Source organism: Kitasatospora sp. NPDC089509, assembly GCF_044749365.1.
GTDB lineage: Bacteria > Actinomycetota > Actinomycetes > Streptomycetales > Streptomycetaceae > Kitasatospora.
Genome location: NZ_JBIVHS010000013.1, coordinates 1 through 222,426, shown reverse-complemented (window position 1 = coordinate 222,426; position 222,426 = coordinate 1). Strand labels below are relative to the sequence as shown.

Sequence of the window (222,426 nt, the reverse complement as noted above, 5' to 3'; positions counted from 1 at the left end):
GCACGGCGCCCGGGTGGAGTGCGGCGGCAACCGCCCGATGGGCTGGGACACCGGCTACTTCTACGAGCCGACCGTGCTGACCGGGATCACCCCGGCGATGCGGATCCACCAGGAGGAGACCTTCGGCCCGGTCGCCACCGTCTACCGGGTCGCCGACCTGGACGAGGCGGTGGCACTGGCCAACGACACCCCGTTCGGGCTCAGTTCCAACGTCTGGACGACCGTCCCGGACGAGCAGGAGCGCTTCGTCCGGGACGTCCAGGCCGGCGGGGTGTTCTTCAACGGCATGACCGCCTCCCACCCGGCGCTGCCCTTCGGCGGCGTCAAGCGCTCGGGCTTCGGACGGGAGCTGTCCGGGCACGGCATCCGGGAGTTCTGCAACGTGACCACGGTGTGGATCGGCTGAGCCCGCCGAGGGCCCGACCCGCCGTCAGGAGGCCGTCATCCGGTGCCTGCCCCCGCCGGGCGTCGCCCAGCGGGCGACCATGCCGGCCAGCGCGATGAAGGTCAGCAGCCAGAAGAAGGCCATCAGCCCGATCATCGGGGCCCACTCCGTCTGGACCTCGACCATGAGCAGGCCGATCGAGAGCGCGACCATGAAGGTCACCACGGTGGGGCTGAGGCTGAGCAGCCAGTGCCAGGCCCGGTAGCCCAGGCCCGGGTTCTTCGGGGCGTCGGGGCCGCTGTCGAGCTCCTTGTAGGTGAGCAGGTCCATCGGGATCTCCTGCGTTCGTCGGGGGAGGGACTCCCCGGCCCGCGCGGTCAGGAGGCCTTGCGCGGGGTCGGGGACTTGCGGGTGGTGGTCTTCTTCGCCGGGGCGGCCTTTCCGGCCGCCCCGGCGGCGGCGGTCCGCTTCGTCGCGGCGGCGGCGGTCCGCTTCGTCGCGGCGGCGGTGGTCCGCTTCGTCGCGGCGCGCTTGCGGGGCGCGGGCTGCTCCTCCGGCTCCGGGGCCGCCGCGGCCGTCGCCCGCCCGCCCTTGGCCCGTTTGAGGCTGCTGCGCAGCGCCTCCATCAGGTCGATCACGTTGTCCGGCGCCCCGCCGGGCTCCTCCTCGTGCGGGAGCTCGACCCCCTCCAGCCGGGCGGTGATCACCTGCTGCAACGCCTGCTGGTAGTCGTCGTGCAGCTGGGAGAGGTCGAAGTCCTCGGAGAGGGTGTCCATCAGCGAGCGCGCCATCTTGAGCTCCTGCGGCCGCACCGCGACGTCCTCCTCGGGCGCGATCCCGGCCGCCGGGCGGACCTCGTCGGGCCAGATGCAGGTCTGCAGCACCAGCGTCCCATCGTGCACCCGCAGCACGGCGGGCGACTCCCGGGTGCGCAGCGCGATCTTGGTGACCGCGATCTGCCCGGACTCCACCAGCGCGTCGCGCAGCAGGGCGTACGGCTTGGCGGCCGCCTTGTCGGCGACGCCCACGTAGTAGGCCTTGGAGAACATCAGCGGGTCGATCTCGCCGGCGTCCACGAAGGCCAGCACGTCGATGACCTTCTTGCTGGGCAGCGGCAGGTCGGCCAGGTCCTCGTCGCTGAGGGTGACCGTCCGGCCGTCGGGGGACTCGTAGCCCTTGGCGATCTCGGCGTACGGGACCTCCTTCTCCTCCTGCTCGCAGTACCGCTTCATCCGCACCCGGCCGCCGTCCTTGGCGTGCACCTGGTGCAGCGGGACGTCGTGCTCCTGGGTCGCGGAGTAGAGGTGGACGGGGATGCTGACCAGACCGAAGCTGATCGTCCCCTTCCAGGTGGTCTGCATGGTTCCCACTGTGCGCGCGTTCGCCCGGATCGGCCACAGCGCTCGGAGCCGGGTGCGGGCCGGCCCTCGGATCCGGGTGCGGGATCCGGCCCCCGTGGCGCCTGGCGGGTTCCCGCCATGGTGACGATGGGTCAGATTTGAGCCTTTTTCGCCACCATTTCACCCACTCTGACCTGGCCTTTCGTGTCCGGTGAGCGAACAGTTACCGAGGGGCTGTTCCGCTACCCGGGCGGAGAAGTTAGGTTGCACCGCAATGCGCGGGTCTGTCCCCCACCCTCCGGCGCGACGAGCCGGGGGTCATGCCGCGCTGGAAAGCAGAGGACACCCTCCATGAGTGCGGACACCACCAAGCAGGCGGCGGACACCACCCGAATCCCCCACCAGCTCGGCCCGGTCGGTCACGGTGGCGACGGCCACCTGAAGGCCGGGCTCAAGAACCGCCACCTGTCGATGATCGCCATCGGCGGGGTGATCGGGGCCGGCCTGTTCGTCGGCTCCGGCGCGGGCATCGCGACCACCGGCCCCGGCATCCTGCTCTCCTACGCCCTGGCCGGCGTGCTGGTGGTGCTGGTGATGCGGATGCTCGGCGAGATGGCCGCGGCCGACCCGCAGAGCGGCTCCTTCTCGGCGTACGCGGACCGCGCGCTGGGCCGCTGGGCCGGGTTCACCATCGGCTGGCTCTACTGGTTCTTCTGGGTCGTGGTGCTCGCGGTCGAGGCGACCGCCGGGGCCAAGATCCTCAACAACTGGGTGCCGGGCGTGCCCCAGTGGGGCTGGGCACTGATCGTGATGGGGGTGCTGACCGCCACCAACCTGTTCTCGGTCGCCTCCTACGGCGAGTTCGAGTTCTGGTTCGCCGGGATCAAGGTGGTGGCCATCGCCGCCTTCCTGGTGATCGGCGTCCTCGCCGCCTTCGGCCTGCTGCCCGGCACCCACGCGGTCGGCGCCACCAACCTGACCGGCCACGGCGGCTTCCTGCCGAACGGCGTGGGCGCGGTGTTCACCGGCATGCTCACGGTGGTCTTCGCCTTCATGGGCAGCGAGATCGTCACCCTGGCGGCCGGCGAGTCGGAGGACCCGGAGAAGGCGGTCAGCAAGGCCACCAACAGCGTGATCTGGCGGATCGGGATCTTCTACCTGGGCTCGATCCTGCTGGTGGTGACCCTGCTGCCGTGGGACTCCGCCGACGTCAAGGCCAACCCGTACGTGGCGGTGCTGAACCACGTGGGCATCCCGCACGCCGGCCAGGTGATGGACGTGATCGTGCTGACGGCGGTGCTCTCCTGCCTCAACTCCGGGATGTACACCGCCTCCCGGATGGCCTTCTCGCTGGGCCAGCGCGGGGACGCGCCGAAGGCCTTCGCGACCGTGACCAGCCGCGGCGTGCCCCGGGTGGCGATCCTGTCCTCGGTGGTGTTCGGCTTCGTCGCCGTCTTCTTCAACTACACCTCGCCGAACACCGTGTTCTCCTTCCTGCTGAACTCCTCCGGCGCGGTGGCGCTCTTCGTCTGGCTGGTCATCTGCGCCACCCAGCTGCGGATGCGCAAGATCATCGAGCGCGAGATGCCCGAGCGGCACACCGTCCGGATGTGGCTGTACCCCTATCTCACCTGGGTGGCCATCGGCATGATCGGCTTCGTCGTGGTGTACATGTTCACCGACGCCGACGGACGCAAGCAGATGTACCTGTCGCTGGTCGCCGCGGCGATCGTGCTCGGCGCCGCGGCCGTGGTGGGCCGACGTCGGCGGCGGGCGGCGGCGGTGGCGGGCTCCTGACCCGTCCACGTCGCACCGGTACGCCGGGCCCGGGAGCCGTTGCGGAGGCTCCCGGGCCCGGTGCCGTTCACGGCCGCCGCCGGGCCGAGCGCCGGGGGCGCACCGCCCGGACCGCCCGGCCGCCGTCGGGTGGTCGTCGGGTCGCCACTGATCCGTCACACTGCGTCGACATCGGCGCCGCACGCGTGTGAGCCCGCCCACAGCGGGTTCACCGTCTACTGCCCTGGATAGTTGTCAGGGTCGGCACACCCGCCCCGCGGCGCCGTCCACCGCCGCCCGGCCGCCCGGTCCGGCCTCGGTCCCGGCCTGAAGATCGCAGGCCACCGAGCCTCCCGGCCTCACCTTCCGCCGGTGCCGCCCGTCCGTGACCCGTGGATGACAAAACGGACAAATACTCTCAAAGCATCCGTTCGGCCGGGCTCCGGCCTCCGCGCAGCCACTACCCGCCGTAGTAGCTGGCGCCTTTGCCAGCCGTCTCCGGCCCTGCCAAGAATGGCCCGTCGCCAGGCAGCGCCGGCCGGCCCCGTCCGCCGTGCGCAGCCCGCCCGCCCCAGCCCTTTCCGGCCGGGGCGCCACTGCCGTCCCGGACGGCCGCGCGGGCCCCGCTCACCCGGAGCCCGTGCGATGCGCCGCGCCCGGCACCCCCGGCACGGCCCCCGACGGAAGAGGATCGACCGCTCCATGCAGCTCAGCCATGCCCGCCGCAACTCCCTGATCACCGGCGTCGCCACCCTCGTGGTCGCGTCCGCCGCCACCGCCGCGCTCGCCATCCCGCAGGCCGGGAGCACCGCCGAGGTCGCCGCCCCGGTGGCCGCCGTCACGGTGGACGGCAAGCCGGTGGCCGACCAGGCCCAGGCCGACACCGCTGCCGCTGCCTCCGCCGCCGACGAGCAGGCCGCCCGGGACGCGCAGGACGCCCAGGCGAAGGCCGAGGCGGACGCCGCCGCCCAGGCGCAGGCCCAGGCCGCCGCCCAGGCCGAGGCCAAGGCCCAGGCCGACGCCGCCGCCTCCCGCTCCCAGCAGCGCCAGGCCCTCCCCGCCGCCCCCACCGGCACCCCGCAGCAGATCGCCGCGCAGATCGTCCCGGCCGGCCAACTGCAGTGCTTCAGCAACATCGTGGCCCGCGAGAGCAGCTGGAACCCGCTCGCCGTCAACGCGTCCTCCGGCGCCTACGGCCTGGTCCAGGCGCTGCCCGGCTCCAAGATGGCCTCGGCCGGCTCGGACTGGAAGACCAACCCGGCCACCCAGATCAAGTGGGGCCTGGACTACATGAACTCCCGCTACGGCAGCCCCTGCGGCGCCTGGGCGTTCTGGCAGTCCCACCACTGGTACTGAGTCGACCCGAGCCGAGCCGACCTCCCCGGCTCGCTCCGTGCACGCCCCGCACGCACCCCGTACGCCGCCGGGCCCGTGACGCACTGCGCGTCGCGGGCCCGGCGGCGTCGTCGGTCGTCGTGTGCACGCCCAGCAGGCGGAGTGAAGATATGGCGCACGCTCGTACTATTTGCTGCCAATTGCTCGGAATTACGTACCGTCAGCGCTTTGCCACGGTTCGCGCGCCCTTTTACGCTCCGGCGTCATGCCCTCACCCCTGATCAGCGTCGTGCTCACCGCCTACGACCAGCACGGACAGCTCGCCACCTGCCTGGACTCGCTGCTCGCCCAGTCCCTGGCGGACGTCGAGGTGATCGTGGTCGCCGACCGCTCCCCCGAGAGCGCCGGCGAGCTCGCCGACGCGTACGCCGCACGGCACCCGCGGGTGTCGGTGCTGCACCTCAACGCGGCCGTCGGGGTCGGGGTGAGCCGGAACGCGGGTGCGGCGCGGGCCTCCGGCGAGCACCTGCTGTTCCTCGACGCCGACCACCTGCTCCCCCGCGACGCCCTCCAGGCGCTCGCCGACCGGCTGCGGCAGACCGGCCCGGTGGACGTCCTGCTGTTCGGCCACTCCCGCCGCCACAACGACCGGGACTGGCCGGGCGGCGCCGAGGGCCTGCTCGCCGAAGCCGGGCCCGAACCGTTCGCCCCCTTCGACCGGCCCGAGCTGTTCGGCGCCCCGCCCCTGGTCTGGGACCGGCTGATCCGCCGCGGCCACTGGGAGGAGCTCGGCCTGGCCTTCCCCGACGGCCGCTACGAGGAGGTCCCGGTCGTGCACGCGGCCCTGCTCGGCGCCCGCAAGGCCGCCGTGCTGCCGCGCGAGTGCGTCCAGCTGCGGCGCCGGGAGACCGTCCACCCCTCCGGCGGCCCGGGCAGCAGCGTCTTCGACCTCTTCGACCAGTACGAGCGCAGCTTCGCCCTGCTGGAGGACCAGCCCCACCTGTACGCGGTCCGCGACGCCCTGTTCGTCCGGATGATCCGGCACTACCTGTTCGTCTTCGACCTGGCCGGCTGCGTCACCCGCGCCGAACGCCCCCAGTTCTTCCACCGCGCCGCCGAGCACCACCGCCGCTTCCTGCCGCCCGGCCACCGCAAGCCCGGCGGCCGCGAGGGCATCAAGTTCGCCCTGCTGGCCGGCGGCGCCTACCCCGCCTTCGAGGTCGCCAAGCTCTCCCACATCGCCCGCGGCACCCTCACCGGCCGGAAGTAGCCCCCAGCCGGGTGAGCCCGGCGTCGCGCCCGGTTCCCGGACCGGGGCCCGGCTGCGATCATCGGCGGAGTCCACTGCCTGGGAGGCCCTGGTGAGTCGTCCGTCCGCCGCGCCCGGGGCCGAACTGGCCCGTGAACTGGCCGCCGTACTGCGCGGGGAGGTCCGCTTCGGCGCCGCCGAGCGCACGGTCTACGCCCACGACGCCTCCAACTACCGGCAGTTGCCGCTCGGGGTGGTCAAGCCCGCCGACCCGGACGACGTGCGCACCGCGCTGGCGCTGTGCCGCGAGTACCGGGTGCCGGTGGTGGCGCGCGGAGCCGGGACGAGCATCGGCGGGCAGGCGATCGGCCCGGGCGCGGTGGTGCTGGACTTCCGCCGCCACCTCGGCGCGGTGCTCGCGGTCGACCCGGAGGCCCGCACCGCGCGGGTCCAGCCCGGCACCGTACTGGACGACCTCCAGCGCGCCGCCGAACCGTACGGGCTGCGCTTCGGCCCCGACCCGTCCACCCACAGCCGCTGCACCCTGGGCGGCATGATCGGCAACGACTCCTGCGGCTCCCACTCGCTCGCCTGGGGCCGCACCGCCGACAACGTCGAGCAGTTGGAGCTGCTGCTCGCCGACGGCACCGAACTGACCGTCGGCGGACGGCTCGACCCGGACGGCCGCGCGGCGCTCCGCGCGCTGCCCGGCCGGGTCGGCCAACTGCACCGGGAACTCCAGGAGTTCACCGACCGCAACCTGGCCGTCATCCGGCAGGGCCTGCCCCGGCTGCCCCGCCGCACCTCCGGCTACCCGCTGGACGCGCTGCTGCCCGAGCACGGCCACGACCTGGCCCGGGCGCTGACCGGCACCGAGGGCAGCTGCGCGCTGCTGCTCGGCGCCACCGTCCGGCTGGTCGAGGACCCGCCGGCCCGCGCCCTGGTGGTGGCCGGCTACCCCGACGAGGGCGCCGCCGCCGACGCCGTCCCGGCGCTGCTGCCGTACCGCCCGCTGACCGCCGAGGGCATGGCCGCCGACCTGATCGCCGCCCTGCTCGCCGCCGGCCCTCGCCCGCCCGCGCTGGACCGGCTGCCCGCGGGCGAGTGCTGGCTGTTCCTGGAGACCGGCGGCGCCACCGCGCTGGAGGCCTACCAGGCCGCCCGCGAACTCGCCGACGCGGTGCGCCGCGAGCCCTCCGCCACCGTCGCCCTGGTCACCGACCCGGTGGAGCAGCGCCAGCTGTGGGCCGTCCGGGAGGCCGGCGCCGGGATCGTCACCCGGCTGCCGGGAGGCGGCGAGGCCTGGCCCGGCTGGGAGGACTCCGCCGTCCCGCCCGAACGGCTCGGCGACTACCTGCGGGACCTGCGCGCCCTGCTGCGCCGGCAGGGCCTGCGCGGCGTCCCGTACGGACACTTCGGCGACGGCTGCGTGCACCTGCGGATCGACTTCCCGCTGGCCGAACCCCAAGGAGTGCTGGTCTTCCGGGAGTTCATGGAACAGGCGGCCGATCTGGTGGTCTCGTACGGCGGTTCGCTCTCCGGCGAGCACGGCGACGGACAGGCCCGCGGCGAGCTGCTGCCCCGCATGTACCCGCCCGAAGTGATCGCCCTGTTCGGCGAGTTCAAGCGGATCTGGGACCCGGGGAACCTGCTCAACCCGGGCGCGCTGGTGGACCCGCGCCCGCTCGACGCCGACCTGCGCTTCGTCACCTCCCCGCGCCGCGAGCTGCCGCTGGCCCTGCCGTACGAGCAGGACGGCGGCAGCCTGACCCGGGCGGTGCACCGCTGCGTGGGCGTCGCCAAGTGCGTCGACCCGACCACCGGGGTGATGTGCCCCAGCTACATGGCCACCGGCGAGGAACGGCACTCCACCCGGGGCCGGGCCCGGCTGCTCGCCGAGATGCTGCGCGGCGAGGCGCTCCCGGACGGCTGGCGCTCGGCGGAGGTGCGGGAGGCGCTGGACCTCTGCCTGAGCTGCAAGGGCTGCGCGAGCGACTGCCCGGTGCACGTCGACATGGCGACCTACAAGACCGAGTTCCTGCACCAGCACTACCGGCACCGGCCGCGCCCGCTCGCCCACTACTCGATGGGCTGGCTGCCGCTGTGGCTGCGGGCGGTGGAACGCGCGCCGGGCGCGGCCAACACGCTGCTCCGCTCCCCGGCCGGCCCGCTGCTCAAACGGCTCGGCGGGATCGACCGGCGGCGGGTGCTGCCGGTCTTCCCGCCGGAGACCTTCACCCGCTGGTACCGGCGGCACCGCCCGGACGGCGGCGCCCCGAACCGCCCCACCCCGGCGGGCGCCCGGCCGGTGCTGCTGTGGCCGGACACCTTCTCCAACCACCTCCAGCCGGACGTGCTGCGCTCGGCCGTCGAGGTGCTGGAGCACCTGGGCTTCGACGTCCGACTGCCGCAGGGGCCGGTCTGCTGCGGCCTCACCTGGTACTCCACCGGCCAACTCGGCACCGCCCGCCGGGTGTTGCGGCGCAGCCTGGCCGCGCTGACGGCCGCCGGGCTCCCGGCCGACACCCCCGTGATCGGCCTGGACCCCAGCTGCACCGCCACCCTGCGCGAGGACCTGCCCCGGCTGCTCGGCCCGGACGGCCGCCCGCTCGCCGACCGGACCCGCACCTTCGCCGAGTTCATCGACGAGTACGCCCCGGACGCCCCGCTCCCCCGGATCCGGCTGGACGCCGTCACCCAGACCCACTGCCACCAGCACGCGGTGCTCGGCAGCGCCGCGGACCGCCGGGTCGAGGCCCGACTGGGCCTGGAGAACCGGGTGCTGGACTCCGGCTGCTGCGGTCTGGCCGGCAACTTCGGCTTCGAGCAGGGCCACTTCGAGGTGTCCGAGGCGATCGCCGAACGGGTGCTGCTGCCCGAGGTCCGGGCCGCCGGCCCGGACACCGTGGTGCTGGCGGACGGCTTCAGCTGCCGCACCCAGATCGCCCAACTCGCCGACGGCCGACGGGCTTTGCACCTGGCGGAGCTGATCGCCCGGGAGCTGCGGGACAGGGCTTAGGCGTGCCCCGCGAGGAAGGCCCCGGCGTGCGCCGCGGCCTCCTCCCGGGTCGGGTGACCGCCGGCCGCCTCCCCGGTGCTGCCGTCGGCGCCGACGGCCGTCCAGCGCCAGCCGTCGGCCGCCTCGTCCCGGACCAACTCGGCGCTGCCGCCGAACAGTTCGAGCGAACCGGGCCGGGCCGCCGGGCGACCGACGGCCTCCGGCCACTTCTTCCGGGCGCCCTGTCGGGTGATGCCCCAGGCGGCGCCCAGCTGTTCGTAGCTGGCGCCGTAGGAGCCGGCGGTGGCGGCCGCGACGGCGGTGAGCCGCCGGACCTCGGCGTCCAGCAGCTTCCAGGCGGACAGTACGGAGAGCGCGACCTCGGCCGGCTCACCGTGCCACATCCGCTCCTCGGGCAGCCCGGTCGCCCGGGACCGAACGGCGACGGCGAGCGGGTCGAGTGCGCCGAGGAGGGCCTCGGCCAGTCGGGCCCGTTCCTCGGGGGTGATCTCCACAACGGTCATGCCGACAACCATAGTTACCGAGATTGGCTTCGACAACCAAAGTTACCGCCCGAATCGATCCGGGCCCGAAGCCGGGGTCGAATCCCGCCGCTCCGGCGCGAACGGGGTGCCGGAGGCCAGCGCGCGGTAGCCCACCACCAGCGCCTCCCCCAGGAAGCCCACCCCGATCGACAGCTGCACCGGGCGGGCGTCCGCCGCCAGGCCGCTGTGCTCGGCGATCACGGCGAAGCCCGCCATCGCGGCCAGCGAGACCGCGGCCACCAGGAAGGTCCGACCGGTGTAGCGCTGCCACAGCACCCCGCCGTGCTCGTAGACCCGGATGGTGGCACCGCGCAGGGCCCCGAAGGCGGTGCCGAGCGCGGCGCCCGCGCCTACCCAGACGTAGTCCCCCACCCCGAGGCCGTGCCGCTGCGAGAGCGCCCACAGGCCGAGGCCGGTGAGCACCACCGGCGGCGCGAAGAGGTCCCGCGCGTTGAGCGGTTCACCGCGCAGCCGCCGGACCACCACCACGACCACGACGGCGGCGATCAGCGCCATGTGCACCCAGTCGTTCATCCCTGCCCCACTCCCCGATTTTTATAGCTCAGCCGTGCCAAATAAGCGGCCGGGGTCAATTTAGCCCGCCCGTGCTATAACGGCAACATGCCGAAGATCGTCGACCCCGTCGAACGCCGCCAGGCCGTCGCCGACGCCGTGCTGCGCGTCGCCGCCCGGGAGGGCCTGGAGCACGCCTCGCTGCGCAACGTCGCCGACGAGGCCGGACTCGCCGTCGGCTCGGTGCGGCACTACATCACCGGCAGCTCGGAGCTGATGATCTTCGCGATGCAGGAGCTGGCCCGCCGGATCGACGTCCGGATCCACTCCCACGCCCGGGTCCTGCTCGACCCGGACGCCGCGCCCGACACCGACCGGCGCGACCGCACCGTCCGGCTGCTCGCCGAGACCCTCCCGCTGGACGCCGAGCGCCGGGAGGAGTCCGCGCTCTGGCTCTCCTTCGTCACCGCCGCCCGCACCCGGCCCGAACTACGCCCCCGGGCCGCCGAGTTGCAGGCCGGCCTGGACGAACTGGTCCGCCGCGTGCTGGTCGAGCTGGAGCGCACCGGCGCCCTCACCCCCGGCCTGGACCACGAGCTGGAGACCCGCCGGCTCTCCGCCCTGCTGGACGGCCTCACCCTGCAGGCCGTCCAGCACCCCGACCTGGTCGGACCGGACGAGCTGCACGCGGTGCTCCGCCGCCACCTCGACACCCTCGCCAAGGCCTGACAGCCCACCAACACTCCCGCCACAATGGGACGATGACCCTCACCCCCGCCGAGGCGGACAAGATCCTGGCCGAGAACTTCGCCCCCTGGGTGCTGGAGCTCGGCCTGACCACCACCGAGACCGGCGACCGCCACGCCGTGCTGCGGCTACCCTGGTCGGACCGGCTCGCCCGCGAGGGCGGCACGCTGTCCGGCCAGGCCATGATGGCCGCCGCCGACACCGCCTGCGTGATCGCCGTGTCGGCGGCCCGCGGCAGCCTCGGGCCGATGGCCACCGTCCAGCAGTCCACGTCTTTCCAGCGCGCGGTGACCGGGCAGGACGTCCTGGTCCACGCCCGGGTTACCAAGCTCGGCCGCCGGATCGCCTTCCTCGACGTCACCCTCACCGCCGAGGGCGCCGAGGAACTCGCCGCCCAGGCCACCTCCGTCTACGCCCTCGGCTGACACCCTCCGGCCCCGACCGGCCCGGGCCGGTCGGGCCTCGCCGTCCGGTCAGCCCTGCAGGGCCTCCTTCTTCGGCGGCTCGTCCGCACAGACCGCCGACACGAACTCCGCCACCCGGGACTGCGGCATCCCGCGCGCGATGTCCGCCTCGCTGATCATGCCGACCAGCTTGTGCTCCGGGTGGTTGATCACCGGCAGCCGACGCACCTGGTACTGCTCCATCACCCGCAGCACCTGCTCGCAGTCCTCGTCCGCCTCCACCGTCATCGGCCGCCCCTGGGCCAGTTCGCCCGCCGTCACCGTGGCCGGGTCGCGCCCCTCGGCGACGCAGCGCAGCACGATGTCGCGGTCGGTCACGATGCCCACCAGCTTGTCCTTCTCCCCGCAGATGGGCAGCGCGCCCACGTCCCGTTCCCGCATGATCCGGGCCGCGGCGGCGAGCGTCTCGTGCTCGCGGACGCACTCGGCCCCGGGGTGCATGATGTCGCCGGCTCTGGTCATGGTCCGCCTCCTGACCTGGCTTCCACCCCCCTCGTCCATCCTGGTCCGGCCCGGCGGCCGACGCCACCGGGCACCGCTCAGGACGCCGCCTCCTGCTGTCCGTCCGGTTCCGCCGCCCCACCCTCCGGGTCGGCGCCGTCCATCGGCGACCGGGTCAACACCTCCTCCAAGGGCGGGAGTTCGTGCTTGGGCAGCTCACGGCCGACCTCCACGTCCGGCACCTCACCGCGCTCCACCGCCTGCTCCGCCGACTTCGCGGCCGCGGCGACCGCGGCGGCCGCCAGCAGGTCCCGCTGCTGGGACTCGGTCGCGCTGTCCAGGAACCGCAGCAGCTCCACCGGGAACGGCAGCACCAACGTGGAGTTCTTCTCCGCCGCCACCTCCACCACGGTCTGCAGCAGCCGCAGTTGGAGCGCCGCCGGGGTCGCGCTCATCACCGCGGCCGCCTCCGACAACCGCTCCGAGGCCTGGTACTCGCCGTCCGCCGTGATGATCCGCGCGCGCCGCTCGCGCTCGGCCTCCGCCTGCCGCGCGATCGAGCGCTTCATCGACTCCGGCAGGGCGACGTCCTTGATCTCCACCCGGTCGATCTGGATCCCCCAGCCCAGCGCCGGGCTGTCGATCATCAACTCCAGCCCCTGGTTGATCGGTTCGCGGTTGGCCAGCAGGTCGTCCAGTTCGCTCTTGCCGATGATCGACCGCAGCGAGGTCTGCGCGACCTGGGAGATCGCGAAGTTGTAGTCCTGCACGTTGACGGTCGCCTTCACCGGGTCCTCGACCCGGAAGTAGACCACCGCGTCGACCCGCACGGTCACGTTGTCCCGGGTGATGCCCTCCTGCGCCGGGATCGGCATCGTCACGATCTGCACGTTCACCCGGCGCAGCCGGTCCGCGATCGGCATCAGCGCGACCAGCCCGGGCTCCCGGACCTCCTGCCGCACCCGGCCGAAGCGGAACACCACGCCCTTCTGGAACTGCTGGACCACCCGGATGCTCAGCCCCGCCCAGACCGCCCCCAGCCCGACCAGCCCCCCGAGGGCACCCAGCACCGCATCGACGATCATCGCGGCCTCCTCGCGGCCTCGGCGCACACCGGCGCGTCCGGCCACCGCCGACCCGGCCGGGCCGGGGGCCGCCGGAGCAACTGCTTCAACGCTACGCCTGCGCGAACATCGGTGAAGCGGACGCCCGGGACGCCCTAGGATCGGGGCCATGCAGCCGGCCCCCGCCGATGACCCGGACCACCCGCGCCACCCCGCCGAGGCCGCCGCCCGCGCCACCGGACTCGCCGACCTCGACCGGGTCGTCACCCACTGCCGGGCCTGCCCGCGCCTGGTCGCCTGGCGCGAGGAGACCGCCCGCACCAAGCGCCGCGCCTACCAGGACTGGGACTACTGGGCCCGTCCGATCCCCGGCTTCGGACCGCCCGACGCCCCGCTCGTCCTGGTCGGCCTCGCCCCCGCCGCCCACGGCGCCAACCGCACCGGCCGGATCTTCACCGGCGACCCCTCCGGCGACCTGCTCTACGCGGCCCTCCACGAGCTCGGGCTCACCAACCGCCCGGAGTCCGTCCGGCACGGCGACGGCCTGGAGCTGTACGGCGTCCGGATCACCGACCCGGTCCGCTGCGCCCCGCCCGACAACAAGCCCAGCACCGCCGAACGCGACACCTGCCGTCCCTGGATCACCCGCGAACTCCAGTTGCTGCGGCCCACCGTACGGACCGTGGTCGCCCTCGGCGGCTTCGCCTGGCAGGCGATGCTCCCGGTGATCGCCGACGCCGGCTGGACCGTCCCGCGCCCCCGCCCGGCCTTCGGCCACGCCGCCCGGGTCACCCTCCCGGCCCGCGACGGCGGCCCCGACCTCCAGCTGTACGGCTGCTACCACGTCAGCCCGCGCAACACGAACACCGGCCGACTGACCGTCCCGATGCTCCGCGACCTGCTGCGCGAGGCGGCACGCTCGGCGGGGCTCGACCCGAGCCGAACGTGAGCCGTTCGACCGATCCCGAGCACCCGAGGCCATGCCACAGCACTGCTGCGAAGAGATGACGACCCGCCTGGACCACCGGTGCGACCGGCACGAGGACCCGTTCGACTGCCCGGATGCGGTGATCCACCACTCGGCGAAGTTCCAGGAGTACGGACTCGTCATCCACGACGGCGGCAGATCGACGCTCGGCATCGTGTTCTGCCCGTGGTGCGGCCGTCGACTGCCTGAGTCCCAACGGGACCGCTGGTTCGACGAGCTCGAACGGCGGGGCATCTACCCGTGGGAGGACGAGCTCCCCGCCGAGTTCGAGGACGACCGCTGGCTCCGGCCGCCCGGCGGCTCCACCTCGTAGGTCCTGTCCGGCCGATCTCGCCGGGCAGGACCTAGCCGAACCGCGCCAGCTTCCGCCCCGAGGCCCCCGCCCACGCCTCCGGCAGCCGGCCCCGGGCCGTCTCGGCCGCCGCCAGCTGCCCCGCGTAGAGCACCCCGTACGCGAAGGCCTCGCCGTCCTCGGCCGCCTGTCCCGCCAGGGCCGCGGCGGCGACCACCGCGTCCTGGTGCTCGCCCAGGACCTCCTGGACTGCCTTCATCCGCTCGGCGAAACGTTCCGCCGCCGCGCCCACCGCGGGCGTCGCCGTCTCCCCCGCGTAGCGGGCCCGCTTGGCCGCCTTGCGGGCCTCGTGCAGGGCGCTGTCGCGTTCCGTGGGGCCGGCGGCGAGGGCGGTGTGCACCCGGTCCGCCGTCCGGTGCTGCTCACGGGCGGCGATCCGGGAGAGTTCGGGCGCGGCGGCGCGGGCGGCGCGCGGGCTCAGCGGCGGGTCGGCGAGCAGCGCGGTCAGTCCGGCGGTGAGGGAGCGTCGGCGGGCGCTGTCCAGGGCGGCGACCACCTCGGGCCGGACCCGGCGGTGCTCGGCCTCGCCCCACTGCTCCAGCGCGGCGGCGACCCGCTCCGGCCCGCAGGCGGCGGGCAGCTCGCGGGCCCGGGCGGCCAGCCGTTCGGCGAGCACCTCGCGGTCCCGGGCCCGGCCGAGCGCGGCACCCAGCCAGCGCAGGTCGGCGACCAGGGTGTCGGTGGCGCCGGGGGCGAGCAGCCGACGGAAGGTCCGCAGGGCGCTGCGCAGCCGCCGACAGGCGACCCGCATCCGGTGCACCGCGTCGGGTTCGTCCGCTCGCACGGCGTCGTCCAGGCCGGCCAGCACCACCGCCTGGGCCTCGATCCGGGCGAGCAGGACCTGTCCGACCGTGGTGTCGGGCCGCGCCATGAGCGTCCACCCCCTCGTCGGGGTCAGCGGGAGTGCCTTCCAGGCTAGTCGTGCGGTGGCGGCTGTCGAGCCCGCGCGCGACGTGAGGGGCCCGCACTCGAACGGAGTAGCGCACGCGCTCTCGTGCCCGGTGTAAGGACCATGGCATACTCCGGAGCGTGATGACCTCGACCCACACGACCAGGGCCCTGCGGGCCGCGGTGTTCACCGCGCTCGCCGTGCCGATGGCCGCGTTGGGCCAGGTGGTCATCACCGGTCGTCCGCTGCCGCTGTCGCTGGTGGCCACCGCGAGCGCCGTCGTCTTCCTGGTCGCGGCCGTGCTGGCCGGCGGGGAGCGGCGGATGCTGCACATCTCCGTCGTGATGGTGCCGGTCGAGCTGCTGCTCAACACCACGTTCAACCTGGGCCAGACCGGCTGTGGGCCGGTGCTGTCCGAGCACGTCTCCGCGCGCGGGGTGAACCTGCTGGTCTGCGGCGGCGGCTCGGTGGACGGCTCGCTGCTGGGCGGCCCACTGGGCCACGCCGGGGAGTTGGCGCCCGCCACGACCCAGTTGCTGCTGCTCTTCGTCCATCTGGTGATCGCGCTGGCGGCCTCGGCCTGGCTGCGGCTGGGCGACGCGGCGCTGTCCGGGCTGGCCCGGGCGCTGCGCGCGCTGCGCCAGTCGGTGGCCCGCCCGCTGCGGGCACTGCTCCTCCTGCTGCTGCCCGCCCCGGTCCGTCCGGTGCTGCGGGTGCCGCTGCCGGTGTCGGACCACGAGCGGCCGCGCCGCGAGGACGTGGTGCTGAGCCCGGCCCCCCGGCGTGGTCCGCCGGTCTTCGCGCCTGCCTGCTGAGTCCCCCGCCCCCGGCTCTCCCGAGTACGGTCCGGCGCGCCCGCAGGCAGTGCGCACAACTCCCGCGTAACCCGATCCCCGCCGCACCCCCCGTGCGGCCACCCGCGCGCACCTGCGCGCCGCGTACAGGAGTTGACTTCCCCATGGCTCAGGACAAGCCCACCAAGCGCGAGGCCAAGCTCATCAGCGCCCGCGAGCGGATCCAGGAGGCGCAGCGCCGCGAGCAGCAGGCCGCCAAGCGCCGTCAGCGGATCGTCGTCACCGTGTCGGCCGTCGTCGTGCTCGCCCTCGCGGGCGGTGTCGCGATCGCGATCAACTCGGCCTCGGGCAAGGACGACAAGGCCTCGGCCGCGTCCTCGAACGCCCCGCTGGTCGTCCCGGCGAACGCCACCGGCCCGAACGGCACGGTGATCACCTACGGCAAGGCCGACGCCCCGCACACCATGGAGGTCTACGAGGACTTCCGCTGCCCGGTCTGCAAGCACTTCGAGGCGGCGAACGGCCAGACGGTCAAGGAGCTCACCCAGGACGGCCAGATCAAGGTGGAGTTCCACCTGGCCGCCTTCCTGGACAAGAACCTGGGCGGCAAGGGCTCGCGCACCGCGCTGGCCGCCGCCGGGGCCGCGCTGAACGAGGGCGTGGACAAGTTCAAGGCCTTCCACGACGTGCTGTACGCCAACCAGCCGGACGAGCGCAGCGACGACTTCGGTGACGTCAACCACCTGCTGGACCTGGCCGGCCAGGTGCCCGGGCTGAAGACGGACGCCTTCGTGAAGGCGGTCACCGACAAGACCTACGCGCCGTGGGCGGCGAAGGTCGCCGACGCGTTCAACGACAGCGGCGTGACCGGCACCCCGACGGTCAAGGTGGACGGCAAGTCGATCAACCTGTTCGCGGGCAACACCACGGCGACGCCCGAGCAGTTCACCGCCCAGGTCAAGCAGGCCGCCGGCCTCCAGTAGGCCCCGCCCCGCCCCGCTCCCCTCGCACCGCACGGCACCACCGGTCCGGCCGAACTCCCGGCCGGACCGGCCCCTCCCAGCCAGCCACCGGAGTGTGCTGTCATGACCGCGACTACCGTGCACCCCTCCCGCCCCGCCCCCGACTCCCCCGACGCCGCCGGCCCGGGCCCGATCGGGGCGAGCCGGGCCTTCGCGCTCCTGGTGTTCCTCGCCGGACTCATCGGGCTGACCGCCTCGGCCGTCCTGACCTTCGACAAGCTCCGCCTGCTGGAGAACCCGTCGTACATCCCCAGCTGCAACATCAATCCGATCATCAGCTGCGGTTCGGTGATGCGCACCGAGGAGGCCGCGGTGTTCGGCTTCCCGAACTCGCTGCTCGGCCTGGCCGCCTTCGGCGCGCTGGCGGCGATCGGCGCGGGACTGCTGGCCGGCGCCGGGTACCGGCGCTGGTTCTGGCTGGGCCTGCAGGCCGGGACCACCCTGGGCATCGTGTTCACGCACTGGCTGATCGACCAGTCGCTGTACGGCATCGGCGCGCTCTGCCCGTACTGCATGGTGGTGTGGGCGACGACGGTGGTGCTGTTCTGGTACACCACGCTGCACAACCTGCGCACGGGGGTGATCCCGGTCGGACCGCGGCTGCGGACGGTCGTCCGGGAGGCGGCGCGCTACCACTGGGCGCTGCCGGTGCTGTGGGCGGCGGTGCTCGCCCTGCTGGTGCTCAACCGGTTCTGGTACTACTGGAGCACCCTGCTCTAGGAGCCCACTGGGCGCCCGCTATGAGCCGACGTACCCCGCCGAGTGCAGCAGCGCGGCGGCGCCGGTCCGCCGGGCCTCCAGGGCCCCGGTGAGCCGGTGCACCGCGCAGGGGTGCAGCAGGGCGGCGGCCCGGGCGGGGGTGAAGTAGCCGTGGTCGGCGATCTCCTCCGGCTGGAGCCGGACCACCGCGCCCGGCGCGACCGTGCCGCCGTCGAACGTGAAGTGCACGGCGGGGTGGGCGTGTTCGCCCTGGTCGGGGATCGCGTCCCGCCACTCGACCACCAGCAGCCGCAACTCCTCGACCGACAGCCCGGTCTCCTCCCGGAGTTCCCGGGCCGCGCACTCGGCCGGGCCCTCCCCCGGGTCCATCTCGCCGCCGGGCAACTGCCAGTGGTCGCGGTAACCGGCCTGCAGCAGCAGGACCTTGCCGTCCCGGTCGGTGAGCAGCACGCTGCACCCGATGTAGGCACGCACTATCCGGGAGAGCCACTCCTCCTCCGTGAGGGCCCAGGTCTCCGTCATCGCGCCTCCTCCGCCGGCTGCCGTCCGTCGCGGTCACTCTGCCGCGATCCCCGCCCCGGCAAAGGCGGTTGGTGCCTAATCCACCCGATCGGGTAGTCGGTCGGGCAGGCCTACCCGAAGACCGCCCGCCGGTAGGCGTTGCGCAGGTCGGTGAGCGGCTGGGTGACCCGGCTGTGGTGCACCTGGTTGGTGAGCAGCAGGGCCCAGCGGCCGAGCCGGCGGGAGACCCAGATCCCGGTGCCGGTGAAGCCGTAGTGGACGAAGGTGCCTTCGGCGGGTTCGGTGCCGGCCGCGACCAGCCAGGACAGGCCGCGGGCGGGGGCCAGGCCGCCGGTCTGCTCGCGCAGCGATTCGGTGATCCACGGTCCGCCCCAGGGCAGTCGGGCCGGCGGGTCGAGCAGGGCGGTGAGGAAGCGGGCGAGGTCGTGGGCGGTGGAGAAGGCGCCGGCGTTGCCGGAGACGCCGCCGAGCATCCGGGCGGAGGGGTCGTGCACGATGCCGCGCAGATGGGCGTCGATCGGCTCGTGGTACTCGGTGGGCGCGGTCCGGGCGGTCTCGGCGGCGCCCAGCGGACCGTAGCGGGTGTCGGTCATGCCGAGCGGCGACCAGGCCCAGCGTGCGGCGAGGGCGTCCAGCCGCGCCCCGCCGAGGTCCTCCACCAGGTAGCCGAGCAGCACGGCGGCGCGGTCGGTGTACTCGACGGCGGTGCCCGGCGCGCGGTGCAGCGGGGCGGCGATCACCCCGGCCCGGATCGCCGCGCGGTCCGGGCCGTAGAGCCGCTCGAAGCGGGTGTACGGGAGCAATCCAGCGGTGTGGGAGAGGAGTTGACGAACCGTCACGACACCCATCGGACGCCCGGCGGCGGGCGGCCACCAGCTGCCGAGGGGTTCGTCCAGCGGCAGTCGCCCGGACTGCCACAGCACTCCGGCGCACGGCCAGAGCGCCGTGACCTTGGTGAGGCTGGCGAGGTCGTAGAGGGTGTCCGGCCCGGCGGCGAGCCGCGCGTACGGGCCCTGCCCGAGGGTGCCGTGGCCACCGCCGCCGAGCGCGCCCCGGGCGTCGCCGACGGCCCAGACGGCGCCCGCGCCGACGGTGCGCACGCCCTCCGCGACCAGGCGGTCCAGTTCCCCGCCCGGCGCGGCCAGGGCGGGAAGGCGTTCGGCTTCGGGCGGTCGAGGGCTCACCAGGGCTGTCTACCCGGCGGGTGTGGCGCTCAGACCGCGGCGGTGAGTTCCTTGCCGAGGCAGATGCTCTGCGGGTGGTCCTTGTAGATCCCGAACTTGCGGATCGCCGCGTAGCCCTCGGAGCCGTACAGCGCGACGGCCTCGGGCTGCTCGGTGCCGGTCTCCAGGACCACCCGGGTGCGCCCGGCCTCGACGGCGGTGTCCTCCAGCCGGCGCAGCACCGCCCGGGCCAGGCCCCGGCCGCGGGCCTCGGGTATCACGAACATCCGCTTGAGCTCGGCGTCGCCGTCCCGCAGACCGTCCGGGCTGGTCCGCTTGGCCCGCCAGCCGCCGCAGGCGACCGGACGGCCGTCCAGGTAGGCGATCAGGAACAGGCCGGCCGGTGCCTCGAAGTCCGCGGGGTGCATGACGGTCTCGTCCGGGCTGCCGTAGCGGCGGACGTACTCCTGCTGCACCTCCGCCGCCAGGGCCTGGGCGTCGGGGTGGGCGTACCCGGTGATGCGGAACTCGACGGTACCGGTGGCCTGGGCGGCGGTGCTCTCCATGGGGGAAGAGCCTACGGCGTCATATCAACGACCCTCGAACCGGGCGAGCAGCTCGGTCTTGCCGAACATCGCGGCGGCGTCGACGGCGGACGGGACGCCGGCCTTCGGGTCGGCGCCGCCGGCCAGCAGGGCGTCGACGACGTCCACTCCGCCCTTGAACACGGCGCCGGCCAGCGGGGTCTGGCCCTTGTCGTTGGCGCGGTTCGGGTCGGCGCCGCGCTGGAGCAGAGCCTCGACCGTGGCGGCGTGGCCGTGGTAGGCGGCGAGCATCACCAGGGTGTCGCCGCTGCCGTTGGTGAGGTCGGCGGAGACGCCCGCGTCGAGGGCGGTGGCCAGGGTGGCGGTGTCGCCGGCCCGGGCGGCGTCGAAGAGCTTCCCGGCGAGCGCGATCACCTCGGCGTCGGGGGCATCGGTCATGGCGGGCTGCCTTTCCTGAGGACGGGCGGGGCTGGTGCGTACCGCACCGTAGCGGCCGGCGCCGGCCCGGGCCAGCGGGCGTCCGGATTCCGGACGCCCACCGCGCCGGTCCGGCCCGCGGCCCGCGGGCGGTGCGGAGGGTACGACGTGCGGCCACGCGGGTTGCGCCGCCATTCGAGCGAACTTCCGGGACCCCCCGGAAACTTCCCACCCACCCCCCGGGAATGCCTCGCGGCACCGAATCCACGCGCCATCCCTGCGGGACGAGGCCCCCACCCGGGCCGGTTCGCATACCTCCACCCGGCTTCCGGGGCGGCATTGAACGGCAGAACCACCCATTTGCGCCGTTCCATCATCTATTACTTTTTGTCACGATTAGGGCACTTTAAGTAACACTGTCCCCCGTCCCCCTCCCCGAGGAGCAGAAGTGATCCTCTCGATTTCCGGCATCGTCCTGTTCGGCACCATCGCCTTTCTGTTCTTCCGCAGGGACGGACTGAAGGTCTCCCACGCCATCGTCTGCGCCCTCTTCGGTTTCTACGTCGCCGGTTCCTCGATCGCCCCGAGCATCACCGCCGGCGGTGCCAGCCTGGCGAGCCTGCTCGGCGGCATTCGGTTCTAGCCGCCACTCCCCCACCGGCCCGGGCGCGGATCCCACCGCCCCGGGCCCCGTCGTACCGCCGAGCAGTCCCCCCTCACCCCACCCGTCCCACTCGTCCGGGGAGTCATGGAATGCCGCTCCACCGCCATCTCGGCAAGGGCCGCGAGTTCGCCCGAACCGCCGGGGACCACGCCACCGACATGTTCGCCCCGCTCGCCGTGATCGGCCGCGGGCTGCGCCACCACGCCGGCTGGGCCAAGGGCCGCTGGCAGGCCACCCCCAAGGAGCGCCGCGGCCCGACGCTGTTCCTGTCCGCCGCGATGCTGGTCGGCATCTACCTGCTGCCGCACGGCCTGCTGTTCGCGCTGGTCGCCCTGATGGCCAGCGCCGCCTGGGCCGGCCGGGCCCCCAAGGCGGCGCCCGCCCCGCCCGCGCCCGACGTGGCCGACGTCAAGCTCGGCGCCCTCTACTCGGCCCTCACGCCCTACCTGTGCGGCCCCGAGGACGCCAACCCGCTGTACCACTTCGAGGGCAGCTACAAGAACGCCTTCAGCTCCTGGGAGTTCGACGGCGAGGGCCGGCTCTCCCGGCTGGAGCTGGGCTACCCCGCATACTTCACCGACACCGAGCCGACCGCCCGGGCCCGGATCGAGCAGGTCGTCCAGGGCAAGGCCGGCCGGGCCCGGGAGTACCGCTTCGACTGGGACGAGGAGTCCAACCGGCTGCGGATCACCGCGCTGGCCCCGCTGCCCACCGACATCGCCGCCCAGCGCTTCGTGGCCGCCCCCGGCGAGATCGTGCTCGGCTTCACCGACGAGGACGGCACCGCCCGCACCATCCCGGTCCACCAGGGCGGCACCACCGCCCAGCAGCCGCCGGTGATCTGGCGCACCGGCCCGCGCTCCTCCGAACCGCACCTGCTGGCGCTCGGCGTCGCCGGGTACGGCACCTCCAGCCTGGTCCGCTCGATCGCGCTCCAGGTGCTCCCGTACGCCGACCTGATGGTGATCGACGGCGCCGGGACCGGCGAGCACGCCTGCCTGGTGAACCGGCCCGGCGTGCACACCGTGGAGACCAGCCTGCACGGCGCGCTGGCCGCGCTGGACTGGGCCGCGCAGGAGACCGAGCGCCGACTCGCCGCGCTCAACACCGCCCGGCACACCGGCGCGACCCTGCCGGAGGACGTCACCCGGCCGCTGTGGCTGCTGCTGGACCACCCCACCGAGCTGGGCGAGCTGGCCCACGCCGAGGGCCGTCCGGACCCGCAGGAGCTGCTGGAGCTGCCGCTGCGGCACGGCCGGGCCGCCCGGGTCACCGTGGTGATCGCCGACGACGTCGAGGCCGCCGACCGGATCACCCCGACCGTCCGGGCCACCACCCGGGCCCGGGTGCTGCTCGGCCCGGCCACCCCCGAGGACGGCCACGCCGTGCTCGGCGCACCGCTGGACATCGTGCCCGCCGCGCACGCCCCGGTCGGCCGCGGCTACGCCCGGATCGGCAACGGCTCCCCGGTCCGGCTCCAGGTCCCGGCCACCGTCGACCCGCTGGACGAGGACGCCCCGGCCCCGCTGCGGGACGCGGTGATCGCCCTGCTGCCGCACCGCGACAGCCGGACCGAGCCCGCCTCCGACGCCCCGCCGCGCCCGGACCGCCCACCGGTCGTCCCCGCCGACACCGTCCCGCCCGTACACTCGATCGACCTCGGCAAGACGGAGCCGATGATCCGGTCCCGACCGATCTCCTGACCGCCCGCTCCCCCGGGGGCGACGGAGGCCGCGGAATCCCGTCCCGGTACGCTCGTCACAGAAAGTCCGCACGATCACCAGATGTGAAATAGGTGACACCCGGGGTGATATCACCGTCCAGATGTGACAAATCGGGCGTTGATGGGTACAAACAGGGGCGGCACAACAGACGACGCATGTCCCGGGACGGGAATCTTCGTCGGAAGCCGAGCGTTGACCGAACGACGAAGAACAGCGACCACTAGTCCTGTGGGCCATAAGCCCGGGAGGCACGATTCATGAGCGAGCGAGCTCTCCGCGGCACGCGACTCGGGGCCACTAGCTACGAGACCGACCGTGGTATCGATCTGGCTCCCCGCCAGACCGTCGAGTACGCATGTCAGAACGGACACCGATTCGAGGTTCCTTTCTCGGTCGAGGCGGAGATCCCCCAGACCTGGGAATGCCGCTTCTGCGGCCAGGAGGCGATGCTCCTCGACGGTGACGAGCCGGAGGAGAAGAAGGTCAAGCCCACGCGCACCCATTGGGACATGCTGATGGAGCGCCGGACGCGCGAGGAGCTGGAGGAGGTGCTGGCCGAGCGGCTGGCCGTGCTCCGCTCCGGTGGGATGAACCTCGCGGTGCACCCGCGGGACACCCGCAAGAGCGCCTGACAACCTCGCTCCCGCCACGCGCGGGAGGACGCGAAAAGGGACCCTGGTCACCAGGGTCCCTTTCGCGTTGCCGGGCCTCGTCCCGCCCGGGCGGGACGCTCAGCCGGTGATCGGCGGGCGGTAACCGGTGTCCGGGCCCTGCGGACCGCGCGGGCCGGCGTCCGGATCGACCACCTCGCCCTGGACCACCTTGCCGTCCGGGCGGTGGATCCGCAGCTGCTCCTGCAGCCGCATCGCGTCCGCGAACGGATCGGTGCCCGCGCCGGCCGTGCTGCGGATCGCCTTGTCCGCGACCCGGCGGCCGACGGACCGCCACAGCGCCCGGGTCGGCGGGAACAGCAGGGTCAGGGCGACCAGGTCGGACAGGAAGCCCGGGATGATCAGCAGCAGCCCGGCCAGCACCGTCATGCTGGTCCCGGTCTGCGGCTGCTCGGACTGCGGGTTCTTGCTCTGCTCGATCGCCGCCGACAGCGCCTTCAGGCCCGCCCGCTTGATCAGCGAGCCGCCGATCAGGCCGCCGCCGATGAGCAGCAGCAGGACGGCGAAGCCGCCCAGCCACGAGCCCACCAGGACCAGCAGCCAGATCTCCAGCACCAGCCAGGCGGTGATCAGCAGCGGCAGCACCCGGCGCAGCCTGCTACGCGGGGCCGGACGGGTCGGGGTAGCTTGCTGGGTCACGGTACGAATCCACTCCAGGCGGTGCTCTGCGCGCCGCACGGGAGGTCCGGGCCGGCTACGGCACCACCTGGTCCAACGATTCCCCGGCGGCCGGTGTTCCGTCCACGGCCTTCCGGCGGCGGCCGACCAGCACGGCCGCGGCGCAGGCCAGCAGGCCGCCGATCGCCAGCGTCCACTCCGGGACGGCGCCGATCCGGTCGGCCACCGTGGTGCCGTCGCGCAGCGGGACGGTGGCCGACAGCTCGGCCGGGGTCAGCTCCGCGGTGCGCTGCTCGACGGTGCCGTCCGGGGCGATCACCGCGCTGATCCCGCTGGTGGCGGCGATCAGCACGGCCCGACCGTGCTCGACGGCGCGCAGCCGGCTCATCGCGAGCTGCTGCTCGGGCTGGCCGGTCTTCGCGTAGGTCGCGTTGTTGGTCTGCACCACCAGCACCCGGGCGCCGCTGTCCACGGTGTCCCGGACGATCTCGTCGTAGGCCACCTCGAAGCAGATCACGTCGCCGATCCTGGCCGGGCCGAGCTGCATCACGCCGTTGTGGTCGCCGGGGTAGAAGTCGCGGGCGACCCGCTGGAGGCGGGTGATCACCTTCATCAGCTGGGCGCGGAACGGCACGTACTCGCCGAACGGGACGGGGTGCTGCTTGGTGTAGGAGGCGCCGGGGCCGGTGACCGGGTCCCAGACGATGCCCTCGTTCTGGACGTGCTGGGCGTCCGGGCCGTCCACCAGGGTGCCGACCAGGGTGGGCACGCCGACGGCCTTGACCGCCTCGTCGATCCGCTGGCGGGCCAGCGGGTCGCTGAACGGGTCGAGGTCGGAGGAGTTCTCCGGCCAGATCACCACGTCGGGCTTCGGCACCTTGCCGGCCTGGACGTCGGCGGCGAGGCGCTCGGTGGCCGAGGCGTGGTTGTTGAGCACCATCATCGGGCGGCCGAGGAAGTCCATCCCCGGGTTGGGCACGTTGCCCTGGACGATGGCGACCTTCACGGTGTCGGCCGCGGCGGTCGGCACCGGGACGAGGTAGCCGGCCAGCAGGGCGGCCACCGCGCCGAGCGCCGCCAGCGCGGCCGCCTTCGGCGCCCGACCCGGTCCGCGCAGGCGCAGCGTCGCCCAGGCGAGCAGGGTGCCGGAGAGCGCGACGGCGAAGGTCACCAGCGGCGCGCCGCCGAGCGCGGCCAGCGGGGTGTACGGGGTCGCGGTGTTGGCGAAGGCCAACCGGCCCCAGGGGAAGCCGCCGAGCGGCAGCCGGTCGCGCGCCCACTCCTGGGTGACCCACAGCGCGGCCGCCCAGAGCGCCCAGCCGGGCAGCCTGGAGGTGAGCGCCAGCGCGCCGCCGAGCAGGGCCAGGAACAGCGCCTCGATGACCGACAGGCCGACCGTGGCGTCCCAGCCGACCACCCGCAGCCAGCTGAGCAGCATCAGGAAGAACGGGAAGCCGAAGGCGAAGCCCGTCCAGGCGCCCTGACGGAAGGTGCGGCCCCGGGTGAGCAGCGACAGCGCGGCGACGCCGAGCAGCGACAGCGGCCACAGGTCGTACGGCGGGAAGGCGAGCGCGAGCAGCAGGCCGGCCAGCGCGGCGAGGCCGGTGCGCGGCAGCCCGGCGCGGACCTTGGCGAGTACGCGGGCGACGAGGCCGGGTTTCGGGGCCGGTTCCGGCTGCTCGGGAGCGGTCCCGGACCGCTCCTGGGTGACGGGCATGGCCACCGGCGCACCATCTTCCTGGGGCTTGCTGTTCGGACGCTGTGCGAAGAAGGTACCCCGGAAGGTCGGAATCGCGTGAGGTCAGGGTGCTGGGGCCGGCCCGTCAGCGCTCCGCGTAGTGGAACCGCGCCAGCGGCCAGTGGTCGGTGAGCCAGTCGTGGACGGCCCGGTGGAGCGGGGCGTCGAGTTCGGCGCGGTCGGCGCGGACCCAGGAGCTGACCGAGACCGTGGCCGGGTCCTCCCGGTCCGGGTAGACGTAGACGCAGCCGATCACCTCGTCGCGGTCCGGCTCCAGGACGGTGTAGGTGAAGCCCCGGCGGGCCTCGAAGTCGGCGGCGTGCCGGCGCAGATCGGCGAGGTTCTCCTCGGCGGACATGCCGTCGGCGGGCGGCCAGCCGCGGCCGGCCCAGCCGGGAGTGGCGCGGATGTGCTCCACGCTGCCCGTCCAGGCGGCGTGGTCGGAGGCGTTGTGCCGCTCGCCCAGGGGCTCCAGGCGGAACCCCGGGGCGAGCAGCTCGCGCGGGACGGTGAAGTCGGCGGGCACCAGTGCGGTCATGGCGGTCAACCTACGGGGCCGCGGCCCACCGGCTCACCCGGTTCTACCGCTGGTGGACGGTGCGGCCGCGGACCACCGTGCGCAGGCAGACCGGCAGTTCGCGGCCCGGGGTGAGGTCGGGCAGGCCCGGGGTGCCGGAGCGCGGGTCGGTGGACCAGCCGGCCACCCGGGAGTCGGGCGCCTGGACGACGAGCTCCTCGGCGGCCCAGATCGCGTAGTTGGCGATCGCGCCGGGCACCAGCACGCCGTCGTGGTCGCGGCCGATCGCGCGCCAGCCGCCGCGGGTGTGGGCGGTGAAGGCGGCGCGGACCGAGATCCGGTGCTCCAGGGTCCGGTGGAAGGCCGCGGCGCGCACGGTGCCCCAGGGGTCGAGCGGGGTGACCGGGGCGTCCGAGCCGAAGGCCAGCGGGACGCCGGCCCGCAGCAGCGCGGCGTACGGGTTGAGGCCGGCGGCCCGCTCGGCGCCCAGGCGCTGCACGTACATGCCGTCCGGGCCGCCCCAGGCGGCGTCGAAGGCGGGCTGCACGGAGGCGGTCAGGCCGAGCTCGGCGAAGGCGGCGATGGCCTTGTCGTCCATCGCCTCGGCGTGCTCGACCCGGTGGCGCAGCGCCCTGACCCGGTCCGCGCCGACCCGCTCGCCGGCCGCCCGGACGCCCTCGACGACGGCGCTGATGGCCGCATCGCCGATGGCGTGGAAGCCGGCCTGCAGCCCGGCCTCGGTGCAGGCGGCGACGTGGTCGGCGACCTGTTCGGCGGTCAGGTAGGCGGTGCCGGTGTGCTCGGCGTCCACGTAGGGGGCGTGCAGGCAGGCGGTGTGCGAGCCCAGCGCGCCGTCCACGAAGAGGTCGCCGCCGACGCCGGTCGCGCCGATCCGTCGGGCCGTCTCCACGCCGCCCAACTCGCCCCAGTAGCCGATGACTTCGGGGCCCTCACCGTCGGCGGCCAGGGCCAGCAGGGCGGCCAGGTCCTGCTCCGAGGAGATCTCCGGGCCGGCGCACTCGTGCAGGGCGCCGATGCCGAGTTCGGCGGCCCGGGCCAGGGTGGCGCGCTGGGCGCGGCGGCGCTGCTCGGGGGTGAGGCGGGCCAGCGCGGTCTGCCGGACGGCGTGGTGGGCGTCCTTGGTGAGCGGGCCGTCGGCGTCGAAGCCGGGCCGCTCGGCGAGGCCCTCGGTGAGGGTGCGCAGCGCGGTGGTGGCGAGCGCGGAGTGCACGTCGGTGCGGGAGAGGTAGAGCGCGGCACCGCGGGCGGCGTCGTCCAGTTCGGCGCGCGTGGGCGGGCGGCCCTCGGGCCAGCCGGTCTCGTCCCAGCCGTGGCCGATCAGCACACCGCCGGGCTCGGGCCGCGCCTCGACGAAGGCGGTGACGGCGGCCAGGGTGGCGGCCAGCGAGGGGCTGCCGGTGAGGTCGAGGCCGGTGAGCGCCAGTCCGGTGGCGGTGGCGTGCACATGGGCGTCGACGAAGGCGGGGGTGACCAGGGCGCCGTCCAGCTCGACGATCTCGTCGGCGGTCGCGGCGTAGGCCTCGGCGGCGCCGTCGCTGCCGACCCAGGCGATGTGCCCGCCCTCCACGAGCATCGCGGTGGCGAAGGGGTCGGCGGGGCTGTAGACGGCGCCGCCGCGCAGCAGGACGGTCCGGGAGGTGCTTTCGGTCATGCGGCTAAGTCTGCACCTCACCGGGTCCGACTCAGAGCTTCGGGGGTCGGGCCTCGTAGGGAGTGGAGAGCACCACGGTGGTGCGGGTGGAGACTCCGGCGGCGCTGCGGATGCGGGCGAGCAGGTCCTCCAGGTCGCCGGGGGCACCGACGCGCACCTTGAGGATGTAGTTCTCGTCGCCGGCGACGCTGTGACAGGCCTCGATCTCGGGCAGCCCGGCCAGTCGCTCCGGGGTGTCGTCCGGAGCGCTGGGGTCGAAGGGCTTGACCGAGATGAACGCGGTCAGCGCCAGGTCGACGGCGTCGGGGTCGATGATCGCGGTGTAGCCGCGGATCACCCCGCGCTGTTCCAGGCGGCGCACCCGTTGGTGCACCGCCGAGGTGGACAGGCCGGTGGCCTTGCCCAGGTCCGTGTAGCTCATCCGGCCGTCTTCCAGAAGCAGCTGGACGATGCGTTGGTCGAGATCCTCCACAGTGCGCAAACCTACCCGGTCGGGAGCACGGGGGGCGCACGCGGTGGCACGCGGTGGGATTGCAGGTGTCAGAAGGGCAAGTGCCGGGTGAATGTGGCGGGCGGTGTGGCCAAGGACACACCCGGTGCATCGCGGTGCACAACTCCGCAGGGTTATGAGCGCGAATGGCAGGGAAGTGCTGGTTGTGGCCCCAGAGCGACCACGCCGGGCCCGATCCTAGGGGGATCCTCATGCCTGCTACTGACCAGCGCGTGCTGGCCGCCGACGAGACCGACGAACTGACCGGCCGCGACGACCTCGCGGTCGACCACGTGCCGGGCGTCGACCCCGGCGAGGCCGAGTACTGGGACATCTTCCGAGTCCACTGCCCCGAGTGCCGTCGTCCGATCGCCCTGGTGGCGGACGAGGAGCGGCTGCCGCAGCACGCCCTGCTGCCCACCGCCTGGGACCCCTTCGCCCCCGCGATCTGCCCGGGTTCGGGCATCCCGACCGACGACCTGGCCGAGGTGGAGGCCCCGGAGGACGCCGAACCGACCGGGTTCGCCGCGCTGTTGCTCAAGCTGCCGAGCGGACTCGACTGGCGCACCCAGCCGTTCTCGCACGCGCTGGTGCACCGGCCGCTGCGCGACGCGGCGGCCGCCGTCGCCGCGGCCGTGCCGCTGGCCACCATCCCGGAGCAGCGCCGGCGGCTCGCGCGGCGCTGACTGCCGCCGGGTGTCGGCGAGTTGACGCAGCGTCGGACGACATGGAATCGCCCCCGGCCGTCACTCCGCACCCTGGAGTGACGGCCGGGGGCCGTTTCGGGGAGGGCTGCTCGGCCCTCGGGCTTTGGGTCGGGCCTTGCTCCGGCCCTCGGTTCGGGCCTTGCTCCGGCCCTTGGTTCAGCCCTCGGTTCGGGCCTCGGTTCAGCCCTTGGTGAGGTGGCGGCCGATCACCAGGCGCTGGATCTGGTTGGTGCCCTCGACGATCTGCAGCACCTTGGCCTCGCGCATGTAGCGCTCGGCCGGGAAGTCCTGGGTGTAGCCGTAGCCGCCGAGCACCTGCACGGCGTCGGTGGTCACCCGCATCGCCGTGTCGGTGCAGAACAGCTTGGCCATCGCCGCCTCCTTGGAGAACGGCCGGCCCGCGTCCCGCAGCCGGGCCGCGGTGAGGTACAGCGAACGCCCGGCCTCGATCTGGGTGGCCATGTCGGCGAGCATGAAGGACAGGCCCTGGAACTCGGCGATCGGGCGGCCGAACTGGCGGCGGGTGCGGGCGTAGTCGACCGCGAGGTCGAGCGCGGCCTGGGCGACGCCGATCGCGCAGGCGGCGATGCCGAGGCGGCCGGAGTCCAGCGCGGCGAGCGCGATCTGGAAGCCCTGGCCCTCCTCGCCGATCAGCCGCTCGGCGGGCACCCGGGCGCCGTCGAAGTGCAGTTGGGCGGTCGGCGAGGAACGCATGCCCATCTTGTGCTCCGGCGGCGCGGCCGACAGGCCCTGCTGGGTACCGGGGACGAGCAGGCAGCTGATGCCCTTGGGGCCGTCCACGCCGGTGCGCACCAGGGCGCTGTAGAAGTCGGCCTGGCCACCGTGGGTGATCCACGCCTTGGTGCCGTTGACCACGTACTCGCCGCCGTCGAGGTCGGCGCGGGTGCGCAGGGCCGCCGCGTCCGAGCCGGACTGCGGCTCGGAGAGGCAGTAGGCCCCGAGCTGGTCGCCGGAGAGCATGCCGGGCAGCCACTGCTCGCGCTGCTCGTCGCTGCCGAAGGTGGCCAGCGCGTGGCAGGACAGGGTGTGCACGCTGACGCCGAGGCCGACGGCCAGCCAGCCCGACGCGAGCTCCTCCAGTACCTGGAGGTAGACCTCGTAGGGCTGCGCGCCGCCGCCGTACCGCTCGTCGTACGGGAGGGAGAGCAGGCCGGCCTCGCCGAGGGTGCGGAAGACCTCCCGGGGGAAGCGGCCCGCGGCCTCGTCCTCCGCCGCGCGCGGCTGGAGCTCGCGCTGGACCAGGTCGCGGGTGAGGCTCAGCAGCTCGCGGGCCTCCTCGCTGGGCAGCTGGCGCTCCACGGCTTTCACGGGGGAGGGGGTCATGGCGAGGGTCGCCTCCAAGATCGGGCGCCGGCCCGGGGTGGCGGGTGGTCCGGCGCGGGTGTGGCAGGTCGGCCCGACCGGCACCGGGTTGCGGTGAACGGCCGTTCACAGGCGTGGCGAAGGCGAGTATGCCCGAAACCCGCGCTGCCGTCACGACCTGCACCGATGAACTGGACGCAGTGGTGGGCTACGGCACCGTAGGGTTGACGTTGTGGCTGCATCCGGAACCGCCCCCTCCCCCCGTCCGCCCGCTCCCGCCGGCCCGCTGACCGGGCGCGACGCCGTCGACGCCGTCCGTGTCGTCGACCCGCTGGCCGCGCTGGCCGGGGAACTGCGCGCGCTGCCGCCGTCCTGCGGGCCGGTGCGACTGGTCGCGGTGGACGGGCACGCGGGCTCCGGCAAGACCACCTTCGCCGGGCGGCTGGCGGCGGCACTCGGCGGGGCGCCGGTGGTCCACCTCGACGACCTGGCCACCCACGACGAGCTCTTCGGCTGGACCGGCCGGCTGCGCGAACAGGTGCTGGAGCCGCTGGCGGCCGGCCGGGACGCCGACCACCGGGTGTACGACTGGACGCTGCGCCGCTTCGCGGGCACCGCCCGGGTGCCGGTCGCCCCGGTGGTGCTGGTGGAAGGGGTCGGGGCCGGGCGCCGGGAGGTGCGGCCGTGGCTGGCCCGGGTGATCTGGATGGAACTGGAGGCCGCCGCGGCCCGGCGCCGGGGCGAGCAGCGGGACGGACCGGAACTCGCCGGATTCTGGGCGGGTTGGGCCCGCGCGGAGGCGGCGCACTTCGCCGCCGACCCGAGCCGCCCGTACGCCGAGACGCGGGTCGACGGGGTGACCGGACGGATCCTGACGGGCACCGTCGGTGAGCCTTCGATCAGGCCCTTGACCTGCGACATCACCAGGATCTAGGTTCTCCTCAGCCGCCGGAACCCACCGTTCCGGCCGCCTCGGACCCGGCGTCCCCGGCTTGTTCCCCCGTGAGCCGGGGGCGCCGCCCGGTCCCCCCGACTGCCCGTCGGTCAGCGGTGTTTCGGCCATTTCCCTGCTCAACCACCGTGTGCGCGATCGCATTTGACCCCGTTCGGCACCCTTCCGGATCAGCCCCGCGCCGGTACGATTCCCGGTAGGCGCATATGCGCCCCGGGGGCTCGACGACCACCGGCCCGGCTGCGCACAGGCGATCCGCCGGCCGAGCCCCGGGCCACACCGCGGGGGGCGTGAGTGACGACGGTGGACAGTTCCGACAGCACGGCGGGCGGCCCGGACCGGCTCGCCGACCGGGCCTGGCTGCGGGCCATGGACGCCTACACGGCGGGTGCCTACACCCGGGCCGAGGAGGAGTTCCGGGCGGCCGTCCGGCTGGACCCGGGCATGGCCGACGCCTGGCTCGGACTGCACGCGCTGCGCAGCGACACCTCGGCGGCACTGCTGGCCATGTACCGCAACCAGAACCGCTTCGGCGAGCAGCGGCGGCTGCACCGGCGCCCGCTCAGTTCCTGGTACTGGCTGGGCTGGTGGGTGCAGCCGGTGCTGGAGGACGTCCGTGACCTCGCGTTGGCGCACGCCTCGCACTGGCTGGACGGCCGCCACCTGACCGAGCTGGACCGGGCGTTGGAGCAGTGCCCGGCGCCGAGCGAGGACCCGTCCGCGCAGTTCCTGTACGCCTGCCGCTCCTATCTGCTCAAGGACTGGGAGCAGTTGATCCGGGACACCGACCACCTGCTGGACGACCCGCTGTTGGGCATCGAGGCCGGACTGTTCGCCGGGATGGCCCGGGTCCGGCTGGACATGTGCGCCCAGGCGCAGGGGCCGCTGGCCGCCTCGCTGGCGCGCTGCCGCTCCGAGCAGCCCCAGCGCAAGGAGCTGCGCTACTGGCTGGCCCGGGCGTACGAGGGGGCCGGGCGCAGCGCGGCGGCCCTGCCGCTCTACCGCGCGGTGCACCGGGCCGACCCGGCGTTCATGGACACCTCGGCCCGACTGGCGGCGATCTCCGCGGAGGACGCGCTCGCGGACGGGCTGCTCGCCGAGGGGCGCCCGGGCGGGCCGGACGGCACAGGGCTGGAGGGCACCGGGCTGGAGGGCACCGGGCTGGACCCGGCCGGGCTGGACGGGACCGGGCTGGACGGCACCGGTCCGGGCGGTCAGCCGGGCCTCCAGGACGACCCCGGGTACGCCGAAGACCCGCTCTACGACGCCGGGTTCGGCACCGTCCCGGCCGGCGGCCCCTCGGTGGACGCGACACTGGTGGACGGCCCGCTCGCCGGGCCGGCCCAGGAGCCGGGCACCGCGCCGGCGGACGGCGCCCCGCAGCCGACCGGCGAGCGCTCCGGCTCGGGCGCCCCGACGGTACCCACCGCCCCGACCGCACCGCTGCCGCTGCCCGTGCGCGGCGAGGCCCAGCCCCGCGCCGTCGCCCTTCCGGCGCCCCGCCCGGTGGCCAGCGAAAGGGAGTTGGACGCCGCCCTGGCCGAACTCTCGCTGATGGTGGGACTGGAGCCGGTCAAGCGCCAAGTGCGGGCGCTCTCAGCCCAGTTGAGGATGTCCCGACTGCGGGCCGAGCAGGGCCTGCCGGTCCAGCCGCCGAAGCGGCACTTCGTCTTCTCCGGCCCCTCCGGCACCGGCAAGACCACCGTGGCCCGGATCCTCGGCCGGGTCTTCCACGCCCTCGGCCTGCTCTCCGGCGACCACCTGGTGGAGGCCCAACGCGCCGACCTGGTGGGCGAGTTCCTCGGCCAGACCGCGGTCAAGGCGAACGAGCTGATCGACTCCGCGCTGGACGGCGTGCTGTTCATCGACGAGGCCTACAGCCTCTCCAACTCCGGCTACACCAAGGGCGACGCGTACGGCGACGAGGCGCTCCAGGTGCTGCTCAAGCGGGCCGAGGACAACCGGGACCGGCTGGTGGTGATCCTGGCCGGCTACCCCGAGGGGATGAACCGGCTGCTCGCCACCAACCCCGGCCTCAACTCCCGCTTCACCACCCGGGTCGACTTCCCCAGCTACCGGCCGAACGAGCTGACCGCGATCGGCGCGGCGCTGGCCGGCCGGGACGGCGACGGCTGGGACGAGGACGCCGCCGAGGAGCTGGCCAGCATCTGCGTCCACGTGGTGCGCGAGGGCTGGATCGACGAACTGGGCAACGGCCGGTTCATCCGCACCCTGTACGAGAAGTCCTGCGCCTACCGGGACCTGCGGCTGTCGCTGCTGCGCGAGCCGCCCGGCCGGGAGGACCTGGCCACCCTGCGACTGCCGGACCTGGTGCAGGCGTACGGGGAGCTGATCGACGGCCGGGGCTGAGGCCCACGGAGCAGGCTGAGGGCCGGGAGCCGGGGCCGGAGCCGGGCCGCGGGGCCGAAGCCCACGGCCCGCCCGCCCCCGGTCAGCCGTCCAGCAGCCGCGCCTCGCGCTCGGGGTCGAGCCCGACGGCCGGCCGGTCGGCGCGCTGCGGGGCCTCGCCGCCGATCGACCGCAGCCAGGCCCAGGTGTCCGCGACGGTCTCGGTGACCGGGCGGCAGCGCAGCCCGGCCCCGACGGCGCGGGCCACCGAGGCGCCGTGCAGGAAGTCGTACAGCTCGCCGGGCGGCAGCCAGACCGGCAGCTCCGTCCAGGGCTGCACGCCCGCCGCCAGGATCCGCTCCGGCTCGGTCCAGCGCAGCTCGGCGTCCGAGCCGGTGGTCCGGACGCAGGCCTCCAGCAGCCCGCCCATGGTGGTGTGGCCGGCCGGGCTGACCACGTTGTACGGGCCGCCCAGCCGGGCCGTCACCGCGTCCAGGGTCCACTGCGCGAGGTCACGGACGTCGATGTACTGCAGCGCCGTGTCGCGCGGGCCGGGGGCGAGCACCGGGCCGCCCCGGGCGATCCGGTTCAGCCACCAGGGCAGCCGGCCGATGTCCTCGTGCGGGCCGAGGATCAGCCCGGCCCGGACCAGCAGGGCGCTTCCGCCGAACTCCGCCTCCAGGGCCAGTTCGGCGCCGCGCTTGGTCTCGGCGTAGGGCACCTCGCCGGTGAGGTCCGGGGAGGAGGCCACCACCGGGGCGGTCTCGTCCGCCCCGGCGCGCAGCGGGTGGTCGTAGACCGAGCGGCTGGAGACGTACGCGTAGTGGCCGATCCGGCCGTGGAGCAGCCGGGCGCTGTCGCGCACCGCCGCCGGGGCCCAGGACCAGGTGTCCACCACCGCGTCCCACTCCCCCGTGCCGAGCGCCGCGAGGCCGTCCTCGGCGGTGCGGTCCCCGCGCAGCACCCGCACGCCCTCGGGGGCGGGCTGCGTGCCGCGGTTGAGGGCGGTCACCTCCCAGCCCCTGGCCAGCGCCTGCTCGGCGACGGCGCGTCCGACGAACTTGGTCCCACCCAGCAGCAGAAGTCTCATGCCGACCACCCTGCTCCGAGGGTGGCCGGCATGGGAACCGTTGAACGCTCTGGGCGGAATCGCCGTCGGCAGACACGCTGTCGGCGAACCGGGGCCCGTCGGACCGTCGCTCAGGTCGTGGTGCGGTGGTCCGGGTCGTGCATCTCGCCGACCAGTTCCTCCAGCACGTCCTCCAGCATGACCACGCCGGTGGTCCGGCCGTCCTGGTCCAGCACGGCGGCCAGGTGGCAGGTGGCCCGGCGCATCGCGCCGAGGGCGTCGTCCAGCGGGAGGCTGCCGCGCAGCACCGTCATCGGCCGCCACAGCCGGGCCGGGACGGGCGCCGACGGGTCCTCCACGTCGAGGATGTCCTTGAGGTGGAGGTAGCCCAGGTAGCCGTGGCCGGCCGGGTCGCCGTCGGTGACCGGGAAGCGCGAGAAGCCGGTGCGCAGGGCGAGCTCCTCGACCTCGGCGGCGGTCGCCTTCGGGTCGACGGTGACCAGTTGCTCGGGCCGCAGCAGCACGTCGGTGACCGGGCGGCGGCCCAGCTCCAGGGCGTCCTCCAGGCGTTCCTGGCGGTCCTCGTCGAGCAGACCGGCGTCCCGGGAGTCGACCAGCAGGTACATCAGCTGCTCGGTGGTGAAGACCGACTCGACCTCGTCCTTGGCCTCGACCCGGAACAGCCGGAGCACGCCGTTGGCGGCGGCGTTCAGCAGCCGGATCACCGGGGCGAGCCAGCGGGCCAGCCGGTCCAGCGGCGGGCCGAGCCAGAGCGCGGCCCGCTCCGGGCCGGCCATGGCCATGTTCTTCGGCACCATCTCGCCGATCACCATGTGCAGGAAGACCACGACGGCCAGCGAGATCCCGTACGAGAGCGGGTGCATCAGCGCGGACGGGACACCGATCGCGTGGAACGGGCCCTCCAGCAGCGAGGCGATGGTCGGCTCGGCGAGCGCACCGAGGCCCAGCGAGCAGACGGTGATGCCGAGTTGGGCGGCGGCCAGCATCGCGGAGACGTTGGACAGCGCGTGCAGCACGGTGCGGGCGCGCTTGTGCCCGGCCTCGGCGAGCGGCTCGATCTGGCTGCGGCGCACCGAGACGACGGCGAACTCGGCGCCGACGAAGAAGGCGTTGCCGAGCAGGAGCAGCACGGCGACGGCGAGTTGGAGCACGGTCATCGGACCTTCTCCCCACCCTCGCCGAACAGGCCGGGCGCGCTGGTGCGCTCCACCCGGACCTGACTGGTGCGGTGCCGGTCGACGCCGGTCACGGTGAACCGCCAACCGGGCAGTTCGGCCTGCTCGCCCACTTCGGGCAGCTTGCCGAGCAGGTCGGAGACCAGGCCGGCCAGGGTCTCGTACGGACCGTCCGGGGCGTTCAGGCCGATCGTCTCCAACTGGTCGAGCCGGGCCCGGCCGTCGGCCTCCCAGACCGGCAGGCCGTCGACGGGCGGCAGCGCGAGCAGGTCGGGGTGGTCGGCCGGGTCGTGCTCGTCCTGCACCTCGCCGACGATCTCCTCGACGATGTCCTCGACGGTGACGACGCCGGCGGTGCCGCCGTACTCGTCGACCACGATGGCCATCGGCTGGAGCCGGCGCAGCTGGTCGAGCAGCCGCTCGGCGGGCAGGGTCTCGGGCACCAGCAGCGGCGGCGAGGCCAGCTCGGAGACCCGGACCAGGCCGCGGCGGGCGGCCGGGACGGCGAGCGCGTCCTTGAGCGTCACGATGCCGGTGACCTCGTCCACGGTGTCGGCGTAGACCGGGAAGCGGGACAGGCCGGTGGCCCGGGTCAGGTTGACGACGTCGGAGGCGGTGGCGTCACGCTGGAGCGCGGCGACGTCGATCCGCGGGGTCATCACCGACTCGGCGGTGAGGTCGCCGAGGCCGAGGGTGCGGACGAACAGGGTCGCCGACTCCTCGTCTATCGCGCCGGCCCTGGCCGAGTGCCGGGCCAGCGAGACCAGCTCGGCGGGGGTGCGGGCGTGGTCCAGCTCCTCCTGCGGCTCGATGCCGAAGGCCCGGACCGTCCGGTCGGCCGCGCCGTTCAGGAAGCTGATCAGCGGGCGGCAGACGAAGGAGAAGGCCATGTGCGGGGCGGCGACCGCGCGGGCCACCTGGAGCGGGCGGGAGATCGCCCAGTTCTTCGGGACCAGCTCGCCGATCACCATCTGGACGACGGTGGCCAGCACCATGCCGACCACCACGGCGACGCCGCGGGCGGCCGAGTCGGGCACTCCGAGGCCCGACATCACGGGCTGGAGCAGGGTCGACAGGGCCGGCTCGGCGAGCATGCCGACCACCAGTGAGGTGACGGTGATGCCCAGCTGGGCGCCGGAGAGTTCGAAGGAGAGGTGGCGCAGGGCCCGGGAGACCCGGGCGGACTTGGCGTCGCCGGTCTTGGCGGAACGTTCCACCTCGCCGCGGTCGGCGGTCACGAAGGCGAACTCGGCGGCCACGAAGAGGCCGTTCGCGAGGATCAGGAGCAGGGCTGCGAGCAGCAGCAGCCAGGCGGTGATCACAGTGCCGCCTGCCTTCCGGGGGCCGGAAGCGAGACGGCGTAGGTACTACCGGACGGATCGTCCATCGAGGGGGAGAGTCACTCCTCAGGTCGGCTCGGACCGGGTTGGTCCGGGTCGGTCGGTTCGGTTCGGGTCGTGCTGGGGCGGGGCCGAAGTTTTGCCCCGCTTTTACCAGCGTAGACCATAGCGGCGCGACCGTAGCAGGCGTGTTCGGACCCGCCGGGCCTCCGAATCGCAGGTCGGGGTCCGGTTGCCGGGCCGCTTGCCCTGCCGCTCGCCGGCCCTGACCGGGCCGCCGGCCGGGCCCGTGGCCGTCGCTGCGACCGTCAGACCTGGGTGTGGTGTTCGACCAGGTCGCGCAGCGCGCGGGCGTCCGCGATCGCCTGGTCCTTGCCGACGCCGGACTGGATGCCCACCACGGCCAGCGAGGTGCCGTCCGCGAGGTCCAGGGAGGCCCAAGGGTCGCCCTGGCGGAAGTTGACCCGGACGATCTCGGCCCAGGACAGTCGACGGCTGCGGACGAAGTTGACCACCGTCACACCCTCCGCGTCGGCGCGCACCCGCGGGCGGGCCAGCATCAGGCCCACGCAGGCGAACAGCACACCGCTGGCGATCATCATGATCCGGTCGTTGAGCTGCCAGTTCTCCGGGAGCAACACGGCCAGCACGACGAACAGCACCACCAGCACGGCGCAGACCGGCAGCAGCACCACGCGGGTGCGGCGGGGCGCCCAGGTGACGGGGAACTCGACGGGCGGCGTGGACACGTGGGGTCTCCGATGGGTCTGGATCGCGACGACGGGTCCGGGTCGCGACGGTGGATCCGGGCCGCGACGGTCGTTCGGGTCGCGACAGCACGAGGGCGGGGACGCCCGGTGGCGTCCCCGCCCTATTGAACCGTTCTTTACTCTCGGACGTGCGAGCAGGTCAGAGGCGGCAGGCGTGGATGTTGGTGACCAGGATCGCCCGGGCGCCGATGCTCCACAGGTCGTCCATGATCTGCTGGGCCTCCTTGCGGAGCACCATCGAGCGGACGGCCACCCAGCCCTCGGTGTGCAGCGGGGAGACAGTCGGCGACTCCAGGCCGGGGGTGAGCGCGACGGCGGCGCTGACCTTCTCGGCGCGGATGTCGTAGTCCATCAGCACGTAGCGGCGGGCCACCAGCACGCCCTGCAGACGGCGCAGGAACTGCTCGACCCGCGCGTCCTCGCCGGCGCCCTTGGGGCGGATCACCACGGAGTCCGAGACCAGGATCGGCTCGCCGAAGACCTCCAGGCCGGCGTTGCGCAGGCTGGTGCCGGTCTCCACCACGTCGGCGATCACGTCGGCGACGCCCAGCTGCACCGCGGTCTCCACCGCGCCGTCCAGCTTGGTGACCGTCGCGCTCACGCCGTGGTCGGCCAGGTGCTGCTCGACCAGCCCGGTGTAGGAGGTCGCGATCCGCAGGCCCTCCAGGCCCTGCACGTCCTTGACGTCCACGCCCTCGGGGCGGGCGAAGCGGAAGGTCGACCCGGCGAAGCCGAGGGCGAGCACCTCCTCCGCGTTGGAGTGCGAGTCCAGCAGCAGGTCGCGGCCGGTGATGCCGACGTCCAGGCGGCCGGAGCCGACGTACACGGCGATGTCGCGCGGGCGGAGGAAGAAGAACTCGACCTCGTTGGTCGGGTCGACGAGCACGAGCTCCTTGGGGTCCTTGCGCTGGCGGTAGCCGGCCTCATGGAGCATCTCCGCCGCGGGACCCGAGAGCGAACCCTTGTTGGGGACGGCGATGCGCAGCATGGGAGGTTGCTTCCTTACCTGTTGGACCTGCGGGACCTGTTGGACCTGCGGAAGGGGGTTGGTGTCTGGGGGTTCTAGAGGTACTTGTAGACGTCGTCGAGCGTCAGTCCGCGGGCGATCATCATCACCTGAACGTGGTAGAGGAGCTGCGAGACCTCCTCCGCCGTCTGCTCGTCCGACTGGAACTCGGCGGCCATCCAGACCTCGGCGGCCTCCTCGACGACCTTCTTGCCGATCGCATGGACGCCCTGCTGGACGAGCTGCGCGGTACGGGAGGACGAGGGGTCGCCGGTGGCGGCCTTCTGCTGGAGCTCGGCGAAGAGCTCCTCGAATGTCTTCGAAGCCATGATGGGACTCACCATACGGCGTGCGGGCGGACGGGCGGTAAACGGTCCCGGACCGTGGACGGTCGGGTGGACCGCCCCGGGCCGGGACCGTGCGGACTCTCCCGTCAGCGGGCGTCGCGCAGCGTCACCGCGGTGGCGACGGCGGCGGTGACGGCCTCGTGGCCCTTGTCCTCGGCGGAGCCCGGCAGACCGGCGCGGTCGAGCGCCTGCTCCTCGTTGTCGCAGGTCAGCACGCCGAAGCCGACCGGGACGCCGGTGTCCACGCTGACCTGGGTGAGGCCGGCGGTGGCCGCCTGGCAGACGTAGTCGAAGTGCGGGGTGCCGCCGCGGATGACCACGCCGAGGGCGATCACCGCGTCGTAGCCGCGGTCGGCCAGGCGCTTGGCGGCGACCGGCAGTTCGAAGGTGCCGGGGACGCGCAGCACGGTCGGCTCGGCGACGCCCAGCTCCTTGAGCGCGCGGTGGGCGCCGTCCAGCAGGCCGTTCATCACCTGGTCGTGCCACTGGGCGGCGATGACCGCGACCTTGAGGTCGGCGGCGCCGTCGATGGTCAGCTCGGGGGCTCCGTGGCCGCTCATGTTCTCCTACTTCCTGTGGTGGGTGGGGCGGGTCAGGAGCCGAGACCGGGCAGGTCGTGGCCCATCCGGTCGCGCTTCGTGCGCAGGTAGCGCAGGTTGTGCTCGCCGGGCGCGATCTCGACCGCCTCGCGCCCCTTGACCTTGAGGCCGTGCTCGGTGAGCGCGGTCAGCTTCTGCGGGTTGTTGGTCAGCAGGGTGAGCGAGCGGACGCCGAGGTCCACCAGCATCTGCGCGGCGATGCTGTAGTCGCGGGCGTCGGCGGGCAGCCCGAGGTCCAGGTTGGCGTCGACGGTGTCGCGGCCCTGCTCCTGGAGCTCGTAGGCGCGCAGCTTGTGGGCCAGGCCGATCCCCCGGCCCTCGTGGCCGCGCAGGTAGAGCACCACGCCCCGGCCGGCCTCGGTGACCCGCCGGAGCGAGGCCTCCAGCTGCGGTCCGCAGTCGCAGCGCAGCGAGCCGAACACGTCCCCGGTCAGGCACTCGGAGTGGACCCGCACCAGCACGTCCTCGCCGTCCGGCAGCCGTCCGTCCGCCCCGAGGCCGCCGGCCACCAGCGCGATGTGCTCGACGCCGTCGATGGTGCCCTGGTAGCCGACGGCGGTGAACTGGCCGTGCACGGTGGGCAGGGCGGTGACGGCGGCCCGGTCGACGTGCAGTTCGGTGCGGCGGCGGTAGGCGATCAGGTCCTCGATGGAGATGACCGCCAGGCCGTGCTCCCGGGCGAAGGCGACCAGCTCGGGCAGCCGGGCCATGGTGCCGTCGTCGTTGACCACCTCGGCGATCGCACCGGCCGGCGTCAGCCCGGCGAGCCGGGCCAGGTCGACGGCCGCCTCGGTGTGCCCGGGGCGGACCAGCACCCCGCCCTCGACGGCGCGCAGCGGGAAGACGTGCCCGGGGCGGGTGAGGTCGCCGGGCTCGGTGCCGGGCGAGGAGAGCAGCCGTACGGTGCGGGCGCGGTCGGCGGCGGAGATGCCGGTGTCCACCCCCTCGCGGGCGTCCACCGAGACGGTGTACGCGGTGCCCTTGCGGTCCTCGTTGACCTGGGTCATCGGTGGCAGCTTGAGCCGGTCCAGCTCCTCGCCGGTCATCGGGGCGCAGATCACGCCGGAGCTGTAGCGGATGGTGAAGGCCATCAGCTCCGGGGTGGCGGCGGAGGCGGCGAAGACGATGTCGCCCTCGTTCTCGCGGTCCTCGTCGTCGACCACGATCACCGCGCGGCCGAGCGCGATGTCGGCGATCGCCCGCTCGACGGGGTCGAGGACCAGCTCGATGTCGGCGGCGGCGGTGGTGTTGTTGGTGGTGGTGTCGGGGTCCGGCGTGGTGCCGGCGGCGGGGGTCTGGTTCTCGGTCATGCCGTGGCTCCCTGCGGGACGTTGGCGGACGTGGCTCGCGGATCACGGCTGCTCAGCCACCAGGACCGCAGGCCGAGCAGCACCAGGACGAAGTAGACGGAGTAGGTGAGACCGGAGAAGGTGTAGCCGCTGTTGAAGGCGAACGGGACGCCGACCGCGTCGACCGCTATCCAGGCGAACCAGAACTCCAGCCAGCCGCGCGCCTGGGCGATCATCGCAGCGAGCGTGCCGACGAAGATGTAGGCGTCCGACCACGGGCTCCAGGACAGGCTGGGGTACGCGGTGAACAGCAGCGCCAGGGCGACGGTGCCGACGGCCGTACCCGCCACCAGGGCGACCCGCTCGGGCCAACTGGCGAACCGCACCGCGATGGTGCCGCTGTCGCGGCGGCCGCGCCGCCACTGCGCCCAGCCCCAGGCGGCGGTGACGATGACGATCAGCTGCTTGCCGATCAGGCCGGGCACGTGGCCCCCGAGGTAGGCGGCGATCAGCACGACGCCGGACAGGAGTTGGACCGGCCAGCTCCACACCGAGCGGCGCCAGCCGAGCGCCAGACCGCCGAAACCGAGCAGGTTGCCGATCATGTCGGCCCATCTCACGTGTTCACCGAGGACGGTGAACGCCTCTCCGCTGAGCCAGCTCATTCGTTCTCCCCCGAGGTGTCACCGACGGCCCGGTCCGGCACGTGCGGCAGGTTGGGCAGGTTGGGCAGCGTGCGCGATTCGAGCAGCCGCTCCACGTACTTGGCGAGCACGTCCACCTCCAGGTTGACGCTCTCGCCGGCGGCCTTGGCGCCGAGCGTGGTCAGCGCGAGGGTGGCCGGGATGAGACTGACGGTGAAGCTGTCGCGGGCGGCCTCCACCACGGTGAGGCTGACGCCGTCGACCGTGATCGAGCCCTTCTCCACCAGGTAGCGGGAGATGGACTCCGGCAGCGAGAAGCGCAGCACCTCCCAGCGCAGGTTCCCGTCCTTGTCGCGCTCGCCAGGCTCGCGGCCCAACAGCCGCCCGGTGGCGTCGACATGGCCTTGGACGAGGTGCCCGCCGAGCCGTGCGCCGAGCGCCATCGCGCGCTCCAGGTTGACCCGGGAGCCGGGCTCCAGCTCGCCCAGGCTGGAGCGGTGCAGCGTCTCGGCCATCACGTCGGCGCTGAACTCGCCGGTGTCGGCCGCCAGTTGCTCGGGACTGTCGACGACGGTCAGACAGACGCCGTTGACCGCGATGGAGTCACCGTGCCGCGCGCCGTCCCGAACGACCGGGCCGCGCAGGCGGATCCGCGAGGAGTCGCCGATCTCCTCGATCGACACGACCTCGCCGAGCTCTTCGATGATGCCGGTGAACACCCGGGTCTCCTCGCGCTTGGGGCGCGGACTCCGGGGCGGCAGAGGGAGATGACACGGACGGGCACCGGTGCGCAGGGCCGTCGACACGACCCGTCGCCGGGGTGCCGGAGCCGCCGGGAGATCGCTCGCCCGGCTCGGGAGACACTGCTCCCGCTGTTCACCTGACCGTGGTCCGGTCCGATAGGTGTCGGACCACGGGTACTGCTCTTCGTCCGCCCGCGCACGCCTCCCATCCGGACTTTAACCGTCGGTCCAGGAATTTCACCTGGTCAACCGGCCGCTGGCTGCGGACGGGTCGCGGACTGTAACCGCCGGTTCGGATTTTCACCGACCCCGGAGTGCGCTGAACGTCACTGCTGATGACGTCATTGTGCCACGCGGGGCGCAAGCCCAGGGAGACCGTTCCGCTGTGGCCTGTTTCACGGCCTTGCGGGGAATGCGCGGCGGGGTCGGTCGCGGCGGGCGCGGGCGCGGGCGCGGGTGCAGGTGCGGGCGTGGGTGCAGGTGCGGCGGGGGCGGGGGCGGCACCCGAGGCCGCTCACCGGCCTCAGAGCGTGGCGGGCATGGCGATCGGCATGAAGTGGGTGACCTCCGGGGGGTGCTTCAGGTAGTGCAGCTCCCCCTCCGACCAGACCGGCCTGATCCGCCACATCGGCCCCGCGTACCCGCGCAGCGCCTCCTCGTCGCGCCAGCGGCTCACCACGAGCACCCGGTGCCCGCCCTCGCTCACCGAGCGCAGCAGCTCACCGCCCAGACAGCCGTCCGTCCGCCCCAGCTGCGGGATCACCTGGCTGACCAGGTGCGCGCAGAACTCCTCGATGCGATCCGCCGTGACCTGCCCGGCCCAGATTCTGACGATCACGGCCACCACCTCCGGCTGACTGCTGACTGCTGACTGGGGTCCCTGGCCCCATTATCAGCGGAAAACCGCTGGTGGGGAGGGGTGAGCCGACTCTTTCACGGAGAGTGGAGGATTCCCGGACGGACGACGGCCCGCTAGGTTCCCGGTATGACCATCGCCCCGGAAGCCCCCACACCGTCAACCGCCGTCCCGGCGCCGTCGAACCGCCTGTTCGCCGCCCTCAGCGTGGGCGCCCTCAGCGACCCGGCCCAGCTGCGCGAGGTCTACGAGCAGCCCGGCGATCACGCGCGCCGCAAGCAGGTGGACCGTCTGCACGACGTCGCCCAGCGGCTCATCGCCTGCTCCTCGCTGGTGTTCGTGGCCAGCTCCGACGCCGCCGGCCGGTGCGACGTCTCCCCGCGCGGCGGCCCGGCCGGGCTGGTCTCGGTGCTCGACGAGTACACCCTGGCCATACCGGACGCCACCGGCAACAAGCGCCTGGACACCATGCACAACATCCTGGAGAACGGCCGGGTCGGGCTGCTCTTCGTCGTCCCGGGCCGGGACACCACGCTGCGGGTCAACGGGCGGGCCTGCATCTCCACCGACCCCGAGCTGCTGCGACAGCTGACCGCCGTCGGCAAGCCGCCGCGCAGCGCCATCGTGGTGGCCGTGGAGGAGGTGTACGCGCACTGCCCGAAGTCGCTGATGCGCGGCTCGGCGTGGAAGCCGGAGAACTGGCTGCCCGCGGACGCCCAGCCGACCTCGGCGGAGGTCACGCTGTCGCACCTGCGGGACGACTCGCTGACCGTCGAAATGATCGAGCAGACGGAGCGGGAGGCGCTGCGGTACCGGTACGAGTAGCGGGTGCGAGTGCCGGTGCGGGCTCGTGCGGGTGGCGCGGGCGGGTCGAGGTGCCCCGCCGGCGGCCCGGGCGGGCCGACGACGGGGCACGCGCGTGTCGCCCCAGGTCAGGCCGCCTTCGGCAGGTCGACCACCGCCGCCCCTTCGGCCGCCCGCTGGACGGCCTCGACGCCCTTGTGGGCCGCCTCCTTGCTGCCGTAGCCCTGGCCGCTGGCGACGATCTCGCCGTTGCCCGCCTTGAGCCGGAACCGGTACTTGCCGCCGGCGTCCTCGTAGACCTCGAACTTGCCCGCCATCCGGGCCACCTCCTCGTGCGGCGCGGGACGCGCCGTGTCGGTCCGTAGTCCCCCCGCCCTTCCCGTCCCTCCCCTGCTAGCACCGTGCGTCCGGCGCCCGGGCACCCGCACCCGGTCGGCCGCCGGACGGGTGACGTCGGGCGGAGCCGGGTTTGCGGAGGTGCCGGGGACGTCGGCGGTGGCTTGAATGGACGGATGGACTGCGCGTTCTGTGCGGTGGTGGCGGGCGAGGAACCCGCGCACCGGGTGCTGGACGACGAGGCGGCGGTGGCCTTCCTGGACCGCCGGCCGCTGTTCCCCGGCCACGTGCTGGTCGTGCCGCGCGCCCACCACCGGACCCTGGCGGACCTGCCGGCCGAGGAGGTCGGGCCGTTCTTCCTGCGGGTGCAGCGGGTCGCGGCGGCGGTCGAACGGGGGCTGGGTGCGGCGGGCACCTTCGTGGCGGCGAACAACCGGATCAGCCAGTCGGTGCCGCACCTGCACGTCCACGTGGTGCCGCGGAATCCGAAGGACGGGCTGCGCGGGTTCTTCTGGCCGCGCGGGACGTACCCGGACGAGGCGGGGGCGGCGGAGGTCGCGGCGCGGCTGCGGGCGGCGCTCGGGGAGCGATAGGCGGCGTTGGGGAGCGGTGGGGGGCGCTGAGGGCCGGGGCTGGTAGGGGGCGTCGGGGGCGGGGGTTGGATTCAGGAGGCTCGCGCGGGTTCCGCGCGCCCGGTTCGCGTCCGCGGACGCTGGGGCATTTCCACCACACCTCTTGACAGGTATAGACCACTCCGCTTGAGTCGGTGTCGGCCCCGTACCGGCCCGCGCCCCGGTCGGCCGTCCCCCACGACGCGCCCCCGCACGGGGCCCGGCTCCCCTGCCCCGATCAGGTCCCTGTCTCGACGACGTGCGGCCCCCACCGCACAAGGGGTGATGACGTGTCAACCAAACGCCTGCTCGCGCTGCTGTCCGCCGTGGTCACGGCGCTCGCGCTCGCGGTGCTCCTCCCGGCCTCCGCCAGCGCCGCCGCCTGCGGCACCGCGTGGAGCGCCACCGCCGTGTACACCGGCGGCGCCGCCGTCTCGTACGGCGGCCACAACTGGACCGCCAAGTGGTGGACCCAGAACGAGCCGCCGAGCACCGGCGGCTCCGGGGTCTGGAGCGACCAGGGCCCCTGCGGCGGCCCCAGCGACCCCGGCCCGACCCCGACCCCCACCTCGACCCCCAACCCGGGCGGATTCCCGGTCAGCCAGGCCCAGTTCGACCGGATGTTCCCGAACCGGAACCCCTTCTACACCTACCAGGGCCTGCTCGACGCGACCGCCGCCTACCCCGGTTTCGCGGCCACCGGCAGCGACACGGTACGACTGCAGGAGGCCGCGGCCTTCCTCGCCAACGTCAGCCACGAGACCGGCGGGCTGGTCTACGTGGTCGAGCAGGACACCTCCAACTACCCCCACTACTGCGACACTTCGCAGCCGTACGGATGCCCGGCCGGGCAGGCCGCGTACTACGGGCGCGGACCGATCCAGCTCAGCTGGAACTTCAACTACAAGGCGGCGGGCGACGCCCTCGGCCTCGACCTGCTGAACAACCCGAGCCTGGTGGAGACCGATCCGGCGGTCGCCTGGAAGACCGGCCTCTGGTACTGGAACACCCAGAACGGGCCGGGCACCATGACCCCGCACGACGCGATGGTCAACGGGCGGGGCTTCGGCGAGACGATCCGCAGCATCAACGGCACGCTGGAGTGCAACGGCAACAACACCGCTCAGATGCAGCACCGGGTCAGCCTGTACCAGGGCTTCGTCCAGATCCTCGGCACGGTACCGGGGGACAATCTGACCTGCTGAGCTGCTGAGCTGCTGAGCTGCTCGACCTGCCGACACTGCGAACCGGCGGGCGGGTCGACGGGTCCGTCGGCCCGCCCGCTCCTCGCCCCGGGGCGGTCTGCTCCGGGGGGAGGAGCGCGCGCAGCCGTCCGTTCCTCGTGCGGCGCAGCCGGGCGTACACCCGGGGGAGCATCCGGAGCGGTCGAGATCATTATCCGGGCGGACGACTTCGCAGGTCGCGGGCGCCTAGGCTCACACACATGAACGAACTCGCCCGCCTGGTGCAGGAGACCACCGACCGGCTCGCGGTCCGGCACGTCGGCGTGGTGGTCGCCGGGCTGGCCGGTGACGCCGTCGAGATCCACGGCGCCGGACGGACGGGGCCGGACGGCCAACGGCCCGGGGCGGACACCCTGTTCGAGATCGGCTCCGTCACCAAGGTGTTCACCTCGCTCGTCCTCGCACGGCTGGCGCTGGACGGCACGGTGCGGCTCGACGAACCACTGGCGGAGCTGCTCCCCGACGCGGCGGCCGTCCCGGTCCGGGGCGCGGAGGCGATCACCCTGCGGCACCTCGCCACCCACACCTCGGGGCTGCCCCGGCTGCCCCGGGGCATGGTGCTGCGGTCCCTGCTCCGGCCCAACCGGCCCGACCCGTACGCCCATTGCACCGGCGACCGAATACTCTCCGGGCTGTCCCGCACACGGCTGCACTCCGTCCCCGGACGCAGCTTCCGCTACTCCAACCTCGGCGCCGGGCTGCTCGGGCTGGCCCTCGCCCGCCGGGCCGACACCGGGTACGGGGAACTGGTGGAGCGCGAGGTCTGCGCACCGCTGGGGCTGACCGACACCTGCCTGCGGCCGGACGGCGAGCGGGCGGCACGACTGGCGTGCGGCCATTCGGCGAGCGGGCGGCCGGTGCCGTCCTGGGACCTGGCGGCCCTCCCCGGCATGGGCGGGCTGCACTCCACGGCGACCGACCTCACGGCCTTCCTGCGGGCCCAGTTGGCCGCCGAACGCGCGCCGGAGGCACCGCTGGCACCCGCGATCCTGCTCACCCGGGAGACCCGGCACCGGGTCAACCCGTTCGCCTGGACGCACCTCGGCTGGCTCGGCCACCGACTGCACGCCCAGCAGGGCAGGCACCTGCAGCTGTGGCACAACGGGGGGACGGGCGGGTTCAGCTCCTTCGTCGCGTTCGACCCGGAGCAGCGGGTCGGGGTGGTGGTGCTGGCCAACAGCCGGCGGTCGGTGGACCCGGCGGGCACGGCGCTGCTGCGGAGGCTGCAGACCGGGTTCGGCGCGTCGGGGCGCTGACGGGGGCGGTGGCCTCCTGCCCTGCCTTGCCCTCTCCTGCTCGGCCTTCTCGGCCTTCTCGGCCTGTACGGTCGCCCCTCGCGCTCTCCCCCGCCACCGGTAGCCACCGGTAACCGCCGGCGGTCACTGTCGCTCCTGGGCCGAACGGCACATCAGCTCCGGACACACTTCGGTTGTTTCGGGCCAAAGGGTGCTGATTGGCACTGTTCGCCGGGGTGGCGGGCGATCGATCCTGGTGATCCAACAGTCGCAGTTCCGGTTGGGGAGACCGGCGAGAGCAAGGAGGCCGAGATGGCGATGGTGTGGTCGCCGGCGTGGGCGCGGTCGGTCGTGGAGAACGGCCAGGGCCGGCGCGGGCCGGTCGGTCCGCTCGGGCGGGTGGTGCGGGTGCACCGGGGGTTCCGGCCCGTCCCGTGGCGGGCGCGGACGTGGTTGGACGCCACTGCCGCGGTCCTCGCGGTGGTGGCCTGTCTGGCGCTCGGCGAGTGGTGGCCCGCGCCCGTGGTGGCGGCCGTCGCGCTGGTGGTCGTGAGCGGGTACGCGCTGCTGCGGCCCGCGCCCGGGCTGCACTCCGTGCGGGTCCACGAGGGCGGGCTGGCGCTGGTCGGAGCGGACGGCGGGGAGCGACTGCTGCCGTGGGCGGGCATCGAGGCCGCCGAGTACTCGCCCGGCGGGCGTCGCGGGGTCCCCGAGCAGGGCCGAATATGGCCCGTCGGGGCGGACGAGCCGCTGGTGCTGGCCCAGCTGCACGGGTTGGACGTACTGCTCCGGGAGATGGACGAGCGCCTCTCCCCCGGCCTCCGGGCGGCCCTCAACGAGACGCTGCGGACCGACGGGAGCGTCCGGTTCGCCCGGGGGCGGCTGACGGTGACGGCCGACGGCCTGGTCCACCGGCCGCCGCATTCGCTGGGCGCGGCGGAGGCCTACCGCTGGGCCGAGGTGCACTCGGCCCGGGCGTCCGGCCTCGGGGAGCTGGAGATCCGAACGCGGTCGGCCGGGCTGCCGCTCGCCCTTCCGGTGCCCAATGCCCGTGCGGCGGCGGAGTTCCTGGAGGAGGTCCGGTCCCGGAGCACCACGACGCCCACGACGCCCCGCTAGACCCTGTCCGACCGATGTCCTTGAAGGGTTGGATTCCCAAACCTACAGACCTATAGTGAGTTTGCTTTTCCACTCCACTCCATCGCAGGAGAGGCGGCCAGCCATGCGCGATGCCGTGATCGTCGAAGCCGTCCGCACACCCGTCGGCAAGGGCAAGCCGGGCGGCGCCCTCTCGGCCGTCCACCCGGTCGAGCTGCTCGCCCACACCCTCCAGGCCCTGATCGGGCGCAGCGGCATCGACCCGGCCCTGGTCGACGACGTGATCGGCGGCTGCGTGGACCAGGTCGCGGAGCAGGCGATGAACACCACCCGCTACGCCTGGCTGGCCGCCGGGTTCCCGGACTCCGTGCCGGCGACCACCATCGACCGACAGTGCGGCTCCTCCCAGCAGGCCGTGCACTTCGCGGCCCAGGGGGTGATCGCCGGGGCCTACGACCTGGTGGTCGCCTGCGGGATCGAGTCGATGAGCCGGGTGCCGATGTGGTCCAACGTGCCGCCGGGGGCGGACCCGTTCGGCGCCTCGGTCGCGGCCCGCTACCCCGGCGGGCTGGTCCCCCAGGGCGTCAGCGCCGAGCTGATCGCCGCCAAGTGGTCGATCACCCGGGAGGCGATGGACGAGTTCGCGGCCGGCTCGCACGCCAAGGCCGCCCGGGCCCACGCCGAGGGCCGGTTCACGGACGAGCTGGTCCCGGTGCCGACGCCCGGCGGACCGGTGACGACGGACGAGTCGGTGCGCCCGGGCAGCACGCCCGAGGTGCTGGCGGGCCTGCGCCCGGCCTTCGCGGACCCGGCCTACGCCGAGCGCTTCCCGCAGATCTCCTGGTCGGTGACGGCGGGCAACAGCAGCCCGATCAACGACGGCGCCTCGGCCGTCCTGATCACCAGCAGCGAGACCGCCGCCCGGCTCGGCCTGCGTCCGCTGGCCCGGTTGCACTCCTTCGCGGTCACCGGCTCGGATCCGCTGCTGATGCTCACCGGCGTGCTGCCCGCCACCGAGAAGGTGCTGCGCCGCGCGGGCCTCTCGCTCGCCGACATCGACCTGTTCGAGGTCAACGAGGCGTTCGCGAGCGTCGTCCTGGCCTGGCTCCAGGAGACCGGCGTCGACCCGGCCCGGCTCAACGTCAACGGCGGCGCGATCGCCCTCGGCCACCCGCTGGGCGCCAGCGGCACCCGGCTGATGACCACGCTGGTGCACGAACTGCGCCGCAGTGGCGGGCGGTTCGCGCTGCAGACCATGTGTGAGGCGGGCGGCCTGGCCAACGCGACGGTCCTGGAGGCGATCCACTGATCCCACTCATCCCCTAGGGGTCTCCACCGGCGCCTCCCGGAAGGGATCTATACGCCGCTGAGCCGACGTCAGTTCCCTTGCGGGCGACCTACCGTCGCCCTCATGAGCCGACACACGAACCGACGCACGAGCCGAGTTCGCACCACCGCCGCCGCGGCGGCACTGCTGCTCGCCCTGCCGCTGTCCGTCGCCGCCGCGGCCCCGGCGCTGGCCGCCCCCGCGGTACCGGTCGCCACCACGGCCGGTACCGCCACCGGCACCGCGAGCACCGTCCACCTCGAACTCCCGCGCCCGACCGGGCCGTACGCGGTCGGGCAGGAGATCCTGCACATGGTCGACCACGACCGCACGGACCCCTGGGTCCCCTCCGCCGGGCCGCGCCAGCTGATGGTCACGATGTACTACCCCGCACACGCGGGAACCGGCACTGCGGCCCCGTACATGACCGCCGCGGCCGCCCGAATGCTGCTGGACGCCAAGATCCCGGGCAACACCGTCCCGACCGAGACGGTGACCGACACCCGGACCTGGTCCAGGACCGATGCCCGCCCCCAGGGCGGGCACTACCCGCTGGTGGTCCTCTCCCCCGGCTTCACCATGCCGCGCACCTCGCTCAGCAGCCTCGCCGAGGAACTGGGCAGCCGCGGGTACGTGGTCGCACTGGTCGACCACACCTACGAGAACACCGGGACGACCTTCCCCGACGGGCAGACACTGCCCTGCGTGGAGTGCGGCCAACTCAAGACCCCCGAGGCCTGGAAGGGCCTGGACGAGAGCCGGGCGAAGGACGCCTCCTTCGTCATCGACCAGCTCACTGCCCGCCCCCACCCCATCTGGCGCTACGCCCGCATGATCGACCGCGACCGGATCGGCATGGCCGGGCACTCGGCCGGCGGCGCGGCCAGCGTCCCCGCGCTGGTGACGGACGACCGGATCCGGGCCGGGGTCGACCTGGACGGCAGCATGGACTACGAGGTGCCCGAGTCCGGCATCGGCGGCAAGCCGTACCTGATGATCGGTCACCCGCTGCCCGGCGCCGAGGACACCAGCTGGACCGACAGCTGGCCCCGACTGGACGGCTGGAAGCGCTGGTTGACCTTCGACGGCACCGACCACGGCAGCTTCACCGACTACTCGCTCTTCCTCGACGCACTCGGCGTCCCCCAGCCCCCCGGCACCACCATGTCGGGACAGCGCGCCACCGAGCTCACCCGGCGGTACGTCGGGGCGTTCTTCGACCTCCAGCTGAAGGGCATCGACCAGCCGCTGTTCGACGGGCCGACCGCCGCTGACCCGGAGGTCCGGTTCCACTCCTGATTCCGCTCCTCCTTCCACTCCTGATTCCGCTCCTGATCCGGGACGTCGTCGCCGCACCCGCGGCTCCACCCCGGTGACCCGCGAGGCCGTCGGCGAGCTGCCGGCGGCCTCGTCGGCCTGCCCGCCCCCGGACGGCGTCGCGTCACGCGGCCGCCGAGGCGATCGGCTCCAGCAGCAGGTGCGGGCGGACCAGGGCGCGGGAGACCGGGTCCTCCCGGTGGTGGTCGTCGGTGCGGGCGGGGTTGGGCCGCATCGCGACCTCGGTCGGCGGTACCGGCCCGCCGCCGCACGCGGGACAGGCTCCGACGAAGTCCAGGTCGGTGCCGCAGGGGACGTGCGCGAACAGGTGGTGCGGTCCGCCCGGGGTCGCGTGCCGGCCACCCCAGCGGCTCAACTGATAGAGCGGGCCCCAGAGTTCGAGACCTGCCCCGGTGAGCAGGTAGCCGTGGCGCAGCGGCGCCTGCTGATACGGCTCCTTGCGCAGCACCCCGGCCGCGACCAGGGCGTTGAGGCGCGCGGTGAGGACGGCGCGCGGGATGCCGAGGTGGGCGAGGAAGTCGTTGAAGCGCTGCACTCCGTAGAACGTGTCGCGGACGATCAGCAGGCTCCAACGCTCGCCGACCACCTCCAGGGCGCGGGCCAGCGCGCAGTCCTGCAGTTCGTAGTCGGTTCCCAGGGCCATGTGCGTCAGGGTAGTCCACTTAGGGAGTGGGTTCAATGAACAGACTTTCGGTGGTAGCGTGCTGCGCGAGACGAAGGTTCATTCACCAGACCTAGCGGTCCGGCCTCGGTCCTCCGGGTTCGGCCCGGTCCTCCGGGTCCGCCAGGTCCGCCCTCCGGAGGGAACACCATGTCCCCCGCACCATCCGACTCCGCCGCCCCCGTCCGCCCCCGCGCCACGCTGGCCGTCACGGCGGCCGCGACCGCCCTGGTCACCGTCGCCTACACGGCCCCCACCGCCTCGCTCGCCGCCACCGCCCAGGCCGCCCACCTCGGCGCCACCGGCCGCACCTGGATCCTCACCGGCACCCTGGTCGGCATCTCGGCCCTTCTGCTCACCGCCGGCAGCGCCGCCGACGACCACGGCCGCAAGCGGGTCTTCACCTCCGGCGTCCTGCTGTTCGCCGCCGCCGAGGCCCTGGCCGCGCTCGCCCCCGGCGGCACCGTCTACCTGGCCGCCCGAATACTGCTCGGCATCGCCTCGGCCGCCGTCCTGGCACCCGCGCTCGGCCTGATCAGCCACGCCCACCCGGCCGGGCCCGAGCGGATCCGGGCGCTCGGGATCTGGGGCGCCTCCGTCGGCCTCGGCATCGCGGTCGGACCGGTCTACGGCGCCCTCGTCCAACAGTGGGCCGACTGGCGCGCGGTCAGTGGCGGACTCGCCCTCGTCTCGGCCGCCGTGGCCGCCTGCGCGGCCGTCGGTCTCACCGAATCCCGGGCCGAACGACCCCGCCCGCTCGACCCGTACGGCGTGCTCACCCTGGCCGCCGGGACGACCCTGCTCATCGCCGGACTCGCCGAGGGCCGCAGCGGCTGGGCACGGCCCGCGGTGGTGGCGCTGCTCGCGGGCGGGGTGGTGTTGCTGGCCGCCTTCGCCGTGGTCGAGGCGACGGTCCGCGAGCCGATGCTCGACCTCTCTCTCTTCCGCAACCCCGGCTTCATCGCCGCAACGGGCGGTGCCCTGTTCACCGGGCTCTCGCTGGTCGGCTTCATGAGCTACCTGCCCACCCTGCTCCAAGGCGTACTCGGCCTCTCCGGCCTCGCCGCAGGCGGCGTGCTCGCCCTCTGGTCCGGCCTGTCCGTGATCGCCGCCCTCCAGGCCCGCCGACTGGCCGCCCGCCTGTCGGCCACCGCCCAGGTCGCCCTCGGCCTGCTGATCTGCGGCCTCGGCGAAGCCGGACTGTACGGACTCACACCCGGCTCCTCCTGGCTGCGGCTGGCCCCCGGACTCGCGGTCGCCGGCGTCGGCAGCGGAGTCCTCAACGCGGCCCTCGCCCGGCTCGCCGTCAGCAGCGTCCCCGCGCACCGCGCGGCCATGGGCTCGGGAGCCAACAACACCTCCCGCTACATCGGCTCCGCCCTGGGCGTCGCCGTAACGGTCGCCGTCGCCGGCACCCCCGGGCCCGCCACCACCGCCGACACCCTGGCCACGGGCACCGACCACGCCGTCCTGGTCGCCGCCGCCCTCTGCCTCCTCGGCGCCACCCTCACCCTCACCACCCGCACCGCACCCGCCCCACACCCTGCACGCACCCGCTGACGCCACAGAGAGCCGAGCCCTCCGACTCCTGGCACACACGCGGGAAATCGACCCGCACCAACCCGAGCCAGCCCCCGAACGCCAGAAGCCCACCCCTCCAACTCCCGGCACGACACACAAGAAGTCGACCCGGCCGACTTCCTGTGCGCGACCAACAGCCCACCCCCGGCCACCACTCCCGTACGCCGGAAGCCCACCCCTCCGGCCCCTGGCGCACACGCGGGAAGTCGACCCGGCCGACTTCCTGTGCGCGGCCACCAGCCAAGCGGCCCCGCCGGTCCCGACTGCACAACACTGGGCACGCCCCCTGGGCACCGCCGCTGGCCCACGGAGTCCAGCCCAACCCGCCATCTGCCGGGTCGGGCTGCTGAGGAGTACGGTCACCTCCCGGCCGGCCGAACGCAGGGGTCACGGCCTGCGGTGCCATCGGACGCCAGACCCACCGGCGGGGCGTGCCCGGCCAACATCGGAAGTCGGGTCGGCCGCTCGGAAAGGCGCAACGGCCAACAGCGCCGTTCGCTGCCCGCCCGACCGCTGCACGAGAAGTCGGGCCGGCCGACTTTCCGCGCGCGGCCGAGCAGCGTGGCATGCGACGCCGACCGACAGGGCCGAAACCGCCCACCTGGCCAACGCAGGAAGTCCGGCGCGGCCGAGCTGCTCGCTCGGCACGCCGGACCGACCTGCAGCGTTCGCCGCCCACCCGGCCGTTGCACGCGCGGGTGGGGTGGGGGTGGTCATGAGGCGGTCTCGTCGGGGCGTGGCTTCAAGGAGCCGGGCATCCGTCCTGCAGCCCGCAGCCCGGCTGCCGGTGGCCGTAGGGGCAAGGGCCGTGAACCGGGGCCGGGGGCCGGACGCGGAGCCGGGAGCACAACTTGTGGCGGGTGTGGGAGTGTTGGCGCATGAGGGCGGGGAGTGTGGGGGACTTTGTCTTCCGGGGTGCGGTGTGGGTCGGGGCCGTGGTGGCGGCGCCGGTGTTGCTGGTTGCCGGGGGGCCGTTGTACCGGTGGTACGTCGCGTACCTCTACCGGGACGGTGCGCCGCCGGTGGTCGACAGGTCCCGGTTGTGGGTGACGCCGGGGTACCGGGTGCTGCACAACCGGTTGGTGCGGGTCCTGGTGGCGCCCACGCTGCGGTGGGTGGGCCGGTAGCCACGAGGGGCGGGGCTCGGGGGCCGCGTGCGAGGATGGCAGGGCTGGGGGGAACGAGCTCCGGGCGGTTCTCTGGCCATGGTGGACGACGACGCGCAGCGCCGGGGGGAGCCTCGGCGGGACGCCCTGCTGATGGTGCCGATCGCCACGGCGCTGATCGAGGCCGACGGGCGGATCCTGCACTGGAGCGGCGACGCGGAGGCGTTGCTCGGTTACCGTGCGGACGAGGCGGTGGGGGCGAAGGCGGCACGGCTGCTGACCTCCGACGAGCAGCGGCCCGAGGTGCTGGAGCTGTTCCGGGAGATCCTGGCGGGCCGGGAGTGGTCCGGGGTGTTCCCGGTGCGGCACCGGGACGGGCACCTGGTGAACCTGGAGTTCCGGACCCATCCGGTGAGCGGGCCCGGCGGGGTGCCGCTGGTGCTGGCGGTGGCGTCCGAGGTGACGACGCTGCGCCGGATCCAGGCGGATCTGGCCGTGCTGGACGGTTTCTTCACCCAGTCCCCGGTCGGGATGGCCGTGTTCGACACCCAGTTGCGGTACGTGCGGCTGAACGAGGCGCTGGCCCAGAGCAACGGTGTGGCCGCCGCCGAGCACCTGGGGCGGCGGCTGACCGAGGTGCTGCCGGGGATCAACGCCGTCGAGTCCGAGGCGGTGATGCGGGAGGTGCTGGCGAGCGGCCGGTCGGTGGTGGACTTCCGGGCGCACGGCCGGACGCCGGACGATCCGCGCCGGGACCGGGCCTGGTCGGCCTCGTACTTCCGGCTGGCGGACCGGGTCGGACGGGTGCTGGGGGTGAGCGCGACCATCGTCGACGTCACCGAGCGTTACCGGTCCGACGCCCGGGCGGCCCGGGCCCAGGAGCGGCTGGCGCTGCTGGTCGACGCCACGGCCTCGATCGGCACCACCCTCGACCTGCGGCAGACCGCCCGGGAGCTGGCGGACGCGATGGTGCCCCGGGTCGCCGACATCAGCGGGGTGTTCGCGCTGGAGGCGTTGATCGCCGGGCGCAACGTCGAGGCGCCCGTCCCGGACACCCCGCAGCTGGTGCGCCGGCTGGCGATCGCCACCGCCGACCCGCTGTACCCTGCCGACGCGCTGCCGTTGGACTCGGTGTACGAGTTGCCGGCCGACTCCCCGTACGCCCGGGCGCTGATCACCGGGCGGACGGTGGTGGTGCCGTCCTGGGAGCTGCCGCCGCTGAGCGACGGCATCGACGAGAGCGGCCGCCGGGCGTTCCTGGGCGACCGGCCGCGCTCGGTGCGGATCACCCCGCTGGTGGCGCGCGGCACCACGCTCGGCATGGTGGTGTACTCGCGGCGCGGTGAGCGGGAGTCCTTCGCGGCGGCCGACATCACGCTCGGTGACGAGCTGGCCTCGCGGGCGGCCGTCGCGATCGACAACGCCCGGCTGTACCTGCGCCAGCACCAGACCGTGCTGGCGCGGCAGCAGGCGCTGCGCGAGGCGAAGGCCGCCCAGGAGCGGCTCGCGCTGGTCAACGCGGCCTCCGCCCGGATCGGCACCACGCTCGATCTGGACCGCACCGCGCACGAGTTGGCCGAGGTGGCGACGCCCCGGCTGGCCGACACGGTGGTGGTGGAGGTGCTGGAGGAGCTGGTCCGCGGCGAGCGCGAGGCCCGGGCCCCCGCGGACGGTTCGGCGCTGCTGCGCCGGATGGCGTTCCACTCGGTGCACGGCTCGACCCTGGCGCCGATCGCCCGGCTGGGCGGGGTGCACCGGTTCACGCCCGGTTCGCCGTACGCGTGGAGCCTGGCGCACCGCAAGCCGGTGCTGGTGCCGCGAATGGACGAGGAGGGCATGGCCTGGTTCGCCGACGATCCGGTGCGCACCGCCGCCGTACGGGAGCAGAACGTGCTGTCGTTCATGGTCGTGCCGTTGATCGCGCGCGGCAATCCGATCGGCGTCGCGGGCTTCTACCGCACCTTGGTCGAGCGCCCGTACGAGGACGAGGACCTGGCGCTGGCCGGGGAGTTGGCGGTGCGGGCGGCGGTGTCGATCGACAACGCGCTGCTGTTCACCCGCGAGCGCGACGCGGCCACCGCCCGGCAGCGCGCGCTGGACGAGGCCTGGGCCGCCCAGCAGCGGCTCGGTCTGCTGAACGAGGCCAGCAACCGGATCGGCACCACGCTCGATCTGCACCGCACCGCACGGGAATTGGTGGACGTGGTGATCCCGCGCTTCGCCGACTTCGTCACGGTGGACCTGCGCGACGCGGTGCTCGGCGGCGAGGAGCCGGGCGCGGTGCCGCGGGTCGGGCCGGTGCTGATGCGGGCGGTGGCGGTCGGCGATTCGGCGTCGGACAACGTCATGACGGCGGCCGCGGACCAGGTCGGCGAGACCTCCCAGTCCGCGGCGGTGTACGCGCAGAGCCTGCGCACCCGGCGCTCGATCCTGGTCTCCGAGGTGACCGAGGAGGAGCTGCGGCGGATCGTCGCCTCCCCCGATCGGGTGCAGCCGGCACTGGCCTCCGGGGTGCACTCGTACCTGATGGTGCCGCTGGTGGCGCGCGGACTGGTGCTGGGCGGCGCCGAGTTCGTCCGCAGCCGCAATCCGGTGCCGTTCGGTCCGGCGGACCGTTCGCTGGCCGAGGAACTGGCCGCCCGCACCGCGCTGGCGATCGACAACGGCCGGCTCTACCGGCGGGAGCGGGACACCGCGCTCACCCTCCAACGCAGCCTGCTGCCACAGGAGATCCACCGCACCCTCGGCCTGGAACTGGCCTACCGCTACCTGCCCAGCAGCGTGGTCAGCGAGGTCGGCGGCGACTGGTTCGACGTGGTGCCGCTGTCCTCCGGGCGAGTCGCCCTGATCGTCGGCGACGTGATGGGCCACGGCATCCGGGCCGCCGCCACCATGGGCCAACTCCGGACGGTGGCAAGGACGTTGATCACCCTGGAGTTGCGGCCTACCCGGGTCCTGCACCGGCTGGACGAGGCCACCGCGGCGCTCGGCGAGGGCCAGTTCGCCACCTGCGTCTGCGTGGTCTACGACCCGGCCGACCGCAGCTGCACCGCCGCGTGCGCCGGCCACCTGCCGCCCGTGGTCGCCGACACCGCGGGCCACGCCCGGCTGGTCGAGCTACCGCCGGGCGCACCGCTCGGTGTGGGCGGAGTCCCGTTCGAGGGCGTCGAGTTCACCCTGCCGGAGGAGGCGATCCTGACCCTCTACACCGACGGGCTGGTCGAGCGCCGGGGCCACGACCTGGACGAGGGGCTGGAGTTGCTCTGCCGCACGGTCGCCGACCGGCGCCAGTCGTTGGAACAGACCTGCGACGCCGTCCTGACCCGGCTCACCGGACCCACCGCCGAGGACGACATCGCCGTCATCATGGCGCAGGTCCGCCCGCAGGGCGCCGACCGGATCGCCGCCCTGCCGCTCACCGGCGACCACGCGATGGTCGCCCACTCCCGCCGGTTCACCCGCGAGACGCTCGCCGCCTGGGGCCTGGACGCGCTCAGCGACGGCGCCGAACTGCTCACCAGCGAGCTGATCACCAACGCCCTGGTGCACGCCGGATCGCCCACCCAGCTGCGGCTGTTCTGCGACCGGGTGCTCACCGTCGAGGTCGCCGACCGGGACGACGAGACGCCCCGGATCCGCCGGGCCCGCAACGAGGACGAGGGCGGGCGCGGCATCCACCTGGTCAACGAGCTGGCGCACCGCTGGGGCAGCCGACGGACCGGCGAGGGCAAGGTGGTCTGGTTCGAGCTGGAGCTGCCGCCGGACGCCCCGCCTGGATGAACAACCGGCGGTTGTCGGCAGGCACCCGGGGTTGTTGGCCGCCCCGGCGGCCCCCGGGCTTTGCTGGTGCCACGGCCGGAGAGCCCGACCGGACGGACCACAGCAGCCAGGAGCCCACCATGTCGCAGACCGACGCCCGCACCGTCGTCACCGAGTACGTCACCCGGATCGCCGCCGGCGAACGGGACGCCGCCGTCGCCCTGTTCGCCGAGGACGCCACCTGGACCTACCCGGGCGACCTCGCGCTCTCCCGCACCTGGCACGGCAAGCAGGAGATCTTCGGCGACTTCCTCGGCCAGGTCGGCACCCTGTTCGCCCCCGACGGCCTGCCGGCCATCACCCTCACCGGGGTCCTCGCCGACGGCCCGCAGGCCGTGGCCGAGTGGACCACCGTCGGGACGGCCGCCAACGGCACCGCGTACCGGAACCACTGCCTGGGCGTGTTCACCGTGGAGAACGGCCTGATCACCGCCGTCCGCGAGTACCTGGACACCCACCACGTGGCGCAGACCCTGCTGGCCTGAACGCCGCCGCCGCACGGCCCGTCGGTCAGTTCGGCAGCAGCAGGTTGACGTCCCCGAACTCGTGCCACAGGTAACGCCGTCGGACGGCCTCGCGGTAGCAGGCGGCCAGCAGCGGGCGGCCCGCGACGGCGGCCAGCATCAGCAGGTGGGAGGCCCGCGGCTCGTGCCAGCCGGTGAGCAGACCGTCCACGGCGCGCACGCCGCGCTCCGGGGTGATCACCAACTCCGTCCAGCCGTCCGCCTCCTGGAGCGTGCCGTCCGACCCGACGGCCGACTCCAGGGCGCGCACGACGGTGGTGCCGACCGCGATCACCCGGCCGCCCCCGGCCCGGACGTGGCCGACCAGTCGGGCGGTGGCCGCCGGTACGTGGAAGCGCTCGGCGTACGGGGCCTCGTGCGCCTCCGGCGAGGCCACCCCGGTGTGCAGGGTGACCGGTGCGACCAGCACCCCGCGGCCCGCCAGCCGGGCCACCGTCCCGGCCGTGAACGGCCTTGCCGCGCTGGGCATTTCACTGCTACCGGGGACGGTCGCGAAGACCGTCTGGTAGTCCTCGATCGGCCACTCGCGGTCCACGTAGCCGTACCGGATCGGCCGGCCGTGCAACTCCAGGTAGCGCAACAGGGGTGCCGGCAGGGTGAGTTCGGCGTACCAGAGGCGCGGCGTGAAGGCCTGCACCAGCTCGGCCGCGCCGCCGGCCGGGAGCGAGACGCGCAGGCCCGGGCGGGCCGGGGACTCCTCCGGCGGATAGTAGGCCGCCGCCGCGCCGGGCACCGACCGGCGCAACTCGACCAGATGGGCGCCCTGTCGGTCCGGCTGGGCGGAGGAGAGGTGCAGCACGACCGGGGTGCCGTCGGGCAGTCGGCCCGGCAGGGCGGCCGGGAGGGTGGCCGAGTTGTTGACCACCAGGAGGTCCCCCGGGCGCAGCACCTCGGGCAGGTCGGTGAAGCGGCGGTGCTCCACGGCGCCGGTGGCCCGCCGGCCGACCAGCATCCGCACGCCGTCCCGGGCCCCGCCGCGCGCCTCCGCCGGTGCGCGGGCGGAGAGTTCGGGCGGGACGGTGACGTCGGGGTCGAGCCCGGCCGGGGTCGTCATCGCCCGCCACCGCCGGCCGCCGCGGTGACTTCCGGGGCCCCGGTGGCCAGGTCCTCGGCGCGGTAGCGGCCGGAGGGGGTGCGGTCGCGCAGCAGGCCCAGCAGCAGCGGGGCGATCTGCTCGGGCAGCGGTTCGCCGGAGAGGTCCTGGTCGGGCTCGGCCTGCTGCAGCATCCGGGTGCGCATGCCGCCCGGGTCGACCGCCCAGACGCTCAACTCCTCTTCCTCGCGGGCGAGTACGGCGGTGGCCAGGTCCAGCGCGGCCTTGCTGGCGCCGTACCCTCCCCAGCCGAGGTAGGGCACCACGGCGGCGTCCGAGCTGATGTTGAGGACGGCACCGGAGTGGGCGCGCAGTTGCGGCAGGACGAGCTGGGTGAGGGCGATCGGGGCGAGCGCGTTGACCTCGAAGACCTCCAGCAGGTCGGGCAGCGGGAAGTCGGCCAGCCGGGGCAGCGGTTCGGCGCCGGGGTCGGCGGCTCCGTTGAGCGTTCCGGCGTTGTTGACCAGCAGGCTCGCGCCGCCGAGGCCCTCGGCGGCCTCGGCCAGGTGGGCGCGGTGGTCGTCGTCGACGATCGAGCCCGGGAGCGCGACGACCTCGGTGACGGCCGCCAGCCCGGCGGCGGCCTCCGCGAGTTCGGCCGCGCCGCGGGCGGTGATCACCAGGTGCCAGCCGTCGGCGGCGAGGACGTGGGCGAGCGCCAGCCCGAGGCCGCGAGAGGCACCGGTGACCAGGGCGACGGGGGCGGGGGCGGTGTGCGGTGCTGCGTTCATGACTCAACGATCCCGCCGCCGGGGCGGGCGACGGATCGGGCGACGGAACCGGGACCGGGTCCTCCGTTCGCCCTAGACCGCAGGCCGGACCCAGGACTTCGCCGGGCCGGCCGGGTCCCACGAACCCGGCTACGCGCCGGTCAGGCCCCGGGCAGGTGCCGGTCCGGCCCCGGGCGGGTGCCGGTCCGGCCCCGGGCGGGTGCCGGTCAGGCCCCCGACTCCCAGCCGGGCCGGTCGGCCCAGGCGGCGAGCGTGCGCCGGCTCTCGAAGCGGCGCTCCCGGCCAGACAGCGGGTCGGTGAACTCGACCGTCGAGGCCAGCAGTTGGAGCGGTCGGCGGAAGTCGTCCGGGGCCGGTTCGGGCAGCACCACCGGATACACCGGGTCGCCGAGGATCGGCAGCCCGAGGCCGCTCATGTGCAGCCGCAGCTGGTGGGTGCGCCCGCTGAGCGGCCGCAGCCGGTAGCGGCCGAGGCCGTCGCGGTGCTCCAGCAGGTCGACCCGGCTCTCGCTGTTCGGCGGCGCGTCGACGACCTCCCGGGCGGCGATCACCCCGCGCTCCTTGACGATGTGGCTGCGCACCGTGCACGGGAGGCTCAGCTCCGGGTCGTACCCGGCGATCGCCTGGTACTCCTTGCGCACCAGCCGGTCCCGGAACAGCGTCTGGTAGGCGCCGCGGTCCTCGGGCCGGACCACGAACATGGCCAGACCCGCGGTGAGCCGGTCGAGCCGGTGGGCGGGGCTGAGCGCGGGCAGGTCGAGGGAGTGCCGCAGCCGGGACAGCGCCGTCTCGACGACGTGCCGGCCGCGCGGGGTGGTGGCCAGGAAGTGCGGCTTGTCGACCACCACGAGGTGATCGTCGCGGTGCAGCACCACCAGGTCGAAGGGGACGGGCACCTCCGCCGGGTGGTCCCGGTAGAACCAGAGGTGCGCACCGGGGCGAAACGGTTCGTCGAAGCCGATCGGGCCCTGCTCGCCGACGATCTCGCCGTCCCGCAGCGCCGCCTCGACCCGGGCCGCCGCCACTGCGGGCAGCCGCTCGACCAGGTGCTCCCGGACCGTCGGCCAGTCGCCCTCCAACGGCAGCCGCAGGTGGACCGGGTCCACGCCGTGGCGCTGCGGAAGGGGGGAGGCCGGGCGGCGGCTCTTGCGTCTCATCTCCCGGCCCAGCCTAGTGCGCGCCGCACCGGAGCCCGCGCCGAGGTACCGGGGCACCGGGGGCAGGGGCACCGGGGTGTCGCGACCCCGGTGCGCCGGGGTGCCGAGGTGCTGACCCGGGGCGGTACGGGGAAAGTGGTTCGAAGGCCCTCGGGCCCGGAGCACCATTGCCCCCCTGAAGGAGGACGCGTGACCGCCGCCGGCCCGGACGGGCTCCCGCCGCTGCACCTGCCACGGCGGACCCGGCTGCTGCTGTACGGCGCCCTCCTGCTGCTGGTCTCCGCCGTCGCGGCGGCCCTGGCCATCGGTCCCGGGGCGACCCTGTCGCCGCTGCTCGCGGTGGCCCCGGTGCTCGCCGGGGCCACCACCCGTAAAGCCCGGGTGCCGCTGCTGGTCGGCGCGGCGGCCCTGGTCGCGGTCGGCGCGCTGGAGTCGGAGAACACCCAGCTGCCCGCCTCGGTCCGGATCACCGTCTCGGTCACCGTGCTGGCCTCGACGCTGGCCAGCGCCGCCAGCGTGGTGCTGGTGGCGGCCCGGGAGCGGGAGCTCTACCAGGTCCGGACAGTGGCCGAGGCGGCCCAGCGGGCCCTGCTGCGACCGCCCGCCGAGCGGATCGGCCCGCTGCGGCTGGCCGTCCGGTACGTCGCGGCGACGGCCGAGGCCCGGATCGGCGGGGACCTGTACGCCGTGGTGGAGACCCGCTTCGGGGTGCGGGTCCTGCTCGGGGACGTGCAGGGCCACGGGCTGTCGGCGGTGGAGACGGCGGCGGACGTGCTGGGGGTGTTCCGCGAGGCGGCACGGACCGAGCCGGACCCCGCGCGGCTCGCGGAGCGGCTGGACGCGGCGCTCACCGCCCGGCCGGGCGACGACGGGCGGTTCGCCACCGCGCTGCTGCTGGACGTCCCGGTCGGCCGGGAGCCGGTCCGGGTGGTGAACTGCGGCCATCCGCCCCCGCTGCTGCGCCGCGCGGGCCGGGTCGCCGAGCTGGCGCCGCCCGTCCCCGCGCCGCCGCTGGGCCTGCGCGAGCTGACCGGGGAGGACTACGCGGCGAGCCGCTTCGACCCGGGCCCGGGCGATCTGCTCCTGCTGCACACCGACGGGGTGTCCGAGGCCCGGGACGCCCGGGGCTGCTTCTACCCGCTGGCGGAACGGCTGCCCGGACTGCACGGCGGCAGCCCGGCGGACCTGCTGGACGCGGTGCTGGCGGACGTCCGGGGCTGGGTCGGCGAGCCCGGGCTGGCCGACGACGCGGCACTGCTGGCGCTGCGCTGGGACCACTGACGGGACTGCCGGGCCTGCCGGGGCGGCTGCGCCGGAGGACGCGGGCGCGATTGTCAGTGCCGTGTGCAACGCTTCACACACGGTCGACGAACGGTCGGCCGGGGGTGCGGACTACGAGGGGAGCGTGCCATGACTGCCGAGGTGAGCGGGTCGTTCGAGGTGACGGCGTTCGAGCCGGGCGAGACGGAGGAGCACGAGGGCGGCACCGCCTTCGGGCGGGTCCGGATCACCAAGACGTTCACGGGTGGGCTGAGCGGCCGCAGCGAGGTGCGGATGCTGTCCGTCGGCGGCACGTCGGGCGGGCCGGCCTCGTACGTCGCGGTGGAGCACGTGACCGGCGAACTGGCCGGGAAGGCGGGCTCGTTCGTCCTCCAGCACGCGGCCTGGGACACCAGCGGGGTGACGATACGCGTGGTGCCAGGCACGGGGGCGGGCGAACTGGCCGGGATCACCGGCGAGTTCCGGCTGGCCGTCGACGAGTCCGGCGCCCACACCTACGTGCTGGCCTACCAGCTGGGCTGACGCCCGCTGCGCCCCCGACGACGGGCGCGGCGCAGCGGGCGGGGTCCGGTCGCCCCTTCGGTCGGTCAGTCGGTCAGTCAGTCAGTCCGTCACAGGATGGGCTGGGTCGCCTCCAGGCGCTGGACGGCGGTCCGGACGGCCGCCGTGAAGCTCCAGAAGAGCGGCAGGGTGTTGGCCGCCCGGTCGGCCCGGGTGTTCTTGCCCGGGGCGAACATCGCGGCCCGCAGCTCGGTGGTCATCTCCAGCTGGGCGCCCATGCCGAGCATGCTGCGGTTGCAGATGTTCTCCGGGGAGATGCCGGCGATCTCCTCCTCACCGGAGGCGGTCACGGCCCGGATGCCCGCCGCGGCGAACTCCTCCATCAGGTACTGGCGGAGGGTGGAGTTCAGGCCGCCGACCAGCACGGCCTGGGCGCCCGCCTCCAGGCCGGCCTGAGCGGTGGTGCAGCCGTGCAGCGACAGCACGTTGAGGCTGCCGGCGCACATCGCCCGGGCCACGGTGTCGTCGCAGTGGGTCGAGGTGACGTGCAGCGCACTGTTGTTGGAGGACCGCAGGCCCTCGAACATCCAGAAGTCGCGCACCGGCCCGGCGGCCGGGGTCGGGGCGAGGTCCGCGGGGTGGTAGCCGGCGATGGCGAGGCACAGTTCGGAGGTGCCGCCCTCGATGCCGCCGCCGTGCGGGGCGATGACGGTGGTCCGGATGAACGCCGTGCGGTCCTGCGGGCTCTGGTCGTCGATCAGGTGGCGGCGGTAGCGGCGGCCGTAGTCGACGCCCTCGACCAGGGCCGGGTTGGCGTACAGCGCGGTGTTGGAGGGGTAGAGGTCGGCGGCGCTCGCGGGGGTGCTGCCCACGGCGGCGCCGAGGGTGCCGAGGGCAGGGGCCGCGGCGAGCGCGGCAAGCAGGGTACGACGGTTGATCACGGTCGGGATCATGGCAGGAGGTGAGCCATAGGTAAAGTCGAGGCAAAGCAAAGACCAAGTCGGCACCCTCGCACGGCGGGGTCGGCCTGATCGTGTGACACCGGCCGGACGGACGCGCGCCGCACCGGCCGAGCGCGGCGACGCGCTGCCACGATGATGCGATCAGTGCACGATCGGTCTCGGAGGGTGGCGCATGCCCGGTCCAGCGACGACCCGCACGATTGCGGCTCACACGCCAGCGGCTCACACGGTCACGACTCGCACGGTGACGGCCCCTTGGGCGACGGCCCGTGCGACGGCGGCCCGAACGCCGGTGACGGTCGAGGAGGTGGTCGGCCGACTGCGGGAGATCGGGGCGGCCCTGCCACTGTCCGACGGGGTGGCGGTGTTCAACCGGCTCTACCTCACCGTGACCGAGGCGGTCCGCGACCGGCTCGCGGACGGGTACTCGACCGACGACAGCCACTCCACCGACGGCGGGTACTTCGCCGACCCGCCGGCGATGGCCGAGCTGGACGCGGTGTTCGCCGGACGGTACCTGCTGGCCGTGGCCGCCGACGCGGCCGGGCAGCAGCCGCCCGCCTGCTGGCGACCGCTGTTCGCGCTGCGCGCCCACCCCGGCGTGCACCCGCTGCAGTTCGCGCTGGCCGGGATGAACGCCCACATCCAGCACGACCTGCCGTTGGCGGTGGTCGACCTCTGCCTCCGCCGGGGCTGCGGGCCGGCCGAGGTCGAGCAGGACTACCACCGGATCAACGGGGTGCTGGCCGAGGTGGAGTCGGTCGTACGGGAGCAGTTGCTGCCCGGGCCCGAACTGCCGGAGTGCGCCGGGCCGCTCACCCACCTGCTCGGTACCTGGTCGGTCGAGACCGCCCGGGAGGGCGCCTGGTCGGCCGTCCAGGCGCTCTGGGAGCTGCGCGGGCTCCCGGCCGCCGCCCGGGCCTTCACCGCAGCCCTGGACGGCTCGGTCGGGCTGCTCGGCCACGCCCTGCTGCTCCCGCTGCTGCCGTACGACGGCTGCGCGGACGACCCCGGAACGGGCGCGGCCGCCCGACTCCCCGAAGCGAGGAGCCGGACGGCCGACGAGCAGGCTTGACGGGAGGCACCGGGCCCGGGGGCCCGGGGCGGGGGCGGGGGGGGGGCCGGGGGCCGGGGCCCGGGGGGGGGGGGGGGGCCGGCCGGGGGCCCGGGCCCCGCCGACGCCGCCGCTACCGCGATCAGGCCCAGCTGGAGTGCAGCGGCTTGCCCTCGGCGTAGCCGGCCGCGCTCTGGATGCCCACGATCGCCTTCTCCTGGAACTCCTCCAGGCTGTTGGCGCCCGCGTAGGTGCAGGAGCTGCGCACGCCGGCCACGATCGAGTCGATCAGGTCCTCGACGCCCGGGCGGGCCGGGTCGACGAACATCCGGGAGTGCGAGATGCCCTCCTCGAACAGCGCCTTGCGGGCCCGGTCGTAGGAGGAGTCCTGGGCGGTGCGGTTGCTCACCGCACGGGCCGAGGCCATGCCGAAGCTCTCCTTGTACTGGCGGCCGTCGGCGGCGGTCTGCAGGTCGCCCGGGGACTCGTAGGTGCCGGCGAACCAGGAGCCGATCATCACGTTGGAGGCGCCGGCGGCGAGCGCCATGGCGACGTCGCGCGGGTGGCGCACGCCGCCGTCGGCCCAGACGTGCTTGCCGAGCCGGCGGGCCTCGGCGGCGCACTCCAGCACGGCGGAGAACTGCGGGCGGCCGACGCCGGTCATCATCCGGGTGGTGCACATGGCGCCCGGGCCGACACCGACCTTGAGGATGTCCGCGCCGGCCTCGACCAGGTCGCGGACACCGGCGGCGGAGACCACGTTGCCGGCCACGATCGGGATCTGCGGGTCCAGGCCGCGCACCGCGCGCAGCGCGCTGATCATGCTCTCCTGGTGGCCGTGCGCGGTGTCGACCACGAGCACGTCCGCCCCGGCATCGATCAGCGCCTTGGCCTTGCCCGCGACGTCGCCGTTGATGCCGACGGTGGCGGCGATCCGCAGCTTGCCGTTCGCGTCCACGGCCGGGGTGTAGAGGGTGGCGCGCAGCGCGCCCTTGCGGGTGAGCAGGCCGACCAGCTTGCCCTCGCGGTCGACGACCGGGGCGAGCTTGCGGTGCGCCTCGGTAAGCTTGTCGAAGGCCTCGCGCGGGGCGATGTCCTCGTCCAGCAGCAGCAGGTCGCGGGACATGATGTCGGCGAGGCTGGTGAAGCGGTCCACGCCCTGGCAGTCGGACTCGGTGACGACGCCGACCGGCTTGCCGTCCTCGACCACGACGAGGGCGCCGTGGGCGCGCTTGGGCAGCAGCGAGAGCGCCTCGGCGACGGTGGCGCCGGGGGCCAGGGTGATCGGGGTGTCGACCACCAGGTGGCGCTGCTTGACCCAGGAGATGACCTCGGCGATGACCTCGGTGGGGATGTCCTGCGGGATGGCCACCAGGCCGCCGCGGCGGGCGACGGTCTCGGCCATCCGGCGGCCGGCGATGGCGGTCATGTTGGCGACCACCAGCGGGATGGTGGTGCCGGTGCCGTCGTTCGAGGAGAGGTCGACACCCTGCCGGGAGCCCACGGCGGAACGGCTGGGGACCATGAAGACGTCGTCGTACGTCAGGTCGTACGAGGGCTTGAGGTCGTTCAGGAAACGCATGAATGGGCTCTCTGGCTGGGAGAAATTACACCTCGGGTGCGGTTGCGGCGATGCCGCCGGAGCGCACTCGGGCGCCCGGCACCCAGCATTCGATTCTCCGTGAGGGCGGGGGCAAATGCCAGTTCGAGCGGCATTGCTGGGGATGTGCACAAACCATGATCAGTGCTCCGCGCGTAGACATGGACGATCCTCCAAAGACGTCCCCCGCCGGCTCCGGGCCCGGCCCCGCCTCCCGGGTCCGCCCCGGCCCCCACCTCCGGCTTTCGCCCCGGCCCCCGCCGCTCCCGTAGCATTCACGCGGTACGCGGTAACAGCGGGGCGAGCGGGAAAGCGGCAGCACGGGTGAGCATCGAGCAGACGGACATCGAGCGGGGCCGAGACGTGGAGGAGGGCGAGCAGGAGATCGACTACGGCCCTGGCCTCGACCCCGAGCGCCTGAAGCTCTGCCTGGACGTGCTCGCCGAGCTCGACCAGTTGCACGTCGACCACCCGGACGCGATCACCGTCCGGCAGGCCGTGGGCGGCATATTCCGCACCCTCAAGCAGCGCCGCCGCCAGGAGACCCGGGCCCGCAAGACGGCCAACGACCGCGAGGTCACCGCCCGCACGGCCACCGGCGCGCCGACCCGGATCGACGACGAGACGGCCGGTGCCTTCGGTCTGACCACCGTCACCACCACCGAGATCGCCGGCATCCTGGAGCGCCCGCGCTCCTGCTACACCTGCAAGACCCGGTACGTCGAGGTCGACGCCTTCTACCACAACCTGTGCCAGAAGTGCGCGGCGCTGAACCGGTCCCGCCGGGACGCCCGGGCCGACCTCACCGGCAAGCGCGCACTGCTGACCGGCGGCCGGGCCAAGATCGGGATGTACATCGCGCTGATGCTGCTGCGCGACGGCGCCCACACCACCATCACCACCCGCTTCCCCAACGACGCGATCCGCCGCTTCACGGCGATGCCGGACAGCGCCGAGTGGATCCACCGCCTCAAGATCATCGGCATCGACCTGCGCGACCCGGCCCAGGTGATGGCCCTGGCCGACGAGGTCGCCGCCGACGGTCCGCTGGACATCCTGATCAACAACGCCGCACAGACCGTGCGCCGGCCGGCCGAGTCCTACCGCGAGCTGGTCAACGCCGAGTCCGCCCCGCTGCCGGCCGGCGAACTGCCCCAGGCCACCACGATCGGCCGGTTCAACAGCGGCAGCGTCGACCTGCCCGCCCTCCCCCACCAGCCGAGCGACGGCGGGCAGCGACTGGCCGCCGAGGACGTCACCTCGCTCGCCCTGGTCACCGGCTCCGCGACCCCGGCCCGGATCGAGGCCGGCACCGCGATCGACGCCGGCGGCCTGGTGCCCGACCTCGCGCCGACCAACAGCTGGGTGCAGACCGTCAGCGAGGTCGGCCCGGTCGAGCTGCTGGAGGTCCAACTCTGCAACTCCACCGCGCCGTTCATCCTGATCAGCCAGCTGCGCCCGGCGATGGCCGCCTCCGCGTCCCGCCGCAAGTACGTGGTCAACGTCTCCGCCATGGAGGGTGTGTTCCAGCGCGGCTACAAGGGCGCCGGCCACCCGCACACCAACATGGCCAAGGCCGCGCTCAACATGCTCACCCGCACCAGCGCGCAGGAGATGTTCGAGTCCGACGGCATCCTGATGACCGCCGTCGACACCGGCTGGATCACCGACGAGCGGCCGCACCCGGACAAGATGCGGCTCGCCGACGAGGGCTTCCACGCCCCGCTCGACCTGGTCGACGGCGCGGCCCGGGTGTACGACCCGATCGTCCGCGGCGAGGCCGGCGAGGACCTGTACGGCTGCTTCCTCAAGGACTACGAGCGCGGCAACTGGTAGCCGTCCGGCCGACCGCCCGGTAACCACCCGAAGGAGAGCCCGAGTTGAGCACCGCACCGACCGCGCCGCTGCTCGGCGCCGGGATCATCGTGCCCACCGGCGACGGCCGGGTGCTGATCGGCCGCCGGATCACCGCCGGCGAGCCGCCGACCTGGAGCCTGCCCGGCGGCAAGGTCGACCCGGGCGAGTCCTTCGAGCGGACCGCGGCCCGCGAACTCGCCGAGGAGACCGGCATCGTGCTGCCGGCCGAGCGGATGCGGGTGCTCGCCCTGCACCTGGACCACGAGCTCGGCCGGCCCCGGCTGACCGCCGCGGTGCTGGCTCCGCCGAGCCTGGCCGAGGCGCTGGTCACCGAGCCGCACACCTGCGCCGGCTGGGAGCGCTTCCCGGTGGACGCGCTGCCCGAGCCGATGTTCTACCCGTCCGGACTGGTGCTCGGCAGCTGGCTGGACGGGCTGGACGTGGCCCGGCGGGACGGGACGCGCAGCTACCCCGTCGCCCGCTGATCCGCAGCACCGACGGATCCACGGGCGACGGGGCCGCCTGCTCCGGCCCGACACCGTCAGCCGTTGCGCGCCGCCTCCGGCCCGGTGATCCGCCGCAGCAGCGGCAGGGTCGAGGCGATGATCCCCAGCGAGGCGGCCAGTCCGAAGCCGGTCAGGCCGTAGTACGTCAGGCCCGGTGAGACCAGGTCGTACTTCATCTGCGACGCGAGGAACATCGCCGCCGCGGCGAAGCCGGTCCCGATCGCGAGCGCCGACACCACCAGCAGCGGCAGCGCGCTCTCCAGCCCGACCACCCGGTGCAGCAGCCGCAGCGGTGCGCCGGTCAGCCGCAGGATCGCGAACGGCCTGCGGCGGTCGGACAGTCCGGCCACCACGCTGACCGCGAGGCTGCACCCGGCGATCGGCAGGGTGGTCAGCAGCACCGCGTCCGCCAGCTGCCGCCAGCCCTGGAGCTTCCGCTGCCCCTCGGAGGACCAGTCCTCGGCCAACCGCGGTTCGTAACTCGGGAATTCCCGCGTGAACAGGGTCCGCAGCTGCTCCTTGGCCGCCTCGGAGCCGTCGGTGGTCGCGTAGAGCATCCGCACCGGGAGCCCGGCCACCTCCGCCGCGGAGACCGGTGCGGTGGGCCACTCGTGCTGGGAGGCGTCCAGCAGGTCGACGAACTGGAACTGGTCGACCGCCGCGACGGCCGCCCCCGGGGCGCAGTGGCCGACCACCGGGATCTGCGCGAGTTCCGAGCAGATCACCAGGCTGGGCACCACCGGACGCGGGCCCTGCTGGTACGCCCCGACCTTGGCCGGGTTGTCGTGGATCAGCGCGATCCCCTGGAAGCCGGGCACGGCACGGGCCCCGGTCAGCACCCGGTCGGGCACCGAGGGCAGCGCGGCCGCCTCCTCCCGGTTGCCGAACGGGGTGGCCACGATCGCCTTGCGCACCGAGGGCACGCCCTCCAGCGCGCCCTGGTTGGCGTCGATGGTGCTCATGATGGCGAGGGTCCCGGTGGTCACGAACAGCGCCAGCACCAGGCCGGCGACCGAGCGGAAGCCCGCCCGCGGGTCGTCCGAGAGGCGGCGCATCGCGATCAGCGAGGCCGGCCGGCTGGTCCTCCTGGCGACCGCCCGGGCGGTCGCCAGGGTGAGCCACGGACCGGCGACCACCAGACCGAGCATCACCAGCACGAAGCCGCTCAGGTACGCCAGGGACTGCGCGTTCGTGGTCTTCGGGTGGCTGCCGACGAAGTAGCCGAGTTCGGCCAGGCCCGCCACCAGCGGGGTCAACCGCCAGGGGCTCGGCGGCTTCGGGGTGACCCGGCGGGAGACCCCGAGCGGGGAGACGGTGACCCGGCGCAGCGCGAACCGGGCGGCGAGCGCGGCCGCCAGCGGCACCCCCAGCACCACCCCGGCGACCTGCGGCAGGGTCAGGCCGAGGTCGGCGGCGAAGAACCGGTCGCCGGTGAACGGGACGTCGGCGACCAGCGGCTTCAGCGCGACGTACAGGACGAAGCCGCCGACCGTGCCGATCACCGCGGCCACCGTGGACTCCACCGCCGAGATCACCGACACCTGACCGGGCGTCGCCCCCACCAGGCGCATCGCGGCGTAGCGCTGCTCCCGGGTGGCGGCGGAGAGCCGGGTCGCGGTGCCGATGAAGATCAGCACCGGGAAGATCAGCGCCGCGGCCACCACGGTGAGCACCAGGAGCAGGGCGTCCCCGTGCACGCCCGCGCCGTAGCAGTCGGCCGAGCAGTCGGCGGGCAGTGCGGTGGCGACGCTGGTGACGGTGTGCGCCCTCGGCAGCGCCTCGACCTCGTCGGCGGTGCGCCCGACGACCACCGCGAGGGTGTCCGGGGAGGGCAGCGCGTCGTCGCCGAGGGTGCCGGCCAGTCGGCCCGGGAAGCGGTCGCCGAGTTCGACGGCCGGAGTGTCGCGCAGCAGCTTCTCCAGCGCGGGCGAGGCGTAGTACTCGCCGGGCGCGGGCAGTCGGCTCAGGCCGGGCACCGACGGCGCGGCGGGGCCGGTCGGGGCGAGGTCGACCCGGAAGATCCGCTTGCCCCGGTAGTAGTCGCCCCGGGCGCCCCACCAGAGCGGGTCCGCCGAGGTGGCGGCCGTCGCGCCCTGGACGCCGGTGTTCATCCAGTTCTGCCGCTCATTGGCGCGGTCGATCGCGTTCATGCCGGAGAAGGTGGACAGCAGCAGCCCGACCCCGATGGCGACCGCCGCCGCGATCATCAGCAGCCGGGCCACCGCCTCCCGGCCGCCGCTGACGGCCAGTCGGAGCGAGAAGGCGATCACGGGGCCACCGATCCGGTGGAGAGGGTACGGGCCAGGCCGTCGCGGACGATCGCCTCGCGGTCGGCGTAGGCGGCGACCCTCGGCTCGTGGGTGACCAGGATGACGGTGGTGCCCTGTTCCCGGGCCGAACCGACCATCAGCTCCATCACCTGCTCGCCGGTCAGCGAGTCCAGCGCGCCGGTCGGCTCGTCGGCGAACAGCACCCGCGGCCGGGCCACCAACCCCCGTGCCAGTGCCACCCGTTGGGCCTGGCCGCCGGACAACTCGCCGGAGCGGCGCTGCTCCAGGCCGTCCAGGCCGAGCCGGGCGAACCAGGGCCGGGCCTGGGCCAGTGCGGCTCCCCGGCGCACGCCGTTCAGCAGCAGCGGCAGGGCCACGTTCTCCTCGGCGGTCAACTCCGGTACCAGCTGGCCGAACTGGAACACGAAGCCGAAGCTGTCGCGGCGCAGAGCGCTGCGCCGGGCCTCGCTCATGGTGTCCAGGCGCTGCCCGTCGAACACCACCTCGCCCGCGTCGGGCACCAGGATGCCGGCCAGGCAGTGGAGTAACGTCGACTTGCCCGAACCGCTGGGGCCCATCACGGCGAGCACCTCGCCGGCCCGGACGGACAGGCTCGCCCCGCGCAGCGCGGGCGTCTCGCCGAAGGCGAGCGCGAGGTCCCGGGCCTCGATCACGGCGGTCATGCGCGCACCTCCGCGGCCAGCGCGTCGAGCCGGGCGACGGTCAGGTCGATCCAGCGCAGGTCGGCCTCCAGGTGGAACAGGCCGTGGTCGGCGAGCAGGGCGTCCACCAGCGGTCCGGAGCGGCGCAGCTCGGTGAGTTCGCGCATCCGGCGCAGGTGGGCGGAGCGCTGGGTGTCGAGGTAGAGCTCGGCGTCGCGGCCGAGCATCAGGGCCAGCACCACCTTGCTGAACAGCACGGACTGCAGGTTGGGTTCGGGGGCGACCGGCTCCTGGAGCCAGGTCTCGAACTCGGTGGCCCCGGTCTCGGTGATGACGTAGCGCTTGCGCTCGGGCCCGTCCCCCGGCTCGGCCTCACCGGCCATCACCTTGCCGTCGCGGGCCAGTCGGCCGAGGGTCGCGTAGACCTGGCCGTACGGGAGGGGCTTGCCCCGGCCGAAGTAGGAGTCGTAGTCGCGCTTGAGGTCGTAGCCGTGGCTCGGCTCCCGCTCCAGCAGTCCGAGGAGGGTCAAAGGAACACTCATGGGGAGGACCATACACCAGGGATATACACCGAGTGTATAGCTGGGAAGAATACCTCTCTGACCTGGTGAAACGTCAACTTCCGGCGGTGGACGGGCAGGAGACGGCCCCACGACCGCCCCCTGCGCCGCACCGCGGCCCGGCACCCCCACGGTCAACCGGGCCGGAGCCGCGCCCGGGCACGGGGGACGCGGCCGGGCCCCAGCCTGCCGGAGCCGGGGCCCGCCGCCGAGGGCCGAACGTCCCGGGTGGTCAGGAGCGTCGGCACCACGAGCGCGCACCGCATCTTGTGCGAGGGGGCCGGTCGGGTGGAGATTGGGTGACGAAACCCCGTACGCGCCCGCGTCCTTGAGGAGTCCTCAGCGTGTCCAGCCCACCCCGCCCGGCCCGGCCCGCGTCGCTCCCGCGGCGAACCGGCCGTCAGCTGCGGCGGGCCTTCGGTGCCCGGCACGAACCGTTGGCCCGCCCCCTCGACCGGTCCCGCGCCCGCGCCTGGCTGCTCGCCGTGGTCGGGGGCCTGCTGACCGCCGCCCTCTCGGTCGGCGGCGCGTTGCTGCTCTACCGCGCCACCGCACCCCGGGCCGACGCCGACCGGGCCCGGCTGCACCGGATCGAGGCGGTGGTCACCGACACCACCGACCACTCCGCCGCCGCCGGCCGGCTCGCCTCCGGCGGTTACGGCAACCGGACCGATGTCGCGGCCTCCTGGAGCTACCCCGGGCACACCCGGCACTCCGGCCTGGTGGACGCCCCGCGCTCGGCCGTGGCCGGCGCCGCCGTCCAGATCTGGGTCGACCCGGACGGTAACGCCACCGCTCCCCCGGTCGAGCGCGCGGCCCTCGCCGTGTCGGCCGCCTGCACCGGCACCGGCGCCCTGCTCGTGCTGTCCGCCCTCCTGGTCCTCGCCCTGCGACTGCGGCTGCACGCCCTCGACCGGCGGGCCGAGGCCGACTGGACCTCCGGTTGGGCCCGGCTGGAACCGCACTGGAGCGGCCGCGCCGGGCACCGCCGGGAGGAGTGACCGCGGCAAGATCGGCCGGACAACTCCTAGCGGCGTTGCGTCCAGGCCGGTGCCGGGACGGGCCTGGCGGCGCGGTGGGTGAGGGCGGCGACGGCGATCAGCAGCACCAGGGCCAGCGCCAGCGCGGCCGGCACGTTCGCGTGCAGCACCAGCGCGGCGCCGAGCAGGGCCCCGGCGAACATCCAGCCCGCCGAGGCGAGCCGGCGCGGGCCGGTGCGGTCCGCGGCGAGGGCGGTGAGGGTCATGGTGAGCACGGTGGTGGTGAGGTCGGGGACCTTGAGCGCGCGGACCACCGCGTTCTGCCCGCCCATCGCGAGGGCGAGCAGGCCGATCAGGGTGTAGCGGGCGGGTGCGGAGGTGTGGCCGACCGCCGCCGCCAGCACGGTGCCCGCGGCGACGAGCAGCGCCTGGGCGGCGACGGCGGCGGTCAGCAGGTGCCCCCGGTGCCCGGGCAGGTGCCGGACGAGGTGGCCGCCGGCCAGCGCGCCGAGCAGGAAGGCCGCGAGGGCGGACAGTGAGGCGGTGGCGGACAGGCCGGGGGCGCCGGCCAGGGCGAAGCCGAGGAACACCACGTTGCCGGTCATGTTGGCGACGAAGACGTGCCCGAGCTCCAGGTAGCTGACCGCGTCCACCACCCCGGTGACCAGGGTCAGCACCAGCAGCATCGGGACCAGCGGTCCGTGGTCCGGATCGACTTTCGGCATCGGGCCTCCCGGAGGTTCGTGTGACGGTCCCTCCGTTCTACCTCCTCAGGTCCTCGGGACCCCGCCGACAGCAGCGCTCGCCGGCAGGAGTACGCCTACGCCATCGCCGGGTTGCCGTGGTCGTCGTCCTCCGCGTCCAGGTGCCAGTGCAGGTCCCGGACGCCCGGTTCCAGCGACAGCCGGGTGACGACCTGCTCCAGCGCCGGGGTCACCTGGCCGCTGATGGCGACGGTGGCCCGCAGGCTGGTGGCGTCGCCCTGCTCGGTGCGGCGGGCGCGCAGGCCGGTGGGCGAGAGGCCGGAGCCGGCCAGGGCCTGGAGCAGCAGGGCGCGGATGTGGGTCTCGGACTTGCGGTCGCACTCCAGGTGGACGGTGGCCCGGCTGGTGGAGTCCGGGTCACTGCCGGCCTGCGGGGCCCGGTCGAGCAGTCGGCCGGCCGGGCGCAGCACGACGTGGACGGCGAGCACGGCGAGCGTGCCCATGGCCGCCAGTTCCAGCTTGCCGGAGGCGGCGAGCACTCCGACGGCGGCCGAACACCACAGCGTGGCGGCGGTGTTGAGGCCGCGGACGCCGGCGCCGTCGCGCAGGATGACGCCACCGCCGAGGAAGCCGATGCCGGAGACGACGTAGGAGGCGACCCGGGTGGGGCTGCCGGTGTCGCCGACCGCCTCGCTGTACAGCACGAACAGGGTGGCGCCGGCCGCCACCAGGGCGTTGGTGCGCAGGCCGGCCATCCGGGCCCGCCACTGGCGCTCGACGCCGATCAGCGCGCCGCAGGCGACGCCGGTGGCGAGCCGGACCAGGAACTCGACGGTGGTCAGGGTGTGCACGACGGCACCTCCTTCACGGGGAAACGGACACGGAACAGGAACGGACGGGCGGTGAGCCGCTGCCCACCGCCCGTCCGTACGGGAGTCGCTCGGGGACTCAGTGGTTCAGCGCGGTCTGGACGACCTTGATGATGACCATGATCATCGCGATCAGCAGGTAGGCGCGCAGGGCGCCCATGCCGACCTTGCGGGCGGTGGACATGACCGGCCGCTCCAGGGTCTCCAGCGGGGGCATCCGCCACTCCTCGCGACCGGCGCGGTCGATCGGGTCCTCCTTGGTGCCGGTGCGGCCGGCCACGAAGAAGTACCCGGCGACCAGCACGCCCGCCACACCGCAGCCGGCCATGATCCACAGGATCGCGTCCGAGCTGATGTCCGGCCAGACCACGGCGGCGGTCAGGATCAGCGACAGCATCACCAGCACACCGACCACCGCGGAGGTGAAGGCGTTGGTCTTGGGACCGTTGCGCCACGGGCCGAGCACGGCCTTGTCGTTGCAGAGCAGCAGCAGGAAGACGGTGGCGGAGGGCAGCAGCACCCCGGCCAGCACCTGGACGAACTGGGTCATCAGACCCTGCAGGTAGTCGGTGGACAGCAGGGTGATCGCCGCGGCGACCACCACCAGGCCCGCGTAGACCGCGTAGAAGCCCTTGGCGCCCTTGACCCCGCGGTGCAGCGAGTGCTTGATGCCGAAGACGTCGCCGATGGCGTAGGCGGTGGAGAGCGAGACGGCGAAGGCGCCGATGATCGAGGCGTCCAGCAGGGCGATCGCGAACAGCACGCCCACCAGGTGGCCGGCCTTGTCCTCCAGGCCCTTGGCCACGGCGGCCGCGTCGGAGAACTGGCCGAAGCCGTCGGTGCCCGCGAAGGCCGCGGCGGTGAAGCCGATCATCGCGGCGGCGCCGATGATCACGATGGCGATGCCGATCCACAGGTCGACCTTCTCGTACTTCATGAAACGCGGGGTGATCCGCTTGTCGATGACGTACGACTGCTGGAAGAACAGCTGCCAGGGGGCGACGGTGGTGCCGACGATGGAGACGATGACCAGCATCACGGCGGCGAGCTGGCCGGAGCCGCCCGGCATCTGCGGGACCACGAAGTCGTGGGCCATCTGCGAGGTCTTCGGGTGGACCATGAAGTAGATCGGGACCAGCAGCAGTGAGCCGACGCAGAGCGCAATGGCGACCCGCTCGAAGCGCTGGAAGGAGCCGGTGAAGGCCGAGGCGATGATGATCGCCGCCGCCAGGATGACGGAGGCGACCTTCGGCAGGCCGAGGTATCCGGCCGCGAGTGTCACGCCGATGAACTCGGTGACCAGGGTGAGGGCGTTCAGCAGGAAGAGGTCGATGACGCTGAAGGCGCCCCAGAACTTGCCGAAGCGCTCCAGGATCAGCCGGGCGTGGCCGACGCCGGTGACGGCGCCCAGGCGCAGCACCATCTCCTGGTTGACGTACAGCACCGGGATCAGCAGGGCCAGCGTCCACAGCAGCTGGGTGCCGTAGTTCTGGCCGGCCTGGCCGTAGGTGGAGAAGGCGCCGGCGTCGTTGTCGCCGACCATGACGATCAGGCCGGGGCCGACGATCGCCAGCAGGGTCTTGAGCCGGGCGGAGAGTCCGCGGGGGGCGGCGTCGTCGAGCTTGATGGTGCCGAGCGCGCCCTTGATGTCGCCCACGTGGGCGTCGTCGAGGACGGCGGAGCGGGTCGCGGCGGGAGCGGCGGGAACCTTCGGGTCCAGCATCACGTTGGTCATGGCGGGGCCTCCCTGCCCCCTTCCTGGAGGGGGCGACAGGGGGCACGCAGCAGCGATCCTCCCTGCGGGCGCATGTGGACGCACACGACGTCCGGTCCGTACGGCGACGCTGAGCGGCGGCGGCCGTGCGGGCATGACGGTGCGTCAGGCGGCTTGCGTCGGGGCATGGTTGAGCGCACGACGAAGGCCTGGGTGAACGCGCAGGGAAGGTTGTTACCGCGTGCCGGAGGTGTTCGAGAGCATGCGGGGGTAGGGGCTACTGTGGCCCGGACTATCACAGTCCATGTCTCTCGCCTCCTCCCGGTCGGGGGCGCACCGTCTGTGCGCCGCATCACGACACGGCAAGGAGCACACCGGTCACAAGAGACCGGTCCACCCCAACTCGTCAGAGCTTTGGCACTCCACGGCGTGTCCAGCCGGATCGGCCGGAAGCCACTTGGGGTCAACCCTTAACTCGGGAAGACCTGTCCTGAACCTGGGCGTCTCTCGACGTCGTCGGGTCAGTGGCCTGTGTCCGTGAAGACGCCTCACCGAACGAGGTGCCTTTTCAAACCTCGAAAAGCATAGCCCCGGCGCGGCCGCCCCATGTCACCTTTTCGGCTGATCGTCGACACCTTTGTAGAACCTTGACCGAATCCGGGACGGCTTGTGCATCCCCCGGCGGCATATATAGTTCACCGACATATGCAGCTGAACAGCTCACGAGGGGGAACTGTGTCCCACATCGATCCGAGCCGGCCCGCGCCCGTCCTGCAGCTGGCCGGGGTCTCCCGGGTGCACGGCCGCGGCGCCGCCGAGGTGAACGCCCTGCGCGGGGTCGACCTGACCGTCCACGCGGGCGAGTTCGTCGCCGTGATGGGCCCGTCCGGCTCCGGCAAGTCGACCCTGCTCACCCTGGCCGGCGGGCTGGACCTGCCCAGCGAGGGCCAGGTGCTGGTCGAGGGCGTCGCGCTCGGCGGCCTCGGCAAGGGCAAGCTCGCCGACCTGCGGCGACGCTCCGTCGGGTACGTCTTCCAGGACTACAACCTGATCCCGGCGCTCACCGCCGCCGAGAACATCGCCCTGCCGCGCGAGCTCGACGGCGTCTCCGGCCGCACCGCCCGCCGCGAGGCCCTCGCCGCCCTGGAGGAGCTCGGCATCGGTGAGCTCGCCGACCGCTTCCCCGACGACATGTCCGGCGGCCAGCAGCAGCGCGTCGCCATCGCCCGTGCCCTGATCGGCGAGCGCCGCCTCGTCCTCGCCGACGAGCCGACCGGAGCGCTCGACTCCGCCACCGGCGACGCCGTGCTCGCCGTCCTGCGCGCCCGCTGCGACGCCGGGGCGGCCGCGATGATGGTCACCCACGAGGCCGCGCACGCCAGTTGGGCGGACCGGGTGATCCACCTGCGGGACGGCGCGGTCGCCTCGGAGAGCGTCGGACGCCGCTCCGGCGGCTGCGCGGCCGCCGTCCACCGGCCCAACCACCTGGACGGGGCGGCCCGATGAGAATCGGAGCATGGAAGGTCGCGCTGCGGATCGCCCGGCGCGACGCGCTGCGGGCCAAGGGGCGCAGCGCCCTGATCCTGGCCATGATCGCGCTGCCCGTGCTCGGGGTCACCGGCGCCGACGTGGTCCACCGCAGCGGGCAGCTGACCCCGGGCGAACGGGTCGAGCGGGTGGTCGGCCGCGCGGACGCCCTGGTCACCGCGCTCAGCCCGGGCCAGAGCGTCGAACAGGCCCCGGTCGCCGAGGACGGTGCCTTCGTCGCCCAGCCCCGGCCCGGACAGCAGCCCACGCCCGAGCAGCTGAAGGGCGCGAGCACCGATCCGGCCACCCTGATCGGCTCGCTGCTGCCGCCCGGCAGCACGCTCACCCCGGTCCGGAGCGGACCGGAGACCGGCGCGACCTCGCCCGAGGGACTGGTCCGCACCCTCACCACCGAGGCCGACCTCGGCGACCCGGTCTGGCACGGCCGGCTGAACCTGGTCAAGGGCCGCGCGCCCGGCGCCCCGCACGAACTGGCCGCCACCCAGGCCTTCCTGGACCACTCCGGGCTCCCGCTCGGCGGCACCACCACCGTCCAGGGGCTGGAGCGGACCACCTTCACCATCACCGGTGTGGTGGAGCACCCGGACGACCTCGGCAAGGTCGAACTCGTCGCCAGGCCCGGCGAGTTGCTCGACCAGCTGGCCGCCGCCGCGGACCCCGCGGACCCCGGCGCCAAGCAGGCCCAGGGCGGGCACGGCTCCTGGCTGGTGCACCTGCCGGGCGGGGTCGCCCTCGACTGGGACCGGGTCCAGCTGTTCAACGCCCACGGCTACACCCTCACCGCGCGCTCGGTCGCGCTCGACCCGCCGTCGGAGCGGGCCGTCCCCTACTACCGGGACTCCGCCGTCTACCACGACCCCGCCGGCGGCAACAGCACCAAGGTCGTGGTCGCCACCGTGACCGGGATGGGCCTGCTGGAGGTCGCCCTGCTCGCCGGGCCCGCCTTCGCGGTCGGTGCCCGCCGCTCCCGCCGCCAGCTCGCCCTGCTCGGCGCCGCGGGCGGCCGGCGCGGCCACATCGGCGCGGTGGTGCTCGGCGGCGGGCTGGTGCTCGGCCTGGCCGGGGCGGCCGTCGGCGTGGTCGTCGGCACCGCCGTGGTCGCCGTGCTCCAGCCGGTGATCGAGGAGGTCGGCGGCGCGCGCTTCGGGCACTTCGCCCTTCCCCCGCTGGACCTGCTGGCCATCGCCGGGGTCGGCCTGTGCACCGCCCTGCTCGCCGCCGCGCTGCCGGCCTGGCAGGCCGCCCGGCGCAGCGTCACCGCCGGGCTCACCGGGCGGGACACCGTCCGGGCGCCCAGCCGCCTGGTCACCGTGGTCGGCGTGGCGCTGATCCTCGGTGGCGGCGCGATCGCGATGTACGGCGCCGGCGCGGTGAGCCACGGGCGCACCGTGGTCAGCACCTACGACGCCCGCACGCTGATCGTGCTCGGCGGCTCGGTCGCCGCCGAACTCGGGCTGCTGGCCTGCACCCCGGTGCTGGTCGCGCTGTTCGGCCGGTTCGCCGGACGGCTGCCGCTCGGCCCCCGGCTGGCGCTGCGGGACTCCGCCCGCAACCGCTCGCGCACCGCGCCCGCCGTCGCCGCGGTGATGGCCGCGGTCGCCGGGGCGGTCGCCATCGGGGTGTACAGCACCAGCACCGACGCCGAGAACCGGCGTGACTACCGGCCGCAAGCTCCGTACGGCGCGGTGCAGTTGACCAGCCACCGGGACGGGCCGCAAGCCGCCAAGCTGCCGGCCGCGGTGGAGCAGGAGCTGACCGGGCTCGGCCAGCGCGCCGACATCGGCCAGGTGGTCTACAAGTTCTGCGACAACTGCTCCAGCGCCGTCCAGCTCAAGGGTCCGGTCGACTGGCACACGCTCAGCGCACCGCCGCACCTGGCCACCGGCGACGCCACCCTGCTGCACAACCTGTTCGACCTCCGCGATCCGGCGGCCGAACAGGCCCTGGCCGCCGGGAAGTTGCTGGTCTTCGACCGCACCCTGGTCGGCGCCGACGGCAAGGCCGTGCTGATGCTGCGCGGGGGCGGCGGCGCGCCGCTGCAGCCCGGGCAGATCCCCAAGCCCGACCTCCAGGAGGTCCCGGTGGACGCGGTGCTGGTCGACAACCCGAACGCCGCCCGCTTCGCCCAGGGGATGATGCCGACAGCGGCCCTGGCCAAGCTCGGCCTCGCCTCGGCGCCCCAGGGCGCGGTCTGGCGCCCGGCCACCCCGCCCGACCGCAAGGCACAGCAGCGGGCCGCGGCCGTCGCCGCCCAACTGGACCACTACTCCGAGCTGGACGTCGAGCGCGGCTACCAGTCCAAGGGCGACGCGCTCACCCTCGCGCTCAGCGGCTTCGCCGGGCTGGTGGTGCTCGGCGCCGCCGGGATCGCCACCGGACTCGCCGCCGCCGACTCCCGGCAGGACCAGGCCACCCTGGCCGCCGTCGGCGCCCCGCCGCGGATCCGCCGGACCATGGCGGGCCTGCAGTGCGCGCTGATCGCCCTGCTCGGGGCGCTGCTGGGGGCGGCCAACGGCTTCGTCCCGGCGGTCGGGCTGCTGAAGTCCCGGGCCAGCGGGTTCGGGTCGAAGCCGATGATCCTCAGCGCGCCGTGGGGGGAACTGCTGCTGGTGGTGCTGGTGCTGCCAGTGGTCGCGGGGCTGCTCGCGGCGCTGTTCACCCGCTCCAGGGTGCCGCTCGCACGACGGCTGTCCTGAGCACCCGCTCCGACCCGAGCACCGGCTTCGGTCACCGGGCGAGCACCTTCGACACCTGCTGAGCACGACCCGAGCACCACCCGGGCACCTCCCGGATCCCGTGGGCGCCCGTCTCCGTCACCCGGAGGCGGGCGCCCGGCGCTCGCCGTACCATGGGCCGCGTTCCAGCGGGCGAAGGGCGCCGGCGACCGGTTCGGCGAGGGAGACGAGGGCGGTGCTACGGGGTTTCGGCGATCTCGAAGCCGAGATCATGGACCGGCTCTGGTCCTGGGGCCGGCCGGCCACCGTGCGCGAGGTGGTCGACGACCTCCAGCGGCAGCGGGCGGTCGCGTACACCACCGTGACCACCGTCGCCGACATCCTGCACACCAAGGGCTGGCTGCGCCGGGACAAGGTCGGCCGCGCCTGGGTGTACGAGCCGACCTGCACCCGGGAGGCGTACACCGCCGAGCTGATGCACCAGGCGCTGGAGACCACCCCCGACCGGGCCGGCGCGCTGCTCCGGTTCGTCGACCGGATCAGCGGGGACGAGGCGTCCGCGCTGCTCGCCGCCCTCGAACAGGTGAAGGCCCGGGACGCCGAGTGACGCTCGTCCTGCTCGGCCTCCACCTGGCCGTGACCGGCGTGCTGCTGCCCCGCCGACTGGTCGGCTCCGCCCGCCTCCGGGCCCGGCTGCAGGCCCGGCCCGCGCTCGGCGCGGCGCTCTGGCTGGCCCTGATGGCCTCCTTCACCGTCGCCCTGGTACTCGCGGCGCACCACGCGTTCGACCCCGCCGCGCACGAGCCGGCCGGGCTGCTCGGCCTGCTCCCCCACACCGACCGGCTCGGGCCGGTCGTGCCGCACACCCACGACTGGTGGCTGCTGGCCGCCGTCGGCGCGGCGCTCACCGCCGTGCTGGCCGCGGTCGGCGCCCGGGCCGGACGGGCCCGGCGGCGGCACCGGGCGGTGCTGGACCTGGTCGCGGTACGGGACCGGCGCTGGGGCGCGCTGGTGCTGGAGCACGCCCGGCCGACCGTCTACTGCCTGCCCGGGCGGCGCTCCCGGGTGGTGCTGTCGCGCGGGGCGCTGCGGCTGCTGGACGAACGGCAGTTGGCCGCGGCCGTCGCCCACGAGCACGGGCACCTGCGCGGCCGCCACCACCTGTTCCGGCTGCCCGCCGACACCTTCGCGCTGCTGCTGGGCCCGCTGCCGCTGGCCCGGCTGGGGCGCTCGGAGGTGGCGCTGCTGTTGGAGATGGCGGCGGACGACGCGGCGCTGCGGTCGGTGTCCCGGAGTGAACTGGCCTCGGCGCTCTGCGCGTTGGCGACCTCCGGGGCTGCTCCCGGGACTGCTCCCGGGGACGCGTTCGGAGTCGCCTCCACCGGGGTGCTGGACCGGGTGCGCCGACTGGCCCGGCCGGGCGGCGACCGGCGGCGTCGACTGGCCTGGGGCCTGGTGGTGTCGACGCTGCCGGCGCTGCCGTACCTGCTGGCCTGCGCGCCGTACCCGTAACGGCGGGGTGGCGGTCGGCGGTCGGCGTCTAGCGGTGCCGCAGGTACGCCGCCGCGCTCTCGCGCAGCCGGTCGTGCAGGCCGTCGTAGGCGCGGGTCCGGCCCAGCACGCGCTTGGGCAGCTTGGCGACCATCGTGTAGTTGGTGTCGCAGACGTTCGCGGCCGGGGCCAGGCCGGCCTGGCTGACCAGCTGGTAGGCGTCCAGCTGGTCCAGGCCGAGCAGGCCGCCGGTCCAGCCGACCAGGTCGTGCTGGCTGATCCGGAAGGCGTCCTCCAGGGGGCGGGCGGAGCCGGTGCTGATCAGGAAGTCGTCGTTCTCCAGCCGGGGCCAGGCCGGTCCGCCGCCCTTGACCAGGTCGACGATCACGGTGGTGCGCATCGCCGCCTCCACCGCCGTCCCGCAGACCTCCCCCTCGCCCTGGCGGGCGTGGCCGTCGCCGATGGCGAGCAGGCCGCCCTCGACGTTGACGCCGAAGTACGCCGTGGTGCCGGCCCGCAGCTCCGGGGTGTCCAGGTTGCCGCCGTGGGCGCCCGGGGTGATCGAGGCCAGCACCTCGCCGGCCGCCGGGGCGACGCCGACCGTGCCGTGCATCGGGTCCAGCGGCAGGTCGACCGTGAACCCGCCGTGCCGGGCCCGGAACCGGCAGAGGCCGGCCTCGACGTCCAGGTCGTAGACCCAGACCCGTTCCTCCAGCGGCTGGTGCAGCATCGCCGTGTTGTGGGTCGCGGTCAGTGCGCCGAAGTGCGGGAAGGTGCTGGAGATGCCGTGGTCGCGGGCCGGGGTGATCTCCACGAAGTGCACCGCGAGCAGGTCGCCGGGCTCGGCGCCGGCCACCGCGATCGGGCCGGTGACCGGGTTGAGGTAGGGGAAGACGCACACCTGGCTGGGCAGGTCGCCGGTGCCGCGCACCTTGCCGCCGAAGCAGTCCTCGGTGCTCAACTCGACGACGGTGCCGGGCCTGACGGTCAGCAGCGGGGCGCGGCCGCCGAAGGTGTAGGCGTAGTCCTCGGGGGTCGGGAACAGCTGGACGACGGTTTCGGGCAGGCTCACTTGCTCTCCTCCGGAGTGGTTTCCACGGTGGGCACGGTGTCGGTGTCGGTGCCGATGCCGGTCTCGATCTCGGTCGCGTTCGCGGTGCCGGCCTCGGTGACGGCGAGTCGGGGTCGGCGGCCGGTCGCCATCAGCCCGGTCAGCACGACCGCGCCGATCAGCAGCCAGACGAAGCCCAGCCGCTGGGCCGCGATGTTGGCGTTGACGACGACGTACCCGAGGATCCCGAAGCCGATCGCGGGGGCGATCAGGTGCCGCCAGTAGTCCCTGCTGCGCTGCCGGACCAGGTAGTGGACGACCACCGCGACGTGCAGGACCAGGAAGGTGGTCAGCGCCCCGAAGTTGACCAGGGTGCTGAGCAGGGTGATGCCGTCCTTGCGCGAGGCCGTGTAGAGCCCGAGCACCAGGGAGATCCCGGCGGTCAGCAGGGTGGCGTTGACCGGCACCCGGCGGGTGGGGTGGATCCTGGCCAGGAAGGCGGGCAGTTGGCGGTCCCGGGCCATCGCGTACAGCAGCCGCGAGGTGGCCGCCTGGGCGACCAGGGAGTTGGCGAAGCCCCAGGCCACGGCGGTGGAGGCGGCGGTGAGCGTGGCGAGCCAGCCGCCGGCGGCGGTCCGGGCCGCGTCGTAGAAGGCGGTGCCGTTCGGATCGCCGTCCCGGATCAGGGCGTCCGGGTCGGACACCAGCAGCGAGGCCACCCAGGTCTGCACGATGAACAGCGTGCCCGCCAGCAGCAGCGCGGCCACCATCGACCGGCCGATCGCCTTGGTGGAATCCCGGTTCTCCTCGGAGAGGGTGGAGATCCCGTCGAAGCCGAGGAAGCTGAGCACCGCGACCGAGACCGCCCCGAAGACCAGGCTCCAGGAGAAGGTGTGGGCGTTGTAGAGCGGGGTGAGGTCGAAGCCCCGGCCCTTGCCGGCGGCGAGGGCGATCACCCCGACCACCACGAACAGGGCCAGCACGACGAGTTCGCCGATCAGCATCGCCTTGTTGACCTTGGAGGTGGTCTCGATGCCCAGGTAGTTGACCGCGGTGTTGAGCAGCACGAAGCCGATCAGCCAGAGCCAGACCGGGACGGACGGCACCAGCGAGTTCATCGCGACGCCTGCGATCAGGTACAGCAGGCCCGGCACCAGCACGTAGTCGAGCAGGATCATCCAGCCGGACAGGAAGCCGACCGGGGCCGCGATGCCGCGCCCGGCGTAGGTGTAGACCGAGCCGGCCATCGGGAAGGCCCGCGACATCTGGGCGTACGACAGGGCGGTGAACATCATCGCCACCATGCCGAGGACGTAGGCCAGGGCGACCATGCCGCCGGAGCCCTGGAAGACGCCGCCGAAGATGCCGAAGGGCGCGATCGGCACCATGAAGACCAGCCCGTAGACGAGCAGGTCGGTGAAGGTCAGGGAACGGCGGAGTTCCTGTCGGTAGCCGTAGCTCTCGATGCCGTCGGGCTGGGGCAAGGGTGTGTCGGCCATGGTGCTCTCTCTCCGGGACGACCCTGCGGGTGTGTGGGGAGACCGTAGGGGAAAGTATTTCCAGATGGAAGGGTTTTGTCGCGGCGTTCCGACAGCCGAGAGGCGCGTGGCGAGCGGGGCGAGCGGGGCGTGCCCGGCGCGGGACGACCGCTCAGCCCGGAACGACCGCTCAGCGCAGGACGGCGAAACCGAGGCCCTCGGCCCGGGCGAGGTGGACCGGGCGGCCCTCGGCGGGCAGCAGCCCCCGCGCGGCCCGCGCCAGCCCGTCCGGGGCCAGCGAGCGGCGGGCGGCCAGGTCGGCGAGCAGGCGCAGCCCGTCGTACAGGCCCACCGCGTACGCGTCCAGGACGGGCGCCCACGGCCCGCACAGTGCCCGGTGCCGTTCGGCGAGGCCCTGCCGGCGCTCCTCGTCCAGGGTGGCGAAGGAGGGCATCGCGGCGTACAGCAGGCCGGTGTCGTCACCGCCGAGTGCCAGCAGGCCGTTCTCCTCCAGCGCGCCGGAGAGCCGGACCAGCCGGTGGTCCAGTCCGCTGCGGCGCAGCGCCCGGTTGAAGTGCACCTGGTCGCGCCCGATCAGGCTGAACAGCAGGGCGTCCGCCCGGCTGGCGCGCAGCGCGTCCAGCAGCGGCTCGACCGCTCCCTCGACCGCCCCGAAGGGGATCCGCCGTTCCAGCACCACCCGGGCGCCGGTGCGGACGACCAGGGCGGTGGCGGCGCGGTGGACGGAGCGCGGCCAGATGTAGTCGTTGCCGATGAAGGCCCACCGCCGGAGGTGGTGATGTTCCGTCAGTTCGCTGACGGAGAGCGAGAGTTGGGCCAGCGGGTCGACGCCGGTGCAGAGCACCCCGGGGAGTCGGGACCCGCCCTCGTGCGGCGGGGTGTAGACGTAGGCGACCCGGCCGGCCGCGACCGTCTCGACCGCCCGGTGCACATCACTGGTGTGGCAGCCGGCCAGCGCGTCCACCGCCCCCGCGGCCAGCAGCGGCCGCACCTCGGCGGCGACCCGTTCCGGGGTGCCGCCGCCGTCCACCAGCACCAGTTCCAGCGGCCGGCCGAGCACGCCGCCGGCCGCGTTCACCTCGTGCGCGGCGAGCAGGGCGCCGTCCAGCGCGGAGGGGCCGGTCAGGCCCAGCGGACCGGACTGCGGCACGACGAGGCCCACCCGGAACACCGCCCGCTCCCGGCCGTCCCGCGCGGAGTGCAGCGCTTCGAGCGGATCGATCAGCACGGCCTCGACGCTCACCAGTGCGAGTATCGTCGTGATGTCGGCCTCGGGAAAGACCGGAAGGGGAGGAACGGATGGCTTCGAGCGACGCCGCACCGACCGGAGAGGCGACCGGAGAGGCGACCGGAGTGGCGACCGGAGCGCTGCGGGCCACCGGCGCCGCCCCCGGGCCGCTGCTGGTCGAACTGGTCGCCCTGGCGCACCGCCGGCTCTCCTCCGGCCTGGCCGCCGCCCTGGCCGAGGAGGACTGCACCGTCGACCAGTGGCGGGTACTGCGCGCCCTCGCCGACGGGGAGGGCCGTCTGATGGGCGAGCTGGCCCAGACCCTGCTGATCCCGCAGGCGAGCCTGAGTCGACTGGTCGACCAACTGGCCGACCACGGCTGGGTCTACCGGCGCCAGGACGACCAGGACCGCCGCCGGATCAGCGCCCACCTCTCCCGCCAGGGCCGTACCCGGCTGCGTCGGCTGGACGCCCTGGCCGCCGCCCACGACGCCGCCGTCCGGAGGGCCGGCGGCCTCGCCGACCCGGCGCAGGCGCTCGCCCTGGAGCGGCTGGCCGGGCTCTGAGCCCGACTCCCCTTCGGCCGGGGTGGGTTGACCGCCGCGCGGACCCCGGCCGACTCTCCTGCCGCTGCCGGCATCCGACGGACGGGCCGGGCCAGGGCGCCGTACGGTGGCCGGATGGAACTCATCGGCTTCCCCTTCACCGCGACCGACTGGAGCACCGTCCCCGAGCGGCGCATGCCGGGTGAGCACGGCGAAGTGACCAGCCGGGTGCGGGAGTTCGGCGGGGTACGGGTCCGTCGGGTGGACTACAGCGCCGGGTACGTCGCGGACCACTGGTGCCGCAAGGGGCACGTGCTCTACGTCCTGGCGGGCGAGCTGGTCACCACGCTGGACGACGGCCGGGTCGTGGTCACCGGCCCGGGCTGCAGCTACCAGGTCGCCGACGGGGCCGAGGCGCACCGCTCCAGCGCGCCGAAGGGGGCCAGCCTGCTGATCGTCGACTGACCGGCGGCCGGGCGGGTCGTCGGCGACGACCCGCCCGGGGGCGGCGCTACGGACAGCTACGGCGCTACGGACGGCTACCGGCGGACTGCTACAGCCAGACCGCTACGGGCGGACGGCGCCCATGTACGGCATCGCGGAGATCGGCAGGACCTCGACGTTCTTGCCGGTGCGCGGGGCGTGGATCATCTTCCCGTCGCCGATGTAGAGGCCGACGTGGTGGATGTCGTTGTAGAAGAACACCAGGTCACCGGGCTGGAGGGCGTCGCGGGAGACGCGCGGGCCGTCGTTCCACTGGTCCTGCGACATCCGGGAGAGCTTGACCCCGGCCGCGCGGTAGGCCGCGCCGGTGAGGCCGGAGCAGTCGAAGCTGTTCGGGCCGGTGGCGCCCCAGCCGTAGGGCTTGCCGAGCTGGGCCTGGGCGAACGCGATGATGGCGGCGGCGCGGCCGCTGGCCGGCGGGGCCGGGGTGTTGAGGTCCGGGCGCGCGGAGGAGCGGGAGGCACGGTCGGCATCGGCCGCCTGTCGGGCCTCGGCCTTGGCCTTCTCGGCGGACTGCTGGGCGTTGACCTTGGCGCGGTCCTCGGCGCTCAGCTTGTTGAGCATGGCCTGGGCCTGGGCGAGCTTGGCCTGGATCTGCTGCTTCTTCCCGGCCAGCTCGGTCCCCACCGAGTCGAGCTGGGCGAGCGTGGCGGTGGCCTCGACCCGGTCCTGGTCCAGCTTGCGCTGCTCCTCCTGGGCCTGCTTGAGCAGGGCCGACTGGCTGTCCGCGACCTGGTTCTGCGCCGCGGCGCGCTCCAGGTAGCCGGCCGGGTCGGAGTCGAGCATCAGCCGGACGGACGGGTCGATGCCGCCGTTGCGGTACTGGTCGGCGGCGACCGCCCCGAGCCGGGTGCGCAGCTCGTTCATCGCCTCCTGGCCGCGGGCGACCTTCTCCTGGATCCGGTTGGCCTCGCCCTGCAGCTTCTGCTGCTTGTCCTGGAAGCCGTTGTACTGCTCGACGGACTGCTCGGCCTCCTCGTTGAGCTTGTCCACCTGCTCCTTCACCGAGGCCAGGTTCGGGGTCGGCTCGGCGTGGGCGGTGCCGGAGGCGAGCACCGCGCCGCCGGCCATCGCCGTGGTGAGGACCGCCATGCGGGCCCGGCTCGGGGGGCTGGGCTTGCGGCGCTTTCCCATCGGGGTGGGATCTCCTTCGGGGGACGGGCGGGGCCCGGAGACACGTGCGGGCACGCGAAAGGTCGGCGAAGACGGGCGGAGCCGTACGGGGGATGCCGTCCCCGCCCGCCTTCTTCGAAGTAACTTAATAGATGAGTGCCGGGGTTCCGCAATCCCCCTGTTCCGGGCATCTTTCCGGGCAGTTCTCCGAGCACGTCTCCGGCACTCCACGACCCCCGCCGGGCCACCCCGCGGCACTCCCCGTCGGACGGAGTGCTCACCGGGCGCTCAGAACGCGCCAAATCGAGAACAAGGTCACACGCGACGCCCCTGCTCCGGCCATGCGAACGGGCGCTAACCTGCGGACATGAAGGTCCCGCCCGAAAGGCTCCCCCTCGCCGCCGAGTTCCCGGCCGCGCACCGTGAGCAGTGGCAGCAGCTCGTCGCGGGCGTGCTGCGCAAGTCCGGTGCCCAGCCCGAGGACGGCGCCGCCGCCGAGCAGGCGCTCACCACCGCGCTCCCGGACGGGCTGCGCGCCCGCCCGCTGTACACCGCCGAGGACACCACGGCCGAGCCCGGGTACCCCGGCTTCCCGCCCTTCGTCCGCGGCGGGCGGCCGCAGGGCTCCGCCGTCTCCGGGTGGGACGTACGCCAGCGGCACACCGCGCCGGACGCCCGGCGCGCCAACGAGGCGGTCCTGGCCGACCTGGAGCACGGCGTGACCTCGCTCTGGCTGGAGCTGGGCGGCGAGGGCCTGCCGGTCGCCGCACTGCCCGGGGCGCTCGCCGGGGTGTACCTGGACCTGGCCGCGGTGGCGCTCGACGCGGGACCCGAATTCACCGACGCCGCCGAGCAGTTGTTCAAGCTGTACGAGGAGCGCGAGGTCTCCCCCGGCTCCGCCGCCGGCAGCCTCGGCGCCGACCCGCTGGGCCTCCAGGCCCGGACCGGCTCCGCCGCCGCGACGGACACCCTGCTCACCGAGGCCGCCGCGCTGGCCGTCCGCTGCGCCGCCGGCTACCCGCAGCTCCGCGCGCTCACCGTGGACGCCCTGCCGTACCACGAGGCCGGCGCCTCCCCCGCCCAGGAGCTGGGCTGCGCGCTCGCCACCGGCGTCGCCTACCTGCGCGCGCTGACCGCCGCCGGACTGTCGGTGGACGCCGCGCTCGGGCAGCTGGAGTTCCGCCACGCCGCGGACGCCGACCAGTTCCTCACCATTGCCAAGTTCCGGGCCGCGCGCCGCCTCTGGGCCCGCGTCGCGGAGGTCTCGGGGGCCTCCGCCGACGCCTCCGCGCAGCGCCAGCACGCCGTCACCTCCCAGGTGATGATGACCGCCCGCGACCCGTGGGTGAACATGCTGCGCACCACCGTGGCCTGTCTGGCCGCCGGAGTCGGCGGCGCCGACGCCGTCACCGTGCTGCCCTTCGACAGCGCGCTCGGCCAGCCCGACGCCTTCGCCCGCCGGATCGCCCGCAACACCCAGGCGATCCTGCTGGAGGAGTCCCACCTGGCCCGGGTGATCGACCCGGCCGGCGGCTCCTGGTACGTCGAGCAGCTGACCGACGAACTGGCGCGGGCCGCCTGGGCCTGGTTCCAGGAGATCGAGCGGGCCGGCGGCCAGTCCGCCGCCCTCGGCTCCGGCCTGGTCGGCGAGCGGATCGCCGCGACCTGGGCGGAGCGCTCGGTCAGGCTCGCCAAGCGGCGCGAACCGATCACCGGCGTCAGCGAGTTCCCGCACCTGGACGAGCAGCCGCTGGTCCGCGAGCCGGCCCCGGCGCACCTCCCGGGCGGGCTGCCGCGGGTGCGCCGCGCCGAGGCGTACGAGGCGCTGCGGGACCGCTCGGACGCCCACCTCGCCACCACCGGCGCCCGGCCGAAGCTGTTCCTGGCCTCGATCGGCACCGCCTCCGCGCACACCGGGCGCAGCACCTTCGCGGCCAACCTGTTCCAGGCCGGCGGCATCGCGACGTCCGCCGTCGAGGGCGTCGACCCGGCGGCGTTCGCCGACGCGTTCCTGGCCTCCGGCGCGACCGTCGCCTGCCTGTGCTCCAGCGACGTGGTGTACGGCGAGCACGCCGGTGCGGTCGCCGAGGCGCTCAAGGCGGCCGGCGCCCGACGGGTGCTGCTGGCCGGACGGCTCGCCGAACCGCCCGCCGGCGTCGACGAGTTCATCTCCGCGGGCGGGGACGCGATCGCCGTCCTCACCTCCCTGCTGGACCTCATTGGAGTGGCGCGATGATCCCCGACTTCACCGGCATCGGGCTGGACGACGACGGCGGTAGCGGTAGCAGCAGCACCGGCGCCCGCCCGGACGTCACCGACGAGCAGTGGCAGGCCGCCTGGCGCCGGTCCACCGGCAAGGACGTCGACGAGCTGGTCTGGGACACCCCCGAGGGCATCGCCGTCAAGCCGCTGTACACCGCGGCCGACCTCTCCGGCCTGGACTTCCTGGAGACGTACCCCGGCATCGCCCCGTACCTGCGCGGGCCGTACCCCACCATGTACGTCAACCAGCCGTGGACCGTCCGCCAGTACGCGGGCTTCTCCACCGCCGAGGAGTCCAACGCCTTCTACCGCCGCAACCTGGCGGCCGGCCAGAAGGGCCTCTCGGTCGCCTTCGACCTGCCGACCCACCGCGGCTACGACAGTGACCACCCGCGGGTCACCGGCGACGTCGGCATGGCGGGCGTCGCCATCGACTCGATCTACGACATGCGCCAGCTGTTCGACGGCATCCCACTGGACAAGATGTCGGTGTCGATGACCATGAACGGCGCCGTGCTCCCGGTGCTGGCGCTGTACATCGTCGCGGCCGAGGAGCAGGGCGTACCGCCGGAGAAGCTCGCGGGGACCATCCAGAACGACATCCTCAAGGAGTTCATGGTCCGCAACACCTACATCTACCCGCCGCAGCCGTCGATGCGGATCATCTCGGACATCTTCGCGTACACCTCGCAGAAGATGCCCCGGTACAACTCGATCTCCATCTCCGGCTACCACATCCAGGAGGCCGGCGCGACGGCCGACCTGGAACTGGCCTACACCCTCGCCGACGGGGTGGAGTACCTGCGCGCGGGCCTGGACGTGGGACTGGACGTGGACGCCTTCGCGCCGCGGCTGTCGTTCTTCTGGGCGATCGGGATGAACTTCTTCATGGAGGTCGCCAAGCTGCGCGCGGCCCGACTGCTGTGGGCCAAGCTGGTCAAGCAGTTCGACCCGAAGAACGCCAAGTCCCTCTCGCTGCGCACCCATTCACAGACCTCCGGTTGGTCGCTGACCGCCCAGGACGTGTTCAACAACGTCGCCCGCACCTGCGTGGAGGCGATGGCCGCCACCCAGGGCCACACCCAGTCGCTGCACACCAACGCCCTCGACGAGGCGCTCGCCCTGCCGACGGACTTCTCCGCCCGGATCGCCCGCAACACCCAGCTGCTGCTGCAGCAGGAGTCCGGCACCTGCCGGGTGATCGACCCCTGGGGCGGCTCGGCGTACGTGGAGAAGCTCACCCAGGACCTCGCCGCCCGGGCCTGGCAGCACATCCAGGAGGTCGAGGCGGCCGGCGGCATGGCCCAGGCGATCGACGCGGGCATCCCCAAGATGCGCGTCGAGGAGGCCGCCGCCCGTACCCAGGCCCGGATCGACTCCGGCCGCCAGCCGGTGATCGGCGTCAACAAGTACCGGGTGGAGAACGACGAGCAGATCGACGTCCTCAAGGTCGACAACTCCTCGGTGCGGACACGGCAGTTGGAGAAGCTGCGGCGACTGCGCGAGGAGCGCGACGAGGCCGCGTGCCAGGACGCGCTGAACGCGCTGACCCGGTCCGCCGAGGCCGGCCCGCAGCGCGGCGGCTCGCTCGACGGCAACCTGCTGCACCTGGCCGTCAACGCGGCCCGCGCCAAGGCCACCGTCGGCGAGATCTCGGACGCCCTGGAGAAGGTGTACGGCCGCCACTCCGGCCAGATCCGTACCATCTCCGGTGTGTACCGAGACGAAGCCGGCCCGTCGGCGCCGCTGCAGCGCACCCGCGACCTGGTCGAGCGGTTCGAGCTGGCCGAGGGCCGCCGACCGCGCATCCTGGTCGCCAAGATGGGCCAGGACGGCCACGACCGCGGCCAGAAGGTGATCGCCACCGCCTTCGCCGACCTGGGCTTCACCGTCGACGTCGGCCCGCTGTTCCAGACCCCGGCCGAGGTGGCCCGCCAGGCCGTCGAGGCGGACGTCCACATCGTCGGCGTCTCCTCGCTGGCCGCCGGGCACCTCACCCTGGTGCCCGCGCTGCGCGCCGAGCTCGCGGCCGCGGGGCGGGAGGACATCACCATCGTGGTGGGCGGGGTGATCCCGCCGCAGGACTTCGACGCCCTGTACGAGGCCGGCGCGGCGGCGGTCTTCCCACCCGGGACGGTCATCCCGGAGGCGGCGTACGACCTGCTGAAGTCGCTGGCGGCCGATCTCGGCCACGAGCTGTGATCGCCTGATCCGATGCCTCCCCGGACGATCGACCTCGACAGCTATGTGACGGGTGTCCTCGACGGCTCGCGCGCCTGGATCGCGCGCGCCGTCACCCTCGTCGAATCCAGCCGCCCCGACCACCGCGCGCTCGCCCAGCAGCTGCTGCAACGGCTGCTGCCGCACGCGGGCGGGGCGGTCCGGGTCGGCATCACCGGCGTGCCCGGTGTCGGCAAGTCGACCTTCATCGACACCTTCGGGACGATGCTCACGGGCTCGGGGCACCAGGTGGCCGTGCTGGCCGTCGACCCGACGTCGACCCGGACCGGCGGCTCCATCCTGGGCGACAAGACCCGGATGGAGCGGCTCGCGGTGGATCCCGCCGCCTTCGTCCGGCCGTCGCCCACCTCCGGGACGCTGGGCGGGGTCGCCAAGGCCACCCGGGAGTCCATGGTGGTCATGGAGGCGGCGGGCTATGACGTGGTGCTGATCGAGACGGTGGGGGTGGGCCAGTCGGAGACGGCCGTCGCCGGGATGGTGGACACCTTCCTGCTGCTCAGCCTCGCCCGCACCGGCGACCAGCTGCAGGGCATCAAGAAGGGCGTGCTGGAGCTGGCGGACGTCATCGCCGTCAACAAGGCGGACGGCCCGCACGAGCGGGACGCCAAGGCAGCGGCGCGTGAACTCGCGGGCGCGCTGCGGCTGCTGCAGCCGCCGGACGCGGCGTGGACACCGCCGGTACTCACCTGCAGCGGGCGCGACGGCGCCGGACTGGACGTCCTGTGGGAGCGGCTGCAGCAGCACCGCAAGGTGCTGGACGCGACGGGCGCACTGGCGGCCAAGCGGCGGGAGCAGCAGGTCGAGTGGACCTGGTCGATGGTCCACGACCAGCTGTACGCGCGGCTGCACGAGGACCCGGAAGTGCGGCGGCTGAGCGGGGAGTTGGAGGCCCAGGTGCGGGCCGGCACGCTGCCGGCGGGGCTGGCCGCGCAACGGATCCTGGACAGCTTCTTCCGTACTGATTGAGGAAGTCGGGGAGCATCGCCACCATCGTCGACGGTGTCGTGATCGAGGCGGGTCGGCCGGGGAGCCCGGGTCATGAAGCAGACCCTGGAAGCTCTCCAGCGGTCACACCCGGTGGCGAACCACGGCCGGGGGGCAGGGGGCGTGGCTGGACGAGCCGGGGGGCCGGATTCGCCCCCGGGGCGGGTCTCAAGGAGACTGGGCAGCGTGACTGATGTGCGAGAGATCCTGGATTACCAGACCTTCGGCCGGGCGGTGCGCGAGCTGGCGCAGACGATCGCCGACGACGGCTACGAGCCCGACCTCGTCCTGAGCATCGCCCGGGGCGGCGTGTTCGTGGCCGGTGGTCTGGCGTATGCGCTGGACTGCAAGAACATCCACCTGGTGAACGTCGAGTTCTACACCGGTGTGGGCACCACCCTCGACATGCCCGTCATGCTGGCGCCCGTGCCCGCCGCGATCGACTTCACCGACAAGAAGGTGCTGATCGCCGACGACGTCGCCGACACCGGCAAGACGCTGAAGCTGGTGCACGACTTCTGCCTCGACCACGTCGCCGAGGTCCGCTCCGCCGTCATCTACGAGAAGTCGCACTCCCTCGTCCAGTGCGAGTACGTGTGGAAGCGGACCGACGACTGGATCGAGTTCCCCTGGTCGGGGGAAGGCCCGGTCGTCAAGCGGCACGGCCAGGTGCTCGACGCCTGAGTGGCGCAGGGGCGCCCGGTCAGGCGTTGAGGTAGGCGAGGACGGCGAGGACGCGGCGGTTGCTGTCGCAGGACTTCGCGCTCGCGGGCGGTGAGGGTGGCGAGCGGCCGGTCGCGGGCGTGGCTGACCATCAGTTGGGAGACCACGGCCGGGTCCATGGCGGTGCCGCCGGCGGCGACCCGGCGGACGGCGGCGCAGCTCGGTCAGCCGCCGCTCGTCCAGGTCCGCGAGGTCGGTGCCGCCGACCAGCACCCGGCCCGACGTGGGCCGGACCAGCCCGGCGGCGCAGTGCAGGAAGGTGCTCTTGCCGGACCCGGAGGGGCCCATCACGGCGGTGAAGCTGCCGGTGTCGAAGCCCAGGTCCAGCCCCCTGAGCGCGGCCACCGCGCCGTCGCCCCTCCCGTAGGTCTTCTCGACCGCTTCCAGTTGGACGGCCACGGCCGGCCGCTCGTTCCCTCGGGTCCGCACTGGGTCTCCCCCCGATCGGTCGCGCCCCTCGCGCGAGCTGCTATCGACCGTAGGAGCCGGGCCGTTCGGGCACATTGGGCTTCCCTGGGGTGTCCGGGGTGGAGGTTTCTCCACCCCGGACCCGGAGGTTCCGTCACCCCGGCGGCGTCAGTGGGTCGCCCCTTCCGGGACCCGGAGGTCGGCGGTGCGGGTCGCGGCGGCGGTGAGCAGGGCGCGGACGGCGTGGGCGACGGTGTCGGCCGGCAGGGAGGGCTTGGTGCCGTCGAGGACCTGCTCGGGCAGGGCCGGGATGTGGACGAACCCGCCGCGCACGGTGGGGTGTTCGGTGGCGAGCAGGTGCATCAGGGCGTAGAAGACGTGGTTGCAGACGAAGGTCCCGGCGGTGTGCGAGAGGGAGGCGGGGACGCCCGCCTCCCGGACGGCGGCCACGCAGGCCTTGACCGGCAGGGTGGCGAAGTACGCGGCGGGGCCGCCGGGGACGACGGGGAGGTCGACCGGCTGCCGGCCGGCGTTGTCGGGGATGCGGGCGTCGTCGACGTTGACGGCGATCCGCTCGACGGTGACGTCCGGTCGCCCGGCCGCCTGACCGAGGCAGACGACCAGGTCCGGGGCGCACTCCGCGATCGCCGTGCGCAGTTCCTCGGCCGCCCGGCCGAAGACGCAGCCCAGCCGGACGGCGGTGACCAGCAGCCCCTCGGGCGGCTGGTCGGCGACCAGCCGGGCGACCTCCCAGGACGGGTTGACGTCGGCGCCGTCGAACGGTTCGAAGCCGGTGAGCAGGACCCTGGTCATGGGGCGGCCTTTCCGAGGTGGGGAGGGGTGCGGGTCAGAACGCGAAGAGCGACATGATGACGATGTTGCAGGCCAACAGTGCGCCAGCGGTCGGGAGTTGGGCCTTGATCGGACCGTACTGGTCCTTGAGTTCGAGCAGGGCGGCCGGGACGAGGTTGAAGTTGGCCGCCATCGGGGTGACCAGCGTGCCGCAGAAGCCGGCCAGCATGCCCACCGCCAGGACCACCGCGGGGCTGCCGTGCAGCTGGGTGATCAGGATCGGCCAGCCGATCGCGGCGGTCATCACCGGGAAGGCCGCGAAGGCGTTGCCCATGATGATCGTGAACAGGGCCATGCCCAGGCAGTAGACGGCCACCGCCGCGTACTTGCTGCCGTCCGGGAGGACGTGGGTGGTGAGCCGGCCGATCTGGGTGCCGACGCCGGCGCTCTGGAAGATCGAGCCCAGCACGGCGAGGAGTTGGGGCAGCAGCAGCGCCCACCCCATCGCCTCCAGCAGCCCGCGACCGGAGCGCAGGGCGGTCACCGGGTTGCGTTCGCGGGTGAGCAGCAGCGCCAGGCCCAGGGCGACGAGCGTCCCGATCCCGAGGCCGAGCAGCGTCTCGCTGCCGGTCTGCAGCAGCGGCAGCCGGGCACCGCCGAGGTGCACGCCCTTGAGCAGCGTGCCGCAGGCCAGCGCGACCAGCGGGAGTGCCAGCGCGGGGATGAACAGCCGGCTGCCCAGGCGGGCGGCGGAGGCGGCCCGCTGCTCCGGGGCGGCGCCGGTGGGGGTGCCGCGGCCGGTGAAGCCGCAGCCGGCCAGACCGATCATCACCAGGACGGCGACGCCCAGCGGTGCGGCGGGCGCGCTCTTGTCGGCGACCCAGCTGCCGTAGACGAAGCTCGCGCCGAGCAGTCCCCAGAAGGCGGCCGTGCCGTACCGTCGGGGGTTGCCCCGGTCCACCGCCATCTGCGCGGCCGACGCCAGGAAGATGGCTCCGACCAGCCAGTACAGCCACTCGACCTTAATCACTTGCTCGGCTCCTCGATGCGAACGGCGGTGGCGGTGGCAGTGGCGCTGGTCGCGGACTGGTCCCGGGCGAGGGTGCGGTCCAGCCGCAGCAGCCGGGCGCCGTGGATGAGGGTGGCGCAGACGGCGGTGGGGACGGCCCAGAGCGCGAGCTGCACCGGCTCCAGGTCGGTGTGGTAGGTCGCGTTGACGAAACCCGTGATCAGCAGGATCGAGCCGACGGCGAGGAAGCAGTCCTCACCGAAGAACAGGCCGATGTTGTCGGCGCTGGCCGCGAAGGAGCGCAGCCGTTCGCGGGCCTTGTCGGTCAGGGTGCCGTGGCGGCGCTCGGCGGCGGCCTCCGCCATCGGCACCACCATCGGGCGCACGGCCTGGGCCGGTCCGCCGAGTCCGGTGAGGCCGAACGCGGCGGTGATCTGGCGCACCACCAGGTAGGACGCGAGGACGCGTCCGGCGCTGGCCCGGGCGAGCTTGTTCATCAGCGTGCGGGCCTGCTCCTGGAGGCCGTGGCGCTCCAGCAGGCCGATCAACGGCAGGGTGACGGCGATGACGGTCACCGAGCGGCTGGAGGCGAAGCCGGTGCCGAAGGCGTCCAGGACCTTCAGCGGGCTCATCCCGCCCAGCAGTCCGGTGAGGACGCCTGCGGTGCCGACGACGAGGAGCGGATTGCGCCGGGTGGCGAACCCGGCCACCACGACGAGGATGCCGACAAGAACGATCATGTTCCTGACCGCCTTTCAGAGGACCTCCGTCCGGCAGGTGGCCGTTCGGGCCGGCACGGGCGGAGGAGGTCGCGGCTGGGTGGGCCGCGACCCTGCGGGGGTTGCCGCGAGGCTAGGGGATTGTGGAACAATCCGACAAGAGTTCAGGAGGTGGAACGTGACCGGGATCTTCGACGCGCTCGCGGCCGACCGGGGTCGGCTCGAACGCGCCAGCGCCGCCCAACGCGTGGCCGAGGTGCTGCGCGAGCACATCACCGAGGGCCGGCTCGCCCCCGGCACCCGGCTCTCCGAGGAGGCACTCGGCGAGGCGCTCACCGTCTCGCGCAACACGCTCCGCGAGGCGTTCCGGCTGCTGGCCGACCAGCGGCTGGTCGTGCACGAGCTCAACCGCGGCGTGTTCGTCCGGATCCTCGATCCCTCCGACGTCGCCGACATCTACACCCTGCGCCTCGCCCTGGAGACGGCCGGGGTGCGCGCCCTGCACAGCGCCCTGCCCGAGCGGCTGGCCGCGGTACGGGCGGCGCTGGACCGGGCGGAGGCCGCCGAGGCGATCGGCGATTGGGTCACCGTCGGCACCGCCGACCTGCACTTCCACCAGGCCGTCGCCGGGATCGCCGGCAGCCCGCGGATCGACGAGTGCATGGCCCGCCTGATGGCCGAACTGCGCCTGGCCTTCGCCGCCGTGCCGTCCGCGCGCGGGCTGCACGCGCCCTTCCTGCGGCGCAACGAGACCCTCACCGGGCTGCTGGAGTCCGGCGCGATCGACGACGCCGAGGTGGAGCTGACCAGCTACCTGAACGACGCCCGCGCGGTGATCGTCCGCGCGATGACGGGCGGCGCGTGATGACGCCGACCGGGCCCGGACGGCCCGATCCGACGCCCGGCGACGACGGATCCCCCGCGAGACCCGCCACCGGGGACGAACCGGCCGCGACGGCACCGGCCACGACGGCACCGCTCACGACGGCACCGGCCGCCTCCGTACCGGTCGTCGACCTCAACGCCGACCTCGGCGAGGGGTTCGGACGCTGGACGCTCACCGACGACGACGCCCTGCTCTCCGCGGTCACCAGCGCCAACGTCGCCTGCGGCTTCCACGCCGGGGACCCGAGCACCATGCGGCGGGTGTGCGAGCTGGCCGCGGAGCGGGGCGTCCGGATCGGGGCCCAGGTCTCCTACCGGGACCTCGCCGGGTTCGGCCGCCGGGCCATGGACCTCCCGCCCGACGAGCTCGCCGACGAAGTCGCCTACCAGATCGGGGCGTTGCAGGCCTTCGCCCGGGCGGCCGGAGCGCACGTGGCGTACGTCAAACCGCACGGCGCTCTGTACAACCGGACGGTGCACGACGAGGAGCAGGCGGCGGCGGTGGTGCGGGGCGTCCGGCTGGCAGCGCCGTCCTCGGACCTGCCCGTCCTCGGACTGCCCGGCTCCCGGCTGCACGAGGCGGCCGGGCGGGCCGGACTGCCGGTGGTGGCCGAGGCGTTCGCCGACCGCGCCTACACCCCGCACGGCACGCTGGTGTCCCGCCGCGAACCCGACGCCGTGGTCCACGACCCCGACACCGTGGTGCACCGCGCGGTCGCCATCGCCCGGGACGGCGAGGTCACCGCCCGCGGCGGCGAGCGGATCCGACTGCGGGCCCGCTCGCTGTGCGTGCACGGCGACACCCCCGGCGCCGCGGAGCTCGCCCGCCGGGTCCGAACCGCCCTGTGGACGGCCGGAGTTCGCGTCGAGGCGTTCGCGTGAGCGCCGGAGCGGACGGCAGAAGGACCGAGCGGGGGGCGGGCCGGCCGCGCCTGCGGGTCCTGCGGGTCGGCCCGGACGCGCTGCTGGTCGAACTCGACGGCGCCGACCAGGCGATCGCCTTCCACGCCGAACTCCAGCGCCGCCGCGGGGTGTCCGGGTTCCCGGCCGTCACCGAGGTGGTGCCCGCCGAACACACCGTCCTGCTCGACGGCGTGGCCGACCCCGACGCCCTGGCCGCCGAACTGCCCGGCTGGCGGGTACCGCCGCTGCGGACGGGCGGCGGCGAACGGGTGACCGTCCCGGTGCGCTACGACGGCGCCGACGTCGCGGAGGTCGCCGCCCTGTGGGGCGTCGCCGAGCGGGAGGTCGCGCGGATCCACTCCGCGACCGAGTTCCGGGTCGCGTTCAGCGGCTTCGCCCCCGGCTTCGGCTACCTGACCGGCCTCCCCGACCGCTACCGGGTGCCCCGGCGGGCCGTGCCGCGCCCCGCCGTACCGCCCGGGGCGATCGCCCTGGCCGGCCGCTACACCGGCGCCTACCCGCGCTCCTCCCCCGGCGGCTGGCAGCTGATCGGACACACCGACGCCGTGCTGTGGGACCCGTCCCGCGAACCCGCCGCGCTGTTCAGCCCGGGAACCCGGGTCCGGTTCGTGATCGAGGAATCATGACCGGGGCGGCGGGACACAGCGCGGCAGGACCCGGGCGAGCGAGCGTGGCGGAGGAAGCATGACCGTGACCGTGATCAGCGCAGGGCTGCTGACGACCGTCCAGGACCTCGGCCGCCCCGGGCACGCGCACCTGGGCGTGCCGCGGTCCGGCGCGCTCGACCAGCCCGCCCACCGGCTGGCCAACCGCCTGGTCGGCAACCCCGCGACGGCGGCCACCCTGGAGACCACCGTGCTCGGCTGCACGCTGCGGGCGGACCGGGCGGTGACGGTCGCCGTGGCCGGCGCGCCGTGCGCCGTACGGGTCGACGGGCGGCCCGCCGCCTGGGGCGCCCCGGTGCGGCTGCCCGCCGGGGCGGTGCTGGAGGTGGGCCCGGCGACCCGGGGCGTGCGCAGCTACCTCGCCTTCGCGGGCGGGGTCGCCGCCGACCCGGTGCTCGGCAGCCGCTCGACCGATCTGCTGTCGGGGCTGGGCCCCGCTCCGCTGGCGCCCGGGGACGCGCTGCCGCTCGGCGAGCCGGTCGGCCCGGCCGCCGGGGTGGACGTGCTGCCGGTGCCCGCGCCGCCCGAACCGCTGCTGCTGCCGGTGCTGTTCGGGCCGCGCGAGGACTGGTTCACGACCCGGTCGCCCGCCGTCCTGACCGGTTCCGACTACCGCGTCTCGCCCACCAGCAACCGGATCGGCCTGCGCCTGGAGGGACCGCCGCTGGAGCGCGCCCGGGACGGTGAACTCCCCAGCGAGGGAATGGTGTTGGGAGCGATTCAGGTCCCGCCGGACGGCCGCCCGGTGGTCTTCCTCGCCGACCACCCCACCACCGGCGGCTACCCCGTCATCGGGGTCGTGCCGGCCGCCGCGCTCCCCGCCGCCGCCCAGGCCGTCCCGGGCACCCCGGTCCGCTTCACCCCGGCGGGGCGCCGGTAGCGGGCCCCAAGCGGCGGGGCCGCCGGGATCAGCCCCGGCGGACCGCCTGCGCCGCCTGGCGGGTGCGCCGGACGGCCCGATGGAGGCGCTGGACGGCGATGAAGCGGTTCATCGCGTCGGTCAGGGTGAGCCGGTACTTGACCCGGAGCTGGGCATTGAGGCCGGCGATGCGGTCGGGACCGATGGCGTGCAGCAGGCGGCTGACGTGCCGCTGGTAGACCTCCCAGTAGTTGCGGTCGCCGTCCGGAACGGACCAGAAGAACATCGGGATCTCCTCGGTCAGGCAGTTCCGGTCGTAGGCGCGCAGGTGCTGCTCGGTGAACAGCGGTTCCGGGCGGGCGAGCAGCCACTCGCGGACGAGTTCCATCGAGCGGACCCGGTCGATCACGCCGCGCGGGTCGGTCTTCTTCTGGGTGATGGAGAGGGCGCCGTCCTCGCGGACCCGCCAGTGGTAGATCGGCTCGGCGAGGACGTCGACGTGCGTGGCGAGGAAGTGGTGGGGGACGCTGACCGGGGCGTCCTCGTAGAGGATGCCCTCCGGGTAGAGGATGCCCGCGGTGTCGAAGAAGGAGCGCCGGTAGACCTTGTTCCAGGCGGTGCGGTCGGTGACCAGGGCGGGGGTCTCGCTGACGTGGGTGCGCAGCCGGGTCTCGCGGAAGGCGCGCCGGTGGGCGTGCGAGGGGGTGAGGCCGGTGGTGCGCAGGCGCATCGCGTTGCCGGTGACGAAGTCGGAGCCGGTCCCGTCCAGCGTGCTGATCATCAGCTGGTAGGCGTGCGGGGGCAGGGTGTCGTCGCTGTCGACGAAGGTCAGGTACTCGGTGCCGGCGGCGAGGTGGCGCCAGCCGGTGTTGCGGGCGGCGCCGAGGCCCTGGTTCTCCTGCTGGACCAGCCGGAAGCGGGGGTCGGCCTCGGCGTAGGACTTGGCGATGACCGGGCCGTCGTCGGTGGAGCCGTCGTCGACCATGACGCACTCGAAGTCCGTGAAGGTCTGCGCCGCGATCGAGTCCAGGCACTCCCCGAGGTAGCGCTCGACGTTGTAGATCGGGACGACGACGGACAGACGCGGGGCCATCGGACGGCCTTTCGCTCAGGAGCGGACGGGCCGGTCGGCCGGGAGGCCGCCGACCGCCGGTGACCGGCGGTGCTCTGAGCGTAGCGATCGCGCGCCGGTCGCGGGCGAACAACGGGTAGCGGTGAGTCTTCCGTTCGGTGTGGCCGGTGTGGCCGCCGTGCCCGGGGTCAACGGCCTTGGCGGGCGGGCCCGGTGGGAGGTGCAGGTGAGGACGGGGGAGGGCCCCGGACCGCCCGACCGGTCCGGGGCCCTCCTGCTCACCCGGGGCTCAGACGCTCTTCGCGTCGGCGAAGCGGGAGGAGACGTCCTGCCAGTTGACGACGTCCCACAGACGGGTGACGTAGTCCGGGCGGACGTTGCGGTACTGCAGGTAGTACGCGTGCTCCCAGGCGTCGAAGGCGAGCAGCGGGGTGGTGCCCTGGCCGACGTTGCCGTGGTGGTCGTAGACCTGCTCGACGATCAGGCGCTTGCCGAGCGGCTCCCAGGAGAGGATGCCCCAGCCGGAGCCCTGGACGCCGGTGGTGGCGTTGGTGAGCTGCTTCTTGAAGGCCTCGAAGCTGCCGAAGTGCTCGGTGATGGCGTCGGCCAGCTCGCCCTCGGGGCGGTCGCCGCCCTCCGGGGAGAGGTTCTGCCAGAACAGCGAGTGCAGCACGTGGCCGGACAGGTGGAACGCGAAGGTCTTCTGCAGGCCGACCAGACCGCCGAACTGCTCCTTGTCGCGCGCCTCGGCGAGCTGCTCCAGGGTGTCGTTCGCGCCCTTGACGTAGGCGGCGTGGTGCTTGGAGTGGTGCAGCTCCAGGATCTCGGCGGACATCGCCCGCTCAAGCGCGGAGTAGTCGTACGGCAGGTCGGGAAGCGAGTAGGCGCCCATGGTGGGACACGGCCCTTTCGACGATGGTGATGATCGTGCCGGGACAACACTATTGCGTATGGGTTGCAGGAACGAAGCATGGGCTCCTGCTTATTCCCGGCCTGACTGCTCGTCGCGCGGCGGCGGAGCGGACGCGGAAGTCCTCGCCGGGGTCTTCCCTTTACCTGAATGAGTGTGCCATTTTACATGTCACACATCAGGTTCCGTCCGTGCGCCCCAACCGCACGGCCCCCTCACGGTCCCGGAGGCCCCACTCCCATGCGTCCCTTCCGGATAGCGAAGGCGCACGCGCGCAGAGTCCCTGCGCTCGGCGTCGCCTTCCTCCTCGCGCTCGGGCTGTTCGCCCCGCAGGCGCACGCGGCCGAGTCGCCGTCGACGCCCGCCGCCCCGAAGGCCCGGACGGCGGCACCGCCGCACGCCCTCCCGGTGCCCAAGTCCCCCGACACCCCCGAGGATCCCCGCCCGCTCGCCTCACAGACCCAGGGCCGGCCCACCGCCCCGACGGCCGGCGGCACCGTCGACACCCCCGCCGCCGCCCGCACCGCCCGCCAACTGGCCGCCTGCGACACCGCCGCGTTCACCGGCAAGACCGGCGCGGCGCTGGTCCAGCAGGTCAGATCGGCCGGACTCGACTGCGTCAACACCCTGTTCACGCTCACCGGCGACAACGCCAAGGCCGCCTTCAACGAGGCCCAGATGGTGACCGTCGCCGACGCCCTGCGCGACAGCGCCGCCGCCTACCCCGGCGACAACTCCACCTCCGCCGGGCAGTTGGTGCTGTTCCTGCGCGCCGGCTACTACGTGCAGTGGTACCACCCCGACGCCACCGGGCCGTACGGCGCCGCCCTGCGGACGTCGATCCGCGGCGCGCTGGACGCCTTCTTCGCCGCCCCGCACAGCAAGGACGTCAGCGAGGCCAACGGCGCCACCCTGGCCGAGGCCGTCACGCTGATCGACAGCGCCCGGGAGAACGCCCGCTACACCGGCGTGGTCAAGCGCCTGCTCGACGGTTACACCGGTGGGTGGACCGGCTCGATGGCCGCCGCCGTCGGCAACACCGCCACCGTCATCGAACGCGGCTTCGAGCTCCCCGAGTTCACCGCCGCCCTGCAGGCCGACCCGTCCTTCGCCACCTCCCTGGCCTCCTTCGTCACCCGCAACGCCGACCGGCTCACCGGCTCCGACCCGGTGACCACCGTCGGGATCCAGATCGGCAACCTGGTCGCCGTCGACGCGCTCCGGGCCCAGGGCCGACCGATCGTCAAGGACCTGGTCAACCGCTACCCGCTGGTCGGCAACACCGGTCCGCTCACCATGAACCTGCTCTGGTTCGCGGAGAAGAAGGACCCGGGCAACTGCTCCTACTACGGCACCTGCGACGTGCCCGCCAAGCTCGTCCCACTGGTGCTCAGGAGCGACCACACCTGCAACCCCAACCTGCGCATCCGCTCGCAGAGCATGACCGCCCAGCAGAACGCCGACACCTGCACCAGCCTGGTCAACCAGGACGCGTTCTTCCACCGGGTGGTCAAGGACAACGGCCCGGTCGCCGACGACCGCAACACCTCCCTGGAGGTCGTCGTCTTCGACGACTACTACAACTACAGCCTCTACGCCTGGGAGATGTACGGCATCGCCGTCGACAACGGCGGCATGTACGAGGAGGGCAAGCCGGCCGAGCCCGGCAACCAGGCCCGCTTCATCGCCCACCAGGCGGACTGGCTGCGCCCGAGCTTCCAGATCTGGAACCTCAACCACGAGTACACCCACTACCTCGACGGCCGCTACGACATGTACGGCGACTTCGATGCGGGCATGACCACCCCGACCATCTGGTGGGTCGAGGGCCTGGCCGAGTACGTCTCCTACGGCTACCGGGGCGTCCACTACGACGACGCCGTCACCCAGGCCGGCCTGGGCACCTACCCGCTGAGCACCCTCTTCGACTCCACCTACGACAACGCCGACTCCACCCGGGTCTACAACTGGGGCTACCTGGCGGTGCGTTACATGCTCCAGTCGCACCCGCAGGACGTCGACGCCCTGCTCGCCAAGTACCGCGTCGGCGACTGGAACGGGGCCCGCACCCTGCTCAAGACCACCATCGGCACCCGCTACGACGCCGACTTCGCGACCTGGCTCAAGGCCTGCGCCGCCGACAACTGCGGCTCCCTGCCCACCGATCAGGCCCCGCTGTGCGCCGCCGCCGACACCCGGCAGTACGACAAGAACTGCCGCCGCGACGGCGTCGCCGCCACCACCGGCAACTACGGGTACAGCTTCCTCTACCTGCCCGCCGGGGTGAAGCAGCTGACCATCACCACCGCCGGCGGCACCGGCAACGCCGACCTGTACTACAACGGGCCGTCCTGGGCCACGAGTTCGTCGTACCAGGCGAAGTCCGCCGGTTCCGGCAACGGCGAGAGCCTGACCATCGCCGACCCGCCGGCCGGCTGGGTCTACTTCAGCCTGTACGCCCAGCAGGGGTTCGACGGCGTGACCGTCACCACCACGTACAACTGATCGCCACCACCGCTCCGCACCGGAGGGTCCCGCGTCCGCGCGGGGCCCTCCCCGCGCGTCCCGGCCTCCGTCCGATGGGGCGGTCGTGGGCGCTCAGGCCGTCGCCGTCCAGGTGACCAGCGGCGGGCGGACGGCGGCGCACAGCGGGTGACCCTTGGCGTCGGTGAGGCCGAGGCGGGCGACCAGCAGGCCGGAGTCGACCGCCTGCTCCAGGACGCCCCGGTCCACTGCGGCCAGCAGCAGCTTCGCCCGGCGGAACAGCCGCCAGGCCTCGCCCTCCGGCGTCACCCAGTTCAGGTAGACGAACCGCCCGCCCGGCCCGCCCTGGACGTACCGCCCGGTGACGTCCGCCCCGCCGTCCGGCAGCCGCTTCACCGCGCACTCCAGTGACCACCGCGCCCGTGGTGCGTCGCCGGGCTGCGGGTCCAGCAACTCGGCCGGGCGGCCTCGGCGTTGGACGGCGACGTGGATGTCCCGGTAGCCCGGGAAGCCCGGCCCGGCGCCGCACGCGCGGCCGGGCAGGTCGATGGCCTCGATCCTCAGCTCCATGCCGCCATCGTCCCCCACCCCGGCCCGCACCGGGCACCGGCCACGCCCGGCCGGTCAGTCGCCCGGCGGCGGGAACACCACGTGGTCACCGGCCCGTTCGAGGCACCGCCAGGACTCCTCGACCTTCGAGCTCGTCGGCAGCACGTCGATCCGGAGCTCGTGCTCCAGCGTGATCCGCAGGTCGCCCTCCGGCGCCCGTTCGACCGCCAGCACCCGTGGCTCCCGCCGCTTCAGGAACTCCCGCAACGCGTCGGCGCCGATGTCGTAGGCGAGGCCCTCACCCTCCCCGACGGGCACCAGGTCGTCCGAGCCGAGGTAGACCTCCCCGCACTGGACGATCCGGAACGGGCACCGGGCGTGCACCGCGAAGCGGGTGCCCGTCGACACCTCCCCCGACTCCCCGAGCGGCCACTCGACCGTCTCCCCGAAGTCGACCACGCCCATCCCGCCGAACCGGTAGACGTTGACCCACACTTCCCCGACCAGCCGCCGCAGCAGCCGGTCCCCCGCGTCCCCGCCCTCGGCGGGCTCCCCGTTGCTCCCCATCAGGCCATCGTCGTCCATCGGGCCGGACGGCTCACCCCGTTTTCGCCGTTCCTTTGCGCTGCGGATCTGCGGCTCTGTGGCTCCGCGGTTTCGCGGTTTCGCGGTTTCGCGGCTCCGCCACCGGATCAGGCCGACGGCGGGGCCATGGTGAGGACGGACGGGACGGTGGCGGGGGCGGCGAGCCGGAGCAGGCCGTGGCCGATGCCGGCGAGGCCGACCAGCAGGGAGGGGCTGTGCACCCCGTGCGGCAGACCGCACCGCCGCCCCCGGGACTCCAGGTCGTCCAGGACGGCGTGGGCCTGCCGTTCGGTGGCGGCCCGCCAGGCTCCGTCGGCCAGGTGGAGGGCCTCCAGGTTGCCGAGGTCGCCGTGGCAGAGCGAGGAGTTGTGGCCGAAGCCCGCCCGCAGGACGGTGCCGAGCGCGGTGTCGCGCTCGGCCAGGAGGGCGTCCCGCCGTTCGGGCAGCAGGTCGGCGAGCGCGGTGCGGGCCAGTGCGATGCCGGCCGCGCCGTGACACCAGAGGGCGGGGAAGCCCGGACCGTCGGGGCCGCCGTCCTCGCGGACGTCGCGCCAGTTGGCGGCGGTGGCGTCGAACAGGGTGTGCTCGTACTCCACGGCGGCGAGGGCGAGTCGGGCCGCGCGCGGGTCGCCGAGCCGGTGGCCGGCCCGGGCCAGCGCCCAGGCGATGCCGGAGCCGCCGTGGGCGAAGCCCGCGAGCGGGCGGTCCACGCTCTCCGCCAGGGCCGCGGGCAGCCAGCCGGTACCGCCCTCGGGGTGCGGGGCGGCGGCCCGGACGAGGCGTTCGACGCAGAGCGCCAGCGCGTCGGTGACGGCGGGCCCGGGGCGGACGGCCTCCCAGGCGAGCAGACCGCCGATGGTCCCGGCGTTCCCGGCGAGGACGTCGTACTGGGTGTCCTCCCCGGCGGTGGCGGCGATGCGGTCGAGGACCAGGGAGCCCAGCGCGTCCAGTTCGGGGTCCGGGTGGTCGGCGGTGAGCTGGGCGAGCGCATGGAGCACGCCGCCGGTGCCGGCCAGGCCGCCGCCGAGCCGGTCGGCGCGGCGACGAATCTGCTGACGCAGCGTCAATTCAGCTGCCCGGGCGGCCTCGCGGTGGTCCCGGTCGCCGGTCACCAGGGCGAGCTGGTGGAGGAAGAGGGCGATGCCCGCGGTGCCGCTGTAGAGGTCGGGGCCCAGCTCGGCGGGGGCCCAGCGGCCGGGCGGGGTCCAGTTGGGGCCGGCCCAGGCGAGGTCGGCGCCGCCCCGGTAGGCCTCGCGGAGCAGCTGTTCGCCGGCGTCCACGGCCTCGGCGAGGGCGCGGGCCGCCAGGTCCGGACCGGGCGCGGTCGGTGCCGACCGTTCCCTCGGCGGGTGGCTCCGGGCGATGGCGGTGGCGGTGGCGGTGGCGGTTCCGCGCGGCTCGTACGCGCCGTCGGCCGTCATCACCGAGAGCCTGAGCAACTGGAGTTGGCAGGCGAGGTCGTCCTCGCCGAGGCCGTCCGCCTTGGCGAGTGCCAGGTCGAGGGCCGGCCGGTCGGTGACGCCCGGGACCAGGGCGCCGGTGGAGGAGCGGGCGTCGACGCCGTCGGGCCGGATGGTGAAGACGGGCACGTCGCCGCGCCACAGGTCGGCGCGCTCGTGCGCGACGAAGGCGAGGGCCTGCTCCTCCCAGCCGACGAGTGCCCAGAGCCGGTCGAGGTGGCGGTCCTGGTCGAGGGCGTCGCGCAGCACGTCGGGGTGGCAGGCGGTGTTGAGCAGGCTGCGGTACTCGAAGGTGTCGCGGCGCAGCAGGCGGGTCTCGTCGGCCGCGAAGGCGCCGAGCAGCGAGCGGAGTTGCGGCCTGTCGGCGGCGAGCAGCCGGTAGGCCTCGGTGAAGCCGGCCTCCAACTCGGCCAGGTGGTCGGCGAGTCGCAGCGACCGGCCGGCCGGAACGGGTCGGCTGCCGGGGGCCTCGACGGGCAACCGCCGGTACTCCAGCCGGAGTTCGTCCGTGCCCTGGCCGACCAGGACGGGCAGCGGGCGGGGCGGGAGGCTGCCCGGGTCCCAGCCGAGGGCGGAGATGTCGGCGCCACCGTTGCCCTCGTCCCACATCCGCTCGGGCAGCAGGCCGGAACGCAGCACCGAGTGCCGGGCCTGGTGGCGGGCGAGCCGCTCGGACTCGGAGAGGTCCTTGGCGGGCTCGCGCAGATCGGGGTGGAGGATCGCCTCCAGGTCGATCAGGACGGGCTGGTCCCGGACGGCGAGCAGGTTCTGGGCGTGGCAGTCGACGGCGTCGAGCGCGTACATCAGCGCGCAGAGCGTGCCGGCGCGGTGGTAGAAGGCACTCAACTCGGCTTCGTCCCGGGCCGGTTCTGCGCTCAGGTGGGCGACCCAGCCGTAGCCGTCACCGGGCAGGTGGGCCACGTCGCGCAGCGGCAGCCGCAGCTGCGGGTTGAGCCAGTGGAGCAGCTGTTGGAAGTGGGTCTCGGCGCCGAGCGGCCGCGGCTTGTAGACGAGCCGGACGCCGTGCTCGAAGCGCAGCGAGCTGACCGTGGCTCCGCCGCGGTGCGGGTCGCCGAGGCCGGTGGCGAGTTCGGTGAGCCGGCCGAGCGGGCGGCCGTCGGCGAAGGTGCGGGCGAGCGCGGGCAGGTCGGCGGCGAGGCGGCGGAACAGGGTGAGGGTGGTGTCCGTCCACTGCTCGGCGAGGGTGGTGAGGCGGAAGGCCAGGACCGGGTACTCGGCGAGCAGGCGCAGCGCCCGCTCGGGGCGGGCCAGCCGGTCGACGAGGTCCCGGTAGCGGAGTTCGGGGGTGTCGCCGACCGACTCGCCGGTGAGGCGGGCGACGTGGAGTTCGGTGATGACGGTCCTGGTCACCATCCCGTGGACGGTGCCGGTCAGCGCGGGGAGGGCCAGCGCGGCCAGCTCCTCGGGAGTGCCGGGCGCGGGAACGTCCAGGGCGGCCAGTCCGGCCCGGAGGCGGTCGCGGGCGTCGGCGAGCAGCGGGGCGGCCAGCCGGGCGAACTCGTGCTTCTCGGGGACGTCCAGCTCGGCCGCCCGGTCGAAGGCGGCGGCGAGCCGCTCGGCCCAGGGCTGGGCCCCGAGGCGGTCGGCGAGCGCGTCCGGGTGCTCGGCGAGGAGGGCGCCCAGGGCCTCGGGGTCGAGGCCGTCGGCGGCGAGGCGGTGCCCGAACCAGCCGGCCCGGTCGAAGGGCGCCTGGGCCTGCCAGCGCTCCAGCTTCCGGGCGGCGCGGTCGGCGCGGTCGGTGTCGCTGACGGACCCGGCGTCGGCGGCGGACCCGTCGGCGGCGGACCCGGCGGGCCGCGGGGCGGACCGCTCCGGCGCCCGGCCGCGGGCGTTCAGCGGAACGGCTCGGGCGGCCGCCCGCAGGAGTTCGGACGCCAGGGGTTCGGACGCGTCGACCACGGGGCGGTGCCGCCTCTCTGCTTGCTCGCGCTACGTGCTACGTGCTACTTGCTGATTGCTGGTCGGCCAGGTCCGGCGCGGACCCCGGGCGGTCGTACGACCGGGCCCGGGATCGGCGCCGGACCCCGGTCTCAGTAGCTGCAGACGCGGCCGCAGCTGGACCAGCCGTCACAGGTGCTGTTCTGCACCGCGGCGGTCACGTAGAGCTCGTCCACCAGCTCGCCGGCCGGGTGGACCGAGTGGCCCTGGCCGAGGGTGATCCGGAAGTCCTCGTCCTTGAGCGCGCGAACCTGATCGGCTGTGGGCTGCATGATGCCTCCTGCGAGCGTTCGGGTGTGGCACGGGTGTGCCGGTCCGGGATCCTGACAGCGCCCCACCCGTCACACCAGGGGCGGGCGGATCGGCGGTACGTATTTCGGCCATGGTCGAAGAATGGGCCCCGGCGCCGCCGCGCCGCCGTTCCACCAGGCCGGACCGGGTCCGCTCCCGCCGTCCGACCGCCCGAGGAGCCCGGTGCGACCCCGGGCGGCCCGGAACGGCCCCGCACCTGGCCGAAAGCGACCGGTCGCGCCCGGGTGGACCCAGGCCGTTGGTTTGAGCCCGGAGCTCCTGTGGCAGCGCCCCGCACCGGGGGCCAGGATGGAGGCCCGAGCGACCCCGGCCCCGATCGGAGTGCGATGAGCGAGCAGCACAACCTGGTCCTGCTGACCTTCCCCGACACCACCACCTGGCGCTACGCCCTCGACGGCGCCCAGCACCTGCCGGGGCTGCGGATGGCGGCGGCGCTGGAGCGCAGCGCCGACGGCGTGCTGGAGATCAAGGACACCTTCACCCGGGGTGCGGGCGTGGCCACCGTCGGCTCGGGGCTGCTGGGCGGGCTGGTGGGGCTGCTCGGCGGGCCGGTCGGGGTGCTGCTGGGGTTCGCGGCGGGGGCGGCGCTGGGCAACGCGGCCGAGGAGCACCTCGCCACCGAGGCCGGTGCCGCGCTGATCGTGCTCTCGCCGCGGGTGCCGGACGGCGGGGCGATGCTCGCCCTGGAGGTGCGGGAGGCCTCGCCCGGGCCGGCCGACGAGCTCGCCGCCCAGTACGGGGCGTCGGTCGAGCGGATCGACGAGCAGACGTTCACCGAGCAGGTCCGGGCGGCGGAGAAGAAGGCCGAGGAGGACAGGACCGGCACCGGGGAGGAGTCCTGAGGCTCGGGGGCCGTCGGGCGGCCGTGGGCGTCATCCTTCCGACGTAGTCGCCCGGTGTACCGGCTGCCGCCGTTCGCGGGGCTGTCCCCGCCGGCGACGGGCCGCCACAATGTCCCGGTGATCGACGTGATCAACCACCCCGCGGCGCAACGCCTGCGCACCGCGGCGGCCCGGCTGGGCGGCGGCCCGGGCGCGGCGCCGCCGCCCCGGCCGACCCGCCGCGGCCAGGCCTTCGACCTGGCCCTGACCCTGCTCCTCTGCGTCACCGTCGCCCGCTACGCCGAGGTCGCGGCGAACCTGGACGGCGTCGGCTGGAACCCGCTGTTACGGCTGGCACCGGCCTTCCCGCTGCCGCTGGTGCTGCGCCGGCGCCACCCGCTGGCGGTGCTGTGGTCGGTGCTGCCGGGCGCGCTGCTGCTCCGGACCCAGCACGGGGACCTCGCCTACTGGGCGGGCGTGGTGGTGATCGTCGCCGCCTACGGCGCGGCCGCGTACGGGCGCCGCCCGGTGGCCGTGCTGTCGAGCCTGGCGGCCGCCACCGTGACCCTGGTGGTGGTGTTCGACGACGCCTATCTGCCGCACCTCCAGCGGTCGGTGGTCGCCGTGCTGGTCCTGGTCCCGGTGTTCGCGGTGGCCTACGAACTGCGGATGTGGCGCGGCCGGGTGGCGGAGGGGCGGGCCCGGGTGTCCGCGCTGGAGCGGGAGCGGTCGGCCGCGCTCCAGCGCGCGGTGGAACTGGAACGCGCGCGCATCGCACGGGAGTTGCACGACGTGGTGACCCACAACGTGAGCATGATGACGATCCAGGCCGGGGCCGCCCGCAAGATCCTGGACACCGCCCCGGACCGGGCCCGCGAGGCGATGGCCGCGGTGGAGGCGGGCGGGCGCGCGGCGATGACCGAACTGCGGCACGTGATGGGCCTGTTGACCATCGACGCGGGCCCGGGCGAGGATCCGGCGGCGGCCGCCGACCTCAGCCCGCAGCCCGGCCTGGACCGACTGGACGCCCTGGTCGAGGGCGTCCGGCGGGCCGGACCGGGCGTGCGGCTGACCGTGCGCGGGGAGCGCCGGCCCGTCCCGCCCGGGGTCGGGCTCGCCGCCTACCGGGTCGTCCAGGAGGCGCTCACCAACACCGTCAAGCACGCGGGCGGCGCCGACGCCGCGGTGACGGTCGACTACGCCCCCGACCACCTGCGGGTGGAGGTCACCGACACCGGCGGCCGCCCCACCGGCGCCGTCGCCACCGGCGCCGTCGCCACCGGCGACGGGCGCGGCCTGCTCGGGCTGCGCGAACGTCTCGCCGTCTACGGCGGGACCCTGCAGACCGGCCCCCGGCCGGGCGGCGGCTACCGCGTCACGGCCTCGATACCGCTGGAGAGTCGGGAGAGTTCGGGGAGTTGGGAGAGTTGATGACCGTGGCCGACGAGCCGCCGATCCGGGTGGTGGTCGCCGACGACCAGGCGCTGGTGCGGATCGGCTTCCGACTGATCCTGGAGTCCGAAGGGATCGAGGTGGTGGCCGAGGCCGAGGACGGCGAGCAGGCCGTCGCCGCCGTCCGCCGGACCAGGCCCGACGTGGTGCTGATGGACATCCGGATGCCCGGCCTGGACGGACTGGAGGCCACCCGACGGATCCTCGCGGACCCGTCGACCCGGCCGCCCCGGATCATCATGCTGACCACCTTCGACCTGGACCACTACGTCTACGCGGCGATGGCCGCCGGGGCCAGCGGCTTCCTGCTCAAGGACGTCACCCCGGAGCACCTGGCCGCCGCCGTCCGGCTGGTCCGCACCGGTGACGCGCTGCTCGCCCCGGCGATCACCCGCCGTCTGGTCGAGCGCTTCGCCCGCCCGGCCGTCCCGGCCGCGGCCGCCCCGCACCGCGAACTGGCCACCCTCACCCCGCGCGAGCTGGAGGTGACGACGCTGCTCGCCCGCGGCCTCAGCAACGCCGAGCTGGCCGCCCGGCTGCAGCTCTCCGAGGCGACGGTGAAGACCCATGTGGCCCGGATCCTGGGCAAGTTGGGGCTGCGGGACCGGGCCCAGGTGGTGGTCGCGGCGTACGAGACCGGACTGGTCAGCGTGGGCGCACCCGTACCTGCACCCGCACCTGCGCCCTCGCCCGCACCCGGTCCGCGCTGACACACGACGGGAGCCCGGGGGCAAAGGCCCCCGGGCTCCCGGCCACCGCAGTGCTACACCAGGTCGAAGCGGTCCGCGTTCATGACCTTGACCCAGGCCGCGACGAAGTCCTCGACGAACTTCTCCTTGGCGTCGTCGGCCGCGTACACCTCGGCGACGGCGCGCAGTTCGGAGTTCGAGCCGAAGACCAGGTCGGCCCGGGTGCCGGTCCACCTGACCTTGCCGGCCGCGTCCCGGCCCTCGAAGGTGTGGGCGTCCTCCGAGGTGGACGTCCAACTGGTGCCCAGGTCCAGCAGGTTGACGAAGAAGTCGTTCGTCAGCACGCCCGGGGTCTCGGTCAGCACACCGTGCGCGGACTGCTGGTGGTTGGCACCCAGCACACGCAACCCACCGACCAGCACGGTCAGTTCGGGCGCGCTGAGGCCCAGCAGGTTCGCCTTGTCGAGCAGCAGGAACTCGGCCGGCAGCCGGTTGCCCTTGCCGACCCAGTTGCGGAAGCCGTCCGCCTTGGGCTCCAGCGCGGCGAAGGACTCGGTGTCGGTCAGCTCCTGCGGCGCGTCCACCCGGCCGGGCGCGAACGGCACCTCGACGGCCAGCCCGGCCGCCTTGGCCGCCTGCTCGACGCCGACGCCGCCGGCCAGCACCACCAGGTCCGCCAGCGAGACCTGCTTGTCACCGGCCTGCGCGTTGAACTCCCGCTGCACGCCCTCCAGCGCCCGCAGCACCCCGGCCAGCCGGTCCGGCTCGTTGACCTCCCAGCCGGCCTGCGGCTGCAGCCGGATCCGGCCGCCGTTGGCACCGCCGCGCTTGTCGCTGCCGCGGAAGGAGGAGGCCGCGGCCCAGGCCGCGGAGACCAGCTCGGAGACCGACAGCCCGGTCGCGGCGATCCGCCGCTTGAGGTCCGCGACGTCCGCGACCCCGACCGGCTGGTACGAGACGGCCGGCAGCGGGTCCTGCCAGAGCAGGTGCTCGCTCGGGACCTCCGGGCCGCGGTAGCGCACCACCGGGCCCATGTCACGGTGGGTGAGCTTGTACCAGGCACGGGCGAAGGCGTCCGCGAACTCCGCCGGGTTCTCCAGGAAGCGGCGGGAGATCGGCTCGTACACCGGGTCGAAGCGCAGCGACAGGTCGGTGGTGAGCATGATCGGGGTGTGCCGCTTGGCCGGGTCGTGGGCGTCCGGCACGGTGCCCTCGCCGGCGCCGTCCTTCGGCTTCCACTGGTGGGCGCCGGCCGGGGACTTCGTGAGCTCCCACTCGTAGCCGAACAGCGTCTCGAAGAAGCTGTTGTCCCAGGTGATCGGGGTGGCGGTCCAGATGCCCTCCAGGCCGCTGGTGATCGCGTCACCGCCGACACCGGTGCCGTAGGCGCTCTTCCAACCGAGGCCCTGCTGCTCCATCGGCGCGTCCTCCGGGTCCGGGCCGACGTTGTCCGCCGGGCCGGCGCCGTGGGTCTTGCCGAAGGTGTGGCCGCCGGCGATCAGCGCGACGGTCTCCTCGTCGTTCATCGCCATCCGGTAGAAGGTCTCGCGGATGTCGCGGGCGGCGGCGATCGGGTCCGGGTTGCCGTTGGGGCCCTCCGGGTTGACGTAGATCAGGCCCATCTGCACGGCGGCCAGCGGGCTCTCCAGCTCGCGGTCGCCGGTGTAGCGCTCGTCGCCGAGCCAGGTGGTCTCCGGGCCCCAGTAGACGTCCTCGTCCGGCTCCCACTCGTCGACCCGGCCGCCGCCGAAGCCGAAGGTCTCGAAGCCCATGCCCTCCAGGGCGACGTTGCCGGTCAGCACGATCAGGTCGGCCCAGGACAGGCTGCGGCCGTACTTCTTCTTGACCGGCCAGAGCAGGCGGCGGGCCTTGTCCAGGCTGGCGTTGTCCGGCCAGCTGTTCAGCGGGGCGAAGCGCTGCTGGCCGCCGCCGGCGCCGCCGCGGCCGTCACTGATCCGGTAGGTGCCGGCGCTGTGCCAGGCCATCCGGATCATGAACGGGCCGTAGTAGCCGAAGTCGGCCGGCCACCAGGGCTGCGAGGTGGTGAGCACCTCCTGGATGTCCCGCTTCACGGCCGCGAGGTCGAGGGCGTCGAAGGCCGCGGCGTAGTCGAAGTCCGCGCCGAGCGGGTTGGCCACGGCGGGGTTCTTGGCGAGGATCTTCAGGTTCAGCCGCTCCGGCCACCACTGGCGGTTCCCGCCGCCCTGGGTGGGGTGAAGCGCGCGCCCGTGGTTGACCGGGCAGCCGCCCGCGCTCGCCTCTACGCCGGTTGCATCGTGGATCTCAGACATGGGAATCCTTCCCTACAAGGCGGATCACGGTGTCTCTACTGCTACCTACGGCATCTACATGCTGTTACTGGTGCCACTGCTGCTGTCTGGAACTACCGCTACCCAGGCTAGCGCCGGAGCCGATCCTACGATGGACGAAATCCAAGTCAAGAAAGACACCAAGTCCATATCCGATCGGGATCCGGAAGCCCCCGGATGTGAATTGCTAAACTCCGGTCTTCCCCTTGACCTGAATAGGTGAACCGTATGAGTGACCTGCTGGAGCGGCTGCGCGAGCGCGGCTGGCGCCTCACCTCCCAGCGGCGCGTCGTGGCCGAGGTCCTGGACGGCGAGCACGTGCACCTGACCGCCGACGAGGTGCACGCCCGCGCGGCCGAGCGCCTCCCGGAGATCTCCCGCGCGACGGTCTACAACACCCTCGGCGAGCTGGTCACCCTCGGCGAGGTTATCGAGGTCTCCACCGACGGGCGCGCCAAACGCTACGACCCCAACGCCCACCACCCGCACCAGCACCTGATCTGCACCGGCTGCGGCGCCATCCGCGACGTCCACCCGCTCGGCGACCCGCTCACCGACCTCCCGGCCGACCAGCGCTTCGGCTTCGCGCTCTCGGGCGCCGAGGTCACCTACCGGGGGCTCTGCCCGGTCTGCGCGGGCTGACCGCTCCGGCACCAGGGGAATCGTTCCGGCTGCCCGGGCCCTCGCTTCAGCCGGCCGGGCCGTCGGTCCAGCGAACCGGGCCGTCGGTTCAGCCGGCCGGACCGTCCTGCCAGCGGACCGGCAGGCTCTTGAGCCCGTTCTGGAAGTTGGACACCAGCCGCTGCGGCCGCCGCTCCGGGTCGAGCGCGAGGCCCGGGAGGCGCTCCAGCAGATGACGCAGGGCGGACCGCAGCTGCAGCCGCGCGAGTTGGGCGCCCACGCAGAAGTGCGGGCCGTAGCCGAAGCTCACGTGGTCGTTCGACGTGCGGGAGACGTCGAAGCGGTCCGGCTCGGGGAACACGGCCTCGTCGCGGTTGGCGGAGGCGTGGTACACCACCACCTTTTCGCCCGCGCGGATCGACTGCCCGGCGAGCTCCGTGTCCCGGGTCGCGGTGCGCCGGAAGTGCACCACGGGCGGCCAGCAGCGGAGCATCTCCTCCACCGCCGACGGGATCAACTCCGGCCGCCCGCACAGCAGTCGGTACTGATCGGGATGACTGAGCAGGGTGTGCAGGCCGCCCGGCAGACCGTTGCGCACGGTCTCGTTCCCGGCGACGGCGAAGAGGAAGAACATGGTCTCGAACTCCTCGACCGTCAGGCCCGCCCCGAGCGTCCGGGCCAGCACACCGCCCGGGTCGGGCCGGGCGGCGAGGGCGTGCGCGTAGGCGAACATGTCGGCGAGCGCGGCTCGGGAGCGCGGATCGACCGGACGGCCGTCCGGGGTGGTCCGGGCGGTCGGACGGTGCGCGAGGGCGAGGCGGCCGACGTCGGTCAGCGCGGCCGGGTCGACCGTACTGGCGAAGGCGTAGTCGGCGTCCTGGTAGCCGATCACCCGGTTCGCCCAGTCCAGCAGCAGCCCCCGGTCCTGCTCGGGCACCCCCATCACCCGGGCCAGGGTCCACACCGGCAGGTCGGCGGCGATCGCCGTGAAGTCGGCGGCGCCGTCCGGCCGGACGGCCTCGACCAGCTCCCGGGCCCGGCCGTCGACCGCCTCCGCCAGCTCCGCCAGGGCGCGCGGGGTGAACGCCGCGGCCACGATGCGGCGCAGCCGGGCGTGGTCCGGCGGGTCCTGGTTGAGCATCATCGTGCGGACGAAGTCCAGGTCGGCCGGGGTGCCCGGGTCCCGGATCTGGGTCCCGCCGAGGTGCGAGGAGAACAGGTCGGGGCTGCGCAGCACCTGCTTCACGTCCGCGTGCCGCAGCACCGCCCAGTAGCCGACCCCGGACGGCCAGTCCCCCACCGCCGGCTCCTCCACCCAGCAGACCGGCGCCTGCGCCCGCAGCTCGCGGAACAGCTCGTACGGCACGCCGTCGGCGTACGTCTCGGGCCGGAAGATCCGGTTCACCCGCGCCTGGTCGACACCCATGGGGCCCGACCGTACGCCGCGACCCGGCGGTCCGCCAGAGTCCGGTCGGGCGCGTTCGCGGGCTCGTTCGCGGGCTCGCTCGCGGGCTCGTTCGCGGGCTCGTTCGCGGTGGTTTGTCGCGGATGCTCCCGTACCGCCCCGGGATCCCGTAGGGTCGGCCAATGGCGAAGTACTTCGACGTGCACCCCGAGTCCCCCCAACCGCGCACCATCAGCACCGTGGCCGACAGCGTCCGGTCCGGCGCCCTGATCGCGTACCCCACCGACTCCTGTTTCGCCCTCGGCTGCCGCCTGGACAACCACGACGGGCTGGAACGGATCCGGTCGATCCGACGCCTCGACGACCGCCACCACTTCACCCTGATGTGCCAGGACTTCGCCCAGCTGGGGCAGTTCGTCCAACTCGACAACTACGTCTTCCGGGCGGTCAAGGCCGCGACGCCGGGCAGCTACACCTTCATCCTCCCGGCCACCAAGGAGGTGCCGCGCCGGCTGCTGCACCCCAAGAAGAAGACCGTCGGGGTCCGGATCCCCGACCACGTCGTCACCCGGGCCCTGCTCGCGGAACTCGGCGAACCGCTGGTCTCCAGCACCCTGATCCTCCCCGGCGAGGAGGAGCCGATGACCCAGGGGTGGGAGATCAAGGAACGGCTGGACCACGCGCTGGACGCCGTGCTGGACTCGGGCGACTGCGGCACCGAGCCGACCACCGTCATCGACTTCTCGGGCGGCGAGGCGGAGATCGTCCGCCGCGGGGCGGGGGACCCGGCGCGCTTCGAGTGACGGTGCGGCGGCCCGGGGAGGGCCCGGGCCGCCCTCAGGCCGGATTCGAACGCGGAAGCGGCGCCAGGGGGTTGCCGTTTCACCGCCGTCGGGCCAGTTTGATGGCGAGCAGGACCACAGCGAGCGCGAACGGGGGTCGCGCCGGGCCGTGGATCATGTCGTCAGAATGTCATGGACGGTGATGAGTTGTTCGAGTTGGGTAGGGTCGTCGACCCGCAGGATGGCAGACTCCACGGCGAGTTGGAGGCCGGGGCCGCGCAACCAGTCCACGAAGGCCTGATACGGGGCACTCTGCTTGTCCCAGAAGGCGTTCTGCGGTTCGAGGCCGCAGCTCACGGTGAACTCGTACAGGCGCTCCACGGCCACCGGGGCGACGAGGAGTTCCCATTCTGCTAGCCGGCCGGTGAAGGCGGCCGGGGCCCGATCTCCTGCTGCCGCGAGGGTGCAGAGCACGGCCTCGGCGTCCCACCACTCGTCGGCGTTGTGCAGGACGTCCACCCAGAGGGCGTCCAGGAGTCGCTGCAGGTAGCCGGCCTCCGGCCACTCCTGCCAGCCCGCCCGGGCGAGCTTGTTGCCGACCGACTCCAGGTCGGGGACGGTGAGTTCAGTGGTCAGCGCGAGCTGGAGGATGCGCGGGGCGAAGTAGCGGAAGTCGGCGGGCGAACCGACGGTGTTGAGGACGGAGGTCGCGTAGTACGTCAGCTCGTCGGCGGTGAGCCGCTCGCGCGGTGTGTGGAGCAGCACGCTCAGTTCGGCGGGCCGGGTGCAGCAGGGGCAGGCGTCGAGGGCGGTCGGGCGCGGGGCCGCGGCAAAGGCGGCGGGGAGGCCGCGGATGAGGTGCTGCAGTGGGGTGCCGTCCGTCATGGACGCCATTCAACACGCCGGGCGGGCTCGTTCAGCAGCTGGCCGCCCGGGACAGCGGTAGGCGCAGGGCGTCGTCAACCGGGGGTTCCGGGGGACCACCCTTGCGGGCGGGAATCCGGGGTGTGGTGGGGAACAGATGCGATCACGGCGTGGTTGGGGCTGGGCGACGGACCGTGCGGCACTCGTGAAGGGCTTTCCCATGAAGATCGGCATTATCGGTGCGGGCAACATCGGCGGCAACCTGACGCGGCGGCTCACCGCACTGGGGCACGAGGTCTCGGTGGCGAACTCCCGCGGACCGGAGTCGCTGCGGGCACTGGCGGAGGAGACGGGCGCGACGGCGGTGCCGGCCACCGAGGCGGCCAAGGGTGCGCAGGTCGTGGTGGTGACGGTGCCGTTGAAGAACGTGCCGGACCTGCCGAAGGGGCTGTTCGACGGCGCCGCCGACGGGCTGGTGGTGATCGACACCGGCAACTACTACCCGAAGGAGCGCGACGGCCGGATCGACGCGATCGAGGACGACGGGCTGACGGAGAGCCGCTGGACGGAGCAGCACATCGGCCACCAGGTGGTGAAGGTGTTCAACGGCACCTACGCGCAGGACCTGTTGGACCGGCCGCTGCCGGCCGGCGCCCCGGGGCGGCTGGCGGTGCCGGTCGCCTCCGACGACGAGGCGGCGAAGCGGGTGGTGCGCGCCCTGGTGGACGAGTTGGGCTTCGACACCGTGGACGCGGGCGGCATCGACGACTCCTGGCGCCAGCAGCCGGCCACGCCGGTGTACGGGCTGCGGGCCGGGGTGGAGGCGGTGACCCGGGCGCTCGCGGAGGCCTCCCCGGAGCGCCCGGCGGCCCACCGGGCCTGACGGATCACCGCAGTCGGCGCGCCCCTTCGGCCGGTACGGCGGTGAGGGTGCGCGGCTCGGTGTGACCGGCGGCGCGGAAGGCGGCGGTCACGGCGGCGGCGACGGGCTCGGCCGCGTCGGCGTCCACCAGGGCGATGACGGAGCCGCCGAAGCCGCCGCCGGTCATCCGGGCGCCGTGGGCACCGGCGGCCAGGGCGGCGTCGACGGCGAGGTCGGTCTCCGGGCAGGAGACCCGGTAGTCGTCGCGCAGCGAGGCGTGCCCGGCGGTGAGGATCGGGCCGAGCGCGGCGAGGTCGCCGGCGTCGAGTGCGGCGACGGCGGCCTCGACGCGCGCGTTCTCGCTCACCACGTGCCGCACCAACGGCCGGAGGTCGTCCGGGAGTCGCTCCAGTGCGGCGGGCAGGCCGGCGGCGGGCAGCGAGCGCAGCGCGGGCAGCCCGAGCAGCGCGGCGGCCTTCTCGCAGCCGGCCCGCAGCGCGGCGTAGGCGCCGTCGCCCAGGTCGTGCTTGACCCGGGTGTCCAGGACGAGCAGTGCCAGCCCCGCCGCCCCGAGGTCGACCGGCACCTGGCGCACCGCCAGATCGCGACTGTCCAGGAAGAGCGCGGCACCGGGGCGGCAGCACATCGAGGCCATCTGGTCCATGATCCCGCAGGGCACCCCGACGAAGGCGTTCTCGGCCCGCTGGGCCAGCAGCGCCAGTTCGGGGGCCGACAGGCCCAGCCGGTACAGGTCGTCGTACGCGGCCGCGACCGCGCACTCCAGCGCGGCGGAGGAGGACAGCCCGGCGCCGCTGGGCACGTCGCTGTCCAGCCGGATGTCCGCCCCGCCGACCGGGTGCCCGGCGTCGCGCAGCGCCCACACCACACCGGCCGGGTAGCCGGCCCAGCCGGCGACCGAACCGGGCGCGAGCTCGTCGACCCGGAGCTCGGTCACCGGCCCGCCGCCCTGGGCGGACCACAGCCGCAGCAGCCCGTCCGTCCGCCGGGCGGCCTGCACCCGGGTGGTCTGCGGCAGGGCGATCGGCAGCACGAACCCGAGGTTGTAGTCGGTGTGTTCGCCGATTAGGTTCACCCGCCCGGGGGCGGCCCACTCCCCCTCCGGCGCGCGGTGGTAGAGCTCCGTGAACGTGCTCATGAGGCGACCTCCCGCAGCCGGCGGGCCGCGTCCTCGGGGGTGACGTCGTTGACGAAGGCGTCCATGCCGGATTCCACACCGGCCAGGTACTTCAGCTTGTCGGCGGTGCGGCGGATGGTGAACAGCTCCAGGTGCAGGGCGAGTTCGTCGCGCCGGCCGGCGGGGGCCTGGTGCCAGGCGGAGATGTACGGGGTGCGGCCGGGTGCCTCGGGAGTGCCGAAGAGGCGGTCGAAGCGGCGCAGCAACTCCAGGTAGAGGCCGGGGAGTTCGTCGCGCTGGGCGGGGTCCAGGGCGGTCAGGTCGGGCACCCGGCGGTGCGGGAAGAGGTGGACCTCGTACGGCCAGCGGGCGGCGAAGGGGACGAAGGCGGTCCAGTGCCGCCCGGCGAGCACCACCCGTTCGCCGTGGGCGCGTTCGGCGGCGAGCAGGTCGTCGAAGAGGTTGCGGTCGGTGGCGGCGCGGTGTTCGGCGGCGCGGTCGACCATCCGGGCGGTGCGCGGGGTGGTGAAGGGGAAGGCGTAGATCTGGCCGTGCGGGTGGGCGAGGGTGACGCCGATCTCGGCGCCGCGGTTCTCGAAGCAGTAGACCTGCTGCACGCCGGGCAGGGCGGAGAGTTCGGCGGTGCGGTCGGTCCAGGCGTCGAGGACCAGACGGGCGCGTTCCGGGGTGAGGTCGGCGAAGGAGGCGTCGTGGTCGGCGGTGAAGCAGACCACCTCGCAGCGTCCGGCGCCGGGGCCGCTGGTCCACAGGCCGTCGGCGTCCCCGGTGAGCGGGGCCGGTGGTCCGGCGAGCGAGGGGAAGCGGTTCTCGAAGACGGCCACCTGGTAGTCGGCGGCCGGGATCTCGCTCAGCCGGCCGTCGCGGGAGGGGCAGAGCGGGCACTCCTCGGCCGGGGGCCGGTAGGTGCGGGCCTGGCGGTGGGCGGCGACGGTGACCCAGGCGCCGGTGGCCGGGTCGAGCCGCACCTCGGGGCCGGCGGGACCGACCGCGCCGGAGGGATCGCCGGGGCGGGGGTCGAGCGGGCGCCGGTCGACGGTGTCCCGGGGGACGGCCGCGCCGCTGTCGTAGTAGATGAGCTGGCGTCCGTCCGCGAGGGTGGTCGCGGTCCGGGCGGTGGGCTGGGTCAGGGTCGTCCCGGCCATGGCCTTCTTTCCTCTGCGTGGCGTGGCGTGGCGAGCGTGGTGGCTGTATGACGCCAGGGGGAACAACGGAAAGCTAGAATCAACAGAAAGCTACAATCTCAAACATTATCCATCAGAACCACGCCTCGAAAGTGGTCGAAGGAGGCCCCCGATGGCTGACAGCGCCCAACCGCTCGCCGGACAGCGCCGCGTGCTGATCCTGGAGCAGGTCCGCGCCCGCGGCGGGGTCCGGGTGACGGAGCTGGTCCGGGACCTGGGCGTGTCCGACATGACCGTCCGCCGTGACCTCGACGCGCTGGCCCGCCGCGGCCTGGTGCAGAAGGTGCACGGCGGCGCGGTGCGGATCGAGGCGCCGGCCAGCGGCGAGCCCGGGTTCGAGACCAAGGCGCACTGGGAGCTGCCCGCCAAGGAGGCGATCGCCCGGGCGGCGGCCGCCCTGGTGCCGCCCGGCTCGGCGGTCGGGCTGGCCGCCGGGACGACCACCTACGCGGTCGCCCGGCACCTGCGCGCCGTCGAGGGCCTCACCGTGGTCACCAACTCGCTGCGGATCGCCGAGCTGCTGGAGCAGCCCGACGAGGACGGCACGCCCGCCACCGCCACGGTGATCCGCACCGGCGGCGTCCGGACGCCCTCGGACGCACTGGTCGGACCGGTGGCCGACCAGGCGATCCGCTCGCTGCACGTCAACGTGCTGATCCTGGGCTGCCACGGCCTGTCCGCGGAGACCGGCCTGACCACCCCCAACCTGGCCGAGGCGGAGACCAACCGCTGCTTCATCCAGTCCGCGCGCCGGGTGGTCGTGGTGGCCGACCGGACCAAGTGGGACGCGGTCGGCCTGGCCTCCTTCGCCTCCCTGGACCAGCTGGACGTGCTGGTCACCGACGACGCCCTGCCCCCGGAGCAGCGGGAGGCGGCCGCCCGGCTGGTCGGCGAGCTGGTCGTCGCCGCCGAGGAGTGCTGACCGACGGAAGGGTGATGAGCGCGGCCGAGCAGCACCGACCTACGGAAGCCGTCAGCCCGAACTGGCCCGCACCACCAGCTCGGTGGGCAGTTCCAGGCCCGTCGTCGGCACCGCCTCGCCGTGCACCTGGCCGAGCAGCCGGGCCATCAGCCCCGCCGCGATCGCCCGCAGCGGCAGCCGGACCGAGGTCAGCGGCGGGTGCAGGTGCCGGCACAGCGGTGTGTCGTAGAACCCGGTGACCGCGACCCCGGCGGGCCCGACCGCCAGGCCCTCGGCCCGCACCGCCTCGTAGACGTCCAGCGCCAGAAGGTCGCTGCCCGTCGCGAAGGCGGTCGGCCGGTCCGGGCCGCGCAGCAGCTCCCGGACGGCCGCCGTGCCGGAACCGTCCGGCAGCGGCGCCGCCGACAGGCCCAGCCGCCGGGTCTCGGCGAGGAACCCCGCCCGGCGGGCCGCCATCCAGGGCAGCTCCTCGGTGGCGCCGAGGTAGCCGATCCGGCGGTGGCCGCGCGCCGCCAGGTGCCGCACCACCACCGCCATCGCCGTGTCGTTGGCGATGTCCGCCCAGTGCTGCGGCTCCTCCGGTCCGGTCCGCCCGAAGCTGGCGAACGGGACGCCGAGCCGGGCCACGTGGGCGATCCGCGGGTCGTCGGTCAGCACGTCCGCCAGCACCAGTCCGTCGACCTGACGCGCCGCGACCAGCTCGTCGATGGCCGCGACCGGGTCCGCCGCGGGCGGGGCGGGCCGGAACAGCAGCACCCGCTGGCCCCGCTCCCCCGCCGCGTCGACCAGGGCCTCCAGGAAGCCGGCCATCAGCGGGTTGGGGTCCAGCGGGTCGTCCACCGGTGCCAGGTAGCCGATGGTGCGCCGGGCGCCGCTGCGCAGCGACCGGGCCGACTGGTCGGGCTGGTAGCCGAGTTCGCGGATCGCCGTGCTCACCCGCTCCAAGGTCTCGGTACGGACCCGGTGCGGGGCGTTGAGCACGTTGGAGACGGTCTGCCGGGAGACCCCGGCCGCGCGGGCGACCTCCTCGATGGTGGCGGCGCCGCTGCGCGACCGGCGCGGTCCCTCGGTCAATGCGGTCCTCCTGCACGGGTGACGGGCTGGTGCTGACGGGTGGCCACCGACGCGTCGGCCACGGACGGGGCGACCACCGGCGGCCCGGCTACCCGCGGCGCAGCGTGAGCAGCCCGCCGCGCGGCACCGGCACGGTGTCCGTCCGCCCGAGGTCGATCTCGTCCTGCCGGACGATACGCCCCCGGGCGTCCTGCACGGTGACGGCGGCCGTCCCGCTGCCGCCGGTCAGCCGGACGTCCGGGTCGGCGTTGGCGTTGGCGACCAGCAGCGTGCGCCAGTCGGCCGCCGAGGCGTCCACCGGCAGCGCCGCGTACCGGGCGACCGCGACCGTCCCCGCGCCGAGCGCGGTGACCAGCGGGTATCCGAGGTCGGGCCGGCTCGGGCGCAGTTCGCCGAGCTGCAGGGTGTCCAGGTGCTCACGGAAGACGCCCAGCCAGAAGGCGAGCGCCTCGCGCTGCCCGGGGTCCTGGGCGGCGAGGTCGACGGAGATCTGCGGCACCGAGAACAGCACGTTGATCAGGTGGCAGGCGATCTGCTCCGGCGGCTCGGCCGGGTGCCACATCAGCATGTCGGCGTGCACCGGCACCGGCCCGGCGGCCAGCCGCACGTCGACGGTGCGCTGCCGGTTCTCCTGCGGGCTGAGCGGGCAGTCGGTGGCGCGGATCATGGTGACGTACGGCCACAGGCCGGGGCTGACGTACGGCTGGCGGTGCTCGACCATCGCCTCCGGGTGGGCGGCGGTGATCCGGGCGCGGATGGCGGCGAGCAGCTTCTCCACGCCCTCGGCCACGCTCGCGCAGTCCGCCTCGGGGCCCGGCTGGGGGGCGTCCGCGCGCTCGGCGGCGCGGGCGAACCAGTCGACGAAGTCGACCTTGAGGCCGTCCATGCCCCACTCCTCGACCGCCCGGGCGAGCCGGCCGGTGAGGAACTCGCGGACCTCGGGGTAGCGCGGGTCGGCGACGATCGCGCCCATGTGGGCGGCGTCGGCGAGGACGTACCGGCCGATCTGCCGGAACGCGGCGCTGTCCTTGCCGATGAACGGCAGCGCGTACCAGAGCAGGTACTGGACGCCGAGGTCGTGGACGCGCTTGACGTGCTCGGCGGTGTCGGGCAGCGAGACGGGCTCCCAGTCGCCGCAGTGGGCGTAGCCGCGGGTGCGGTCGGCGGTCATCCAGCCGTCGTCGACGATGATCACGTCCAGGCCGAGGTCCTTGCCGAGCGCGGCCTGGGTCTCGATCCGCTCAGGCGAGACGCCCTGGTGCATCGAGTACCAGGTGGAGTAGGCGGGGCGGCGGGCGGCGTCCGGGATGACGGCGGTGCGGCCCTCGCCCCACCAGGCGGTGAGGTCGGCGAGGCAGCGGGCGTAGTGCCGGCCCGAGGTGTCGATGCGGACGGTGAGCCGGCCCTCGGCCTGGGCCCAGAACCGGAACTCGCCGGTCTCCTCGACCACTCCGGCGCCGGCCAGCACCTCGACCTGCTCGGCCGCGAAGGCGCAGAGCGCGGCGTCCCCGGTGCCGACCAGCGCGGCGATCGGGGCGCCGGCGGCGAGGCCGGTGCGGCGCGGGGCGCTCCAGGCGGCGGGCAGCCAGCCGGTGCCGCGCGGTTCCGGGGTCCAGAAGGAGGTGGCGTCCACGCAGGGCACCCGCCATTCGATCCGGACGGCGGCCGGGCCCTCGGCGGTCACCTCGACCACGCCGTCGGCGAGTTGGCGGGCGCTGGCGGTGCCGCTCACCCGCAGGTCCAGGCCCTGGGCGGGCAGTGGGCGCAGGGTTCCGGCGGCGGGGGCGTGCGGCTCCCAGAGGTCGGGCTCGGGGGAAGCCGTTCCGGTCTGCCGGGTCGGCCCGGTCGTCTCGGTCATGCGGCTCAGCCTTTCGTGGCGCCGGCCAACAGGCCGGAGATGAACTGCCGTTGGAGGACCAGGAAGAGGACCATCAGCGGCAGGGTGGACAGCGCGGTGCCGGAGAGGATCGCGCCGTAGTCGGTGGTGGCCTGGTTGCCGTACAGGGTCGCCAGGGCGACCGGGAGGGTGTGCATGTCCGGGCTGCGCAGGGCGATCAGCGGCCAGACGAACTGGTTCCAGGAGCCCAGGAAGAGGAAGATCGAGAGCGCGGCGAGCACCGGCCGCATCACCGGGACGACGACGCTCCACAGCACCCGGAACTCGCCCGCGCCGTCCACCCGTGCGGCGTCCAGGAGTTCGTCGGGCAGACTGCTCAGCGACTGGCGCATCAGGAAGATCGCGAAGGGCACGCACAGGCCGGGCAGGATGATCGCCTGGTAGGAGTCGAGCAGACCGAAGCTCATCATCATCTTGAACAGCGGTACCAGCATGACCTGTTCGGGCACCACGAGGGTGGAGAGCAGCAGCGCGAACAGCAGGGTGCGGCCGCGGAAGCGGAACTTGGCGAAGGCGTAGCCGGCCAGCAGCGCGACCACCAGGGCGCCGGCGGTCTGGATCCCGGCCACCAGCAGGGAGTTGCCGAGCACCCGGAGCAACCCGATCCGCTGGTCCAGCCGGTGCAGGTTCTCGCCGAGGCCGCCGCCGGGCAGCAGGTGCGGCGGCCAGTCGAAGATCTCGGTGTCCTTGCGGGTGATGGAGATCAGCAGCCAGTAGAAGGGAGCGATGGAGAGGCCGGTGAGGCCGGCCAGGAGGAAGGTGAGCGGCCAGCCGCGGAGCTTCCTCAGCCGCCCGGGTCCTTGTCGGTTCATCGGTCCTTCTCCCCCATCAGGCGCATCTGGACCGCGCCGAGCACGGCCACCAGCAGGGTGAGCGCGTAGGCGATGGCGGAGGCGTAGCCGAAGTCGAAGTAGCGGAAGCCGTTCTGGTACAGGTACATGGAGACGGTCAGGGTGGCGTTGTCCGGGCCGCCGCCGGTCAACACGTACGGCTCGTCGAAGAGTTGGAGGGTGCCGATGGTGGAGAGCACGACGGTGAACAGCAGCACCGGGCGCAGCGCGGGGACGGTGACGGCGGTGAAGCGGCGGACCGGTCCGGCGCCGTCGACCATCGCGGCCTCGTACAGCTCCTTGGGGATGGACTGCAGGCCGGCCAGGTAGATGACGGCGTTGTAGCCGGTGTAGTGCCAGGTCAGCACCAGGACGACGGACATCCGGGCCCAGAACGGCTGCCCCAGCCAGTCGACGGTGGGCAGGCCGACGGCGTTCAGCAGCCAGTTGACGGCGCCGTCGTCGCGCTTGAGCAGGAAGGCGAAGATCACGCCGGTGGCGACCAGGCCGGTGACGGCGGGCATGAAGACGCCCAGCCGCCAGACCGCCCGCCAGCGCACCAGCACGGAGTTGATGCCGACGGCCATCAGCAGCGCCAGGCCGAGCATCAGCGGGACCTGCACGACGAGGATCTCGCCGGTGTTGCGCAGCGCCGTCCAGAACAGCGGATCGTCCAGCAGGCGGCGGTAGTTGGCGAGGCCGGCGGCGCGGGTGGCGGTGCCGGAGCCGGTACTGAAGGAGAGCAGCAGCGACTCGACGATCGGGTAGGCCTTGAACACGCCGAAGGTGATCAGGGCCGGGGCGAGCAGCAGGTACGGCAGGGCGGTGCGGCGCAGCCGGGCCCGGCGGTGGGCGCGCTCGGCGCGTCCGGCGGGGCGGGCCGGCCCGGTGAGGACGGGGGGCGGGGCGGTGGCGGTCATGCGATGGTGCGTCCGCTCTGCTGGGCGAGCTGCTTGGCGGCGTCCTGGAGGACGGTGGCGGGGTCGCCGCCCTTGAGGAAGACCTTGGTCTGGGCGTCGCCGGCGAGCTTGAGGGCGCGGGCGTAGTCGCTGGAGAAGTTGGTCGGGTCGCCGCCGTCGGTGGCCAGTTCGGCGAAGGTCTTCAGCGGGGACTGGCCGCCGTAGTAGTCGCTGGGCTTGGCGTACATCGGGTCGGAGTAGGCGTCGAGCAGCGCGGGGAAGACGCCGCCGCCGTTGAACATGGCGTTCACCGAGGCGGGGCGGGTGAGCGCGTACTCGACGAACTTCCAGGCGGCGCGGCGGCGCGGGCTGGAGGCGGAGACCGTGAGGTGGGTGGAGTTCACCAGGGCGGTGCGCCGGCCGCCGGGGGTGACGGCCGGCGGCTTGGCGAGGCGCCAGTCGCCGCTCTGGTCGGGGAACTTGGCCTCCAGGTAGTGGGCCGCCCAGGCGGGCATCGGGGCGACGGCGAGCTTGCCGGCCTTCATCAGGGTGGCCCAGCCCTGGCTGCCCGGCGCGTCGGCGACCAGTCCGGCGTCGTCCAGGTGCTTGAGGATGGTCATGGCGCGGACGGCGGGCTCGGAGCCGAGGGTGATCCGGTTCTGGAGGTCGAAGTAGAAGGCGCCCTGGAGCTGCATCAGGTTCTGCACGAAGTCCAGGTCGGGGTCGGGGTTGGCGGCCTTGTTGATGCCGATCAGCGAGATGCCGGGGTTGGCGGCCTTGAAGCGGTCGGCGGTGGCGATCAGGTCGTCCCAGGTGGCGAAGGTGGTGGGGTCGAGGCCGGCCTTGTCGAAGTAGTCCTTGCGGTAGAAGAAGCCGAGCGGGTTGACCTCCCAGGGCAGCGCGTAGACGTGGCCGTCCTTGCCGGTGACGACCGGCCACAGGCCCTTGGCGAACTTGTCCTTGTGGGCGTCGGCGCCGAAGGCGGAGAGGTCGGCGAGGCCGCCGGGGAACTTCTCCAGGTAGCCGGGCAGGTAGTCGCAGCCGATGTGCAGGACGTCGCCGAGGCCCTGGCCGCCGGCCGCCAGACCGACGGTGATCTTGTCCCAGATGGCGGGGTTGCCGATGTCCTGGACGTCCACCTTGATGCCCGGGTTGTCCTTCTCGAAGGCCGGGACGACGGCGCGCAGCGCGGCGGCGGCCGTGGCCCAGGACCACACGGTGATCGTCCCGGTGTCGGCGTCCCCGCCGGAGCCGCCGCCCGATCCGGAGCCGCCGCAGGCCGCGAGGCTGCCGCCGGCCGCGAGGGCGAGCAGGCCGGCTCCGGAGGCGCGGAGCAGATCGCGACGGGAAAGGTGTGACATTGCATTCCTCCCGGTGGGGTGGCGCTGGGCAGGGACGAGCACGAGGGTGGGGGTCTGCTCGACGGTCGCGGGCGGGCCTGAGCGCGGGTTTGAACGTTCAAAACCACAAAACAAACCAGAACCAAACACATTCGCACGAGCGGGACACAGCAAACGCCCGCACTCCCCACCCCGTCAAGCCCCGCACCCACCGATCCCGACCACCGCAACCGTTCCGTTACCGGCCGCCGTGACCCGGAGCCGTTTGACGATGGGGGCCGGGCACAGGGCGGGGTGGGGCGGGGTGGGGTTCCGTGCCATGTCCGCCGTCGGTGGCTGCGCCCATGCTTCACGGCACCGATCTCGCCCTGGGAGCCCCACCATGTCCGAACCCGTGCGCAGGCGCGTACTCGCCCTGCTCCTCGCCGTTGCCGTCGCCGTCGTCGCCGTTCTCGGCCTCGCCACAGCCGCCACTCCCGCCGCGGCCAGTCCCGCCGCCGCCAGTGCCACCGCCGCCGACAGCGGGACCTTCCAGCAGGTGACCGGGTTCGGCTCGAACCCCGGCAACCTCGCGATGTACAGCTACCTGCCGGCCGGCCTGCCCGCCGGGGCGCCGCTGGTGGTCGCCCTGCACGGCTGCACCCAGACCGCGAGCGACTACTACGGCGGATCCGGCTGGCCCAAGTTCGCGGACGCCTACCGCTTCGCCGTGGTCCTCCCGCAGACGAGCTCGGCCAACAACCCGCTGTCCTGCTTCAGTTGGTTCGACTCCGGCAAGGACACCCGAGGCAACGGCGAGGCCGCGTCCGTCGTGCAGATGGTGGAGAAGGCGGAGGCGCTCTACGGCTCCGACCCGCACCGGGTGTTCGTCACCGGCCTGTCCGCGGGCGGCGGCCTGGCCGCGGACCTGCTGGCCGACTACCCCGACGTCTTCGCCGGCGGCGCCGTCGACTCCGGCCTGCCCACCCAGTGCGCCACCACCCAGGGCGCCGCCTCCGGCTGCCAGAGCGGCAGTCAGAACCTCACCCCGGCCCAGTGGGGCGACAAGGTCCGCAACTCCGACCCCGGGTACGCCGGTCCGTGGCCGCGGGTGGCGATCTGGCAGGGCACCGCCGACTACACCGTCCAAGCGGTCAACGGCACCGAGCTGCGCGACCAGTGGACCGACGCCTGGGGCATCGGCCAGACCCCGTCCGGCTCCCAGAGCCTGCCCGGCGGCACCACCCTGACCACCTACGCCGACGCCACCGGCGCCCCGGCCGTCGAGCTGTACTCCGTCTCCGGCATGGGCCACGGCCTCGCGGTCCACCCCGGATCCGGCCCCGACCAGTGCGGCAGCACCGGCGCGTACTTCCTCGACACCATCTGCTCCAGCTACTACACCGCCCGGTTCTGGGGCCTCGCCGCCCCCGTCACCGGCGGCGGGCTGCCCGCCCCGACCGGACTCGCCGTCACCGGCAGCACGACCGGCTCGGTCTCGCTCTCCTGGACCGCCGTCACCGGCGCGGTCTCCTACGACGTCTACCGCAACGGCGCGCGGGTCGACTCCGCTGCCGTGACCGGCACCGCCTACACCGACACCGGCCTGGCCGCCGGCACCTCGTACGGCTACACCGTCGCCGCCGTCGACTCCTCCGGCACCGAGGGCGCCCGCTCGGCCGTGGTCGACGCCACCACGACGGGCGCCGCCCCGAGCTGCTACACCGCGAACAACTACCAGCAGACCACGGCCGGCCGCGCCCACCAGAGCGGCGGCTACACGTACGCCGACGGCTCGGAGCAGAACATGGGCCTGTGGAACGTCTTCACCATCCACACCCTGGAGGAGACCTCCCCCGGCTACTACGTGATCGCCGACGCGGGCTGTCCGGCCGCCACCGGATGACAAGAGTTGGGTGAGAAGTCGGCCCGGTCGACGTCCCACCCAACTGTGCTCAGGCGAAAGGCTCTTGTAGCAGCGGCCGACGAACACCGAGGGACGGACGCACGGGGAAACGGTGGGCGACGGACCGTTGAGGCCGCGCCGCCGCCGCTGTACAAGCTCGCCGCGGACCCGGCCACGTACGCGGCCGACTTCAACGACGTGACCCTCGGCAACAACACCACCGACCCGACCGTGCCGGGCTACCCCGCCACCACCGGCTGGGACCCGGTCACCGGCCTCGGCACGCCGAACGCGGCCGCACTACTGCCCGACCTGGTCACCGCCGCCCGCACGGGGTGACCCCGGAACCCGCGCGCCCCTGACCCGCTGCCCCGCCCCGCCGACACCCGGCGGGGCGGGGCCGGGCTCGCTACCTCAGCGGCCGACCTCGCGCAGCCGGAAGTCGTCGACCGTCTCCCGCCGGATCAGCAGCCGGGCCCGGCCGTCCTTGACCGCCGCCACCGCCGGACGCCCGACCAGGTTGTAGCCGGAGGCCATCGACAGCTGGTACGCACCGGCCGCGGGCACCGCCAGCAGGTCGCCCGGGCGCAGGTCGGCGGGCAGCACCGCGTCCCGGACCAGGACGTCCCCGGCCTCGCAGTGCCGGCCGACCACGTCCACCCGCATCGCGCCCGCGTCCGAGCGGCGGCCCACCAGCCGCACGCTGTACGGCGATCCGTACAGCGCCGGGCGCGGGTTGTCGCTCATCCCGCCGTCCACGGCGGCGAAGCAGCGGCCGTCCGCCGTGTGCTTGACCGACAGCACCCGGTACACCGCCACCGCGGCCGGGCCGGCCACCGCCCGGCCGGGTTCGACGATCAGCCGCGGCACCTCCAGCCCGGTCTCGGCGCAGCGCACCGCCAGCCGGTCGGTGACCCGGACCGCGAACTCGGCCAGGTCCAACTCCTCGTCCCCGGGCAGGTAGCGGATGCCGTGGCCGCCGCCGAGGTCGAGCTCGGGCAGTTCCACGTCGTGCCGTTCGCGCACCTCGGCGAGCAGCCGCACCAGCGCGTCCACCGCCTGGAGGTAGGGCTCGATCGAGGTGATCTGCGAGCCCAGGTGGCAGTGCAGCCCGGCGAGTTCGAGCCCGGGCTGGTCGAGTACCCGGGCGATCGCGTCGGCCGCGTCGCCGCCCTCGATCGGGAAGCCGAACTTCTGCCCGCCGACCCCGGTCCGCACCGCCGCGTGGTGGCCGGCGGCGATCCCGGGCACCACCCGGACCAGCACCTTCTGCGGGGTGTCGGCGGCCACCAGCGCCGCCAGCCGGGCGATCTCCGCCGGGCCGTCGATCACGATCCGGCCGACCCGCAGGCGCCGCGCCAGCCGCAGCTCCTCCGGGGACTTGGCGTTGCCGTGCAGCAGGATCCGCTGGGCCGGGAAGCCGGCCGAGACCGCCAGCCACAGCTCCCCGGCCGAGCAGACGTCCAGGCCCAGCCCCTCCTCGGCCACCCAGTCGGCCATCGCGCTGCACAGGAAGGCCTTGGCCGCGTAGAGCACCTCGGCGTGCGGCAGCGCCCGCCGGTAGGCCCGGGCGCGGCTGCGCACCTCGCCCTCGTCCAGCACGTACAGCGGGGTGCCGAACCGCTCGGCCGCCTCCGCCAGGCCCACTCCGCCGACCAGCACCTCGCCGCCCGGGCCGGGCCGCGCCGAGGCCGGCCAGGGGCCGCCGAGCACGTCGGCGGGGGCGGACGCGGGGGCGGTCCCGGGGCCGGACGCAGGAACGGCCGCCGGGGCGGAGGGGACGGGCGGGGCGAAGAGCTGGGTCATGTCGGATGCTCCTACGGGTGGTCGGACGGGGCGTGGCGGCGGGGTCAGTCCTCGAAGTGCATCGCGAACCGGCAGTTCGCCGGGCGGGTCCGGGCCCGGTCGGTCGGGTCCTGGACCTCGGCCTGTTCGGGCGGCTCCGGCTGGTCCTGGTACGCGGTCGCGGGCACCAGGCGGACGGGCCGTCCCAACGGCCGGGCCGAACGGCTGGGCCGGCCCGGCTGGTCGATGTCGATGACGGCGGTGACGGTGGTCACGGCGGGCTCCTCGGGGTCGGGCTCGGGTGGGGCGGGCCGTCGGGGACCGGCGACCTCACCCACCAGTGGAGACCCTCCGGGGGCCGACCGCACCCGGCCTTGACGCACGGCCTACGCATCGGGGGCGTACCTTGACGACTTCCTGACATGCCTCCCATCCCATCGGTGCGAATGTTCGTTCGTGCAGGTCGGAGCCGGTTCACCGCTCAGTGTCAGGGAGCTGTCAAGAATCGGCGTCCGTCCGCCAAGCCCGCGTCAAGACCCGCATGGCGCCCGGGAATCCGGTGGTGGGCTGTGGCCCGTCCCCGTCGCCACCGAGTCCGTCGCCCCGCCGCCGAGAGGCCGAGCCAGGGGCGGCCCGGAAGGTCCCCCGAGACGATGCGCCGTTCGGCCCTCACCACACCGGATGCCACCGCACCCCGAACCGACTGGTTCCGACGCCCGGGCCCCGGTCCCGCGCAGCCCCCCGAGCCCGACCCGGGCCACCACCCGAGCCACCGGCCGTCCTCGCCCCGGGGCCGGCGCACGCTGATCACCCGGCGCCAGCTGGCCGAGGCCCTGCCCGCCGCCGTCCGCAAACTCGACCCGCGCACCCTGGTGCGCAACCCCGTGATGATGGTGGTCGAGACCGGTTCGGCGCTCACCACCATCAGCGCCGTGCTGCACCCGAGCGTCTTCGCCTGGGTGATCTCCTTCTGGCTGTGGCTGACCGTCCTGTTCGCCAACCTCGCCGAGGCCGTCGCCGAGGCGCGCGGCAAGGCGCAGGCCGAGTCGCTGCGGCGCGCCCAGGCGGGCATGACGGCCCGACGGCTGCTGCACTGGCGGGTCGGCACCCCCGACCACCGCCACGAGGTGCTGCCCGCCGAGGAGTTGATGCTGCACGACATCGTGCTGGTGCCGGCCGGGGAGGCCATCCCGCAGGACGGCGAGGTGGTCGAGGGCGTCGCCAGCGTGGACGAGTCCGCGATCACCGGCGAGTCCGCGCCGGTCATCCGCGAGTCCGGCGGCGACCGCACCGCCGTCACCGGCGGCACCAAGGTGCTCTCCGACCACCTGATCGTCCGGGTCACCTCGCGCCCCGGACAGAGCTTCGTGGACCGGATGATCGCCCTGGTCGAGGGCGCCAACCGGCAGAAGACCCCGAACGAGATCGCGCTCAACATCCTGCTGGCCTCGCTCACCATCGTCTTCCTGCTGTCCGTCGTCTCGCTCCAGCCGATGGCGATCTACGCCCACGCCCCGCAGACCACCATCGTGCTGGTGGCGCTGATGGTCGCGCTGATCCCGACCACCATCGGGGCGCTGCTGTCCGCGATCGGCATCGCCGGGATGGACCGGCTGGTCCAGCGCAATGTGATCGCCCTGTCCGGACGGGCCGTCGAGGCCGCCGGCGACGTGGACGTGCTGCTGCTGGACAAGACCGGCACCATCACCCACGGCAACCGCCGGGCCGTCGCCCTGCACCCGCTTCCCGGCGCCACCGTCGAACAGCTCGCCGAGGCCGCCCAGTTGGCCTCCGTCGCGGACGAGACCCCGGAGGGGCGCTCACTGGTCGAACTGACGAACCGTCAGTACTGGGTGCCGCCGAGGTCGCCCGGCGAACTCGGCGAGCAGCGGCCGGTCCCGTTCACCGCGCTCAGCCGGATGAGCGGCGTCGACCTCACCTGGCCGGACGGCACCGGCTGCCTGATCCGCAAGGGCGCGGCCGCGGCGGTCGCCCGCTGGGTGGTGGACTCCGGCGGGCGGATCCCGATGGAGGCCAAGCCGCTGGTCGACCGGATCGCCGAGGCCGGCGGCACCCCGCTGCTGGTCGCCGTGCACGACCGGCACGGCGCCCGCGCGCTCGGCGTGGTCGAGCTCAAGGACGTGATCAAGGAGGGCATCGCCGAACGCTTCGCCGAACTGCGCCGGATGGGCATCCGCACCGTCATGGTCACCGGCGACAACCCGCTGACCGCCAAGGCGATCGCCGAGGAGGCCGGGGTGGACGACTTCCTGGCCGAGGCCACCCCCGAGGACAAGCTCGCCCACCTCAAGCGCGAACAGGCCGCCGGGAACATGGTCGCGATGACCGGCGACGGCACCAACGACGCCCCCGCGCTCGCCCAGGCCGACGTCGGCGTGGCGATGAACTCCGGCACCCCGGCCGCCAAGGAGGCCGGCAACATGGTCGACCTCGACTCCAACCCGGCGAAGCTGATCGACATCGTCCGGGTCGGCAAGCAACTCCTCATCACCCGGGGCGCGTTGACCACCTTCTCGATCACCAACGACGTGGCCAAGTTCTTCGCGATCATCCCCGCGATGTTCGCCCACGCCTACCCCGGACTGCACCACCTCAACATCATGGGCCTGCACAGCCCGCAGTCCGCGATCGCCTCCGCGATCATCTTCAACGCGCTGATCATCGTCGCGCTGATCCCGCTCGCCCTGCGCGGCGTGCGCTACCAGCCCTCCTCCGCGACCGACCTGCTCCGCCGCAACCTGCGGGTGTACGGGCTGGGCGGGCTGATCCTGCCGTTCCTCGGCATCAAGGCGATCGACCTGCTGATCGAGTTCGTACCGGGACTGGGCTGACCGGGACCGGGCCGAGCACGACCGGAACCGGGCCGGCCACGCCGGACGGGCCGCTGTCAGGAGGCCGTCAAGATGTGTGCGACCCGCGTCATGGAGGTGTCAGCAGCGGTACGGACCGGACGGTTCCGGGGTTCACTGGAGTCATCCGGAGCAAGGAGCCAAGGAGCACCGAACCGGCGGAAGCGGAACTCGACCGGAGTGGGCTGCCGGAGAGACGGAGGCGAACGGCCATGACCGACACGACAGCCGAGACCACGGCCGGCACGACCCGGGTGATCGTCGGCCTGAGCGGGTCCCTGAGCAGTCTGGCCGCCCTCTACCACTCCGTCGGCGAGGCCGCCCGGCTCGGCGCCGTGCTGGTCCCGGTCGCCGCCTGGACGACGCACGACAAGGACGGGCTGCGCCCGCTGTCCGAGCTGGAGCACGCCGCCCGGCGGCGGCTGGACATCGCCTTCGAGCAGGCCTACGGCGGCTACCCGTCCGGCCTGGTCATCCACCCGCTGGTGGTGAACGCCGAACCGGGGCCCGCGCTGGTCGCCGCCGTCACCGGGCCGGACGACCTGCTCGTCCTCGGCGCGGCCACCCCGCGCCGCTTCGAGCGGCTGCGCGGCACCTCCGTCGCCCGGTACTGCCGGCACCGGGCCGGCTGCCGGGTGGTCGAGGTCTCGCCGTCGGCGCTGCTGACCCGGCTGGAGCTGACCGCCCGCACGGGCGCACCGCTGCCGCTGCTGGCCCGCTGAGGCCGGCGGGCCCGGCAGCGCCCTTCGAACGCCCCGCCGCCCCGGCGCACCCCGCCGGGGCGGCGGGTGCCATGTCGCGGGCCGTGAGCGGGCTATGAGGCGCCCGGCAGGTGCGCGCCGAGCCAGCCCAGTGAGGGCGGGATCAGCCGGTTCCAGGTGGTGAAGTTGTGCCCGCCGCGGTCGACCGTGGCCTGGGCCACCACCAGCGGCGGACGGGCCGCCGCCGCGAAGGCGGAGGAGTCGGCGTAGGTGCTGCCGTCCTCCTTGCTGTCGGCGAGCAGCACCGCGAGCGCGGGCACCGGCAGGTGGGCCAGCCGCCAGTTCAGGTCGGCCTCGTCCCGGCGTTGCGGGTTGCCGCCGAAGAGGTCGCCGGTGGTCACGTCGTCGGCCGCCTTGAAGTAGCCGGAGAGCGAGACCGCCACCGGGAAGGTGTCCGGGTGCACCATGCCGAGCTTGACGGCGCAGTAGCCGCCGGTGGAGTCGCCCATCACGCCGAGGCTGCGCGGGCCGTCGAGTACCCGGTAGCCGGCCCTGAGGTCGGCGGGCACGTCCACCGCGTAGTAGCTCTGCGCCTGCGGGCCGCGCGGGACGTCCTCGCACTCGGTGTCCCGGGGCATGGTCGGCGAGGGCCGCATCAGCACCAGGACGGTCGGCTTCACGGTGCCCCGGCCCAGCAGGGCCAGCTCGGTGGCCGGGTAGCGCAGTTTGGTGACCAGGTTGGCGGCGTCGCCGGGGAAGCCGGTCAGCACCAGGACGGCCGGGAAGCGCTTGCCCTGGTAGCCGGGCTGGAAGTACTGCGGCGGCAGGTAGACGTAGCCGTCGGTGCTCAGTCCGGTGGTGGCGCCGGGCAGCCGGACCCGGTCGAGCCGCCCGGCCCGGAGGGGGTCGTGGCCGCCCGGGCCCGCGCCGGTGATCTCGGCCGTGCCGAGCACCTGCACCCCGGCCGGGGTGCCGTCCGGCGTACCGGCTGGAGTCCCGGGCGTTCCCGGGTTGCGGCCCGGGGTGGCCCCGGCCCCCTGGATGACGGCGGCGCCGCGCTCGTGCCCGAGCAGGTCGGACCAGCTGCTGTAGAAACCGAAGTGGTCGTTGACGGCCAGCCCGAGCGTGCCGAGCAGCGCCAGCTGGGTGACCAGGACGGTGCCGAGCCGCAGGAACACCGCGGGCCAGCCGCGGACCGCCAGCCGGGGCCAGACCCAGAGCGTGCCGAGCACCGTGAACCCGGCGAGCAGTGCCGCCAGCGCCAGCAGCTTGTGACTGGTGAGTCCCATCGGTCCCGGCCTCCCCTACCACTCTGGACCACCGCCGGCCCGGACGGCTCCCCCACCCTGCGTGGCGACACCGTCACCGCGAGTCCGCCGTCACCGTGGCTCCGCCGTCACCGCCCCCGCTCGGCCAGCGCCTGCCAGACCCGGTCGCGCAGGAACGGCGGGTCGGTGAAGCGGATGCCGGTGGCGTCGCGCAGCGCGTTGGCGAAGGCGGGGGCGACCGGGTTGAACGGGCTCTCGCTCATCGACTTGGCCCCGAGCGGGCCGATCGCGTCCGAGGTGGTGCTGAAGTGCACCTCGGTGCGCGGCACGTCGGCGAACGCCGGCAGCCGGTAGCGGCGGAAGGCCGCGGTGCTGACCTCCCCCCGCTCGTCCAGCAGCACCTGTTCGAACAGGGTGGCGCCGAGCGCCTGGGCGACCCCGCCCTCGACCTGGCCGCGGCACTGCATCGGGTTCATCACCCGCCCGGCGTCGGCGCCGTGGACGCTGCGCAGGATCCGGATCTCCCCGGTGTCGGGGTCGACGGCGATCCGGAACCACTGCGAGTTGAAGGCCACCGACCGCGGCGAGCCGCCCCAGTGCCCGGCGGCCGACAGCTCCACCCCGCGCTCGCGCGCCACCTCGTGCAGCTCCTTCAGCGGGACGCCCCGCCCCTCGCACTCCACCGCCTCCGCGCCGAGCCGCACCAGGGCGCGCGGGCTGCGGGCGTGCTCGGCGGCGAAGGCGGTGAGCCGCTCGGCGAGCGCGTCGGCGGCCCGCAGCACCGCCTTGCCCGCGACCACGGTGCCCGCCGAGCCGAAGGCGCCGGTGTCGTGCCGGACCACGTCGGTGTCGGACTGCCGGACGGTGATCCGGTCCACGGTGGTGCCGAGCGCGCCGGCCGCGATCTGCCGGTGCACGGTGGTGGTGCCGTTGCCGAACTCGGCGGTGCCCACGGCCAGGTCGTACGTGCCGTCCGCCAGCAGCGTCACCGTGGCGTCGGCGAAGTGGCCGCCGGGCGGGCCGGTGGCGATCATCGCCATCGCGAAGCCCTGGCCGACCAGCCAGCCCTCGGGCGCGTCGGCGGCGCTGCGGTCGTCCGCGAGGGCGTCGCGCACCACCTGGAGGCACTGGTCCAGGCCGTAGCTGGCGATGTGCAGGTCCTCCTCCTCGCCGCCGGGGCTGTGCATCGGCTCGCCGGGGCCGATCACGTTGCGCTCCCGGAACTCCAGCGGGTCGAGGCCGAGCCGGCGGGCGAGTTCGTCCATCGCGGACTCGACGGCGAAGGTCACCTGCCCCAGGCCGTAGCCGCGGAAGGCGCCGGCCGGGACGCCGTTGGTGTACACCGAGTACGCGTCGACCTTCTTGTGCGGCACCCGGTAGACGCCCATCGACTCGCCGACGCTGTGGAACATCACCGCCGGGCCGTGGTTGCCGTACGCCCCGGTGTTCGCCACCACCCGGAACTGCAGCGCGGTCAGCGTTCCGTCGGCCTTCGCGCCCGCCTTGACGGTGATGGTGAACGGGTGCCGGGTGGTGGCGCCGAAGAACTGCTCGGCCCGGGTGAACTCCAGCTTCACCGGGCGGCGCAGGCGCAGCGCGGCGAGCACCGCGATGTCCTCGGTGAGCATCTCCTGCTTGCCGCCGAAGCCGCCGCCGACCCGGCCGGCCACCACCCGGATCCGCTCCTCGGGCAGGTCGTACAGGGCGCACAGGGCGCGCCGGGTGAGGAAGGGGACCTGGGTGCTGGAGCGGACCACCAGCCGTCCGTCCTCCTCGAAGTGGACGACGCAGCCGTGGGTCTCCAGGCTGGCGTGCTGGACCCGCTGGGTGCGGAAGGTCTCCTCGTACACCAGGTCGGCCTCGGCGAACCCCTCGGCCACGCTGCCGAGTTCGCCGTGCACCTCACCGCAGACGTTGTTCTCCGGGCGGGCGATCCGGGACTCCGGCCCCTTGGGGTGCAGCACCGGCGCGCCGGCGGCCATCGCCTCCTCCGGGTCCAGCACGTACGGGAGTTGCTCGTACTCGACCACGATCCGCCGGCAGCCCTCCTCGGCGGCGGCCTCGGTGTCGGCGACCACGGCGGCGACCCGCTGGCCGACGAAGCGCACCACGTCGTCCAGCACCCGGGTGTCGTCCGGGTCCTCGGTGGGGTGCTCGTGCCGGGCCGAGGAGTACAGCCGATCGGGCGCGTCGTGGTGGGTGAACACGGCGTGCACGCCGGGGACGCGCAGGGCGGCGGCGGTGTCGATCGCCGTGATCCGGGCGTGCGGGTGCGGGGAGCGCAGCAGCTTCAGGTGCAGCAGGCCGGGCACGTCGAGGTCGAAGGTGTAGCGGGCGGTGCCGGTGACCACCTGCGGGCCGGCCGGGGCGCCCAGGTTGCGGCCGACCGCGTGACCGGGGTCGGGCTCCTCGGTGTGGCGGACGCCGGCGATCGCGTCCTCGATCGCCCGGTAGCCGGTGCAGCGGCACAGGTTGCCCTTCAACGCCCTTGGCAGGTCAGCACGTTGCTCGGCGTCGAGGGCGGTGGTGGTCATCAGGAAGCCGGCCGTGCAGAAGCCGCACTGGAAGCCCTGGGCGTCCAGGAAGCGCTGCTGCATCGGGTGCAGTTCGCCGTCCGGGCCGGCCAGGCCCTCCACGGTGGTGACGGACCGGCCGTCGGCGCGGGCCGCCGGGTAGAGGCAGCTGTGCACCGGGGCGCCGTCGACCTGGACGGTGCAGGCGCCGCAGTCGCCCGCGTCGCAGCCCTTCTTCACCCCGAACCAGCCGCGCTCGCGCAGATAGGTGCGCAGGCACTGGCCGGGGCGCGGTTCGGCGTCGGTCGGACGGCCGTTGACGTGCATCGCGAAGCTCATCGCGCTGCCTCCTCCAACTGGTTCTGCGGGCCGAGCTCCTGCCGGATCTGCTCGGCGAAGCGGAAGGTCAGGTGTCGCCGCCAGGCGGGCAGCCCGTGGATGTCGTCGAAGTACTCCTCCGGCCGGATGCCCTCCCGCAGCGCCTCCGCGACGGCGGCCGCGTTCGGGGCGGGCGGGAACCAGAACCGGAACGGGCGTACGGTCGCGGCGGTGACGGTCAGGGTGAGCGAGCCGTCCAGCGGGTCCAGGGTGCCGATCAGCAGGGCGGCGGAGCGGCCCAGCCCGTACAGCGAGGCCTGCCGGAAGGCCGTCCGGCCGGCCAGGGCGCGGGCCGGCAGGGTGATCGAGCGCAGCAGTTCGCCGGGGAGCAGGTCCTTCCGTCCGGCGCCGGTGACGAAGCGCGCCACCGGGACGCGGCGGTACTCGCCGGAGGGGGCGCGCAGCAGGCAGACGCCGTCCAGGGCGGCGGTGAGCGAGATCATCGGGCCGGCCGGCAGGGCGTTGCACAGGTTGCCGCCGACGGTGGCCGCGTTCCAGATCTTCCAGGAGGCCAGGAAGGCCCGGCAGCACTGCTCGACCAGCGGCGCGGCCGTCCAGTCGGCCTCCTGCCGGCCGTACCGGGAGAGCTCGGCGACGGTGCAGGTCGCGGCGATCTCCAGGCCGCCGTCCGGGGTGCGGGTGAGCGGCTGCCAGCCCATCCGGCCGAGGTCGATCAGCCGGCGGATGTGCGGCTGCGGTTCGGAGAACAGGTACGTCCCGCCGCCGAGCCAGGCGTCGCCGGGCCGCCAGGCGCCGCCGAGGCGGGCGTCCCGCAGTTCGGCCACCGTGTTCAGATCCATGTCGCCCCACCGTCCCCGCTCGGTCCCGTTCGTTCGGTAGGGCGATTCAAGCCGCCCGCCCCGATGCCCCACGAGTGGTTCCGGGCACCATGCGCGCCTGCCGCGCCCTGGTGGATCATCCAAGGCCGGTAGGGGAGTTGGCCGCTCCGCATGCCAACTTCGACAAGGGTGTCGAAGTTGGCATGTCCGGGCTATGCTGTCGGCAGTTCCGAAGGTGAGCCCCACCCGTCGACGTCCGCACCGCTCCGGTGGACCGCGCCGCTCCGGACCGCCCGGGCCCCGACCCGCTCGACGCCCGCTTCCGCCCCCGCACCGCCGAGTCCCGAGCCGCCGAGTCCCGAGCCGGCACCATTGCGGCCCTCCGCCCGAACTCCGGCCTGTTGTTGAGTTTTTGACGTTCCGTCAATCCGGTACGCACCACCGTCACCACCTGGCCGTCCAGGCGTACCCCGGGCCGCCCGCCGCCGTTGTACGGAAGGTGAGTCGCCGGTACGGAAACGGAAGGCGAGTCGCCGCACCCGCCCCCGACCCCCGGCCCCCCGCCGAGGAAGAGGTTCCCCTTGACGACGCCCCGGATCCTCCCCCGCCCGCGCGAGACGGCCGTCCTGGTCGGCGTCCTCGGGCTGCTCGTCCTGGAGGAGATCGCCCTGAACCTCGCCGAGGAGGAGGACCGCCCGGTCATCGGCGGCCTGCTGATCGGCGCGGCCTGCTCCGGCCTGCTGGTGGTCGGCGCGGTGCTGTTCAGCCGCTGGCTCGACGCCCGCCGCCCGCTCCCGCTGCCGCCGCCCGGCCCCAACGGGCGCGAGTACAGCGCCCGGGCGCTCGAAGGCTTCCCGATGGAGACCGTCCGCCCCCTACTGCTCGCCGAACACGCCCCGCAGCTGGGGCAGTTGTACTCCGCCTGGATGCTCGCCCGGACCGGCCGCCCGGCCCCCTGGATCGCCCGCCGGCTCGACCTGCCGGTGGACACCGTCCACCTGCTGGTCGACGCCGCCCGGACCCGGCCCTGACGGGAGTCCTGAACGGCGGGCCGGCAGGTCGGCCGAGCACGACGACGGCCCCGGCACCGCGGGTTCGCGGTGCCGGGGCGTGCTGTCGGGAGGTGCGGTCAGGACGCGCTGTCAGGAGGTTCGCCGACCGATCAGCTCTCACGGCCCGAGGCGTCGTCGATCAGGAACGCCGTGGTCGGGTTGGTGCCGGTCTCGTGGGAGACCAGCTTGAGGCCGATGGTGGTCCCCCAGCCGACCTGGCCGATGACCGAGGAGAGGTCCACCGACTGGTACTGGTAGCCGTTGGTCGGGTTCTGGCTGGTCCAGGTCTTCACCGTGCCGATCGGCTGACCGGTGTACTGGTTGATCGCCACCAGCGACAGGGTGTCCGGCGAGCTGGTGGAGGCGCCGGCCGACTCCACGTCCAGCCAGAAGGAGAAGGTCGCCTGCCCGAAGCCCGGGTAGGTGTTCAGGTAGGTGGTGATGGAGTCGTCGGTGCCGGTGTTCTGGCCCAGCCAGGCGTACCAGGAGCCGGAGTGCGGCGCGTGCAGGCTGGACGGGGTGATGATGTTGTAGCCCGACGGGCTCCAGGCGTCCGTCATCACCGTGTGGTTGACGTCGGCCGAACCGTTCTCGAAGCCGGGGTCGATCAGCTGCTCGATGCCGCCGCAGCCGGAACCGCCGGAGGTGCCGACGTTCTCCCAGAAGCCGGTGGACGCCGACTTGCCGGTCGGGTCGGTCGCCGTCACGTTGATCCGCTGGTAGCCGTTGGTCGCGGCCGAAGTACCGGAGATCACACCGCTGTTGGCGTCGATGGCCAGGCCCTGCGGCAGCCCGCTGGCGCTGTAGGTCAGAGCCGCGCCACTGCTGGAAGCACCCACCGCCGGGATCGACAGCGGCTGCCCGGCCTTGTCCGACCGGTCGCACATGGTGCTGACCGAGACCGGCGGACTGGCCACGATCGGGTCCGAACTCATGCACAGGTGGTCGGAGTTGGACCACAGCGTCTGCAGCGGGAAGCTACCCGTCGCGAGGTCCTCGCTGAACAGCCCGCCGTTGGAGCCCTTCGGGATCCAGGCGCACTTGTCGGCGACCTCCTGGCCGGTGGCGTCGGTCCAGCCGCCCGGGGTGTTCGGGTCGGTCAGCGTCTCCGCGTACTCGTGGCCGCCGATGATCCCGTAACCGTCCAGCCGGCCCCGCGGGGTGTTCTCGCCGAACCAGTTGGTGCCGCAGCCGGCCACGTCCGTCAGGTACGGCATGTTGGTGTAGGCGAGCTGGCCGTACTGCGAGCGCTGGAAGTCGTGCCAGGCGCAGTAGCCCAGCTCCTTCCACTTGTCCGGGTCGGTGCCCTGCGGCGAGTCGATGACGTACTGCACGTTGCGGTTCTGCGCCTCGGTCAGGTTGCCGAAGTGCTTGGCCGCGGCCAGCGCCTCCGCGCCGAGCTGCGGCTCGGTCGCGGCCTGCGGCGCCGGGGCGGCGTTGTCCACCCAGACGCCCGCGAGCACGCTGCCCGGCTGCGGGTACGGGACGTGCGCGGACCCGGCCGGGCACTGCACGGAACCGGCGGCGATGCCCTCGCAGTACTGGGTCAGCACGGCGCTCCAGCCGTCGCCCGCGCTGCCGAGGCCCTTGAAGAAGTCCTGCTGGTACGGGGCGGCCTGGTCCGGGTCGCCGGTCACCACGGTGTCACCGGTGGAGTTGGTCGACGCGCTGCCCCACTGCGAACCCCAGAGCACCAGGTACACCTTGGGCGCACCGATCACCACACCGCTGGACTCCTGGCCGCCCTTGTAGGTCATCTGGAGGTCGTACTCGTTCGCGACCGAGCCGTCGCCGTCCTTGGTGCCGCTGCCCGGGTCGGCGCCGTCCACCAGCTGCTGCGCCTTCCCGGCGACACCACCGGTCTTGGCGGCGGCCACCGGGCCGGTCCGGGCCGCCATCGCCCGGCGCGGGCCGGACTTCGGCGGGGCCTTGTCGGTCTTCGGGGTGCCCGGCTGGACGGCGACGGTGGCCGTCTGCTGGGCGTGGGAGTCGGCCATCGCGGACAGCGGGCTGCTGAGCGCGGCACCGGCGAGGGCGGCGGCGAGCGCCACCAGGGCGGTCCTCGGGGCGCGGTGGGTCCGCTCCGATGATCGGGATCGGAATCTGAACACGGGTCGGGTTCCGTCTCTCGTGACGTGGGGGGAAGAGGGTGATGCACGCTGCGCGGTGGGAGAACGGACGGGGAACGGATCACGCTCTGGGCTCCGCTTGTGCAATGCGCCATATGATATTTCACTGCAACTCGCGCACAAGGGCCCCACATCACGCCGCTTCGCGCCACCCCTCCCCCACCGACCGGCCGGGCCGACCCCGGAGCGCCCGCCCACCCTTCCCCCACCCGGCCCGATCGCCCCCGAACCGGGCGTCGCGCCAACTCGGCGCGGGGGCAGGGATTTTAACTCCCCCTTACCCGCCCCCACCTCGCCTTGGTGTTCCAGGCCTCCCTCAGACCCCACGCCCCACGTTCGCCTGCGCCACCAGGAACGGCACCAACCCGCGCTCCGCCAACGCCGACCGCCAGGCCGCCCGCGCCCGCACCAACTCCCCCAGCCCGGTCGCCTCCTCCTCGACCCCCTTCCCCCGCGCCGCCGACCCCAACAGCCCCAACCCGCCCACCACCAGACACACCGCCGCAACCCCGGCCGCCACCCAGCCGGCCCCCACCAGCGCGTGCCCCACCACCTCAAGGTCCTCGGACAACCCCGACACGTAGCCGAGCACCAGGAACACCACGGCGGCGACCACGGCCACTATCGGCACGATCACCCCCAACACCCCCCACCACCCCGACGCCCGCCCCCGCGCCGGCTCCTCCACCGGCAACCGCGCCACCGCATCGGCATCCGCCCGCAACAGCGCATAGCGCTCGTACTCCGGCGCCGCGGCCGCCAACACGTACGCCGCGTTGTCCCGCGCCGTCCGCCGCAACCGCTCGACCCCGCGCACCTCGTCCCCACTGTCCCGCAGGGCAGCACGGACCTGCGGCGCCGCCAACGCCCGGCCCAACTCACTCTCGAAGTCGGCCCGATCCTGCTGCGGCAGTCGAAGCGGCCTGTCCATGCTGTGCCCCCGTCTCACCGTTCACGTAGTTCTACAGAACTGTAGAACATTCAGGTGAAGGTAAACAGCCCTGTTCAGGGGCGGATCTCGACCTCAGGACGGGTCGGCCACGGGGATCCTGGCGACGGCGGCGCGGAGGCGATCCGCCGCTACGCCACGGTCAGCAGCCCGCGCATGAAGTGGTGGTAGCCGCAGAGGTACGGGTACGTGCCCGGCTGGCTGGGGGCGATGAAGGAGGCGGTGCCACCGGGGGCGATGGGCCCGGTGTCGAAGGTGGTGGGGTCCTGGGCGGTGAGGGTGTGGGTCACGGTGCCGGTGTTGCGGACGGTGACCACCGCGCCCGGGTGGACGGTGAAGTCGGCCGGGTCGAAGGCGAAGTCGCGGATCGTCACGGTGCCGACGAAGGGAGTCGGGGAGGACGGCGTCGAGGCGACCGTCGGCGGGGCGGTGACGACGGAGGACTCGTCCGGGGCCGCCCCGACGTAGGCGCTGAGGCAGCCGGTCAGGAGGGCGCCGAGGAGCAGGAGGGCGGCGGCCCGGACGGTCGGGGTCATCAGCTGGCGGCGAGTCGCATCCGGCGGGAGTCCGCGGCGGCGGACGGGGTGGAGCCGATGTTGGAGACGGTGGCGATGACGACGGCGTCGACGTCGGGGAGCCAGTTGGAGGTCTTGGACTGGACCATGAACTGGCGCTGCTGCTGGTTGCCGTCGCAGTTGATGTCGGCCTCGGCGGTGCGGGCGGAGCCGAAGGCGGTCGAGGCGGCGTCCTCCGGGTTCTTCTGCTCGACCGAGACGGTCAGCGAGCGGGCCTCGTCGGCGGCCGAGCAGAGGTAGGTGGCGTCGACCAGGACCCGGCTGGGGATCTTGGGGTCGATCCTGGCCTCGCCGAGGGTGATCACCGTCCCGGACGGGTCTCCGTCGCGGGCGGGCACGGCCTGGGCGGCGGGGGCCAGGCCGACCAGGGCGGTGGTGAGGGCGGTCACGACGATCCAGCGCTGCACAGCGAACCTCCGGGGTGTGGGGCGTAGTGCGGCCGACGCTAGTCAAGGCTTCGAGGGCCCGCGCGCCGGATCGTCCGATCGTCGTACGACCGACCCCGCACCCACGCCGCCAAACGGGTAGCCCCCGGGACCCTCGTCGGCGCCGCCCCCGTCAGCGCCGACCCCGTCACCGCCGCCGCAGCCAGACCGCCCAGGTCAGCCCCGAGCACAGCAGGTACGCCACCAGGAACCCCAGGTACGCCGCGTCCCCGTTCCCGCTGGCCAGGAACGACTGCCGGAACGCCAGGTTCACCAGCACCCCGCCGAACGCCCCCACCGCCCCCGCCAGCCCGATCAGGGCCGCCGACCGCCGCCGGGAGTCGGCCTCGGCGGCCGCCGGGTCGGCCCCGGCCGCGACGGAGCGCCGGGCGAGGTCCTGGTAGTGCGCCGGGATCATCTTGTAGGTCGAACCGTTGCCGATCCCGCTGAGCACGAAGAGCGCGATGAACCCGCCGAGGAACAGCGGCAGCGAGCCCGCCCGGGAGGCCGCCAGCACGAGTGCCGTCCCGGCGCCCATGGCGGCGAAGGTCGCCAGCGTGACGCGCGCGCCGCCGTACCGGTCGGCCAGCCGTCCGCCGACCGGCCGCAGCAGCGAGCCGAACAGGGGCCCCAGGAAGGTGAGCGCGGCGGCCTTGACCGGGGTGTCGAAGCGCTCGTGGAACTGCACCTGGAGCACCTGCCCGAAGGCGAAGCCGAAGCCGATGAAGGAGCCGAAGGTGCCGATGTACAGGGTGGACACCGCCCAGCCGTACGGGTCGCGGGCCACCTCGCGCAGCGTCCGCCCCTCCCCGCCGGCGGACACCGGCAGGTTGTCCATCCGCCACCAGGCCCCCGCGGCCGCGAGCACGATCAGCGGCAGGTAGAGCAGCGGCAGCAGCCGGGGGTGGGCGGCGCCGGCGGTGGCCAGCACCAGCAGGCCGAGCAGTTGGACGGCGGGGACGCCCAGGTTGCCGCCGCCCGCGTTGACGCCCAGCGCCCAGCCCTTGAGCCGGTGCGGGTAGAAGGCGTTGATGTTGGCCATCGAGGAGGCGAAGTTGCCGCCGCCGACCCCGGCCACGCAGGCGACCGCCAGCAGGGTGCCGTAGGAGACGCCGGGCCGCAGCACCGCGGCCGCGAGCGCCGTCGGCACGAGCAGCAGCAGGGCGCTGATCACCGTCCAGGTGCGGCCGCCGAAGCGGGCGACGGCGAAGGTGTACGGCAGCCGCAGCAGGGCGCCGAGGGCGGTGGGCAGGGCGGTGAGGGTGAACTTGCCCGCGGTGTCGATGTGGTACTCGGGCCCGAGGAAGAGCACCAGCACCGACCACAGGCTCCACACCGAGAAGCCGATGTGCTCGGAGAGGACCGAGAGGACCAGGTTGCGCCGGGCGATCCGGGCGCCGCCGCGGGCCCACTGCTCCTCGTCCTCCGGGTCCCAACCGGCCAGCGGGGCGGGCGATCTGGTGTCGAGGACGGCCGTCATGCCACGATCCCCCCGTCCGCGTCGAGCGCACCGGCCGCATCGAACGCGCCCTCCCCCTCGAACGCGCCCTCCCCGTCGAGCGCCCGCACCGGCCAGCGCCGCAGCACCGCGGGGCTGCCGTCGGGGGCGGTGGACTCGTCCAGGCAGCGCCCGTCGGTGAGGTCGTACACCTGCTTGTACATCGGCGAGATGAGGGTCGGCCGGTCGCCGCGGCTGCCGAGCAGGCCGCGGGCGAGGACCGGGGCGCCGCTGAACGGGTCGAGGTTGTCGACGGCGTACAGCTCCCCGCCACGGCCGCGGAACAGGGCGACCTGGCCGGCCGCCTCGGGGAGCAGCACCGCGACGCCGCGGCCGGGTTGGAGGTCGGCGAGGGCGCAGACGGTCTGCCAGCGGGCGCCGTCGTGGATCTGTACGGTCACGGGGTGAGCACCTCCGGTCGGGCTCCGGCGATCAGCACCGGGGCGTTGAGGGTGAGGCCGGTCTCGCCGGGGCGGGCGGGGCGGATCTGGCCGCGTTCGGGGACGAAGGTCACGGCGGGGTCGGGGGTGCCGGGGGCGTTGACGAAGGAGGCGAAGCGCCGCATCCGGTCGGGGTCGGCGAGGGTCTCGGCCCATTCGTCCCGGTAGCCGCCGATGTGACGGTCCATCAGTTCGTCGAGCTCGGCGGCGATGCCGAGCGAGTCGTCCAGCACGACGGCCCGCAGGTGGTCGAGTCCGCCCTCCAGCCGCTCCAGCCAGACCGAGGTGCGCTCCAGCCGGTCGGCGGTGCGGATGTAGAACATCAGGTAGCGGTCGATGGTGCGGATCAGGGTGTCGCGGTCGAGGTCGGCGGCGAGCAGGTCGGCGTGCCGGGGGGTCATGCCGCCGTTGCCGCCGACGTAGAGGTTCCAGCCGGCCGAGGTGGCGATGATGCCGAAGTCCTTGCTCTGGGCCTCCGCGCACTCGCGGGCGCAGCCGGAGACGGCGGCCTTGAGCTTGTGCGGGGAGCGCAATCCCCGGTAGCGCAGCTCCAGTTCGATGGCGAGGGCGGTGGAGTCCTGGACGCCGAAGCGGCACCAGGTCTCGCCGACGCAGGACTTCACGGTGCGAAGCGACTTGCCGTAGGCGTGCCCGGACTCGAACCCGGCGTCGACCAGCTTGCGCCAGATGACCGGGAGTTGGTCGACGGTGGCGCCGAACATGTCGATCCGCTGACCGCCGGTGATCTTGGTGTAGAGGCCGTGGTCGCGGGCGATCTCACCGATCGTGATCAGGCCCTCGGGGGTGATCTCGCCGCCGGGCACCCGGGGGACGACCGAATAGGAGCCGTTGCGTTGGAGGTTGGCGAGGAAGTGGTCGTTGGAGTCCTGGAGGGCACCCTGCTCGCCGTCCAGGATGTGGCCGTTGCCGAGGCTGGCGAGGATGGAGGCGACGGTGGGCTTGCAGATCTCGCAGCCCTCGCCGCCGGTGCCGTGCCCGGCCAGCAGCGCGGAGAAGGTGGACAGGCCGGTCACCCGGACGATCTCGTACAACTCGGCGCGGCTGTGGGCGAAGTGCTCGCACAGGCCCTGGACGGTGGCGATCCCGGCGGCCGCCAACTCCTCGGTGACCACGGTGCCCAGCTGCTTGAGGCAGCTGCCGCAGCCGGTGCCGGCCCGGGTGCACTTCTTGACGGCGGCGACGCTGTCCGCGCCCTGGTCGTGGACGGCGGCCCGGACGGCGCCCTGGGTGACGTTGTGGCAGGAGCAGAGCACCGCCTCGTCGGGCAGCGCGACCGGCCCGGCGGCGGCGAACCCGCCTGGCAGCACCAGCTGTTCGGGCGCGACGGTGAGCGGCTTGCCGGCGACCGCGAGCGGGCGCAGGGTGCCGTAGCCCTCGGTGTCGCCGACCAGGACGCCGCCGAGCAGCGCGCCGTCGGCGCCGATCACCAGCTTGCGGTAGATGCCGCTGCGGCTGTCGCTGTACAGCACGTCGAGCGCGCCCTCGGCGCTGCCGTGCGGGTCGCCGAAGCTGGCGACGTCGACGCCGAGCAGCTTGAGCTTGGTGGAGGTGTCGGCGCCGGTGAAGCCCGCGACGTCCAGCCCCGCGACCGTGCGGGCCGCCGTCTCGGCCATCTGGTAGCCCGGCGCGACCAGCCCGTACACCCGGCCGTCGGCGGCCTGGGCGCACTCCCCGATCGCCAGCACCGCCGGGTCCTCGGTGCGGCAGCGGGCGTCGACCACGATGCCGCCGCGCGCGCCGACCGGCAGTCCGCAGTCCCGGGCGAGCTGGTCGCGGGCGCGCACCCCCGCGGAGAAGACCACCAGGTCGGCGGGCAGCTCCCGGCCGTCGGACAGGGCGAGGCCGCGCACCCGGCCGTCCGGGCCGGTGAGCACGCCGCTGGCGCCGGCGCCGGTGTGGACGGTGACGCCGAGCGCCTCGATCTTGCGGCGCAGCGCCGCGCCGCCGCCGTCGTCCACCTGGACGGCCATCAGCCGGGGCGCGAACTCGACCACGTGGGTGGCCAGGCCCCCGGCCCGCAGGGCGCCGGCCGCCTCCAGGCCGAGCAGCCCGCCGCCGACCACCACGCCGGTGCCCGCGGCGCCGGCCTCGGCCCGGATCGCGTCGACGTCCTCGACGGTGCGGTAGACGTGGCAGCCGGGCGCGTCCGTGCCGGGCACCGGCGGTACGAACGGCACCGAGCCGGTGGCCAACACCAGGACGTCGTACCGGACTTCGGAGCCGGAGCGGGTACGGACCAGCCGCGCCGCCCGGTCGATCGCGGTGACCGGGTCGCCGAGCCGCAGGTCGATGCCGTGCTCGGCCGGGAAGCCGGCCGGGCAGAGCGCCAGGTCGTCCGGTGTGCCGCCGGAGAACAGCGAGCTGAGGTGGACCCGGTCGTAGGCCGGGCGGGGCTCCTCGGCGAGCACGGTGACCCGCCAGCCGCGCGCGGCCGGCTGCTCGGTCCAGGCCTCCAGGAAGCGCTGGCCGACCATGCCGTGGCCGACCAGGACGAGGTCCCGCACATCGCGGTCGTCTGCGGTCATAGGGTGACTCCTAGCGTGAGCAGGTGCAGGGGGTGGCCGGCGAACGCGCCGCCGTCGGCGAAGGCGCCGGCCAGCGCGTCCACGGTGGCCAGGTCGCCGAGCAGGATGGCGCCGACCAGTCGGTCGCCGCGCAGGACGAGCTTCTTGTAGCTGCCGCGGGTGGCGTCGGTGAGCCGCAGCACGTCGAGGTCCGGGTCGAGGCCCTCGTCCACGGCGCCGAAGGCCGCGTACTCCAGGTCGCCGGTGCTGAGCCGGGCGCGCGGGCTGCTGCCGGGGTAGCGGGCGTCGGGCTCGGCGCCGGAGAGGTGGCGGGCCAGCACGTCGGCCTGCTCCCAGGCGGGGCCGGCCAGGCCGTGGACGGTGCCGCGGTGCTCGGCGCAGTCGCCGATGGCGAACACGTGCGGGGCGGCGGCCAGTCGGTCGTCCACCAGGACGCCGGTGCCGACCGGCAGGCCGGCGGCGTGGGCGAGCGCGGTGCGCGGGCGGGTGCCGCAGGCGAGCACCACCAGGTCGCAGTCCAGTCGGTAGCCGTTGGCCAGTTCCACCGCCTCGACCCGGCCCTCGGCGCCGCCGTGCACGGCCCGGGCCCGGTTGCCGGTGTAGCAGTCGACGCCGAGCCGCCGGAGCCGCTCGCGCAGCACGGCGGCCGCCGCCGAGTCCAGCTGACGTTCGATCAAATGTGGTGCCTGGTGCACGATTTCGACCCGCACGCCGAGCGCGGCCAGCGCCCGGGCGGCGCTCACCCCGAGCACCCCGCCGCCGATCACCACGGCCCGCTTCGCCCCGACCGCCTCCTCGGCGAGCCGGGCGCAGTCCTCCAGGGTGCGCAGCGTGTGCACGCCCTCGACCAGGCCGTACCCGTCGGGGCGGCGCAGTCCGCGGACGGGCGGGAGCACCGGGTTGGCGCCGGTGGCCAGCACCAGTTCGTCCCAGGGCTGTTCGCTTCCGTCGGCCAGCCGCAGGGTGCGCGCCGCCGGATCGAGGGCCACCACCTCGCAGCCGGGCCGGGCCGTCGCCCCGCCCAACGGCAGCGCGATCGACTCGGCGTCGTAGCGGCCGGTCAGCACCTCGGCGAGCAGCACCCGGTTGTACGGGGCGCGCGGCTCGGCGCCGTACACGGTGACGGTGCCGGGCCCGCCGAGCGCGGTGTAGCGCTCGGCGAACCGGGCGGCCGCCATGCCGCCGCCGACCACCGCGACCCTGGGGGCGGTCCCGGGGGTCATGTCCCCGCCTCCCGGTGTACGCGCTCCACCCGGACGGCGCAGAGCTTGAACTCCGGCATCCGGGAGACCGGGTCGAGGGCCGGATTGGTCAGGCTGTTGGCCCGGCCGGCGCCCGCCCAGTGGAAGGGCATGAACACGGTGTCCGGCCGGATGGCCTCGGTGATCCGGGCCGGGGCTACGGCCCGCCCGCGCCGGCTGGTGACGGCCAGCGGTTCGCCGTCCGCGACGCCGAGCCGCTGCGCCAGCCGCGGGTGCAGTTCGACGTACGGGCCGGGCGCGGCCGCGTTGAGCTCGGCGACCCGGCGGGTCTGCGCGCCGCTCTGGTACTGGGCGAGCACCCGACCGGTGGTCAGGTACAGCGGGTAGTCCTCGTCCGGCTCCTCGGCGGCCGGGCGGTGGGTGACCTCGGCGAACCGGGCCCGGCCGTCCGGGGTGGCGTAGCGGTCCAGGAACAGTCGGGGCGTCCCCGGGTGCCCCTCGGCCGGGCAGGGCCAGAACACCCCGTCCTCGGCGGCGATCCGGGCGTAGCTGATGCCCGCGTAGTCGGCGTCGCCGCCGGCCGAGGCGCGCCGCAGTTCCTCGAAGGCCTGCTCGGCCTCGGCCGGGAAGCCGTCCGGGACCCCCAGTCGGGCGGCCAGTTCGCGCAGCAGCCACAGTTCGCCGCGGACGCCGTCCGGCGGGTCGAGGGCGCGGCGGCGCAGGATCACCCGGCCCTCCAGGTTGGTGGTGGTGCCGTCCTCCTCGGCCCACTGGGTGACCGGCAGGACGACGTCGGCGAGCCGGGCGGTCTCCGAGAGCACCAGGTCGGCGACCACCAACAGGTCGAGTGCGCGCAGCCGTTCGGTGATCTGCCCGGCGTTCGGCGCGGAGACCGCCGGGTTGGATCCGGCCAGCAGCAGCGCCTTCACCCCGCCCGGGCGGCCGAGGCCGTCCAGCAGCTCGTACGCGGAGACGCCGGGGCCGGGCAGGCTCGCGGCCGGGACACCCCAGACGGCGGCGACGTGGGCGCGCGCCGCCGGGTCCTCGATCGAGCGGTAGCCGGGCAGTTGGTCGGCCTTCTGGCCGTGCTCGCGACCGCCCTGCCCGTTGCCCTGGCCGGTCAGGCAGCCGTAACCGCTGTACGGGCGGCCGGACTTGCCGGTGGCCAGGCACAGGTTGATCCAGGCGCCGACGGTGTCGGTGCCCTTGCTGTGCTGTTCGGCGCCGCGCGCGGTGAGCACCATGCCGGTGGCGGCCTCGCCGAACATCCTCGCTGCCATCCGTAGTTGGTGGACGGGCACGCCTGTGATCCGCTCCACCCGGTCCGGCCAGTGGGCCATCGCGGACTCGCGGGCCGCCGCGAAGCCGCTGGTCCGCTCGGCGATGAAGTCCTGGTCCAGCAGGCCGTCCGCGATCACCAGGTGGAGCAGGCCGAGGGCGAGCGCCAGGTCCCCGCCGGGGCGGGGCTGCAGGTGCAGGTCGGCCAGTTCGGCGGTGCGGGTGCGGCGCGGGTCGACAACGATCAACGTGCCGCCGTTCTCCCGCAGTTCGCGCAGGTACCGGACGGCCGGCGGCATCGTCTCGGCCGGGTTGCCGCCGACCAGGACCAGGCAGCCGGTGTGCGGGAGGTCGGCGAGCGGGAACGGCAGGCCGCGGTCCAGGCCGAAGGCCCGGCGGTGCGCGGCGGCGGCCGAGGACATGCAGAACCGGCCGTTGTAGTCGATGTTGGCGGTGCCCAGCACGACCCGCGCGAACTTGCCCAGCAGATAGGCCTTCTCGTTGGTGAGCCCGCCGCCGCCGAACACGCCCACCGCGTCCGGCCCGTGCTCGTCCCGTACCCGCGCCAGCCCGGCGGCCACCCGGTCCAGCGCCTCGGGCCAGCTCGCCGAGCGCAGCGGGCCGCCGGGCCGGTCGCGCAGCAGCGGGCCGGTCAGCCGGGCACCGCGGGCCAGCAGCGCGGGGGCTGTCCGGCCCTTGCCGCACAGCGCGCCCCGGTTCACCGGGAAGTCCGGGCGCTCCAGCACCTCGACCGGCGGCCCGGCGGGGGCGGACCCGGCCGGCCCGACGGGCGCCAGCCGCATCCCGCACTGCAGCGAGCAGTACGGGCAGTGCGTGTCGGTGGCGGCCGGGGTGGTCGGGGCGACCGGGGCGGCGGTTGGTGTCATGCCGAGAAAGGTCGCCGCCCGCTGTTTCGTGACCGGGTCGCCGGTGTTGCGGGTACGGTACGCCCTGCTCACACCGCCCGGGCGCCGGGGTGCGGGCCCGGACATCCGCCGTAACCGCAGCGGCGCTTTCGCTTACCGGCAGGTGACGGCCGGGCAATGCCGCCGTAACAAGCGGGACGGAGGCTGGCCCGCATGGCAGCGATCCCCACCCCGGCAGAACCGGCAGGCCCGGCCGGACAGCACGGACCGGCCGGACCGCCCGGCACGCTCGGACCGGCCGGACCGGTAGAACCGGCCGGACGACCAGGAGCACCCGCCGGCGCCGCGGGCCCGCTCACCGGCTTCACCGTCGGCGTCACCGCCGCCCGCCGCCGCGAGGAGCTGACCGCCCTGCTCACCCGCCGCGGCGCCCAGGTGGTCGAGGCGCCGGTGCTGCGCATCCTGCCGCTCGCCGACGACCTCGCCCTGCGCGAGGCCACCGACCGCTGCCTGGCCGCCCCGCTCGACTACGTGGTGGCCACCACCGGCGTCGGCTGGCGCGGCTGGATGAGCGCCGCCGAGGGCTGGGGCCGGGGCGCCGACCTCGCCGAGGCCTGCCGCGCCGCCGTGGTGCTCAGCCGGGGCCCCAAGGCCACCGGCGCGGTCCGGGCCAGCGGACTGGACGAGGGCTTCTCCCCCGACACCGAGGCCACCGACGAGCTGCTCACCTGGCTGCTCGCCCGCCCACTGGCCGGGCGCCGGATCGCCGTCCAGGAGCACGGGGTGCGCCTGGACGCCTTCGCGGCGGCGCTGCGCGAGCGCGGCGCCGAGGTGATCTCCGTCCCGGTCTACCGCTGGGCGCCCCCGGAGGACCCGGGCGCGGTGCGCCGGCTGCTCGACCAGACCGTCCGCCGCCAGGTGCACGCGCTCACCTTCACCAGCGCCCCCGCGATCACCGCCCTGCTCGCCGCCGCACGGGCCGAGGGGCGGTACGAGGCGCTGCTCGACGCACTGCGCGCCGATGTGCTGCCGGTGTGCGTCGGCACCCTGTGCGCCCGCCCGCTCACCGACCTCGGCCTGCCCGCCGTCCACCCCGAGCGCGGCCGGCTCGGCGCCCTGGTCCGGCTGCTGGTGGACACCCTCCCGGGCCGGGCCCGGCGCGAAGTCCGGCTCCCCGGCGGGGTGTTGACGCTGCAGGGGAACGCCGCCCTGGTCGACGGCGAGAGCCACCGGCTCAGCCCGCGCGGCGCCGCCGTGCTCCGCGCCCTCGCCGAACGGCCCGGCCGGGTGCTCAGCCGCGCCGACCTGCTGCGCGCCGCCTGGCCGGACGCGGCCGCCGACGAGCACGCGGTGGAGGCCGCCGTCGGCCGACTGCGGGCCGCGCTCGGCCCGCACGCCGCGCTCATCCGCACCGTCCCCAAGCGCGGCTACCGGTTGGCGGCGGGCTGATGCCGCCGGTCCTGCTCGCCGTGGCCCACGGCAGCCGCGATCCGGCGGCGGCGACCTCGATTCGCGCCCTGCTGCGGACGGTTCGCGCGCTGCGTCCCGAACTCACCGTCCGCTGCTGCTTCCTGGACCTGGCCCGCCCCACCCTCGCCGAGGCCCTCACCCGACTCGCGGACGCCCGACCGGTGTTGGTCCCGCTGCTGCTCGGCACCGGCTACCACCTGCGGGTCGACCTGCCCGCCGCCCTCGCCGACGCGGGCCTCCCCCGCACCCATCTCGCCCCGGCGCTCGGCCCCCACCCGCTGCTCGCCGAGGCCCTCGCCGACCGCCTCACCGAGGCCGGCGCGGCACCGGACGCCCCCGTGGTGCTGGCCGGGGCCGGCTCCTCCGACCCCACCGCGCTCGCCGACACCGCCCGTACGGCCGAGCTGCTCGCCGCCCGCCTCGGCCGCCCCGTCACCCCCGCGCACCTCTCCGCCGCCGCTCCCACCCCCCACCAGGCCGTGGCCGCCCTCCACGCCGCCGGCCACCCCCGGGTCGCCGTCGCCGGCTACCTGCTCTCCCCCGGCCACTTCGCCCGTCGCACCGCCACCACGGCGGCCACCTGGACCGGCGCCCCCCTCGCCCCCCACCCGGCCGTCGCCCGCCTCCTCCTCCACCGCTACGACCAGGCCCGCACGGTGACCGAACTGCGCACCGCCGCCTGACCGCCTGACGGCGACCGAGCAGGCCGGCAGGGGTGACCGGCAGGGGCGGCCGGCAGGGGCGGCCGGCAGGGGCGGCCGGCAGGGGTGACCGGCCACCCCGCGATAGGGTGTCGCCCCACGGCGAAGGGGGCAGGGCAGTGCTGCTGAAGCAGGGGGACACCGTCCTCGGCACGATCACCGTCGACGACCTGGACATGCCCTGGTGGCACGGCCACTTCCGGCCCACCCCGGCGTTCGAGCCGATCCGACCGTTCTTCGACGCCACCCGACGGGCCTTCAAAGCGGCGGACGACCGGGCGATAGGCGCCGCCCTCGGGGCGATCAAGTCCCTGGCCCTCGTGATCGAGCCCGAGGACGGGACCGAACCGATCACCGCGTTCCTGCTGCACATCGAGGGCGACCGGATGCGGCTGCGCTACTGACGGCCGCCCGGCCCGGCCCGCGAACGGCCCCGATGCGCCTCAGCCCGACGGCGGGGCGGTCAGCCCGACGGCGGGGCGGTCAGCTCGATCGCCCGGAGCGCGGCCGCCAGGGCGCGCTCGTCGCCCACGTCCAGGGCCGTGTCCGCCAGCTTGACGACGTGTTCGTCGCCGTGCGCCAGGGCCCGTTCGAACACCTCCTCGGGGGTGACCGGTCCGGGCGGGGCGTACGGGACGGGTGCGTCCGGCGCGTACATCGCGGTCACCGCGGCGGCCGCCGTCCAGGCCGCGCGCAGGCTCGCCGGCCACAGGGCGGGCGGGAGCGCGGGCAGCGCGCGCAGCACCGCATTGGGGGCGGTGGCCGCGTGCACCAGCATGGTCTCCTCGCCGTGCCCGTGGGTGGCGTAGCGGTGGGTGGCCGCCCGTACCAGGTCGGCGAGGCGGTCGCGCGCCTCGCCCGGTTCGGTCACCCCGGCCGCCCACACCGGCAGCGCCGTGACCCGGTCGAGCCGGGCGGGGAAGCCGCCGTCCCGCTCGGCGATCGGCGCCACCGCGTCGAGGGCGGCGGCCGCGCCGACGGCCGTCGGCCGAAGGACCGGAACCGTGACCGGCCGGTGGCGCGCCGCCCAGTAGCCCAGGCCGTGGGCGAGTTCGGCCGACCGGGGCCCGGTCTCCGCGCCGGCCAGCAGGGTGCGCACGGCGTGGCCGACCCGGATCACCGGGTGGGTGGAGCCCCCGTACAGCCCGGGCAGCAGCCGGGGCCACCACTGCGCGAGCACCTCACGCCAGGGGTGTTCGGCGAGTTGACGCTCGAAGTGGTCGATCCAGTCGGCGGCCCGGGCCGGATCTCCCAGCGCGGCACGCCAGTTGGCGGCCGTGACCGGCTCGACCCGGGACGGGAAGTCCTCCAGCTTCCGCGCGTACCGGTCGAGCCACCGGTGCACGGCGGGCGCCTGCCCGTGCGCGGCGAGCGCCTCGACGGCCATCGGCGCGTGGTTGCTCAGCCGGCCCAGCCGCTCGGGCCCCGTGCGGTGCAGGCGTTCCAGCGCCTCGTCCAGAATCCCCGTGGTGTCCATGGCCACGACGCTAGGCGGGCCGACGCGACGGCGTAACGGGCCACAGACGTAGGCCTTCGGACGCCCTCGGAGTCAGCCCCGGGCGAGTTCGCCGAGGAAGCCCAGCAGCCGTTCGTTGACCAGCTCCGGCTGCTCCAGGTTCAGTCCGTGCCCGGCCCGTTCGACGATCTCCGCCCGCACGCCGGGGATCAGCGCGGTGACCCGCTCCAGCACCCGGCGCGGCCGCAGCAGCGCGCTGCGCCGGCCGACCAGCATCAGCACGGGCAGCCCGATCGCGCCCAACTCCGCGTCCGTGAACGGCCGGGCGGGCGGGCGGCCGCCCGGCTTGTAGCTGCGCATGGCGAGCATCAGCGGGGCGATCATCTCGCGCGGCGCGCTGAGCGCGGGGTTGGCCAGCAGCCGGCCGACCGCCGGGCGCAGCGGTCGCGGGGCGAGCATGCCGAACAGTCCGCCGATCATGTGGACGTAGAACCGGGCGGGCACCTTCTCGATCCCGCCCGGGTCCAGCGAGGTGACGGAGGCGAGCCGCTCGGGCCCGTGGACGGCCTGGTTGAGCGCCAGCCAGCCGCCGTACGAGACCCCCACCAGGTGCACCCGGTCCAGTTCGAGCCCGGCCAGCACCTCCCCCAGCCATGCGGCGTTCTCGGCGGACCCGGCCGCGACGGCGCGCTGCACGCTGCGGCCCGGGTCGTCGAGGGTGTCGATCGCGTACACCGGGTGGTGCGCACCCAACGCGGCGATCTGCGGGTACCAGTTGGACGGGTGCCCGGCGTGGCCGTGCAGCAGCACGATCGGTTCGCCCTCGGTCGGCCCGTAGTGGTGGACGTGGACGGTGCCGTACCCGGTCTCGATGTCGAACTCCCGGCGCGGGGAAGGCCAGAGCTCCATCGCCCGGTCGTACGCGTCGAGGAACGTCGTGCGGGCCTTCTCGCTGGTGAAGTGTCCGACGCTGGTCCTGGTCATGATCCCTCCCGGTTTGGTGGTATGGTTGTACCACAAAAACATCCGGAAGGAACCCGATGCCCAAGCTGGTGGACCACGAGGAGCGACGGGCCCACATCATCGACGCCCTGCTCCGCTCGGCGGCGGCCAGCGGCCTGCACTCCGTCACGATGCGCTCGGTCGCGGCCGAGGCGGGGGTGTCGGTACGGCTGGTCCAGTACTACTTCGACACCAAGGAACAGCTGCTCCTCGCCGCCATGACCCGCCTCACCACCCGGATGGGCGAACGCATCCAACGCCGCCTCCGGACCACGGGCACCTCGACCGCCCCGCGCGACATCATCGAGGCGGTCCTGCTGGAAGCCGTCCCCACCGACGAGGAGAGCCGGGCCTTCCACCTCATCCACACCGAGTACGCGGTGCTGTCGGTCACCGACCCCGCCCTCGCCGGACCGGCGTTCCTGGCCGCCCCCAACGAGATGGAGGCCTTCCTCGCCGCCCAGCTCACCGCCGCCGGCGCCACCGACTCCCCCCACCAGGAGGCCGTCGTCCTGATGGCCGTCTCGGCCGGCCTCGGACTCAGCGTCCTACTCGGCCAGCGCACACCGGAGGACGCCGTCGCCGTCCTCCACCACCACCTCGGCCGGATCCTCCCCGCCCGGTGACGCACCGCCCCCCTAGGATGATCATCCGAACGAGGGAGAACAGTGGACCACCGAGCACCGGTACCGCCCCGAAGGCTCGGGCCGCACCCGCTGACCGACGACGGCATCGCGGCCCTGCTGGCCCGCTACGAGTTCCACGACGCCGGCCTCCGCCGGGTGGTCGTCGACCAGGAGTTCGGCCGGAAACCGCGCAGACCGGCCGTCCGGCTGGTGATCGACGCCCGGCTCTCGGGCGAGGACGAACACTGGGAACCCGTCTGCCTGGACCTGGCCGACGTCACGCAGTACCGGATCGACGAGATCGGGGGATCCCCCGCCGGGATCCTCTTCGACCCCCCGCAGTTCACCCGCTTCGACGGGCTGCTCCAGGTCGACCTGTGCGCCGAACGCTTCGGCACACTGCGGCCCGGCAGCAGGCAGGAGGTCTTCGAGGGCTCCGACCTGGTCTTCGAGGCGACCGGTGGCACCTGGAGCGTCCTGGAACCGTGGCGCGCCTGACCCGCCCGTCCGCACGCGCGACTTCACCCACAGCAGAGCGCCACACCCTTCCGTCGGCGCCCCGGATCCCTAGGCTGAAGGGGTGAGCACTCAAGCGCCGAACGAAGCCCGCGTCATCCCCCTGCGCCCGCACGCCGCGCCGCCCGGCCCCGGCCGGTCGGGCCACACCCCGCCGGCCCCCGCGCCGAGGGAGCCGCTCTGGCGCGACCTCGTCGGCGACGCCCTGCGCCGCGAACGGCTCGCCCAGGAACGCACGTTGAAGGATGTCGCGGAGACTGCCCGGATCTCGATGCCGTACCTGTCGGAGCTGGAACGGGGACGCAAGGAGGCCTCCTCCGAGGTGCTCGCGGCCGCCGCCAAGGCCCTCGGGCTCGGCCTCGGCGACCTGCTCTCGCTCGCCCAGGAGGAACTGGTCCGGCACAGCCTCACCCGGACGGCCCAGGGCCGGACGCCGTCCCCCTCGTCGGCGCGCTCCAACGGCCTCTGCCTCGCCGCCTGACCGGAACCGCCTGACGCGGAGCCCGTCCGGGCGGGCGGACCGGTGCACCCCCGTGGCACCGGCCCGCCCGCTCGGTCAGCCGAACGCCACCCGCCGGTTCAACACCTCGTCCGCCAGCCCGTAGGCGACGGCCTCCTCGGCGGTCAACACCTTCTCCCGGTCCATGTCCGCGCGCAGCGTCGCCGCATCGTGCCCGGTGTGCCGGGACAGCACCTCCTCCACCTGCGAGCGGACCCGCACCATCTCCTTCGCCGCGAGGCTCAGGTCGGAGACCGTGCCCTGCCGCCCACCACTGGCCGGCTGCCCGAGCAGCACCCGCGCGTGCCGCAGCACGAACCGCCGCCCCGGGTCCCCGCCCGCCAGCAGCACCGCCGCCGTGGACGCCGCCTGGCCGACGCAGAAGGTGGAGACCGGCGCCTGCACGAAGGACATCGTGTCGTAGATCGCCATCAGCGAAGTGAACGATCCACCCGGCGAGTTGAGGTAGATCGAGATCTCCCGCTCCGGGCTCTCCGACTCCAGGTGCAGCAGCTGCGCGATGACCACGTTGGCCACCCCGTCGTCGATCTCGGTGCCGAGGAAGATGATCCGCTCGTTCAGCAGCCGGCTGAACACGTCGTACGTCCGCTCGCCCTTGGCGGTTCGCTCGATGACGTACGGAACCGTGTAGGACCCCATGTCAGAGCCCCATCCGTCGACGCGACGAGGCCGGACGGATGTCGGCCACCGACTCCACCACCCGGTCCACGATCCCGTACTCCACGGCCTGCTCCGCCGTGAACCAGCGGTCCCGGTCGCCGTCCCGGCGGATCACTTCCTCGCTCTGGCCGGTGTGCTCGGCGGTGATGCGCTCGATGGCCCGCTTGGTGTGCTCCAGGTTCTCCGCCTGGATCTCGATGTCCGCGGTGGTACCGCCGATGCCCGCCGAGGGCTGGTGCATCATGATCCGCGCATTCGGCAGCGCGAAGCGCTTCCCGCGCGCGCCGACGGTGAGCAGGAACTGCCCCATGCTGGCCGCGAACCCCATCGCCAGCGTCGACACGTCGTTCGGGATCAGCCGCATGGTGTCGTACACGGCCAGCCCCGCCGAGACCGACCCACCGGGGCTGTTGACGTACAGGCTGATGTCAGTGTGCGGGTCCTCCGCAGAGAGCAGCAGCAGTTGGGCGCACACCCGGTTCGCCGACACGTCGTCGACCTGCGTGCCGAGCAGCACGATCCGCTGCGCGAGCAGTTGGGCAGCCAACTGGTCGTCGAACGGGCCGGGCTGCGTGCCGCCCTGCTCCGCACGGGGCTGGGGTGGGGTGAGTGGAGTCATCTGCTCCTCCTTGTCGAGCCGTTGACTCCACTCTCACCCCTGCAAGACCCCCCGATGCCGTTCCTCTGCCCCCCGCAGATTCGCCGGGGGCAGATCAGTCGGCCAGGTGGTCGAACTCCCCCGCCTTGACGCCGCGCAGGAACGCCCGGAGCTTGTCGGGAGAGGTCGTGACGATGACGCCCGGGTCGTCGCTCTCGCGGATCTTGACGCTGCCTGCGCCCATCGCGAGATACAAGCAGTTGGCCGACTCGGAACTATGGCTGGACTTCTGCCAGTTGAGAGCTGACATGACTCCAGGTGCCCCTTTCCACGCAGACAAACCCGCCTGCCCGAAGGAGCGGGCGGGAGACCGTAGCGGCAGCACTCCAAGCAGGTCACATGGCGAAGTGATCGAACTCCCCCGCTTTGACCCCGCGCAGGAAGGCGCCGAGCCTGTCGGACGCGCTCGTGATGATGGTGTCAGGGTCATCACTCTCGCGAATCCTGATACTCCCGTCGGGGGCGCTGGCGAGGTAGACGCAGTTGATCGACTCGGAACTGTAGCTGGACTTCTGCCAATTGATAGCTGACACGGCACTTCCTCTCCGGGTGAGTCGACCGAGAAGGTCACGTGGTCAGATGGTCGAACTCTCCGGCCTTGACACCGCGTATCAGAGCGCGAAACGTGGCAGGCGTGGTCGTGATGACACGATCCGGATCGTCGCTCTCGCGGATCCTGACGGCGCAGTCAGCGACAGCTGAGACGTAGACGCAGTTGGCGGCATCGCCACTGAACGAGGACTTCTGCCAGTTGTGTACGGCCATGCTCGGTCCCGTCTCAGATGCTCTGGGCAATGCGGCGCACAAGGTCTCGGGATGCGCCTGTCGGGAGCGCACCAGTCTCCAGCCGCTCCATGACAGCCCGATACTTGATCAGCTGAGGCTCGGTGTCAATGAACTCCGATCGATCGCCATCGACCTGGACACTGTCCAATCGTGCAACCTCGGCAGTGAAGTAGACAATCCCTGCACCGGAGCTGGGATAGCTACCGGTGCCGAACGGGATCACCCTCAGGTCGATATGAGGCTGCTCGCTCATGGCCAGGAGGTGTTCGAGCTGATCACGAGCAACGTCCGCCCCTCCGAAGCCCACTCGCAGAGCGGCTTCATGCACAACCGCCGACAGCGGGACCGGAATTTCGCCGTAGAGCACTGCCTGCCGCTTGATCCGGTGGGACACGAGATGCTCCACTTCCGGCGGCGAAAGGGGCGGGACGACATCGCGGAAGAGCGCGCGAGCATGTTCCGGCGTCTGCAGCAGTCCAGGAATGTGGATCGCGGAAGCGATGCGCATCGATCGCGCATGATGTTCGAGTTCGGCCAGGTCGAGCGCTCCGGCCGGGAGGATCTCGCGGTACTCCTCCCACCAGCCCCGCGTACGACCGCCGGTCATCCGGGTCAGTGCCTCGATCAGGGCGTCATCCGCGCAGCCGTAGAGGCGCGCCAGCGATCGAACCCGGTCTGCGCTGACCGGATATCCGCCGGATTCGATGTTGCTGATCCGGGACTGCTGGGTGCCGTGCAACTCACCGGCCCGTGTGACCGACAGGCCCGCCTGCTCGCGCAGCCGGCGCAGTTCCGCGCCGAGTCGTCGCTGCCGGATGCTCGGCGGAATCTTGCTGGGTGGCATCCGCCACTCCCTTTCCCTGCTCGCCCTTCACTCCTTGGAGTGGTAGTGCCATGAATTCTCCAAGAGTGGTGGACTACATACTACCCACTAGCTACTTTTGATCCTGCGTCAGGTCCGCTCCACCGTCTCCCATCGAGCCGTTGGGGTATCCAACTCCCGTTCACGTAGGAGACTTCCATGACCGCTGCGCCCTCGCCAAACCCCCAGACGCCCTTCGACCAGGAGCTGTACGCTCTCGTGCTCGACACCGCCCCCCGCCTGTTCGCCGTCGTCCAGGTGTGCGACGAGGGCCAGTTGGACGCCGACGGGTGGGTGGTGGCCTGGGGGCTCGCCGACCACGACGGCGCGACGCACGTGATCAGCCTCGACGGCCGGGCCCGCCTGACCCTCGCCTCCCCCGACCGGGCGCTGCGCCACTACCGCGACCGGCCGGGGATCACCACCCGCCTGGTCTGGCTCACCCAGCCGGCCGCCGCCTGACCTTCCACCCCGCCCGCGCAGGAAGTCGGCCCCGCCGACTTCCTACACCGCCACGAACCGCCGGTTGCCGTCCGCCGCAAGAATCCTGCCGAAGCGCATGCCGGGGAAGTGCGCGGCCACCAGCACGTCCTCCGTATCCGCCGCCTCGTCCGCAATGCGGTTGCGCACGGCGGAGGCCGCGACCGGGTCGATGTCCCAAATGACCTGCCAGTCCCGCTCGCTGAACTGGACCACCGAGTGCGCGACATCCCCCAGCAACAGTGCACGCCGCCCGCCGGAGGAGACCACGTACACCGTCGTCCCCGGGGTGTGCCCGGGCAGGTGGAGCGCATCGACTCCCGGGGCGAGCGTGAAGTCCCGTCCGAACAGCTCCAGTTGCCCCCCGATCGGAGTGAGCTTCTCCACCGCCGCAGGCTGGGCGCCCTCGCCCGTCACGAAGTGCTCCCAATCAGCACGGTGCGCCCGGTACGTGGCGCGCGGAAAGACCGGCCGCCCGTCGACGGCGGCCCAGCCGACGTGGTCGAAGTGCAGGTGGGTGAAGACCACATCGGTCACGTCCCCCGGGCCCACCCCGTGCGCCGCCAGCGAGTCGAGCAGCTGCCCACCCCGGTACCTGCCGTCGTCGAACGGGCCGACCCCGGCGTCGACCAGAACCGTCCGCTCCCCGCTGCGCACCAGGAAGCCCCCGAGCGGCAGCCCGAGGCTGCCGTCGGCCTCCCGGTGGTGCTCGTGGCAGGCCCACGGGTCGGCCACCCCGGGGCGGGTGAGGATCTCGGCGGCGGTTTCCGTCCCCATCCCGTCCGCGATCGCCAGGATCTCGATGTCGCCGATCCTCATGTGCACCCTTCCGCAGTCTCCAGCAGGTCATCAGCTGCAACCAGCCACCACGGCAAGGGATTCCCGTACACGAAGGGGCCCGCGGCACGGCGGGCCCCTTCGGCGGGGGGACTACCGGCGCCCGGCGCCGGCCCGCTCCCGGGCGTCGGTGTCCTCGCCCTGGTCGTCGCCGTCGCCCCAGCCGTCGCTGCGGTCGCGGTACAGCGTGAAGCGGTCGAACAGCACCGGCGTCGGCAGCGGGTTGGCCGCCGTGGCCGGCACCGAGTGGTAGTAGGAGACCGTGATGGTGGTCCGGCCTCCCGGCACCGAACCCGGGTCGACGTCGAACACCGCGACGCCGTACGGGTACTTGGTGTCGGGGTCGGTGACGGCCGACCAGGTGGCCTTCTCCTTGGCGTCCGGGTCGGCCTTGAAGGTGAGCCGCTGGGTGCGGACGGTGGCCTCGCGGACGCCGTCGCCGTCGGCCGGCAGGTAGACGTCGTCGTGCCCGGCGGTGCCGCCGCCGCCCAGGATCAGGTGGACGGTGCCCTCGGAGGTGTCGATCCGCCGCAGGTCGTCGTCGACGGCCGCCGGGGTGAGCAGTCCGCCCGGCTCAGTGCCGCGCACCGGGTGGGTGCGCTCGTAGTCGTGGTCGTGTCCGGCCAGTACGAGGTCGACGGAGTAGCGGTCGAGCAGCGGCAGCAGGTGCTCCCGGATGCCCATGTCGCCGCCGTGGCTGGAGGCGGAGGAGGACATCGCGAACTGGTGCAGGTTGACCACGATCCAGTCGACCGCGTCGCCGCCCCGGGCCCGCTTCAGCACCCGTTCCAGCCAGCGCAGTTGGGCGCCCTCGCTGTAGCCGCTGATGTAGATGGACTGACCGGTGGCCGGGTCGATGCTGGCGTCGTCCTCGACGGCGATCTCGTTGCCGTCCAGGCTGACGAACAGCACCGAGCCGATCTGGAAGCTGTACCAGTTGCCGCAGTGGTCGCGGGTGCCGTTGTCGGGCAGCTCGAAGCGGGTCAGGTAGGAGGCGTACCCGAGGTCGCCGCCGCCGGCCTCGACCTCGTGGTTCCCGGGGGCGGGCATCCAGGGGCGGTTGGCGGCGGACCGGCCCATGTTGTTCATGAACGCGTTCCAGGCCTGCGGCTGGAGCTGCTCGTTGTTGTTGGCGTAGGCGAGGTCGCCGTTGAGCAGGTGGAACAGCGGGTTGAACTGCTCGACCTGACGGACGGCCGCGGCGCCGTGGATGGACGACTTCTTGAACACGTTGTCGCCGGTGCCGAGGTCGCCGAAGCTGGTGAAGCGGAAGGCGGCCCGGCCGCGCGCAGGTGCGGTGCGGAAGGTGCCGCGGACCGGCTGGGCGCCGTCGTGCAGCACCTCGTAGACGTAGGTGGTGTCGGGGCGCAGCCCGTCCAGGCGGGCGTGGTGGGTGAAGGTCTCGACCTTGTTGAGCCCGTCGACGTAGCTGCGGCTGAGGGCGTCGACGGTGCGGCCCGCACCGCCGCGCGGGGTGCCGATCCGCACCCGGGGACGGCGCACGGTGGCGGCCGTCGCCCAGGAGACGGTCATCTCGCGGGAGGGCTCGTTGCCCCACTGGAGGTGGATCTGCTCCGGTCCGGGGGTGCCGGCCACGGCCGGCTGGGTCCACAGCAGGGTGGACGCGGGCAGCGCGGCGAGCGCGCCGACCGCCGTACCCGTCCGTAGGACCGTTCTGCGGGAGTACCGCGAGGGATTGACCGCCATTGCCGCCTCCTGAGCTCCGAGAAACGCCCAGGAGGTTCCCAGTTCGACGGTACGTCCACACCACGGGTCACCGTGCCGACGGCGAACGGGAGTTGAACGCTGGCCCCCGGTCGGCCGGGTCGACCCGCCGACGGCGGCCCGGTGGCCGCCCGGTGGCCGCCCCGTCCGGCGCGGGCGCGGAGGGGTGCGGCCGGATGGCCGCGGGCCACCGGGGTGGTCCGGGACGGCCGGGCGGGTGACCTTTCGGACGTGTCGGCGGCCGCCCGCCCCGTCCAGCGTGCGTCGGTTGGAACGCGCCGCCTCCGGACGGCGCACGCCCTGTCCCCGGACCTGAGAGCCGCCGATGCCTTCCACCGCCCGTCTCCGTCGCCTCGTCCCCACCGCGCTCTGCGCCCTCGCCGTGGCCGTCGCCGCACCCGCGGCCCACGCCGCACCCCCGGGCGGCAGCAGCGGCACCGACCCCGGCGGGAGGACGGACGGCGGCAGGTACGACTGGGAGCGCGTGGCGGACTGCGAGAGCAGCGGCAACTGGCACGTCAACAGCGGCAACGGCTACTTCGGCGGCCTCCAGTTCGACCAGCCCACCTGGCGGGAGAACGGCGGCCTCGCCTACGCCCCGCGCGCCGACCTCGCCAGCCGCGAGGAGCAGATGGCGGTCGCCCAGCACCTGGCCGGCCACCGCGGCCTCGCCCCCTGGCCGGTCTGCGGCTCCCGCGCCGTCGGCGGCGGCCGCCACCACGACGCCGGCCGGGACCAGAACCGGAACCAGAACCGGGACCGGGACCAAGACCAGGACCGGGACGAGGAGGCCACCCGCGACCACGACCGCGACGCCGTCCTGCCGCCGCCCGCCCCCGGCGCCGCCGAGGACGGCCGGTGGACCGTCCGCGAGGACGACACCCTGGACCAGCTCGCCGCCGACCTGCACGTCCCCGGCGGCTGGCCGGCGCTGTACGAGCTCAACCGCGGCGCCGTCGGCGAGGACCCGGACCTGATCCAGCCCGGCCTGGTGCTGCGCCTGCCGTCCTGACGCCGGCGGGAACGGCGACGGCCCGCCCGGTCCTGGTGGACCGGGCGGGCCGTCGGCGTACGGCGGGGGTGCGGATCAGCCCACGTGGACGCGCGGACGCTTGCTGCGGTCCGGCTCCGCCTCGCGCAGCACCTCACGGGTGACCGGCGCGACCTCGCCCTGACCGAACAGGAAGAACCGCAGGAACTGGGCGAACGGGCTGCCCTCGGTCCACTCGAAGTACAGGTGCGGCCGCTGCCCGGTGCGGTCCCGGACGGTGAGCGCCAGCGCGGCGATCGCGTTCGGGATGCTGGAGCTCTCCAGGGTCAGCACCCGGTACCGGCCGTGCAGCACCTCGCCGCGGACGGTCAGCTCGGACTCGAAGTCCGACGCGTCCCGGACGGTCACCTCGACGAAGACCAGGTCGTCCTCGCCCGGGATGTCGTTGTCGGCGCGGATCTGCCGGATCTTGTCGCGGTACTCGGCGACGTCCCGGTTGGTCGGCTCGTTGGCGATCAGGCGCAGCGGGCGGTGGGCGTAGTCCCGGATGAACCGCTCGGCGGTCTCGTCCAGCGTGACGTCGGTGACGCGCAGCTCGAAGGCGCGCTTGAGCCGGGAGAGCAGCGAGACCAGGATGATGCCGGCGATGAAGCAGGCACCGATCTTGACGCCGTCCGGGCGCTCCACGGTGTTCACGACGGTGGTGTACAGGAACACCGCCGCGATGGCGCCGAAGGCGATGGTCCAGCCGCGCTGGCGCTTCTTGTAGGCGGCGATGGTGACGGCGATGGCCGCCGAACTGATCAGCACCAGCACGCCGGTGGCGTAGGCGCCGCCCTGGGCGTCGACGTTGGCGTCGAACAGCCAGGTGATCAGGAAGCCGACGACGGTCAGCACGATCACCATCGGGCGCACGGCGCGGGCCCAGTGCGGGGCCATGCCGTAGCGCGGCAGGTAGCGGGGCAGCAGGTTGAGCATGCCCGCCATGGCGGAGGCGCCGGCGAACCACAGGATGGCGATGGTCGACAGGTCGTAGACGCTGCCGAAGGTGCCGCCCAGGTACTCGTGCGCGAGGAAGGCGAGGGCGCGGCCGTTGGCCTGGCCGCCGCTCTCGAACTCCTTGGCCGGGATGAGCAGGGTGCAGATGAAGCTGGTGGCGATCAGGAAGGTGCTCATGATCACGGCGGCGGTGGTGAGCAGCTTGCGGGTGCCGCGGATCCGGCCGGTCGGGTTCGCCTCGGTGTCACCGGCCTCGCCCTTGATGTGCGGCATCACGGCGACGCCGGTCTCGAAGCCGGACATGCCGAGCGCGAGCTTCGGGAAGACGACCAGCGCGACGCCGATCATCACGAAGATGTTGCCGTGCTGGACGGTCAACGCGTTGGACCAGTCGGTGACCACGTGCGGCGCCTGGACGATCTTCCAGATGCCGACCACGACGACGACCACGTTGAGCGCCAGGTAGACCCCGACCAGCCCGACGGCCAGGCCGATGGCCTCGCTGAAGCCCTTGAGGAAGACCGCGCCGAGCAGGGCGACCAGGATCAGCGTGATCACCATCTGCTTGCCGCCGAGGGCGCTGTTCAGATGCGGGTTCTCGACCAGGTGCGCGCTGGCGTCGGCGGCCGAGAGGGTGATCGTGATGATGAAGTCCGTCGCCGCGAAGCCGAGCAGGGCGAGGACGAACAGCTTGCCCTTCCAGAACGACAGCAGCCGCTCCAGCATCGCGATCGAGCCCTCACCGCGCGGGCTCTCCTGGGCGACCCGCCGGTAGACCGGCAGCGCGCCGAACAGGGTGACCAGCACCAGCACGATCGTGGCGATCGGCGAGAGCAGGCCGGCCGCGAGGGCGGCGATGCCCGGCTGGTAGCCGAGCGTCGAGAAGTAGTCCAGACCGGTCAGGCACATCACGCGCCACCACGGCTGGCCCGTGTGCGCAGCGTGATCGGTAGCGGCGGCGGAGTCCCCCGGCTCCGTGCCGTCCTGCTGGGCCTTCGCTGCGGCGTCCCTGGCGGCCTTGTCCGGGGACATGTCCTCCAGGAGCCAGCTGCGGAGCCGTATTCGCGCCGACGACGGGTCCTCCGTCGTCGTCTCCGTCGAACCCGACGAAACCACCTTGCACCTCTTGTTCAAGACCCCGTAAAGCGCCGTCGGGCGACGGCAGTGCGTCAGGCTATGCGACCGGCGTTAAGGAGACGTCATCGGCCCGCGTTAAGAAAACGTCATGGCTGCACGGGTCGGGGCAGGTGGCACCGCGCGGCGGGCCGGGTGCCGGGGCGGGGAGGACCTCCCGCGCCCCGGCGTCTCACGGGGTGGACGGTACGGCGGACCGCGGCACGGTCCCGGGACGTTCGCGGAGCGGTCCGGGACCGTCGCGGAGCGGTCCGGGACCGTCGCGGAGCGGTCCGCGGAGGGGTCCGGGGTTACGCGCGGTAACCGAGCACGGTCATCATCCCGGTCTCCGCGTGGTACACGTTGTGGCAGTGCACCATCCACAGCCCCGGGTTGTCCGCGTCGAAGTCGACCGCCAGCGTGGTGCCCGGCAGCACGATCGCGGTGTCCTTGCGCGGGCCGTCCGCGCCCAGCGCGAAACTGTGTCCGTGCAGGTGGACGGGGTGCCACATGGCGGTGCTGTTGCGGAACTCCAGCCGCACCCGCTCGCCCGCCGCCACCGGGTAGCGCTGCGCGGGGTCGTACGCGCGGCCGTTGAACGCCCAGTCGGCCTTCGCCATCCCGCCGGTGAGCTCCAGCAGCACCGTCCGGTCGGGCGACTTGGCGGGCAGTCGGACGCTCGGGTCGGCCTTCAACTGCGCGGCGGTCAGCAGCCGGCCGTCCAGCTCGGCCGGACGCGCCGAGGCGTCCGGCGCCGCGCCGCCGCCGGTGCGCAGCACGGCCAACGCGGTGGCGTTCTTGCCCTCGGCCAGCGCGGTCAGCGGGAAGACGCCGTCCTGGGCGGTGACCAGCACGTCGTAGCGCTCGCCCATGCCGAGCAACAGCGCCTGGGTGGTGGCCTGTTCGACCGGGAAGCCGTCGGTGTGGGTGACGGTCAGCTGGTGGCCGCCGAGCGCGACCCGGTAGGCGGTGTCGCCGCCCGCGTTGATCAGCCGGATCCGGATCCGGTCGCCGGGCTTGGCGGTGAAGGTCTCCGGGGCGCTCGCCAACCGGCCGTTGACCAGGTGGAACGGGTAGGCGACGTCGCCCGCGTCGCCGCCGAGCAGCGGGCTCGCGGCGCCCATCAGCATCCGGGAGGGACCCGCGGCCGGGGTGGACGCGCCGCCGCCCATGTCCATGCCGGACATGTCGTGCGACGAGTGGTCCATCCCGCCCATGCCCCCGGCGAGTTCGGCGAGGACGGCGTCCGGGGTGCTGCCGTCGATCCCGTCCACCCAGTCGTCCAGGACGACGACCCACTCCTTGTCGTAGCGCAGCGGCTCCTTCGGGTCCTCGACGATCAGCGGCGCGTACAGGCCGCGGTCCTGCTGCACGCCGGAGTGCGGGTGGAACCAGTAGGTGCCCGGGTGGGAGAGCGCGAAGCGGTAGTCGAAGGAGCCGCCCGCCCGGACCGGCTCCTGGGTCACGCCCGGCACGCCGTCCATGTCGTTGCGCAGCGCGAGGCCGTGCCAGTGCAGCGAGGTGGGCTGCGGCAGGTGGTTGGCGAGGGTGAGGGCGAGGGTGTCGCCGACGGTCGCGCGCACCTCCTGGCCGGGCAGGCGGTCGCCGTAGGCCCAGCTGCGGACGGTGCGTCCGCCCAGGTCGAGGGTGGTCTCGGTGGCGGTGAGCGCGACCTTGCGCTCGGGCCCGGGCCGGCGCCGGGCCTCGGCGGCGGCGACCTCGGGGCCGTTCGGGGCGACGAACCCGGCGGGAGCGGTCGTGCCGCCGGCGGCCGGGGAGGCCGGGGAGTGGCCCATGGCCGCGTGGTCCATCCCCTTCATCGGGTCGGATCCGGCGGAGCAGGCGGTGAGCAGACCGGTCCCGGCGGCGGCGAGCGCGGCGCCGAGGACGGTACGACGGGTGGGTGTGCGCATGACGGAGTGCACCTCATACAGGGGTGGTGTGGACGTACAGGACGGCGCGTCAGCCGTTCCGCGCGCGGGCGCGAAGGCGCACGAGCGGGCAGGGAACGGCGAGCGCGCGCCTACTGACGCAGCACCGACAGTCTGCTGAGGAGGATCCGCCCACCCCCGGGCGGCGGCAGCGCCCGCACCGCCCGCAGCAGCCGGGCCCGCACCCCGGCGGCCGCGTCGCCGCTGCGGCGCAGCAGCGGCCCGACGACCAGGAGCAGCAGGGTCCAGCCGGCCAGCACGGCGAGACAGACCGCCATCGGGTCCATCCCGCCCCCGGCGGCGGGGTCGGCCGTCACGGCGGCGTCCGTCATGGCGGCGTCCGTCATGGGGGCGTCCGTCACGGCGGCGTCCGTCACGGGGGCGTCCGTCACGGCGGCGTCCGTCACGGGGGCGTCCGCCGCAGGCACGGCGGCGTGGTGCTCCGGCAGCTGCTGCGCCGCCGTCATCCGGGCCCCGTGCCCGGGTCGGTCGCCGTGCCCACCGGTCCCGCCGTGGGAGCCGCTCGGGTGGCCGAGGGTGTGCATCGTCACCACGCCGAGCAGCAGCGCGGCGAGCAGCAGCAGCCGCAGCACCCCGGGCCGCGAGAGGGACGACGGGAGGGACGACGGGGAGCCGTCCGGCCGCTGCCGCACCATCTGCCCGCCTTCCGTCCCACCCGAGGATCCACTTACCCCGGCAGGGTATCCCGAGGCCCGAGCGGACACCGCACCGGGCCGCCGACCGAGGCGGCTACGCGCGCCGCACGGCGGCCGCCAGGTGGGCCCGGAACCACCTGTGCGCCGGATCGACCGAGTTGCGCGGGTGCCAGGCCATCCCCAGCTCCAGCGCCGGGAGTTCGAGCGGGATCGGGAAGGCCCGCAGGCCCAGTGCCGCGAAGGTCTCCGGCAGCCAGTCCGCCGCCCCGAGCGTCACCAGGTCACTGTCCCGGGCCAGCAGCATCGCGGTGGTGTGGCCGGGCACCACCACCGCGACCCGACGGGTGAGCCCGCGCTCGGCCAGCGCGGCGTCGATCGGCCCGAGCCGCTTGCCGCGCCGGGAGACGCCGATGTGGTCGGCGGCGGCGAACCGCCGGGCGGTGATCCGCCCCTCGAACAGCGGGTGGCCGACCCGCGCCACACCCACCACCGGCGCCGTGACCAGCGGCCGACTGCGGATCTCCGGGTCCAGGTGGCCGAGCACGCCCACCTCGACGTCCACCTGCCCCTGCCGCAGCCCCGGTCCGCCCTCCAGCGCCTCCGGCAGGAACACCACGTCCACCCCGGGCGCCTCGGCGCGGATCCGCCCGATCAGCGGGCCGGCCACCCGGACCAGCACCGCGTCGGTGGTCTGCACGGTGAAGGTCCGTTCCAGGCGCGCCGGGTCGAAGCCCGCCCCGGGGCGCAGCACGTTCTCCGCGCTCCGCAGCAACTCGGCCACCTCCTCCCGGAGTTCGAGCGCCCGCGGGGTCGGCACCAGCCCCTGCCCGGCCCGCACCAGCAGCGGGTCGCCGACCGTGCGGCGCAGCCGGGCCAGCATCCGGCTCACCGCGGCCGGCGAGCTGCCGAGCCGATCGGCGGCCCGGGTCACACTGCTCTCCTGCAGCAGAGCATCCAGGGCCCGTAGCAGATTGAGGTCCATTCATGGCTCCTGAACTGCAGTTTTGTGCTTTAGATCAACTCTTCCGTGCCGATCCTTGCATGGTTCGGACGCGCGCTCGGGCCGACAGTGGAAGCGTCCAGTCAGAACCGTCCAGTCAGAACCGTCCGATCAGAACCGTCCGGTCAGACCCCTCCGCACTCCGGGAGTCCCGATGTCCAACGACCTCCGCGCCCACCTCTCCGGCGACGTGCTCGCCGTCGTCAGCCAGAGCGGCCCGACCGTCTGCTTCTTCGACGCCGCCACCGATGCCCTGCTCGACACCGTCCAAGTCGCGGCCGAGCCGCACGAGTTGCTCTTCGACCCGGCCCGGCGGCTGCTCTGGTGCACCTCCGCGTACCGGTCCGGCTACTACAACGCGCACCAGGGCCACAACACCAAGGTGACCGTCATCGACGCCGACACCCGTCGGATCGTCGAGGAGATCGACCTCGCCCCCGAGCACGGCCCGCACGGCCTGGCCCTGGACCCGGCCCGCGGCCGGCTCTACGTCAGCGTCGAGGCCTCGGCCAACCGCCCCGGCGGGGTGGTGGTCGTCGACACCGCGACCCGCCGCCCGCTCGGCCGGATCGACACCGACGCCCCGGGCCCGCACTGGTTCGCGATCTCCCCGGACGGGCGCACCGGCTACGCCACCAACAAGGAGGCGCCGTTCGTCTCCGTGGTGGACCTCGACCGCGGCGTGCTGACCGGCAAGATCGAGGTCCCCGGCAGCGAGGGCCTCGCCGTCTCCGCCGACGGCGCCCGGGTGTACGTCGCCGGGCCGTACCTCGGCTTCGCCGCGGAGCCCGGCGCCGACCCCGGCATCCGGGTGATCGACACCGCCACGGCCACCGTGCTCGACGTCCTGCCCACCGGCTCGGCCGTCCTCCCGGTCCACCTCACCAGCAGCGGCCGCCTGCTGGCCGGCGAGGTCCGGATCTCCCCCGACGCCGACTCCCCGCTCGGCCGCCAGGCCCCCGGCCGGCTCACCGTGTTCTCCGCCGCCACCCACCGGCCGCTCGGCTCGATCGAGGTCGGCCGGTTCCCGCTGACCATCACCTCCTCCCCCGACGGCCGGTTCGGCTACGTCTCCTCGATCGTCTCCTCCACCGTCGACGTCGTCGACCTCCACACCCTGACCCCGGTCAGCCGGCTCACCGTCCCCAAGTCCGCCGAACCCGGCGCCCACGGCCTCGCGTACCTCCCCCGCCCGGCCTGACGACACCCCGACTCCGGGCGCGCCCGCGCCCGCGCCCGCGCCCGGAGTCTTGCCCTCTGCACACGCCGGACGCATCCTGGGGCACACCCGTCGGCCAGGGGGCAGGAGATGAGACGCGGTTCCGGTGTGCTCGGCCCGACGGCCGCGCTGATCACGTTGCTCACCATGCTCACTGCGTGCGAGCCGTACCCCGACCCGTTCCCGACCCGCCACCCGGTCCTCCTGCCCGAACCCGCCCCGCCGTCCGCCCGGTGGATCGTGGACCTCGTCGCCACCCTCAACCTGCCCCCCGGATGCCCGAAGCCGACCCTGCCGACCCTGACGGTCCTCGACACCGACGGGGAGTCCCGGGCCGTGGCCTTCTGGCCGGTGGACAACCTCGACATCTGCTACGCCGTGATCAACGACGCGGGCCGGTCCCCCACCACGATCTGGCTCGACGCCGTCACGGACCTCTTCTCCCGCACCCCCATGCCGACCGACACCACCGCGGGCCTGGACTCCTACGCCTTCACCGCCTACCCCGGCCAGGTCGACGACATCACGGTCTCCGGCGACCCCGACGCCCTGGTCGGCCCGGTCCGGCACCGCACCCTCGACCTCGGCGCCGGCCAACTGGCCACCTTCGCCGCGTACCACTACCGCATCCCGCCGACCGGCCGGCCACTCTCCTTCTCCCTCTGCACCCCCGACGGCACCTGCCGCGACGCCCACTGACCGCCCGACCGCGGTGATCCTCGGCACCTCCCCGGAACCGACCCTGAACATCACCCCCTAAGGGGCGTGGACACGCTGGCCGGAGGGCACAGCACGGTCGTAGAAGCCCGTCGAACATGAGAAGGTACGCCCCATGAAGCCCATCAACTTCGTACTCAATGTCATCTGGCTGCTCTTCTGCGGCATTTGGATGGCCATCGGGTACGCGATCGCCGGAATCATCTGCTGCGTGCTGATCGTGACGATCCCGTTCGGCATCGCCTCGTTCCGGATCGCCGGGTTCATACTGTGGCCGTTCGGGCGGACCACCGTCGAGCGTCGGGACGCCGGGGCGGCGTCCTGCGTCGGGAACGTGATCTGGCTGATCTTCGCCGGCTGGTGGCTGGCGATCGCGCACCTGGTCACCAGCATCCCGCTGTTCCTGTCGATCATCGGGATCCCCTTCGGCTGGGCCAACCTCAAGATGATCCCGATCTCGCTGATGCCGCTGGGCCGCGAGATCGTCTCGACGGACGAGGCCTGGGGCGCCCGGTACTGAGACGCGCCGGTCGGGGGGCTCAGCGGCTCAGGCGGGCTTCCAGGTCGCGCAGGTCCTTGACGAGGGAGGCGCGGACCTGGCGGGCCATCAGCGGGGCGACGAACCGGAGGTAGGAGGTGGAGCCGCCGCGGACCCGGATCCGGGCGAAGGTGCCGGACTGGGTGGGCTCGAAGGTGTAGGTCACGTGCATCGGCATCGGGCCGGCGACCGAGACCATGTCGAGCATCCGCGGCGGGTCGTAGCCGGCCACCCGGAGCACGTAGTCCATCCGCTTGCCGAGGAAGTGGGCGGTCCGGGTGACCTCGGCGCCGGGGCCGAAGCCGCCGCCGTCGGCCTCCCGGGTGAGGGCGGCGCGGCGGATGCCCTGGGTCCACTCGGGGTCGTGGCGCCAGTCCATGGCGTAGCCGGCCACGGTTTCCGGCGGGAGGGGGATCAGGCGTTCCACGGTGACGTCGAGGGGCATGGTCCCACTCTCCCGCCGGACGGCGGGATCCGCTTTCCCGGACGGCTAAGCGGCGCAGTAGTAGTCCAGCTCCTGGATATCCGACTTCAGCTTGTTCGTGCCGGAGCCGTTGTAGGGGTGGGAGTCGACGAAGCTCTGGGCGTCGGCGCGGACGCCCTGCCAGTCGCTGTGGCTGCTCGGGGCGCCCGCGTTGGCGAGGTCGGCGCGGGTCTCCTGGACCGCCTGGTTGCAGGTGCCGGCCCGCTGGACGGGACCGGGGTGGGTGGGGCCCGCGAGGGCGGGGGTGGCCGGGGAGGCGAGGGCCAGGGCGGCCACCAGGGCGAGCACGGCGTCCGCGAGGTGGGTGCGGACCGGGGTGGGTGTCGTCATGCCGGGACTGTGCGCACACCGACGGTGCGGCATTCCCGCGCGGGCGGTTCTCCACCCGCGCGGGCGAGCGCACGAGGGCGACACGCGCCCCGGCTCAGAGGCCGAGGATCCGCACCGCCAGCTCGCGCATCTCCACCTTGCGGATCTTGCCGGTGACCGTCATCGGGAACTCCTCCACCACGTGCACGTACCGCGGCACCTTGAAGTGCGCCAGGCGCCCGGCGCAGTAGGCGCCCACGGCCTCGGCGGTGAGCGGCTCGGCGCCCTCGCGCATCCGGATCCAGGCCATCAGCTCCTCGCCGTACTTCCGGTCGGGGACGCCGATCACCTGCACGTCCAGGACGTCCGGGTGGGTGTGGAGGAACTCCTCGATCTCGCGCGGGTAGAGGTTCTCCCCGCCGCGGATCACCATGTCCTTGATCCGCCCGGTGATGGCGAGGTAGCCGTCCTCGTCCATCACGGCGAGGTCCCCGGTGTGCATCCAGCGGGCCGCGTCGACGGCCTCGGCGGTGCGCTCGGGCTCCTCCCAGTAGCCGAGCATCACGGAGTAGCCGCGGGTGCACAGCTCGCCGGGCTCGCCGCGCGGGACGGTCCGGCCGGTGGCCGGGTCGACGACCTTGACCTCCAGGTGCGGGCCGACCCGGCCGACCGTGGAGACCCGGCGCTCGACCGGGTCGTCGGTGCGGGTCTGGGTGGAGACCGGCGAGGTCTCGGTCATGCCGTAGCAGATCGACACCTCGGCCATGCCCATCCGTTCGATGACCTCCTTCATCACCTCGGTCGGGCAGGGCGAGCCGGCCATGATGCCGGTGCGCAGGCTCGTCAGGTCGTAGCGGTCGAAGTCCGGGTCGGCGAGTTCGGCGATGAACATGGTCGGGACGCCGTACAGCGAGGTGCAGCGTTCGGCGGCGACGGCGGCCAGGGTGGCGCCGGGGTCGAAGGCGGGGGCCGGGATGACGACGCAGGCGCCGTGCGAGGTGGCCGCCAGGTTGCCCATGACCATGCCGAAGCAGTGGTAGAAGGGCACCGGCACGCAGATCCGGTCCTGTTCGGTGTAGTGCAGCAACTCGCCCACGAAGTACCCGTTGTTGAGGATGTTGTGGTGCGAGAGGGTGGCGCCCTTGGGGAAGCCGGTGGTGCCCGAGGTGTACTGGATGTTGATCGGGTCGTCCGGGGCCAACTCGCCCTGGCGGGCGGCTAGCAGGGCCGGGTCGACGGCGCGGCCGGCGGTCAGCACCGCGTCCCAGGCGGGGCTGCCGAGCAGCAGTACCCGCTCCAACTCCGGGCAGTGCGGCCGGACTTCGTCGATCATCCCGGCGTAGTCCGAGGTCTTGAAGCGCTCGGCGGCGACCAGCAGCCGGATCCCGGCCTGGTTCAGCACGTACTCCAACTCGTGTGCCCGGTAGGCCGGGTTGACGGTGACCAGGATCGCGCCGAGCTTGGCGGTGGCGTACTGGGTGAGCGTCCACTCGGCGCAGTTGGGGGCCCAGATGCCGACCCGGTCCCCCTTGGCGATCCCCAGCTCCAGCAGGCCGAGGGCCAGCGCGTCGACGTCGGCGGCCAGTTGGGCGTACGTCCAGCGGCGGCCGGTGGGGCGGTCGACCAGCGCGTCCCGGTCGGGGAAGGCGCGCACCGCGCGGTCCAGGTTCTCCCCGATGGTGTCGCCCAGCAGCGGGACGTCGGCGGTGCCGGAGGCGTAGCTGCGCGGGGCGGGCGGTGTCGGCACGGGCGGGCTCCTGGGTGCGGCGGCGCGGGACAGGGAACCATGGTCGCGGTCCCGGGCCCGCGCCGCCACCCCCGAACGGGGGTACCGGCACGGCGCCGGGGCCGCCCGTCGGGTTCGACGGACGGCCCCGGCGCGCGGGTCAGAAGTTGATGCAGGTGTTGCCGAAGGCCGGGTTCAGCAGGGAGATGACCCCGATCGAGTTGCCGCAGACGTTGGCCTCGACGTTGATCGGGATCTGGATCTGGTTGCCCGACAGGACGCCGGGCGACCCGAAGGCGACACCGTTCGCGGTCGCGTCACCGGCGGCGGCGGTGCCGGCACCGGCGAGGACGGCCACCGCGGCGAGCGCGGTGGCGGCGAGGGTGGTGCGAATACGCATTGCGTCACTCCTTGTGAGGCTGGCGAACTCCGTGTGACGATCACACTCGCACCGATCGAACTCGACGGCAGTCCGGGAGCGGCCGAATTGGTCATTCCGGGGGCGTGTCGCCCTCCCGCCCGGTCTCCCGTCCACCGGCCCGCACCCCGGCGGGTGCGGCCACGCTCAGTGATTCCAGCAGCTCCAGGGCCGGTTCGAGGCCCGGCTCGGCCTCCACCGCGCGGTGCAGCAGACCGAGCGCCAGCGCCCCGTCACCGGCCGCCAGCGCCTCCAGGGCCCGGTTGTAGTCGATCCGAGCGGCGTAACGCAGCCGGAACAGCACGCCCAGGTCCTCCCGGCAGGACGGGCAGCCCAGCGACTGCCGGTCCGCCGGGACCTTGCACAGCGGGCAGCGGATCTCGGGAACGGTCACGGCGGTCATCGCGGACCCGCCTCCTCCGGACGGACCGGGCCGAGCGACTCGGCGGCCGGCTCGTTGCCCAGCTCCCGCTGCGCCTGCGCGTACAGCGCGAGCAGGTTCGACATGTGGCGGTTGACCTCCTCCATGTTGGGCGCCTCCACCGCCTCGTCCAGCCCGCGCAGCTCCGCCATGATCCGCTGGCCGAGGGCCGGCGAGACCATGTTCTGGTTGACGTAGACGTTGCACATGGTGAGCATCCGGAAGGTGTGCCCGAGCGAGTCGCACAGCTCGTCCGCCTTCTGGGCCGCGCGCATCGCGCCCTCCCAGTCCGCCGCCTCCCGGCGCAGCCGCAGCTCGGCGGCCACCGAGCGGAGCCGGTCGAGGTCGCTCGGGTCCAGGTGCTTCTCGCAGTAGTGGATGAACAGGCTCAGGTACGCCTCCGAGCCGCGCACCCAGCGCTGGGCCTTGAGCTGGCGCTGCGCCCGCTCCAGCGCCTCGTCCACCGACTGGCCGCGGGTCTGCCCGGCGGCGAGGTCGTCCAGGGTGTCCATCAGGCGCTGGGCCTCGCGCCGCTCGGCCTCGGTCAGCTCGCCGCCCCAGCGGTCGGTGAAGGACTCGATCTGCCGCTGCTGCTCCTCGACCTGCACCTTCAGCTCCGGGTCGAGGGTGACCCGCTCCAGCTTGACGGTCTTCTCGGCGCCGCCCTGGATCCGGACGGACAACGTGACGGTGCGGTCCCGGTCCAGGCCGAAGGCCACCTCCACCGGGGTGCGGCCGCCGAGCCCCTCGGGCAGGCGCAGGGTGAGGTGGCCGATCAGCTCGTTCTGCTGGGCGATCTCGTGCTCGCCCTCGTAGACCGCGACCTCCAGCCGCTGGCGGCCGCTGCCGGAGACCACGAACTCCCGGCTGACCGGCGAACTCGTCGGGTAGCTGGTGTTCTTGGGGATGATGACGGCCAGCCGGCCGTCGTTGAGCTCGATCCCCAGGTTCTTCGGGGTGATGTCGAACGGGTTGGTGATCTGCATCAACTCGCCGCAGCTGGTGCAGACTTCGCTGCCCGGCGGGTTGACCACCGAGCAGGAGCCGCAGCGCAGGCCGACGTCCTCGGCGGCGGTGGAGGCCACCTTGGTGTGGCCGGGGGCGGCCGAGTTGAGCGGCTCACCGCACAGTTCGCAGGCGGTGACGCCGGGGGCGGCCGGGGTGCCGCACTGCGGGCAGTTGCCGCCGCGCAGCACGGTGGTGGCCTGCGACTGCTGGGGGACGGTCGCCCCGCCGGCGGCCGAACCGGCCATCGGAGCGGCGCACTTGGGGCAGTCGGTGGCCGCGGCGTCGACCGGGATGTGGCAGGTCGGGCAGGAGACCCGGTCGCCGCCGAGCAGCGAGGTGGCGCAGTTGGCGCAGTTGGAGGCGGACAGGTCGCCGGGAGCCCGGCACTCCGGGCACTCCACCTCGCCGACCAGGGCGGACTGGGCGGCCGCGCCGAGCGCCACGCACTGCATCGGGTTCACACCGCGCTTGATCCGGCGCGGGCCGAACACCTCGCCGAGCCGCCGCTCGACCAACGGGATCGCGGTCGAGCCGCCGACCAGCACCACCTCGTCGATGTCCCCGACGGTCAGGTTGGCCTGCATGATGGCCTTGTGGGTCAGCTCGATGGTCCGCTCGATCTGGGCCTCGATCAGCTCCTCGAAGCGGGCCCGCTCGAACTCCGTCTCCAGCACCAGCTGTCCGGCGCCCAGGCCCGGCAGGATGACCTCGGAGGCCTCCTGGTTGGACAACTCGATCTTGACGGTCTCGGCGGTGGCCGCGATCTTCGGGCGGTCACGCAGGTCGGGCTGGTAGTCCGCGCCGTACTCCTCGCGGATGTCCTCCAGCAGCGCACTGGTGATCGCCCGGTCGAAGTCGTCGCCGCCCAGCAGGTTGTCGCCCTCGATGCCGAGCACCGAGACCGAACCGGGCACCAGCAGCAGGATGGAGATGTCGAAGGTGCCGCCGCCGAGGTCGTAGACCAGGACGGTCCGGCCCTCCTCGCCGGCCTCGGTGGTGAGCCCGTACGCGAGCGAGGCGGCGGTCGGCTCGTTGATGATCCGCAGCACGTGCAGGCCGGCCATCCGGCCCGCCTCCTGGGTGGCCGCGACCTGCCGCTCGCCGAAGTAGGCGGGGACGGTGATGACGGCCCGGTGGAAGGGCTCGCCGATCCGCTGCTCGGCGTCCTGCTTGAGCCGGTGCAGGATGATCGCGGAGATCTCGATCGGGGTGTAGGAGCGGCCGTTGAACCAGACGTTGACGTCGCCGTCGGTGCCCGCGGTGACCTTGTAGTCGATGTCCTTGAGTGCCGCCTGGACCTGCTGGTCCTTGAACTTGCGGCCCATGAAGCGCTTGACCGAGCGGATCACGTTGGCGCCGTCGATGGCGACCCGGCTGCGCGCGGTCGAGCCCACCAGCAGTTCGCCCTTGCGGCCGCTGCCGACCACGGAGGGCGTGGCCTCCTGGTTCTGCCGGTTGAAGATGATCTCCGGCGCGCCCCGACGCAGGTGGGCCACCACGGAGTTGGTGGTACCCAGGTCGATGCCGAGTGTGCGGTACATGTCGTTCCCCTCTTGCCCCTCGTGGTCCTGGCTACTTCTTGCGCTTGGCCCGCTTGGGCGGGCGGCCGGTCACCCTGGCCTGCCGCCGGGCCCGCGGCGGAACGGGCCGGGCGGCGGGCTCGGCCGACTCGGCCGACTCCGTCGGTTCCTCGGGCTTCTCCGTCTCCTCGACGGACGCCTCCTCGACGGGCGCCTCCTCGACCAGTGCCGCGTCCCCGACCGCCGCCCCCTCGACCGGCGCCGGCGGGGCGTCCGCCGCGGACACCGCCGACCCGATCCGTGGGTCGACGACCGGCTGCAGCGCCGACTCCGGTGCGGCGACCACCACTTGGGCCCGTCGCAGCACGTCCTGCTCCCAGAAGAAGCCGGTCACCACGGTCTGCAGCACCGTCTCCGGCGCCACCCCCGGCCGCACCTCGGTGCCGACGATCTCGGTCAGCGCCGGGTCCGCCGCCAGCCCCTCCAGCCGCATCGGCCGCACCCCGGCCTTGGCCAGCCGGCCGAGCAGCCGTCGGCGGGTCGCCTCCAGCCCGGCGCCGCGGCCGTGGGCGACCAGCTCGCGGTCCAGGCCGAGGGCGGCCAGCGCGTCGTCCACCTCGACCAGGACGCCCAGCAGCTCCCGCTGGGCGGCCCGGGCCTGCTGCTTCTGCTCCGTCAGCTTGCTGCCCAGCAGCGAGGCCCGGAACAGCAGTTGGGTGAACCTGGCCTCCAGGTCGACGGACTCGACGCCCGGCGGGACCTCCAGCGGCCGGTGGCCGGTCAGCGGGGATGCGGTCGGTGCGTCGGTCATTCGGGGACCTCGATCTGCGGCAGCACGGACAGGTCGGCCGCGTAGCGGGCGGGCACGGGCGGTTCGGGGTCGGCGCCGCCGGGGGCGGGCTCGGCGAAGTCGGCGGCCGCCTCGGACCGGTGCAGGGCAAGCAGGGCCGGGGCCGTCGGCGGGCCGGGGCGCTCGATCACCAGCAGCGGTTCGGCCAGCGCGGGCGCCAGCAGCTCGGCGGCCCGGTCCACCGGCTCGGGCGGGAGCGGCAGTTGGAGGTCGACCTCCAGCCGCCGGTCCGGGTTGCGCAGCAGGGCCGCGGCGTCCTGGATCTGCTGGCGGCTGTACCGGCCCGCCTTCAGCGCCTTCCCGACCGAGAGGTTGATCTCGCGCGTCCCGGCCGTGAGCGGGATGCCCAGGACCTCGTACGGCGACGGTTCGTGCAGTGGCATGGCGGGCGGCCTCTCTCCTCACGGCTCGGACGGGCGGCAACTCACGGTTCGGGGACGGGAATCCGGACGGACGGACGGGCAGGACCATGGGCGGGCGGACGGAACAACCGGCGGACGGCCGGGCGGGTGCACGTGCTACGACGATGCCGACCGCCCGGCGGTTGCCGGTCAGCGGAGCCGGTTGATCCGCCCCAACAGGGCCGTCAGCTCACGGTCGTTCGGTTTGTACTGCAAGGCCGTCTCGACCGCCCCCCGGGCCTCCAGGCGGCGGCCCGCGTTGGCCTCGGAGACGGCGTACGAGCTGAGCACGATGGCGATCTCGTCGCGCAGTTTGGCGGTGGTCTCCGCGGTGACGGACAGCGCGATCGCCTCCTTCAGCAGGTTGACCGCCCGGAGGTAGTGGCGCTCCTCGTAGAACCCGACCGCCTGGCCGCGCCAGATGCTGACCATCAGGCCGCGGATCTCCGGCGAGTCGTCGTAGGACCTGGCCTTCTGGAGCATGGCGATCTGGTGGGTGAAGTTCTGGTTCTGCATGTGGTCGATGACGTGGTTGGCAAGCATCACCGAGACCCGGCGGGTCGCCTCGGCGCCGGACCGGGTGTAGTCGCCCTCCCAGTCCGGGTCGGCGTCCAGGGCGCTCGCCATCCGGCGGATCGCGGTGTCGCTGTCGTCGGCGAAGGCGGCGGACCAGGAGAGTTGGCGCAGCACGAAGGCCAGGCCGCGCCGGTTCTCCGGGTCGTCGTCGATCTCCAGCAGCATCTGCCAGATGTCGACGGCCTCCAGCAGTTCCGCGTCGGGGGCGCCGACCCGGCTGAGCTCGCCGGCCCGGTTGCCGAGCGCGGCCCGGAGGAAGCGCACGGCGGTCGGGTCGTCGGGGACGAGTTCGAGGCCCTTGAGGACGAGGTCGATGGCGCGCCGGTAGTCCTTCTCCTCATTGTTGATCTTGCGGCCCCACTGGGCGTAGGTCGCGCCGAGGTCTCCGCGCACCTCCGGGTCGTCCGGGGCCAGCGCGTGGGCCTTCTCCAGCAGTTCGGCCGCGCCCGGCTGGTCGTCCTCGCTGCTCTTCAGCAGGGCCCGGGCGGCCCGGACCCCGGACTCGGCGGCGATCCGGGCGGCGTCGGCGGGCAGCACCACGCCGGGGACGGTCCGGGCGCGGGTGAGGCAGTCCAGCGCCTCGCGCCAGTCCTGGTTGCGGTGGTGCTCCCGGGCCTGGCTGACCAGCGCCTCGCCGAGCAGCGCCTGCCAGGCCTCGTCGCGCCCGTGCTCGGCGACGGCGTCCAGGGCGACGACGGCGGCGGCCTGGCGGCCCTGGAGGCCGAGGTAGCGCTGCGGGCCGAGCTCACCGAACAGGCCGAGGGCCCGGTCCAGCGGGGCGTCCTCCGACACGTCCCGGCGGCGCCGGGCCCCGACGGCCTCCTCGAAGGCGGCGGCCCAGCCGTCGAGCCCGGGCTCGGCGCGGAGCAGCCGGTCGAGGGTGGGGCCGACGGCGAGCCGGCGGGTGGGGCGGCCGGGCAGGGTGATCCGGACGTTCTCCAGGGCGAGCGCGTCGGCGGCGTGGATCTCCATGCCCAGCCGCAGCGTCCAGGCGGTGACCTCGTCGCCGGTGCGTCCGGCGGTCCGGTCGAGGGCGCGCAGGTCCTCGCGGAGGCGGTCGGTGAGCGCGGTGCGGGCGGCCGTCATCCGCTGGGGTTCGGGGGTGCGGTCGGTGATCCGGGCGATCTCGCTCCACAGGCCGAGCTGGTGCAGGGCGGCGACCAGGCAGCCGATCGTCCAGGCCCAGACCTCCTCGTCGTCCCCGGTCACGGCCAGCCGGTAGCCGGACAGGCCGAGGGCGTGCAGCAGCCGGGGGTGGGCCGGGTCCTTGCGCAGCAGGTCGCGGTAGGCGAGGTAGGCCTCGCGGTGGTGGCCCTCGACGGCGTGCTGGTGGGCCTCGTGCTCGGCGAGCAGCACCAGGGCGCCGGCCGCCTGCGGGTGGGCGGGGGCCAGGGTGAGGGCCTGGCGCAGGTCGCCGGCCGCCCGTCCGGGCCGGTCGGCGGCGAGGGCGGCACCGGCCCGGCGGACCAGGACGGCCGCCCGGGCCGGGCCGGCGTCCTCCGGGAGGTCGGCCAACGCCTCGTCGAGCCGGCCGAGTTCGGCGCGCAGCAGAGCGAGGTCGAGCCGGACGGGTGCGGCGGCGGGGCGGTCGCCGAGCGCCTCGACCCAGGCCGCCAGCACGGGTTCGGCCTGCTCGGGGGTGCCGGCCCGGCGGGCGCAGTCCAGGACGGCGCGCAGGGCGGGGCCGGCGCAGGGTATGCAGCGCGGCGCGGCGGTCCCGGTGGGCGCGGGCAGGTGGTCGGGGCAGGCCTCCCGGCCGCAGCCGCCGCAGGCGCCGGTGGCGGGGCGGGTGCAGTCCGCGCAGTCGCCGACGGGGTCGGCCGCCGGTCCGGCGGCGGAGAGGAAGCGGCGGTACCAGTCCAGCGCGGCGGCCCAGTTGCCGGCCCGTTCGGCGAGCAGGGCGCGCAGTCGGGCGAGCGCCGGGTCGCCGGCCGGGTCGGGGTCGAGCGGGCCGAGCAGGGCGATGGTCTGGACCGGACGGCCCGCCAGCAGGGCGGCGGCGGCCAGGTGGTAGCGGTCGCGGAGTCCGGCGGTGGGGTCCAGCAGCGCGGTGACCTGGTCGGTGCCGCCTCCGGCCAGGGCGAGCGCGGCGCGCAGCCGGGACTGCCGGTGGGTGACGGCGCCGGGCAGGGTGTCGGCCAGTGCGAGGGCGGCGGCGGCGTCGCCGCGGGCCCCGGCGTCGTCCCGGCCGCCGATCAGCAGGTGGGCGGCCTCGCGCAGGGCGGCCTCGCGCAGCGCGGCCCGGTAGCCGGACGCGGCGGGGTGCTCGGCGGCGGCCCGCTGCCAGAGGGCGCGGGCGGCGGCCGGGTCGACGGCCAGCCTGGTCCGGGCGAGCCGGTCGCGGGCCAGCGCCTGCCGGCCGTGCAGTTCGGGGTCGTCCAGCGGCTCCCAGCGGGCCAGGGCGCCGGCCGGGTCGTCGGTGCGGGCCAGCGCGAGGCCGTGGTGGTAGGCGGCGATCCGGCTCCAGCGGGAGTCCGGTTCGGTGTCGGCCTCGGCGCGCAGGATCGGTTCCGCTTCGGCGGACTGGCCGGCGGCGGTCAGGGCGGCGCCGAGCCGGACCCGGGCGGGGCGCCAGTCAGGGATCTGGCCGAGGCCGGTCCGGTAGTCGGCGGCGGCCTCGGCGGGCCGCGCGGCCCGCTCGTGCACCAGGGCCAGGCCGAACCGGGCCGGGGCGAAGGAGGGTTGGACGGTGAGCGCGGCGGCGAACTGCTCCCGGGCCTGCTCGTCGGCGCCGAGCAGCAGGGCGAGCCGGCCCAGGGCGTAGCGCGGGCGCGGGTCGCCGGGGCTCTCGGTGGCGGCGGCCGCGAGGTCGGCCCAGGCCGCGTCGGTGGCGCCGAGCCGCTGCCGGGCCAGGCCGCGGAAGAGCAGGCTGTCGGTGCGCAGCGCCGGGCCGCGGCCCCACGGGGAGGGTTCGCCGGGCCCGCGGCGCAGCGCCTCGTCGAAGGCGGCGACGGCCGGTTCGTCCCGGTGCAGGGTGAACAGCTGGGCGCCCCAGCGGAACCAGAGTTCGCCGCTGCCGCCGGGGGCCGCCGCGGCGAGCAGCGGTTCGGTCTCGGCGGCCCGGCCGGTGGCGCGCAGCAGGGCGGCCCGGGCGAGTACCGGCCAGTCCTGGCCGGGCAGGGCGGCGAGGGCGCTCGCCGTGGCGTGTTCGCGCTGCTCGGGGGCGCCCTCGCGGCACAGGTGCTGGAGCTGCTGCCGGGCGCGGGCGGCCGTCTCGGCCTCCTCGCCGGGTTCGGTGCCGGTCGCGGTGGCCCGGAGGAAGGCGAGCAGCGGGCCGAGTTCGCCGTCCGGGGAGCGCAGTTGGTCGTCGGCGAGGCGCTGCAGGCCCCACCGGGGCAGTTGCCGGGCGGGGTCGGTGAGCAGCGGGAAGGCCTCGCGGTACAGGGCGAGGGTGGCCTGCTGGTCGCCGGTGGGGATGGTGGCCTCGGCCTGGCCGAGCAGGGCGAGGCCGCGTTGGACGCCCAGTTCCGCCGGGCCGGTGGCGAGTCGGCGGGCCAGTCGGGCGTAGCGGCGGCGGGCCTGCGGGGCCTGGCCGGCCGCGAGCCGCTCGCCCGCCGCGGCGAGCGCCTTGGCGACTCCGGCCGGGTCCAGGGTCGTTCGGCCTCGGACGACCCAGAAGACCGCCACCCCGGCCAGTGCCGCCGCGACCAGCAGCACCGCGATCAACAGCATGCACCGTCCCCCTGCGCCGTGAAGTCGTCCCACACCATGATCAACTTTCCCCGTACGACCATGAGTTGACGTTGTTTCGTGATGTTGCTCGGGCGCCCATCAGAATAGGGCCTCCCCGGGGCCGCCGAACAGGAACGAGCACTATCCTGGGCAGCGCGCGGGCCGCGCGACGGCCGTGCGTCCACAGTGGTGAGGAAGCGTCGGGGGTCGTGTGTCCGAGTCTCGTTGGGTGCCCGGGCTCCGCTTCGGGCCGGAGTTCGACCCCGAACAGTACGAGCTGCTGGAGTTCCACCACCGGGGCGGCGAGGCCGAGGTGTGGCGGGCGGTGCGCACCGGGCACAACGGGATCAAGGAACTGGTCGCCGCGAAGATCATGCTGGAGCGCGACCCGTCCGAGGTGCGGCGCTGGCTCGGCCGCTGGGACGACGTCTCGCACAACGCCCACCGGCTCGGCGTCACCGACCTGGTGGTGCCCAGCTTCCTGCTCGGCCCCTCCCCGCACCGGCCCGGCACGGTGCCCTCCGGCGGGCTGCTCGGCTACCAGATCTCGCCCTGGGTCGAGGGCGTGCCGCTGCACACCTGGGCCCGCGCCCAGCGCGGCGGGCCGACCGCGACCGCCGACGTGCTGGTCCGGCTCTGCCGGATCGTCGACGACCTGCACCGCAAGCGCTGGGTGCACCGGGACATCTCCCCCGCCAACGTACTGGTGGACGCCCAGGGCCTGGTCAAGCTGATCGACCTGACCTTCCTCGCCCCGCTCGACCACACCCTGACCGTCGCGGTGTTCACCCCCGGGCACGTCCCGCCGGAGGCCGAGCAGGTCGGCGGCTTCCCGACCACCGCCAAGGACCTGTTCGCGGTCGGCACCCTCGCCCGCGCCCTGCTGCTGCCCGACCACGGCCGACTGGACCACCGGCTCGCCGCCGAACAGGCCCGCGCCGAACTGCTGGCGGCCGGCTACGGCGAGGAACTCGCCCACTGGGCCTGCGAACCGCTCGCCCGCGAACCCGGGCGCCGCCCCGCCCCGCTCGGCCCCTGGGCCGCCCGCGGCCGCGAACTCCTGCGCGCCCACCGGCCGGTGGCCCGCACCGCGGGCCTCGCCGTGCTGCCCGACCGGGCCGGCCGGCCGGTCGTGGTCACCGCCGGGGCCGACGGCACCGCCCTGGCCGGGCCCGGCCGCACCGGCCACCGGCTGCCCGCCGGCCAGGGCCCGGGCCCGGTACGGGAGTTGGCGGCGGGCTGGGCCGGGCGCCAGGGCGAGCTGGTGGTCTGCGCCGAGGACCGCTCCGGCACCCTGTGGGTCGGCACCGCGGCCGGCTGGTGGGAGGCCGCGCGCGGGGTCGGCGGCCTCGCCGGGAGGGTCGGCGCGGCGGGCGAACTGACCGTGTGGACGGCCGCGGCCGGCGCCCTGCGCTCCTACCGCTGGGCCCCCGGCCTCACCCTCACCGGCCAGGAACACCCCGGCTGCCCCGCCGACCGGGTGCTCGCCGCCGAGGAGGAACGTCCCGGCAGCTGGCTGGTGCTGCTCGAACACCGCGAGCGGGTGCTCAGCTGGCGCCCGGGCTCCGGTGAACCACCCGTCCCGGTCGGCCCGCCCGGCGCCCTGCGCGCCGGGGCACTGGCCCGCACCTCGGCCGGACCGCAGGCCGCCACCCTGCGGACGGACGGCTCGGCGCAGTTGCACGGCATCGGCGCGGCGCAGCTGCACGGCACCGGCTCGGCACAGCTGCACGGCATCGGCTCGGCGGCCTCCGCCGGCACCGAGATCGGCGACGGCGAGCCCGCCCTCGGCCTCGCCATGGTCGGCCACCGCGGCGGCCCCACCATCGCCCTGGCCGGCGCCGGCGGCGTACGGCTGCGGCTGCCGGCCGGCGGCGCCTCCCGCCGGCCGCGCTGGTGGCGGCCCACCCTCCGGCCGGCCACCCGGGTCGCGCTCGCGGTCGGGGACGACTGGCGGCTGTGCCTGGCGGCGGTGGTCGAGGGCGAGTTGCAGGTGTGGCAGGAGGACGCGGCGTACCGGTGGCAGGCGGTGGACCTGCCGGAGGGGGGATAGGGCGGGTCCGACGATTCGCGTCGGATCAGCGCGCGGTGTCCTGGGCCGGGCAGCGGTCGAGGAGTTCGGCGTAGGCCTCCTGGGCGGCGTCCTGCGGGAGGATCCGCTCGGCCCGGCCGCCGTCCGGCGTGCTGATCACGTAGTGCTCGGCGAGGTACGAGAAGTCGTCCCAGTCCTCCCAGCGGTGGGCGCGCAGCAGGGTCCGGCCGCAGCGGGTGCAGCCGATCCACGGCACCAGCACCAGGCCCGTCAGCTCCGGTTCGCGCCAACCGGTCAGCACCTCGGCCTCGTCGCGCTCGCCGTCCAGCAGCCGTACCGGGGCGGGCCCGCCGTCGCCCGGGCAGCGCAGCAGGCCGGGGGCGAGCTTCTCGCGCTCTCCCCACTCCTCGGTGAGCACCGAGATCTGCGCCCGGTCCGTGCCGGAGACCGGGATCTGGCGGGCGAGCAGACCCTCGACCAGCAGGCCCAGCCCGCTCTCCTGCTCGCCGATCCTCCAGCAGTCCTTGACGCCCTCGGCCGCGTCGGCGGGCAGGAGGTCGGCGATCCGGTGCCAGAGCGCGGTGTTCTCGTCCATGGGTCGGACTCTAGCTCCGCTTACTCGCCGTGGTCGGCGAGGGGGCGGGCGGTCCGGGCGTCCGGGTATCCGGGCTGCGTCTTCCGGGCTGACGTGTTCCGGACGCGCCGGGGCCCCGGAACCGGGGCGGTTCCGGGGCCTCGGCCCGGCGGCGGCGGGGGTGGGGGCGGTGGCAGGGGCGGTGGCGGGGGCGGGCTCAGCGGAAGCGGCGCAGCCGGAGGCTGTTGCCGACCACGAAGACCGAGGAGAAGGCCATGGCCGCTCCGGCGATCATCGGGTTGAGCATCCCGGCGGCGGCCAGCGGCAGGGCGGCGACGTTGTAGCCGAAGGCCCAGAAGAGGTTGCTCTTGATGGTGCCGAGGGTCCTGCGGGAGAGCCGGATGGCGTCGGCGGCGGCGCGCAGGTCGCCGCGGACCAGGGTGAGGTCGGCGGCCTCGATCGCGGCGTCGGTGCCGGTGCCCATGGCCAACCCCAGGTCGGCCTGGGCCAGGGCGGCCGCGTCGTTGACGCCGTCGCCGACCATCGCGACGACCTTGCCCTCGGCCTGCAGCCGCTTGACGGCGTCGACCTTGTCCTGCGGCATGACCTCGGCGATCACGTGCTCCGGTGCGATGCCGACCTCGGCCGCGACCGCCTCGGCCACCGCCCGGTTGTCGCCGGTCAGCAGCACCGGGGTCAGCCCCAGGGCACGCAGGTCGGCGATGGCCTCGGCGCTGGTCGGCTTGACCGCGTCGGCGACCTCCAGCACGGCCCGGGCCGCGCCGTCCCAACCGACCGCGATCGCGGTGCGCCCCGCCGCCTCGGCCGTGCGCTTGGCCTCGACCAGCGCCGCCGGCAGGTGCTGCGACCACTCCTCCAGCAGAGCCACCCGGCCGGCCACCACGGCGTGGCCGTCCACCACGCCCTGGACGCCCAGGCCCGGCACGTTCTCGAAGCCCTCGACGGCGGGCAGCGGGCCCGCCTCGGCGGCGGCGGTGGCGATCGCCCGGGCGATCGGGTGCTCGGAGGCGTGCTCCAGGGCGCCGGCCAGGCGCAGCACCTCGGCCTCGGTGACGCCCTCGGCGGTGTGCACGGCGAGCAGGGTCATCCGGCCGGTGGTGACGGTGCCGGTCTTGTCCAGCACGACGGTGTCGACCTTGCGGGTGGACTCCAGTACCTCCGGGCCCTTGATCAGCACGCCCAGCTGGGCGCCGCGGCCGGTGCCGACCAGCAGTGCGGTCGGGGTGGCCAGGCCGAGGGCGCACGGGCAGGCGATGATCAGCACGGCCACGGCGGCGGTGAAGGCGGCCGTCCAGCCCTCGCCGGTGCCCAGCCAGTAGCCGAGGGTGGCCACCGCGAGGGTGATCACGATCGGCACGAAGACCGCGGAGATCCGGTCGGCCAGCCGCTGGGCGGCTGCCTTGCCGTTCTGGGCGTCCTCGACCAGCCTGGCCATCCGGGCCAGCTGGGTGTCCGAGCCGACCCGGGTCGCCTCGACCACCAGCCGGCCGCCCGCGTTGACGGTCGCCCCGGTGACCGCGTCGCCGACCCCGACCTCCACCGGGACGGACTCGCCGGTGAGCATCGAGGCGTCCACCGCGGAGGCGCCCTCGACCACCGTGCCGTCGGTGGCGATCTTCTCGCCGGGACGGACCACGAAGCGGTCGCCCACGGCCAGTTCGGCGATCGGGATCCGCACCTCGTTGCCGCCGCGCAGCACCGTCACGTCCTTGGCGCCCAGTTCCAGCAGCGCCTTGAGGGCGGCGCCGGCGGTGCGCTTGGAGCGGGCCTCGAAGTAGCGCCCGGCCAGGATGAAGGCGGTGACGCCGGCCGCCGCCTCCAGGTAGATGTTGGACGCGCCGTCGCTGCGGGCGATGGTGAGCTCGAAGCCGTGCCGCATCCCCGGCATCCCGGCGTCGCCGAAGAACAGCGCCCACAGTGACCAGAGGAACGCGGCGCCCGTCCCGAGCGAGACCAGGGTGTCCATCGTCGCGGCGCCGTGCCGGGCGTTGGTGAACGCGGCCTTGTGGAAGGGCCAGGCGGCGTATGTGACGACCGGCGCGGCGAGGGTCAGCGAGAGCCACTGCCAGTTGTCGAACTGCAGGACGGGCACCATCGCCATCGCGATCACGGGTACGGCCAACGCGACGGCGGTGAACAGCCGTTGGCGCAGCGGCGCCAGTTCGTCGACGGGCTCGGCGGGCTCGGCACCGGCCTCGGTCACCGGGGGCTTGGGCAGCGCGGCGGTGTAGCCGGTGGCCTCGACGGTGGCGATCAGGTCGGCGACCTCCACCTCGGCATCGAAGCTGACCTTCGCCTTCTCGGTGGCGTAGTTGACGGTGGCCGAGACGCCGTCCATCCGGTTGAGCTTCTTCTCGATCCGGGCCGCGCACGAGGCGCAGGTCATTCCGCCGATCGAGAGTTCCACCTCCGTGGAGGCGGGTGCCTGGGTGGTCATCGTTGCTCCTCGTGACAGTCGGTCCTTCGCGGTGCTTGCCCGGCCGAGGCCTTCATACCCTGGAGGGGTATTGGCGGCGCCGGGTTCCTTTATACCCCCATGGGGTACGGACAGCAAGGCCTTCCCGATACCCCCAGTGGGTATTTATCGAGAGCGGGGACTCGCTTGACTTGATACCCCCATGGGGTATTCACTCCGGGGCATCGAGCCAGCGAAGCAAGGAGCACCCGCCATGAACACCGCCCTGCGCATCACCGCCTTCACCGCCGGCCTCACCGCCGCCTTCGGCCTCGCCCTCGGCGTCGGCCACGCCACCGGTACCGGCACCGCCACCAAGCCCGCCGCCGACCACGCGGGGCACGGGGCGGGGCACGCATCGGGGCACGGCGCGGGGAACGGGTCAGAGCACGAGGACCACGCCGAGCACCTGCCCGGCGGACTCCAGATCTCCGAACGCGGCTACACCCTGAGCATCGACAACCCGTTCGTCACCGCCGGCTCCCCCACCCAGCTGCGGTTCCGCATCCTCGGCGCGGACGGCAAGCCGGTCACCGCCTACCAGCAGCAGCACGAGAAGGAACTCCACCTGATCGTCGCCCCGCGCGACCTCTCCACCTTCCAGCACCTGCACCCCACCCTCGCCGCCGACGGCACCTGGAGCGCCCCCACCGCCGTCCCCGCCGCCGGCGAGTACCGGGTCCTCGCCGACTTCACCCCCGCCGGCGCCACCGAGGGCCTCACCCTCGGCGCCGACCTGCACGCCGCGGGCGACCTGCGCCCCGCCCCGCTGCCCGTCACCGGCCGCACCGTCGCCGTCGACGGCTACACCGTCACCCTGGCCGGCGACCTCACCCCCGGCCGCAGCAGCCACCTCACCCTGAACGTCGGCAAGGACGGCACCCCCGTCACGGACCTCCAGCCCTACCTGGGCGCCTACGGCCACCTGGTCGCCCTGCGCGCCGGCGACCTCGCCTACCTCCACGTCCACCCGGACACCACCACCCCGGGCCCGGAGATCGGCTTCACCACCACCGCCCCCAGCGGCGGCGCCTACCGGCTCTTCCTCGACTTCCAGCACCAGGGCACCGTCCACACCGCGGCCTTCACCGTGACGGCCGACGGAACCGCCGCGCCCGAGGCCGCCCCGACCGGGGTGGCGGCCACCGACCACCAGCACTGAGCAGCGGCCCGAAACGGGCGGTGCCGGGCGGTCCCTCCCAGGGGACCGCCCGGCACCACTCGTACTCTCCCCCTCCTACGCCCCGCTCAGCGGAACGCGGCGACGTTGCGGGCGGCCCAGTCCGCGAAGGAACGCGGGGCGCGGCCGAGGACCCGCTCGACGTCCGGGCTGACGCGCAGTTCGGCCGGGCTCGGGGAGCCGAGGATGTCCAGGGTGTCGTCGGCCAGCTCCACCGGCATGTTCAGGGCCATCGCCGCCCGGGCCTCCTCCCGGGTGAGCTCGTGGAACCCCACCGGGGTACCGAGCGCGGCGGCGAGGGCGGCCGTCTGCCCGCGCGGGGTGATCACCTCCGGACCGGTCAGCTCGTACACCCCGCCGACGTGCCGGTCCTCCAGCAGGCAGGCCGCCGCGACCTCGGCGATGTCCGCCGGGTCGACGATCGGCACCCCGACGTCGCCGAACGGCGCGGCGACGACCCGATCGGTCCGCACGGACTCGGCCCACCACAGGGCGTTGGAGGCGAAACCCCCCGGCCGCAGCACGGCCCACTCCGGGACGGACTCCTGCAGCGCGTCCTCCAGCGCCCGCATCGCGACCCGCGTCGGACCGTACGGCCGGGTCACCACCCCCTGGGTGGAGAGCAGCACGACCCGACGGACCCCGGCCGCCGCCGCCTCGCGGATCAGCGCCTCCGGACCGCCCCCGGGGGCGTGGAGGTCGCCGGACAGCAGCAGGAACAGCGCCTTCGCCCCCTCCAGGACGGGCCCGAGCCCGCCCGGCGCGGCGAGGTCGGCCACCACGTGACGGACGCCCTCCGGCACCTCCGCCGAGTGCCGCGACACCGCCGTCACCTGCTCCCCCGCCTCGGCCAACGCCCGCGTCAACGGCCGGCCGATGTTCCCGGTCGCCCCGGTCACCACAATCATGATCAGCTCCTCGCCTCGATCTCCCTTGCGTGGCCGTCACGTTAGGAGCGGAAGCTCATCCTTGGTAAGGACGTACCTACAGGTAAGCTCATGACATGACGGAAGGTTCGCAGCGCATCCGGGTCGCGACCGGGAGCCGGTATGACGTGCTTCACACCGACTGCCCCGCGCGCGACATGGTCGACCACGTGACCAGCAGGTGGGGCATCTGGGTGCTGATCTCCCTGCGCGGCAACGACCTGCGCTACTACGAACTGCGCGAGAGCATCCAGGGCGTCAGCGAGAAGATGCTCGCCCAGACCCTGCGCACCCTGGTCGACGACGGCCTGGTCCGACGGCACGTCGAACCCACCATGCCGCCCCAGGTCAGCTACGGACTCACCGAGTTCGGCCACGAGATCGGCGAATCCCTGACCGAGCTCTTCGACCGCATCACCCAGCGGCTCTCCCTGCCCGCCACGGGCTGACCACCGTTGCACGGCACCCTCACCGACCTCGCCCGCTGCCTCTGGGGCGACGAGCACGGGCCCACCCCCGCGTGCGAGGCGACGTGGCAGCACGAGGAGTTCCACTTCATCGAACGGCTGACCTTCGCCGACCCGGACGAGATCCTCGCCATGCTGCGCACCCTCTGCCCGCAGCTCGCCGACGGCTACCTCCCGGTCCGGTTCCGCAACCTGGCCTACCGACTGCTGCTGCTCCAGCGCCCCGACGACCCGGCCCTCCTCCGCGACGCGGCCAACAGCCTCTACCTGCACGGCCCGGACTGGGACGACGTCGCGGACGAGCTGACGAGGCGCGCCGAGGCGCTGGAGGCGAGCTGAGCATCAAGCCCGGTTTCACGGCGCACCCGCACCACGGTGACCGTCAGACCCGGTCCCCCCGGAGCCATCCGATGCCCTGCGCCACGAGGGGCCACCAGAGCGGGAGGTGGGCGGGCGGGAGCTGCCACAGCTGGACCCGCTGGTGGGCGTAGGTGACGGAATGCGAGGTGCCCCAGGCGCCCGAGCCGCTGCCCCAGCTGTCCGTCGACTCGTGGAGGACCCCGGCCCACCGGAGCCAGACGAGGGGCTGGAGCCCGGTCGCGGGCGGGCGGACCGTCAGGTCGGTGTCGGTGTACTCCTCGGTGGTCTCGGTGTGCCAGGAGGAGCCGTCACCGTAAGTGGTGCTGTGGGCCGTGGTGTCCCGCCGGATCGCGACCGCGTGCACCTGGTAGACGCCCGACGCGACGCTCAGCACCACGGTCCAGACCAGGCCGACGCAGACCAGCGCGACGACCGCCAGCCAGAAGGGGGCACCCCAGCCCCGCACCAGCCGGAACCCGTGCACCGGCACCCAGAACACGATGACCGCCGCGACCCGCGTGAGCGGCCGCGCCAGGAAGGCCAGGAGGACGTACCCGGCCCAGCCGGGAGGCATCGACCAATTGGGCGACTCACCCGCCAGGAAACGGCCGTAGCGCGAGAGCGCGAAGGTCGCGACCAGAAGGACGCCGAACGCCGCCAGCACCGGATCCGGCCGGACCACATCGGGCCGGACACTGCCCAGCCACCCGGCCGCCCCCGCGATCAGCAACCCTCGCAGGTAGTGGGCCACCACCAGCTGCACCCCGCCACCCCCGGGAGGGCGCCGCATCGGCACGGGGGCGAACCACCACACCAGCACGCCGGCACCCAGCGCGATCCCCAGCCAGTCGGGCGTGGACCCGCGGAACCGGCCGTACAGCAGCATTGCCAGGAAGCCGAGTTGGGCGAACGAGCCGAGCATGCCGAACCGACGGAGCAGCCACCCGAGCCGCGGAGAGTCGATCAGTGCCATCTCGTCATCTCCCCCGAGAGTTTGACGGCACGTCATATCATGCCCGCCGATGACGGCACCGAGGAAGATGTCGGGCGGTCCGCAACGGGGCCGCCCGGCAGAGGACCCCAGCGGCCCCACACTCACTGTCCCCCGCGACGCGTGGACGGCCCTCATCACCGCCCTCATCACCGCCCTCAAAACCGGCGAACTCCCCACCACCTGAACACCCTTGCGCGAGAAGCCGGCCCGGCCGACTTCTCGCGCCACTCATCGGTGAAGTGCCTACGGCCGCTCAACCGGGCGGCGACCCCAGGCCGAGATCAACGGTGCGAGCGTCAGGTCGAGTTCGCCCGCCTCGACGGCGGCCAGGTGTGCGTCGATCTCGGCGTCGTCGGACAGGCCGGCCGCGAGTAGTTCGCCGCGCACGTGTCGGATGGTCGCCGCCTCCAAGCGGTCGCAGGCCACCCCGCCGACCGGGAAGAAGCCGGCCGCGGCGACATCCACCAAGCCGGCCTCCCGCAGCGCCCGCGGCACGGTCCGGCCGTAGCGCAGGTCCGCGCCGCGGCGTGCCAGCAGCTCCCGGACCGCGTCGCGCAGCCGGTTGGCCCGGCGCTGCGCCGGGCCGCTGTCGTCCACGCAGGCCAGTGGCTGCAGGGCGGTGTCGGCGTCCTCGACCAGCAGCCAGCCGCCGGGCCGCAGCGCCGCCGCCATCGTGGCCAACGCCCGGGCCCGGTCGGGCACATGGACCAGCACGAGCCGGGCGTGCACCAGATCGAAGGTCCCCGGCTCGGGGGTCGGATCGACGGCGACGTCGTGCCGGCGCACCTCGTACCCCGCGCCCTCCTTCAGCCACGACGGGTCGATGTCCGTGGCCAGCACGTGCCCGGTCGGGCCGACGGCCGCCGCGAGCGCCTCCGGGATGCCGGGGCCACCGGCGCCGACCTCCCAGCAGCGCGAGCCCGCCCCGATCCCCAGCCGCTCGACGTGCCCGCGCGTCACGCCGTCGAACAGCTCGGCCAGCCAGACGAACCGCTCACCCGCCTCGGCCCGCGCATTGTCCAGCAGGTACCCACGGGCGGAAGCGGTCGCCTCGCCGGTCGGTTCGGGGCGGCCACCGACCTGCGGCGGGCGGGGAGAGGACGTCATGCCCCCATGGTCGACCTTCCCGAGCCGCCTGCGCCACGACCCCACGGGAGGGATCCCTCACACCCCCGCGAACTCCCGTCCCCCCGACCACCCTTGCGCGAGAAGTCGGCCGGGCCGACTTCTCGTGCTGGGGCGGTCAGTGGTGGTCGTGGTGGTCATGGCCCGGGTGGTCGTCGGCCGGTGGCGGGCCGCCCATCATGCGGAGCATTGCCGGGCCGCCGGTGCAGAGGAAGCGGATGACCAGGCCCAGGGCCAGTAGCAGGAAGACGAGGTTGAGCCAGGTGGTGTAGTTCCACGTGATGCCCGCCATCGGGATCTCGGCGGCGCGCTGGTTCGGGACCAGGCCGAGGCCGCCGAACAGGAACTCGACGACGTAGCCGGCGACGACCATCGCCGCGTAGAAGGTGCCGAGCAGGAACAGGGCCATCCTCGCGCCGTAGTACTTCCGGTAGATACTGAGGATCGGGAGGATCAGCAGGTCGGCGAAGATGAACGCGACCACGCCGCCGAAGCTGATCCCGCCCTTCCACAGCACCACCGCCAGCGGCACGTTGCCGATCGAGCAGACGAACGAGGCGATGGCCACCAGCGGCCCGATCAGCGGGCCCCAGAGCTTCCCGGCCAGCGGGTGGTCGGCGAAGAAGAAGGCCTGCCAGAAGGAGTCCGGGACCCAGGCGGCGATCGCGCCCGCGATCAGCAGCCCGATCACCAGGTCCTTGAGGATCGCCGCCCACTCCATCACGAAGACGTGCGAGACGGAGGTGAGGCCGCGCGGCGAGAGCAACCGGCGGAGGAAGGATCCGGGGCCGGTCACGGACATGTCCATCGCCGCGTGCCCCTCCATCGAACCCGCCCGTCCGTACGAGGCCTGTGTGCGGGCTTCGGCGAGCAGCCGGTCGCGCAGGAACAGCCGGAACAGCACCGCGAGCAGCAGGATCATCACCGGCCCGCCGACGAACTCCGCCGCCGTGAACTGCCAGCCCAGCAACAGGGCCAGGATCACGCCGAGTTCGACCACCAGGTTGGTGGAGGCGATCTCGAAGGCCATCGCCGCCGTGAAGTCCGCCCCCTTGCGGAACAGCGACCGCGCCAGGGCGACCGCCGCGTAGGAGCAGGAGCTGGACGCGGCTCCCAGCGCCGCCGCGACGGCCAGCGTCCGCGGCCGGTCGTCGCCGAGCAGCCGCGCCACCGTCGACTTGTGGACCACCGCCTGGACGACGGCCGAGAGCAGGAAGCCGAGGATCAGTGCCCAGGTGATCTCCCAGGTCATCGATCCGGCGATGGACAGCGCGTGCAGGATCGCGTGCATGAGCGGTCGGCCCTCCTCGGTCCCCGCAGTCCTCTCGGTCCCCGAAGTCCCCGCAGTCCCCTCGGTCCCCGGTTCCGCGCGACCATATACCCATCCAGGGTATTCAGGAAGCACGGCGCGCCGCCGCCCCGCAGCGGTGACCGGCCTCAGCTCCCGGGCCCGGCCAGGGTGCGGTGGACGGCGGCCCGGATGCCCGGCTCCAGGTGGCGGGCCCAGGGCGGGTCCTGCTCGCCGCGCCGGCGGGCGCAGCAGGCGAGGGCGTGGGCGAACTGCTCGGGGGTGAGGTAGCCGAGGCGGTGGACGGTGTCGGCGCTGGACGCGCCGTTGAGCATCCGGCTGGTCAGGTCGCCCATCGGCAGGACGGAGTAACCGCGTCCGGCGGTGGCGTAGCTGTGGGCGGCGTTGGCGGTGAGGACGCCCATACCGAGGTAGACGGTGACCAGGTCGGTCAGCTTCTCCTTGTCGGAGCGGCTCCACGGGGCGCGCAGGCGTCCTTCCCCGGTCAGCCGCAGGTGGCCGAGTTCGTGGGCGATGATCCCGGCGAGATCGGCGGGGCGTTCGACGTACTCCAGGTCGATTTCGATGACGTCCCGCCCGTCGGACCGGTAGTAGCGGCCGACCGTCCGGCTCCTGCCGTCGCGGCCCGGGTCAAGGTCACCGGGGGCGAACACCCGGAGGTCGACGTTCCTGGTGTCGGCACCCATCACGGCGCCGACCCGGTCGACCAACTCCAGGATGCGGGCCCGCTGGTAGCGCCCGGTGAGGGTGGCGAGGTCGCTCGGCAGGAGGTCGGCGGTCGGCACGGCGAACTCGCGCCGGACGGCCTGCTCACCGAACTCGGCCGCGCACCAGCGGAGGCACTTCTCCACCCACGACCGGCCCTTGGCGGCCGCGCGGTCGTCGTCGCCGTCACCGTCCCAGCCGGACACCGAACCGGCCGTCCGCAGCCAGGGCTTGACCCCGTCGAGGTCGATCGCGCCCGGAGCGCGCCGTTCGGGCCGCTCACCACCGAAGAACCATGACATGCCGACCGTCCCCCCGTGCGATTCCGGTACTCCCCTACCGGCCACTGTAAGCCGGGAGTTGGACGGGGTCCGGGCGGGCCGGGTCGCGGGGGGGGCGGCCGTCGTGCGCGCTCTGGTCAGCGGCGGCTGCCGACGAGCGGGCGGGCCGGGGTGCGGTCCAGCCCGAGGTTGCGGTGGATCTCCAGGGCGGCGGTGGAGCGGTTCAGGGTGATGAAGTGCAGGCCGGGCGCCCCCTCGCGGAGCAGGTGTTCGGCCATCCGGGTCGCGTGCTCGACGCCGATCCGGTGCGCGGCCGCGCGGTCGTCGCGGGCGGCCTCCAGCCGGCGGGCCAGGTCGGCCGGGAAGGAGGCGCCGCTGAGTTCGGCGAAGCGGGCGATCTGGCGCACGTCGGTGGCGGGCATGATCTCCGGGATGACCGGGGTATCACAGCCCGCCGCGGCGAGTCGGTCGCGCAGCCGCAGGTAGTGCTCGACCTGGAAGAACATCTGGGTGAGGGCGTAGTCGGCGCCCGCCCGGCACTTGGCGGTGAAGTGCCGGATGTCGTCCTCCCAGTCCGTCGAGCGCGGGTGGCGTTCGGGGAAGGCGGCCACGCCGACGGTGAAAGCCCCGCACTCCTTGACCATCCGCACCAACTCGGCGGCGTGGCTGAGTCCTCGGGGGTGCGGCCGCCAGTCGCCGTTGGGGTTGCCGGGCGGGTCGCCGCGCAGTGCGAGCACGTCGCGGATCCCGACGTCCGCGTAGCGCCGCAGCACGGCCTGGAGTTCGGCGGTGGAGTGGCCGACGGCGGTCAGGTGGGCGACCGGGCGCAGGGTGGTCTGTGCGGCGATCCGTTCGGTGGTCCCGATGGTGCGGTCGCGCGAGGAGCCGCCGGCGCCGTAGGTGACCGAGACGAAGGTCGGCGCGACCGCCTCCACCCGCCGGATCGCCGCCCACAGGGCGCGTTCGCCGGCCTCGTCCTTGGCCGGGAAGAACTCGAAGGAGTACGTCCGCTCGCCCGCGGCGAGGATCTCGCGCAGCCCGCGGGGGCCGCGCCGGAGGGTGTGGTCCATGGGTGTCACCTCGTGTGGTGGGGTACGCCGGCCGCCGACCGGGCCGATCGGCCCATCCTGCTCGTGGAGCGCAACAGGACTGCCAGCAAAGGGACTCAAGGCTCGGAAGGGCGCCACCCCAACCCTTCCAGGTACCCTAGGGGGGTATGGTATGTTCGCAGGGAAGCGGCCGCCCGGGGCAGACTCCGGAAGGCGCCGTACGCACTGACGACAGGAGCACACCATGAGCGAGACCACCGTCACCGTCGAGTCGTCCGCCGCCGAGGCCGAGGCCAACGGCGGCTCCTGCTGCGGCTCGTGCGGCACCGGCACCGCCCAGGCCCCCGCCACCACCGCCGAGCGCGCGGTCTTCCAGGTGAAGGGCATGACCTGCGGCCACTGCGTCGGCTCGGTGACCGCCGAGCTGCAGAAGGTCGCCGGCGTCACCGAGGTCGCGGTCGACCTCGCCACCGGTCGGGTCACCGTGGACAGCACCGCCCCGCTGACCGACGCCGACGTCGCCGCCGCGATCGACGAGGCCGGCTACGACCTGGTCGGCCGCCTGGCCGGCTGAGCCCCCGTCGGCCCGGACGCCGGCCCCCTGCCCCTCGCCGCCCTGCCGTCCGGGCCGACTCCCGCCCCACCGTGGCCCGGTAGGGTGAGGAAGCTCCTCACCGCACAGGAACCGGAGACGGCCATGGCCAGCTACAGCGCCCACAAGGACGACTTCCTCAAGCGGCTGCGCCGCGTCGAGGGCCAGATCCGCGGCCTGCAGCGCATGGTCGAGCAGGACACCTACTGCATAGACGTCCTCACCCAGGTCTCCGCCGCCAGCCGCGCGCTCCAGTCCTTCGCCCTGCAACTCCTGGACGAGCACATCGAATGCTGTGTCCGCGACGCCATCGCCGAGGGCGGCCAGGAGGCCGACGCCAGGGTCCGCGAGGCCAATCAGGCCATCGCCCGCCTGGTCCGCTCCTGAAGGCCTCCCTCGAAGGAAGGCCGCCCCCGGAGGTCGCGCGCGTTTACGGGGTGGGGGTATCGACCGGGTCTCTCAGACCCGGTCGAGCGGTCGGTGTGGCCCGGCCGGCAGCTCCACGGTGATCGGGTCGCCGGGCCGCACCGGCCCGCCCGTCCGGACCACACCCATGATCCCGGCGCGCCGCACGACGGTGCCGTCCGCCGCCCGGTGGACGACCTGCTTCAGCAGCCCCGGCCGGTAGTCGTCGATCTGCAGGCAGGGGTTGCGCAGGCCGGTGACCTCCACCTCGGCCTCCGGCCCGATCCGCAGCACCGCGCCGACCGGCAGCCCGAGCAGGTCGACGCCCTCGGTGGTGATGTTCTCGCCGAGCGCGCCCGGCGCCACGTCGAAGCCCAACCCGTCGAGCTCGGTGAGCAGTTCGCGGTGGATCAGGTGGACCTGGCGCAGGTTGGGCACGGTCGGGTCCTTCGCGACCCGCGAGCGGTGCCGGACCGTCACCCCGGCGTGCACGTCGCCCTCCACCCCGAGCCCGGCGAGCAGCGTGATGCCCGTCCGGTTCGGCTTGCTGAACGAGTACTCGGCGTTGCTGCTGACCGCCACCACCGTGCCGTTCATCCGCGACGACCCCTTTCCCGGACTTCCCTGGACTTCCCCGGACTTCCCTCGATCCCGCGTTCGACCGCTGTCGACCGCTGTCGACCCTATCCCGCCACCGGAACCCGGAGCAGCGGCAGGACGATCTCGTCCAGCACCTCACCGACCACCCGGTCCGAGGGCACCTCTCCGTCGATCATGAAGGCGTCGCGCAGCAGGTCCAGCGGCAGCGTCACCACCCGCGGGGTGATCCGGGCCGGGTCGATCTCGCCGCGCTCGGCGGCCCGGTGCAGGATCCGGCCCAGGGTCTCCACCGGCCCCTCGTGGGTGAGCCCGGCGCGGAACACGCAGCGCAGTTCGGGGTCGCGCATCAGGTCGAGCAGGAAGCCGTGGACGCCCTCGACCGGCAGGTCGTCGAAGCGGTGCAGCAGGCGGCCGAGGAACTGCGACAGGTCGGTGCGCAGGTCGCCGGTGTCCGGCGGCTCGTGGTAGTCGGGGGCGTTGCGACCGAGGGCGGCCATCACCAGTTCGACCCGGTTCGGCCAACGGCGGTAGAGCACCGGCTTGCTGGTGCGGGCGCGGGTGGCGACGGCGTCCATGGTGAGCCTGGCGTAGCCGTGTTCGGTCAGTTCGGCCCAGACGGCGTCGAGGATCGCCTGCTCCAGTTCGTCCCCGCGCCGCCGCGGGGCGCCCGTTCTTCCGCTCGTCACCGGCTCCGGCACCCCGACCTTCGTAGATACGTTGCGTTTCTTACGGAGGCCAGTCTACAGTCGAAGACAGGAAACGCGCCGTATCTTACGGCCGTACGGACAGGGGAGGTCCGCCATGCGCGCCGCACTCAGCGACGACTTCACCAGCACGCCCGCCACACCCACCGCACCCGCCACGGACGTCCTGGTGGTCGGCGCCGGCCCGGTGGGCCTGGTGCTCGCCATCGGGCTGGCCCGGGCCGGGGTCGACTGCCGGATCATCGAGCGGGACGGGGAGTTCCGCACCGCCGGCGTCCGCGGCAAGGGCGTCAACCCGCGCACCCTGGAGGTGTTCGACGACCTCGGCGTGGTCGAGCCGGTCCTCGCCCGCGGGGCGTTCCTCGGGGTCCGCACCTACCAGGGCACCCGGCCGGTCGAGCAGGTCGACGCCGCGGCGATCAACCGGTCGACCCCGGACCGCCCGTACGCCGGGATGCTGCTGATCGCCCAGCACCAGACCGAGGCCGTACTGCGCGACCGGCTCGCCGAGCACGGCCTCAAGGTGGAGACCGGCACCGAACTGGTCGACTACGCCGAGGACGCCGACGGCGTGCTGGCCGTCCTCCGGCAGGACGGCCGGACGACGACGCTGCGCGCCCGCTACCTGATCGGCTGCGACGGCGGCCGCAGCACCGTCCGCAAGCTGGCCGGCATCCCCTTCCTCGGCGAGACCTGGGAGGAGGAACGTTTCATCATGGCCTCGATGGACCTGGACGGCCTCGACACCGAGCACCTGCACATCTGGAACCACCCCACGTTCGGCGCCGGCGCCATGACGCTCGTCCCGATGCGCCAGGACGACAAGTGGGCCGTGCACGCCGCCGTCGAACCGGACGAGCACGGCGACCTGCCCGCGCCCACCCTGGACACCTTCCGCCGGCTCTTCGCCGAACGGGCCGGACTGCCCGGGGTCCGGATGCACGAACCGATCTGGTCCACCGTCTGGCGCCCCACCGTCCGTCAGGTCGAGCGCTACCGCGACGGCCGGGTGCTGCTCGCCGGGGACGCCGCCCACTGCCAGTCCGCGGCGGGCGGCCAGGGCATGAACACCGGCATCCAGGACGCCCACAACCTCGCCTGGAAGCTGGCCGCCGTGCTGCGCGGCGCCCCCGAGGGCCTGCTCGACAGCTACCAGGAGGAGCGGCTGCCGGTCGCCCGGGCGAGCCTCGCCGCGACCGCCGCCCACCACAAGGCGGCCTTCGGCGGCAGCGCGGACGGCCCCGGCGTGCTGACCGCCCAGTTCCGCACCATGGAGGTCCAGGGCCTCGACCTCACCGGGCTCGCCCTCGACTACCGCGGCGGGCCGCTCGGCCGCGACCTGGACGCCGCGACCGGCGTCCGGACCGGCGACCGCGCCCCGGACGCGCCCTGCACCACCGCGGACGGCACGCCCACCCGGCTGTTCGACCTGCTCCGCGGGCCGCACTTCACCTTGCTGGCCTTCGGCACCGTGCCGGACGGGCTCATCGAACTCCCGGGGGTACGGGTGGCCGCCGTCCACGACCCCGACGGCCACGCCACCCGCGCCTACGGGCTGCGCGGCGACGCCGTGGTGCTGGTCCGCCCGGACGGCTACGTCTCGCTCACCGGGGCCACCGTCGACTGCGCCACGCTCGCCGAGCACCTGCGGGGCTTCGCCCTCTGACGGCGCCGACACCCTGACGGGAACCGAACGAACCGACCGAACCGACCGATCCGAACGAACCGGGCGGCCCGGGCGATCAGCCCCGGGCCGCCCGCCCGTCGACACCGGCGGCACCGGCGACACCGCCGACACCGGCGGCACCGATGCCGACTTCGGCATCGGCGAGCCAGAAGTACACCGGCGGGAGCCCGAGTTCGATCCCCATCAGCACTAGCTGGAACCAGTGCGGCCGCCCGTCCACCGCGAGGCCCAGCACCCGGCCGAAGCCGCCCAGCAGCATCACCCCGGCCAGCCCGCGCACCGCCCACCCGGGCACCGGCGTCTGCCGGACGGTCCAGATCCAGGCCGCGCCGTAGCCGGCGAAGACCGCCCCCATGAAGCGGCCGAAGCTGTCCACCGTCGGGCCGGGGTCCGCGATCCCGGGCAGGGCGAGCGCCCCGGCCAGCAGGTGTTCGAAGCCGATCGCCACACAGGCGACCCCCATCGTCCACGCGAGCGCCCGCAGGGCCTTCGCCCGCGCCGTCTTCCCTGTCCTCACCATGAGCCCTGTCCTCACCATGAGCCGACCACCCCGTCGATCGCCAGGTGCTAGTAGACACGCGTCTACCAACGCTGTCACCACGCTAGCGCCCACTGGTAGACACGTGTCAAATAGCCTGTCCGGCATGCCAGTCCACGAACGCCGCCGACGCCTCTCCCCCGACGAGCGCCGCGCCCAGCTGCTCGCCGTCGGCGCCCTGGCCTTCGCCGCCCGGCCGTACGAGGAGGTGCTGATGGAGGAGGTCGCCGAGCAGGCCGGGGTCTCCCGCGCCCTGCTCTACCGGCACTTCGGCAGCAAGCACGAGCTGTTCGCGGCGGTCCACCGGCAGGCCTCGGACGACCTGCTGGCCCGCACCCGGTTCGACCCGGCGGACAGCCTGGTCGAGCAGCTGATCGAGGGCATGGACGCCCACCTCGACCATTTCGTCGCCAACCGGCACGCGGTACTGGCCGCCAACCGCGTGCTCGCCGGGGACCCGGTGATCCAGACCATCATCACCGAGGAGTTGGACGCCCTGCGCGGACGGCTGCTCACGGCGCTGCCGCTCACCGACGAGGCCGCCCGGCCGGCCGTCTCCCAAGTCCTGCGCAGCTGGCTGGTGTTCGTCCGGGTGCTGGTCGTCGACTGGCTGACCGAGCCGAGCTGCACCCGGACCGAACTGCGGGACGCCTGCATCGGCGCCGTGCTGGGCGCACTGCGGCCGCTGCTGCCGGTCGACCCGGCGCCCACCTGGGGGCGTTGAAGGCCGGGACGGAGGGTTCGGGGGCGTACCATCGGGCGATAACGGGAAGACCGCCCGATGGTTCCAATTCCCTCAGAAAATATGACAGTTGGACGCCCGTGCCCCGCACCGCCGCCGCCCCCGGCCACCCTCCCGGACGGCACCACCTCCGGCTGGTCCGCCACCCACTGCCCCGACGCCCGCCCGGCCCCCGACGACCCCCGCCGCACCCGGAGCGGCCCGCCCACGGCACCGCGCGGGTCAGGCCCACAGCCCCTCGCGGGTCAGCCCCACAGCCCCTCGCGGGTCAGGCCCACAGCCCCTCGCCCAGCACACCGCCCTCCGGCACCCCCGGCAGCACGTACGCCACCGCCGAAGCGGTGTGCACCAGGAAGGGGTTGAGCGCGTCCTTGGCCGCCAGCCGGTTCTGCACCCGGATGAACTGCTCCGGGTCCCGCACGAAGGCGCAGAACAGCAGACCCCGGTCGTCGGGGGCGTCGTCGTAGCTGTAGCCGCGCCGCAGCATCCGGGCGCCGGAGTCGAGCCGGGGGCTGGTGAGGCGCACATGGGCGGAGTTGGGGATGACGTACGAGCCGTCCGGGTTCTTGGTGTAGATGTCCGGGTCGTCGTGCTCGGCCGTGCCGGTGAGCGGGGTGCCGTCGACGAGCCGGCGGCCCATGGCCAGGTCGCGGCGGTCCTCGGGCAGCGCGGCGAAGCCGGCGGTGTCCATCCGGATCCGGCGGTAGACCAGCACGGTGCCGTGCCGGTACGGGCCCGGCGGGCCCCAGACCCACTGCTGCGCCGCCGCCTCGTCCGGGTTGGCGGTGCCGTCCTTGTAGCCGAAGAGGTTGCGCGGGGTGGTGCCCGGCGGCGTGCGCGGCAGGAAGCCGGGCTGGGTCCACCGGACCGTCGCGCCCGCCGATCGCGCGGCGGCGGCCAGGAGTTCGGCGACCACGGTGAGCGGCCAGCGGTCGGCGGCACACAGCTGCACCACCAAGTCCCCACCGCCGCGCGCCGGTTCGAGCTTGTCACCGGGAAAGGCCGGCAGCTCCGCCAGCGCGGGCGGCACGTTCAGCCCGAGCCGGGCGGCCAGCCCGGGGCCGACCCCGACCAGGCCGGTGAGCTGCGCAGGCTCCCCGCCGCGCAGCCGCGGATCGGTGGCGGTCCCGCCCGCCGCCTCGGCCAGCACCCGGGTCAACTCCCCCAGCAGCGACCGCAGTACGCCCCGGCCGTCGGAGACCGCGGCGGGCGCCAGGTCGAGGGCGAGCAGCAGGGTGGCCGGCTGCTGCGGGGCGGTCACCCCGGCCTGCCGCTCCCCGTGGAACGGCGGCGCGGCCGCAGCGGCGGACGGCTGCGGCGGGGCCGTGGAGCGCCCGCGCCCCAGCGCCACCACCCCCGCACCGACGCCGGCGCCGACGCCGGCGGCCAGCACCGCGCCGCCGCCCGCGATCAACGCCCGCCGGTCCACGCCCTTCCTGACGGCTCCGGGCTGTTCCTGCGCCTTTCCGCTTTCGGCATGCATGACCGACATTGGAGACGATAGAACACCCCGTATGCAACTTTTGACCGTCCGTCAACTCGTTCACGACGCACCCGCGGCGCCACCGCCCCGCCGCCGGGGCACCGCCCGCGGCCTCCCCGCCCTGCTGCTCGCCGCGGCCCTCGCCCTCGCGGGCTGCTCCTCCACCGCCGGTTCCTCCGCCGACGCCCACCACCCCGACGGCACCGTGGTCCGGGTCCCGCAGGACTTCCCGACCATCCAGAAGGCCGTGGACGTCGCCCGCGAGGGCGACACCGTGCTGGTCTCCCCCGGGACGTACCAGGAGAGCGTGCGGATCGCCAAGCCCCGGATCGTGCTGCGCGGCACCGACCGCAACACCGTCCTGCTGGACGGCGGCGTCCGGCTGGTCAACGGCGTCACGGTGACCGGCCCGGGCTCGGTGGTGGAGAACCTGACCGTGCACGGCTACCTCGCCAACGGCGTGCTGTTCACCGGCGTCACCGACGAGAAGCTCCAGCAGCGCGGCGGCGGCGGTTCCGCCTACAACCCGCTGGACACCGCCCGCTTCCCGGCCGTCCAGGGCTTCCGGGCGACCAGGGTCACCGCCTACAACAACGGCCTGTACGGCATCTACGCCTTCGACGCCCGGGGTGGGATCATCGAGGAGTCCTACGCCTCCGGCGGCGCCGACTCCGGCATCTACGTCGGCCAGTGCAAGCCCTGCGACACCCTGGTCCGCGGCAACACGGTCGAACGCAACGCGGTGGGCATCGAGATCACCAACGCCTCCGACAACCTCTGGTTCCTGGGCAACCGGGTGACCGGCAACCGGGTCGGCGTCACCGTCAACTCCAACGACCTGGAGGCGCTGGCCCCCCAGCACGGCGCCGTGATCGCCGGGAACGCCGTCACCGAGAACAACGCCTCCGACACCCCCGAACAGGCCGACGGCGGCTTCGGCATCGGCATCGGGATCGGCGGCGGCACCGCGAACCGGGTCGAACGCAACCTGGTCAAGGGCAACCGCGCGGCCGGCGTCATCGTCACCGACCCGGCCGGTCACCCGGCCGCCGGCAACCGGGTCCAGGGCAACCGCACCGAGGGCAACGGCGTCGACCTGGTGCTCGCCTCGGCCGACCCCGGCAACTGCTTCACCGGCAACCAGCCCGCCACCCAGAGCCCGGACGGCCTGGAGACCGCGGCCGCCTGCGACGCCAAGAGCCGCAGCCCGCTCACCGCCGGCCGGGCGGCCCCGGTCCAGGCCCCGCCCGGCGTGCCGTTCAACCAGGTCCAGGCCCCGCCCGCACAGCCGTCGCTGCCCGACCCCAACGCCCCCGGCCGCCCGGCCACCGACCTGCCCGGCCCGGTCGACCCGGACTCCTACCCGCTCCCGGCCACCGCCGACGCCGTCCCCAAGCCCTGACCGGTCCCGCGGCGCCCCGCCGGAGCGCCGCGGGCATCCCGATCGCCGTCGCCAGCGGCGCCCGGCAGAGCCCCGAGTGGATCGCCGAGCACACCGACGCCTCGTCTTCCCCCTTCCTGTGCCCGAGCGCAACTCGGCCGTGCGGCATGATCGGTACCGATCGACCGCCCACCGAGGAGCCCGGATGAACCGACCCGCACGCAGCTCCGCCCTGGCCGCCCTGGCCGCACTGGCCCTGCTCACCGCCGCCGGCTGTGCGACCACCCCGGCCCGGGCCCACCCCCGCCCGACCACGGCGGCCGCCGCCCCCACCGCCGCCGCCACGACCGGCGGCACGACCGGCGGCACCGGCACCGCGATACCCGGCGGCACCGTCTCCTGGTCCGGCCGGTTCACCGGCTACGGCACCCCGCAGTGGCAGCACGCCTGGGGCGTGGCCGGCCAAGGCGCCTGGGGCGCCGGCGACTTCAGCGCCGTCGACGACCCGACCGCCCCCGACGGCGGCCCGGCACTGCAGGTCACGTACGGCGCCGGCTCCTCCGCCAACACCTGCACCGACTGCCCCAACCCCGGCGGCGGCCAGTTCTACACCGACCTGAACACCATCGGCCTCTCCGCCCTCGCCCAGGGCCCCACCCTGGACCTCAAGTACGCCGTCCGGTTCCCCACCGGCCGTGACTGGGGCAAGGCCGGCAAGCTGCCGGGCCTGTACGGCGGGAAGATCGGCCAGGAGTCCGGCGGCACCCACGGTGCCGGCTGGTCCACCCGCTACATGTGGCGGGCCGCCAAGGGCAGCCCCGACAACGGCGAGGTCTACCTGTACACCCCGAGCAACTCCGGCCCGACCGGCTACGGGGTCGACGAGGGCCTGGGCGACTGGCACTTCCAGGCCGACGGCCGCTGGCACACCGTCGAGCAGCTGGTGAACCGTAGCACCGGCGACATCACCGTCTGGTACGACGGCCGCCAGGTGCACGCCGCCACCGACACCGCCTCCGGCATCGGCTCGATCCCCTTCGGCGGGGTGCTGTTCTCCACCTTCTACGGCGGCCACGACACCAGCTGGGGCCCGGCGAGCACCCAGCAGGCGTACTTCGCCGACTTCTCGCTCTCCGCCGGCGTCCAGCACTGATGGCCGGCTGGCCCGGCGAACTGCTCCTGGGCCTGGTGGTACTGGCCGGCGCCTCCGTCCAGCGGCTGGCCGGCCTCGGCTTCGCCCTGGTGGCGGCGCCCGTCCTGGTGCTGCTGCTCGGTCCGGGCGACGGGGTGGCGCTGGCGAACCTCGCCTCGCTGGCGATCAGCGCCGTCGGGCTGGCCGGGAGCTGGCGGCAGGTCCGGCCCCGGGCGATGCTGCCGCTGCTGGCGGCCGCGGTCTGCACCGTCCCGGTCGGGGCCTGGGCGGCGGCGACCGTCCCGCCCCCGGCGCTGCTGACCGGCATCGGAGTGCTGGTCACCGCGGCCGCCCTGCTGGTGATCCGGGGCCTGCGGGCCGCCGCACTGCGCGGGGTCGGCGGGGCCGTGGTGGCGGGGGCCGCCAGCGGGGTGATGAACTCCGCCGCCGGGGTGGGCGGTCCGGCGCTCTCCCTCTACGCGGTGAACTCCGGTTGGACGGCCCGGGAGTTCGTGCCGAACGCCCAGTTGTACGGTGTGGTGGTGAACGCCTGCTCGCTGGCGGCCAAGGGCCTGCCCGAACTGAGCGGGCCCAGCTGGGGGTTGGTGACCGCGGCGCTGGCCGGCGGAGCACTGGCGGGCCGGCTGCTGGCGGCCCGGGTGCCGGAGCGGCGAGCCCGGGCGGTGGTGCTCGGACTGGCACTCGCGGGCGGTCTGGCCACTCTCGTCAAGGGGGTTTCCGGACTCTGAGACCACCGGCTGGGAATGCTCTGTGAAGGGTCGACCAAATCTGTAGCGGTCATGCCATACTGCGTCGGTGACCTCAGCCAGCCCAGAGACTCCCGCGCACCGTACCAGGCCTCAACTGGGCCGGAAATTCGCCCTGCTGTGGTCGGCGTCATCGATCTCGGCGGTCGGCGACGGCATGCGGGAATCATCGCTTCCGCTGCTCGCACTGGCCATCTCGGACTCCCCGTCGGCGGTCTCCGTGGTCGCCGTGGCCGGATCGCTCCCCTGGCTGCTGATGGCCCTGTTCGGCGGTGTCATCGCCGACCGCTTCGACCGCCGCCGACTGATGTGGACCATCGACTTCGGCCGCGCCGTGATCGTGCTGGGCTTCGCCGCCTGCGCGTTCGCCACCACCCCGCCGCTGGCCCTGCTCGCCACACTCTCCTTCGTCCTCGCCTGCGGCGAGACGGTGTTCGTCAACGCCGCCACCTCGAACATCCCGGACGTGGTCCGCGCCGACCAACTGGACGTCGCCAACGGCCGGCTGCAGGGCGGCATGCTGGTCGGCCGGATGATCGGCCCCCTGGTCGGCACCAGCCTGTTCGCCATCGCGGCCGGCTGGCCGTTCACCGTCGACGGCCTGTCCTTCGCGCTCGCCGCCGCCCTGGTCGTCGGAGTCGGCCGCTCCGGCGCCCCCAAGGCGCGGACCGAGCGCCGGGTCATGACCGAGGTCCGGGAGGGCGTCCGCTGGCTCTACCGCCACAAGCAGCTGCGCCTGGTCGCCGCGCTCTCCGCGGTGGCCGGCGGCGCCTCGGCGCTCGGCATCACCATGATGGCGCTGCTGGTCACCCGCACCCTGCACCAACCCACCTGGGCGTTCGGCGCCGTGCTCGCCACCGGCGTGGCCGGCGGCACCGTCGCCAGCATGCTGGCCGGCCGGCTCGCCGAGCGGATGGGCCGACGGGCCCGGATCATCCTCTCCTTCGTCCTGATGGGCTCGGCACTACTGCTGATGGGCCTCAGCCCCTCGGTGTTCGTGGTGGCCCCGCTGTTCGCGATCGGCAACTTCGGCGTGGTCACCTGGAACGTCCAGGCGATCTCGCTGCGGCAGCAGACCGTGCCGAAGGAACTGCTCGGCCGGGTCAACAGCTGCTACCTGATGCTGACCCGGATCGGGATGCTGGTCGGCGCCGGCCTCAGCGGCTGGATCGGCTCGGCGGTCAGCGTCCGCACCCCGATCGTGATCTCCGGCGCCGTGCTCCTCGCCGCGCTGATCGTCATCCCGCGGCTGGGCGACCTGGAACCGGCCCCGGCACCCGCCGCCGAGGAGAAGCCGGTCGGTCAGCCCGCGCGCTGACCGCGCGCTGACCGCGGCCGGTCTGCGGGCGGACTGCGGCCGGAGGACAGGCCGCGGGAGGACGGGCCGCAGGAGGGCATGCGCGCACAGGTGCGCACGGGACCTACCATGGCGGGATGAGCTCCGGCACCGAACTGGCAGATGCACACCGCTCGCAGCAGCGGGCCGAGGCGCGGCTCGACGAGGCCGTCTCCGTGCTCACCCTGCTCGCCGACCGCACCCGACTGGCCCTGCTGGAGCGGCTCGGGCGTGGCGAGGCGGACGTGACCACGCTGACCGAGGCGACCGGCGCCGCCCGGCCGTCGGTCAGCCAGCACCTGGCGAAGCTGCGGCTGGCCGGGCTGGTGACCACCCGCAAGGACGGCCGGCGGGTGGTCTACTCGCTGCGGCACGGGCACCTGCGCCGGCTCGTGGACGAGGCGCTGAACGTCGCCGACCACCAGATCGGTCACCTCCCGCCGCACGACTGAACCCGGCCCCACGTCCCCGGCCCGGCCACCGTTCCACTCAATAGGTGCACACGTATGCACGCATTGACTATGATGGGCGCGACCCCACCCCTTCACGCCCCGGGACGGGCCCATGCCGACCGTGCTGCGCAACCGCACCTACCGCCACCTGTTCACCGCCCAGGTCGTCGCCCTGGTCGGCACCGGCCTGGCCACCGTGGCGCTCTCGCTGCTCGCCTACTCGATCGCCGGGAGCAACGCCTCGGCGGTGCTCGGCACCGCCCTGGCGATCAAGATGGTCGCCTACGTGACCGTCGCCCCGATCGCCGGAGCACTCGCCGGGCGGGTACCCCGGCGCACCCTGATGGTCGCGATGGACCTCACCCGGGCCGGGGTCGCACTCAGCCTGCCCTTCGTGGACCGGGTGTGGCAGGTCTACCTGCTGATCTTCCTGCTCCAGGCCGCCTCGGCCGCCTTCACCCCGACCTTCCAGGCCACCATCCCGGACGTGCTGCCCGCCGAACGCGACTACACCCGGGCGCTGTCGCTGTCCCGGCTGGCCTACGACCTCGAATCGCTCTTCAGCCCGGCCCTGGCCGCGCTGCTGCTGTCGGTGGTCTCCTACGACTGGCTGTTCGTCGGGACGACGGCGGGCTTCCTCGCCTCCGCCGCCCTGGTCGTCTCGGCGGTCCTGCCCAAGCCGGCGCCCGTATCCACACCTGGGTCCGCACAGATGGGGCGCACCGGGCGCACCGGGCGCACCGGGCGCACCGGCGGGATCTACCGCAAGGCCGCCTTCGGCACCCGGCTGTTCCGGGCCACCCCCCGGCTGCGGGCCCTGCTCGCCCTGGACCTCGCGGTGGCGGCGGCCGGTGCGATCGTCTTCGTCGACACCGTCAACGTGGTCCGCGACCACTTCCACCGCCCGGCCGGCGCCGTCTCGTTGGCGCTCGGCGCGTACGGCGTCGGCTCGATGCTCACCGCGCTGCTGCTCCCCCGGCTGCTGGCCAGGGTCGGTGACCGCACCGTCATGCTGCCCGCCGCCTTCGCCCTGCCCGGCGTGCTCGCCGCCGTCACCGTGATCACCGCCGTCCCGGCCGGGGAGGGCGGTTGGCTCGCCCTGCTGGCCGCCTGGGCCCTGGTCGGCGCCGGCAGCTCCGCCGTGCTGACACCGGGCGGCCGGGTGGTCCGCCGGTCCGCCGCCGACCCCGACCTGCCGGCCGCCTTCGCCGCCCAGTTCTCGCTCTCGCACGGCTGCTGGCTGCTCACCTACCCGCTGGCCGGCTGGCTCGCCGCCGGGGCCGGACTCCCGGTCACCGCCGTCGTGCTGGGCGCGGTCGCGCTCGCCGCCGCCACGGCCGCCACCGTCCTGTGGCCCGCCCGCGACCCGGACGCCCTCAGCCACCTGCACACCGACCTGCCGGTCGGCCACCCCCACCTGGCCGACGCCCACCCCGCCGGCGGCGGCGCCTGGCAGCACGGGCACCACTACGTGATCGACCAGGACCACCCCCGCTGGCCCCGGCCGGCCCTCAACTGAGGCCGCCGCGAACCGGATTGACGTCAGCTCGCGGGCACTTCCGGCCAAAATCCTGAGGTGTCCATGAGGGGCCTATTGGATCGTTCCAACCATGCGTACGCTCACACCGGCTCCACCGCACCCAGGCACCACAACACCTCGGCCCCGCACGGTCGTTCGCGCGTGGCCGGAAGAACCCTCCCCTCCTGTCGACGAGGACCGGTGTGAAGTGATCACAACGCACGACCGACCGCTGGACCGTTCCCCCCGTTCCCCCCGAGCCGCCCTGCACGGCCGGCTCGCCGCCCTGGTGGGGGTGATCGCGCTGCTGACGGCCGTCCTCACCGGCACCGCCGCCGCAGGCACCGCAAGCGCCGCACCCGCCCGCGCGACCGTCCCCGCCGCCGCCTCCTCCGTCAAGGCGGCCGGCCCCGGCTGGATCTGTCGCGGCACACCCGCCACCCCCGGCTACGTGTTCACCGCGCACACCAACAACGGCTGCAACGGCGCCGGCATGTGGTACCAGGCGCCCGTCCGGGACGGCATCTGGACCTGCGCCACGTCGCCGATCCCGGCCGGCTACGTGCTCTCCATGCACACCCCCAACGGCTGCGACGGCTTCGACTCCTGGTACATGCGGCTGCCCGTGGACGGCCTCTGGACCTGCGGCACCTCGCCGATCCCGCCCGGCTACGTGCTCACCCAGCACGCCGCCGCCGGCCGGTGGGACTGCGCCAACATCGACGCCTGGTACATGCAGAAGGTCCGGGACGGCCTCTGGACCTGCGCGGGCTCGCCGATCCCGCCCGGCTACGTCAACACCCAGCACGGCAACACCAACGCCTGCAGCGGCGGCATCGGCGCCTGGTTCATGCAGCTGGCCCGGCCCAACCTGTGGATCTGCCCGTACCAGCCGGTCCCGGCCGGCTACCACACCGCCCAGTTCGACTACCGGGGCTGCAACGGCGTCGGGGCCTCGCTGCTCGTCCGCAACTGACCCCGGCGCGGGCGCCGTCCCGCCGAGCCGCTGACCTGCTGAACCGTTGGACCGCCGGCCGCCTCACCCCTCTCCCAGGTGAGGCGGCCGGTGCGTTTCCCTGCGGTACTAGCCCCGGGTCACCGGGATCCGGTGCTCGGTCATCGCCGCGATCAGCCGCTCCGGCTCGTCCGGGGTGATGACCGGCTTCACCCGCGCCCCGAGGTCGACGACGAAGGCGACGCTCTTGTCCACCCGGCCCAGGTCGAGGTTGAAGTAGTGCACGAAGTCCCCGGAGCCCCAGAGCCGCCAGCGCCCGCCCAGCCTGGTCAGCGGCACCTGCCGCAGCTCGCGGATCCGCTCGTACGGGATGCGCTTGGCAGAGGCCAACGGGAAGTAGTAGCGGCGGATCACGAGTTCCCGGGCGGTGCACGCCACCAGACCGTCGTTGTACATGCGGGCCAGGCTAACCCCGCCCCCGACCACACGCCCGACCATCGGAGGTCCGTCCGGACAGGTACGCCCGGACGCCGCATTGGGGGGACTACCTGGTGATACGCATTCTGCTCGCCGAGGACGTGCACATGGTCCGGGGTGCGCTGTGCGGGAGCGCGCAGCCGAGCAGTCGGGCGGCGGTCGGACCTGACCGCGGTCCGACCGCACCCCGGCACGACGGAGCGCCCCGCCAGCATGGGGCGCTCCGTCGCATGTCCGGCCGATCGCGATCACCCGGCCGTAGGGATGTGCGAATTGACAGGTCGTAGGACCACCGCGTCTACTGTTCGTCGCGACTCCTCGTTCGGTGAGGCGTCTGCACGGATACAGGCCACTGATCCCACGACGTCGAGAGACGCCCAGGGTCAGGACAGGTCTCCTCGGCTTAAGGGGTGACCCAAAGTGGCTTCCCGCCCGTCCTCGACGGGTGGGGATACGCCGTGCAGTGCCGAAGCTCTTACGTGAGAGGGGTCGTCGCCATCGTCATGCGACTGCCCTGCCCGGCCTCTACTCCGGGACCCGGGCCGTCCTCGTCCGCGTGGAACCGAAGGGGGTGGGGCGCGATGAAACCCGGCCATAGTACGCGCTTCCGCCGCACCCCCTCCGCCACCGGGCACCGCTGACCCTCCGGCGTTCGCCGACCCGTACCGACCTCCCCGAGCAGGGCGTTCGTCCGCCGCCGCCCGGGGTGGTCCGTCGCGTCGCGACGCGGTGGGCCGGGGTGCCCGCCCCGCACAGCTCGCGAGACACCCATGTCCTTCATCGGTACGCCGAGTCCGCGTCCCAGTCCACTTCCCGGTCCGTGTCCCAGTCCGCCGCTAGGCCAGCAACAGCGCTGCGTCCCAGGGCAGTTGAGTACCATCGCCCCCGCCGTCCTGCTCCAGCAGGGCCAGCGCGACCCCGGCCGCACCCTCCAGGAAACCCGCCCGGTCGTAACCTTCTCCGCCCCCTCGCTCGGCTCGGTGAGCCGGTACGGGGAAGGCGAAGGCGGCCGACTCGTCGTAGGACGTCAGGACCTCCGCCACCAGCCCGGGCAGTCGCGCCGACAACCGGGCGTCCCCGCTGTCCCGGGCCACCCGGGTCGCCACCTGGAGCAGTCCGGCCGTCCCGTGGCAGAGCATGGCGTCGTCCAGACCCCAGCGCCCGCGCGGGCGGTCGAGCGCGGCGTGCAGTGCGCGGACGGCCTCGGCCTCCCACTCCGGTTCGCCGAACGCCCGACCCGCGAGCTGCAGGGCCCGGGCGACGCCCGGCGCCCCGTAGCACCAGGCGATCCTGGTCGGGCCGGCCCCGGGCCCGACGTCCACCGCCCCGGAGGCAGCCACCGCCTCGGGATGGACCACCGCCGGCCAGTCCGGCAGCGGCGCGCCGGAGTCGTCCCGGAGCCGCCGGTCGAGCAGCCAACCGGCGATCCGGTGCGCGGCCCCGGTCATGCCGGGCACGGTCACCCCGCCCAGCCGGGCGAGCGACAGCAGCGCCAGCGGGCCGGGGATGCCGTGCGCCAGGCCCAGGTTGAGATGCCCGCCGGGGTACTGTCCGGCGGCCGCGGGCGAGGGAGGCCCGGGCACCCACCAGCCGGGCAGCTCCCGGCCGTCGATCCGCAGCGGTCGGCTCAGCTCGACCAGATACTCCAACACCGCGACCAGCAACGAACGTTGGTCCTCACCACAGGCCAGCAGGTAGCGGCCGAGCCCGGTCAGGCCGCCGATCACGTCGTACCCGGCCGGCGCGGGGCCGGTGCGCGCCGCGTCCAGCCGCTCCCGTTCCAGCCGCAGCAAAGCACCCGTCCGGGCGGCCACCCTGCGGTCCACCGCAGCGAGCAGTCCGGCGTAGTCGCCGGGGCCCGCGACGGCGCGGCGCACCGCGAGGGCGAGCGCCGGGGCACCCGAGAACAGGCTGTCCGCCGGCCCGCCCGCGCCCAGGGCGGCGACGGCCGAAGACAGGTGCGCGTGCGTGACCGGGCGCCAGGTCCGATCCCGTCGCGCCAGTTCGGCGTACAGCAGCGCGATCCCCGCATGCCCCTCGCCCAGCGAGGCGGCTGACCACGGGCTCGCGCCGGTGACGGCGTCCTCGTTCCCGGGGCGCGCCGCGATCGCGCGTACCCGCTCGGGGTCGCGCAATCGCCGCGCGACCGCGTCGACCGCCGTTTCGGCATTCTGCATGGCGCACACCACTCTTCCGGCTCGTGCATTTCGGCAGGCCGGGGACACTCTGCCACAGAATTCGAAGAATTTCCCCGCCGGACCGGAGTTGACGTCGGCTCGGAAATCGCCCTAACGTTTTGCCCAGGTCGAAAAGCCCGCCGAAAACGGGACAACCGGCCGGAATGTGCAACACCTATATCCTCATTTCGAATCCCCTATTTCCCTGGGAGCAAACCATGCAGAACACCGCTTTCATCGAGGCCGCCGAGCTGCACTTCGACGCCTTCGACCTGGACCTCCAGGAGACCGCCCAGGCCGGCGAGACCGCCCAGGTCCAGCACCCGTCGCTGGCCACCTGCTTCTGCACCTACTCGCACTGCCACTGATCCACGGTTCCACCGAACGCTCCGGGCGGGTTTCCCGCCCGCCCGGAGCGGCATTTCCCACGCATTTCCAGGAAGGGTTTTCCCATGTCTGCACCAGAGCTTTTTCGGGAGCCTTTCCGAGGAAAAAGTGCGCGGCTCTTCCGGTGTGCGGACACCGCTCTGCTACGGGCCTCCGTCCTGCCCCGGAAGCGATTCGACACCACCCGTACGGAATTCCCGGCGGCCGGCCCCGGGGAATCCGCGGAACTGATCCGGCTGCTCGACCGGCTCGCTTCCGACCGGGAGCTGCGCGACGCGGTCGCGCTCGCCAGTCCCTCGCTCGACCGGCTGCTGACCGAGGTCCGGGACGGCCGCCCGCTCGAACCGAAGCGACTGCGCAAGGCCCTGCTCGCCCTGAGCCGCTACCAGCTCCGCGCGGCGTCCCGGCCCACGCCCTTCGGCCTGTTCTCCGGCGTCGCCGCGGTCCACATCGGCGGCGGACCCACGGCCGAGACCGACGCCCGCCTCGGCGACGGCCACCGGGTGGCCGCCCGCCCCGACATGGGCTGGCTGACCGCCGTCCTCGCCGAGCTGGAGCTCCGGCCGGACACCCTCTCCGGGCTCCGGATCGCCGTCAACGAGCTCGCCTTCGTCCGCGGACAGCGCCTGGTGCTGCCCTACGTGCCGGAACGCCACGGCGCCGCCCAACAGGCCGGCGGCACCCTCGTCGAGGTCTCCGTCCGCTGCACCTCGGCCGTCCGGGCCGTGCTGGAACTGGCCGAGCGGCCGGTCCGGTACGCGGAACTGGCCGACCGCCTGGGCGAGCGCTTCCCCGGGGTGCCGCCGCAGCGGGCGGCGGACCTGCTCCGGCAACTGGTCGAGCGCGAGTTCCTGCTCACCGACCTGCGTCCGCCGGCCACCGCCACCGACCCGCTGGGCCACGTCCTGGACCGGCTGCCGGCCGGCCCCGCACGCGCCGAACTCACCCTCCTCCGGCAGGAACTGGACGCCGCCGCCACCGCCACCGCCACCGACCGGTCCGCCGCACTCGACACCGCCCTCGCCCGGATGCGCCGCCTGCACGACGGTGACCGCCTGCTCCAACTGGACCTCGCGCTCGACGCCGCGCCGACCCTGCCCGCCGCCGTCGCCGCCGAGGCCGAGCGGGCCGCCGAGGTGCTGTGGCGCACCTCCCGGGTCCGCGAAGTTCCCCATCTCGCCCAGTACCACCGCGACTTCGTCGAGCAGTACGGCACCGACCGGCTCGTCCCGCTCACCGAACTGCTCGACCCGGACCGCGGTCTCGGCGCGCCCGCCGGATATCTGATGCCGCCCAGCGAGCGCGAACGACCGGCCCCGGACGGCCCCTCCCCGCAGGACGCGGTGCGGATCGAACTGGCCCAGGCCGCACTGCTCGACGGCCGGTCCGAGGTGGTGCTCGACGAGGAGCTGATCGCCCGGCTCAGCCCGGATACCACCCTGGCACCGCCGCGCTCCCTCGACCTGTACGCGCGCGTCCTGGCCGGGTCCGCCGAGGAGTTGGCGGCCGGCCGGTTCCGGCTCTGGCTCAGCCCGGAGGCGGCCGCCGACCACGCCGGGGCGACCGTCGGCCGGTTCTCGCACCTGCTGCCCGAGGCCGCCGAGCAGATCGCCGCGGCCGGCCGGGAGGCCGAGGGCCGGGGCGCCGACACCGCCCAACTGGTGCTGCGCACCGCGCACTCGCGCTCCGCCAACCTCAACCAGGTCCGCCCGCTGCACGACCGGCGGATCACCGTCGGCGCCTTCACCGACCGCACCGACCCCGGCACCGTCCCGCTCTCCGACCTCGCCGTCGGCGCCGACCTCGACGCCCTCCACCTGGTCCGGCTGAGCACCGGCCGCCGGATCGTCCCGCTGGCCTGGAACATGCTCAACCCGCAGGCCCAGGTGGGGAACACCGGCCGCTTCCTGCGCGAACTGCGGCTGTCCGGCGTCCGCCCCGGTTTCACCTGGGACTGGGGGCCGATGGAACAGGCCCCGTACACCCCGCGGGTGCGCTACGGCCGCACCGTGCTCGCGCCCGCCCGCTGGCGCCCCACCGCACCGTTCCTCACCGACCCCGCTCCGACGCCGGAACAGTGGCGCCGCGAGCTGGACGCCTGGCGGGAGCGCTGGGCCGTCCCCGACCGCGTCCTGCTCTGCGTCGCCGACCGCGCCCTCGAACTCGACCTCACCGCCGGCCTGCACGTCCGGCTGCTCCGCCAGGACCTCGCCCGCCACCCGGACGCCGTCCTGCGCGAGGCCCCGACCGGCGAGGACGCGTACGGCTGGCTCACCGGCCCGCAGGGCGCCCACACCGCCGAGGTCGTCCTCCCGCTGCTCGCCGACCTCCCCGCCGACCGCCCGTCGGCCACGCCGCCCCCGCCCGTCCGGGCGGCCCGCTCCCAACTGCCCGGCGGCGACTGGCTGTACGCCAAGCTCTACTCGTCGAGCCGCCGCCAGAACGAGCTGCTCGTCCACCGACTCCCGCAGCTGCTGGCCGAGTTGCCCACCGCCGTCGACCACTGGCACTTCGTCCGCTACCGCGACCCCCAGCCCCACCTGCGGCTGCGCTTCCACGGCGAACCCGCCGCCCTCAACCGCGAGTTGCTGCCGACACTGCACGACTGGACCGCCGACCTGCACCGCGCCGGCCTGGCCACCCGCCTCACCCTCGACAGCTACGAACCCGAATGGGAGCGCTACGGCGGCCGCGCCGCCACGGCCGCCGCCGAACAGGCCTTCCACGCCGACAGCACCGCCGTGCTCGCCCAGCTCACCGCCCTGGACTCCGGCCGGCTCACCCTGGCCCCGGCACTGCTCGGCGCCCTCAACCTGATCGACCTGCAACGCCACCTGCACGGCGAGGACCACTACGCGGACCGCCTGCTGGCCACCTACCCCCGCGCGGCCACCCCGCGCGAGGACCGCGCCACCGCGATCCGCCTCACCGACCCGGCCGCCCTCCGCACCTTCCCCGGTGGCCCCGACCTACTGACCACCTGGCAGCGCCGCGCCGAAACCCTCCGCCGCCACGCCACCACCCTCTCCCCCGCCGCCCCCTCCCTGATCCACATGCACCACAACCGCCTCCTCGGCATCGACCCCACCACCGAAGCCCAGGCCCAAGCCCTCGCCCGCACCGCCACCGAAGCCCTCCACCACCGCCGGGCCTGACCCCCGCGTCCGACCCCGCTCGGTGTCACTGCCCCGGCACCGGCGGAAAACGCGAAAAGGCCCACCCGGTAACCCGGGTGGGCCTTTTCTGAAGAATTGTTCGGCGGCGTCCTACTCTCCCACAGGGTCCCCCCTGCAGTACCATCGGCGCTGTGAGGCTTAGCTTCCGGGTTC

The 222,426-nt window shown here is 73.9% G+C and carries 205 protein-coding genes, 1 rRNA gene, 2 pseudogenes and 3 riboswitches (1 of these 211 only partly in view); of the genes and pseudogenes, 90 read left to right on the top strand and 118 right to left on the bottom strand.

Annotated features, from left to right (window positions below):
* On the top strand, nt 1-406 hold the 3' portion of the coding sequence (locus ACIP4P_RS26150) for an NADP-dependent succinic semialdehyde dehydrogenase (protein WP_400922303.1). The gene continues 983 nt to the left of window position 1, outside the view; the window shows 406 of its 1,389 coding nt (coding positions 984-1,389); the start codon falls outside the window, past its left edge; the stop codon is at nt 404-406.
* Nucleotides 407-430: 24 nt separating this feature from the next.
* Here the strand turns inward: ACIP4P_RS26150 and ACIP4P_RS26145 are convergent, their stop codons facing one another.
* Nucleotides 431-715 (bottom strand): hypothetical protein, encoded by a 285-nt coding sequence (locus ACIP4P_RS26145; RefSeq protein WP_350518699.1) that lies wholly within the window; start codon nt 713-715, stop codon nt 431-433.
* A gap of 47 nt (nt 716-762) precedes the next feature.
* A complete protein-coding gene (locus ACIP4P_RS26140) occupies nt 763-1,746 on the bottom strand; it encodes a Ku protein (protein WP_400922301.1) in 984 nt (327 codons plus the stop codon).
* A 330-nt stretch (nt 1,747-2,076) separates the two neighbouring features.
* Between ACIP4P_RS26140 and ACIP4P_RS26135 the strand changes: the two genes are divergently transcribed.
* The 4 genes from ACIP4P_RS26135 (at nt 2,077) to ACIP4P_RS26120 (ending at nt 9,104) form a co-directional block, all read left to right on the top strand.
* Complete coding sequence (locus tag ACIP4P_RS26135) at nt 2,077-3,522, top strand: amino acid permease (RefSeq protein WP_400922299.1); 1,446 nt, start codon at nt 2,077-2,079, stop codon at nt 3,520-3,522.
* A gap of 681 nt (nt 3,523-4,203) precedes the next feature.
* Nucleotides 4,204-4,857: a transglycosylase SLT domain-containing protein gene (locus tag ACIP4P_RS26130; protein ID WP_400922297.1), complete on the top strand. Its 654-nt coding sequence runs from the start codon at nt 4,204-4,206 to the stop codon at nt 4,855-4,857.
* A gap of 244 nt (nt 4,858-5,101) precedes the next feature.
* Nucleotides 5,102-6,106: a glycosyltransferase family 2 protein gene (locus ACIP4P_RS26125; RefSeq protein ID WP_400922295.1), complete on the top strand. Its 1,005-nt coding sequence runs from the start codon at nt 5,102-5,104 to the stop codon at nt 6,104-6,106.
* 91 nt (nt 6,107-6,197) lie between these two features.
* Nucleotides 6,198-9,104, top strand: a complete 2,907-nt coding sequence (locus ACIP4P_RS26120) for an FAD-binding and (Fe-S)-binding domain-containing protein (RefSeq protein ID WP_400922293.1) — start codon at nt 6,198-6,200, stop codon at nt 9,102-9,104.
* Here ACIP4P_RS26120 and ACIP4P_RS26115 read toward each other — a convergent pair.
* Complete coding sequence (locus ACIP4P_RS26115) at nt 9,101-9,607, bottom strand: hypothetical protein (protein ID WP_400922291.1); 507 nt, start codon at nt 9,605-9,607, stop codon at nt 9,101-9,103. The genes ACIP4P_RS26120 and ACIP4P_RS26115 overlap by 4 nt on opposite strands.
* Before the next feature lie 42 nt (nt 9,608-9,649).
* A complete protein-coding gene (locus tag ACIP4P_RS26110; protein ID WP_400922289.1) occupies nt 9,650-10,162 on the bottom strand; it encodes a DUF1453 domain-containing protein in 513 nt (170 codons plus the stop codon).
* Nucleotides 10,163-10,249: 87 nt separating this feature from the next.
* Here ACIP4P_RS26110 and ACIP4P_RS26105 point away from each other — a divergent pair, with 87 nt between their 5' ends.
* Both ACIP4P_RS26105 and ACIP4P_RS26100 read left to right on the top strand, forming a co-directional pair.
* Nucleotides 10,250-10,870: a TetR/AcrR family transcriptional regulator gene (locus tag ACIP4P_RS26105; protein ID WP_400922287.1), complete on the top strand. Its 621-nt coding sequence runs from the start codon at nt 10,250-10,252 to the stop codon at nt 10,868-10,870.
* A gap of 32 nt (nt 10,871-10,902) precedes the next feature.
* Nucleotides 10,903-11,313: a PaaI family thioesterase gene (locus ACIP4P_RS26100; RefSeq protein ID WP_400922285.1), complete on the top strand. Its 411-nt coding sequence runs from the start codon at nt 10,903-10,905 to the stop codon at nt 11,311-11,313.
* Between the two features lie 48 nt (nt 11,314-11,361).
* Here ACIP4P_RS26100 and ACIP4P_RS26095 read toward each other — a convergent pair whose 3' ends face one another.
* The gene (locus ACIP4P_RS26095) at nt 11,362-11,814 is read right to left on the bottom strand and encodes a CBS domain-containing protein (protein WP_400922282.1); all 453 of its coding nucleotides are present in this window, start codon (nt 11,812-11,814) and stop codon (nt 11,362-11,364) included.
* 77 nt (nt 11,815-11,891) lie between these two features.
* Nucleotides 11,892-12,878 carry a slipin family protein gene (locus ACIP4P_RS26090; RefSeq protein ID WP_400922280.1) on the bottom strand — a complete coding sequence of 329 codons (987 nt, stop codon included), beginning with the start codon at nt 12,876-12,878 and terminating at the stop codon, nt 11,892-11,894.
* 148 nt (nt 12,879-13,026) lie between these two features.
* Here ACIP4P_RS26090 and ACIP4P_RS26085 point away from each other — a divergent pair, with 148 nt between their 5' ends.
* Nucleotides 13,027-13,806, top strand: coding sequence for a uracil-DNA glycosylase (locus tag ACIP4P_RS26085; protein WP_400922278.1), 780 nt, complete (start codon nt 13,027-13,029; stop codon nt 13,804-13,806).
* Nucleotides 13,807-13,837: 31 nt separating this feature from the next.
* Nucleotides 13,838-14,158: a DUF6980 family protein gene (locus tag ACIP4P_RS26080; protein WP_400922276.1), complete on the top strand. Its 321-nt coding sequence runs from the start codon at nt 13,838-13,840 to the stop codon at nt 14,156-14,158.
* A 31-nt stretch (nt 14,159-14,189) separates the two neighbouring features.
* On the opposite strand, the gene ACIP4P_RS26075 is transcribed toward ACIP4P_RS26080, so the two are convergent.
* Nucleotides 14,190-15,068 carry a CHAD domain-containing protein gene (locus ACIP4P_RS26075; protein ID WP_400922274.1) on the bottom strand — a complete coding sequence of 293 codons (879 nt, stop codon included), beginning with the start codon at nt 15,066-15,068 and terminating at the stop codon, nt 14,190-14,192.
* A 161-nt stretch (nt 15,069-15,229) separates the two neighbouring features.
* On the opposite strand from ACIP4P_RS26075, the gene ACIP4P_RS26070 reads away from it, so the two are divergent.
* From ACIP4P_RS26070 to ACIP4P_RS26060, 3 genes are all read left to right on the top strand, one after another.
* A complete protein-coding gene (locus ACIP4P_RS26070) occupies nt 15,230-15,901 on the top strand; it encodes a hypothetical protein (RefSeq protein WP_350517535.1) in 672 nt (223 codons plus the stop codon).
* A 143-nt stretch (nt 15,902-16,044) separates the two neighbouring features.
* Nucleotides 16,045-16,863, top strand: a complete 819-nt coding sequence (locus ACIP4P_RS26065) for a thioredoxin domain-containing protein (RefSeq protein ID WP_400922270.1) — start codon at nt 16,045-16,047, stop codon at nt 16,861-16,863.
* A 102-nt stretch (nt 16,864-16,965) separates the two neighbouring features.
* Complete coding sequence (locus ACIP4P_RS26060; RefSeq protein WP_400922269.1) at nt 16,966-17,622, top strand: vitamin K epoxide reductase family protein; 657 nt, start codon at nt 16,966-16,968, stop codon at nt 17,620-17,622.
* Between the two features lie 18 nt (nt 17,623-17,640).
* On the opposite strand, the gene ACIP4P_RS26055 is transcribed toward ACIP4P_RS26060, so the two are convergent.
* The 4 genes from ACIP4P_RS26055 to ACIP4P_RS26040 form a co-directional block, all read right to left on the bottom strand.
* Nucleotides 17,641-18,144, bottom strand: coding sequence for an NUDIX domain-containing protein (locus ACIP4P_RS26055; protein WP_400922267.1), 504 nt, complete (start codon nt 18,142-18,144; stop codon nt 17,641-17,643).
* Nucleotides 18,145-18,254: 110 nt separating this feature from the next.
* Nucleotides 18,255-19,328, bottom strand: coding sequence for a serine hydrolase domain-containing protein (locus tag ACIP4P_RS26050; protein ID WP_400922265.1), 1,074 nt, complete (start codon nt 19,326-19,328; stop codon nt 18,255-18,257).
* A gap of 29 nt (nt 19,329-19,357) precedes the next feature.
* Entirely contained in the window at nt 19,358-19,873 is a 516-nt protein-coding gene (locus ACIP4P_RS26045) for a GNAT family N-acetyltransferase (RefSeq protein ID WP_350517530.1), read from the bottom strand.
* 24 nt (nt 19,874-19,897) lie between these two features.
* Complete coding sequence (locus ACIP4P_RS26040; RefSeq protein WP_400922262.1) at nt 19,898-20,290, bottom strand: ankyrin repeat domain-containing protein; 393 nt, start codon at nt 20,288-20,290, stop codon at nt 19,898-19,900.
* Between the two features lie 427 nt (nt 20,291-20,717).
* Between ACIP4P_RS26040 and ACIP4P_RS26035 the strand changes: the two genes are divergently transcribed.
* The 3 genes from ACIP4P_RS26035 to ACIP4P_RS26025 all read left to right on the top strand — a co-directional run bounded on the left by ACIP4P_RS26035 (nt 20,718) and on the right by ACIP4P_RS26025 (nt 23,289).
* Complete coding sequence (locus tag ACIP4P_RS26035; protein ID WP_097238968.1) at nt 20,718-20,912, top strand: hypothetical protein; 195 nt, start codon at nt 20,718-20,720, stop codon at nt 20,910-20,912.
* A 110-nt stretch (nt 20,913-21,022) separates the two neighbouring features.
* Nucleotides 21,023-22,636 carry a hypothetical protein gene (locus ACIP4P_RS26030; protein WP_400922260.1) on the top strand — a complete coding sequence of 538 codons (1,614 nt, stop codon included), beginning with the start codon at nt 21,023-21,025 and terminating at the stop codon, nt 22,634-22,636.
* Nucleotides 22,637-22,914: 278 nt separating this feature from the next.
* Nucleotides 22,915-23,289 carry an RNA polymerase-binding protein RbpA gene (locus ACIP4P_RS26025; RefSeq protein WP_350517527.1) on the top strand — a complete coding sequence of 125 codons (375 nt, stop codon included), beginning with the start codon at nt 22,915-22,917 and terminating at the stop codon, nt 23,287-23,289.
* Nucleotides 23,290-23,388: 99 nt separating this feature from the next.
* Here ACIP4P_RS26025 and fxsA read toward each other — a convergent pair whose 3' ends face one another.
* The 5 genes from fxsA to ACIP4P_RS26000 form a co-directional block, all read right to left on the bottom strand.
* Nucleotides 23,389-23,967: an FxsA family membrane protein gene (gene fxsA / locus ACIP4P_RS26020; RefSeq protein WP_400922257.1), complete on the bottom strand. Its 579-nt coding sequence runs from the start codon at nt 23,965-23,967 to the stop codon at nt 23,389-23,391.
* 55 nt (nt 23,968-24,022) lie between these two features.
* On the bottom strand, nt 24,023-25,663 hold the full coding sequence (gene lnt / locus ACIP4P_RS26015; RefSeq protein ID WP_400922255.1) for an apolipoprotein N-acyltransferase: 1,641 nt from the start codon (nt 25,661-25,663) through the stop codon (nt 24,023-24,025).
* Between the two features lie 106 nt (nt 25,664-25,769).
* Nucleotides 25,770-26,222, bottom strand: coding sequence for an N-acetyltransferase (locus ACIP4P_RS26010; protein ID WP_350517524.1), 453 nt, complete (start codon nt 26,220-26,222; stop codon nt 25,770-25,772).
* A 43-nt stretch (nt 26,223-26,265) separates the two neighbouring features.
* On the bottom strand, nt 26,266-27,873 hold the full coding sequence (locus tag ACIP4P_RS26005) for an amidohydrolase (RefSeq protein WP_400922253.1): 1,608 nt from the start codon (nt 27,871-27,873) through the stop codon (nt 26,266-26,268).
* A 31-nt stretch (nt 27,874-27,904) separates the two neighbouring features.
* Nucleotides 27,905-28,345 carry an Lrp/AsnC family transcriptional regulator gene (locus ACIP4P_RS26000; protein WP_045694655.1) on the bottom strand — a complete coding sequence of 147 codons (441 nt, stop codon included), beginning with the start codon at nt 28,343-28,345 and terminating at the stop codon, nt 27,905-27,907.
* A gap of 230 nt (nt 28,346-28,575) precedes the next feature.
* Between ACIP4P_RS26000 and ACIP4P_RS25995 the strand changes: the two genes are divergently transcribed.
* A complete protein-coding gene (locus ACIP4P_RS25995; RefSeq protein WP_350517522.1) occupies nt 28,576-29,049 on the top strand; it encodes a hypothetical protein in 474 nt (157 codons plus the stop codon).
* Nucleotides 29,050-29,250: 201 nt separating this feature from the next.
* On the opposite strand, the gene ACIP4P_RS25990 is transcribed toward ACIP4P_RS25995, so the two are convergent.
* Complete coding sequence (locus ACIP4P_RS25990) at nt 29,251-30,414, bottom strand: acyl-CoA dehydrogenase family protein (protein WP_400922250.1); 1,164 nt, start codon at nt 30,412-30,414, stop codon at nt 29,251-29,253.
* A 265-nt stretch (nt 30,415-30,679) separates the two neighbouring features.
* On the opposite strand from ACIP4P_RS25990, the gene ACIP4P_RS25985 reads away from it, so the two are divergent.
* Together ACIP4P_RS25985 and ACIP4P_RS25980 are read left to right on the top strand one after the other, a co-directional pair.
* On the top strand, nt 30,680-31,327 hold the full coding sequence (locus ACIP4P_RS25985; protein ID WP_400922330.1) for a uridine kinase: 648 nt from the start codon (nt 30,680-30,682) through the stop codon (nt 31,325-31,327).
* A gap of 387 nt (nt 31,328-31,714) precedes the next feature.
* A complete protein-coding gene (locus ACIP4P_RS25980; protein WP_400922328.1) occupies nt 31,715-33,715 on the top strand; it encodes an AAA family ATPase in 2,001 nt (666 codons plus the stop codon).
* Between the two features lie 82 nt (nt 33,716-33,797).
* Here ACIP4P_RS25980 and ACIP4P_RS25975 read toward each other — a convergent pair whose 3' ends face one another.
* The 11 genes from ACIP4P_RS25975 to ACIP4P_RS25925 form a co-directional block, all read right to left on the bottom strand.
* Complete coding sequence (locus ACIP4P_RS25975) at nt 33,798-34,784, bottom strand: NAD-dependent epimerase/dehydratase family protein (RefSeq protein ID WP_400922247.1); 987 nt, start codon at nt 34,782-34,784, stop codon at nt 33,798-33,800.
* 110 nt (nt 34,785-34,894) lie between these two features.
* Nucleotides 34,895-35,941 (bottom strand): hemolysin family protein, encoded by a 1,047-nt coding sequence (locus ACIP4P_RS25970; protein ID WP_400922245.1) that lies wholly within the window; start codon nt 35,939-35,941, stop codon nt 34,895-34,897.
* Nucleotides 35,938-37,281 carry a hemolysin family protein gene (locus tag ACIP4P_RS25965; RefSeq protein WP_350517518.1) on the bottom strand — a complete coding sequence of 448 codons (1,344 nt, stop codon included), beginning with the start codon at nt 37,279-37,281 and terminating at the stop codon, nt 35,938-35,940. The genes ACIP4P_RS25970 and ACIP4P_RS25965 overlap by 4 nt, the downstream gene beginning before the upstream one ends.
* A gap of 326 nt (nt 37,282-37,607) precedes the next feature.
* Nucleotides 37,608-38,048, bottom strand: a complete 441-nt coding sequence (locus ACIP4P_RS25960; RefSeq protein ID WP_400922243.1) for a PH domain-containing protein — start codon at nt 38,046-38,048, stop codon at nt 37,608-37,610.
* A gap of 160 nt (nt 38,049-38,208) precedes the next feature.
* A complete protein-coding gene (gene hisG / locus ACIP4P_RS25955) occupies nt 38,209-39,057 on the bottom strand; it encodes an ATP phosphoribosyltransferase (protein WP_400922241.1) in 849 nt (282 codons plus the stop codon).
* Nucleotides 39,058-39,131: 74 nt separating this feature from the next.
* On the bottom strand, nt 39,132-39,404 hold the full coding sequence (locus ACIP4P_RS25950) for a phosphoribosyl-ATP diphosphatase (protein WP_280685086.1): 273 nt from the start codon (nt 39,402-39,404) through the stop codon (nt 39,132-39,134).
* A 104-nt stretch (nt 39,405-39,508) separates the two neighbouring features.
* A complete protein-coding gene (ribH, locus tag ACIP4P_RS25945; RefSeq protein WP_350517515.1) occupies nt 39,509-39,982 on the bottom strand; it encodes a 6,7-dimethyl-8-ribityllumazine synthase in 474 nt (157 codons plus the stop codon).
* A 32-nt stretch (nt 39,983-40,014) separates the two neighbouring features.
* On the bottom strand, nt 40,015-41,331 hold the full coding sequence (locus ACIP4P_RS25940; RefSeq protein ID WP_400922239.1) for a bifunctional 3,4-dihydroxy-2-butanone-4-phosphate synthase/GTP cyclohydrolase II: 1,317 nt from the start codon (nt 41,329-41,331) through the stop codon (nt 40,015-40,017).
* Nucleotides 41,328-41,975, bottom strand: a complete 648-nt coding sequence (locus ACIP4P_RS25935) for a nicotinamide riboside transporter PnuC (RefSeq protein ID WP_400922237.1) — start codon at nt 41,973-41,975, stop codon at nt 41,328-41,330. Before ACIP4P_RS25935 ends, ACIP4P_RS25940 begins: the two co-directional genes overlap by 4 nt.
* Nucleotides 41,972-42,673 (bottom strand): riboflavin synthase, encoded by a 702-nt coding sequence (locus tag ACIP4P_RS25930; protein ID WP_400922236.1) that lies wholly within the window; start codon nt 42,671-42,673, stop codon nt 41,972-41,974. Before ACIP4P_RS25930 ends, ACIP4P_RS25935 begins: the two co-directional genes overlap by 4 nt.
* A 217-nt stretch (nt 42,674-42,890) precedes the next feature.
* Nucleotides 42,891-43,018: riboswitch (FMN riboswitch) on the bottom strand.
* A 202-nt stretch (nt 43,019-43,220) separates the two neighbouring features.
* On the bottom strand, nt 43,221-43,535 hold the full coding sequence (locus ACIP4P_RS25925; protein WP_350517511.1) for an antibiotic biosynthesis monooxygenase family protein: 315 nt from the start codon (nt 43,533-43,535) through the stop codon (nt 43,221-43,223).
* A 147-nt stretch (nt 43,536-43,682) separates the two neighbouring features.
* Here ACIP4P_RS25925 and ACIP4P_RS25920 point away from each other — a divergent pair, with 147 nt between their 5' ends.
* Complete coding sequence (locus ACIP4P_RS25920; protein WP_400922233.1) at nt 43,683-44,378, top strand: MSMEG_1061 family FMN-dependent PPOX-type flavoprotein; 696 nt, start codon at nt 43,683-43,685, stop codon at nt 44,376-44,378.
* A gap of 107 nt (nt 44,379-44,485) precedes the next feature.
* Here ACIP4P_RS25920 and ACIP4P_RS25915 read toward each other — a convergent pair whose 3' ends face one another.
* A complete protein-coding gene (locus tag ACIP4P_RS25915) occupies nt 44,486-44,674 on the bottom strand; it encodes a DUF1508 domain-containing protein (protein WP_350517509.1) in 189 nt (62 codons plus the stop codon).
* A gap of 195 nt (nt 44,675-44,869) precedes the next feature.
* On the opposite strand from ACIP4P_RS25915, the gene ACIP4P_RS25910 reads away from it, so the two are divergent.
* The 6 genes from ACIP4P_RS25910 to ACIP4P_RS25885 all read left to right on the top strand — a co-directional run bounded on the left by ACIP4P_RS25910 (nt 44,870) and on the right by ACIP4P_RS25885 (nt 51,507).
* Nucleotides 44,870-45,286 (top strand): HIT family protein, encoded by a 417-nt coding sequence (locus ACIP4P_RS25910; protein WP_400922231.1) that lies wholly within the window; start codon nt 44,870-44,872, stop codon nt 45,284-45,286.
* Nucleotides 45,287-45,594: 308 nt separating this feature from the next.
* Entirely contained in the window at nt 45,595-46,509 is a 915-nt protein-coding gene (locus ACIP4P_RS25905) for a glycoside hydrolase family 19 protein (RefSeq protein WP_400922229.1), read from the top strand.
* Nucleotides 46,510-46,748: 239 nt separating this feature from the next.
* Complete coding sequence (locus ACIP4P_RS25900; RefSeq protein WP_400922227.1) at nt 46,749-47,804, top strand: serine hydrolase domain-containing protein; 1,056 nt, start codon at nt 46,749-46,751, stop codon at nt 47,802-47,804.
* A 291-nt stretch (nt 47,805-48,095) separates the two neighbouring features.
* The gene (locus tag ACIP4P_RS25895; RefSeq protein ID WP_400922225.1) at nt 48,096-48,902 is read left to right on the top strand and encodes a hypothetical protein; all 807 of its coding nucleotides are present in this window, start codon (nt 48,096-48,098) and stop codon (nt 48,900-48,902) included.
* A gap of 103 nt (nt 48,903-49,005) precedes the next feature.
* Nucleotides 49,006-50,190 (top strand): thiolase family protein, encoded by a 1,185-nt coding sequence (locus ACIP4P_RS25890; RefSeq protein ID WP_400922223.1) that lies wholly within the window; start codon nt 49,006-49,008, stop codon nt 50,188-50,190.
* Nucleotides 50,191-50,292: 102 nt separating this feature from the next.
* Entirely contained in the window at nt 50,293-51,507 is a 1,215-nt protein-coding gene (locus ACIP4P_RS25885; RefSeq protein WP_400922221.1) for an alpha/beta hydrolase family protein, read from the top strand.
* Between the two features lie 142 nt (nt 51,508-51,649).
* Here ACIP4P_RS25885 and ACIP4P_RS25880 read toward each other — a convergent pair whose 3' ends face one another.
* Nucleotides 51,650-52,189: a winged helix-turn-helix transcriptional regulator gene (locus ACIP4P_RS25880; protein WP_400922219.1), complete on the bottom strand. Its 540-nt coding sequence runs from the start codon at nt 52,187-52,189 to the stop codon at nt 51,650-51,652.
* Between the two features lie 168 nt (nt 52,190-52,357).
* Between ACIP4P_RS25880 and ACIP4P_RS25875 the strand changes: the two genes are divergently transcribed.
* The 3 genes from ACIP4P_RS25875 to ACIP4P_RS25865 all read left to right on the top strand — a co-directional run bounded on the left by ACIP4P_RS25875 (nt 52,358) and on the right by ACIP4P_RS25865 (nt 59,198).
* Nucleotides 52,358-53,767, top strand: coding sequence for an MFS transporter (locus ACIP4P_RS25875; protein ID WP_400922217.1), 1,410 nt, complete (start codon nt 52,358-52,360; stop codon nt 53,765-53,767).
* Between the two features lie 1,226 nt (nt 53,768-54,993).
* The gene (locus tag ACIP4P_RS25870; RefSeq protein ID WP_400922215.1) at nt 54,994-58,674 is read left to right on the top strand and encodes a SpoIIE family protein phosphatase; all 3,681 of its coding nucleotides are present in this window, start codon (nt 54,994-54,996) and stop codon (nt 58,672-58,674) included.
* 119 nt (nt 58,675-58,793) lie between these two features.
* Nucleotides 58,794-59,198 carry a nuclear transport factor 2 family protein gene (locus tag ACIP4P_RS25865; protein ID WP_400922213.1) on the top strand — a complete coding sequence of 135 codons (405 nt, stop codon included), beginning with the start codon at nt 58,794-58,796 and terminating at the stop codon, nt 59,196-59,198.
* A 25-nt stretch (nt 59,199-59,223) separates the two neighbouring features.
* Here the strand turns inward: ACIP4P_RS25865 and ACIP4P_RS25860 are convergent, their stop codons facing one another.
* The 3 genes from ACIP4P_RS25860 to ACIP4P_RS25850 form a co-directional block, all read right to left on the bottom strand.
* Complete coding sequence (locus ACIP4P_RS25860; protein WP_400922211.1) at nt 59,224-60,291, bottom strand: S-adenosylmethionine:tRNA ribosyltransferase-isomerase; 1,068 nt, start codon at nt 60,289-60,291, stop codon at nt 59,224-59,226.
* The gene (locus ACIP4P_RS25855) at nt 60,288-61,061 is read right to left on the bottom strand and encodes an SDR family NAD(P)-dependent oxidoreductase (RefSeq protein ID WP_400922208.1); all 774 of its coding nucleotides are present in this window, start codon (nt 61,059-61,061) and stop codon (nt 60,288-60,290) included. Before ACIP4P_RS25855 ends, ACIP4P_RS25860 begins: the two co-directional genes overlap by 4 nt.
* A 206-nt stretch (nt 61,062-61,267) precedes the next feature.
* On the bottom strand, nt 61,268-62,218 hold the full coding sequence (locus tag ACIP4P_RS25850; RefSeq protein WP_400922206.1) for a pseudouridine synthase: 951 nt from the start codon (nt 62,216-62,218) through the stop codon (nt 61,268-61,270).
* Between the two features lie 189 nt (nt 62,219-62,407).
* Between ACIP4P_RS25850 and ACIP4P_RS25845 the strand changes: the two genes are divergently transcribed.
* Both ACIP4P_RS25845 and ACIP4P_RS25840 read left to right on the top strand, forming a co-directional pair.
* Nucleotides 62,408-63,499, top strand: coding sequence for a PP2C family protein-serine/threonine phosphatase (locus tag ACIP4P_RS25845; protein ID WP_400922203.1), 1,092 nt, complete (start codon nt 62,408-62,410; stop codon nt 63,497-63,499).
* A 129-nt stretch (nt 63,500-63,628) separates the two neighbouring features.
* On the top strand, nt 63,629-64,021 hold the full coding sequence (locus ACIP4P_RS25840; RefSeq protein WP_400922201.1) for a DUF3224 domain-containing protein: 393 nt from the start codon (nt 63,629-63,631) through the stop codon (nt 64,019-64,021).
* A gap of 89 nt (nt 64,022-64,110) precedes the next feature.
* Here ACIP4P_RS25840 and ACIP4P_RS25835 read toward each other — a convergent pair whose 3' ends face one another.
* A complete protein-coding gene (locus tag ACIP4P_RS25835; protein ID WP_400922199.1) occupies nt 64,111-64,953 on the bottom strand; it encodes a poly-gamma-glutamate hydrolase family protein in 843 nt (280 codons plus the stop codon).
* 253 nt (nt 64,954-65,206) lie between these two features.
* Here ACIP4P_RS25835 and ACIP4P_RS25830 point away from each other — a divergent pair, with 253 nt between their 5' ends.
* The gene (locus tag ACIP4P_RS25830) at nt 65,207-66,037 is read left to right on the top strand and encodes a DUF5995 family protein (RefSeq protein ID WP_400922197.1); all 831 of its coding nucleotides are present in this window, start codon (nt 65,207-65,209) and stop codon (nt 66,035-66,037) included.
* A 121-nt stretch (nt 66,038-66,158) separates the two neighbouring features.
* Here the strand turns inward: ACIP4P_RS25830 and ACIP4P_RS25825 are convergent, their stop codons facing one another.
* Nucleotides 66,159-67,598: a GuaB1 family IMP dehydrogenase-related protein gene (locus tag ACIP4P_RS25825; protein WP_400922195.1), complete on the bottom strand. Its 1,440-nt coding sequence runs from the start codon at nt 67,596-67,598 to the stop codon at nt 66,159-66,161.
* Between the two features lie 381 nt (nt 67,599-67,979).
* On the opposite strand from ACIP4P_RS25825, the gene ACIP4P_RS25820 reads away from it, so the two are divergent.
* Together ACIP4P_RS25820 and ACIP4P_RS25815 are read left to right on the top strand one after the other, a co-directional pair.
* Complete coding sequence (locus ACIP4P_RS25820; protein ID WP_400922326.1) at nt 67,980-69,452, top strand: SDR family NAD(P)-dependent oxidoreductase; 1,473 nt, start codon at nt 67,980-67,982, stop codon at nt 69,450-69,452.
* Nucleotides 69,453-69,496: 44 nt separating this feature from the next.
* Nucleotides 69,497-69,958: an NUDIX hydrolase gene (locus ACIP4P_RS25815; RefSeq protein WP_400922193.1), complete on the top strand. Its 462-nt coding sequence runs from the start codon at nt 69,497-69,499 to the stop codon at nt 69,956-69,958.
* A 56-nt stretch (nt 69,959-70,014) separates the two neighbouring features.
* Here ACIP4P_RS25815 and ACIP4P_RS25810 read toward each other — a convergent pair whose 3' ends face one another.
* From ACIP4P_RS25810 to ACIP4P_RS25800, 3 genes are read right to left on the bottom strand one after another with little or no spacing between them, the layout of a single operon-like run.
* The gene (locus ACIP4P_RS25810) at nt 70,015-72,249 is read right to left on the bottom strand and encodes an FtsX-like permease family protein (RefSeq protein ID WP_400922191.1); all 2,235 of its coding nucleotides are present in this window, start codon (nt 72,247-72,249) and stop codon (nt 70,015-70,017) included.
* Nucleotides 72,246-72,932 carry an ABC transporter ATP-binding protein gene (locus ACIP4P_RS25805; RefSeq protein ID WP_400922189.1) on the bottom strand — a complete coding sequence of 229 codons (687 nt, stop codon included), beginning with the start codon at nt 72,930-72,932 and terminating at the stop codon, nt 72,246-72,248. Before ACIP4P_RS25805 ends, ACIP4P_RS25810 begins: the two co-directional genes overlap by 4 nt.
* Complete coding sequence (locus ACIP4P_RS25800; protein ID WP_350513909.1) at nt 72,929-73,453, bottom strand: PadR family transcriptional regulator; 525 nt, start codon at nt 73,451-73,453, stop codon at nt 72,929-72,931. Before ACIP4P_RS25800 ends, ACIP4P_RS25805 begins: the two co-directional genes overlap by 4 nt.
* Nucleotides 73,454-73,815: 362 nt before the next feature.
* On the opposite strand from ACIP4P_RS25800, the gene ACIP4P_RS25795 reads away from it, so the two are divergent.
* Nucleotides 73,816-74,472, top strand: coding sequence for a hypothetical protein (locus ACIP4P_RS25795; protein ID WP_400922186.1), 657 nt, complete (start codon nt 73,816-73,818; stop codon nt 74,470-74,472).
* A 26-nt stretch (nt 74,473-74,498) separates the two neighbouring features.
* On the opposite strand, the gene ACIP4P_RS25790 is transcribed toward ACIP4P_RS25795, so the two are convergent.
* From ACIP4P_RS25790 to ACIP4P_RS25780, 3 genes are all read right to left on the bottom strand, one after another.
* Complete coding sequence (locus tag ACIP4P_RS25790; protein WP_400922184.1) at nt 74,499-75,176, bottom strand: YoaK family protein; 678 nt, start codon at nt 75,174-75,176, stop codon at nt 74,499-74,501.
* Between the two features lie 95 nt (nt 75,177-75,271).
* Nucleotides 75,272-76,006 carry an MgtC/SapB family protein gene (locus tag ACIP4P_RS25785; protein ID WP_350513912.1) on the bottom strand — a complete coding sequence of 245 codons (735 nt, stop codon included), beginning with the start codon at nt 76,004-76,006 and terminating at the stop codon, nt 75,272-75,274.
* A gap of 97 nt (nt 76,007-76,103) precedes the next feature.
* On the bottom strand, nt 76,104-77,759 hold the full coding sequence (locus ACIP4P_RS25780) for an NRAMP family divalent metal transporter (protein WP_400922182.1): 1,656 nt from the start codon (nt 77,757-77,759) through the stop codon (nt 76,104-76,106).
* Between the two features lie 369 nt (nt 77,760-78,128).
* Nucleotides 78,129-78,305: riboswitch (M-box (ykoK) riboswitch) on the bottom strand.
* A gap of 138 nt (nt 78,306-78,443) precedes the next feature.
* Between ACIP4P_RS25780 and ACIP4P_RS25775 the strand changes: the two genes are divergently transcribed.
* From ACIP4P_RS25775 to ACIP4P_RS25760, 4 genes are all read left to right on the top strand, one after another.
* The gene (locus ACIP4P_RS25775) at nt 78,444-79,244 is read left to right on the top strand and encodes an ABC transporter ATP-binding protein (RefSeq protein ID WP_400922180.1); all 801 of its coding nucleotides are present in this window, start codon (nt 78,444-78,446) and stop codon (nt 79,242-79,244) included.
* The gene (locus tag ACIP4P_RS25770) at nt 79,241-81,982 is read left to right on the top strand and encodes an FtsX-like permease family protein (protein ID WP_400922178.1); all 2,742 of its coding nucleotides are present in this window, start codon (nt 79,241-79,243) and stop codon (nt 81,980-81,982) included. The genes ACIP4P_RS25775 and ACIP4P_RS25770 overlap by 4 nt, the downstream gene beginning before the upstream one ends.
* Nucleotides 81,983-82,232: 250 nt before the next feature.
* On the top strand, nt 82,233-82,568 hold the full coding sequence (locus ACIP4P_RS25765; protein WP_400922324.1) for a BlaI/MecI/CopY family transcriptional regulator: 336 nt from the start codon (nt 82,233-82,235) through the stop codon (nt 82,566-82,568).
* A complete protein-coding gene (locus ACIP4P_RS25760) occupies nt 82,565-83,473 on the top strand; it encodes a M56 family metallopeptidase (RefSeq protein ID WP_400922176.1) in 909 nt (302 codons plus the stop codon). Before ACIP4P_RS25765 ends, ACIP4P_RS25760 begins: the two co-directional genes overlap by 4 nt.
* Before the next feature lie 28 nt (nt 83,474-83,501).
* On the opposite strand, the gene ACIP4P_RS25755 is transcribed toward ACIP4P_RS25760, so the two are convergent.
* The 3 genes from ACIP4P_RS25755 to ACIP4P_RS25745 form a co-directional block, all read right to left on the bottom strand.
* Nucleotides 83,502-84,524, bottom strand: a complete 1,023-nt coding sequence (locus ACIP4P_RS25755; protein ID WP_400922174.1) for an acetamidase/formamidase family protein — start codon at nt 84,522-84,524, stop codon at nt 83,502-83,504.
* Nucleotides 84,521-86,002: an APC family permease gene (locus tag ACIP4P_RS25750; protein ID WP_400922172.1), complete on the bottom strand. Its 1,482-nt coding sequence runs from the start codon at nt 86,000-86,002 to the stop codon at nt 84,521-84,523. The genes ACIP4P_RS25755 and ACIP4P_RS25750 overlap by 4 nt, the downstream gene beginning before the upstream one ends.
* A 169-nt stretch (nt 86,003-86,171) precedes the next feature.
* Nucleotides 86,172-87,245: a substrate-binding domain-containing protein gene (locus tag ACIP4P_RS25745; RefSeq protein ID WP_400922170.1), complete on the bottom strand. Its 1,074-nt coding sequence runs from the start codon at nt 87,243-87,245 to the stop codon at nt 86,172-86,174.
* A gap of 56 nt (nt 87,246-87,301) precedes the next feature.
* Here ACIP4P_RS25745 and ACIP4P_RS25740 point away from each other — a divergent pair, with 56 nt between their 5' ends.
* Both ACIP4P_RS25740 and ACIP4P_RS25735 read left to right on the top strand, forming a co-directional pair.
* A complete protein-coding gene (locus ACIP4P_RS25740; RefSeq protein ID WP_400922167.1) occupies nt 87,302-87,796 on the top strand; it encodes a MarR family winged helix-turn-helix transcriptional regulator in 495 nt (164 codons plus the stop codon).
* Between the two features lie 114 nt (nt 87,797-87,910).
* Complete coding sequence (locus ACIP4P_RS25735) at nt 87,911-88,240, top strand: DHCW motif cupin fold protein (protein ID WP_400922164.1); 330 nt, start codon at nt 87,911-87,913, stop codon at nt 88,238-88,240.
* A gap of 102 nt (nt 88,241-88,342) precedes the next feature.
* Here the strand turns inward: ACIP4P_RS25735 and ACIP4P_RS25730 are convergent, their stop codons facing one another.
* Complete coding sequence (locus tag ACIP4P_RS25730) at nt 88,343-89,413, bottom strand: NlpC/P60 family protein (protein ID WP_400922162.1); 1,071 nt, start codon at nt 89,411-89,413, stop codon at nt 88,343-88,345.
* A gap of 346 nt (nt 89,414-89,759) precedes the next feature.
* Here ACIP4P_RS25730 and ACIP4P_RS25725 point away from each other — a divergent pair, with 346 nt between their 5' ends.
* The 4 genes from ACIP4P_RS25725 to ACIP4P_RS25710 all read left to right on the top strand — a co-directional run bounded on the left by ACIP4P_RS25725 (nt 89,760) and on the right by ACIP4P_RS25710 (nt 95,563).
* Nucleotides 89,760-91,628 (top strand): methylmalonyl-CoA mutase family protein, encoded by a 1,869-nt coding sequence (locus tag ACIP4P_RS25725; protein WP_400922160.1) that lies wholly within the window; start codon nt 89,760-89,762, stop codon nt 91,626-91,628.
* A complete protein-coding gene (scpA, locus tag ACIP4P_RS25720) occupies nt 91,625-93,856 on the top strand; it encodes a methylmalonyl-CoA mutase (protein ID WP_400922158.1) in 2,232 nt (743 codons plus the stop codon). The genes ACIP4P_RS25725 and scpA overlap by 4 nt, the downstream gene beginning before the upstream one ends.
* Before the next feature lie 12 nt (nt 93,857-93,868).
* The gene (meaB, locus tag ACIP4P_RS25715; RefSeq protein ID WP_400922156.1) at nt 93,869-94,861 is read left to right on the top strand and encodes a methylmalonyl Co-A mutase-associated GTPase MeaB; all 993 of its coding nucleotides are present in this window, start codon (nt 93,869-93,871) and stop codon (nt 94,859-94,861) included.
* Nucleotides 94,862-95,065: 204 nt separating this feature from the next.
* On the top strand, nt 95,066-95,563 hold the full coding sequence (locus ACIP4P_RS25710) for a phosphoribosyltransferase (protein WP_350513927.1): 498 nt from the start codon (nt 95,066-95,068) through the stop codon (nt 95,561-95,563).
* A gap of 68 nt (nt 95,564-95,631) precedes the next feature.
* On the opposite strand, the pseudogene ACIP4P_RS25705 reads toward ACIP4P_RS25710, so the two are convergent.
* From ACIP4P_RS25705 to ACIP4P_RS25685, 5 genes and pseudogenes are all read right to left on the bottom strand, one after another.
* Nucleotides 95,632-95,754, bottom strand: a pseudogene (locus ACIP4P_RS25705) (DNA-binding response regulator); the annotation flags it as partial.
* Nucleotides 95,753-96,106, bottom strand: a pseudogene (locus ACIP4P_RS25700) (ATP-binding cassette domain-containing protein); the annotation flags it as partial. The pseudogenes ACIP4P_RS25705 and ACIP4P_RS25700, both read right to left, overlap by 2 nt.
* A 72-nt stretch (nt 96,107-96,178) precedes the next feature.
* Nucleotides 96,179-96,823 carry a pyroglutamyl-peptidase I gene (gene pcp, locus ACIP4P_RS25695; protein ID WP_400922154.1) on the bottom strand — a complete coding sequence of 215 codons (645 nt, stop codon included), beginning with the start codon at nt 96,821-96,823 and terminating at the stop codon, nt 96,179-96,181.
* Between the two features lie 34 nt (nt 96,824-96,857).
* A complete protein-coding gene (locus tag ACIP4P_RS25690; protein ID WP_400922152.1) occupies nt 96,858-97,832 on the bottom strand; it encodes a DUF979 domain-containing protein in 975 nt (324 codons plus the stop codon).
* Nucleotides 97,829-98,551, bottom strand: a complete 723-nt coding sequence (locus ACIP4P_RS25685; protein WP_400922150.1) for a DUF969 domain-containing protein — start codon at nt 98,549-98,551, stop codon at nt 97,829-97,831. Before ACIP4P_RS25685 ends, ACIP4P_RS25690 begins: the two co-directional genes overlap by 4 nt.
* A 157-nt stretch (nt 98,552-98,708) precedes the next feature.
* Between ACIP4P_RS25685 and ACIP4P_RS25680 the strand changes: the two genes are divergently transcribed.
* From ACIP4P_RS25680 to ACIP4P_RS25665, 4 genes are read left to right on the top strand one after another with little or no spacing between them, the layout of a single operon-like run.
* Nucleotides 98,709-99,395, top strand: coding sequence for a GntR family transcriptional regulator (locus tag ACIP4P_RS25680; RefSeq protein ID WP_400922148.1), 687 nt, complete (start codon nt 98,709-98,711; stop codon nt 99,393-99,395).
* Nucleotides 99,395-100,297, top strand: coding sequence for a LamB/YcsF family protein (locus tag ACIP4P_RS25675; RefSeq protein ID WP_400922322.1), 903 nt, complete (start codon nt 99,395-99,397; stop codon nt 100,295-100,297). The genes ACIP4P_RS25680 and ACIP4P_RS25675 overlap by 1 nt, the downstream gene beginning before the upstream one ends.
* Complete coding sequence (locus ACIP4P_RS25670) at nt 100,294-100,965, top strand: allophanate hydrolase subunit 1 (protein WP_400922146.1); 672 nt, start codon at nt 100,294-100,296, stop codon at nt 100,963-100,965. The genes ACIP4P_RS25675 and ACIP4P_RS25670 overlap by 4 nt, the downstream gene beginning before the upstream one ends.
* A gap of 58 nt (nt 100,966-101,023) precedes the next feature.
* The gene (locus ACIP4P_RS25665) at nt 101,024-101,884 is read left to right on the top strand and encodes a biotin-dependent carboxyltransferase family protein (RefSeq protein WP_400922144.1); all 861 of its coding nucleotides are present in this window, start codon (nt 101,024-101,026) and stop codon (nt 101,882-101,884) included.
* A 28-nt stretch (nt 101,885-101,912) separates the two neighbouring features.
* Here the strand turns inward: ACIP4P_RS25665 and ACIP4P_RS25660 are convergent, their stop codons facing one another.
* On the bottom strand, nt 101,913-102,956 hold the full coding sequence (locus ACIP4P_RS25660; RefSeq protein ID WP_350513939.1) for a glycosyltransferase: 1,044 nt from the start codon (nt 102,954-102,956) through the stop codon (nt 101,913-101,915).
* Between the two features lie 268 nt (nt 102,957-103,224).
* Entirely contained in the window at nt 103,225-103,827 is a 603-nt protein-coding gene (locus ACIP4P_RS25655) for a superoxide dismutase (protein ID WP_350513940.1), read from the bottom strand.
* 258 nt (nt 103,828-104,085) lie between these two features.
* On the opposite strand from ACIP4P_RS25655, the gene ACIP4P_RS25650 reads away from it, so the two are divergent.
* Complete coding sequence (locus tag ACIP4P_RS25650; protein ID WP_400922141.1) at nt 104,086-106,350, top strand: collagenase; 2,265 nt, start codon at nt 104,086-104,088, stop codon at nt 106,348-106,350.
* 93 nt (nt 106,351-106,443) lie between these two features.
* Here ACIP4P_RS25650 and ACIP4P_RS25645 read toward each other — a convergent pair whose 3' ends face one another.
* From ACIP4P_RS25645 to ACIP4P_RS25630, 4 genes are all read right to left on the bottom strand, one after another.
* On the bottom strand, nt 106,444-106,899 hold the full coding sequence (locus ACIP4P_RS25645) for a DUF5990 family protein (protein ID WP_400922138.1): 456 nt from the start codon (nt 106,897-106,899) through the stop codon (nt 106,444-106,446).
* 54 nt (nt 106,900-106,953) lie between these two features.
* The gene (locus ACIP4P_RS25640; RefSeq protein WP_400922136.1) at nt 106,954-107,445 is read right to left on the bottom strand and encodes a hypothetical protein; all 492 of its coding nucleotides are present in this window, start codon (nt 107,443-107,445) and stop codon (nt 106,954-106,956) included.
* 125 nt (nt 107,446-107,570) lie between these two features.
* Entirely contained in the window at nt 107,571-110,843 is a 3,273-nt protein-coding gene (locus ACIP4P_RS25635; RefSeq protein WP_400922134.1) for a type 2 lanthipeptide synthetase LanM family protein, read from the bottom strand.
* A 131-nt stretch (nt 110,844-110,974) separates the two neighbouring features.
* The gene (locus ACIP4P_RS25630; RefSeq protein WP_400922132.1) at nt 110,975-111,154 is read right to left on the bottom strand and encodes a hypothetical protein; all 180 of its coding nucleotides are present in this window, start codon (nt 111,152-111,154) and stop codon (nt 110,975-110,977) included.
* 366 nt (nt 111,155-111,520) lie between these two features.
* Between ACIP4P_RS25630 and ACIP4P_RS25625 the strand changes: the two genes are divergently transcribed.
* The 3 genes from ACIP4P_RS25625 to ACIP4P_RS25615 all read left to right on the top strand — a co-directional run bounded on the left by ACIP4P_RS25625 (nt 111,521) and on the right by ACIP4P_RS25615 (nt 114,177).
* On the top strand, nt 111,521-112,036 hold the full coding sequence (locus ACIP4P_RS25625; RefSeq protein ID WP_400922130.1) for a hypothetical protein: 516 nt from the start codon (nt 111,521-111,523) through the stop codon (nt 112,034-112,036).
* A gap of 117 nt (nt 112,037-112,153) precedes the next feature.
* Nucleotides 112,154-113,446 carry a sensor histidine kinase gene (locus ACIP4P_RS25620; RefSeq protein ID WP_400922127.1) on the top strand — a complete coding sequence of 431 codons (1,293 nt, stop codon included), beginning with the start codon at nt 112,154-112,156 and terminating at the stop codon, nt 113,444-113,446.
* Nucleotides 113,446-114,177, top strand: coding sequence for a response regulator (locus ACIP4P_RS25615; protein ID WP_400922125.1), 732 nt, complete (start codon nt 113,446-113,448; stop codon nt 114,175-114,177). The genes ACIP4P_RS25620 and ACIP4P_RS25615 overlap by 1 nt, the downstream gene beginning before the upstream one ends.
* Before the next feature lie 53 nt (nt 114,178-114,230).
* Here the strand turns inward: ACIP4P_RS25615 and katG are convergent, their stop codons facing one another.
* The gene (katG, locus tag ACIP4P_RS25610; protein WP_350513949.1) at nt 114,231-116,447 is read right to left on the bottom strand and encodes a catalase/peroxidase HPI; all 2,217 of its coding nucleotides are present in this window, start codon (nt 116,445-116,447) and stop codon (nt 114,231-114,233) included.
* A 246-nt stretch (nt 116,448-116,693) separates the two neighbouring features.
* On the opposite strand from katG, the gene ACIP4P_RS25605 reads away from it, so the two are divergent.
* Nucleotides 116,694-117,107 carry a Fur family transcriptional regulator gene (locus tag ACIP4P_RS25605; RefSeq protein WP_400922121.1) on the top strand — a complete coding sequence of 138 codons (414 nt, stop codon included), beginning with the start codon at nt 116,694-116,696 and terminating at the stop codon, nt 117,105-117,107.
* 88 nt (nt 117,108-117,195) lie between these two features.
* Here ACIP4P_RS25605 and ACIP4P_RS25600 read toward each other — a convergent pair whose 3' ends face one another.
* Nucleotides 117,196-118,512: a cytochrome P450 gene (locus ACIP4P_RS25600; protein ID WP_400922119.1), complete on the bottom strand. Its 1,317-nt coding sequence runs from the start codon at nt 118,510-118,512 to the stop codon at nt 117,196-117,198.
* Between the two features lie 161 nt (nt 118,513-118,673).
* Between ACIP4P_RS25600 and ACIP4P_RS25595 the strand changes: the two genes are divergently transcribed.
* Nucleotides 118,674-119,294 (top strand): L-threonylcarbamoyladenylate synthase, encoded by a 621-nt coding sequence (locus tag ACIP4P_RS25595; protein WP_400922117.1) that lies wholly within the window; start codon nt 118,674-118,676, stop codon nt 119,292-119,294.
* A gap of 153 nt (nt 119,295-119,447) precedes the next feature.
* Here the strand turns inward: ACIP4P_RS25595 and ACIP4P_RS25590 are convergent, their stop codons facing one another.
* Nucleotides 119,448-120,158 carry a hypothetical protein gene (locus ACIP4P_RS25590; protein ID WP_400922115.1) on the bottom strand — a complete coding sequence of 237 codons (711 nt, stop codon included), beginning with the start codon at nt 120,156-120,158 and terminating at the stop codon, nt 119,448-119,450.
* 136 nt (nt 120,159-120,294) lie between these two features.
* On the opposite strand from ACIP4P_RS25590, the gene ACIP4P_RS25585 reads away from it, so the two are divergent.
* Nucleotides 120,295-121,020, top strand: a complete 726-nt coding sequence (locus ACIP4P_RS25585; RefSeq protein ID WP_400922113.1) for an NADPH-dependent F420 reductase — start codon at nt 120,295-120,297, stop codon at nt 121,018-121,020.
* Nucleotides 121,021-121,024: 4 nt separating this feature from the next.
* Here the strand turns inward: ACIP4P_RS25585 and galK are convergent, their stop codons facing one another.
* Together galK and galT are read right to left on the bottom strand one after the other, a co-directional pair.
* A complete protein-coding gene (gene galK / locus ACIP4P_RS25580; RefSeq protein ID WP_400922110.1) occupies nt 121,025-122,155 on the bottom strand; it encodes a galactokinase in 1,131 nt (376 codons plus the stop codon).
* Nucleotides 122,152-123,297, bottom strand: coding sequence for a galactose-1-phosphate uridylyltransferase (gene galT / locus ACIP4P_RS25575; RefSeq protein WP_400922108.1), 1,146 nt, complete (start codon nt 123,295-123,297; stop codon nt 122,152-122,154). The genes galK and galT overlap by 4 nt, the downstream gene beginning before the upstream one ends.
* A gap of 151 nt (nt 123,298-123,448) precedes the next feature.
* Between galT and ACIP4P_RS25570 the strand changes: the two genes are divergently transcribed.
* A complete protein-coding gene (locus ACIP4P_RS25570; protein WP_400922105.1) occupies nt 123,449-124,258 on the top strand; it encodes a DeoR/GlpR family DNA-binding transcription regulator in 810 nt (269 codons plus the stop codon).
* Nucleotides 124,259-124,309: 51 nt separating this feature from the next.
* On the opposite strand, the gene ACIP4P_RS25565 is transcribed toward ACIP4P_RS25570, so the two are convergent.
* From ACIP4P_RS25565 to ACIP4P_RS25545, 5 genes are all read right to left on the bottom strand, one after another.
* Complete coding sequence (locus ACIP4P_RS25565; protein ID WP_400922104.1) at nt 124,310-125,332, bottom strand: LacI family DNA-binding transcriptional regulator; 1,023 nt, start codon at nt 125,330-125,332, stop codon at nt 124,310-124,312.
* Between the two features lie 88 nt (nt 125,333-125,420).
* A complete protein-coding gene (locus ACIP4P_RS25560; RefSeq protein WP_400922102.1) occupies nt 125,421-127,190 on the bottom strand; it encodes a glycoside hydrolase family 36 protein in 1,770 nt (589 codons plus the stop codon).
* Between the two features lie 5 nt (nt 127,191-127,195).
* Nucleotides 127,196-128,041 (bottom strand): carbohydrate ABC transporter permease, encoded by an 846-nt coding sequence (locus tag ACIP4P_RS25555; RefSeq protein WP_350513960.1) that lies wholly within the window; start codon nt 128,039-128,041, stop codon nt 127,196-127,198.
* Complete coding sequence (locus ACIP4P_RS25550) at nt 128,038-128,979, bottom strand: sugar ABC transporter permease (protein ID WP_350513961.1); 942 nt, start codon at nt 128,977-128,979, stop codon at nt 128,038-128,040. The genes ACIP4P_RS25555 and ACIP4P_RS25550 overlap by 4 nt, the downstream gene beginning before the upstream one ends.
* Nucleotides 128,976-130,319 carry an ABC transporter substrate-binding protein gene (locus ACIP4P_RS25545; protein ID WP_400922099.1) on the bottom strand — a complete coding sequence of 448 codons (1,344 nt, stop codon included), beginning with the start codon at nt 130,317-130,319 and terminating at the stop codon, nt 128,976-128,978. Before ACIP4P_RS25545 ends, ACIP4P_RS25550 begins: the two co-directional genes overlap by 4 nt.
* A 361-nt stretch (nt 130,320-130,680) precedes the next feature.
* Between ACIP4P_RS25545 and ACIP4P_RS25540 the strand changes: the two genes are divergently transcribed.
* Both ACIP4P_RS25540 and ACIP4P_RS25535 read left to right on the top strand, forming a co-directional pair.
* A complete protein-coding gene (locus ACIP4P_RS25540; RefSeq protein ID WP_400922097.1) occupies nt 130,681-132,183 on the top strand; it encodes a PHB depolymerase family esterase in 1,503 nt (500 codons plus the stop codon).
* A 45-nt stretch (nt 132,184-132,228) separates the two neighbouring features.
* A complete protein-coding gene (locus ACIP4P_RS25535; RefSeq protein WP_400922095.1) occupies nt 132,229-132,522 on the top strand; it encodes a hypothetical protein in 294 nt (97 codons plus the stop codon).
* A 75-nt stretch (nt 132,523-132,597) separates the two neighbouring features.
* On the opposite strand, the gene lysA is transcribed toward ACIP4P_RS25535, so the two are convergent.
* Nucleotides 132,598-133,989: a diaminopimelate decarboxylase gene (gene lysA, locus ACIP4P_RS25530; protein ID WP_400922093.1), complete on the bottom strand. Its 1,392-nt coding sequence runs from the start codon at nt 133,987-133,989 to the stop codon at nt 132,598-132,600.
* A 44-nt stretch (nt 133,990-134,033) separates the two neighbouring features.
* Complete coding sequence (locus ACIP4P_RS25525) at nt 134,034-134,243, bottom strand: hypothetical protein (RefSeq protein ID WP_400922091.1); 210 nt, start codon at nt 134,241-134,243, stop codon at nt 134,034-134,036.
* Between the two features lie 378 nt (nt 134,244-134,621).
* Between ACIP4P_RS25525 and kdpB the strand changes: the two genes are divergently transcribed.
* Both kdpB and ACIP4P_RS25515 read left to right on the top strand, forming a co-directional pair.
* Complete coding sequence (kdpB, locus tag ACIP4P_RS25520; RefSeq protein WP_400922089.1) at nt 134,622-136,820, top strand: potassium-transporting ATPase subunit KdpB; 2,199 nt, start codon at nt 134,622-134,624, stop codon at nt 136,818-136,820.
* Between the two features lie 230 nt (nt 136,821-137,050).
* Entirely contained in the window at nt 137,051-137,560 is a 510-nt protein-coding gene (locus tag ACIP4P_RS25515) for a universal stress protein (protein ID WP_350513967.1), read from the top strand.
* 92 nt (nt 137,561-137,652) lie between these two features.
* On the opposite strand, the gene ACIP4P_RS25510 is transcribed toward ACIP4P_RS25515, so the two are convergent.
* From ACIP4P_RS25510 to ACIP4P_RS25500, 3 genes are all read right to left on the bottom strand, one after another.
* Nucleotides 137,653-138,828 carry an alpha/beta hydrolase gene (locus tag ACIP4P_RS25510; RefSeq protein WP_400922087.1) on the bottom strand — a complete coding sequence of 392 codons (1,176 nt, stop codon included), beginning with the start codon at nt 138,826-138,828 and terminating at the stop codon, nt 137,653-137,655.
* 107 nt (nt 138,829-138,935) lie between these two features.
* On the bottom strand, nt 138,936-141,659 hold the full coding sequence (locus tag ACIP4P_RS25505) for a molybdopterin-dependent oxidoreductase (protein WP_400922085.1): 2,724 nt from the start codon (nt 141,657-141,659) through the stop codon (nt 138,936-138,938).
* Nucleotides 141,656-142,498: an FAD binding domain-containing protein gene (locus ACIP4P_RS25500; RefSeq protein WP_400922083.1), complete on the bottom strand. Its 843-nt coding sequence runs from the start codon at nt 142,496-142,498 to the stop codon at nt 141,656-141,658. Before ACIP4P_RS25500 ends, ACIP4P_RS25505 begins: the two co-directional genes overlap by 4 nt.
* Before the next feature lie 560 nt (nt 142,499-143,058).
* On the opposite strand from ACIP4P_RS25500, the gene ACIP4P_RS25495 reads away from it, so the two are divergent.
* Entirely contained in the window at nt 143,059-143,508 is a 450-nt protein-coding gene (locus ACIP4P_RS25495) for a hypothetical protein (protein WP_400922081.1), read from the top strand.
* A gap of 131 nt (nt 143,509-143,639) precedes the next feature.
* On the opposite strand, the gene ACIP4P_RS25490 is transcribed toward ACIP4P_RS25495, so the two are convergent.
* From ACIP4P_RS25490 to ACIP4P_RS25450, 9 genes are all read right to left on the bottom strand, one after another.
* On the bottom strand, nt 143,640-145,640 hold the full coding sequence (locus tag ACIP4P_RS25490; RefSeq protein WP_400922079.1) for an Ig domain-containing protein: 2,001 nt from the start codon (nt 145,638-145,640) through the stop codon (nt 143,640-143,642).
* 334 nt (nt 145,641-145,974) lie between these two features.
* Nucleotides 145,975-146,589, bottom strand: a complete 615-nt coding sequence (locus tag ACIP4P_RS25485) for a hypothetical protein (RefSeq protein WP_400922077.1) — start codon at nt 146,587-146,589, stop codon at nt 145,975-145,977.
* 149 nt (nt 146,590-146,738) lie between these two features.
* Complete coding sequence (locus ACIP4P_RS25480; RefSeq protein WP_400922075.1) at nt 146,739-147,143, bottom strand: cupredoxin domain-containing protein; 405 nt, start codon at nt 147,141-147,143, stop codon at nt 146,739-146,741.
* Nucleotides 147,143-147,589, bottom strand: a complete 447-nt coding sequence (locus ACIP4P_RS25475; RefSeq protein ID WP_350513975.1) for a hypothetical protein — start codon at nt 147,587-147,589, stop codon at nt 147,143-147,145. The genes ACIP4P_RS25480 and ACIP4P_RS25475 overlap by 1 nt, the downstream gene beginning before the upstream one ends.
* Before the next feature lie 166 nt (nt 147,590-147,755).
* Nucleotides 147,756-149,087, bottom strand: a complete 1,332-nt coding sequence (locus ACIP4P_RS25470) for a nitrate/nitrite transporter (protein ID WP_400922073.1) — start codon at nt 149,085-149,087, stop codon at nt 147,756-147,758.
* On the bottom strand, nt 149,084-149,506 hold the full coding sequence (gene nirD / locus ACIP4P_RS25465) for a nitrite reductase small subunit NirD (protein WP_400922071.1): 423 nt from the start codon (nt 149,504-149,506) through the stop codon (nt 149,084-149,086). The genes ACIP4P_RS25470 and nirD overlap by 4 nt, the downstream gene beginning before the upstream one ends.
* A complete protein-coding gene (nirB, locus tag ACIP4P_RS25460) occupies nt 149,503-152,091 on the bottom strand; it encodes a nitrite reductase large subunit NirB (RefSeq protein ID WP_400922069.1) in 2,589 nt (862 codons plus the stop codon). Before nirB ends, nirD begins: the two co-directional genes overlap by 4 nt.
* Nucleotides 152,088-153,314, bottom strand: a complete 1,227-nt coding sequence (locus ACIP4P_RS25455) for an NAD(P)/FAD-dependent oxidoreductase (RefSeq protein WP_400922068.1) — start codon at nt 153,312-153,314, stop codon at nt 152,088-152,090. Before ACIP4P_RS25455 ends, nirB begins: the two co-directional genes overlap by 4 nt.
* Nucleotides 153,311-155,458: a molybdopterin oxidoreductase family protein gene (locus ACIP4P_RS25450; RefSeq protein WP_400922067.1), complete on the bottom strand. Its 2,148-nt coding sequence runs from the start codon at nt 155,456-155,458 to the stop codon at nt 153,311-153,313. The genes ACIP4P_RS25455 and ACIP4P_RS25450 overlap by 4 nt, the downstream gene beginning before the upstream one ends.
* A gap of 192 nt (nt 155,459-155,650) precedes the next feature.
* Here ACIP4P_RS25450 and ACIP4P_RS25445 point away from each other — a divergent pair, with 192 nt between their 5' ends.
* From ACIP4P_RS25445 to ACIP4P_RS25435, 3 genes are all read left to right on the top strand, one after another.
* The gene (locus ACIP4P_RS25445; protein ID WP_400922065.1) at nt 155,651-156,886 is read left to right on the top strand and encodes a uroporphyrinogen-III synthase; all 1,236 of its coding nucleotides are present in this window, start codon (nt 155,651-155,653) and stop codon (nt 156,884-156,886) included.
* The gene (locus tag ACIP4P_RS25440; protein WP_400922063.1) at nt 156,886-157,590 is read left to right on the top strand and encodes a sirohydrochlorin chelatase; all 705 of its coding nucleotides are present in this window, start codon (nt 156,886-156,888) and stop codon (nt 157,588-157,590) included. Before ACIP4P_RS25445 ends, ACIP4P_RS25440 begins: the two co-directional genes overlap by 1 nt.
* A gap of 137 nt (nt 157,591-157,727) precedes the next feature.
* Entirely contained in the window at nt 157,728-158,012 is a 285-nt protein-coding gene (locus tag ACIP4P_RS25435; RefSeq protein ID WP_400922060.1) for a hypothetical protein, read from the top strand.
* A 59-nt stretch (nt 158,013-158,071) separates the two neighbouring features.
* Here ACIP4P_RS25435 and ACIP4P_RS25430 read toward each other — a convergent pair whose 3' ends face one another.
* Nucleotides 158,072-159,085 carry a questin oxidase family protein gene (locus tag ACIP4P_RS25430; protein ID WP_400922058.1) on the bottom strand — a complete coding sequence of 338 codons (1,014 nt, stop codon included), beginning with the start codon at nt 159,083-159,085 and terminating at the stop codon, nt 158,072-158,074.
* A gap of 72 nt (nt 159,086-159,157) precedes the next feature.
* Nucleotides 159,158-160,048 (bottom strand): alpha/beta fold hydrolase, encoded by an 891-nt coding sequence (locus ACIP4P_RS25425; protein ID WP_400922056.1) that lies wholly within the window; start codon nt 160,046-160,048, stop codon nt 159,158-159,160.
* 56 nt (nt 160,049-160,104) lie between these two features.
* Between ACIP4P_RS25425 and ACIP4P_RS25420 the strand changes: the two genes are divergently transcribed.
* The 3 genes from ACIP4P_RS25420 to ACIP4P_RS25410 all read left to right on the top strand — a co-directional run bounded on the left by ACIP4P_RS25420 (nt 160,105) and on the right by ACIP4P_RS25410 (nt 161,689).
* Complete coding sequence (locus ACIP4P_RS25420) at nt 160,105-160,692, top strand: TetR/AcrR family transcriptional regulator (protein WP_400922054.1); 588 nt, start codon at nt 160,105-160,107, stop codon at nt 160,690-160,692.
* 42 nt (nt 160,693-160,734) lie between these two features.
* Entirely contained in the window at nt 160,735-161,190 is a 456-nt protein-coding gene (locus ACIP4P_RS25415; protein WP_400922052.1) for a hypothetical protein, read from the top strand.
* A gap of 82 nt (nt 161,191-161,272) precedes the next feature.
* Nucleotides 161,273-161,689 (top strand): helix-turn-helix domain-containing protein, encoded by a 417-nt coding sequence (locus tag ACIP4P_RS25410; protein WP_400922050.1) that lies wholly within the window; start codon nt 161,273-161,275, stop codon nt 161,687-161,689.
* Nucleotides 161,690-161,764: 75 nt separating this feature from the next.
* Here the strand turns inward: ACIP4P_RS25410 and ACIP4P_RS25405 are convergent, their stop codons facing one another.
* From ACIP4P_RS25405 to ACIP4P_RS25380, 6 genes are all read right to left on the bottom strand, one after another.
* Nucleotides 161,765-162,367 carry a ClpP family protease gene (locus ACIP4P_RS25405; RefSeq protein WP_400922049.1) on the bottom strand — a complete coding sequence of 201 codons (603 nt, stop codon included), beginning with the start codon at nt 162,365-162,367 and terminating at the stop codon, nt 161,765-161,767.
* Between the two features lies 1 nt (nt 162,368).
* Entirely contained in the window at nt 162,369-163,007 is a 639-nt protein-coding gene (locus ACIP4P_RS25400; protein ID WP_400922047.1) for a ClpP family protease, read from the bottom strand.
* Nucleotides 163,008-163,101: 94 nt separating this feature from the next.
* Entirely contained in the window at nt 163,102-163,296 is a 195-nt protein-coding gene (locus ACIP4P_RS25395; RefSeq protein ID WP_400922045.1) for a DUF397 domain-containing protein, read from the bottom strand.
* A gap of 85 nt (nt 163,297-163,381) precedes the next feature.
* Entirely contained in the window at nt 163,382-163,579 is a 198-nt protein-coding gene (locus ACIP4P_RS25390) for a DUF397 domain-containing protein (RefSeq protein WP_400922042.1), read from the bottom strand.
* Between the two features lie 34 nt (nt 163,580-163,613).
* Nucleotides 163,614-163,811, bottom strand: coding sequence for a DUF397 domain-containing protein (locus tag ACIP4P_RS25385; RefSeq protein ID WP_400922040.1), 198 nt, complete (start codon nt 163,809-163,811; stop codon nt 163,614-163,616).
* Between the two features lie 13 nt (nt 163,812-163,824).
* A complete protein-coding gene (locus tag ACIP4P_RS25380; protein WP_400922038.1) occupies nt 163,825-164,676 on the bottom strand; it encodes a helix-turn-helix domain-containing protein in 852 nt (283 codons plus the stop codon).
* Between the two features lie 177 nt (nt 164,677-164,853).
* Here ACIP4P_RS25380 and ACIP4P_RS25375 point away from each other — a divergent pair, with 177 nt between their 5' ends.
* Nucleotides 164,854-165,156, top strand: coding sequence for a hypothetical protein (locus tag ACIP4P_RS25375; protein ID WP_400922036.1), 303 nt, complete (start codon nt 164,854-164,856; stop codon nt 165,154-165,156).
* Between the two features lie 42 nt (nt 165,157-165,198).
* Here the strand turns inward: ACIP4P_RS25375 and ACIP4P_RS25370 are convergent, their stop codons facing one another.
* Nucleotides 165,199-165,993 carry an MBL fold metallo-hydrolase gene (locus ACIP4P_RS25370; protein ID WP_400922320.1) on the bottom strand — a complete coding sequence of 265 codons (795 nt, stop codon included), beginning with the start codon at nt 165,991-165,993 and terminating at the stop codon, nt 165,199-165,201.
* A gap of 111 nt (nt 165,994-166,104) precedes the next feature.
* Nucleotides 166,105-167,718, bottom strand: a complete 1,614-nt coding sequence (locus tag ACIP4P_RS25365; RefSeq protein WP_400922034.1) for a purple acid phosphatase family protein — start codon at nt 167,716-167,718, stop codon at nt 166,105-166,107.
* A gap of 343 nt (nt 167,719-168,061) precedes the next feature.
* On the opposite strand from ACIP4P_RS25365, the gene ACIP4P_RS25360 reads away from it, so the two are divergent.
* Nucleotides 168,062-168,748: a transglycosylase family protein gene (locus ACIP4P_RS25360; protein ID WP_400922032.1), complete on the top strand. Its 687-nt coding sequence runs from the start codon at nt 168,062-168,064 to the stop codon at nt 168,746-168,748.
* A gap of 75 nt (nt 168,749-168,823) precedes the next feature.
* Here the strand turns inward: ACIP4P_RS25360 and ACIP4P_RS25355 are convergent, their stop codons facing one another.
* The 4 genes from ACIP4P_RS25355 to ACIP4P_RS25340 form a co-directional block, all read right to left on the bottom strand.
* Nucleotides 168,824-170,758, bottom strand: a complete 1,935-nt coding sequence (locus ACIP4P_RS25355; RefSeq protein ID WP_400922030.1) for an amino acid transporter — start codon at nt 170,756-170,758, stop codon at nt 168,824-168,826.
* 392 nt (nt 170,759-171,150) lie between these two features.
* The gene (locus ACIP4P_RS25350; protein WP_400922028.1) at nt 171,151-172,752 is read right to left on the bottom strand and encodes a multicopper oxidase family protein; all 1,602 of its coding nucleotides are present in this window, start codon (nt 172,750-172,752) and stop codon (nt 171,151-171,153) included.
* Between the two features lie 110 nt (nt 172,753-172,862).
* On the bottom strand, nt 172,863-173,426 hold the full coding sequence (locus ACIP4P_RS25345; protein WP_400922027.1) for a hypothetical protein: 564 nt from the start codon (nt 173,424-173,426) through the stop codon (nt 172,863-172,865).
* A gap of 94 nt (nt 173,427-173,520) precedes the next feature.
* Nucleotides 173,521-174,408, bottom strand: a complete 888-nt coding sequence (locus ACIP4P_RS25340; protein ID WP_400922025.1) for a LysR family transcriptional regulator — start codon at nt 174,406-174,408, stop codon at nt 173,521-173,523.
* 172 nt (nt 174,409-174,580) lie between these two features.
* Between ACIP4P_RS25340 and ACIP4P_RS25335 the strand changes: the two genes are divergently transcribed.
* From ACIP4P_RS25335 to ACIP4P_RS25325, 3 genes are all read left to right on the top strand, one after another.
* Entirely contained in the window at nt 174,581-175,627 is a 1,047-nt protein-coding gene (locus tag ACIP4P_RS25335) for a YncE family protein (protein ID WP_400922023.1), read from the top strand.
* 108 nt (nt 175,628-175,735) lie between these two features.
* Nucleotides 175,736-176,344 (top strand): hypothetical protein, encoded by a 609-nt coding sequence (locus ACIP4P_RS25330; RefSeq protein WP_400922021.1) that lies wholly within the window; start codon nt 175,736-175,738, stop codon nt 176,342-176,344.
* Between the two features lie 133 nt (nt 176,345-176,477).
* Nucleotides 176,478-176,882 carry a YccF domain-containing protein gene (locus ACIP4P_RS25325; protein WP_400922019.1) on the top strand — a complete coding sequence of 135 codons (405 nt, stop codon included), beginning with the start codon at nt 176,478-176,480 and terminating at the stop codon, nt 176,880-176,882.
* A gap of 19 nt (nt 176,883-176,901) precedes the next feature.
* Here the strand turns inward: ACIP4P_RS25325 and ACIP4P_RS25320 are convergent, their stop codons facing one another.
* The 9 genes from ACIP4P_RS25320 to ACIP4P_RS25280 form a co-directional block, all read right to left on the bottom strand.
* Nucleotides 176,902-177,345 (bottom strand): SRPBCC family protein, encoded by a 444-nt coding sequence (locus tag ACIP4P_RS25320; protein WP_400922017.1) that lies wholly within the window; start codon nt 177,343-177,345, stop codon nt 176,902-176,904.
* Between the two features lie 45 nt (nt 177,346-177,390).
* Nucleotides 177,391-177,714 (bottom strand): hypothetical protein, encoded by a 324-nt coding sequence (locus tag ACIP4P_RS25315; RefSeq protein ID WP_400922015.1) that lies wholly within the window; start codon nt 177,712-177,714, stop codon nt 177,391-177,393.
* A gap of 94 nt (nt 177,715-177,808) precedes the next feature.
* Nucleotides 177,809-179,440, bottom strand: coding sequence for an AMP-binding protein (locus tag ACIP4P_RS25310; RefSeq protein ID WP_400922012.1), 1,632 nt, complete (start codon nt 179,438-179,440; stop codon nt 177,809-177,811).
* 139 nt (nt 179,441-179,579) lie between these two features.
* Nucleotides 179,580-179,819, bottom strand: a complete 240-nt coding sequence (locus ACIP4P_RS25305) for a chaplin (RefSeq protein WP_400922010.1) — start codon at nt 179,817-179,819, stop codon at nt 179,580-179,582.
* A 91-nt stretch (nt 179,820-179,910) separates the two neighbouring features.
* Nucleotides 179,911-180,240, bottom strand: coding sequence for a hypothetical protein (locus tag ACIP4P_RS25300; protein ID WP_400922008.1), 330 nt, complete (start codon nt 180,238-180,240; stop codon nt 179,911-179,913).
* Nucleotides 180,237-182,807 (bottom strand): Hsp70 family protein, encoded by a 2,571-nt coding sequence (locus ACIP4P_RS25295; RefSeq protein ID WP_400922006.1) that lies wholly within the window; start codon nt 182,805-182,807, stop codon nt 180,237-180,239. The genes ACIP4P_RS25300 and ACIP4P_RS25295 overlap by 4 nt, the downstream gene beginning before the upstream one ends.
* Before the next feature lie 31 nt (nt 182,808-182,838).
* Nucleotides 182,839-183,597 carry a nucleotide exchange factor GrpE gene (locus ACIP4P_RS25290; RefSeq protein WP_400922004.1) on the bottom strand — a complete coding sequence of 253 codons (759 nt, stop codon included), beginning with the start codon at nt 183,595-183,597 and terminating at the stop codon, nt 182,839-182,841.
* Nucleotides 183,594-184,019 carry a hypothetical protein gene (locus ACIP4P_RS25285; RefSeq protein WP_400922002.1) on the bottom strand — a complete coding sequence of 142 codons (426 nt, stop codon included), beginning with the start codon at nt 184,017-184,019 and terminating at the stop codon, nt 183,594-183,596. The genes ACIP4P_RS25290 and ACIP4P_RS25285 overlap by 4 nt, the downstream gene beginning before the upstream one ends.
* Before the next feature lie 168 nt (nt 184,020-184,187).
* Nucleotides 184,188-188,285, bottom strand: coding sequence for a hypothetical protein (locus ACIP4P_RS25280; RefSeq protein WP_400922000.1), 4,098 nt, complete (start codon nt 188,283-188,285; stop codon nt 184,188-184,190).
* Between the two features lie 229 nt (nt 188,286-188,514).
* Between ACIP4P_RS25280 and ACIP4P_RS25275 the strand changes: the two genes are divergently transcribed.
* Nucleotides 188,515-190,338 carry a hypothetical protein gene (locus tag ACIP4P_RS25275; RefSeq protein WP_400921998.1) on the top strand — a complete coding sequence of 608 codons (1,824 nt, stop codon included), beginning with the start codon at nt 188,515-188,517 and terminating at the stop codon, nt 190,336-190,338.
* A gap of 25 nt (nt 190,339-190,363) precedes the next feature.
* On the opposite strand, the gene ACIP4P_RS25270 is transcribed toward ACIP4P_RS25275, so the two are convergent.
* On the bottom strand, nt 190,364-190,912 hold the full coding sequence (locus ACIP4P_RS25270; RefSeq protein ID WP_400921996.1) for a hypothetical protein: 549 nt from the start codon (nt 190,910-190,912) through the stop codon (nt 190,364-190,366).
* Nucleotides 190,913-191,108: 196 nt separating this feature from the next.
* Nucleotides 191,109-193,349 carry a heavy metal translocating P-type ATPase gene (locus tag ACIP4P_RS25265; protein ID WP_400921994.1) on the bottom strand — a complete coding sequence of 747 codons (2,241 nt, stop codon included), beginning with the start codon at nt 193,347-193,349 and terminating at the stop codon, nt 191,109-191,111.
* Nucleotides 193,350-193,581: 232 nt separating this feature from the next.
* Here ACIP4P_RS25265 and ACIP4P_RS25260 point away from each other — a divergent pair, with 232 nt between their 5' ends.
* The gene (locus ACIP4P_RS25260; RefSeq protein WP_400921992.1) at nt 193,582-194,529 is read left to right on the top strand and encodes a hypothetical protein; all 948 of its coding nucleotides are present in this window, start codon (nt 193,582-193,584) and stop codon (nt 194,527-194,529) included.
* Nucleotides 194,530-194,615: 86 nt separating this feature from the next.
* On the opposite strand, the gene ACIP4P_RS25255 is transcribed toward ACIP4P_RS25260, so the two are convergent.
* Nucleotides 194,616-195,455: an SDR family oxidoreductase gene (locus ACIP4P_RS25255; protein ID WP_400921990.1), complete on the bottom strand. Its 840-nt coding sequence runs from the start codon at nt 195,453-195,455 to the stop codon at nt 194,616-194,618.
* A 95-nt stretch (nt 195,456-195,550) separates the two neighbouring features.
* Here ACIP4P_RS25255 and ACIP4P_RS25250 point away from each other — a divergent pair, with 95 nt between their 5' ends.
* Nucleotides 195,551-195,922, top strand: coding sequence for a helix-turn-helix domain-containing protein (locus ACIP4P_RS25250; RefSeq protein WP_350518229.1), 372 nt, complete (start codon nt 195,551-195,553; stop codon nt 195,920-195,922).
* 6 nt (nt 195,923-195,928) lie between these two features.
* Nucleotides 195,929-196,279, top strand: a complete 351-nt coding sequence (locus ACIP4P_RS25245) for a hypothetical protein (RefSeq protein WP_400921988.1) — start codon at nt 195,929-195,931, stop codon at nt 196,277-196,279.
* A gap of 43 nt (nt 196,280-196,322) precedes the next feature.
* Here ACIP4P_RS25245 and ACIP4P_RS25240 read toward each other — a convergent pair whose 3' ends face one another.
* Nucleotides 196,323-197,273 (bottom strand): hypothetical protein, encoded by a 951-nt coding sequence (locus ACIP4P_RS25240; RefSeq protein ID WP_400921986.1) that lies wholly within the window; start codon nt 197,271-197,273, stop codon nt 196,323-196,325.
* A 49-nt stretch (nt 197,274-197,322) separates the two neighbouring features.
* On the opposite strand from ACIP4P_RS25240, the gene ACIP4P_RS25235 reads away from it, so the two are divergent.
* The gene (locus tag ACIP4P_RS25235; protein ID WP_400921984.1) at nt 197,323-197,478 is read left to right on the top strand and encodes a DUF397 domain-containing protein; all 156 of its coding nucleotides are present in this window, start codon (nt 197,323-197,325) and stop codon (nt 197,476-197,478) included.
* Between the two features lie 59 nt (nt 197,479-197,537).
* On the opposite strand, the gene ACIP4P_RS25230 is transcribed toward ACIP4P_RS25235, so the two are convergent.
* From ACIP4P_RS25230 to metF, 4 genes are all read right to left on the bottom strand, one after another.
* Nucleotides 197,538-198,401, bottom strand: a complete 864-nt coding sequence (locus tag ACIP4P_RS25230) for a methyltransferase domain-containing protein (RefSeq protein ID WP_400921982.1) — start codon at nt 198,399-198,401, stop codon at nt 197,538-197,540.
* Between the two features lie 136 nt (nt 198,402-198,537).
* Nucleotides 198,538-199,710, bottom strand: a complete 1,173-nt coding sequence (locus ACIP4P_RS25225; RefSeq protein WP_400921980.1) for a permease — start codon at nt 199,708-199,710, stop codon at nt 198,538-198,540.
* A gap of 146 nt (nt 199,711-199,856) precedes the next feature.
* Complete coding sequence (locus tag ACIP4P_RS25220) at nt 199,857-200,735, bottom strand: hypothetical protein (RefSeq protein WP_400921978.1); 879 nt, start codon at nt 200,733-200,735, stop codon at nt 199,857-199,859.
* Nucleotides 200,736-200,851: 116 nt separating this feature from the next.
* Entirely contained in the window at nt 200,852-201,784 is a 933-nt protein-coding gene (gene metF, locus ACIP4P_RS25215; protein ID WP_400921976.1) for a methylenetetrahydrofolate reductase [NAD(P)H], read from the bottom strand.
* A gap of 223 nt (nt 201,785-202,007) precedes the next feature.
* On the opposite strand from metF, the gene ACIP4P_RS25210 reads away from it, so the two are divergent.
* Nucleotides 202,008-202,337, top strand: coding sequence for a heavy-metal-associated domain-containing protein (locus ACIP4P_RS25210; RefSeq protein WP_400921974.1), 330 nt, complete (start codon nt 202,008-202,010; stop codon nt 202,335-202,337).
* Between the two features lie 84 nt (nt 202,338-202,421).
* Complete coding sequence (locus ACIP4P_RS25205) at nt 202,422-202,742, top strand: metal-sensitive transcriptional regulator (protein WP_400921972.1); 321 nt, start codon at nt 202,422-202,424, stop codon at nt 202,740-202,742.
* 72 nt (nt 202,743-202,814) lie between these two features.
* On the opposite strand, the gene ACIP4P_RS25200 is transcribed toward ACIP4P_RS25205, so the two are convergent.
* Together ACIP4P_RS25200 and ACIP4P_RS25195 are read right to left on the bottom strand one after the other, a co-directional pair.
* The gene (locus ACIP4P_RS25200) at nt 202,815-203,357 is read right to left on the bottom strand and encodes an MOSC domain-containing protein (protein WP_350518236.1); all 543 of its coding nucleotides are present in this window, start codon (nt 203,355-203,357) and stop codon (nt 202,815-202,817) included.
* Between the two features lie 86 nt (nt 203,358-203,443).
* Entirely contained in the window at nt 203,444-204,046 is a 603-nt protein-coding gene (locus ACIP4P_RS25195) for a TetR/AcrR family transcriptional regulator (RefSeq protein WP_400921970.1), read from the bottom strand.
* Between the two features lie 115 nt (nt 204,047-204,161).
* Here ACIP4P_RS25195 and ACIP4P_RS25190 point away from each other — a divergent pair, with 115 nt between their 5' ends.
* Nucleotides 204,162-205,730, top strand: coding sequence for an FAD-dependent monooxygenase (locus ACIP4P_RS25190; protein WP_400921968.1), 1,569 nt, complete (start codon nt 204,162-204,164; stop codon nt 205,728-205,730).
* 76 nt (nt 205,731-205,806) lie between these two features.
* Here the strand turns inward: ACIP4P_RS25190 and ACIP4P_RS25185 are convergent, their stop codons facing one another.
* Nucleotides 205,807-206,271 carry a DUF4345 domain-containing protein gene (locus ACIP4P_RS25185; RefSeq protein ID WP_400921966.1) on the bottom strand — a complete coding sequence of 155 codons (465 nt, stop codon included), beginning with the start codon at nt 206,269-206,271 and terminating at the stop codon, nt 205,807-205,809.
* A 124-nt stretch (nt 206,272-206,395) separates the two neighbouring features.
* On the opposite strand from ACIP4P_RS25185, the gene ACIP4P_RS25180 reads away from it, so the two are divergent.
* Entirely contained in the window at nt 206,396-207,013 is a 618-nt protein-coding gene (locus ACIP4P_RS25180; protein WP_400921964.1) for a TetR/AcrR family transcriptional regulator, read from the top strand.
* A 286-nt stretch (nt 207,014-207,299) separates the two neighbouring features.
* Here ACIP4P_RS25180 and ACIP4P_RS25175 read toward each other — a convergent pair whose 3' ends face one another.
* Nucleotides 207,300-208,514 (bottom strand): Dyp-type peroxidase, encoded by a 1,215-nt coding sequence (locus ACIP4P_RS25175; protein WP_400921963.1) that lies wholly within the window; start codon nt 208,512-208,514, stop codon nt 207,300-207,302.
* Between the two features lie 31 nt (nt 208,515-208,545).
* Between ACIP4P_RS25175 and ACIP4P_RS25170 the strand changes: the two genes are divergently transcribed.
* From ACIP4P_RS25170 to ACIP4P_RS25140, 7 genes are all read left to right on the top strand, one after another.
* Complete coding sequence (locus tag ACIP4P_RS25170; RefSeq protein ID WP_400921961.1) at nt 208,546-209,916, top strand: right-handed parallel beta-helix repeat-containing protein; 1,371 nt, start codon at nt 208,546-208,548, stop codon at nt 209,914-209,916.
* A 184-nt stretch (nt 209,917-210,100) separates the two neighbouring features.
* A complete protein-coding gene (locus ACIP4P_RS25165; RefSeq protein WP_400921959.1) occupies nt 210,101-211,048 on the top strand; it encodes a polysaccharide lyase in 948 nt (315 codons plus the stop codon).
* The gene (locus ACIP4P_RS25160; protein ID WP_400921957.1) at nt 211,048-211,776 is read left to right on the top strand and encodes a TSUP family transporter; all 729 of its coding nucleotides are present in this window, start codon (nt 211,048-211,050) and stop codon (nt 211,774-211,776) included. Before ACIP4P_RS25165 ends, ACIP4P_RS25160 begins: the two co-directional genes overlap by 1 nt.
* Before the next feature lie 67 nt (nt 211,777-211,843).
* On the top strand, nt 211,844-213,112 hold the full coding sequence (locus ACIP4P_RS25155; RefSeq protein ID WP_400921955.1) for an MFS transporter: 1,269 nt from the start codon (nt 211,844-211,846) through the stop codon (nt 213,110-213,112).
* A 116-nt stretch (nt 213,113-213,228) separates the two neighbouring features.
* A complete protein-coding gene (locus ACIP4P_RS25150; RefSeq protein WP_350518249.1) occupies nt 213,229-213,582 on the top strand; it encodes a metalloregulator ArsR/SmtB family transcription factor in 354 nt (117 codons plus the stop codon).
* A 112-nt stretch (nt 213,583-213,694) separates the two neighbouring features.
* Nucleotides 213,695-215,101, top strand: coding sequence for an MFS transporter (locus ACIP4P_RS25145; RefSeq protein ID WP_400921953.1), 1,407 nt, complete (start codon nt 213,695-213,697; stop codon nt 215,099-215,101).
* A gap of 208 nt (nt 215,102-215,309) precedes the next feature.
* Nucleotides 215,310-216,077, top strand: coding sequence for a hypothetical protein (locus ACIP4P_RS25140; protein ID WP_400921951.1), 768 nt, complete (start codon nt 215,310-215,312; stop codon nt 216,075-216,077).
* 108 nt (nt 216,078-216,185) lie between these two features.
* Here ACIP4P_RS25140 and ACIP4P_RS25135 read toward each other — a convergent pair whose 3' ends face one another.
* Together ACIP4P_RS25135 and ACIP4P_RS25130 are read right to left on the bottom strand one after the other, a co-directional pair.
* Nucleotides 216,186-216,512, bottom strand: a complete 327-nt coding sequence (locus tag ACIP4P_RS25135; protein ID WP_350518252.1) for a hypothetical protein — start codon at nt 216,510-216,512, stop codon at nt 216,186-216,188.
* A 331-nt stretch (nt 216,513-216,843) separates the two neighbouring features.
* Nucleotides 216,844-217,026: riboswitch (M-box (ykoK) riboswitch) on the top strand.
* A 343-nt stretch (nt 217,027-217,369) separates the two neighbouring features.
* Complete coding sequence (locus ACIP4P_RS25130) at nt 217,370-218,710, bottom strand: lanthionine synthetase C family protein (protein ID WP_400921948.1); 1,341 nt, start codon at nt 218,708-218,710, stop codon at nt 217,370-217,372.
* 218 nt (nt 218,711-218,928) lie between these two features.
* Between ACIP4P_RS25130 and ACIP4P_RS25125 the strand changes: the two genes are divergently transcribed.
* Together ACIP4P_RS25125 and ACIP4P_RS25120 are read left to right on the top strand one after the other, a co-directional pair.
* Nucleotides 218,929-219,078 carry a hypothetical protein gene (locus tag ACIP4P_RS25125; protein ID WP_350518254.1) on the top strand — a complete coding sequence of 50 codons (150 nt, stop codon included), beginning with the start codon at nt 218,929-218,931 and terminating at the stop codon, nt 219,076-219,078.
* 84 nt (nt 219,079-219,162) lie between these two features.
* Nucleotides 219,163-222,252 carry a lantibiotic dehydratase gene (locus ACIP4P_RS25120; protein WP_400921946.1) on the top strand — a complete coding sequence of 1,030 codons (3,090 nt, stop codon included), beginning with the start codon at nt 219,163-219,165 and terminating at the stop codon, nt 222,250-222,252.
* Nucleotides 222,253-222,350: 98 nt separating this feature from the next.
* Here ACIP4P_RS25120 and rrf read toward each other — a convergent pair.
* Nucleotides 222,351-222,426 (bottom strand): 5S ribosomal RNA (rrf, locus tag ACIP4P_RS25115); the annotation flags it as partial.

Excerpts from the sequence above, each read along its gene's own strand:
- ACIP4P_RS25250 (WP_350518229.1), top strand. The coding sequence starts at position 195,551 with ATGACGGAAGGTTCGCAGCGCATCCGGGTCGCGACCGGGAGCCGGTAT.
- ACIP4P_RS25185 (WP_400921966.1), bottom strand. The coding sequence starts at position 206,271 with ATGGTGAGGACAGGGAAGACGGCGCGGGCGAAGGCCCTGCGGGCGCTC.
- ACIP4P_RS25990 (WP_400922250.1), bottom strand. The coding sequence starts at position 30,414 with ATGACCCCCTCCCCCGTGAAAGCCGTGGAGCGCCAGCTGCCCAGCGAG.
- ACIP4P_RS25380 (WP_400922038.1), bottom strand. The coding sequence starts at position 164,676 with ATGCCACCCAGCAAGATTCCGCCGAGCATCCGGCAGCGACGACTCGGC.
- ACIP4P_RS26115 (WP_400922291.1), bottom strand. The coding sequence starts at position 9,607 with ATGACCGTTGTGGAGATCACCCCCGAGGAACGGGCCCGACTGGCCGAG.
- ACIP4P_RS25170 (WP_400921961.1), top strand. The coding sequence starts at position 208,546 with ATGCAACTTTTGACCGTCCGTCAACTCGTTCACGACGCACCCGCGGCG.
- ACIP4P_RS25485 (WP_400922077.1), bottom strand. The coding sequence starts at position 146,589 with ATGGACAGGCCGCTTCGACTGCCGCAGCAGGATCGGGCCGACTTCGAG.
- ACIP4P_RS25500 (WP_400922083.1), bottom strand. The coding sequence starts at position 142,498 with ATGGATCTGAACACGGTGGCCGAACTGCGGGACGCCCGCCTCGGCGGC.
- ACIP4P_RS25555 (WP_350513960.1), bottom strand. The coding sequence starts at position 128,041 with ATGAACCGACAAGGACCCGGGCGGCTGAGGAAGCTCCGCGGCTGGCCG.
- ACIP4P_RS25335 (WP_400922023.1), top strand. The coding sequence starts at position 174,581 with ATGTCCAACGACCTCCGCGCCCACCTCTCCGGCGACGTGCTCGCCGTC.
- ACIP4P_RS26125 (WP_400922295.1), top strand. The coding sequence starts at position 5,102 with ATGCCCTCACCCCTGATCAGCGTCGTGCTCACCGCCTACGACCAGCAC.
- ACIP4P_RS25160 (WP_400921957.1), top strand. The coding sequence starts at position 211,048 with ATGGCCGGCTGGCCCGGCGAACTGCTCCTGGGCCTGGTGGTACTGGCC.
- ACIP4P_RS25165 (WP_400921959.1), top strand. The coding sequence starts at position 210,101 with ATGAACCGACCCGCACGCAGCTCCGCCCTGGCCGCCCTGGCCGCACTG.
- ACIP4P_RS25300 (WP_400922008.1), bottom strand. The coding sequence starts at position 180,240 with ATGACCGCCGTGACCGTTCCCGAGATCCGCTGCCCGCTGTGCAAGGTC.
- ACIP4P_RS26085 (WP_400922278.1), top strand. The coding sequence starts at position 13,027 with ATGCAGCCGGCCCCCGCCGATGACCCGGACCACCCGCGCCACCCCGCC.
- ACIP4P_RS25625 (WP_400922130.1), top strand. The coding sequence starts at position 111,521 with ATGAGCGAGCAGCACAACCTGGTCCTGCTGACCTTCCCCGACACCACC.
- ACIP4P_RS25175 (WP_400921963.1), bottom strand. The coding sequence starts at position 208,514 with ATGCATGCCGAAAGCGGAAAGGCGCAGGAACAGCCCGGAGCCGTCAGG.
- ACIP4P_RS25915 (WP_350517509.1), bottom strand. The coding sequence starts at position 44,674 with ATGGCGGGCAAGTTCGAGGTCTACGAGGACGCCGGCGGCAAGTACCGG.
- ACIP4P_RS25860 (WP_400922211.1), bottom strand. The coding sequence starts at position 60,291 with ATGACGACCCCGGCCGGGCTCGACCCCGACGTCACCGTCCCGCCCGAA.
- ACIP4P_RS25220 (WP_400921978.1), bottom strand. The coding sequence starts at position 200,735 with ATGTCATGGTTCTTCGGTGGTGAGCGGCCCGAACGGCGCGCTCCGGGC.
- ACIP4P_RS25660 (WP_350513939.1), bottom strand. The coding sequence starts at position 102,956 with ATGGCCCCGCGTCTGTCCGTCGTCGTCCCGATCTACAACGTCGAGCGC.
- ACIP4P_RS25125 (WP_350518254.1), top strand. The coding sequence starts at position 218,929 with ATGCAGAACACCGCTTTCATCGAGGCCGCCGAGCTGCACTTCGACGCC.
- ACIP4P_RS26060 (WP_400922269.1), top strand. The coding sequence starts at position 16,966 with ATGACCGCGACTACCGTGCACCCCTCCCGCCCCGCCCCCGACTCCCCC.
- ACIP4P_RS25615 (WP_400922125.1), top strand. The coding sequence starts at position 113,446 with ATGACCGTGGCCGACGAGCCGCCGATCCGGGTGGTGGTCGCCGACGAC.
- ACIP4P_RS25595 (WP_400922117.1), top strand. The coding sequence starts at position 118,674 with ATGGCGAAGTACTTCGACGTGCACCCCGAGTCCCCCCAACCGCGCACC.
- ACIP4P_RS25120 (WP_400921946.1), top strand. The coding sequence starts at position 219,163 with ATGTCTGCACCAGAGCTTTTTCGGGAGCCTTTCCGAGGAAAAAGTGCG.
- ACIP4P_RS25655 (WP_350513940.1), bottom strand. The coding sequence starts at position 103,827 with ATGGGCGCCTACTCGCTTCCCGACCTGCCGTACGACTACTCCGCGCTT.
- ACIP4P_RS25400 (WP_400922047.1), bottom strand. The coding sequence starts at position 163,007 with ATGACTCCACTCACCCCACCCCAGCCCCGTGCGGAGCAGGGCGGCACG.
- ACIP4P_RS25605 (WP_400922121.1), top strand. The coding sequence starts at position 116,694 with ATGAGTGACCTGCTGGAGCGGCTGCGCGAGCGCGGCTGGCGCCTCACC.
- ACIP4P_RS25440 (WP_400922063.1), top strand. The coding sequence starts at position 156,886 with ATGCCGCCGGTCCTGCTCGCCGTGGCCCACGGCAGCCGCGATCCGGCG.
- ACIP4P_RS25645 (WP_400922138.1), bottom strand. The coding sequence starts at position 106,899 with ATGGAGCTGAGGATCGAGGCCATCGACCTGCCCGGCCGCGCGTGCGGC.
- ACIP4P_RS25630 (WP_400922132.1), bottom strand. The coding sequence starts at position 111,154 with ATGCAGCCCACAGCCGATCAGGTTCGCGCGCTCAAGGACGAGGACTTC.
- metF (WP_400921976.1), bottom strand. The coding sequence starts at position 201,784 with ATGGACCACACCCTCCGGCGCGGCCCCCGCGGGCTGCGCGAGATCCTC.
- ACIP4P_RS25975 (WP_400922247.1), bottom strand. The coding sequence starts at position 34,784 with ATGAGACTTCTGCTGCTGGGTGGGACCAAGTTCGTCGGACGCGCCGTC.
- ACIP4P_RS25295 (WP_400922006.1), bottom strand. The coding sequence starts at position 182,807 with ATGTACCGCACACTCGGCATCGACCTGGGTACCACCAACTCCGTGGTG.
- ACIP4P_RS25285 (WP_400922002.1), bottom strand. The coding sequence starts at position 184,019 with ATGCCACTGCACGAACCGTCGCCGTACGAGGTCCTGGGCATCCCGCTC.
- ACIP4P_RS25550 (WP_350513961.1), bottom strand. The coding sequence starts at position 128,979 with ATGACCGCCACCGCCCCGCCCCCCGTCCTCACCGGGCCGGCCCGCCCC.
- ACIP4P_RS25880 (WP_400922219.1), bottom strand. The coding sequence starts at position 52,189 with ATGGCCCTGGGAACCGACTACGAACTGCAGGACTGCGCGCTGGCCCGC.
- ACIP4P_RS25255 (WP_400921990.1), bottom strand. The coding sequence starts at position 195,455 with ATGATTGTGGTGACCGGGGCGACCGGGAACATCGGCCGGCCGTTGACG.
- ACIP4P_RS25350 (WP_400922028.1), bottom strand. The coding sequence starts at position 172,752 with ATGCGCACACCCACCCGTCGTACCGTCCTCGGCGCCGCGCTCGCCGCC.
- ACIP4P_RS25365 (WP_400922034.1), bottom strand. The coding sequence starts at position 167,718 with ATGGCGGTCAATCCCTCGCGGTACTCCCGCAGAACGGTCCTACGGACG.
- ACIP4P_RS26095 (WP_400922282.1), bottom strand. The coding sequence starts at position 11,814 with ATGACCAGAGCCGGCGACATCATGCACCCCGGGGCCGAGTGCGTCCGC.
- ACIP4P_RS25385 (WP_400922040.1), bottom strand. The coding sequence starts at position 163,811 with ATGGCCGTACACAACTGGCAGAAGTCCTCGTTCAGTGGCGATGCCGCC.
- ACIP4P_RS25270 (WP_400921996.1), bottom strand. The coding sequence starts at position 190,912 with ATGGACGAGAACACCGCGCTCTGGCACCGGATCGCCGACCTCCTGCCC.
- ACIP4P_RS26080 (WP_400922276.1), top strand. The coding sequence starts at position 13,838 with ATGCCACAGCACTGCTGCGAAGAGATGACGACCCGCCTGGACCACCGG.
- ACIP4P_RS25870 (WP_400922215.1), top strand. The coding sequence starts at position 54,994 with ATGGTGGACGACGACGCGCAGCGCCGGGGGGAGCCTCGGCGGGACGCC.
- ACIP4P_RS25515 (WP_350513967.1), top strand. The coding sequence starts at position 137,051 with ATGACCGACACGACAGCCGAGACCACGGCCGGCACGACCCGGGTGATC.
- ACIP4P_RS26025 (WP_350517527.1), top strand. The coding sequence starts at position 22,915 with ATGAGCGAGCGAGCTCTCCGCGGCACGCGACTCGGGGCCACTAGCTAC.
- lnt (WP_400922255.1), bottom strand. The coding sequence starts at position 25,663 with ATGCCCGTCACCCAGGAGCGGTCCGGGACCGCTCCCGAGCAGCCGGAA.
- ACIP4P_RS26055 (WP_400922267.1), bottom strand. The coding sequence starts at position 18,144 with ATGACGGAGACCTGGGCCCTCACGGAGGAGGAGTGGCTCTCCCGGATA.
- ACIP4P_RS25600 (WP_400922119.1), bottom strand. The coding sequence starts at position 118,512 with ATGGGTGTCGACCAGGCGCGGGTGAACCGGATCTTCCGGCCCGAGACG.
- nirB (WP_400922069.1), bottom strand. The coding sequence starts at position 152,091 with ATGACCGCAGACGACCGCGATGTGCGGGACCTCGTCCTGGTCGGCCAC.
- ACIP4P_RS25740 (WP_400922167.1), top strand. The coding sequence starts at position 87,302 with ATGGCTTCGAGCGACGCCGCACCGACCGGAGAGGCGACCGGAGAGGCG.
- ACIP4P_RS26075 (WP_400922274.1), bottom strand. The coding sequence starts at position 15,068 with ATGGCGCGGCCCGACACCACGGTCGGACAGGTCCTGCTCGCCCGGATC.
- ACIP4P_RS25315 (WP_400922015.1), bottom strand. The coding sequence starts at position 177,714 with ATGACGACACCCACCCCGGTCCGCACCCACCTCGCGGACGCCGTGCTC.
- ACIP4P_RS25540 (WP_400922097.1), top strand. The coding sequence starts at position 130,681 with ATGTCCGAACCCGTGCGCAGGCGCGTACTCGCCCTGCTCCTCGCCGTT.
- ACIP4P_RS25750 (WP_400922172.1), bottom strand. The coding sequence starts at position 86,002 with ATGGCCGACACACCCTTGCCCCAGCCCGACGGCATCGAGAGCTACGGC.
- ACIP4P_RS25145 (WP_400921953.1), top strand. The coding sequence starts at position 213,695 with ATGCCGACCGTGCTGCGCAACCGCACCTACCGCCACCTGTTCACCGCC.
- ACIP4P_RS25950 (WP_280685086.1), bottom strand. The coding sequence starts at position 39,404 with ATGGCTTCGAAGACATTCGAGGAGCTCTTCGCCGAGCTCCAGCAGAAG.
- kdpB (WP_400922089.1), top strand. The coding sequence starts at position 134,622 with ATGCGCCGTTCGGCCCTCACCACACCGGATGCCACCGCACCCCGAACC.
- ACIP4P_RS25265 (WP_400921994.1), bottom strand. The coding sequence starts at position 193,349 with ATGACCACCCAGGCACCCGCCTCCACGGAGGTGGAACTCTCGATCGGC.
- ACIP4P_RS25790 (WP_400922184.1), bottom strand. The coding sequence starts at position 75,176 with ATGCCGAAAGTCGATCCGGACCACGGACCGCTGGTCCCGATGCTGCTG.
- ACIP4P_RS25780 (WP_400922182.1), bottom strand. The coding sequence starts at position 77,759 with ATGACCAACGTGATGCTGGACCCGAAGGTTCCCGCCGCTCCCGCCGCG.
- ACIP4P_RS25865 (WP_400922213.1), top strand. The coding sequence starts at position 58,794 with ATGTCGCAGACCGACGCCCGCACCGTCGTCACCGAGTACGTCACCCGG.
- ACIP4P_RS25320 (WP_400922017.1), bottom strand. The coding sequence starts at position 177,345 with ATGCCCCTCGACGTCACCGTGGAACGCCTGATCCCCCTCCCGCCGGAA.
- ACIP4P_RS25405 (WP_400922049.1), bottom strand. The coding sequence starts at position 162,367 with ATGGGGTCCTACACGGTTCCGTACGTCATCGAGCGAACCGCCAAGGGC.
- ACIP4P_RS25420 (WP_400922054.1), top strand. The coding sequence starts at position 160,105 with ATGCCCAAGCTGGTGGACCACGAGGAGCGACGGGCCCACATCATCGAC.
- ACIP4P_RS25480 (WP_400922075.1), bottom strand. The coding sequence starts at position 147,143 with ATGACCCCGACCGTCCGGGCCGCCGCCCTCCTGCTCCTCGGCGCCCTC.
- ACIP4P_RS26065 (WP_400922270.1), top strand. The coding sequence starts at position 16,045 with ATGGCTCAGGACAAGCCCACCAAGCGCGAGGCCAAGCTCATCAGCGCC.
- ACIP4P_RS25805 (WP_400922189.1), bottom strand. The coding sequence starts at position 72,932 with ATGACCGCCGTGATCGAGGCCCGGGACCTCGCGCTCGCCTTCGGCGAG.
- ACIP4P_RS25450 (WP_400922067.1), bottom strand. The coding sequence starts at position 155,458 with ATGACACCAACCGCCGCCCCGGTCGCCCCGACCACCCCGGCCGCCACC.
- ACIP4P_RS25230 (WP_400921982.1), bottom strand. The coding sequence starts at position 198,401 with ATGACGTCCTCTCCCCGCCCGCCGCAGGTCGGTGGCCGCCCCGAACCG.
- ACIP4P_RS25765 (WP_400922324.1), top strand. The coding sequence starts at position 82,233 with ATGGACCGGCTCTGGTCCTGGGGCCGGCCGGCCACCGTGCGCGAGGTG.
- ACIP4P_RS26090 (WP_400922280.1), bottom strand. The coding sequence starts at position 12,878 with ATGATCGTCGATGCGGTGCTGGGTGCCCTCGGGGGGCTGGTCGGGCTG.
- ACIP4P_RS25180 (WP_400921964.1), top strand. The coding sequence starts at position 206,396 with ATGCCAGTCCACGAACGCCGCCGACGCCTCTCCCCCGACGAGCGCCGC.
- hisG (WP_400922241.1), bottom strand. The coding sequence starts at position 39,057 with ATGCTGCGCATCGCCGTCCCCAACAAGGGTTCGCTCTCGGGTCCCGCG.
- ACIP4P_RS25850 (WP_400922206.1), bottom strand. The coding sequence starts at position 62,218 with ATGAGACGCAAGAGCCGCCGCCCGGCCTCCCCCCTTCCGCAGCGCCAC.
- ACIP4P_RS25225 (WP_400921980.1), bottom strand. The coding sequence starts at position 199,710 with ATGCACGCGATCCTGCACGCGCTGTCCATCGCCGGATCGATGACCTGG.
- ACIP4P_RS25725 (WP_400922160.1), top strand. The coding sequence starts at position 89,760 with ATGAAGGTCCCGCCCGAAAGGCTCCCCCTCGCCGCCGAGTTCCCGGCC.
- ACIP4P_RS26130 (WP_400922297.1), top strand. The coding sequence starts at position 4,204 with ATGCAGCTCAGCCATGCCCGCCGCAACTCCCTGATCACCGGCGTCGCC.
- ACIP4P_RS25665 (WP_400922144.1), top strand. The coding sequence starts at position 101,024 with ATGACCGTGACCGTGATCAGCGCAGGGCTGCTGACGACCGTCCAGGAC.
- ACIP4P_RS25325 (WP_400922019.1), top strand. The coding sequence starts at position 176,478 with ATGAAGCCCATCAACTTCGTACTCAATGTCATCTGGCTGCTCTTCTGC.
- ACIP4P_RS25290 (WP_400922004.1), bottom strand. The coding sequence starts at position 183,597 with ATGACCGACGCACCGACCGCATCCCCGCTGACCGGCCACCGGCCGCTG.
- ACIP4P_RS26005 (WP_400922253.1), bottom strand. The coding sequence starts at position 27,873 with ATGACCGAAAGCACCTCCCGGACCGTCCTGCTGCGCGGCGGCGCCGTC.
- ACIP4P_RS25200 (WP_350518236.1), bottom strand. The coding sequence starts at position 203,357 with ATGAACGGCACGGTGGTGGCGGTCAGCAGCAACGCCGAGTACTCGTTC.
- ACIP4P_RS25885 (WP_400922221.1), top strand. The coding sequence starts at position 50,293 with ATGAGCCGACACACGAACCGACGCACGAGCCGAGTTCGCACCACCGCC.
- ACIP4P_RS25330 (WP_400922021.1), top strand. The coding sequence starts at position 175,736 with ATGAGACGCGGTTCCGGTGTGCTCGGCCCGACGGCCGCGCTGATCACG.
- ACIP4P_RS25840 (WP_400922201.1), top strand. The coding sequence starts at position 63,629 with ATGACTGCCGAGGTGAGCGGGTCGTTCGAGGTGACGGCGTTCGAGCCG.
- ACIP4P_RS25560 (WP_400922102.1), bottom strand. The coding sequence starts at position 127,190 with ATGACCGAGACGACCGGGCCGACCCGGCAGACCGGAACGGCTTCCCCC.
- ACIP4P_RS25545 (WP_400922099.1), bottom strand. The coding sequence starts at position 130,319 with ATGTCACACCTTTCCCGTCGCGATCTGCTCCGCGCCTCCGGAGCCGGC.
- ACIP4P_RS25835 (WP_400922199.1), bottom strand. The coding sequence starts at position 64,953 with ATGATCCCGACCGTGATCAACCGTCGTACCCTGCTTGCCGCGCTCGCC.
- ACIP4P_RS25900 (WP_400922227.1), top strand. The coding sequence starts at position 46,749 with ATGAACGAACTCGCCCGCCTGGTGCAGGAGACCACCGACCGGCTCGCG.
- ACIP4P_RS25430 (WP_400922058.1), bottom strand. The coding sequence starts at position 159,085 with ATGGACACCACGGGGATTCTGGACGAGGCGCTGGAACGCCTGCACCGC.
- ACIP4P_RS25775 (WP_400922180.1), top strand. The coding sequence starts at position 78,444 with ATGCAGCTGAACAGCTCACGAGGGGGAACTGTGTCCCACATCGATCCG.
- galT (WP_400922108.1), bottom strand. The coding sequence starts at position 123,297 with ATGGCCGGGACGACCCTGACCCAGCCCACCGCCCGGACCGCGACCACC.
- ACIP4P_RS26010 (WP_350517524.1), bottom strand. The coding sequence starts at position 26,222 with ATGACCGCACTGGTGCCCGCCGACTTCACCGTCCCGCGCGAGCTGCTC.
- ACIP4P_RS25980 (WP_400922328.1), top strand. The coding sequence starts at position 31,715 with ATGGACGCCTACACGGCGGGTGCCTACACCCGGGCCGAGGAGGAGTTC.
- ACIP4P_RS25875 (WP_400922217.1), top strand. The coding sequence starts at position 52,358 with ATGTCCCCCGCACCATCCGACTCCGCCGCCCCCGTCCGCCCCCGCGCC.
- ACIP4P_RS25425 (WP_400922056.1), bottom strand. The coding sequence starts at position 160,048 with ATGACCAGGACCAGCGTCGGACACTTCACCAGCGAGAAGGCCCGCACG.
- lysA (WP_400922093.1), bottom strand. The coding sequence starts at position 133,989 with ATGACCCAGCTCTTCGCCCCGCCCGTCCCCTCCGCCCCGGCGGCCGTT.
- ACIP4P_RS26100 (WP_400922285.1), top strand. The coding sequence starts at position 10,903 with ATGACCCTCACCCCCGCCGAGGCGGACAAGATCCTGGCCGAGAACTTC.
- ACIP4P_RS25370 (WP_400922320.1), bottom strand. The coding sequence starts at position 165,993 with ATGAGGATCGGCGACATCGAGATCCTGGCGATCGCGGACGGGATGGGG.
- ACIP4P_RS25730 (WP_400922162.1), bottom strand. The coding sequence starts at position 89,413 with ATGGGAAAGCGCCGCAAGCCCAGCCCCCCGAGCCGGGCCCGCATGGCG.
- ACIP4P_RS25235 (WP_400921984.1), top strand. The coding sequence starts at position 197,323 with ATGACGGCACCGAGGAAGATGTCGGGCGGTCCGCAACGGGGCCGCCCG.
- ACIP4P_RS25970 (WP_400922245.1), bottom strand. The coding sequence starts at position 35,941 with ATGACCGTGCTCCAACTCGCCGTCGCCGTGCTGCTCCTGCTCGGCAAC.
- ACIP4P_RS26070 (WP_350517535.1), top strand. The coding sequence starts at position 15,230 with ATGACCTCGACCCACACGACCAGGGCCCTGCGGGCCGCGGTGTTCACC.
- ACIP4P_RS25825 (WP_400922195.1), bottom strand. The coding sequence starts at position 67,598 with ATGCGTTTCCTGAACGACCTCAAGCCCTCGTACGACCTGACGTACGAC.
- ACIP4P_RS25150 (WP_350518249.1), top strand. The coding sequence starts at position 213,229 with ATGAGCTCCGGCACCGAACTGGCAGATGCACACCGCTCGCAGCAGCGG.
- galK (WP_400922110.1), bottom strand. The coding sequence starts at position 122,155 with ATGAGCACGTTCACGGAGCTCTACCACCGCGCGCCGGAGGGGGAGTGG.
- ACIP4P_RS25445 (WP_400922065.1), top strand. The coding sequence starts at position 155,651 with ATGGCAGCGATCCCCACCCCGGCAGAACCGGCAGGCCCGGCCGGACAG.
- ACIP4P_RS26145 (WP_350518699.1), bottom strand. The coding sequence starts at position 715 with ATGGACCTGCTCACCTACAAGGAGCTCGACAGCGGCCCCGACGCCCCG.
- katG (WP_350513949.1), bottom strand. The coding sequence starts at position 116,447 with ATGTCTGAGATCCACGATGCAACCGGCGTAGAGGCGAGCGCGGGCGGC.
- ACIP4P_RS25360 (WP_400922032.1), top strand. The coding sequence starts at position 168,062 with ATGCCTTCCACCGCCCGTCTCCGTCGCCTCGTCCCCACCGCGCTCTGC.
- ACIP4P_RS25585 (WP_400922113.1), top strand. The coding sequence starts at position 120,295 with ATGCGATCACGGCGTGGTTGGGGCTGGGCGACGGACCGTGCGGCACTC.
- ACIP4P_RS25770 (WP_400922178.1), top strand. The coding sequence starts at position 79,241 with ATGAGAATCGGAGCATGGAAGGTCGCGCTGCGGATCGCCCGGCGCGAC.
- ACIP4P_RS25130 (WP_400921948.1), bottom strand. The coding sequence starts at position 218,710 with ATGCAGAATGCCGAAACGGCGGTCGACGCGGTCGCGCGGCGATTGCGC.
- ACIP4P_RS25895 (WP_400922225.1), top strand. The coding sequence starts at position 48,096 with ATGGCGATGGTGTGGTCGCCGGCGTGGGCGCGGTCGGTCGTGGAGAAC.
- ACIP4P_RS25510 (WP_400922087.1), bottom strand. The coding sequence starts at position 138,828 with ATGGGACTCACCAGTCACAAGCTGCTGGCGCTGGCGGCACTGCTCGCC.
- ACIP4P_RS25375 (WP_400922036.1), top strand. The coding sequence starts at position 164,854 with ATGACCGCTGCGCCCTCGCCAAACCCCCAGACGCCCTTCGACCAGGAG.
- ACIP4P_RS25935 (WP_400922237.1), bottom strand. The coding sequence starts at position 41,975 with ATGAGCTGGCTCAGCGGAGAGGCGTTCACCGTCCTCGGTGAACACGTG.
- ACIP4P_RS25355 (WP_400922030.1), bottom strand. The coding sequence starts at position 170,758 with ATGTCCCCGGACAAGGCCGCCAGGGACGCCGCAGCGAAGGCCCAGCAG.
- ACIP4P_RS25455 (WP_400922068.1), bottom strand. The coding sequence starts at position 153,314 with ATGACCCCCGGGACCGCCCCCAGGGTCGCGGTGGTCGGCGGCGGCATG.
- ACIP4P_RS26110 (WP_400922289.1), bottom strand. The coding sequence starts at position 10,162 with ATGAACGACTGGGTGCACATGGCGCTGATCGCCGCCGTCGTGGTCGTG.
- ACIP4P_RS26140 (WP_400922301.1), bottom strand. The coding sequence starts at position 1,746 with ATGCAGACCACCTGGAAGGGGACGATCAGCTTCGGTCTGGTCAGCATC.
- ACIP4P_RS25345 (WP_400922027.1), bottom strand. The coding sequence starts at position 173,426 with ATGGTGCGGCAGCGGCCGGACGGCTCCCCGTCGTCCCTCCCGTCGTCC.
- ACIP4P_RS26040 (WP_400922262.1), bottom strand. The coding sequence starts at position 20,290 with ATGACCGATGCCCCCGACGCCGAGGTGATCGCGCTCGCCGGGAAGCTC.
- meaB (WP_400922156.1), top strand. The coding sequence starts at position 93,869 with ATGCCTCCCCGGACGATCGACCTCGACAGCTATGTGACGGGTGTCCTC.
- ACIP4P_RS25650 (WP_400922141.1), top strand. The coding sequence starts at position 104,086 with ATGCGTCCCTTCCGGATAGCGAAGGCGCACGCGCGCAGAGTCCCTGCG.
- ACIP4P_RS25855 (WP_400922208.1), bottom strand. The coding sequence starts at position 61,061 with ATGAACGCAGCACCGCACACCGCCCCCGCCCCCGTCGCCCTGGTCACC.
- ACIP4P_RS25305 (WP_400922010.1), bottom strand. The coding sequence starts at position 179,819 with ATGCGTATTCGCACCACCCTCGCCGCCACCGCGCTCGCCGCGGTGGCC.
- ACIP4P_RS25240 (WP_400921986.1), bottom strand. The coding sequence starts at position 197,273 with ATGGCACTGATCGACTCTCCGCGGCTCGGGTGGCTGCTCCGTCGGTTC.
- ACIP4P_RS25280 (WP_400922000.1), bottom strand. The coding sequence starts at position 188,285 with ATGCTGTTGATCGCGGTGCTGCTGGTCGCGGCGGCACTGGCCGGGGTG.
- ACIP4P_RS25800 (WP_350513909.1), bottom strand. The coding sequence starts at position 73,453 with ATGAGTGTTCCTTTGACCCTCCTCGGACTGCTGGAGCGGGAGCCGAGC.
- ACIP4P_RS25505 (WP_400922085.1), bottom strand. The coding sequence starts at position 141,659 with ATGAGCTTCGCGATGCACGTCAACGGCCGTCCGACCGACGCCGAACCG.
- ACIP4P_RS26030 (WP_400922260.1), top strand. The coding sequence starts at position 21,023 with ATGCCGCTCCACCGCCATCTCGGCAAGGGCCGCGAGTTCGCCCGAACC.
- ACIP4P_RS26135 (WP_400922299.1), top strand. The coding sequence starts at position 2,077 with ATGAGTGCGGACACCACCAAGCAGGCGGCGGACACCACCCGAATCCCC.
- ACIP4P_RS26045 (WP_350517530.1), bottom strand. The coding sequence starts at position 19,873 with ATGGAGAGCACCGCCGCCCAGGCCACCGGTACCGTCGAGTTCCGCATC.
- ACIP4P_RS25890 (WP_400922223.1), top strand. The coding sequence starts at position 49,006 with ATGCGCGATGCCGTGATCGTCGAAGCCGTCCGCACACCCGTCGGCAAG.
- ACIP4P_RS25395 (WP_400922045.1), bottom strand. The coding sequence starts at position 163,296 with ATGTCAGCTCTCAACTGGCAGAAGTCCAGCCATAGTTCCGAGTCGGCC.
- scpA (WP_400922158.1), top strand. The coding sequence starts at position 91,625 with ATGATCCCCGACTTCACCGGCATCGGGCTGGACGACGACGGCGGTAGC.
- ACIP4P_RS25910 (WP_400922231.1), top strand. The coding sequence starts at position 44,870 with ATGGACTGCGCGTTCTGTGCGGTGGTGGCGGGCGAGGAACCCGCGCAC.
- ACIP4P_RS25570 (WP_400922105.1), top strand. The coding sequence starts at position 123,449 with ATGGCTGACAGCGCCCAACCGCTCGCCGGACAGCGCCGCGTGCTGATC.
- ACIP4P_RS25210 (WP_400921974.1), top strand. The coding sequence starts at position 202,008 with ATGAGCGAGACCACCGTCACCGTCGAGTCGTCCGCCGCCGAGGCCGAG.
- ribH (WP_350517515.1), bottom strand. The coding sequence starts at position 39,982 with ATGAGCGGCCACGGAGCCCCCGAGCTGACCATCGACGGCGCCGCCGAC.
- pcp (WP_400922154.1), bottom strand. The coding sequence starts at position 96,823 with ATGACCAGGGTCCTGCTCACCGGCTTCGAACCGTTCGACGGCGCCGAC.
- ACIP4P_RS25995 (WP_350517522.1), top strand. The coding sequence starts at position 28,576 with ATGCCTGCTACTGACCAGCGCGTGCTGGCCGCCGACGAGACCGACGAA.
- ACIP4P_RS25640 (WP_400922136.1), bottom strand. The coding sequence starts at position 107,445 with ATGGGGAGCAACGGGGAGCCCGCCGAGGGCGGGGACGCGGGGGACCGG.
- ACIP4P_RS25940 (WP_400922239.1), bottom strand. The coding sequence starts at position 41,331 with ATGACCGAGAACCAGACCCCCGCCGCCGGCACCACGCCGGACCCCGAC.
- ACIP4P_RS25675 (WP_400922322.1), top strand. The coding sequence starts at position 99,395 with ATGACGCCGACCGGGCCCGGACGGCCCGATCCGACGCCCGGCGACGAC.
- ACIP4P_RS25735 (WP_400922164.1), top strand. The coding sequence starts at position 87,911 with ATGGAACTCATCGGCTTCCCCTTCACCGCGACCGACTGGAGCACCGTC.
- ACIP4P_RS25920 (WP_400922233.1), top strand. The coding sequence starts at position 43,683 with ATGACCATCGCCCCGGAAGCCCCCACACCGTCAACCGCCGTCCCGGCG.
- ACIP4P_RS25135 (WP_350518252.1), bottom strand. The coding sequence starts at position 216,512 with ATGTACAACGACGGTCTGGTGGCGTGCACCGCCCGGGAACTCGTGATC.
- ACIP4P_RS25340 (WP_400922025.1), bottom strand. The coding sequence starts at position 174,408 with ATGGACCTCAATCTGCTACGGGCCCTGGATGCTCTGCTGCAGGAGAGC.
- ACIP4P_RS25590 (WP_400922115.1), bottom strand. The coding sequence starts at position 120,158 with ATGACGGACGGCACCCCACTGCAGCACCTCATCCGCGGCCTCCCCGCC.
- ACIP4P_RS26105 (WP_400922287.1), top strand. The coding sequence starts at position 10,250 with ATGCCGAAGATCGTCGACCCCGTCGAACGCCGCCAGGCCGTCGCCGAC.
- ACIP4P_RS25470 (WP_400922073.1), bottom strand. The coding sequence starts at position 149,087 with ATGACGGCCGTCCTCGACACCAGATCGCCCGCCCCGCTGGCCGGTTGG.
- ACIP4P_RS25260 (WP_400921992.1), top strand. The coding sequence starts at position 193,582 with ATGAACACCGCCCTGCGCATCACCGCCTTCACCGCCGGCCTCACCGCC.
- ACIP4P_RS25190 (WP_400921968.1), top strand. The coding sequence starts at position 204,162 with ATGCGCGCCGCACTCAGCGACGACTTCACCAGCACGCCCGCCACACCC.
- ACIP4P_RS25685 (WP_400922150.1), bottom strand. The coding sequence starts at position 98,551 with ATGATCGTTCTTGTCGGCATCCTCGTCGTGGTGGCCGGGTTCGCCACC.